Origin of the sequence: Bacteroides sp. MSK.20.12 (assembly GCF_019052435.1) — a bacterium.
Classification (GTDB): domain Bacteria; phylum Bacteroidota; class Bacteroidia; order Bacteroidales; family Bacteroidaceae; genus Bacteroides; species Bacteroides xylanisolvens.
The window spans coordinates 1-230,686 of the sequence record NZ_JAHQVH010000003.1; the positions used below are offsets into that span (position 1 = coordinate 1).

A 230,686-nucleotide genomic window follows, 5' to 3' on the forward strand; every position below is an offset into this window, starting at 1 on the left:
TTTTATATAATGACTATATTTCAGCAATAATCTTTCAGTATATTGAAAGATTATTGCTGAAATATACCTTGAATGAAACCATTCTTTTAATTTTTATAACCTGCGAAAAAATATTTACTACATATCATCCATACTTAAGCAACGACTGTCTATCTCATATTTAGAGAGGATTTTAGTACGGATTGTTTCTACTTTCTCTCTAAATTCTGTTGGCTTAAAGTTTTTGCGCTGTCGTTTCACTTCGGCTACTAATGCATGCTTGTCATCTGCATAAATCCCTACAATATCAATTTCACAAGGGATCTTTTCCTTTTTTGTCTGCCACCAAGAACCGATATTCCGGAATTCTTTACTTTCAGCCATCTTTTGGCGGAAATACATTTCAAGCGTTAACCCTGAATAGGTTGGGTAATCATCCTTTATTATTTTTCCTAACAGTTCAAGGTTTCCTGTTTCAATGAGATCGTTATACTTTGTGAAATAACGAAACCAAAAGCGTAAAAACAAATCAGATATCTCAAAGCGGACAGTTTGCGTTCCGTCTTTTGCAAAAATAGGTCGTTTCTTTGTTATCAATTCATAATCCTCTTCCAACCGCTTTAAATGTCCGGTAACCGTTGTTTCCCCGGTCGTGTCGTTGAGTTTTGGAATCGTATTGTCGCCATTTGCTATTGCTGATAAAATAGCAAAGTAATTTCCGTATTTTTTCCCAAACTCCTGAATCAATAGCGTCTTTCCTTCGTTTTGGAACATGGAATCTGGGAGCATCATAAAATCAATCATTTCATCAACACTCATACAGCCATTATCGATGAAATTCTCTATATATTTCGGAACTCCACCTGTAAACGTGTACAAAGCTAGTAAGTCTTCATTTGTGTAGTTAGGTTTATGATCCGATAATATTTCTTTCAGAATAGTGGTTTCAAACGGTCGTAATTTCATTACGCTATCACAACGCCCGTAAAGGGGCTCTTTATAATCCATGAAAATACGATGCATAAGGGTGTAGACAGAACCACTGGCAATTAAATTCACGTGGGTAGTATCCTTATATCTATCCCAAATATCTTGCATTTGACTGTATACTGTTTCATTGATGTAAAAGAACTCTTGAAATTCGTCTATAATTAAGTTATAGGACATATTTCGTCCTATACCCATTAGTGTTTCAAAGAGATTTGAAAATGATGAGATATCCGGTGAAATAAAGCTATTAAGCTCTCTGCTCGCAACTTGTGCAAACTGGTTGCAAAGCATTGTTTCATTTCCCCGACTTACAAAGAGATAGACCGTAGGTGTATTTTCGCAAGACTTTAAAATCAAACTTGTTTTACCGATGCGCCTACGACCTGTAAGGACAGTCATTTGAGAATGATTATTAAAAGCTACTTCTCTAGTTTTATTTAATCTCTGCAATTCTTTCTCTCGATTATAAAATTTCATAGCTCTTTCTTTTTAAATTCCACCACGGTAATAATAACGGCCGTTATTTTTTGGCTATGTGCAAATATAGACATTCCGATTTATATTTCATAATGTAATAGCCTAAAAAAGAATCCTAAAATGAAAGTAGCAAATTAACGTGAGTCCGATATAGAAATTGATTCCATTGGACCTGCCTAAACTTCATCAGCAAAAAAAGACGTTGGAGGATTTATTTTTCTTGCTGTTGATGGGACAGAAATTGGGCATCATAATCGGATTCCACTATGGATGTTTGGACTTCTTTACTAGTGAATATTGGATATTTTATATAATGACTATATTTCAGCAATAATCTTTCAGTATATTGAAAGATTATTGCTGTATTTGTTTCAGTAAATAAGATGAGTATGGAGAAAAGAGTGATTATTTGAAAACAATCTTCATCGGTCTGCCTATCCAGACTTGTGGTTGTTCGAGATTGAAAATAGATGCTATGGTAGAAGCTACATCATATTGCATCATGCTTATGTCATCAAAACGAAGTCCTTTTTTAATATTCTTGCCGGAAATGATGAAAGCTGTTTCCATTTCTCGCATTGTCTTGCCGCCGTGTCCTTTGTCAATGCCGCCGTGGTCGGAAGTTAATATAAAAATAGTATCATCAAGGATTCCTGCGTCTTTTACAGCCTGGACAATTTGACCGACATATATATCCAACTCTTTGAGTTTTTCATAATAGGCGGGAGTATCATGTCCTTCAGTATGTCCGGTATGGTCGGGGCCGTCGTAGCAGATGGCAACAAGGGCCGGATGTTTCTCTTTTATATAGGCTGATGCCATATTGCCTAATTCTTTGGGAGTTTTGTTGCAATCGGCAACATGATAATGATAGTTCAGAGAAAGGGTGTCCACTAAATATTTGATACCTTCCCATTCGTAGAGGCAACCGATTTCTGCTTCCGGGCGGGCGTCGCGCAGCAATTGGAATACAGTCGGGAAGATTCCGTTCTTGTTCAATACACGCGACGGAAGTTCAGGTGTTTTGGATCCCCACTCGGTATATCCGTGAAGTTCCGGTCCGGCTCCCATAAACATGGATGCCCAGTTGATGGCGCTGGAAGAAGGAAGTGCCGAACGTTTCTTTAATGTATAAGAACCGTCTTCCATTAATTTTTTGACATTAGGCATATCTGCTTTGGGTAGGCTATATGCGCCCCAGCCATCTAAACCGATGAAAACAACGTGTTTGGCCTTGTCTTTTCCTTTGGCATTACAAGAATATGTGAAGCTGAAGAGTAATGCGAATGTAGCGAGTAATGTTAAAAGGTTTTGTCTATTCATGATACTTTTATTTAAATGGTTAATGTTTTATTCGTTGTTTAATAAGACGTCATCATTGATGATAAGCAAAGGTAGGCTATTGTGAAAAGGAGACAAATATAATATTAGCATATACCAATACTTTTATACAAATTGCTTTTTATTTGTTTTTTCAGTGTGAATGGATAATAGTTTCCAGTATAACTGGAAACTATTATATGATGCTGATTATCACTTATTTCTCGTGATAAGAATGATCTCTTGGAAAATCATCTCCATCCCATGCTTTTTTCGAAGTCCAAGGCTGTGCGGCATCTGTCCAGAACGGATCATCTGCGGGAAGACCTAACGGCAGGAAGGCAAGTGACGCCATATATAAGCTGCCGTTATTGGTGTAATAATCGGAGATGCCGGGTTGTGAACCGTTGAAGCCCAGTGTTAGAAAACCTTTTTCATTGAAGTTGCGGTCGTTGCCAAACATACGCTCGATAACAGCAGTCATGCCGGCACGTATTTGTCCGTTTGTTAATTCTTTGGGAAGCCATTTTCGCCAGGCGAGTAAGGCTAAAGTTTGCAGGGAACCGGTGCGGTAAGTGATGGAACGTCCGACAACGGGTAGTGTGCCTTCCGGAGAAATAAGCCGTTCGAGAATCATGCCGAATCGTTGTGCCCGTGTGATTGCTTTCTGATAATCGCAGCCGGGCATATTCCATATATTTTTGTGTTTGCCGGCTTCGGTGATTATTTCCAGTGATTCTATATACATAGGATGTATCACGAAACTATTGTAATAATCGAATGCGAAGTTGGGACCATCCGAATACCAGCCGTCACCTACGTACCATTCTTCTATCTTCCGTAAGGAAGAACTGATACGGTAGGTGTCGCTGGGTGCGCCTGCTTTTCGAAGAAACGATTCGACAGTTGCACTGAACAATAACCAGTTGCTATATGACGGATCAACTCGTCTGAGTTGAGTGAATTCATTGATGTAACGTTGTTTAGTGAGGCTATCCAACGGTGTCCATAAAGCATCATAGCCTCGTAGAAAACTTTCGGCGATATAGGCTGCGTCTACCAGTGTCTGACCCTCTTGGCGCCATAACAGATAGTCCGGGCTTTTCGGGTCTACGGCATTGACGTAGCTTTTCAGTGCCCATTCGCGGAGCTGTTTACGGTGGGTTCCCTCTGTGGTGTTATCATCCGGCAGTGACAACCAGGGAGCCAGTCCCGCCATCAGTCGTCCGAAACATTCCATATAAGTGACATCTTTGTTGCGGCCGTCCCATGTCGGGCTTAATTCGACAAGCATATTTTGTTTTAGTGCTCCTTCGCTCATATTACTTAATACGGGAGCAGCCATCCGGTACATCACTTCGCACCATATTTCTCTGTCACACTTTTCTGTTTTCTTTTTTGCGGTGGCCTTTTCTGCCGGAATCAACAGAATGGTAACTATTAGTAAGAAGAACCAATTTAATCTATTCATGTATTATTTACTGTTTAAGGATTATTTTAATGGTCAGTTGGCTGTTACTGGCTGCTGTGACAAAGGTAGGGTTATTCAACTTGCGAGACAAATACAATCTTAGCATTAACTAATACTTTTGCTTTTTTTATCCCAAACTGATACTTTTCTGTGCGAAATGGGTTGTGATCTGTGTTCGTGTTTTGATTTGTTATATATTTGCCTGCAAACAAAATATTACTATGAAGAAGTATTGGATGTATAGCAGTGTGATAGCTGCTTTATTGGCCCTGCTGGTAAGTGGCTGTGGTGATTCTCAACGGACTCTTGAGTTTCGCGGAATTTGTGTGGATGATCTGCATGGTGAAAATGGACTCTATAATCCCGGAAGAGGATTCCGGTTGGAGACGGCGGTAGATGTGTTGCACGAGAAAGATCGTCCGACAACGGAATTGTTGGAACTGTCGGAAAAGTATGTAGCAGACAGTGTGTCACTCGTTCAAAGCTATTTCTATCTTACCTATTTAATAGGTGAAAAACTATCGGAAGAAAACTTCCAAACTATGCAAACCTATTTTGATGAACTACAGAAGTTGGGTAAGAAAGCGGTGTTGCGTTTTGCTTATGAGCGGGACTTTATGGGGAGAGCCGCCGTCGGTCCTACCGGAGAGCAGATTTTGGAACATTTGGACCAGTTGAAACCTTTCCTGGAGAAAAATAAAGACCTGATTTTGGTAGTGCAAGCCGGAATGATCGGTGCATGGGGAGAATGGCATAGTTCTATTCAGGGTTTGGAGAACTCGGAAGAAACAAAAGCAGCCGTGTTGGAAAAATTGCTTTCGGTGGTTCCCGTAGAGAGAAATGTACAAGTGAGATTACCGGAATTTAAGAACCTGTTGAAAGATAAACCGGAACTGTATAAAAGACTCTCGTTCCACGATGACTTTATTGTCATACGGCCTGACAGGTGGGATGCTGATATGCACGAAGGAACTGTCAAATTCGACCAGATTGTAAGAGAGTCTCCTTATTTGGTGGTAGACGGTGAACTTCCCTGGGGATTTTGGAGTGTAGGTGCCGATCCGGACAGCCCTTCGGCAGGATGGATTATCGATGGTATGCAAACGGCGAGACGCCTGTTTCTCCAGCATTATACTTCATTGAGTATTATCCATAATTATAAAGAGCAGCATCCTAATAACAGGTTTGATGAGAACAATCCTCCCGAATACTCCATGATTGTGTGGAAGAAAACAATGATAACGGAAGATTCACTTCGTCAGCATCATATGCCTGTATCCGACAGTTATTTTCAGAAGCAGGACGGAACGAAGGTACAACGTAATATGTTCGATTATATACGCGACCATCTTGGCTATCGGATTGAATTGCAGTCACTTCAACTGCCGGAAAAATTACAGTCTGGTAAGGAAAACCAACTGAAATTAGGCTTGGTAAACAGAGGTTTTGCCACTGTCTTTGGGGAGCATCCTGTCTACTTTGTGTTGATTGACGACAAAGGGAAAGTCTCCGAATTCCTGACGGAAGCCAACCCGTTGGATTGGCAACCGTTCCAACCGGGAGACACGGCATATACGCCATTGGTACATTCTGTAAATCAGTCTCTTCAATTACAAGGCTCAATGCCTGCCGGAGAATACAGACTGGGTCTGTGGATACCCGACGGTTCGGAACGGTTGAAATATAATCCTCGTTACGCCCTTCGCTGTGCGAATGGCAATACCACCTGGTGGGTATCTGAAGACGGGAAATATGGTGTTAACGTATTGACAACTGTTGAGGTGAAATAACGATTAGTTTTAATTTACCAGTATGAATGAAAGGAGAGTTTTGACACAGCCTCTTTATTATTCTCAAGTGTTATAAATCAATATCACCGTGTACGCCACATAACAAAGTATCATAATCCCTCCTTCAATTCTCGTGATAGTTCTTTTGGCAAAGAACAGCCCGAATAACCAGAGCAGAATACCGGAACCTACCAACGTAAACAGGTCGAAGTTGGTAATTCCGCTAAGACGGAGAGGAGTGATGCTGGCGCTACATCCCAGTACAAAGAATATATTGAAGAGGTTACTACCGATCACATTTCCAATGGCAATTTCCGGATTCTTCTTTAATGCGGCAACGATAGACGTAGCCAGTTCAGGAAGGGAAGTACCTCCTGCGACCAGTGTCAGTCCGATAATCGATTCGCTGACACCCAGGTTGCGGGCGATGCCTGTGGCGCCGTCAACAAACAACTGACCTCCAAAAATGAGGGCAGCCAAACCTCCGATGATATAAAGAATGGATTTCCACCAGGGGAGTGATTTGATTTCTGTCTCCTCTTCTATGGTCGGAGCTTCTATCTGTCCCGCCTGTTCTGTTGTGCTCGGCTTGGAGGCGATGGCAAAGGTGTAACCCATGAAGATAACAAAAAAACAAAGCAATAATAAGCCGTCTACTCTGTTCAGGATATTCTCCGGAGCTTTATCCAGGAATACATCATTGGCACAAATCAGCAAGACAATAGAAGAAAGTATGCAGAGTGGTATCTCTTTTCTAAGTGTATTGCGGGTGATGACAATCGGGGCGAATAAGGCCGTGCAGCCCACAATCATCAACGTATTGAAAATGTTGCTTCCCACTACGTTGCCTATGGCAATATCCGCGCTTCCTTTGAGAGCGGAAGATACACTGACTGTCAGTTCCGGGGCAGAAGTGCCGAATGCAACAATGGTAAGTCCGATCACGATGGGAGGGATGTGAAAGCGCTTGGCTACCGAGGCGGCACCGTCTGTTAATCCGTTAGCTCCTAGAAGAATGAGGATTAATCCCCCGATAAGTAATAATATATTCATATTTTTTTCTCTTTTAGTGGCAAAGATAATCAATTTGGAAATGGTAATGTCAAAAACAATCCGTATGTTTGCTCTGTTTTTAATGAAATGTTAGATTAACCTTAATTATAATCAAGGAATATAAGGTATGGAAATAAATAAAATAAAACGGTCGTTACTGGTGTTGTTCTTTTCTTTCCTGGCAATCGGGGCGCAAGCACAGTTGGAACAGGCGGTTAAGAAGATATTTGCCGGAGATACAATAGCGGGCAGACATGTTCCTTTGAAACGGGATTCGGATTCTATCCATCTGGTGAATATGCGGAAATCATTGGAGGAAGCCCGGCTCAACGAGGCGAATATGCGGATGGAAATGGAGCAGATGAAGCTCCAGATGGCTACCGCCGACTCCGTAAAATATGCACAGCAGCGTCAGCGTATCGACTCCCTGCGGCAGTTCACTAAGGGCATGCCGGTAGTGGCGGACGGTGATACCTTATTTTACCTTTTCACCAAACGTGGTGGATATACTCCCCAGCAACGTGCACAGATGACCGGTGCAGCGATCGAAGAAATAGGAAGACGTTTTAATTTGAAACCTGATTCTGTTGCTATTGACCATTCGGACATTGTTTCCGATTTGATGTACGGCAGCAAAGTACTGCTTTCTCTTACCGATCAGGACGCTTTGTGGGAAGGAGTCTCCCGTGATTCGCTGGCTAAGGAAAGACAACAGAACGTTGTCGCCAAACTGCATGAGATGAAAGCGGAGCACGGACTTTGGCGAATGGCAAAGCGTGTGCTCTATTTTGTGTTGGTAATTGTAGGACAGTATTTTCTGTTCCGCTTGACCAACTGGTTGTTCCGTAAACTGAAAGCGCGTATTTTGCGTCTGAAAGACACGAAGATAAAACCGGTATCTATCCAGGGATATGAATTGCTGGATGCGCAGAAACAGGCAAACCTGTTAGTATTCCTGTCCAGTATCGGGCGGTATATACTGATGGGATTGCAACTACTGTTTACCGTACCATTGATTTTTATCATCTTCCCGCAGACAGAAGGGTTGGCATATCAACTGTTAGGATATATATGGAATCCGATTCGCGCTATCTTTGTGGGTATCATTGACTATATTCCTAAGTTGTTTACCATTATCGTTATTTGGTATGCTGTGAGGTATCTGGTGCGTCTCGTTTTGTATCTGGCACGTGAAGTGGAAGCAGGACGACTCAAAATCAACGGCTTCTACCCGGACTGGGCGATGCCGACTTTCCATATCGCCCGTTTCCTGCTTTATGCATTTATGATTGCGATGATTTATCCTTATCTCCCGGGCTCCGATTCCGGTGTGTTCCAAGGTATTTCGGTATTTGTCGGATTGATCGTTTCGCTCGGATCAAGTACGGTTATCGGTAATATTATTGCCGGACTGGTGATTACTTATATGCGTCCGTTCAAGATGGGCGACCGGATCAAATTGAATGATACCACAGGTGATATCATCGAAAAAACTCCTCTTGTCACCCGTATCCGGACTCCTAAAAATGAGGTTGTGACTGTTCCCAATTCATTTATCATGTCATCTCATACGGTAAACTACAGTACTTCAGCCCGTGAATATGGATTGATTATTCACTCGGAAGTATCTATCGGCTATGATGTTCCCTGGCGGCAGGTTAATCAGATATTGATTGATGCTGCGTTGAACACTCCCGGTGTGGTGGACGATCCGCGTCCGTTTGTGTTGGAAACTTCGTTGAGCGACTGGTATCCGGTCTATCAAATTAATGCTTATATCAAACAGGCAGATAAGATGGCACAGATTTATTCGGATTTGCATCAGAATATTCAGGATAAATTTAATGAGGCCGGCATTGAAATCATGTCACCGCACTATATGGCAGTTCGGGATGGAAATGAATCGACCACTCCCAAGGAGTACCAGAAAAGCAATAATCCTTCTAATAAAGCCGGAGAAGAAAGTAAACCTGAATAGTTTTTTCAATTTATCCATCGTACCCATTCATTCGGCAATTAGTTTTTGTTCATAATATCCGTTACACCCAGAACCGTCTACTATAATGGAAGTTGTTTTTTGTCGAACATTTTTACACTATAGTGTTTGGGTTGCATTTATTGGGGATATTTGCTACTGTCGTGTTCTGTATAATGAATATCAAAACGTCCGTTAGTCAGCCGTTTGCCGTTACCGAATGTGACACTGATGATTTTCATTTCTGTGTCGAAACGGCTTATGAAAGCTGTTCCGTCTTCCAGCTCTTCTCTTCCGAACTCTATATCGGTAATCGTTGATTCTTTGCCTTCTTGGGGCGATAAAATAGTGAAAGATAGATTGATACCGGGTTTTACGGAAACATTAACGGAGAGTTTGTCTTCTTCTGTGTAATAGTAGAATGAATCATACGTCCATACATACGAGTGTCCCCAATTCAGGTATCGCCCTCCCACATAAACCCAGCCGTCCATTAGGCAACCGAATGTGTTGGCTCCTGTAGTGGTGGCAGAAGGCAAAACGGTGATGTCGATCGATTCGTTTTCCGTTTCTTTACAGCTCCAAAAGCTGATGATGGAAAAGAGAATGAGTATATATTTCTTCATAGTGCTTTTTTTAGTGGATGTTAGAAATAATAGGATAATCCCGTAGTGATGTTTAGTCGCGTGAGGTTGACATCATCATTTGAATTGAGTTTTACAGTAACCTTTTCTTCGTGATAGTAAGTCCTCATTCTAAGTAGTTCGCTATACATATATTGCACTCCTAAACTGACTCCCAAGTTGGGATTCAGCTTATAGGTAAGATTGGCATTAGTGAGGAGACCGATAGTGAAGGCTCTTACTTTTCGTGTGTTGCCGAATACCTCGCTGTTGTTCCGTAGAATGACTCCGCCGGGACCGGTTGTCACCCGGATTTGCCAATGTTTGGTATTGGCATTACACATTCCGATTTGCGTACCGATGAAATGAATCCATAAATGGTCTTTTCCTTCAAGATGGCTTCCTTTGGAAGAAAATCCGGTGTAGATTCCTCCGAAGATAAAGCGTTTGAGAGGACGGAAGTGGTATTGTCCATCCCAGCTTACGCCTTGTGCAAGTGTACGTTGGTAGCTGTGGGTACTTAGCGTTAGCGTGGGAGGGTTATGAAACATCACACCATAGCCGGCATGAAACGAGAACTCATGTCGCTCAAAATCTCTCTGTGAGAAAAGTCGAGTATGACAGGACAGCGTGAATACGATTAATAATAGAATCGCTTTTACGGGTGTTTGATTCATCGGGATTAGTTTAGATTGTGTTTCTTTTCGCAAAAATAGCAAATAGTTCAGACTTTCTCGCAGCGGATGATGACTTTTTGCCCATTATTTAATGTGCTGGCAAATAAGTAAGTATCTCCTCCTTCTGTCAGATGGAGCCGTTTGCGAAGTTCGGCCACTGTGGTGGGAAAGTTGCGGACAGTCACATTTGCTTTTTTCAGATCTGCCAGATTCTCCTTTACTTCTTTTTTATTGAAACTGCACTGGTTGACAATGCGGAAGATTCTTCCGGGGAAGTTTTCAATGAAAGAATCGGAGGTATAAAGATGACTGTTGGGATGCAGTTTCCGGACGGGGTAGGCTGCGGCAATGCTGCGGAAGGCACCGGCTTTCAGAAGAGATGCATTCGGCTCGTAAAGGTAATTTCCTAAAGAATCGGTATAAGTACATTGGCTACGCTGCTCCTGTTCGCGGGTGAATACGAGGTGTTGTTCTTCTTGAGTCCCTTTCGTGAGGAGGTTTACACAATGAATGGCGATTTCCGCCGGTGATGTTTGTCCGAGTAGAATGAGTAGTTCCTTACATTCGTTATTGACGGATAGGATATGAATTTCCTGCGTATGCTTCAGCTCTTTTAGTGCCAATGAAAGATCGAGCATGGGAGAGAGTTTTATCATTACCCGGTTGGCTTTGCTAAGCAGAAGAGCTTCGAGTTCGGCTACGTTCGGTTCACAGTCAGAGATGGCGACCGTTTTTCCGCCGTGTTCATTGCGGCGGGCAGGGTCGAGGAAGATACAATCTACGGGGGACATTGATTGCAGATAGGCGACTCCATCCTCATTTCTTACGTTTATATGGTTTAGATTCAGGATGGGAAAGTTGTGTGCCGCTATTTCACAAAGTTCTTCCTGGCGTTCTACATAAGTGGCAGTCTTGAATCCGGTGGCAAGAAAAGAACAGTCTATGCCGAAGCCTCCGGTGAGGTCGATCAGCGAATCTCCCTGAAAAAGACGGGCTTTGTAGCGGGCAGTGATTTCAGAAGAGCATTGCTCTAGCGACAGATGTTTCGGATACCATATCTCTTCTATTTCTCGCCATGAAGGAATCTTTTCGGCGGCAACCTGTCTTCCTGCAATTTGGGTGATGGCAGTCGGCATATTTATATCCGGATACTTTTTAGCTTGTAAAGCCAGTGCACGTACATCGTCCGATGAATGTTCGCGGATAAAAAGTTGAGTTTCGGGGGAGATTTGTATCATGGCGTTATTGTGTTATAGGATATTACAATGAATCGTTGAGCACCGGTTATGATCTTGCCGAGCACCGATTTATGGTATTAACTTATATTTCTGTCTGGCTACATCCCGGCTGCAAAAATTGAAATGCCACCACTCGCTGGGTAATGCACGGAACCCGGCTTCTTTCATTACTTTTCGCAGCAGTATCCGGTTCTGACGTTCTGTTTCACTCATTTTTCCGTTATGTACCAGTTCGTTTTCGTTTGTGATGTGGGCTTCCACACCTAAATGGTCTACTTGGGTTCCCATAGGTAAAGGCTGCCCTAAAGAGTCTTGAATACTGATGTCTACTGCCAGTCCGTAGTTGTGTAGTCCGCCTCCACGGTTTGGGTTAGAGACATATTTGTATTTGGACGTTCCTTTCACTACGTTCCACATCTTCTTTTGTACCGACATGGGGCGGGCTGCATCGTAAATGATAAGACTATAAGACGGGTGTAGCTCTTTCAAGGCTTTTTGTGCTTCTATAAGAGCGTATGCCGCATCCGGATGCAGATAGGCTTCCGTTAAGTTGTCGTAAAGCACTTCGCCAGTGAAATTATCAGCTTGCGTATACATCAACTTAACAACGAGGCTGCTATCCAGATCGGTTACGTTGACGAGTCCCAGTGAATCCATGTAGAGAGCCATTGCGCTTCGCTCTATCGGTGGCGGTGAGATGGTGGAACTTTCTTCGCCGGATTGCATATCGTCCGTCGTATATTCATATTCCGTCAGGGCGGGGTTCTCCTTTTCCTTTTGGCTGGAAAAGAAGGAGCATCCTGTCAGCAGCAAACAGAAGATAGCTAAACTATATTTTAGAATAATCATTCAACCTTTTGTATTTAGTGTGCCAAAGATACTTCTTTTTGGCTTTTGCTCCAATAAGCTACCTTTAAATCCTGATTGTTTAAGTGGTCAGGTCGTGCCACTATATTGGCACAGTTATGCCTCTACGTTGGCACAACTTTGCCACTTCGATGGCACAGCCGTGCCAATACGGTGGCACAAAGTAAGAGATTAAGTAGTTGCAACAATCTTCTTAATGTTGGATATTAGCCACTGCTTTCTTCAGATTAGCGACCCCTTTCCAAACATTCAACAGGTGCAAAACCTGTTCGTCTTTGGCTTTGCTGTGGTTGATTGATAACAGTTCCGCATAGATCTCCAACAACTTCTTTAAATCTTTGATCGGCTTTTCCGGAAGTCCGGCCAGCATTGCTACGATTAGATTCTCCAATTCCCGGTTGTGCAGGGGACTGACATTCATCATTTGTTGCTGTATCAGGTCGGTGAGTCTTTTCAGCGGTCCCCAGCCGGTATGTTGATGTGAACCTAAGATTTTACCTATGCGCTTACTGTCTATGCATCCTTTGCCGACACGGTCTATCCAAATTTCGGCGGCATAAGAACGGGAAGTCTTATCTGCTACTAACATACAACTGGCTTCCAGTATGTAAGACGCTTCATGCCAGGTGTGTCTTAACTGATGAAGTGCTTCGATGGTGGCTTTGGTGATGCCTATTTCCCTAACCTCATTTAACATCGGATCGTAAATGGCACTGCGGATACACCATACTAATAATGGTTCCGGCATATTGGGAGTTAACCATGCTAAACGTGACAAGTCATTTTGTATATCGTCGAAGCGCTCTATCAGCGGATACATTTCGACCACTAACGGATGCGAATCGTATGAATGGTAACTGATTCTCTCATTATATTCATCTTTATTGACGACATGAGAGTTTTTGCTTTCCGGAATATCGAAAGTAAGAGTTGCGGAGGTCCATTCTACTACTTTCTTGTTGTAATCGGTATATGAGTGAGTACGCAGATAAGTTCTCCACGTAAAGTTTCCAGTCAGGAACTCGCGTGGACCTTTATTGTATGAGAAATCTTTGAATTCGGAGTAGATTGTTTCCGGCGACTTGATTAGTCCTGCTGTCATCCACCAGGAAGGATGGGTGAAGGGTGCTTGGGGGAGTACATCTTCTGCTCCCAACAAGAAAGAAAGTAAGCGCTGGTATTCTTCCTTTAAGTCTTGGAGGATAATAGGAAGTTCTTGTGATGAATTATCCAATGCCACTCGTGAGAGTGCTATTTGCATATCCATATCGTCTGGCTCAGTGTTTGCTTGCTGATATTGTTTTAACCTTTCTACCAGGGTTGCCAGAGCGATAAACATAGGAGTATGGGTGGGAGTGGACAATAGGGGTAAAGGTTTCTCCTTATTCTCCAAAAGATCTAGTGTCCGGCATAATAGCTGCTTGTGAACAGGGAGTTTCTCTTTTTGGTTCGTTTTCTGACGGATGGTGAGTTTCTGCAGATTACGATAGTTCCATTTACCTTTCTGCAGTTCGTCTTTCTGTACCATTTTCTGATGCAAGTCACTTAGCTCTTTTGCTTCTTTAGGGAAGCGTTTAACCAGTAGTTTTGCATAATCAAGGAGGAAAGTTGCCATCAGTTGGTCTAATAGGCCGTTTCGTGAACTTCCTCCGTTCATCAGTAGTTTGTAAGCGCGTTGAAGGATGGGTGTCCATTGTGAGATTTGTTTTGTGTCCTGTTGATGGTCCCATTGCACTAAGGCACCGAGGAGCAGGTCGAAATGATAGATCTCGTTCCCATCCAGCACTTGGCTGGCAAGAAATATCAGGTCTTCGGGGGAAGCAATTTCCTGTATCCGGTTGTCCTCACGGATGATGGGGAGTATCGGTTCATACACGAAAGAGGCGGAATCGTTGTCGGGCTGCTCGGAGTGGGCGGGAGCTGCTTCATTATGGGCAGAAGTATGGCCAGACTCATTATTCTCCAGATAAGCCTTCAGCTCTTTTTTAGTGTTTGCCAACATCGTTTCCGTATATACGGAGAGTGCTTCTCTTAATGTGGCAGATTCTGTCTCTCCATACGTCAGGATCAGTTTGACTATCTTGCTTTGAGTAGATTCTTCCCGGCTCATTAATCCTTGTGCGGCAACACAACAAATGGCGTCACGAAATTCTTTTCTTTCTTTTGCCAGCTTGTTAAGTACGGCCAATGTGTTTTGGTGGACTGCCTTCACATCTGAAGCGAAAAGAACGGAAGTCTGACTTAGAAACTCTTCGATCCGGAATTGCGGATGATTGCATAAGCCCTTCAGCAGTCCGAGCATGATATTGACCGGGCGGCTGTGAGGGGCGGACAGGACGGCTAATATTTCCGGTTGTAACGCGAGTTGTTCTTCTATGCTGGGGGTAAGTGCGGTAAACATGCCTGCAAACCAGCCGCATAGGTTCTTGTTCATATTTCGGTTGACAGCGAGCAGAGATTCTCTTAATACACGCATACGGTCTAGTTTCCCGTTTTCGATAAGATATTTGTAAGGATAGTAGGGGTGTCCGCCATTTCGGTTATCCATCCAGTTCTGTCCGCAGTCGTACTCAAAGAGATACCAAATATGTTCTTTAAGTGTGATTTCGCGTTTTTGCAGTATAGCAGTGGTGTTGATGTAGCTTACCAGATAACCCGCAATGGTTTGTGGAGAAGGTGTCACGGTGAGTATTCCCTGCTCTATCCAATCCATCAGGACTTCGTAATCCATTCCGTAGAAACCGCCGAATTCTTTGCCTTCACCTTCTTTGAAGAAGCTGTCGAGCCAGGAGGGGACGTACCACGGGATCAATTCATTCAGTTGCTCGGTGTTGATTCCCCATTGGTGTTTACGGAATTCTTTCAGCGAATAGATAACGAGAGCGGTAAGATTGATGATACGATGCTGTGCGGAAGTCCCCCGTGTACCGTATGTGTTCTCGTTAAGTTGCACGAATTTACTGTAGTATTCTTCCAGTTTGTTCAGGCGGGGTACCAGGCTCTTTCGTTCTTCCTGTGTGAGTCCTTGCAGAAAGGGGATGATGGCATCACCCTGTTGCTTTTCTACTATTTCGTTGAGGCGTTCTTCTAGGGTCATAATCATGAATTAATTATAGTTTGTTGAGTGAAGTGGTCACTTTCTTCAGATTGCTGTTCGTTGCCCATTCTTGCAGGCGTTGCAAGAGTTGTTCGTTTGTAACTTTGCTGCGGTTGATGGTCAATAGTTCCAGATAGAGTTCGAGCAGTTGTTTGAGTCCGGTGACGGGTTTGTCGGGCAATCCGCTGATAAATACAGTGAGCAGTTCTTCCAGTTGGCGGTTGTGGAAAGCGCTTCGTTTGTACATGCTTTCGTACACTTGTGTGGTGAAGCGTTTTAACGGAGCAAGTTCCATGTTGATAAGCCGGGCCAGGATTTCTCCTACCCGGTGGTTGTTTATTCTTCCTGTGGAGAGTCCTTCTACCCATAACTCCGCTGCATAGGAACGGACTGTTTTGTCTACAAAAAGTAGCGAGCCGCTTAATAGGAGTAGACTCATTTCTTTGAGCTGGCAATGGAAAGACAACAACATGCGCAAGGCACAGGCAAGGGTACGTTTGCTGTCTTCCTGTGGACTGCCGAAAGCCATGTAATGGGAGATAATCTGGGCTATCAACGGTTCCGGACGGTTAGGGTAACAACACAATAGAGGTTCCATGTAGCGGGAGTCATCCATGTTGTATTTACTGTTAATAATCAGATGTTCCTGCCATAGCTGATGGCTGTTGCGTTCGATATATTTGTGCCATTTGTGAAAATCAAGTTGGAGCAGGCGTCTGTCCGTTTCGTATGAGTTTTCTTTGGGTTTCACTTCTTTCCACTCGTAGTCTCCTGTCAGATGGTTGTGTGGCAATGTGTTACAGGCGAAAGACTTGAATGCTTCAAATTCCGTCTCCGGTGCTTTTACCAGTCCGGCGGCTACCCAAGCGGTCGGATGGTTGTAGGGCGGTTCGGGTTGCGTGTTTTCGTCCAATAGGAACAGGCAGAGATGCAGGTACTCATCTTGTAACAGTTGCCGGGCGGTGACGATGGCTTCTTCCTTGTCTTCCAGAGCACAACGGGCAATAGCCAGTTGGAAATCCCACGAACAAGGTTTCTTTCCTGCTTCCTGATATACGGCAAGCCGGCGTATCAGTTCGGTGGCTTGTAGGTATGCCGGGGTATGGGTGGGTGTAGAAAGCAGAGGCAATGTATTTCCTCCTTTTATTTGGCGGATCACACCCAGCCATAACTGTTTGATAGGGGTGAAACAGGTTGCGTTGCTGTAACCGGGTTTCCAGTTGGCAAGTCGTTTGAAGGAACGTTCGTCGTAAGCTCCCCTGTTTTTATCTATTCCTTTCAGCCTTTCTTCCAGCCGGGTGAACATGTTTCTCAAAACTCCTGTGTTGGAGTTGTCTGTCTGTGCCCATAAGCGTTGGTATTCCAACAGGAAAGTGGCAAGGAGATCTTCGTATGGTTCCCAACTATTGGCAACAATATTGGCTGCCCGTTGGAAAATAGGTTCCATCCGGTTGAGGTCTTCTTTATCTAGTTGGGGGTGGAAAGCAATGATAGCGGCAATCGTTGTTTCTATCTCCCAGTTCTCCTCCATGTCGAACAAACGGCTAAGCTGAAACAGGAAATCTTCTTTGTTGGCAGGGAATGGAATACGGTTGTCTTCCCGGCAAATGCGGATGGCTTCCAGAGGTGGCTCTTCGGAGAGGAGGGGGTTATCGGTACTATTTTCATCTGTACTATTTCTTTCTGTATTCTCTCCTTCTGTATGAAGAATGTCTTTTGTCACACTTGTATCTGTTGCATTTGCTTCTTCTGCAAGGTGTAGTTCTGTAGACTGTGAATCTATAGACTGTGGCTTGAAAGATGCGAGTATCGCTTGCACGCTTTGAAACATCTCCGGTTGATAAGACTGTAGTGTTTCTTGGAGATTGGACGAAGAGGCATCCCCATACTTTGAAATAAAGTTGGCAGCTTTCTTTTGCAGGCTTTCGTCCTTCTTCAAGAATAGTTGGCAGAGAGTGATACAACAAGGCTCTTTCATCTCGGGATGTTGCGCAACGATCTTTTCAAAGATGGAGTAAATGGTTAATAGCGAGTTTTTGGGACTGGAGAAGAAAAGGGTGGTTGCCCGTTCGATGAATTCCTGATAACGGAATCCTTCTTCGTCTGCAATGCTCTTCAACTGTTGCAACATTATATTTACCGGCTTGGTGTAGGAAGAAGTGAATGTTTGCATGATCTCTTCCTGTAAGGATAACGATTCTCCGGTGGTCGGTTGCAGCGTTTCAAAGAATCTGGCAAACCATCCTGCCATGTCTTTTTTGAAGCTCCGGTGAAAAGTGGCGAGGGTGGCTCTTAGTAGCCGTTCTCTATCCAGATGGCCGTCCAGTGAAAAGCGATAGAGGGCCGCGCTGATACTTTCATCCCGTATTGTGATTCCTTTTTTATAAGCATTTTTGGCACAATCATCCTGATAACCGATGATTGATTCGTGTTCGAAAAGCGTCCAGATGTGTTCTTTCAGTGTAATATCCCGTTTGAGTAGTAGTTCACTGTTGAAAGTATCGTCTCCTTTGGGATTCTTATTTCTGATGCGGGTAATCCAGGGGAGTACATGTGCAATGCGGCTTGGAGCGATTTCTTTGAGGTAACCCATATCCATGAGCTGCATCAGTTCTTCGTAATTGAGATCGAAATTGAACCATGTTTTGTCATCGTTGATAAAATCTGTCATCCAGGTAGGGTTGTAAAGCGGGAGTAGTTTGCAAAGCATATCAAACTTCACATGATATGCCATATCCATCTCCCGTCTGTTGGCACATACAAACTGTACTGCCGATAGAAAATGTGCCCGTGCCGCACTACAGGTTGTCTCACTGCTGAAACCAGCGAACCTGCCTTTTATCCATTGCAATTCCCGGATAAGCGGCAGCAACTTCCGCCTGTCCTTCATTGGCAACTCCAATAATCTCTTGATAAAAGGGATTAATATCTTCTCTTCATTCTCCGGAGTATCCACATAGGCTTTGGATAACTTCTCCAGTTCTTTTTTTAGTTCTTCCATTGCGCTAGTTTCTTTACTGCCAGAATATGTTTGCAAGCTCCCCGTTCTCCCTGATTACTGCTGAACCAAGTGCAGGTGCAACGTTCTTTTTTGTTCTCTCTGTCCAGAATGACGGTATGCCTCACTCCTCCGCTTCCTGTAACACGGGCTTCCGTTCGGTTGCCATCATTCGCAATGATTTCTACTTTGTCTTCTTCCAGCAACTTTTCTGCAGCTATCATTCGCGGGTTGAGGCTCAAAATACGTTCGGTTTTGAAAGGCAGGCGGCGGTAGAAGAAACTGTTTTCATCCAAATCGAATCCCAGCAAACCCATTGCTGCCAATCGTGCCGAGAGAGAATCTACCTTATCCAGGTCAATATGTTCTTCTATGGCAAAAAGCGTAGGGTTGAACTGTTGGTTGGCGTAACTGTATTTATCCATCGCCTCTATCCATCTTTCAGGTACGTCTTCGAGCAAAGATTCCAGTGCGGCACCTTCTCCGGAGAATCCTCTCCAACATTCGCGGGAAAGGGAAAGACTGAAGCGGACCGGACCGAAATAGAGTTGCCAGATAGTAGATTGCATAGTAGGATGTGCAAATACTTTCAGTTCATCGGCAAAGGGAAGCAAAGGTTCAAGCAAGCGCAAACGGTGGAGTCCTCCGATGCAGATGCCATTCATACTTTTCACCGGTGAAAAGGCCGGTTTTTGACCGCGCATCACTAAAAAATAGTCACATTTCACACTACTTTTCGGTAGTGTCTGGAAGAGTTGTAAGGTTTGTATGCGATTGAAGGAATAGACCTTTTCGGCAACGGATTGATAAATCTGTACCGTAGTCAGTCCCTTTATCCATTTTACGGGAAGAGGTACTTTTCGCTCTATCACCTTCTCACCTTTATTATAGAGTCCCACTTCTTTGGGGCCGACCGACATTACTACATTTTCTTGTCTGCCTATTCCTCCTAAAGCGGAAATCATTCCGGGATTAAAATCTACATTCGTTGTCCCGTTTTCCAAGAATTCTCCGTCGTGTCCATCAGGAAGTACATCGACCCTGGCGTATACACCTGCACAATTAGAAAATCCTTCAAAGCGCAGACGGTTATTTCCAGCTGTTACAATCGGATCTTTCAGCATTGTGAGTTGTGCCGGTGTCAGGTTGAAACTGGACTGCACAACATTGGATAACGCAATGAGGCAGCGTGCCGTCATATAAGGTTGCGTCAGCTTTCCCCAAAAGAAACAGGGGGCTTCTCTCTTTTCTATTTCGCTATATTTGGCAAGAAACAGTTCGTCCTGATCGGCCGACCGTTGCAATGTGGAAGGAGCTGCATATTGATAAGAAATAGTATCAGTCATAGATAATAAATTGGTATTTGGTTGTACATTGCCCAAATATAGAAATTAATTCTTACGTGAAAAAAGAAGTTGGAGAATTTACATCACTTTGGAATGTGTGATATTATAGAATATCACCGAAAGACTAATTTATGCCTCTTTTGTACTAAGTTATGAAATACAATTCTTTATAGTTGGGCACAATTTTTTATACATAAAACAATTATTCTTTATAACTATTCTTAAATCATGCGTTCCTTTTTACCAGAAAGTAATATTTTTGTTCCCATAAAAAGAATGTTTAAGCGACATATTCTAAATTAAGTCTTATGAATTTTTTAATATAAAAAGACAGCTGTTTGTGAAAATCGCTAATATTGTTTGTTTTGTTTGTGTTATCCCATTTTGAGTCAGGTGTGACTTCAAAATGGGATTTTTGCTATACCGGCCATTAAAACCACCTGAATACTATCAAAAATGACCTAAATTCTATCAACCGATAGATTTTCCCCTAAACAATGTCTGTTCTTCACCTGCCACATTTGTTGAAAACCCGTAAACTTGCAACATCAAAATTATAACAACGAATACTCACAATTTAAAAATAGCGTATATGAAAAGTTTAAGCTTCAGGAAAGATCTGATAGGAGTACAGGATGAATTACTCCGCTTCGCATACAAACTGACAACCGATCGTGAAGAAGCAAACGATTTGTTACAGGAAACCTCATTAAAAGCATTGGATAACGAAGACAAATATACCCCCGACACAAATTTTAAAGGATGGATGTATACTATAATGCGGAATATCTTTATTAATAATTACCGTAAAGTAGTGCGCGATCAGACATTTGTCGATCAGACTGAAAACCTCTATCATCTGAATCTGCCACAAGAGTCAGGTTTTGAAAGTACAGAAAGAGCTTACGATTTAAAGGAAATGCACCGCGTAGTCAATGCTCTGCCTAAAGAATACAGAGTTCCGTTTGCTATGCACGTTTCAGGATTCAAGTACCGTGAGATTGCAGAGAAGTTGAATCTTCCGTTAGGTACTGTAAAAAGCCGCATATTCTTTACCCGTCAGAAATTGCAGGAAGAGTTGAAGGACTTCCGCTAAACGTTAACTATCATTTTTCAGTAGGTATCAATAGGTATAAGGCAAAAGGATCTCGTTTCCTTTTGCCTTTTTTGTTTTATGTATTGGAGGTATACCTGCTATGGGGATTTTTTTCAGTAACTTTGTCGCTGGGTAATAGACTGTAAATAAAAAATGTAGGTGTTATGATAAAAGCAATCATGCTCGATGTAGATGGAACATTGGTGAGTTTTGAAACTCATAAAATATTGCAATCTTCTGTTGAAGCTCTTAAGGAGATTCATGACCGTGGGATTCGAATAGTCATTGCTACCGGTAGAGCGGCAGGCGACCTTCATGAAATAGCTGCTGTTCCGTATGATGGAATTATTGCATTGAATGGAGCTGACTGTGTCTTACTGGATGGCACTGTGATAAGGAGACACCTTATTCCAAAGGATGATTTTAAGAAAGCCATGGAAATAGCAAAAGCTTTTGATTTCGCAGTTGCTATTGAACTGGATGAAGGCGTGTTTGTCAATCGGCTGACTCCGACTGTCGAACGGATAGCCAAAATCGTGGAACATCCCATCCCTGCCGTTGTAGACATTGAAGAACTATTTGACAGAAAAGAGTGTTGCCAGCTTTGTTTTTATATCGATGATGAAATGGAGCAGCAAGTAATGCCGCTTCTGCCTAACCTTTCCTTATCACGCTGGCATCCCTTATTTGCTGATGTGAACCTTGCAGGAATCAGTAAGGCAACCGGACTTTCAGCTTTTGCCGATTATTATGGGATTGAGATGGCGGAAATAATGGCTTGCGGTGATGGCGGTAATGATATTCCTATGCTGAAAGCTGCCGGAATCGGGGTAGCTATGGGAAATGCATCGGAGCCTGTCAAGGCGTCAGCCGATTTTGTTACTGATACCGTTGAGAATGACGGTTTGTGTAAGGCTTTGAAGCACTTTGGAATCATTTAGTATTGATATTCTTATTTCAATATGGAATACTGTTCCTAATTTTGTAAATCTCATTATTCTGACCGTATAAAAGAAAAACTCCTGTAAGTGAAATACTTACAGGAATTTTTCGTGGGCCATCTTGGGCTTGAACCAAGGACCTCCAGATTATGAGTCTGTTGCTCTAACCAACTGAGCTAAAAGCCCGATGTATCCATTAACTGGATGCGGTGACAAAAGTAGTATTTTCCGTCGAATTATGCAAATTCTTTCGAGAAAAAACTGTAATCCTTTGCTTCTAGAACTTATATTTGCGCTTCGGATTCTTGGGGAACCATCCTTTTTGTACCCGTTCTTCCTGTTCGAAAACCTCTTTGATCGTCCAGAAGGAAGAAAACGCAAACACGCCTAATAAAGAAGATAAGATCACATTATCGATACTTAAGGAGGCAATCACACCGGCAATGCCGAGTATCAGGAATATCCACCAGCATTTTGTGCCCCAGTAATATTCGGCCTTTACCACGACGGGGTGAAAAAGGCCGATAATCAAAAAGGTACAGATTCCGATGAATAACCCTGCAAGGTGATATTCATTTAGAAACTCCATCACAATTATTTTTCAACGCGGATGGGAATCTCTTTCTTGATACTCTGTTCCAGAGAAATCAGAGTCTCGGTAGCTACTACACCCGGTATTTCTTGCATTTTGTTATTCAGCAAATCCATCAGATGTTCGTTGTCGCATGCATAAAGTTTTGTCAGCATTGTGTACGGGCCTGTAGTGAAATGACATTCCACTATTTCGGGAATCTTTTGTAATTCCGCTACGACAGATTTGTACATGGAGCCTTTTTCCAGCTTGATACCCACGTATGTACAAGTTCTGTAGCCCAATGATTTCGGGTTCACATGGTAACCAGAGCCTACAATGACACCTAGGTCAATCAGTCTTTGCACGCGCTGATGGATAGCTGCGCGTGATACTCCACATTCGGCTGCTACGTCTTTAAAAGGGATGCGGGCATTCTGGGAGATAATCTCTAGGATCTGCCTGTCGAGGTTGTCTATTCTTTCCATAATAATAAATTGTAATTTCCTGTTGTTATCAAATAGTAAGCAAATATAGAGATTTATTTTAATTATTCTTCTTTTCGGAGAAAAAAAATAGGAAAAAGCAAAAAAAAGAGGCACAAACGTTTTGCGCCTCTTTCCTTTTTCTATTTAGAAAAGAACTTTCTTATTTCTTATCTTTTTCGATGCTCAACAGTTCAACTTCGAAAATCAAAGTAGAGAACGGTTTAATTTGGTTGCCAGATTCTCTTGCACCGTAAGCAAGTTCTTGTGGGATATAAAGTTCCCATTTAGAACCTACAGGCATCATAGTCAAAGCTTCTGTCCAACCTTTGATTACCTGGTTAGCACGGAAAGTAGACGGTTCGTTACGTTTGTAAGAGCTGTCGAATTCTGTTCCGTCAATCAAAGTACCTTTGTAGTTCACTTTCACTTTGCAAGTGTCAGCAGGAATTTCACCTTTACCTTCAGTGATTACTTTGTATTGCAGACCGCTTGCAGTTGTTTTTACGCCGTCTTTAGTCTTGTTTTCAGCAAGGAACTTTTCGTTTTCAGCTTTATAGTCAGCATATTTTTCTTCTAAAGCTTTTGCTTTGATAGTTTCCATAGCTGTACGAGTATATTCTTGAGCTGCTTCCATAGTCATTACGCCGCCTTTTTCCAAAGTACCTGCGATGAAACCTGCCATGAAGTTTTCTTTGCTGATAGTTTTAGTAGAGTCTGTACCAAACAATTCTTGGTTGATACCTTTCATCATCTGGTTGCTGATTTGCTGGCCGATTTGCAGACCTGCCATGTAAGCGATGTCTTTTTTGCTAGTCTTGTTTGCGCCTTCGTTCAAACCTTTGATGAATTCTGCCATGTAAGTAGTATCAACATCCAGACGACCTGTCAGATAGCCTTTCAGACCTTGAGTCTGAGCCATACCGATAGAATACGACAGTGAGTCGATGTCTGTTTTCAGATTTGCTTTAGGAGCTTGAGCTGTACAAGAAGCAAGGCTTGTTGCAGCGGCGATTGCCATAAAAATACTAACTTTTTTCATTTTGCTTTGAAATTTTTTATTTATAATACTTCGAGTAATTCTACTTCAAAAATGAGCGTGCTGTGAGGAGGAATCATTTCTCCGGCACCTCTTGCGCCATAAGCGAGTTCTGACGGAATATACAGTTTCCATTTAGAACCTTCCGGCATCAGCTGCAAAGCTTCCACCCATCCCGGGATTACTTGGTTGACGCCGAATACAGCCGGTTCTCCGCGTTGGATAGAGCTGTCGAACAGTGTACCGTCGATCAATGTACCTTCATAGTGGCATCTTACCTGATCGGTAGCTTTCGGCTTTTTACCTGTACCTTCTTTGATGATTTCATATTGTAGTCCGCTGGGAAGGACAACTACGCCCGGTCCTTTTTTGTTTTCTTCGAGGAATGCCTGTCCCTGCTCAATAGCAACGGCACTCATCTTAGATTCCAATTCTTCGAAATATTTGTTCACTATTTCGCGGGCTTCATTGTGGCTGATAGCCGTCTGATTACCTTCTAATACATCTTTGATTGCTTGTGCGAAATCATCTACCGCAAGGTTTTCGATTCCCATGCTTGATAAGTTTTGACCAATTCCGAGGCCAATAGAGTAACTGAATTTATCCATATAATGTTTTTTGTTGGCGATTGAAATGTATCACCTTCATGGTTTTAGCTTTCAATCAATTGCAAATTTATGAAACGCAAAAGTACGTGTTTTATTTGAATGATTTAGCATTTGCTATTTAAAAATTCTTATATCTGTGAAAGTTAATCGCTTTTCTTTAAAGAATTAGTTTTTTGTTCGTAGGATTTAATCGGCTTATTCTGATTATTTAGGTTTGTTTATGCAGATAATTAATCGTCTGACTATAGTTTACTTTTCGTCTAACTATAGTCAGACGAAAGAATAACTATAGTCAGATGCAAATATAACTATAGTCAGACGAATAAATTTTAGTATGTCTGACACTAACTATCTGTATCTTTCATCTTAAAGCTTCGTATATATCAGGTTAGATTAAGCGTAAGAAAGTCTTCTTTTATTCGATGATTCTGATTACATTTGTGTGGCTATTAAAAAAAGAAGGAGGAATAGTAATGAAAAATCTGGTAGTTTTGACGGGTGCCGGTATGAGTGCCGAGAGCGGGATTAGTACATTTCGGGATGCGGGCGGTTTGTGGGATAAATATCCTGTGGAGCAGGTGGCTACTCCTGAAGGTTATCAGCGGGACCCGGCTTTGGTGATTAATTTCTATAATGAACGCCGGAAACAGTTGTTGGAGGTGAAACCGAACCGTGGACATGAGTTGTTGGCGGAACTGGAGAAAAGTTTCCATGTAACGGTGGTGACGCAGAATGTAGATAATCTGCATGAACGCGCAGGAAGTAGCCACATTATTCATCTGCATGGCGAACTGACAAAAGTATGTTCCAGCAGAGATCCATATAATCCTCAATTTATAAAAGAGCTGAAACCGGAAGAATATGAAGTGAAGATGGGAGACAAGGCCGGTGACGGCACTCAATTACGACCTTTCATTGTATGGTTTGGAGAAGCTGTGCCGGAAATTGAAACAGCTATCCGCTATGTGGAGAGAGCGGATATTTTCGTCATTATCGGTACATCGCTTAATGTATATCCTGCGGCGGGGCTGCTTCATTATGTACCGAGAGGAGCAGAGGTGTATCTGATTGATCCGAAACCGGTAGATACGCATACTTCCCGTTCGATACATGTAATTCAGAAGGGGGCTTCTGAAGGAATGGGTGAATTGAAACAATTGTTGGGAGTTTGAGACTTCTTTCCCTCCGTTTTATTCCAGTTCGCTGGCAAAAATATGATTATTCCGGAGTATTTCTGATATTTCGAGTGCAGTGATACCACTGCACTCGATTCTTAATATTTTCTCCCAGTCCTCAAAGTCCACATTCCATTTGTCTATTTGAGGGAACTCTGCCAAAAGTTTTCCTATGCGTTTGATGTCACATCTTTTGGTGATAGAAGTTCGAAAAATCAGAATCTTATTTTCTTTTTCCATATTCTTTAGCGTTTTATTTTAGTGAGCGGAACTCCCGGATCGTCATACTGAAATGCAGCCTGAAATTGCGACTTAACAGCGAAAGGCTGCTAAAGCCGCAAAGGGCGGCAATTTCGGTGGCGGAAAGTTCCTTGTTTTGTTTTAATAATAGGGCTGCTTTTTCAATCCGGGTGCGTTTGATATAATCCGTAGGCGTTTCGCCGGTCAGGATTGTAAATACGCGGTGGAAGTGGAAAGGAGAAAAGCATGCGATACCCGCCATTTTCTGTAATGATAACGGCTGGTCAATGTTTTGATGGATATAGTCGGTCACTTTGTTGATCCGTAACTGATATTCTTCCTTATTTATATCTTTCGTTTCCATATCTTCTGCAAAATAAAGGATAATAAATGCCGGAGAGTTATCCTATCTTGCTAACTTCTCCGGCAGATAGTCAATTATCTTTTTTGTCCTATATAGAATACATAGCCGTAGTATTCCTTGTACTTATTATATAGGCTCTCTTCATGCCGTTGACCGGCGATGAGGTCTGCGGCAGCTTCATTTCCTGCATATTCTTTCAGAAAGGCTTCCTGAACCGGGAATTGGGGAGCATAGAAATGCTCGGTCCAGCAATTTTCCGGTAAGATGAAATGGGCTGTCGGGATATATCCGGCTTTCTCCATTTGTGCTATTTTTCTCGGAATCGTATCTATTTCCGGGTAATTAGCCATCCAGAAGTCGTCTATTTCGGAGGGGCGTTCCGGGGTGAACCAGGATGCTTCCGTTACAGCGATGAACCCGTTCTTTTTCAGGAACTTATTCCATTCATTCATGCCGCGTTCGAATCCTATATTATAGATAGCTCCTTCGGACCAGATCAGATCGAGTTCTTCCTCTTGAAACGGCAAAGCGTCCATAGAACCGACAATGCCTTTTACTCTGTCTTCGCAATGGGCTTCTATTGCATTTCTGTTGAATATTTCGATGAAGTCGGGGAAAAGATCGATGCCTGTAATTTGCCCTTTCGTATAGTTGGCTAATGCCATTGTCTGCCCGCCTGTGCCACAGCCTATATCGGCTATTCTAGCTTCGTCAGACAGTTCGTTGGTGAAACTTAGAGCTTTTTGTGTGACTTCAGGGCTTCCCGGACCTTGACGTTTTAGTCCTTTGAAGTAATTACATATCAGTGTAAAATCGAATTCGTGGATTGTTTTTAATTCGTTACTCATTGTTTTTTAATGTTTTAGCTGTACGGTAAATGAAGGCATGTGACGATGCTTGTGACCATTTGACCATACAAATAGTTTAAAATTTAGATATAGAAAATAACTCTGACAAGAATATGTCAGAAAACATAAGGGATAATCTGTAATGAGAGGAAGGCTTACAGATTATTTACAGAACGGAATCCTTATGGAATGAAAATGAGTTAAACATCCAATTTTTCTTTTAGTTTGTGACAAAGATAGGATTTTAGGTGTAAAACTCAATGATAACTTTGATGAAAAAATACTGTAAACCTGCATTTTAGCAAGAATCGTCAAATAGAGACCCGTTTGTCTGTCCGGTTGTATGGATGAGATTGACTGCCCAAATTGATTGAAACTACCTATTTTTGAATTACATTTGCAGGATATTAGATACAAATCTCTCATTTAATGTATAATACCGATGAAAAGCAAATTATTACTCGCATGTACCATTCTGTTTTTCTGTTCCTCTTTTCTGTGCGGACAGAATCAAACATCTAAAGTTGCAAACTCTGCTGAAACGAATAATGGAGCTGTCCGGCATCCGTGGCAAGGAAAAAGAGTGGGGTATTTGGGAGACTCTATTACAGATCCCAACTGCTATGGTGACAAAATAAAGAAATACTGGGATTTCCTGCAGGAATGGCTGGGGATTACTCCTTATGTATATGGTATCAGCGGCAGACAATGGAATGATGTGCCCCGTCAGGCCGAGAAACTGAAGCAGGAACACGGTGGAGAAGTGGATGCTATCTTGATTCTGATGGGTACGAATGATTTTAATGACGGTGTGCCTATCGGAGAGTGGTTTACGGAAACAGAAGAACAGGTGATGGCAGCCCGCGGACAGGTCAAAAGGCTGGAAACCCGCAAGAAACGTACGCCTATAATGGATGGAAACACGTATAAAGGACGTATCAACATCGGAATCAACAGGCTGAAACAACTGTTTCCGGATAAGCAGATTGTACTATTAACCCCGTTGCACCGCTCACTGGCGGATTTTGGAGAGAAGAACGTGCAACCGGATGAAAACTATCAGAATAGTTGTGGTGAATATGTGGATGCCTACGTGCAGGCCGTCAAGGAAGCCGGTAATGTGTGGGGAGTGCCCGTAATTGATTTTAATGCGGTAACCGGGCTGAACCCGATGGTGGAAGAACAACTGATTTACTTCTACGACGCAGGATATGACCGTTTACATCCTAGTACAAAAGGGCAGATACGTATGGCACGTACGCTGATGTACCAGTTGCTTGCGCTGCCTGCAACATTTTAAAGAGAACCAGCTTTACCGGTGAATCACCGCACGGATCACAAACCATATATGATGTGCTACGGTGCCGATCAGCCCGTAGTGCTTCGCCATGATGCGAAATCTCTCTTTCAGGGAGGCTTTCTGATTGCGGGTAGTCATTCCTTCATCCAGATAATCGATAATCGTCAGATGGGTATTGTGTAAGGTGCGCGCTTTCTTCATAATACGGATGCACCAGTCGAAATCGGCAGAAAAACGATATTTCAAGTTGTAGGGCTCTACCAGCGTATGACGGGGAAAGAATGCCTGATGGCAGACTAACATACCCTGTTTGAAACTTTTCCAGGTGAGCGTTTCGGGGGCGGACAATCTGCGCATCCGCAGGAAATGCCTGTCCTGGTCTACGATAGCGGTTTCTCCGTAAAGCACATCGGGCAGTTCGCTGCCGTTGATGGTATGCACCATTTGTTGTAGTGTGTCGTCCTCGTGAAAACAGTCGCCCGCGTTCAGGAAACAGAGATAATCGCCGCTGGCAAGGGCGATGCCCTTATTCATAGCGTCATACAGTCCTTTGTCCGGTTCGCTGACAACGGTGTGTATGTGCGAGCGGTAGCGGTTGATAATAGAAATGGTTCCATCCTTGGAAGCTCCATCTACGATGATGTATTCTATGTGATGATAGGTCTGTGAAATGACACTCTGAATCGTGTCTTCCAATACCTTTTCAGCATTGTACGTCACCGTAATGATAGAGAACTTGGGAGTAGGATGGACGCTATGCATATTTCCCCGTTATTTTATTGTAGACATCTGTATATTTCTTTGCGATGATGCTCTCCGAATAATTGCCCAAGACTTTGCGGCAGGCTTGTGCGGAGAGTTCATCGTATTCCGGTTCCGTCAATATCCAATGTATGCCGTTGGCAAAATCTTCCGAAGATTTGTATTGTGCCACGTAACCGTTGTGCAGATGGTCGATCATTTCAGGGATACCTCCTACGTTAAAGCCGACACAGGGTACTCCGCAGGCCATTGCTTCCATAATCATGTTGGGAAGATTCTCTTCCAGAGACGGGATGGCGAAGAGGTCTACGGCATTGTAGATATTTACTATCTCATGCTCATTCTTGATGTAAGGGAGCGGGTAGACATGGAAAGGAAGCTGCTCCTGCAATTGCTGTGACTGGTTGCCGAATACGACTACCCCCAGTGACTCTTTCCATTCCGGATGCTTTTCTGCCAGCAGTTTGCAGGCTTCAATGAGATAGTCGACTCCTTTCCGTTTGTCGGTGATCTTTAACGAGCCGAACAAAACCAGTTTCTTACCTTCCGGCAACATGAACTTGGCACGTGCCTCTTTTTTGTTCATGGGTTTGAACAGGTTGGTATTAATAGCGTTCGGAATATTGGTGACGCTTTTCCCTTCAAACAATGCGCTGGTCTGTGCTTGTTCCTTCAGCCAGTGACTGCACGTGACGAAATGAATGGGAGCGTAGCTGTATAACTTTTGTTTCTTGCGGAAAGTGCGGTAGGATAAATCTTTCCGGCCACCGCCTTTGTAGATGTAAGGGCAGTCGTGACATTCCTGTTGATAGTTCTTACATTCCCGTGCATAGTGGCAGATGCCGGTACATGGCCACATATCGTGCATGGTCCATACCACAGGTTTGCCGGAAGTGAGTATTTTCCGTATATCTTTCAGCGAGAGCATTCCTTGGTTGACCCAATGCAGATGGATCACGTCGGCTTGGCGAAATTCCGGGAGTGAGGTGATGTCTGTACCTGTGTTGGCAATGTCAACGTCGAACAGATGGTATCGGCGGAAACGATTGGCACTCCAGATAACGATCCGTTCCCACATGAACTTCCACACTTGCAACCAGTTACTTTTTAAGCGGACCACACTGATTTGGTCGGTCTGCTTGTCACGCACCAGCATTTTGGCTTTGATGCCGTTGTTTTTCAGTGACTCCATCAACCGGCTTGCTGCAATGGCCGCTCCTCCTATTCGTTCAGATGTATTTATAATCAGGACTCTCATGGGCAAAAGTTTATGCAAATGTACGGTTTTTAGAGGAAATGTTTGATATTTCCAACAAGCTTTCTGCTATTTCGCGCGAAAAGATTTCGAGATTGAAGCGTTCTTCTGCCAGTTTGCGTGCATTTTCTCCCATGCGTCGTGCCTCTTCGGGATGGTCGGCGATGTAGCGGATAGCGTCTATCCAGCCTTGTACATCGTTATATTCTACGGTGATGCCGATTTCTTCCTTGTCGATGTCGATTTCGAAGTTGGGGTTGCGCGAGCAGATGACGGGGATGCCGAGGGCAAATGCTTCTACGAGAGTGGTCAGTCCTACGGTGTAGGGGAAGTCCAGACAGCAGATGACGATGCAACTTTTGCAGGCTACCAGTTTTCCCAGTTCGTAGGGAATCACTCCGTCGGTATAGTGAATATGAATGGAGTCGGGCACTGAATAGCGGTCGAGTATCTTTTTATAGTTGATGTTGCCGCATGAGACGGCAATGTACAGATCCAATTCCTCGTTGGTTGCGGAGAATGACTGGAGCAGGGTGTCCACGTCCCGGTTCTCTTTGCCGGTGGAGATAAATCCTTCGGGCTTTCGATCGGGCATTTCTGCCAACAAATGGTCGTAGAAAGGAAGGTCCGGGCCCCAATGTATCAGTTTCAGTTTGTGGGACGGAGCTTTCCGGGTTTTCTGCGAGTCCTGAATCAGCTTCCGGCTGAACAGGAACATTTGGTCGATGCCTTTGTAGAAAAGGCGGGAAATTTGTTCGCGCCACGGTTTGGGGTTGGTGACGACGGCCGTGTGATGCCAAATGACGATGGGTTTGCGGTACAGCCCCAGCGCACGGAGGAAGATGACGGGTTCTATTCCTCGGAAAGAGGTGGCATAGAGCACGTCGTATTTTTCCTTGCAGAAGAGAATCTCTTTGGTGGCGTAAAGCATGAGTTTTAGGCGACCGGAGAAATATTTGCATTGGTGCATCACGGAGCGTATTCCGTAATTTTCCAGCAGAGGAAGTCCGTATAAAATGTGTCCGGGGAATTTATATTCTTTCCATTCCTCGTAACTTTCCCGTGTGAGACGGGTATGGTAAAAATAAATAGTAAGCAACGTATTTAGTGGTGCTTGTTTCTTTTCAGCCATTTGTTTATTCGGTTTTTGAGAGCTTTCGTAATGATGGAGAAATTACCGTATTTCAGGTTGAGGAACAGTTCTTCGAACGAACGTCCTATCTTGATCCATGGATGATCCCAGCCCATGATGCGGTAAACCCTCTCTTTGTAGGCTACGTTTTCAATGACGTAGCGGGGATGCCGCAGCGGAAAGTCCACCTCGTAACGCTTCATGGTGAAGATGCGGCGATAGCCCTTGGGCAGGGTGTGGACCGAGCCTGCAAAATGGGTGGAATCTGCCGTTGCTCCCAAGTTGTTAATCATGTTGCGGGTAGGCACGATGCTTAGTCCGGAGTTGAACAGGATGGAAGCGTGGAAGATGGTTTCATAAAAGGCTTTCTGCTGTTCCCGGTGACGCTGGCACATATAGATAAAGTCGCTCCGGAATTTGCGTTCCTTGATGAGTTGCTCCAGTTGTTGCATATTGAAGGAGTCGTCCAGGAAACTGTAAAACTCGTCCCATTGGTCGATTACCCGTTTCCAGCTCGCCCATCCCCAGATGGAAAAGGTGGTGGTGAAGAAATAGTCGGATGGCATATCCTGGGTGATTTCTTCGGGGTTGAATCCGGCAATCATGCTGATGCGGGTGTCGTGTTCGTATTTATCCAGCATCTCCTTGCAGAATTGGAAAAAGGAAACGGAGGGCACATCGTCGTCTTCCAATACGATGCATTTGTCGACTTTGGAGAAGGCCCATTTCTGCGAAATGTATTCTGAAGGGTCACAGCCGAAATTCTTTTCCTGATAAAGGCGTTCTACTTCACATTCCCAGTCTATCTGTGATACGATTTCACGGCAGGCTTCTATTCCGGGCAAATCGCGCTCGTTTCGTGCTCCGTCCTGATAGAGGAAGAGCCGGGACGGACGTGCTTTCTTCACTTGCTCGAACACTTGCGACAGTTGTTGCGGGCGGTTGAAGAACAGGATAAGTACCGGGACGTCTACTAAAGCGGATTTCATATTCATAGTTCTTGTTTTGGGGTTGTACTGAATGACAGGGCGGCAGGATAGTGGTTGTTCACTTTCTCCTGTTCTTCCTTGGTAAATCGATGCAAGGTCGGGTAGTTGTATCGCAGGAACCCTTCCAGGTCATCGGGAGTGGTCACGGTGAGGGGACCGAATTTCACCGGTTGCAGGTGGCGGAGGCTTTCTACGGTCACGTGGTCGGCGGTTGCCATGACGTTGTTGTAGTAGCGGGTGTTTCGTGAGTTGAAACAGCTTTGCACGGATACTAGCATCCGGTAAATTGCTTTTTTAGAGAAAAGAGAGTCGACTATTCTGTTCAGGAGACAGGAGAAGGCTCCCCGGTTTGTAGGGTTCTCTATTTCACATTTGCCGAAGTGTTTCCACATCCATATTTCTTTTCCCATCAGGCAGCATTTGAGGAAGCCGAGTATGCCGGATTGCATTTGCCGCAACAGTTTGTTGTCGGGAATCCTGTCGAACGGGAAGATATCTACAAAGATGCCCGGATGCATCGGGACGTTCTTGAACATTTCTTCTACGAAAAGGGTGTTGTTTTTCTTAACCTTCGCGTAGTAATAGGGGGTGTGAGGGTCTGTCTCTATCCATGAAAGGAAGTAGGAAGGACCCAGTTCTCCGGGTGCTACTTTTAAGAATTTGTTGTAATTCTCCCGCGTCATGCCGATGTCTATATCATCATCCCAGGGGAGAATTCCCTGATCGTAGAGTGCGCCGATGGCTGTGCCGCCTATCACAAAATAGGGAATATCGTGCTTCTGACACACCCGGATGGTTTCTCCCAATATGTCGTAAAGTTCGGCATGTAATAAATCAAGCTCTTCGGCTGTATATTTCTTGTTCATCGGAAATGGTTAATGCACGTTGTCTTGCAAATGTAGTAATTATATTGCTAAGTTACTATAACTTTAAGTTTCCTTGCATAAATTTGGTGGCCACTCGCCCACGTCCCGGAATGGGGAGGACGGATGCTTGCGGAAAGTCCTTGAGCAGACAGTCTGCCGGATTGATCTCCGGATAGAACTTCTTCAACAGGAACAGGCTGGGACCGGTGGTGATACTTCCTATAAAGACGGAAGCATCCATCAATAGCTGTATCGAGCAGAGGAAACGTGCCATTTGTTTTTGTTTCAGCTCTTTGGCGGTCTGCGTGAAAGCGCTGTTGACGTATCCTTGCTCGTTGGGGCTGCAAAGGGTGTACCAGTGTATGTCCGGGGCAAGGGTTTGCACTTGCTCGAAGAGGCGGTAGTCGTCGGTCAATACAAAGACGTCGCGGATGGCTGTTTTTTCTTTGATGAGGCGTATGTAGTGTTCCGGTGGCAGCAGGTTGGTTTCGGTTATCTTGTCTCCTCCGCGTATCTGGCATCCTGCGTATTGAGGCGGAAGTTGCAGGGTGGCGGCAAATTGGCGACATTCCTGTGCGGTGGTGTCGTTGAGTTTCCAGGTGATTTCCGTCAGTTTTTGGAAGGTGTGGAGGTAGTCACCGTCTATTCCCAGTTCGAGGATATGGAAGCGCTGGTTGGGGTTGAACGTCACTTGGAAGTTGAGCAACACCGGTTTACCATACGTGAAGAAAGCAAGGGCTTTTCCGATGATGTTCTTGCAGGTTACTTTCAGTTTCCATTTCAGTAACTTCGTTTTAGATAATTTTTTGTCTTGCATCAATGCTTGCCATGAAGGCAGGCGATGGGTGTTGTAGGTGTGGTGAAACGGTTCGTGCACTTGCTCGCAGAAAGATGCGAAACAGTCTTCCCAGCCCTTTTCCCATCCGAAGTTGGCGTCGTCGGAGTAAAGCTTGAACTGTATTTTGTGTTGCAGGCAATAGAGCATTGCATGGAGCATATAGGTGTATTCGGTAAAGAATCCGGCGTCTATACCTATGTGATAGATCATCGTCTTTTTGAAAGAACTGTTCAGAAGGCGGTATTTAGTGGCAAGATCATTAGGGTTCATGTGGCTTCTTTTTGATGAAATACTGGATGCTTTCTTTAAAGGTGACCGAACGGCTGCCCCACATGGCGGCTACGTAGAGTGCTGCTGCGAGCACTATCTTGCTTGCCAGGCGGAGATAAATATTCTCGATGGAACGGGTGGAGTAATAGGTGATTACCATGACGGTGGTGGCAATGACAGCGTATGGAAGTATGTCTATCAGTGCATGGCGTAGCTTTAGTCCGATTTCTTGCCATACGAAGTAGTGCCACGTCAGTAGCCACAGTATATTGGTGGATACATAGACGGCGAGCATGGCATAGATTCCGTGTGAGTGGACTAACAGAACGCCTGACAATAGAATTATGCCGAGCGCTATGGTGTTCCACATATAGATGCGGGATTTCCCTTTGCTGATGATGAGTTGCTGATAGAGGTATGCGATGGGAGTGAAGGCTCCGCTGATACACAGAATCTGCATGATGGATATGCTGGAATACCACTTGTCGGTGATGGTGATGATAATCAGTTCTTCTGATACGATTCCCAGTCCGAGCATGGCGGGAAACGAGACGAAGGCGGTGAAACGCAGCATTTTGCGGAATACCCGTTTTTGCCGTTCAAGGTCGTCCGATACTTTGGTGAGTACCGGTTGCGCCACTCCGTTTATCATGCCGGATATAAAGAGCTGTCCCATGCCGCACCATTTGTTGGCCTGGTTGTAATATCCTACTTCCTTTTCGGTGTAGAACTTACCCAGTATCACAGAGAACAGGTTGTTGTTGATGTGATTGAATACATTGGTTACCAATAGCTTCCCGCTGAATCCGAACATTTCCTTAATCGGGGTGAAATTGAACTGCAAGCTCGGTCGCCAACGGGTGAAATGCCAGTAACAGGCTGTGTTGACGGCTACATAAACGATGCTTTGCGTGGCAATACCCCAATAAGAGAAACCGAAGTAGGCAAGAGTGACTCCGGTGATTCCGGATACGGTAAGTCCGATAACGGAGGACAGGGCCCGCTGTTTCACCATCAGGTTTCGCAGAAGATAGGCACTGTGGGATATTCCCAGGCTGGCTATGAAGAATCCGATGAAGGAATAACGTGCCAGCGGTGTCAGTTCGGGAGTATGGTAAAAATCGGCAATGAGCGGTGCGCACAGGAATAACAGCAGATACAAGGATAAGCTGATGGCTGCATTGAACCAGAAGACAGCATTGTAATCGTTATGTGTCACTTCCTTCTTGTTGACAAGGGCGGCTGTGAAACCGCTCTCCTGTATCGAACTGGCAATGAGGGAGAAGATAGCCAACATTCCCACCATTCCATAGTCTGCCGGAGTGAGCAACCGTGCGAGGAATATTCCGAAAAGCAGGTTTAACAACTGCTGTATGCCGTTGCTGAATCCTCCCCAAAATAGTCCTTTGGCTGTCTTTTCTTTTAGTGACTGATTCTCGCTCATGTTATTTGCAAAGAATACATGAAAAGGCTATGCGCAATGATAGCTTTTCATGTATTCCCTATTTAAGTTTTATTATTTTACTTCGCTACCCGGCTTCACCTCACGTCCCGGCATGATAACTGCCAGACTGCCGTCGTTGTTTTCGGCACTTAGAATCATGCCTTCGCTGACGATGCCTTTCAGTTTGCGTGGAGCAAGGTTGGCGATGAAGCAAACCTGTTTGCCTACCAGTTCTTCCGGTTGATAATGCTTGGCAATACCCGATACGATAGTACGTGTTTCCAGTCCGTCGTCGATTTTGAATTGAAGCAATTTATCCGCTTTCGGCACTTTCTGACATTCAAGAATGGTACCTACACGGATATCCAGTTTCGTGAAGTCGTCGAATTCGATGTTCGGGCGGATAGGATTAGCCTTGTAGTTGGCTTCTTCGTTTGCTTTCTTTGTATCGAGCAATTTTTGTACTTGTGCTTCGATAGTAGCGTCCTCAATCTTTTCGAACAATAATTCCGGTTTGTTCAATTGGTGACCTACAGGGAGAAGGTTGTCACGTCCCAGTTCAGACCATTCGAAAGTATCCATGTTCAGCATTTTGCGGAGTTTTTCCGAGCTGAACGGCAGGAACGGGTCGAAAGCGATGGCAAGGTTGGCAACCAGTTGCAGGGAGATGTTGAGGATGGTACCGACACGCTCCATATCTGTTTTTGCCAGTTTCCACGGTTCGGTGTCGGCCAGATATTTGTTGCCGATACGTGCCAGGTTCATGGCTTCTTTCTGTGCGTCGCGAAATTTGAATACGTCGAGCAGTTTTTCCACTTCTGCTTTTACGTCTGCAAATTCTTTCAGCGTTTCTTTGTCGTAGTCGGTCAATTCACCTTGTGCAGGCACGCGTCCGTCGAAGTATTTTTGAGTCAATACCATTGCACGGTTCACGAAGTTACCGTATACGGCTACCAGTTCATTGTTATTGCGTGCCTGGAAGTCTTTCCAGGTGAAGTCGTTGTCTTTCGTTTCCGGTGCGTTGGCGGTCAGTACGTAGCGGAGTACGTCCTGTTTGCCGGGGAAGTCCGCCAGGTATTCGTGCAACCATACAGCCCAGTTGCGGGAAGTGGAGATTTTGTCTCCTTCGAGATTGAGGAATTCGTTGCTCGGCACGTTGTCCGGCAGGATATAGCTGCCTTCTGCTTTCAGCATGGCGGGGAATACGATGCAGTGGAACACGATGTTGTCTTTCCCGATGAAATGGATCAGGCGGGTTTCAGGATCTTTCCACCATGTTTCCCAGCTGTCGGGGAGAAGTTCTTTGGTGTTGGATATGTAGCCGATAGGTGCGTCAAACCATACATAAAGCACTTTGCCTTCTGCTCCTTCTACGGGAACAGGGATACCCCAGTCGAGGTCACGGCTCACGGCACGTGGTTGCAGGCCCATGTCGAGCCAGCTTTTGCATTGGCCGTATACGTTGGGACGCCATTCTTTGTGATCTTCCAGAATCCATTTGCGCAGCCATCCTTCGTGCTTGTCGAGAGGAAGATACCAGTGTTTGGTTTCTTTCATTACCGGTTTGCTACCGCTGATGGCGCTTTTCGGGTTGATAAGATCTGTAGGAGAAAGTGAGGTTCCGCACTTTTCGCATTGGTCGCCGTAAGCGCCTTCCGAATGGCAGTGAGGACATTCTCCGGTGATATAACGGTCGGCAAGGAATGTTTTTGCTTCCTCGTCGTAATATTGTTCGGATGTTTTTTCGATGAATTCTCCTTTATTGTATAATGTTTTGAAGAAATCCGAAGCCAGTTGGTGATGCGTCGGTGAAGTGGTGCGACTATACACGTCGAATGAGATACCGAACTCTTTGAATGATTCCTTAATCAGCGAATGATAACGGTCTACTACATCCTGTGGAGTAATTCCTTCTTTCTTGGCACGGATGGTGATAGGCACTCCGTGTTCGTCCGAACCTCCGATGAATAATACATCTTCTTTTTTCAGACGCAGATAACGCACATAAATATCTGCCGGTACGTATACACCAGCCAAGTGACCGATATGGACAGGACCGTTCGCATACGGCAGTGCCGATGTGACGGTGGTTCTTTTGAATTTCTTTTCCATTATATAGTGTGATTTTTGTTGTTTTCAACTTTGTAATGTGCAAAGATAATGACTTTTCACCACAGATTACACGGATTAACACAGATTATTTCATTGAAAAGTGGTCACAGAATGAAACAGGAACGTTTCGTAATAAAAAACAGGTAAAAAGAAAGTGTTTTACCCTGATATAAGTTGGCTAGAAAATAGCCAATTTGTATCGGGGTATTTTTATATTTTCTATTATGTTCTATTTTTAAGATTGAAACAGATTAGGAGTATCTAAACTGTATTCTAATAAAAGAAGTGACGTATAAAATACTGTATGAATATGCGGAATAAGTCATCTTTCTTGAATACAAATGAGTGAATATTCATGATTGTTGATAGAATCATGAATCATTTCTTTTAAAGGAAGACTTCGTTCCTTTTAAAGAAACGGTTTATTGGTCAGTGAGAAGTGCTTCCTTGCTTTTAAACGAAAGGACAAAAGGGTATTTAGAATACTTGTTTTGTGCTGGTTGCTGTCGAATAGGTAACATGTGAGTTGTTTCTATTTGAACTTATATTTGCAATAATCTGCTCCTGAAATTAGGAATTTTGCCTTTTTGATGTTGAATCGAATGATTTAAAGTCTGTTTTGTGTGAATATGGATTATGCAACTTGCTTATCCTTCAAGTTTTCCAATATACTCCGGACTCATCTTGTATATTTTTGATTCTGTATGAGTTTTATGTTCATTTTTTCTGCATAAAGTAATATTCTGTTCTAATGATAAGAATTACATGGTAAGATTATAGCTTTGCATTTCAATAAGTCAGTATAATCTATATAATTTCTTGCTCATTTCCTCTTTTATCATCTATTTCCATCTATATTTCTCCCCTTTTTCTTTCTTTTTTCTCGTAAGAAAGAATATATTTGTACCTAAGTTAAACGAAAACCAAAGCATGATATGATAACAACCCAGTTGCTTCGTCCTGAAAGTATTGTCGTAGTAGGGGCATCGAATAATGTGCATAAGCCGGGTGGCGCAATATTAAAGAATTTGATAAACGGAGGTTATCAGGGAGAACTTCGGGCGGTGAATCCGAAGGAAAAGGAAGTGCAGGGAGTTCCCGCCTTTGCGGATGTGAATGATCTACCGGACACAGATCTGGCGGTGTTGGCTGTGCCTGCCTCGATGTGTCCTGATATGGTGGAAACATTGGCTAGCAAGAAACAAACCAGGGCATTTATCATACTCTCGGCTGGTTTTGGTGAAGAAACCCACGAAGGGGCGCTGTTGGAAGAACGTATTTTGGAAACAGTTAATAAATACGGCGCTTCACTGATTGGTCCTAATTGCATTGGATTGATGAATACATGGCATCATAGCGTGTTCAGCCAGCCCATTCCTAATTTAAACCCCAAAGGGGTGGACTTGATTTCCAGCTCCGGTGCTACGGCGGTATTTATTCTCGAAAGTGCCGTAACAAAAGGTTTGCAGTTCAATTCAGTCTGGTCGGTGGGAAATGCCAAGCAGATCGGCGTGGAAGATGTATTGCAATTTATGGATGAGAACTTCGATCCCGAAAAAGATTCTCATCTGAAACTACTCTATATTGAAAGTATTCAGAATCCGGACAGGTTGTTATTCCATGCTTCGTCTTTGATTAGAAAAGGGTGCAAGATTGCGGCAATCAAAGCCGGAAGTTCGGAGAGCGGAAGCCGGGCAGCATCTTCCCATACAGGAGCAATCGCCAGTTCCGACTCGGCAGTAGAGGCTTTGTTCCGTAAAGCAGGGATTGTGCGTTGCTTCTCTCGTGAAGAATTGACTACTGTAGGTTGTGTGTTTACTTTACCCGAATTGAAAGGAAAGAATTTTGCCATTATCACCCATGCCGGAGGACCGGGAGTGATGTTGACAGATGCGTTGAGTAAAGGTGGACTGAATGTACCTAAGCTGGAGGGAGAAGTAGCCGAGGAACTAAAAGCCCAACTATTCCCCGGTGCTGCCGTCGGAAATCCTATTGATATTCTGGCTACCGGAACACCGGAACATCTGCGCCTTTGCATTGACTACTGCGAGGAAAAGCTTGATAATATAGACGCCATGATGGCCATCTTCGGAACTCCGGGATTGGTTACTATGTTTGAAATGTATGATGTGCTTCACGAAAAGATGCAGACTTGCAAGAAACCGATTTTCCCCATTCTTCCTTCCATTAATACAGCCGGAGCGGAGGTTTCCGCCTTCCTGGCAAAAGGGCATGTGAACTTTGCAGACGAAGTGACCTTGGGTACTGCCCTTTCACGTATCGTCAATGCTCCTAAACCGGCAGTTCCTGAAATAGAACTGTTCGGAGTGGACGTTCCGAGGATTCGTCGTATTATTGATTCTATTCCGGAGGATGGTTATATCGCTCCCAATTATGTACAGGCATTGTTGCACGCTGCCGGTATTCCGTTGGTAGATGAATTTGTTTCCGACAATAAAGAGGAGATAGTAGCTTTTGCCCGTCGGTGCGGATTTCCGGTAGTTGCCAAGGTTGTTGGTCCTGTGCACAAATCAGATGTCGGTGGTGTCGTTCTGAACATTAAAAGTGAGCAACATCTGGCACTGGAATTTGATCGTATGATGCAGATACCTGATGCAAGAGCAATTATGGTACAGCCGATGCTGAAAGGTACGGAACTGTTTGTTGGCGCAAAATATGAAGAGAAGTTCGGTCACGTGGTACTTTGTGGTTTGGGAGGTATTTTTGTGGAGGTGCTGAAAGATGTATCTTCCGGTTTGGCTCCGCTTTCTTACGAAGAAGCTTATTCAATGATTCATTCTTTGCGTGCTTATAAAATCATTCAGGGAACACGTGGGCAAAAGGGAGTCAACGAAGATAAATTTGCTGAAATTATTGTCCGTTTGTCCACTTTACTACGTTTCGCTACAGAGATCAAAGAAATGGATATAAATCCGCTCTTAGCAACAGAAAAGGCCGTTGTAGCAGTTGACGCGCGTATCAGAATAGAAAAATAGGACTATTCTTTCATTCATTGAGACATATTTACTATCTTTCCGCTGTGATTTTGCCTACATTTGGTAACTCAAACGGAAAGATAGAAAACACGTATGTTTATGAAGAAAGTTCTAATACTTTTAATCTGTTTAATTGGCTATCAGATCGGCTGCCATGCACAAATGGCGGACGAACATTACTATTTCAAAAATCTTAGTGTACAGAACGGATTATCTCAAAACACGGTCAATGCGATTTTGCAGGATAAGCAGGGCTTTATGTGGTTCGGCACGAAAGATGGTTTGAATAGATATGACGGTTTGTCATTTCGCAAATTCAAACACGATGACCGCACACGGCGGAGCATTGGTAATAATTTTATCACAGCTCTTTATGAGGACTCAAAAGGAGATATCTGGGTAGGTACGGATGTAGGACTTTATATCTATAATCCGGAAAAAGATTCTTTCCGTCATTTTGCTGAATTGAGCGCAGAAAACACGAAAATAGAGCATACCGTAACTGCAATCTCCGGAGACAACAAAGGATGTGTCTGGGTAGCGGTAGAGTCGCAGGGACTATTTTGTTATGATCTGGAGGAAGGAACACTCCAGAACCACACATTGAAGAACTTTTCTTTTATCTCCACCAATGTCCAGTCTTTTGTTTTCGATAATAGCGGAACCCTTTGGATTGGTTGCTATGGTGATGGACTTTTCTATTCGAAAGACCGTTTGCAAACCCTTCATCCTTATGTATCACCTGTAGACGATCAAAAAACTTATGAGAATGATGTCGTGATAGGTCTGGTGAAAGGAGCATATAATTGTCTATATATAGGCTCTTTAAAAGGAGGAGTGAAAGAACTGAACCTGACCTCTAACAAACTGCATGATTTACTCTCTAAAGATGAAAGTGGAGAGGCTGTTTTTTGTCGTGAACTGCTGGTAGCTTCTGACAACGAATTGTGGATTGGCGCAGAATCAGGACTTTATATTTATAATCTCCGAATGGGTAAGTATGTTCATTTGCGCAGTTCGATCAACGACCCTTATTCTTTATCCGACAATGCTATTTATTCATTGTGTAAGGATCGCGAGGGTGGTATCTGGATTGGCTCTTATTTTGGCGGTGTGAATTACTATCCTCGTTTTTATACGTATTTCGAGAAATATTATCCCAAAGGGACTGATAATGGTTTGCGTGGGAAACGAGTACGTGAGTTCTGTCAGGATAATCAAGGTATTCTGTGGATTGGTACGGAGGACGGTGGTCTGAATCGTTTCAACCCCAAGACCAAAACATTCTCCTTCTTTACACCCAGTAGTGCTTTTACCAATGTGCATGGTTTATGTTTAATTGGAGATCATCTTTGGGTAGGAACCTTTTCAAAAGGAGTGAAAGTAGTAGATACGCGTACGGGAGCTATCGTGAAAACCTATCAGAAAACGGATTCTCCCCGTTCATTGATAGATAATAGTGTTTTCTCTATTTGCTGCACAACGACCGGTGATATTTACCTGGGAACTTTATTCGGCTTGCTCCGATATAATAAACAGTCTGATGATTTCGACCGGATACCGGAACTGAACGGTCGGTTTGTGTATGACATAAAGGAGGACTCCGGAGGAAATCTATGGTTGGCAACTTATGCTAATGGAGCCTATTGCTACAATGTGAGTGAAAAGAAATGGAAGAATTATTTGCACGATGAAAATAACCCGAAGAGTCTCCCGTATGATAAGGTATTAAGTATCTTTGAAGACTCTCACCGACAAATCTGGTTGACTACTCAAGGAGGAGGTTTTTGTCGTTTTCAGCCGGATACGGAGACATTTGCCAATTATAATTTGTCGGCCGGACTGCCGAACGATGTTGTATACCAGATTGTGGAGGACAAAGAAGGATTTTTGTGGTTGACAACTAATAACGGTTTGGTCTGCTTTCAACCTACTACCGGAATGATGAAGGTATATACCACCTCCAATGGTTTGTTGGGTGACCAGTTTAATTATCGTTCGAGTTTTGAGGCCGAGGATGGTACGATTTATTTGGGTAGTATCGATGGCTTTATAGCTTTTAATCCCAAGAACTTCTCGGAGAACAAGTTTCTCCCCTCTATTGTAATTACTGATTTCTTTCTGTTTGGAAAGGAAGTATATGTGGGTGAACCGGGCTCCCCGCTGGAAAAGAGTATAACTTTCTCTGACCAGCTTGTTCTACAGTCCAATCAGAATTCTTTCTCTTTCCGTGTGGCAGCGCTGGATTTTCAGGCTCCTAAGACAAGTCGGATTATGTATAAGTTGGAAGGTTTTGATACAGACTGGTTGACTGTGAGTGAAAGCCCTGTTGTTACTTATTCCAATCTTCGATATGGTGATTATACCTTTCAAGTGAAGGTTTCCAATAGTGATGGCGTATGGAGTGATGATGAACTGTCATTGGAAGTGCATATTCTCCCTCCTTTCTATCTGTCTATATGGGCGTATGTTGTGTATGCATTGTTGATTGTTGGTTGCTCTGTCTATACATTCCTTTATTTTAAACGGCGGAGTAATAGAAAGCATCGTCGGCAAATGGAGAAATTTGAACAGGAGAAAGAAAGGGAAGTATACCATGCAAAAATTGACTTTTTTACGAATGTAGCTCATGAAATACGCACTCCTTTGACTTTGATAAAAGGACCATTGGAAAATATTATTTTAAAGAAAGAAGTTGATCAGGAGACACGTGAAGATTTGGATATTATGAAACAGAATACGGAACGTTTGTTAAACCTGACGAATCAGCTATTGGATTTCCGGAAGACAGAAAGTCAGGAGTTTCGATTGAATTTTGTTGAATGCAATATCACAGAGGTACTAAAGGAAACCCACAGGCGTTTTACTTTCTTGGCTAAGCAGAAAGGTTTGAAATTCCTACTGAATGTGCCTGCACAGGATTTTTATGCACATATTAATAGAGAAGCGTTTACTAAGATTGTAAGTAATCTGCTTAATAATGCAGTAAAGTATGCGGAAACTTACGTGCATATCTTTTTGGAGATCGATGATAGTGAAGAGAAGAAGGAATTCCATCTTCGTACAATAAACGATGGGGTGATTATTCCAGATGAAATGAAGGAAGAGATATTTAAGCCATTTGTGCGCTTTAATGAAAAAGATGACGGCAGAGTTACTACTGGCACTGGTATTGGATTAGCTTTATCTCGCTCATTGGCAGAGTTGCACCAGGGAAGCTTGACCATGTTGGAAGGGGAAGAGGTGAATTGTTTTTATCTGACACTTCCGGTAGCCCAAAACACGACGATTAAATTAGCTTCTGAAGTAACTACCGGAATCGAATCTGGAATAGAGGTACATACAGAACAAGCTGAAGATAGGGAAGATAGGTCGACAGTGTTGATTGTAGAAGATAATCCTGATATGCTTGCTTTTGTGGCTCGGCAATTGGCGGATAGCTATGCTGTCTTGACTGCTACTAATGGTTCTGAGGCATTAGAGATATTAGATGGGCATTATGTAAGTCTGGTGATTAGTGATGTTGTTATGCCAGTTATGGATGGTTTTGAACTGTGTAAGAAGATAAAATCTGATTTGACTTATAGTCATATTCCAGTGATTTTATTGACAGCCAAAACGAATATTCAGTCAAAAATCGAAGGTATGGAGTTAGGTGCGGATGCCTATATTGAAAAACCTTTTTCTGTAGAATATTTACACGCTTGTGCTTCTAATTTAATTCAGAACCGGGAAAAACTGCGGCAGGCATTTACGCAATCTCCTTTTGTGGCAGCTGATACAATGGCATTAACTAAGGCTGATGAGGAGTTTATACAAAGATTGAATGAAGTGATTCAGATGAATCTCAGTAATCCGGATTTCTGTATGGAAAATATGGCGGATGGTATGAATATGAGCCGTTCTAACTTCTATCGTAAGATAAAAGGTGTTTTGGACTTAAGCCCGAATGAGTATCTTCGTTTGGAACGCTTGAAAAAAGCTGCCCAATTGCTAAAAGAAGGAGAAAATCGGATTAATGAAATTTGCTATACGGTAGGATTTAATTCTCCGTCCTATTTTTCTAAGTGCTTTCAAAAGCAGTTTGGAGTATCACCAAAAGATTTCGTTGGATAAATATCGGATATTATGGAACGAACTTCTATTAAATATTTTGTGAATAATAGTTTGGGATTAGATAGGAATATTTCCTCTGTGGGGTTTGAAGAGATTCCACCTAATACTTCTTATCCTACATATAATCATTCTGCCGGCTATTATTTTAATCCTGATAAAGGGCGTGTTTTGAAAGAATATCAGTTAATATATGTCACAGACGGGGAAGGAGTACTGGAAACGGGGAGTGGGGGGATATTTACGATTAAACGGGGGATGATATTTGTGCTGTTTCCAGGAGAATGGCACACGTATTATCCAAATTATCAAACGGGTTGGAGCCATTACTGGATTGGGTTTTGCGGTTCCGAAGTTGATAATTGGATGAGGAATGAGTACTGTTCGCGAAAAAGTCCTGTTTTTAGAGTAGGCATCAATGACGAGATTGTTTTTTTGTTTAGAAAAGCTATTAATATAGCCAATGAGGAGCTGAGTTTATATCAACAGGTGCTTGGTGGACTGGTAACTTATTTGGTAGCATTGATGTGTAGCATTGATAAGAATCGTCGGGTAGAAACCGATGATTTTTCTTCTAAAATAGATTATGCTTGTGTACTTATGCGGGAATTAATAGACCAATCTATTTCTATGCAAGAGATAGCAGAAAAAGCGGGAATGGGATATTCTCTTTTCCGTAAATTGTTTAAAGAGCGAATGCATTGTGCTCCGGTGCAGTATCTCCAGAATCTTAGAATACAAAAAGCTATTGAATTATTAACCACTACAACTATTCCTATAAAGGAAATAGCTTATCTGCTGAACTTTGAATCGCCTGCTTATTTCTCTGCCCGCTTTAGAAAACAGACGGGGAGATCTCCTGTTGAATATCGGGACGAATTTTGTAGCAAATAGTTATATTGTTCTGGCAATAATTGAAAGTTCTTTTGTAGAATAGTTCCTAAATTTGTATCATAACTAAAAAACAGAATTTACGATGCAGAATAAAGTGAGAATAGGGCTTTTGGGAGTTGGGTTGGATACATATTGGGGACAGTTTGAGGGACTTCTTCCCCGCTTATTGGCTTATCAGGAGGAAATATGTGCGGGTATTGAGCAGATGGATGTAGAAGTCGTTAACGTAGGAATGGTGGACTCCCCACAAAAAGCAGGGGAAAGTGCATTATTGCTCAAACAGGCAGATGTCGAATTTGTATTCTTGTTTATTTCTACTTATGCTCTTTCGTCTACAGTTTTGCCTGTTGCACAGCAAGTTGGGAAGCCTGTAATCATGTTGAATATGCAGCCTGTTCCTGCTATTGATTATCAGAAAGTCAATTCAATGGGCGATCGGGGAAAGATGACCGGAGAATGGTTAGCTCATTGCCAGGCTTGTTCTGTTCCGGAGTTTGCAAGTGTATTTAACCGATCAGGCATTAGATATGATATCATAACAGGGTATTTGTCTGATCAATTGGCATGGAAAGAGATTGCTTCCTGGGTAGATGCTGCACGTGCGGTAGATGGAATACGTAAGAATCGCCTGGGGATTTTAGGACATTATTATTGTGGAATGCTGGACGTTTATACCGATGTAATGCAACAAAGCGCAATATTCGGAACGCATGTGGAATTGTTGGAAATGTGCGAATTAAAAGCTTATAGGGATGAAGTGACGGATGTTGATTTGAAACGTAAGTTGAATGAGTTTTATGATAAATTTGATGTAGAAACGTCGTGTGAGTCGGACGAACTAGTAAGGGCGGCACGTACTTCTGTAGCTTTGGATAAGCTGGTGGAAGCTCATCGATTGGGAGCGATGGCTTATTATTATGAGGGTTTCAATGGAAATGATTATGAGAATATTGTCACTTCGGTTATTGCGGGTAATACTCTACTGACAGGGTATGGAATACCTGTTGCAGGAGAATGTGAAGTAAAGAACGCACAAGCGATGAAAATAATGTCATTATTGAAAGCAGGAGGCTCTTTCTCCGAATTTTATGCAATGGATTTTAATGATGATGTAGTAATGCTGGGACATGACGGACCGGCACACTTTGCCATTGCCGAAGAAAAAGTAAAACTAGTGCCACTTCCGTTGTATCATGGTAAGCCGGGAAAAGGATTGTCTATTCAGATGACTGTAAAGCCGGGAAATGTTACGTTGTTGTCCGTTTGTGAAGGAAAAGACGGAGTTTTCTTATTAGCGGCAGAAGGAGAAGCTGTACAAGGAGAAACATTACATATCGGTAATACTAACAGCCGTTATCGTTTTCCATGCGGAGCTCGTCGTTTTATGGATATGTGGAGCAAGGCGGGACCATCACATCATTGTGCGATTGGGGTAGGACATAAAGTCTCAGAACTAAAAAAACTTGCGTTTCTCCTGAATATTCCTATTGTTATAATTGAGTAAAATAATTCCCTTTTAATAACTGTAAAATCATCTTATAATTATGGATAGAAGGACGTTTTTAAAATCTGCAGGAGCTAAGGGGGCGGCTGTAATGGCTACTTCTGTTGTGGGTACGGAAATGTTGCATGCAACAGAAGTCTTAGAGGAAAGAACTATTTCAACACCTAAACAAAAAACGACAGTGACTCGGCTGCCAGAAGACCTGAGTACGTTGGTAGGCGATGTGACTTTATTGGATAAACCTCAAAATCTGACAGTAGCTTGCTATACATTCCCTAATTATCATGCTTCTGCCATACATGATAAAATTTATGGACCGGGATGGACAGAATATAATCTTGTAAGGAGTGCTCGCCCATGGTATCCAGGGCATGCTCAGCCTAGGGGACCATTGTTGGGTGAACTCGATGAAAGTAAACCGGGGACATGGGAAAAATATAATGATTTATGTAAGCAGAGTGGGATTGATGTTCTTATCTGGGACTGGTATTGGTACGATAATGAACCTTGTCTGCATGAAGCATTAGAGAATGGATTTTTACGTGCTTCTAACAGGAATGACGTGAAATTTGCATGTATGTGGACCAATCATCCTTGGTATGTGCTATACCCTACCTCAATGACGAATGGGCATAATGCTTATCCTCCCAGTTTTGCACCTGCGGATAGTTCTCTGAAAGAGTGTTGGCAGAGCTTATCATATATTATATCCAGGTATTGTCATTTGGAAAATTATTGGAGAATAGATGGAAAACCCGTGATTTGTATTTGGGATCCTAATCGTTTGGAAAAGAATATAGGAGTGTCTCAGACTAAACAATTATTTGCGGAATTAACAGAGTTTGCCAGGAAACTGGGACATAAAGGCTTGCATTTTCATTCTTCAGGATTTTATTCTCCTAATTCTAAAGACGTGGGTTATAGTACGGCAGGCTCTTATAATCCTTTTACATGGGTTGCTGATAATTATCAGCCTAAAGACGTAGAATTGCCGGACTATGGAATAGCGGCTGCGGATGTAGCTTTTAAGTTGTGGCCGAAACATCATCATGATTTTGAGATTCCTTACTTGCCTTCTCTTTCTCCGGGGTGGGATTCCACTCCTCGATATATCCCGCCATTAGCACGGCCTGATAAACCTAATCGGGATAAATGGCCTGCTTGTGTAATTCTGGAAGGTGAGAATCCGGCATCTTTTAAAGCATTGGTACAATCGGCCTTTGCCTATTTAAACAAACATAAAGATGTACCACCAATTTTGACTATTGCCTGTTTTAACGAATGGACTGAAGGACATTACTTGTTACCGGACAATCGTTTCGGATACGGAATGCTTGATGCTCTGGCAGAAGCTTTGGGTAAGAAGAATAGTCACTCAACACATGGTATATGACCTATGTGAATAGCTATATATATTCTAGAGGAATGTGTATGGGACGTTTGTTTTATTAATTGGGATATTTATTTTATCTTGGAATGCTCGAATTCCCTACATTTGTAACATGGAACAAACTCCCAATAATACTAATAACATGAAAACATTTATAAACTCAGATAGATTTGAAAAAATGAAGAAAGCAACCTTATTTTTATCGTTGTTCTGTTTTGTAACTACTGGTTATTCACAGGTAACTCTGTCAGATAAACAGCAGGACAAAAAAAGTTTTCCAATCGTTACTTCTGCTGCTAAAGCAGTGGTTTGTTATGATAAAGCAGATGCGGAAGTGGTCAGAAGAACGGCAGGGCTGTTGGTGGAAGATGTAAATCGAGTCACTAATAAAAAATTGAAATTGGTATCTGATTTGCCGTCTAAACAAGAGTATATTATTCTGGCCGGAACTTTGGGAAAGAATAAAGCAATAGATAGGTTAGTGGCGAATAAGAAGATTGACGTTAGTAGAATTCGTGATGGCTGGGAACAATATGCGATTGATTTAATTGATAATCCTTTCCCGGGAATAAAAAAAGCATTGGTAGTAGCCGGTTCCGACCGCCGTGGAACAGCTTATGGATTGTTCTCTATCTCTGAAACCATAGGGGTATCTCCCTGGTATTGGTGGGCGGATGCTCCGGTAGTCAAAAAGAAATCTTTATGCTTGAATGTAAATACCTTCTCGTCTAAGGCTCCTTCTGTCAGATATAGGGGAATTTTTATTAATGATGAGGATTGGGGCTTAAAACCATGGGCTTCTAAAAATTTTGAACCGGAGGTCGGAGATATAGGACCAAAAACCTATGCGAAGATTTGTGAGTTGTTGCTTCGCTTGAAAGCTAATTATTTGTGTCCGGCCATGCATTCTTGCACGAAGGCATTCAATCATTATCCGGATAATAAATTAGTGGCGGATAGTTTTGCGATTGTCATGGGGTCAGTACATTGTGAACCATTATTGTTTAATAATGCTTCGGAATGGGATCGGAAAGCAATGGGAGAATGGAACTATGTGACTAACCGGGACGGTATTAATAAGGTTTTGCGTAAGCGGGTGAATGAGAATGGTAAATTTGAGAATGTGTACACACTAGCTATGCGTGGAATTCACGATGCTGTGATGGCTGGTAATTTGACATTGGAAGAACAGGCACGTGTACTGGAAAAAGCTTTTGATGATCAACGCGAGATTTTGTCTAGCGAAATGAATAAACCGGCTGACCAAATTCCGCAGGCATTTACTCCCTATAAAGAAGTATTGGAAACGTATGATCATGGAATGAATGTGCCTGATGATGTTACTCTGGTATGGTCAGAAGATGACTTTGGATATATGAAGCGTCTTAGTAATTCAAAAGAACGGAAACGCTCAGGGCGTTCGGGGGTTTATTATCACGTTTCTTATTGGGGGCCTCCAAAACATTATCTTTGGATAGCTTCTACGCCTCCCACACTGATGTATGAGGAGTTGGAAAAGGCTTATCGTTCTACTGCCGACAGACTTTGGGTTGTGAACGTGGGCGATATTAAGCCGGCAGAATATCATATAAATTTGTTCATGGATATGGCTTATGATATTGAAAGCTTTAATTATGATAATATTAATGCACATAGTGTCGATTTTCTTTGCCGTATATTCGGTGAAAAATATAGGGAAGATCTGACTGATATCCAGCAAACTTATTTTCAATTGGCTTTTGCTCGGAAACCTGAATATATGGAGCGGAGTACGGATACGGAGTTCTCTATTCAGAATTACAAGGAGGTTGACAGAAGATTAGCCGCTTATGAACGTATTGCTGCAAAAGCGGAGAGAATATTAAAAGAACTGGATAAAGAGGCAGTACCGGCATTTTTTCAATTGGTATATTATAATGTTAAAGGAGCGGCCTTAGTGAATCAGATGACATTAGGCGGGCAGAAGAATCGTCTCTATGCTGCTCAACAAAGAGCGACTGCTAATTTGATGAGAGATAAAGTTAAAGTGTATGGGGATAGCTTGGTTTTAGTAACAGAACAATACAATTCATTATTAAATGGTAAATGGAAAGGTATGATGTCTTTGATTCACGGTGGAGCTCGTTCTTTCGGGCGTGCAAAAGTTGATTCAGTGACATTAGAGTCTGTCCCTACATTAGGCGTATCTTGTGAGGGGGAGGATAATAAGAAAGGTGTAATGAGCTTTCATACAATACCCTGTTTCAATAAATACCTTCCGGATACTCATTATATTGATGTCTTTAATAAAGGGGTGGGAAGTTTGAAATGGAAAGCGACTCCTTCTGAGCCTTGGATTCTGATTGATAAAAAAGCCGGGAAAACACTTTATGAGGATCGAATTACGGTTTCTGTAGACTGGAGTAAAGCTCCTATTGGTGGAGACGGTTCCGGGTTTATAGATATTTATACAGATAATAATGAAAAGAAAACTGTATATGTGTCTGTGTTCAATCCTGCTGGCCCTTCAGTTGAAGAATTGAAAGGATTATATGTCGAGAGTAACGGTTATGTATCCATTGATGCTGCAAAATTTCATAGAAAGCAGGAAATTGGTGAGATTAAGTTCGATATAGTAGATGGGCTTGGATTTGACAATAAGGTTGTTCGTTTAGGAGACCCTTTTGCGAAAACACCTTATTATGACGGGCTACTGCTCACGTCCAATTATGTTGCTCCAGTGCGTGGCAACAAGTTTCCGGTACTGGAATATGACTTCTATTCTTTCCAGACTGGTCCTGTAGATGTATATACTTATATGTTACCCATTTTCCCATTGGATAATGAACATGGTTCACGTTATGGTGTAATGGTGGATAATAGTCCTGTATACTTGCCGGAGGCAGGTGCACCTTATTATAGTACTCTATGGATTCAAAGTGTGCTGAGAAACTGTAGAATCAATAAGACTACTCATTTTATTGATAAACCGGGTAAACATACGGTGAAGATTTATTGTGGCCATCCCGGAATGATGTTACAAAAAATTGTAGTTGATTTCGGAGGGCTGAAGAAATCGTATATGGGACCTGAATCGACCAGAATAAACTAAAAGAAATATGACAAAATTAAGATTGATATTATGGGGGTTGGCTGTAATAGTTTGTATGCCTGTTACCTTTGGTCAAGTAGTCTTGACTAAAGGTAACAGCAAAGCCAACGAATTTGGTATGATAAATCGGAAGAGTAATGCTCATCTTTATTTTGATGAACAAGACTTTGAAGTGGTAAAAAAGGCAGCTAATTTGTTTTCAGATGATGTGCAATTAGTGACTGGGAAGAAAATGCAAGTAGAAGCTACAAAAAATAAGTTAGCTTCGAATAGCATAATTGTGGGAACACTTGGACATAATAAGCTAATAGACAAATTAGTTGCTAAAAATAAATTAGACGTCAGGGCATTGGAAAATCGATGGGAGAGTTATTTGATAGAAGTCGTTCGTAATCCTTTCCCTGGAGTTAATAAGGCTTTAGTTATTGTTGGTAGTGATCGTCGAGGTACTGCTTATGGATTGTTTTCTATATCTGAGACAATAGGTGTTTCTCCTTGGTATTGGTGGGCGGACGCTCCTGTAGCCAAACATACTGAACTAAATCTTAAAGTAGATAAAATAATCTCTAAAGAACCTACAGTGAAATATCGTGGTATTTTTATTAATGATGAAGACTGGGGATTACTGCGTTGGGCAAAGAATACATTTGAAAAAGAACGTGGAAATATTGGTCCTAAAACGTATGCCAAGGTTTGTGAACTTCTTTTGCGTTTGAAGGCGAATTATTTGTGCCCGGCAATGCACGAGGCTTCTACTGCATTTAATAAAATACCAGAAAATAAATTGGTTGCCGACAGTTTTGCTATTGTTATGGGGTCTGTACACTGTGAACCATTATTGTTTAATAATGCTAGTGAATGGGATAAGAAAACAATGGGAGAGTGGGATTATGTTAATAACAAAGGAACACTTAACAGGGTGTTAAAACAGCGTGTCACAGAAAACTCTCCTTATGAGAATGTCTATACCCTTGCTTTACGTGGACTTCATGACAAAGCGATGGGGGGAAGTAATGATATGAAGGAGCGTGTGAAGATGTTGGGTGAGGCTTTAAAAGATCAGCGTCAGCTTTTGGCAGATGTTATTAAAAAGCCTGCTAATGAAATTCCGCAAGCTTTCACTCCTTACAAAGAGGTGTTGGATGTATATAGTGCCGGTTTGGATTTGCCGGAGGATGTAACTATCATCTGGCCGGATGATAATTATGGATATATGAAGCGTTTAAGTTGTCCTCGCGAGCAAAAGCGTTCAGGGCGTGCAGGAGTTTATTATCACGTTTCTTATTTGGGTAAGCCTCACGATTATCTATGGATGAGTACTACTCCGCCTGCATTGATGTATGAAGAACTTCGCAAGGCTTATGATGCAACAGCCGACCGAATCTGGCTGTTGAATGTCGGGGATATAAAATCATGCGAATTTTCTATGAATCTGTTTTTGGCAATGGCCTATGATATTGATTCATTTAATTATGATAATATTTCTCTTTATCAGGCTCGCTGGTTATCCAATATGTTTGGTAATAAATATTATGATGATTTTGTAGATATAACAAATACGTTTTATCACCAAGCATTTTCTCGTAAGCCCGAGTTTATGGGATGGGGATATCAATGGTCAACTAATAGGCATGGAAAAGAACGTAATACTGATACGGATTTCTCATTTGCCAATTATCAGGAAGCAGATTCACGATTAGCTGCTTATGACCGTATTGGGGCAAAGGTTGAGCGTATTTTGAGTGAATTGCCGGAAGAACAGAAAGCTGGTTTTTATCAATTACTTTATTATCCGGTGAAAGGTTGTGAACTGATGAATAAAATGGTCTTGAATGGGCAGAAGAATAGATGGTATGCTTTACAACAAAGAGCAGCGGCAAATGAATTAAAAAATCAGGTAAAGGTTTATTATGATAGTCTACAAACGATTACTCAAGGGTATAATTCTTTGTTGAATGGAAAATGGAATCATATAATGACAACACGTCAAGGATTTGCTGCTTCCTATTTTGAATTGCCTAAGTTGGAGACGGTAACATTATCCGATACCCCTTCTTTAGGAGTGTGGATAGAAGGGGAAGATGTGTTGAAAGGACAAAGTAGTTTTCATATGCTGCCTGCGTTTAATACCTATTTACGTCAATCGTATTTCTTTGACGTCTTTAACAAAGGTAAGGGCTCATTAAACTGGAATATTAAAACTTCAGAAAATTGGATACAGGTAAATAAAGAAAAAGGAAGCACAGCTTCTGAAGACCGGATATGGGTCTCTGTAGATTGGGCAAAGGTGCCGTCAGGAGAACGTATCTCGGGTATGATTGAGGTCACTGCTGATGGTGTGGGAAAAGAAAATATATACGTTTCTGTTTTTAATCCTGCTTCTCCTTCATTGACAGAAATGGATACTTTGTTTGTCGAACATAATGGATATGTTTCAATAAATGCGGCAGATTATCATAGAAAGGTTGAGAATGACGCTATTAAGATTATGACAATTCCTAATCTAGGCTTTGAAAATGCTTCTGTTCAATTAGGTAATCCTATTGCGCCTATGCAAAGAACAGGAAGTAGTATTGTACCGAGAGTTGAATATGATTTCTATACTTTCGGGCAAGGATCAGTGGATGTCTATACTTATGTGTTGCCAACCTTTACATTGAGTGCTGATAAGGATTATGCAGGTCATGAAGCTACTAATATTGAAACACGATATGGCGTATGTATTGATGACGGTCCGGTAATGAACCCCTCGACTTCTTCTTTCGAGTATGCGCAAATTTGGTATGAGAGTGCCTTGAAAAATTGTCGTATTAATAAAACAACATTGCATATCAATAAACCGGGAAAACATACAGTAAAAGTTTTGTGTGGTGACGCCGGTACTGTGTTGCAGAAAGTTGTATTGGATTTTGGAGGAATGAAACGTTCATATTTAGGGCCAAAGCCGACAAAAGCGAAATAAGAGGCTCAGATTATATAAAATTAATAATGACTTACAAGAAAGCTACGTATAGTAGTTGTACGTAGCTTTCTTTATATCTTATAGATGCTTTTTGAGACGCATTTTCTATTTATTGGGATGTTTATTCCATTCTCCAATAATCAAATAGCGTACTTTTGTATCAGTGAAATAACCCGATTATTAATTATAAATAGTTAACTTGTATTATGAAGATCAACACAGTCTTGTTCGTGCTATGTGCACTACTGTTCATAAGTTGTAATGATGATGAGCAGATGCAGTATGCAAAGATCTATTTTCCACTAGCCGCGTGGACAGAAAAAAACGATTTTTTTGTTGCTGATTTTAATTATGAGAAAGATACGACCTTCATTGTTGGCGCGTATTGTGGAGGGAGTATCCCTGTTCCCCAAGAAGTGAAAGTCTCTATTGGCTTGGCAACTGATTCATTAAGGAGACTCCAAGCAAAAGACCCTTCTTATGCTGATTATGAAGCACTTCCAGAAGGTAGTTATGAAATTACTCCGGCAGATATGGTTGCGGTGATTAAAAAGAATACAAGCAGGGGTGATTTGCAAGTTGTTTTTCATACTACTAATTTGGATCCGGCAAAGCAATATGTACTGCCTTTATGTCTGAAATCGACCTCTCATTATGAGTTGGCTCCACAGCATAGCTATCTTTTTTTGGGAATCAAGAAACAATAATTTAGCCTTATAGATGATGAAAAACTGTATTAAGTTTCACTTATTATCAAAACAAACTGTTTTTTTTAAATTACTTTGTTTTGTTGTTTTTTGTAATTGTAGCTTTTATGCCTCAGATGTGTTTGCACAGAAAAAGAAGCAGATAGTAGTAAGAGGTAAAGTCGTTGATCCTAAGGGAGAAGCGTTACAAGATGTGCTAGTAGATGTGAAAGAAACCTTAGGGTTTGTTCTCACAGATAAAGAAGGACGATTTACGATTGCCGTACCTGATGAAGAATCAAGCCTCATATTTACATTAGATGAGTATGAAAAGGCTACTGTTCAAGTCGGAAAAAAAAGAGACTTGAGTTTGACACTTTTTAAAGCGGTAGAAAAGTATGAAGATAGGACCATAAACTTAATGTATGGTACACAGAAAGAGTCTCGATTAGTAACGGCTGTAGAAACGGTGCGTGGGGAACAAATAGAAAATGTTCCGGTTATGTTTCAAAATGCAGCTATCGCTGGTTTAATGATGGGTGTTCAAAGTATTCAGACTACAGGTTTGCCGGGAGCGGATAATGCTAGTTTGTATGTGCGTGGACAACGTTCTTGGCGTAGTAGTTCTCCAGTTGCATATGTAGACGGACATTTGCGCTCTTTCTCTCTGCTCGATCCGCATGAGATAGAATCCATTTCGGTATATAAGGATGCAGGTTCTCTTTCTATTTTGGGACTTAGAGGAGCCAACGGAGCATTTATGGCAACCACTCGCCGAGGTAAAGAAGGAAAGCCTGTGATACGCTTTAATGCTCAATTAAGTCTCTCTAAGCCAACACAAAGACCTGAGTATTTGGATGCGTATCATTATGCAAAGTTGTATAATGAGGCTTTCTTGAATGATAATCCCGGAGAAGAACCTGTATATAAACAGGGAGATCTTGATTTATATTTAAGTGGTGAATCTCCTTATACGCATCCAAATGTAAACTGGATAGATGAAATATTAAAAAAGCAGACAATTGCGCAACGATATAACTTAAGTATTCAGGGCGGAAGTTCTAAAGCAAAATATTTTGTTAATTTCTCTTATCAGAATAATGATGGATTATATAAAACAGCCGGATTGAATTCCTATAACACAAATGCTAACTTTCAAATGTATTCCATTCGTTCTAATGTTGACGTATCGTTAACTAAGGATTTATTATTGTCTGTAGATTTATTTGGGCGACAACAACTGAGAAATAATCCGGGGAGTTCCATGAGTGCGGAAGGATTATTCAAAACGTTATATTCGCTTCCTGCCAATATTTTTCCATTAAATTATGGACCGGATAAGGTTGCGGGGACAAATGCATATCGTAAGAACCCTTATGGTATTCTGAATCATAGTGGATATTCTAAGTACATACATAGTACGATGGAAGCTTCGATGAAAGCAAACCAAAAACTGGATTTTATCACAAAAGGGTTGAGTATATATGCCTCATTAGCGTTTGATGCCCGTTTTGATAATACAATTGACCGTAGTAAATCTTATATGGTATATGAATACACTGGTAAAAATACTACAACTGGAGAAGATCTGTTCACAACATGGGGTGAACCAGGAAAACAGGTGAATAAAAATTCTTTTGGTGATAGTAAGGTTCGTATTTTCGATGTGGAAGCAGGGGTAGATTATACTCGTGTATTTGGAGAGAAACATGACGTTGCAGCTGTGTTAACCTTTAATCGTAATCAGCAGACTACGGATACGCAGCAGATGGCTAATTATCACCAAGGTCTTTTTGGGCGTGCTTCGTATGCTTTTGATTCTCGCTATTTGGCTGAGTTCTCTTTCGGATATCAGGGAACGGAACAGCTGCCACCAGAAAAACGTTATGGATTTTTTCCGGCTGTATCACTGGGGTGGGTTCTATCAAATGAGCCTTTTATAAAGAACACTATTGGGAATAGTTTGTTGAGCTTCGTGAAATTTTATGGTTCCTATGGGCTAACTGGAACGGATGATGGTCTTCCTTATTTCTATTATTTGCCAACATTGAAAAAAACGGGTTCAGATCGTTATCATTTTGGAATGAGTGGATCGAATGTTGGTGGCTGGGGAGAAGGCAGTGTCTTTAATCCTAACGTAACTTGGGAAGAATCGTTAAAATTGAATCTAGGGACTGATATTCGTTTATGGAAGGAACGTATTAGCTTAGGATTTAATTACTTTAAAGAGAAAACTTCACAGATATTAACGACACGATATACGGTGTCTACTCTTTCCGGGTATGGTTTTGGAGGACCGCTTGAAAATATTGGAAAGTCTGAAAATAAAGGTTACGAGGCACGTATCGCTTTTGCTGATAAACAGGGGGATTTTTATTGGACAATAGGTGGTAATGTTAGTTTTATAGATAATACTATTATATTTAACGATGAACAGCCGTACCCGTATGACTATCAAAAAAGAGTAGGGAACTCGATTAATGATTTATATGGATATGTATCTGACGGACTCTATATTGATGAACAAGATCGATTGAATAGCCCGAAAACAGACTCTGGAGCTGCTTATGCTGGTGATATTAAATACCGTGATTTGAATGGAGATGGTGTTATTACTGAACAAGATCAACGTAAAATAGGTGACTCAAACTTGGCAGAATGGAGTTATGGTTTCTTTGTCGGGGCTGCTTATAAGGGTTTAGATGTGAAAGCTCTTTTTACAGGAGTTGCAGATAGGGATTATACATATGCTGATCTTAATATTATGGCCTTTAAAAATGAAGCGGGCAATGGAAATGAATGGGGTGGAGGTAGTGTGCAAAAATATCATTGGGACAATCGTTATAATCCGCAAGATCCTTCCACTTGGCATACAGCTAGATATCCTCGTCTATCGTTGTTAGGTGGTACGCACAATCGTTTGGATTCGGATTTTTGGCAAGATAATGGAGATTTCTTGCGTTTAAAAACCTTGGAGATAGGTTATACGCTTCCTCAACGCTGGACTCGGAAAATTAAAATATCAAAAGCCCGTGTTTTTTATACCGGATATAATCTTTTTACTTGGCATAATATGCGTATCGTTGATCCTGAGAGTCAACCTGGAGTATGTAACTATCCAGTGCAAAAAGTATCAAGCTTTGGTTTAAGTCTTCAATTTTAATGGATATGGATATGAAAAGACAGATAATGGTATTATTTATGGGGTTGGCATTATTTTCTTCTTGTTATGATGCAATGAATGAAGTTCCTTTGGAAAGAATGCCGCCTGAGATAGCCTTTAAAGATAGTTTGAAGGTCGAGATGTTTGTGAATGAGTTATATGTTGGCTTGAATACGGGAATAGGAGGATATAATAGTTTTGGTGGTGGCTCTGCTAATCAAAACAGTTTCTTTGATTGTGTGACGGATTTGGGGGTACTTTCGCCAAGGGGAACGAATACTGCTGTTAATTCGTTTACACGTGCTACATTCCATTCAGGGTCAGGAGGAAATACAGATAGTCGCTGGGCGCAGGTTTATCAGTATATACGTAAAACAAATCTTGTATTGGAATATATTCATTATTGTGATAATCTGTCTGAATCTAAAATGGCGCAATATATTGGTGAGGCGAAGTTACATAAAGCATTGTTGCATTATGAGATGTTGAAGCGATATGGAGGCATTACTATTATGGATGATCTTTTTGAAGGAGGAAATATAGAGTTGCCTCGTAATACATTCGAGGAATGTGTAGAGTATATTGTTCATTTGTGTGAAGAAGCAGCGGGTGGACTTCCTTTACGTTACCCAGATAATGATTATGGACGTTTGACAAAAGGAGCGGCTTTAGGTTTAAAAGCGAAGGTTTTACTTTATGCGGCTAGTCCCTTGTTTAACGAAAATCCGATAGCAGGAACGAATGAGATACAACGCTATGCATCGGCTGATAATACTCGTTGGGATCGTGCAGCAAAGGCAGCACTTGATGTAATAAATCTGAAGATGCCGGACGGTAGTCCGGTTTACGAACTTTTTCCTTCTTATGAACGTCTTTTCTTTACTCGTGAGGAGAACCGTGAATTTATGATTATGAGAATGCAAGGAATGACAAATAATGTTGAAGTACGTAATGGACCGGCTGGCTATCCTGGAGCGACTGGAAATACAAGTCTGACGCAAGAGTTTATTGATATGTTTGAATTGACGAGTGGTAAACTTCCTAAAGATGATACAAATTACGATCCGCAAAAACCATGGGAAAATCGATGTAAACGATTCTATGCTTCTGTTCTTTATAATGGAGCTTTTTGGTGGGATAGAGAAGTTGAAACTTTTGTAGGCGGAAAAGATTATACAGCGTTAAGCTCTACAGCGAAAGGCTGTGTAACTGGTTATACGTTACGTAAGCACTTAGACCCGGAAGTTCGCATCTCTGGTGTGCAGAAGAAGACGTATCATGATTTTCCTTTATTGCGTTTTGCGGAGATATTATTGACTTATGCGGAGGCGGCGAATGAATATAATGGAATGTCTGATGATGATTTAGTCGATGATGATATGGTTTATTCTTGTGTCAATAGACTACGTGAACGGGCTGGCTTACCTATGATAGAAGATAAAACTAAAGGAGAGATGCGTGAAATCATTCATCGGGAACGTACTGTTGAACTTGCTTTTGAATGTGTACGTTATTTTGATTTGCGGCGATGGAGAGAAGCAGAAAGAGTTTTGAATCGTCCTGTGCATGGTGTACAAATTACTAAGGATGTGGAAACTGGAGACTTTGTTTATAGTGATCCGATAGAAGTTGAGGAACGTATATTCCCTGAAAGGTGTTATTATTATCCGATACCTCAAAGTGAATTAAATAAGAATGCGGCTTTAACTAAGAATCCCGGTTGGTAACTCAGTGTTGTAAGATCAAATGAAAAATGAATTTATGAAGAAAATTTTATTAACCTTAATAGTCGTAATAGCGGGAGGTATATTCAATTCGCTATGTGCTCAATCATTTACAGTTACCGGTACAGTTGTTGATATGAATGATGAAACAATGCCGGGGGTAAATATTGTAGAGCAAGGGGTGCCTACTAATGGTGCTATTAGTGATGTAAATGGTAATTTTAAAATTACTGTTGCAAGTGCTAAAAGTATTCTGGTATTTTCTTTCATTGGCTATGAGAATCAGGAATTAGTAGTTGGTAAACAACGCAAACTTGATGTGAAAATGCTAGAATCTGGTGTAAGCCTGGAAGAAGTGGTAGTAGTAGGTTATGGCTCACAAAAAAAGGCTTCTGTTGTTGGAGCTATTTCTACAGCTGATGCCAAAGAATTACAAAGTACGGGTACCACAAACTTGACACAAGCTATCGGTGGAAGAATTGCTGGAGTTATCTCACGTTCGCCGGGAGGACGTCCGGGTGACGATGATGCGTCAGTGTATATTCGTGGAATTGCCAGTTATAATTCGGGCACGTCCTCACCATTAGTATTAGTAGATGGAGTTGAACGTGATTATTCACAAATCGATCCTGAAGATATTGAGAGTTTTTCCGTATTGAAAGATGCTTCTGCTACGGCTGTCTTTGGAGTGCGTGGAGCAAATGGCGTGATTCTGATTACGACTAAACGTGGTGAGACAAGTAAGCCGGTAGTTGATTTGAGAGCATCATTCACAATGAATACTCCTATTAATTTGCCAGAAAAATTAGGGGCTTACGATTTTGCCCGTTTGAAAAATGAAGCATTGATGAATGTCGGTGAAGTGCCAGAGTACAGCCCCTATGATCTTGAAATGTATCGTACGGGTGAAAGTCCTTATACCCATCCGGATAATGATTATATCGGTGATTTATTAAAAGATGTCACAACAAAACAACAGTATAATTTGACAGTACGTGGCGGTACACCTTTTGTCCGATATTATGTGTCAGCCAATTATGTACATGAAAAGGGAATTTATGAGACATTTAATAATGATGATTATGATTCTAATGTGTACTTTAAACGCTATGGTATGCGTACAAATTTGGATTTTAACGTAACGAAAACAACGGTATTTGGCGTCGATCTGTCAGGGAGGTTGGAAGAAAGGCATGATAATGACGCAGAAAAAGGCTTATATGAGAGTATGGTGCGCCTACCGCCCAATTTTTTGAATTATGTGAATCCGAATGGAACTTATGGTGGTAAACTTAATGCAGTTAATCCTTATGCTGCTTTGTCAAAATATGGATATAATCATTCAAAACGTAATGTATTTGAAGCTGTTGTTAAGTTAAATCAGAAATTAGATTTTATAACGAAAGGGCTTTCTGCGAGAGCAATGTTTGGTTTTGTATCCAATATGGCATCACGAAGGGATGTAACAGAACGTCCTGAGTTATGGGAATATACAAAAGATGGACAATATGCAATTGTAAATGAGGAGACACCGCTTAGAATTGATACGTCAGCAGGACCTCATAGAAGGAATATAACAACAGAATTTGCAATTAATTATGACCGAAAATTTGGTTCGCACGCTGTGACCGGGTTATTGGCGTTCAATCAGTTGGCTCAATATAGGGATGAACAGCTTCCTACAGGATACATCAACTATGTGGGACGTATTACTTATGGATATAAAAGCCGGTATTTGGCTGAATTTAACGCTGGTTATAATGGTTCTGTACAGTTTGCAGAAGGTAAACGTTATGGGTTCTTTCCTGCTTTTTCTTTAGGTTGGGTCGTTTCAGAAGAAGGGTTTTGGAATAAAGGAAATAAGATCTTTAATTATATGAAAATACGTGGTGCTTATGGCGAAGTCGGTAATGATAAAATAGGTTCTGATAAGTATTATTATTTACAAACATACCCGTTGTTGACTTCGAATCGCCCTTCATTTGGTTTAACTAATAATCCTGAAAATCGGATTTATGAAGGTAAAGAAGGGAACACAGATGTGACATGGGAACGTGCTCGTAAATTGAATGTTGGTATTGATATGCGTCTTTTTGATAGTAAATTGGCGTTAACTGTAGATGCTTTTACCGAGACTCGAGTAAATATTTTAGATTATGACCGATCGATTTCTACAATTTACGGGATGTTGGGTGCAACTGATTCAAATAAAGGATTTCCACCACAAAATTTAGGAGAGGTACGTAATTCAGGTTTTGAACTAGATGCGTCATTTAATGATAGAGTAGGGAAGTTATCCTATTACGTAAAGGGTAATGTTTCGTTTGCACGAAATAAAATACTAAAAAAAGGAGAAGAGCCACAAACTTATTCTTGGACGTCGGCTATTGGACGTAAAGTGAATCAACGTTTTGGAATGGTTGCAGATGGTTTTTATAATACGCAGGAGGAGATAGATGCTTTGCCTTCTCGGTTTTCCAGTAATTTGAAGTTAGGAGATTTGAAATATCGAGATGTAAATGAAGATGGAGTGATTGATAGCTATGATGTAACTGCTATTGGTAAGACTCGTTTGCCTGAGATTATGTATGGTTTAACGGTGGGGGGTGAATGGAAAGGGATTGATTGGCAAATATTTTTTCAGGGGGCAGCTATCACAGATATGTATGTGAATGGATACGGTTATTGGGAATTTACCAATACGGGGAGTGTCATGAAACATCATCTTGGGAGATGGACTCCAGAGAATAAAGAAAACGCTACTTATCCAAGTTTATCTCCGGCCACTTCAAAACAAAATCATCGATTATCTACGTTTTGGTTAAAGAATGGGAACTATCTACGTCTGAAGAACATGCAGATTGGCTATACATTGCCTTCTGGCTGGACAAAAAAGGCTAAAATAACTTCGGCTCGTATATATGTGAGTGGAACGAATTTGTTGACATTTGCTGGATTTAAAGAATATGATCCGGAATCCAATGATGGAGGAAATACTTCTTATCCTCAGATGAGAAATTATAGTGTGGGATTAAATCTTAAATTTTAAAACCTGTCAGATATGAAATTGAAAATTTATACAATATTAAGCTTAGTTCTTGTCATGATGGCTTTTAGTTCATGCTTGGATGCTTCTTCTTTAATGGACAAGGAAGATGTGGGAGATTTATATGAAAAAGATGTGTTTAAAGATCCTACATATGCTCGTTATTTTGTGAATGATATTTATTATTCGCTTCCAAAGGGGGCTGAGGTTCCTGGTTCATGGAACGGTGCCTATCTTGATTGTGCTACAGACAATGGAGAAGCTCGTAATTTGGAATCGGATGCCCAAAGATTTAATGATGGCAATTGGAATGCTGAAAGTGTGCCGTTAGGAAGCATTTGGTCAAAATATTATGCATCCATTCGTGCTTGTAATAAATTTATAGAGAATTATGATTATATAGAAGAGAGGGATGGTGTAGCAACTCGTATTGATTTGGAGTATTTGCGTGCGCAAGTGATCTTTTTACGTGCATTTTTTTATGCAGAATTACTGAAGCATTTTGGTGGTGTACCTCTTTTGGATAAAACGTTGCATTTTGGGTCGCCAGAGTTGAAAGAAGCTAAGCGTGCAACTTTTGACGATTGTGTGAAATATATATTGAAAGAATGTGATGATGCCATTGCTGTTTTTCGCAGTGTGAATCAGGATTGGGCTAGTAATAATTTTGGGCGCGCGAATGATGGTGTGGCATTAGCTTTGAAAGCTAAGGTATTATCCTTGGCTGCCAGCCCTTTGTTTAATCGCCCCAATGATTATCCGCAATATGATTCTCAAGATCCTAATAAAGATTTGTGGCGTTATTCTGATTATGATAAAGAACGTTGGAAGGACGCAGCCAAAGCGTTAAAAGCTGTGATTGATTTAGGACGCTATGATTTATATAAAAAAACAAATGGAACAAAATCTGCTTATGAAACTTATTTTGTGACACGTAACACTGTTGAAGAATCTATTTTCCCTTTCTTGAAAGGTCCTACAATAGATATATATTATCAGAATTTGCCATTTAATTTTTTGCTTGTACGTGGAAAAGGAGGGCCTGTATGTTATAATTTGCCTACGCAAGATTTGGTAGCAGCTTATGAGATGAAAAATGGCATGTTACCGGAGCAAGAAGGTTCAGGATTTCGTCCGTTACATCCTTTCTCTGGGCGTGATCCTCGCTTAGAGGCTACAATATGGTATGATGAGGCAACTTTTTGCGGCATAGAATTTCAAACCTGGAGACGTGATATTGACTCTGAGAAACCTTGGGGAAAAGATTATATACGCGGATATTCACGCACGGGCTTTTTCTTGAAAAAATTCATGGATAAGGATTTGAATCCTACTGAGAATGTGACGGTACCTAATACTTATCCGATTATTCGTTATGCTGATATTCTATTGCTATATGCTGAAGCTTTGAATGAATATTATGACGATCCTTCTTCAGTACCTGACGATGCTGTTTGTTGGGCCATATCAGAGGTACGTGCTCGTGCCGGAATGCCTGATGTACGTACTACTTTTGCCAATCGTGGCTGGGCTTTAACTCAGGAAAATGTTAGAAATTTGATCCAAAATGAGCGTCGGGTTGAATTTGCTTTTGAGGAATATCGTTTTTGGGATGTGCGGCGTTGGATGATTGGTGGAAACACACAAAAAGTAGTACACGAACAAGATATTATATTGAAAGAGGATGATAAGACGAAAGAATATGGTGTGAAGGAGATAGAAAAGCGTAGTTATGAAGATCGGATGAATTTAATGCCTATTCCGCAGTCTGAGATAAATAAGAATAAAAATCTCATTCAGAATTGGGGTTGGTCACCACGTGTAATAGATTAATTAATTTAAAGAACGAAAGAGTATGAAAAATAAAGTTTTCTTATTTCTGATGTTAACAATAGTGTCTTTGTTGATTAGTGCATGTAAGGAGGAGGAAATAGTAGAGGCTTCTGTACAGGTAACTACACAGGGATTTGCTCGAGTGGGACAAAGTACTGCTTTTGTTAGTGCATATATAACGAAGGGAATTATTCCTGAAAATGCGATGACAGGCTTTTGTTGGAGTGAAACTCCTTCTCCTACAGTAAAGGATAGTAAGGTTGAAGTATCAAGTGATTTAACAGGTAATAGCTATATGTTGCAGATGACAAGACTATCCCCCTCCACAGAATATTATGTGAGAGCATATATTCATGATGGAGGTTATGTTTATTATGGCAATGAACTGAAATTTACGACAAAAGAAATTCCGGGTGACGGTTGGTGTGTAATTGATGATGTAACCGATATAACTCCTACTACTGCAACAGCATTAATGCAAATAGCAGACAACGGTGGCATGGAAATAGTAGAGTATGGCGTGTGTTATAAAGAGACGGATACTGAGTTTGCTCCTCCTGCCATTGATGAGCCCACCATTGATGGGAAGAAAATTGTTGCAGATGCTGGTGGTGCTGCTTTTGATGCGTTTATAGAAAATTTGAGCCAAAATACGAATTATTTGGTTCGTCCTTATTTTAAGACAGAGACAGGTGTGGTATATGGTGAAACAATTTGGTTTAAAACGATGAACTTTATTAAAACCGGAGATGTTTTTCCCGGTTATCAGAGTGCTTATTTATATGGTGAAGTTTTAATGGATGCAGGTTCGCCTACAGTAGAGCGGGGAGTTTGTTGGGGAACAACCCAGAATCCGACCCTTGAAGAAGATGCTTACCAAAAAGTAGAAAAAGGTATCGGGAGCTATTATTCTATTGTCGGTGGCTTGAAAAAGGGAACGACTTATTATGTTCGTGCTTATGCTAAAAATGCAGATGGAGTATTCTATGGTTTACCTGTTGAGTTTACGACTAGGACTGGAAATATACTACCTGGATTAACTATGGATCAAATGGTATTGGTAGAGGCAGGTACATTTATGATGGGGGAACCTAAGACAAATGAGATACCTTCAGCGATAGACGGTACAACATATGGAAAAGAGCCTGTCCATGAAGTTAGTATTACTAAAGATTTTTATATAGGTAAGTATGAGATTACTAATGAACAGTTATGTGTCTTTATGAATGTTTACCAAAGCGCAAGAACGCGCTCAGCAGTAGCGAAGGCTTTATTTAATAGTAAGCGGGCTGCATGGGCTTTTGATGTTTCCGGAACATTGCCAAATCAGGTTCATACGCCTAAAAGTGGAAAAGGGAGAAATCCAGTAGTTAATATTACTTGGGCATGTGCTGAACAATATTGTGAATGGCTTTCTGCCGAATTAGGAGTAAAAGTGCGTCTTCCAAGTGAAGCAGAATGGGAATATGCGGCTCGGGGTGGAAATAAGAGTAATGGATATATTTATAGTGGGAGCAATGTGCAATCTGAAGTTGCAGTATTTACTTCCTCAAAGATAGGTACGAAGCCTGTAGGAAGTTTGGCTCCTAACGAATTGGGTATTTATGATATGACAGGAAATGCGTTTGAATATTGTCGTGATGCTTATGATGCAAATTTTTATATGGATCAAGTAGGAAAAATCACCGAAAACCCTTATAAAACGAATTCGGGAGACCCTGCTATTGTAATTCGTGGGGGAAGTTTTAGGCATGACAAATATTTTAGGGTCTCAGCGCGTGGCAGTGCAAAACATAAAGGAGACTGCGGTGACTATAGTGGTTTTCGTATTGTGATGGAGAAGCTTCCGGATAATATATAAATGGGGGAAGAAGGTACATCACAATCTTCAAATAGATTTTGATAATAGTTTCTTATTGCTTTCCTTTTAGTAATTAAAATTATGAATAGATTATTGTATATAATATTGTTGCCTTTTCTTTTATTGGCAGTAGCTTGCGATGGAGCTGATGATTCACCAAGTAGGGAAGGAAGCTTTCAGACGTTAGTTGGTAAAAATTATTTATCAGTGTTACCGGGCACAATTCAGGTTGGAAACTTTGCTGGTACATTTAAACTGAGTATTGCAACAAACTTAGTATGGAGTGCTGTAACTGAAGATGAATGGATTCAATTGCCGGCTCGGTCGGGAGGAAAGGAAGTTTTAACTGTTAATTATGCGGCAAATGATGATGTGACTACTTCCCGTAAAGCTAAAATAACATTTTCAGCCGAAGGTGTGAATGATGTGATAATAGAAATAGTACAAAGTGATAAGACATTTATAAATCCTATAGCTGGCATACCGGATCCATGGATTATACAGCATCAAGGAGCCTATTATGTTTGCAAGGCTCACTATAATGGTATTAATGTCTCAAAATCTGATAAACTAACAAAGATTAATCCAACTAAGGCTATTTGGACTGCACCGAAAGACAATGGGACGATTAAACCATGGAACACTTCGCATGTATGGGCTCCAGAACTTCATTTTATAGATGGGAGATGGTATGTGTATTATGCGGCAGGACGCCCCATAGAAGAGAGTGGAGGGAGTTATAAAATGCAACGTACCGGTGTACTTCGTTCTAAAACAGCTGATCCGTTGGGAGAATATGAAGATATGGGTATGATTTATACAGGGGATAACTATGTAGCGGGCATAGTGCCTACAGTCGACAATACATGTTATGCGATTGATATGGGTGTTTTAAGGATTGAATCCAAATTATATGCGGTTTGGTCTGGTACCATTAGTAAGGAGACAGGAGGTGACCAACGTATATATATTGCAGAAATGAGTAATCCATGGACAATTTGTTCCAATCGGGTGCAAATATCCCAACCTGAACAATCGTGGGAACTTGTTTCCGGTAAGGTAAATGAAGGGCCGGCATTTTTGCAGCGTGATGGTAAAGTTTTTGTCGTGTATTCCTGTAATGGTTCTTGGACGAAGGATTATCGTTTAGCATATCTTATGTTGAACATTGGTGATGATCCGCTGAATCCGTCTAATTGGAAAAAATCTCCGAACTCAGTTTTTTATCGTTGTGATGATACAGTGGACAAGGATGGAGTAAATGGAGTTGGACATTGTAGTTTTACGAAATCTCCTGATAGTACGGAAGATTGGATTGTTTACCACGTAAAGAATCGTAATCATGGAGGCTATGAGACCGGACGTTCTACATTTATGCAGAGATTTACTTGGAATACGGATGGAACTCCAAACTTTGGTATGCCGGTAGGATGGGGAGAACCAATAGTCGTTCCTTCTGGAGAATAAAGATAAAAGGATATGAAAGGAAAAATATATTCAACGGTTTTGCTGTTAGGTATTGTGCTGCCGGATATTGTTCAAGCAGATACACTTTCTACTACAAACAAGCCTAACATCTTGATATTTATTGCAGATGATTTAGGCTGGGAGGAGGTTGGGGCTTATGGGCATCAGGTGGTGAAGACACCTAATATCGATTGGCTTGCTCAAAACGGTCTCCGTTTTGATAATTTCTTTTTGACTGCAAGTTCTAGTAGTCCCAGCCGCTCTTCGATATTCACGGGAATGTATCCGAGCAGTACGAGAGCGCAGAACCTGCACGATAAATTACCACCGCAAGCCACTCTTTTTCCTGATTGTCTTCAGGAGAATGGATATTATACAATGCTGGTCGGTAAGAACCATGGTACAAATACTCCGGAGATAGAAAAGCGGTTTGATTATCTAAAGTCAACCGGCAAACCCTGGAAAATGGGGGAATTATGGGTCGACGCCTTGCGCCAACGACCTGCGGCTAAACCATTTTTTATGTTTGCAGCTTCTTTGGATCCCCACCGCCCCTATAAGCAAGGAGAGTATATCGACCCTTATCAACCTTCGGAGGTCGTTGTGCCGCCTTATTTTCCAGACTCTCCGGAAATGCGGGAGGATATAGCTGATTATTATAATGAAGTATCACGTTTCGACAAGCATATTGGTGAGGTACTTGATTTATTGCGAGAGGAGAAGGAACTGGAAAATACGATAATTATTGTGATGACAGACAACGGAAGACCTTTCCCGCAATGTAAGACACGGGTAAATGTGCAAGGTGTGAAGTCTCCTTGTATAGTCTATTATCCGGCCATTGTGGAAAAAGGAAGTGTGACGGAGAGTTTGGCAAGTGCAGTCGATATCGCCCCTACTCTTCTGGAAATAGGTGGAGCGAAACGTTCGCCGGGCTTGCAGGGAATAAGTTTGCTTCCTATATTGAGGAACCCGGAAACCGAAGTCCGGGAATATGCTTTTGCGGAACACAACTGGCACACCTTCAGGGCTTATGAACGTGCGGTTATAACAAAGGACTTTGTTTATATAAGAAATTGGCTGCCTCACCTGTCCAACCCCTCTGTCGGAGATGCGATGCGTACACCTGCTTATGTTCAGATGCTTGATGATTTTAAAAATGGGAGATTGGCGGAAATATATCAGGACTGCTTCATCGCTCCTCGTTCCGAAGAAGAGCTATATGCGATTAAGAAAGATATCCATTGTTTAAATAACATAGCAGGGAAACGCGCTATGAAAAAAGAACTGAATCGTTTTCGGCTGGTTTTAAAGGTCTGGCAGGAATCGGTAGGGGATATATTTCCCGGTGAACAGCATTTGAAACCGGATGCTGACGACGGACGCTTCTTTCGCCCTCTTGGTCGGTAATTTGTATTTATCTTTTCAGCCCCACGATGTGCTGTTTTTAAAATTACGTTGGGAATGAGTGGCACTGAAAAGAATGAACTAGAGAATAAATTGCATAAATTAGTGCAATATTTAAGAATGGACACTTTTTCAGTGCTATACTGATAAGTTCCGAATCAGATCTTTGTTTTTTATATACATAAATTTCAGGTATTATGAATGAAAGAAAAATAGCATATATATCAGCTTGTTTATTGGGATTGCCGGTGTATGCTGCCGCACAGCCGAAGAATGCTCCCAAGAAACCTAATATACTTTTTATTTGCATCGATGATTTACGTCAAGAACTAGGTTGTTATGGTTCGGTAGTGAAAACGCCTAATCTGGATAAAGTGGCAGGTCAGGGAAGTTTGTTTTTTCATCATTATGTGCAAGTTCCTACGAGTGGCGCTTCCCGTGCAAGTATGTTAACAGGTAGATTGCCAAGAGATAAGCAGGATTTGTCTAATGAAGCTTGTAAGATTAAACTATCGGGAAGGGAGGAAAGCGAACAACCGGAAACGATGTTTCATCACTTGAGACGCAATGGCTACTATACGGTAGGGATTGGCAAAGTAAGCCATTATGCTGATGGTCATTTGTATGGCTATGCACGTCCGAAGAGTAATCGTTTGGAATTGCCGTATAGCTGGGATGAAATGCTGTTTGACGCAGGGAAATGGGGAACCGGTTGGAATGCTTTTTTCGGATATGCCGATGGTAGCAACCGGCAAAGTCGTGAAAAGCAAGTTCCGCCTTATGAATGTGCGGATGTGCCGGATGAAGGCTATCCGGATGGATTAACGGCAAATTTGGCGGTAAAGAAGTTGCGGGAACTGTCTGGTAGAAAAACGCCTTTCTGTCTTGCTGTGGGTTTCTTTAAGCCGCATCTGCCGTTTACTGCTCCTAAAAAATACTGGGATTTGTATGATGAATCTGCGATTCCTCTTTCTCCGGTTCCTCAGATACCCGAAGGATGTCACCGTTTTGCCTTACACGATAGCGGTGAATTTAATGGCTATTTGCGGGGAGATGAGAAAGTCTCTTTAGATAAAGCAGCTTCTGATACTTATGCCCGTAAGTTGCGCCATGCTTATTTTGCATGTGTCAGCTATGTGGATGCCCAAGTGGGGAAGATCCTGAATGAATTAGAACAGTTGGGAGAGGCAGATAATACAATTGTGGTTGTTTGGGGAGATCATGGCTGGCATTTGGGCGACCAGCGTGTTTGGGGAAAACATACGTTGATGGACGTTTCATTGCGGAGTGCGCTGATTCTGAAAGCACCGAATACTCGTAAGGGCGTTAAGAATAACCGCATTGTGAGTTCAATCGATATATATCCAACTCTGACGGAACTTTGTAATATCTCTACTCCTGAAGGATTGGACGGACATAGTTTTGCGAAACTGTTGAATACTCCTAAAGAACGTTCATGGCAGGAAGTTGCCTATAGCTATTTTAATAATGGTATTAGTGTAAGGGTTCCCCAATATCGACTTACTCGTTATAGGTATGAAACGAGATATATTTCCGAATTGTATGATTATCGTGTAAATACATTAGAGAGAAAGAATATATTTGCTACTGGAAGGAAAAGTATAGTCAATAAACTGATGGATATTTTGGAAAAAGGAGCTATATGGAGCCTCGGTTTCTGAATCTGTACGAAATATTAATTAAACTTCTTTCTTCATAAATATGCTGTTTTTTTACAGTGTGATAAGGATAGTTACTTTGGATTTGATAAACTGTATAAAATAAACTGGAGAATAAGCAGTATAAATAAGTGTAATAATATGTGGGATATGTATCGATAATGTATAAAATTATATATAATGCGCCTTCTTTTATCAAAAAGCGGCTGTCGGGTTTGAACCAATTGAGTGCTCCTTGGTGAGGAACGTTTTTTCTTCACCAAGGAGGTATTCTTTGCTTGGTGAAGGGGGCGTTGAAGGTCTATTTAGGACAGCTCTTTCCTCTAGTTGATAAGTAAATATAGAAAATGGAATAACCAGTTAGATGTTATATGGCTGGTAATCTGTTCAAATTATAAGTAATTATTAGTGTCCGATAAACATATTCAATAGGCTGATTATCAGTGTTATTTTTATGGATAAGCCCCATTGCTAAAAATTTCATATAACATACTGTATATTAACGAGTTATTCTCGGCTTGAAAACTTTTATCGGACAGCAATAATAAGTAATATGAGAAAAGTATATACAATATGCCGAATAAAATCGTCAAATGAAAAAAAGGATTTCTATTCTGACAAATGCCTGCGTTTTTTTGTTCTTGCAGAAAACGGTTGATATCCACCCACCCAAAACGGGGATATCCGTTCACTTTTCATGCTCTTTACCCTAATGGCGATGCAAAATTAGTCATTATCTTCTATTTCCGTATGGTTTGCCACTGTTTTCTGACGTAGGGATGCCCCTTTCAACTCGAAGCGGACACTTGTGTGTACCAGACGGTCGAGTATGGCGTCAGCAGCTGTGGTGTTACCCTTCATCACCTCATACCAGTCGGCGACAGGCAACTGGGAGATTATGATGGTGGCTTTCTGCCCGTGCCTGTCCTCTATGATTTCCATAAAGTCAAGGAGCTGCTGGCCATCGAGTACTTTCATGCCGAAGTCATCCAGTATGAGCAGGTCCGTCTGTGCAAGCTTGGCAAAGAATCGGTGGAGGGTGCTGGCTATACGTGCAAGTGCTATCTCCTCAAAGAGCCGGTAGACATTGTAGTATGCCACTTTGCAGCCGTTCATGCAGGCCTGATGCCCGAGGGCTGTGCCCAGCCAGCTTTTGCCTGTACCTGCGGCACCGGTGATGAGCACGGACACTCCCTTGCGCACATAGTTGCAGGTGGCAAGGTTGAGCACCTTCTGTTTGTCTACTCCACGCCTGCTGTCGTAGATGACCTCGCTGATGGAGGCCTGGTAGCGGAAGCGAGCCTTCTTCACGAGCCTTGAGTTACGGCTTTGCGTACGGTTGTCCAACTCGGCCTGTATAAGCAGTTGCAGGCCATCCTTGAGGGAGAGCGAGTCATGCTGACGCGTCTCCTGCATTGTAGTCCAGTAATGCGCCATTCCGGGCATCTTCAGACTTCTGAGGGCGTTTGAGATTTCGTCCATTTCGTTTGATGTTTTGGATGGGTTAATGTATAAAGATTCTATAATTCTGTGGTTATCTAAACTGTTCACGTCCGCGTATGTTCTGATGTTCAGGAGGTGAGATAAGATTCTCTGACTGAGACACTCCCGCGCACCTGCTTTCGATAAGCGAGCGGATAAACCCGTAGTTGCAACGTCCGTACCGGAGTGCCGTCTCGCATGCCGTACGGAAGAGGATGGGGTCTGTACTTCGCTGCAAGTTGAGCAGCCCGTCACACGTTCTGTAGTGTGTCTCTGGCGGCATACCGGAGTTGTAGAAGATGTGCCGCACGACATCGCCGAGTTCCTTCGATGCCTTCCCCGCACGCTCTATGTATTTAGCCGCGCTCAGTCCCCTGTACTCGCTTGACTTGCTCGCGAGATGCTCTTCCACGATGGTGTACCGGCCTCTGCTGTAATCTCTTGTATGGGTGGCGACGAGCTCTCCCTCTACATAGACCTTCACGAGTGTGCGTGTGTAAGCTACATGTGCAGTCTTTGAGATGTGCCGGTAGGGCACGCTATAGTAATGCTGGTCTCTTCCCAGATAGATGCAGCAGTTGGAGGCTACCTTGAGGTCAGTGTAGGAGACGATTTCAAAATCCGTGGGAGGCAGCGGCCTGAGGTTGGGCCTGTCTATGGCCAAGAAACGCTCTTCACGGGTGTATGGGTTCTTCTGCATGCGTTTCTGGTTGTGTTTCTGCATCTTGGCAGCAGCTGCTGCGTTGAGTTCCTCCATGGAGAAGAACGTCTCGTTGCGAAGTTCTGCAAAGACACGCATATAGACGAGCCTTACGCTTCCTTCCACGTTGGACTTGTCCTTCGGATGCACGGGACGTGCCGGCACCACGACGGTACCGTAATGGTTGCCCATGTCCTCAAGCACCCTGTTCAGGGACGGCTCATACCTGTCCGTCTTTACCACTGCCGCCTTCAGATTGTCCGGTACGAGCATATTCGGTACTCCACCCAAGTGTTTGAGGCACTGTGTGATGGCATATACAAAGTCTTCCGTACGCTGCGAGGGGATGAAGAGCAGGTAGCCGTAGTCGCTTGCCGGAAGTGTCGCTACGAAGGCCTGGCATTGTACCACCTCACCGGTTTCCCTGTCGATGTAGCCCATCGTGTCACCGGTAAAGTCCAGGAACAGTTTCTCGCCTCCCGTCCGCATGTCGGCAAGGATGGTGGAGGATGACTCCTTCTTCGCCTCCGTGTTCTGGCTGTAATGGTAACGGAACTGTGTGAGACTGTAGTGGTCATCGGGATGTTCCGAGACATATTCTTCCCAAAGGAGCTTCAGTGTCATATGCTTGCGTTTCATCTCCTCCTGGAGATAGGGCAGCAGATCCTTGAAGATCTCGAAGCGCTGGTCAGAGTAGGCAGGATTGCCGCCCTTGAGACGATGCTCAAGCACGGGGTCGTCGAGTTTGAGAAGGCCTTCTATGCCGAGTTCATCCGCACAGGCCTTACGTACATAGTTGTTTGCGGTCTCCTTGTTGATGCCGACAATCTCGGCTGCTTTGCGGTTGGAGACACCCTCCTTCTTGAGGAGCAGTAATTGCTTAATCTGGCTCATTTCTTTAGTCTTTCCTGCCATGGCTGTATATTGTATGTTAGATTCGATGCTCATACAATATACATGAAAAGAGCTGAAAAGTGAACGGACATGCTCCGTTTCTTGTGAGCAGGCTGTCATTCAGGGGAATTTGTGAACGGACATGCTCCGTTTTTCGGTCGCAAATAGTTTGGTGTTAGCGACTTGAGTTTCCCTGACTGAACGGATATGCTCCGTTTTCCGTGTGATTCCTGAGCTCCAGTAATAGGTGATGCAACAGGTGAACGGAAATGCTCCGTTTTTTAGGCCGTTTTTCGGCGTTTTTGGCAAAACTGAACGGATATGCTCCGTTTTTTAAGCCAATTTCAAGCCGATATTTGGCTCAAAAGTGAATGGATTGAACCGTTCGAGTGGGTGGAAATGCTCCGTTTTCGCCAGTTCTTCTTCTCATCCATACAAATAATAGCCTTTCCTACCCGTTTTAATATTCCGCTCTTAATAAGAACCGTTTTTCCAGCATTGCGTAGATATAAATCAAATGTGGTCTAATTTCTAGGAAAGTGGAATTTGAACTTATTTATTGGTTGAATAATGTTATTTTTCTTTTTTATAAAGGTAAATTGAGACGTTTTTATTCTTTTATGAGATTTTTCTTCTATAATAAAAATGGTACTTTGCTTAATTTTGCATTAACGAAAGTTGATAAATAATCACTTTTTAAGTATATTAATAAATTAATATTATGAAAACAAATTTTTTTAGAAATTTTGTGAATGGTAGAGTCAAGCTACTATTGTTGTTCTTGATTTCTACAATGTATGTTCAGGCCCAAGCGGTTAGGGGTATTTCTGGAACTATAAAAGATACATCCGGTGAGCCTCTGGTTGGGGTAAATGTGATAGTTAAGGGAGATGCGACTTTAGGAACAATCTCTAATATGGACGGTGGCTATTCTTTGAAGATTCCTCGTAAAAAGGTTACTTTGGTATTTTCGTTCGTTGGATATAAAACAATGGAAAAATCAATTGATGCCAATACGACAAAACTTGATGTTGAGTTAGCGGAAGATACAGAATTACTTGATGAAGTTGTGGTAGTAGGCTATGGTACAATGAAGAAGAAAGATGTGACAGGGTCTGTCTCGCATATTGGAAAAGAGGTGATGGAGACGAAGGTAGCTACTAACGCAGTCGATTTCCTGAAAGGGAACATTGCGGGAGTAAATATCAGCGTAGATAATAACGCCTCTGGAGGAGGAACAATTGAGGTACGTGGTCCGGCTTCTTTAACTGCGTCTACATCTCCTTTGATTGTCTTGGATGGTAATATTTATTATGGTAATATTAGTGATATCAATCCAAATGACATAGAGAGTATGGATGTGCTGAAGGATGCTAGCTCTACGGCTGTTTATGGTTCTAAAGGTTCTGCTGGTGTGATTATGATTAATACGAAAAGGGGAAAAACAGAGAAACCTGTAATCAACCTTAGTGCCAAAATCGGGGTAGCCACTTTATTAGATATTCCTGACCTTCCTACACCTAGGCAGTATATACAGAGACGTGCCGATTATTGGAAGACGCTGGATTATTTTAAGCCAAGCGCGGATCAGAAAGGAGTTGGTTATTATGACGATCCTTATAGTCTTCCAGAAGGAGTGACAATGGATGAATGGGCCGCATATGATCCTTCTTTTTCTGGCGATTATGTGGAGACTTGGTTAACTCGTCTTCAGTTGTCTAATGTCGAAATCCAGAATTATAAGCAAGGAAGGACTGTCGACTGGCGGGATCAAGTCTATCGTTCTGGTTTGAGACAAGATTACAATATGTCAATTTCCGGGAAATCGTCAAGAACTAATTATTATGCTTCATTAGGATATACTAATAATGAAGGTTATAAAGTGGGAGATAGCTTCCAGACGGTAAGAGCCCGAGTAAATCTGGATACAGATATAACAAAATGGTTGAAAGTCGGTTTGGCTGCCCAGTTTGCAGATCGTGGAAATAAGGATATAGTAGCTGATACAGGTAATGCTGATGTGATGAGCCCTTACGCCAGTATGTATGAAGAAGATGGTAGTTTGAAGAAATATCCGACAGATGACGCTAGAATTGTAAATCCTTTATTAACGGGTTCTGTTGATAGGAAGTTTTATAAAACACAAACCCTGAATTCAACAATCTATGCCAAACTAGCACTTCCATATGGAATCAGTTACCAGACTAATTTTAATGTCCGCTATGGCTGGAGAAAACAGTATTATTATAAATCGGATGAAAGACCTAGTATCTCCAAGGGAGGAGAAGCTAGCCGCGATGAATATTCTGACTACGAGTGGGTGGTTGACAATATGTTAAAATGGAATTATACAATTGCGGGTATCCATAATTTTGATGCTACATTTGTATATAGTGCTGAGAAATATCAGTTCTGGAATACGAATGCCTCTAACTCGGGCTTTGTTCCTAGTGGCGTTTTGGGCTTTCATAATTTGAAAGCAGGTATCAATCCTGTTATAGTAACCAATGATGAAGTACAGACGGGCAATGCTTTGTTAGGGCGTTTGAATTATTCATTGATGGATCGTTATCTATTAACAGCCTCGGTACGTCGGGATGGATTTTCAGCTTTTGGGATTGAGAATCCATATGGTACATATCCGGCATTTGCATTAGGATGGCGTATGTCAGAAGAATCTTTTATTAAGAAACTTAAGATTATTGATAATCTTAAATTACGTTTTTCTTGGGGAGAGAATGGTAATAGAGATATTGGACGTTATGCTGCCCTTTCCAAGTTGAATGTGACAGATGCAATCATTGATGGAGAGAATGTGAAAGGGGTATGGACCAATAACCTGTCTAATAATAAGTTAAAATGGGAAAGAACTCGTGCAACTAATATTGGATTGGATTTTGGCTTATTCAATGGTCGTTTAAGTGGTATTCTGGATATGTATTATAATAAGACATCAGATTTGATTGTAGATCGTTCATTACCTACTATTACAGGCTATGATAAGGTCATTGTTAATTTGGGGCAGGTGGATAATAAAGGATTAGAATTGACTTTGACAAGTGTGAATGTCAATATCCCGAAAAAAGTACATTGGACTACTACATTTATTTATTCTACGAATAAAAATACAATCAAGCATTTGTATGGAAAAATGGTGGATGTGAAAGATGAGGCTGGCAATGTAATAGGCCAACGTGAGGATGATGATGTACAAAATGGTTGGTATATAGGGCATGGTATTAAAGATATTTACTACTATAAATGGATAGGTATTTGGCAACTGGGAGAAGAGGCCGAAGCTAAAAAGTATGGAAAACAACCGGGAGATCCTAAATTACAGGACTTTGATAATGACGGTAAGATTACAGAAAAGGATAAAGTTTGGTTGGGATCAAGAACGCCGCGTTACCGTATGTCATTGCGTAGTGATTTGAACTTGTTCAATTGTCTGGACTTCTCATTTGTACTTCGTGGGGAATTCAACTATTTGGGAGAAGATAATTTGCGTAGGAATGAAGATAACCGTTTCTTTGACCGTTCAAACTCTATTATGACGGAATACTGGACTCCTTGGAAGCCCAATAATGAATATGCCCGCTTGGGGGCTAACTGTGGTAATCCGAGTGTCAAGATCTTCAAGAAAAGAGATTTTGTCAAGTTGCAGAATGTTTCTTTGGCTTATACTTTCCCGAAAACCCTTTTGAAGAAATTCTCAATTGAGAATCTTAAAGTCAGCTTGAATGTAGATAATGCATTTGTCTTGACTAAGTGGGACTATTACGATCCTGAGAATATGGGTACTTGTCCCCGTATTTGGACATTGGGAGTGAATGTGACTTTGTAATTTGTAGAACAGAAGAAATATATTCAGATGAAAACAATGAAAAATATAATAAAATGTTTGACAACCTCTTTGTTGGTTGCGAATCTGTCATCATGTGTTGATCTTGAACCGGAACCGTTGTCGTTTTTTGCTCCGGAGAACACCTTTTTAGATAAGGAGGGCCTTGAAGCCCTACTTGTAACTTCACGTAAGCAGATAAAGTGGGAATGGTTTGGTGATGCTTTTAATGCCGGTTATTGTGAAACTCCGTTGGTATATGAATATGCATGGTCTGATGTTTCTGTAATGGGAGCTCCTGCGGTGAAGGAGATACATAACTTGGAAACCCAATTGACGCCCAATACATCGATGGCCTTGCATCTTCGCTATTGGGATTTGGCATGGAATGGCATTAAGTATGCAAATACTTTGATCAGCCGTATACCGAAATCAACTATCAAGGATGAGGCTGACAAGAATGAATTACTGGCTGAAGGATACTTTCATCGAGCATATTGGTATTATTTGTTAGTCAATCAGTGGGGCGATGTACCTTTGATTCTGGAAGAGGTAACCGAACCGAAGTTGGACTTCTATTCTGCTTCCAGAATGAAGATCTTGCAGCAAATGAAAACCGATATGGAGTTTGCGGTACAATGGCTTCCGAAAAATGTGAAACCAGGTTGTGTGAGTAGGGCTGCGGGAGAGCATTTGTTAGCGAAAATATATCTTTGTACGGGAGATTTCCAACTTGCAGTAAATGCTACCACCAGATGTATCAATGATTATGGGTTGCATTTGATGAAGGAACGTTTCGGAGTAAATGCGACAGACCCGACTTTAGATGTGTTTAATGATTTGTTTCAGGAAGACAATATTAGTGCCTCAGAAAACAAAGAAGGTATTTTTGTAGTTCAGGAACGGTATGAAGTGGAAGGGAATGTTGCTCCTAAAGGCTCGAATCGTATGCGTAACTTTGTACCCTATTGGTGTAATGGTGCGGCTGTGAGAACCCCCGATGGAAAACAAGGTACTACATATGACGCTGCACCTTATGATGGGTATGAATGGGTAGAGAAGTTAGGGCGTGGCATAGCTAAGATTCGTCCTACAAACTATTCGCAATATGCCATTTGGGGCAAGTGTGGAGATGATTTAAGACATAATGAGAATAACTGGTTTGATATATCACGCCTTACATACAATCGTCCGGCGTCTAAAGGAGGTAGTGGAACGTATTTCGGTACACCCGTGCAACGAGCTTTTGTAACTGATACGATGCGCTGTTATTTTTCATTTCCAACAGTGAAAACTTTGATTTATAAAGATGATATAAATAAAGGCAAAACTCCGACCGGCGGATTTACGGATCAGTATGTATTCCGTCTTGCAGAAACCTATCTGATGAGAGCGGAAGCATATTATTGGCTAGGAAACGCTACGGGAGCAAAAGAGGACGTGAATGAAATACGCCGTCGTGCAAAAGCACCGGAATTGCCTTCGGTTACTTTGGATGATATATTGGACGAAAGGGCAAGAGAATTATATATAGAGGAACATCGGAAAGTAGAGTTAACTCGTATTGCTTTCTTGAAAGCCCAATTAGGTAAGGATGGATATTCTTTAAATAATTTTTCAGAGAAAAACTGGTATTACGATCGTATGATGGAGAAAAATAATTTCTTTGCAGAGGAGTATTTTTATTCAACTAATGCGTTTGTCATGAAACCTTATCATGTACTTTGGCCGGTTCCTTTGACAGCTATAACCTCGAATACCCAAGGACGTATTAATCAAAATATTGGTTATTTTGGTGCGGAGGATAATGTGCCGGTAGAATAGAAGTAATATTATAGATAATTATCTCTTCGGAGCATAGATATTTGCTCCGAAGAGGTTTGAAGGCCGAATACAGTTGTAAAAAAGGAAATCCTTGGGACGTTTCTTTTATTTATTGGGATATTTATCTTAGCTTATGTGATAAGAAGGGCTTATTTTTGCGTCAGTAATCTTAATGTAGGTAATATGATGAAACGATTATTCTTCTTTTTTGTGGTGTTGTTGAATGTTTTGTGCCTTTTAGCTCAAAAGGAAGCAACTGTAGGCGAGGCTAATGGTTTGGAAGATATAGTGGTGGCATCCTATTATTTCCCTAATTATCATACTAGAAGCAAGAATGATCCTCGTATTAGTAATCAGCATTGGGAGAATTGGTCTGAATGGGAGCTGGTGAAGCGAGCTAAACCTCGGTTTGAGGGACATCATCAACCGAATGTTCCGGCATGGGGATATACTGATGAAAAGGACCCGAAAGTAATGAAGAAAAAAATACAAATGGCTGTGGATCATGGCATTGATGTATTTATTTTCGACTGGTATAATTATAATGGAAAGCCTTTTCTAAATCGCTGTCTGGATGAGGGCTTCCTGCAAGCGAAAAACTGCCGGAAGATAAAATTTGCTCTTATGTGGGCGAATCATAACTGGCAAGATTTATATCCATATACACTGGGTGAAAAGCAAGACTGGTTGTATTCTGGAAAGGTCACTCCCGAAAGTTTCGATAAAATCGGGAATGAGCTGATCCGGGACTATTTTACACAGCCGAACTATTGGAAAATAGACGGGAAAGCATATTTCTCAATCTATGACATTCATCGGTTCATAGAAAGTTTCGGCTCTCTGGAGGCTACGCGTAAGGCGATGGACCAACTTCGTGAAAAAGCGGTAAAGGCAGGCTTGAAAGGGATTCATTGGAACCTGATTGCGTGGGGAATGCCGATTCTTCCGGGACAAGATGCTCCGAAAGATATCCCGTCTCTGATTAAAGTGTTGGGGTTTGATTCTGCAACTTCATATGTGTGGATTCACCATGCGTGGCTAGACAAACCGCAAACGGACTACAATTATGTGCGGGACCAGTATTTCGCTCATTGGGAGAAAGCGAAAAATACCTATCACGTTCCGTATTATCCGAATGTGACGATGGGCTGGGATCCTACCCCACGAACGAACCAGGACAAGCCGTGGAAAGGGAACCAGGTATATCCTTACACCAATACAATCGGGAATAATACTCCGGAGAACTTTAAGAAAGCATTGCAGATGACAAAAGAACGTTTGCTGAATGATCCGGATTCTCCTTGTATTTTGAATATCAACTGTTGGAATGAATGGACGGAGGGTAGCTATTTGGAACCGGATATGGTGAATGGAACCTCTTATTTGGAAGCTGTAAAAGCTGTATTTGGTAATAAATACAAGAATAAAAAGTGATGAAAAGATATTATTGTTCGCTCATTTTATTATTATGCTTCTTGAATTCTTATTCACAGAAGGGTGATAGTGCCAGCCCATATCCATATTCGAGATTATCGGCGGTAGAATTTAATGAGGTCAATATTGATGATGATTTTTGGAATAAACGTATTCAGACTGTTCAGGAAGTAACGATTCCTTTTCTGCTGGACATGGCGGAGAAACAAGGGAAAATTGACAATTTCAGGATTGTAGCTGGAAAAAAGTCTGGGAAGCTAAGTATCTTTAATGCTCCGGATTCAGAAATCTACAAGTTGATAGAAGCGGCCGGATATTCGTTCGCTTACAGGAAAAATGAGGCCTTGGAACAACGTATCGATTCTATTATTGAAGATATTGCTGCCGCTCAGTCTCCAACAGGATATTTGCATACTCAGTATATGCTTACTTTCGATCACCCCGCGGCTCCCAGTCCGGAAATGAGGCAAATTAAGCGATTCGGCTTTGGAATAGAAAATCAGTGGAACTCTGTAAACTCAAAATGGCCGTTTGCATATAACCAGTTATATTGTGCGGGACACCTTATGGAAGCGGGAGTCGCATATTATAGAGGGACGGGTAAAGACCGGTTGTTGAAAGTGGCTATTAAATTATCTGACTTGATTTGCGCTATTTTTACAGATGAAAAGATAAAAAGACATGCCGATCATCCGGAAGTGGAGATAGGCTTGATGAAAGTATATGAGATTACGGGTGATAAGAAATATCTGGATACCGCGAATAAGTTATGTCGCTATGTCAGTTGTTCGCGTCCTGTGGATATTAATAGAGAAGAGAATTCGAAACCTCTTCATGAACAGCGTAAAGCTTTTGGTCACTGTGTTGAGACAACATATATGTATACGGGGACGACGGATGTTTGTCGGGCTACGGGTGCGAAAGACTTGATAATGGCAGTTAATAGCTTGTGGGAGGATGTGGTCGGAACCAAAATGTATATCCATGGCGGCATTGGCAATGGAGCTCATGACGAACAACATGGGAACAGTTGCGATTTGCCAATTTTGCCTACTTACAGCGAATGCTGTTCCAATATCGCTCAGGGACAATGGAATTATAGGCTTGGTTTGTTCTACGGCAAGACACAGTATGCCGATTTGGTAGAATTAGAAATGTATAATAGTGCGCTTTCCGGAATAAGCCTGGATGGTAAGTCCTATTTCTATACCAATAAAATCAACATAGGGAAAGAAAAGCGTAAAAGCGCTCATTCAGGGGTAAGACAGAGTTATCTGTTCTGTTGTCCTTCAAAGTTACCGGGTTTTATTACGGGGATTGGACGCTGGGTTTATGCTAAGGATGACAATGCATTATATGTGAATCAATTTGTAGGAAGTTCGGTGTCCACGATGATAAGTGGGCGTAGGGTTAGTCTAAAACAAAAATCCGCGTTCCCTTGGGATGGGAATGTTAGTTTTACGTGGGACTCATCTGCTACAGTTGCCCTGAACATAAGAGTTCCTCAATGGGTGAACAAGGATGTCCATATAGCTTCTTCCTGCTATTATTATGGTAGGAACAGAGGGGCTTTTTCTGTGAAAGTCAATGGTAAGGAGATCAAACATTTGTCTGATAAGGATGGATATTTATCCTTGAATAGACGTTGGAAGAAGGGGGATAGAGTAGAGGTCGTTTTTGATATGCCTGTCCGCAGGGTATATACCGGAAGTGAGATAAAGGCAAATGCGGGAAAAGTGGCTTTAATGAGAGGCCCGGTTCTTTATTGCCTGGAAGGGGTTGACAATGAGTTTGATCTTGAAGAAATGCAATTGCCCGCTTCCTCCAATATAAAGAAAAGCTATGATCCTGTGATATTGGGAGGAACTAACGTCCTGACTGGCAATGGGCAAGTGCAGAGTAAAAATGTATCGTTCAAAGCCGTTCCTTATTATTTATGGCAAAACAGAGGCATTTCCGCTATGGCTATGTTGTTGAATGAACAGTCGGGTGTTTCGAAAGAAGAACAGCCGGATTATGAGAATATGGAGACAAACAGATAAGAGAATCAAGTATAAATATATATAATAAAAAACAATGAATCAGAAACTAATGAATCGCATAGGAAAATTGGTAGTTCTCCTACTAATTGTAGGATTACTTCCTGCTTACGCTCAGAAAAAAGGAAAAGAAAAAGTGAATCGTCTGCCTGATGATTTGGAAACACTTGCGGGCGACCCTGCTTTATTGAAGAAGCCCGAAGGATTGACTGTAGCTGCTTACGCTTTCCCCAATTACCATGCTTCAGCTTTACATAATAAAATATATTCGCAGGGATGGACGGAATATAATCTGATCAGAAGTGCGCGTCCATGGTTTGAAGGACATCAACAGCCGCGTACTCCTTTGTTAGGCGAATTGGACGAGAGTAAGCCGTCCACCTGGGAGACTTATAATAAGCTTTGCAAGCAAAGTGGTATTGATGTCCTGATTTGGGACTGGTACTGGTATGACGGCAAACCTTGTTTGCACGAAGCGTTGGAGAATGGTTTTCTGGAAGCTAACAATGCAAAAGATGTGAAGTTTGCTTGTATGTGGACTAATCATCCTTGGTATGTACTATATCCGACAAAGAAAACAGATGGAAGTAATGCTTATCCTCCTAGCTATGATGCTCCTGACTTCTCTAAAGAAGAATGTTGGAAAAGCCTTTCTTATATGATTTCCCGCTATTGTCATTTGGAGAATTATTGGCGAATCGATGGTAAGCCTGTTATCTGTATTTGGGATGCCCGTCGTTTGGAATCTAAATTAGGAGTTGCCGGAGTGAAACAATTATTTGCCGAGCTGACAGATTATGCCAAGAAATTGGGACATAAAGGACTGCATTTCCATGTAACTGGCTTCAGTTGTGGGAATATGAAAGAAGAAGGTTATAGCACAGTTGGTTCTTATAACCCGATGGACTGGATTGCCGGTCGTTTTCAACCGAAAGAAATCGAATTGCCTGACTACGGAACTGTTGCGGCTGATGTAGCGTTCAAACTTTGGGATGAGCATCATGGTCAGTTTGATATCCCTTATATTCCGGCAGTAGCTCCGGGCTGGGACTCTACACCGAGATATATTGCTCCTGCCAGTCGTCCGGAGAAGCCGAATCGCAGTCAATGGCCTGCATGTACTATCTTTAAGAATGAGAACCCAGCTTCCTTTAAGGCATTTGTCCAGTCTTCTTTCGTGTATTTGAACAAGCATCCGGAAGTACCTCGTATTCTGACTATCGCTTGTTTCAATGAATGGTCGGAAGGACACTATTTGTTGCCGGACAACCGTTTTGGTTATGGAATGTTGGATGCACTCGGAGAAGCTTTGGGAAAAGAAGGCAACCATCAGAAACATGGAAAATAAGTATATGAAGAAACTGGTTTTAATAGAAGCGCTTCTTGTCATAAGCCTCTCGCTTATGGCAGGAGGTCCTGCGAAGACTTACAAGAATCCGGTGGTGAATTACAGTCTGCCCGATCCTAGTGTGATTAAGGGAGATGATGGCTATTTCTATCTGTATGCAACGGAAGATATCCGGAACTTGCCGATTCACCGCTCTAAGGATTTGGTGAATTGGGAGTCTGTAGGTACTGCTTTCACCCCTGAAACACGCCCTACTTTCGAACCGAAAGGAAATTTGTGGGCCCCCGATATCAATAAGATCGGCAATAAATATGTGCTTTATTATTCAATGTCCCGTTGGGGTGGTGAATGGACTTGCGGGATCGGTGTAGCTACCGCCGATAGTCCGAAAGGGCCTTTTAAGGATCACGGAATGATGTTCAGGAGCAATGAAATCGGAGTCAAGAACTCGATCGACCCTTTCTATATAGAGGACGGCGGAAAGAAATATATGTTCTGGGGAAGTTTCCGTGGAATCTATGGGGTGGAACTGACGGAGGACGGATTAGCGGTAAAACCGGGTGCGGAGAAGAGGCAAATAGCCGGAACCGCTTATGAAGGGACTTATATTCATAAAAAGAAGGGTTATTACTATATGTTTGCTTCTACCGGCACTTGCTGTGAGGGACTGAAGAGTACTTATCAGACGGTGGTAGGACGTTCTAAATCCCTATGGGGGCCTTATCAGGACAAGCAAGGGAAGCTTATGTTGGAAAACAACCACGAAATCCTGATTCATAAGAATAATAGTTTTGTCGGTGTAGGACACAATGCGGAACTGATGACGGATAAAGCTGGTAATGATTGGATTTTGTATCATGGGGTGAGCGTTGCCAATCCTCATGGAAGAGTGTTATTGTTAGATAGGGTTGATTGGAAAAGTGGATGGCCTGTGGTGGAAGGTAATTCTACTTCGATCGAATCTAAGAGACCAAAATTATAAAGAAGGGTTTGAAATGGATAGGGTTGATCATAACAGAATGGTAAAAAGATTGTTTATGGTATTGTCGGGCTGGATTTTGGGAGGGACATTGGTGTTCTCCCAGAATCATCCGGTGGCGATTGTACAGAAGGAAGCTTATTTCCCAATGAAGGAAGTTTGTCTGTTGGATAGCCCTTTCCAGACTCTTCAACAGAAAGGAAAAGAATATCTTCTTTGGCTGAATCCAGATTCTTTGCTTCATTTCTACCGGATAGAAGCGGGGTTGTCGTCGAAAGCTGAGCCTTATGCCGGCTGGGAATCGCAGGATGTATGGGGAGCAGGTCCTTTACGAGGAGGATTTCTCGGGTTTTATCTTTCTTCAGTATCGATGATGTATCAGTCGACAGGTGATAAAGAACTGCTAAGACGATTGAAATATGTACTGAAAGAATTGGAACTCTGTCAGGAAGCTGGCAAAGACGGTTTTTTGTTAGGGGTAAAAGATGGTAGAAAGCTATTCCGGGAAGTGGCATCGGGGAAGATAAAGGCCAATAACCCTACGGTCAATGGTGCTTGGGCTCCTGTTTATCTGATTAATAAGATGTTGCTTGGACTTGCTGCCGCATATACCCAATGTGACTTGAAAGAAGCGTTGCCGATGTTGATTCGGTTGGCTGATTGGTTTGGCTATCAAGTATTAGACAAACTGACGGATGAACAGATTCAACAATTATTAGTTTGTGAACATGGTTCGATTAATGAATCTTATGTCGAGGCTTATGAGTTGACAGGACAGGAGCGCTTTCTTGGCTGGGCTCTTCGTTTGAATGATCGAGCTATGTGGGTTCCTCTGTCCGAGGGAAAGGATATTTTATTTGGCTGGCATGCCAATACGCAGATTCCGAAATTTACAGGTTTTCATAAGTACTATATGTTTACTGGTGATCAACGTTTTCTTACTGCAGCTATTAATTTTTGGGATATTGTGACGCAAAACCATACTTGGGTGATAGGTGGAAACAGTATTGGAGAGCATTTCTTTTCCAAGAAAGAGTTTATAGAGAGAATGCTCCATATTAGCGGGCCGGAAACGTGCAATTCTGTAAATATGTTGCGTTTGACTGAATCTCTGTTCAGTCAGCAGCCAGATGCGACTAAAGCGGCATACTATGAAAGGACTTTGTTCAACCATATTTTGTCAGCATATGATCCGGTGAAAGGTATGTGCTGTTATTTTACTTCTATGCGGCCGGGGCATTATCGTATCTATGCTTCACGAGACAGCTCTTTTTGGTGCTGTGGACATACCGGCTTGGAAAGCCCGGCAAAATTGGGTAAGTTTATTTACAGTCATAAAGTGACGAATGTTCATGAAGAAAAAGAGCTCAGAGTGAATTTGTTCATTCCTTCGGTTCTTTCTTGGAAGGAAGGCGGAGTTGAACTCATTCAGCGAAACCGGATTCCGGAGTCCGAACAGGTCGACTTTGCGCTGAATTTAAAGAAAAAACAGAAGCTGGTTCTCCGCGTTCGCAAGCCGGACTGGACTGATAAAGCCACTTTCATAATTAATGGAAAGGAAGAACAGCCCCTGCTTGGTAATGATGGATATTGGGTAATAGATAGAGTATGGGAACGGAAGAATGTGATAACATTACGGCTTCCGATGCATATATACACGGAAAATTTAATAGGAACCAATCGTTATGTCGCATTGCTATATGGACCTTACGTGCTTGCCGGACGTATGGGAACGGAAAATCTGCCCGCTACTTTTTGGGGAAAGATGAATAATACGGCAATGAACAAGATAGACATGGCAAAAGTTCCGGCTTTCAGAGAATCTGAAGGACAGATTTCGGCTCACGTGGAGGCTGATCTTGAAGGAAATACATTGAAGTTCGGTATAAATTTGAAAGGTTTTGAGGATATAGTACTGGAGCCTTTTTATAAAGTTCATTTTGAACGTTATGCGGTGTATTGGCCGGTAGTTCATTAGGTTTTGAATGGGAATGGAAGTATAATAGAACATATATAATAGGTATGAGAATGATATTAAGGACATTTGTAGGTTGTGCAGCAGTCTTATTTGGTACTGTCTGCATGGGAGCGGTAAGGTATGTTCCTGAAAATGTGAAGGTAGAGCTATCTTTAAAGGTTCCGGGTAATGATGCTGTGGATTACAAACTGTATCCGGACAAGTTGGAGAATAGTTATTTTGATTATGAATGGCGTTCGGAAGATGAACTTCCGATGACGGTCTTTCATAAGGTGGAAGAGCTGCAAGGACGTACACGGCTGACGGTGCAGCTTATTGCCGCAGAGAATGTTTACTTCAACTATCGCCAATGGATAAATACAGGTTATCGTCATGATAACTGTCAGTTTTATATGCCCGGATTTTGGTATCGTCGCAATTTGCGTTCTCCTAAGGAAGCTCCCTCGTTTCATACATCAGATAGTTGGCTGGTTCGCGAAGATAGATTGAGTGCGCCGCTTACGGGGATCTTTTGCGAGAAAGAAAAGCGGTTTATGATAGTAAACCATTTGGGTGACTTCTCTATGGATGCTCTGGCTACGCATAAAGAAGGTGAAATCATTCTTTCAGGGAAAACTTCTTTGGGCTTTACCGGATTTGAGAATCGTCAGGGTGCATCTATGCTCTCTTTTGGTTTTCCCTATCGAGAAGCCCCTAAAAGTTATATCCGTAAATTGACATTGGCTCCGGCAGTAACAGCCTATCAGCATCTTAAAAAAGGAGAAACGATTTTGTTGACTTGGCAAATTACTGAAGGTGAAGCTAAGGATTATTCTGATTTTGTGCGGCATACTTGGGAATATTGTTATGATACATATTTGCCCAAGCCAGTAGATACTTCTTACTCCATTGAATATATGAAGCAAACTCTTAGCCAATTTTTTGTAAGCAGTTTTGTGGATAAATATCCATTGGTTTATAATTCGGGTATACATCTCCGCACGGACCAGTGTATTTCTAACGGGCAGGCGGAAGTTGGTTTTATAGGTCGTGTTCTTCTTAATGCGTTCAACGCCTGGGAATATGGTTGGGAATGTAATCGGGAGGATTTAAAGACTAACAGTACTAAAATATTCGACAGTTATCTGAAGAACGGATTTACAGAAGCCGGTTTCTTTAAGGAATCGGTCAACTTTGACAATAACTTTGAAGATCCGGTCCACAGTATTCGTCGTCAATCGGAAGGGCTTTATGCAATGTTTCATTTCCTGGCTTATGAAAAAGAAAAAGGACGTAAGCATTCGGAATGGGAGCAACGGCTGAAAAAAATGTTGGATATGTTCCTGCAATTGCAGAATACTGATGGTAGTTTTCCGCGGAAGTTTCGGGATGATTTTTCTATCGTAGACAAGAGTGGAGGAAGTACTCCTTCGGCTACATTACCTTTGGTGATGGGATATGAGTACTTCAAAGATAAACGTTATCTGGATAGCGCTAAGCGAACTGCGGATTATCTGGAAAAAGAACTGATCTCTAAAGCGGATTATTTTTCATCTACCCTGGATGCGAATTGTGAAGATAAAGAGGCTTCGCTTTATGCTGCCACTGCTACTTATTATCTTTCCTTGGTTACTAAGGGAGAAGAACACAAGCATTATGCTGATCTGACGAAGCAAGCCGCTTATTTTGCATTATCGTGGTATTATTTGTGGGATGTTCCTTTCGCGCCCGGGCAGATGCTAGGTGACATTGGTCTGAAAACACGTGGTTGGGGAAATGTTTCCGTAGAGAATAATCATATTGACGTGTTTGTTTTTGAGTTTGCCGATGTACTTCGCTGGTTATCGAAAGAGTATAATGAATCTCGTTTTTCAAATTTTGCAGAGGTGATTTCAACTTCTATGCGGCAGCTATTGCCTTATGAAGGACACATGTGCGGTATTGCCAAGATAGGTTATTATCCGGAAGTCGTTCAGCATACCAGTTGGGATTACGGAAAGAATGGAAAGGGATATTATAATGACATTTTTGCACCGGGATGGACTGTTGCCTCCTTATGGGAGTTGTTCACACCGGGACGTGCGGAGATTTTTATGGGAAAGTAATAATTTAGAAATAGGCTATTATGGCGTCTAGAAGGAGACTATATCTTCACCGTACAAGACTGGATGGAGCGTAAGACATTTGAAGATGAGATCGGGCGTAACTGTTACTATATTGATGTCCATAAACCGGGACATAAAGAGACACGTTATAAAAAAGGCGAATCGCATGGAATTCCCTATCGTTGCCTGACGCCTAAAGGACTGAAGAATGTATTAACTGCAGGCCGTTGTATCTCCACTGATGAGGAGGCTTTTGGAAGTCTGCGGGTCATGCCTCCTTGCCTGGTGACAGGTGAAGCCGCCGGAATGGCTGCTGTGCATGCTATCAAACAGACAAGGAATGACGTTCACAAAATTGATATTGCTCTTTTACGTAAAAGATTAAAAGAAGAAGGACAATACTTTTTATAAATATGGACTAATGATACAAATAGTCTTGTATATGCAAAACCTACACGTGAAGCTCCAGGATAAAACGGGTTCCTTTGGTATAGCCTGTATCTAGCGTCAGGCTACCATTCATTTTTGCAGCGATAAGTGAACAGATCGGCAGCCCTAGTCCATCTCCTGTAGTGAGGTCTTTCACTTCCGTGAAAGGTTTGAAAAGATTTTCCTGTTGTTCTGCCGGAATACCTGTTCCTGTATCCGTCACGATAAACTGATGCGTGTGTGCGCCACGTTTCTTGAATTCGAGGCTGATGCGTCCTTGTTCGGTATAGATGGCGGCGTTTCTTAGTAGGTAGAGAAGAATACGTTCCAGTTGTTCCTTGTTTGTTTTTACTTGAAGCTTCGGTGCATTGACCGACGGAGTAACCTCTGTTTTTATATACTCCTTAGCCTTATCCATCACATTTTCGCAGAAAGTTCCTACATTGATTTCTCCTAGTTCATAGAACTCAGTCAATGAGTTCTCTAAAGAAGACAGTTCCTGAATGTCGTCGCTGAATTTTTTCAGAGCGGCCACTTGTCCCTGCATCTGGCCGGCTTCTTGAGGAGCTTTCTGCAACAGCTCTTCTGCCGAATGGGCCAATGTATTCAGGGTAGGCTCCATTTGCGAAGATATGTTTTGTATGAATTTGGTTTTTAATTCATTATGCTCATTGGCTATCTTCACGCTTTTCTTTAATTTACGATTGCCGGCGATGAATTTCAGCAATATGACAGCCAGTATGACTAATCCGGCTATAAGGATAACCACAAGGGCGCAGAGACCTATAATAATATACTGTTTGGCAGATAGCGTATCCTCTTTTTCCTGTATTGTCTGTAGACTCTCATCGTATTTTCTCTTCAATACATTTAGTTCGTCTTGAGCTGTCAATGCTTTTACGGAGTCCGTCCAGACAATGTAACTTTCGTAGGTACGCTCCATCAAGGGGGCATTATTGGCTTTGCGGGCGATGCCGATAAGATTCTTGTAGCACTCACTCACTTTTTCATAGTTTTTCTTTTCCTTATATTGGCTGATAAGTTTGCGGAAACAGGCATCGCCTTGTGCGTTCTGATTGAAAGTATAATAATAGTTGGCTTTTGTATATAGTAATGTCTCCGTTAACGAGTCGTTTTTGGCAAGATTGGCCGTTTCCTCCAGTTTGTTCAGTTGAATTTTGGCCTGTGCCGGATTCTTGAGTGCAGTGTACATCTGCAACCGCTCCTTGCTTACGAGGAAGCGCAGGTTATGAAAGACTTTTTTCTGATTTTGTTCTCCGGCCCATATAAGTTGATCCATATCGCGACAAAGTTCGAACCCTTCTTTGTAGAAGTTCTCTCTGACATATAGCGCATTGGCTTGAACGCCACATTCGATGGCTTGTGGATAGTTCTCGCGGGCTGCAAAAGCTTCGTATGCTTTTTTAAATAAGTAACGCGCTTTGATGTAATCTTTTTGATGAAGGCTGCTCTGCGCTTGTTCCTTTAATTCAGTGGCTCTGTCTTGAGGAGTTTGTGCATAGGTCAGTATGCTGAAACAAAATATCATTAAAAGACTTGTGATTGATGTTTTCATATTTATTTCATATTTGTTTGTCACAAATGTAAAACAAATATATGAAAAAAGATAGCGTTGACGATGAAATAATTTCATTCTGTATGATGTTCGCTGCAATTATCCTGCCCAATTCTCTCTATCGAGATTCCGATAACTGATAGCTTCTGCCAGATGGCTCGGTCGTATTTGCTCCATTCCTTCCAGGTCGGCTATTGTACGGGCTACTTTTAGGATTCGGTCGTAGGCTCGGGCAGACAAGTTCAGTCGCTCCATAGCACTCTTTAATAGCGCCAGTCCTTTTTCGTCCGGTCGGGCATACATGGCGAGCAGTCTGCTGTTCATCTGTGCATTACAATAGACACCCGTACATTCGGCATATCGTCTTTCCTGCATTTGGCGGGCTTTTATCACTCGTTGCCGAATGATACTGCTCGGTTCCCCTTGTCTTTGGTCGGAAATCTTATCAAAAGGTACGGGAACAATCTCTATCTGAATGTCAATACGATCTAATAACGGACCGGATATTTTATTCAGGTATTTCTGTACTTGCCCGGGACTGCATACGCATGCTTTTGTCGGATGATTGTAGTATCCGCATGGACAAGGGTTCATGGACGCGATCAGCATCAGATTGGCCGGATAGCTGATAGTACTTTTGATGCGTGAAATAGTGATCTGGCGGTCTTCCAATGGTTGGCGCAACACTTCCAGCACTCCTCGGTTGAATTCCGGCAATTCATCTAAGAAAAGTACCCCATTATGTGCCAGACTGATTTCTCCGGGTTGTGGAAAACTTCCTCCGCCAACCATCGCCACCTGGGAAATTGTGTGGTGAGGGTCGCGGAATGGGCGTTGGGAAATCAATGATGAACCGCGTTTCAGTTGTCCGGCAACTGAATGTATCTTGGTGGTTTCCAAACTTTCACCCAGAGAAAGAGGAGGAAGAATGGAAGGAAGGCGTTTGGCCATCATCGATTTACCGCTACCCGGAGCACCTACCATTATTAAGTTATGCCCTCCGGCTGCTGCAACTTCTAGTGCCCTTTTTACATTCTCTTGCCCTTTAACATCTGCAAAATCCAAGTCACAGTTCGTCTGTTGTTGATAGAATTCTTCCCGTGTATTAACAACAGTCGACTCTAATTCGCGTTCATTATTGAAGAATTCGATGACCTCCTTGATATTACTGACCCCGTATACTTTTAATTGATTGACAACGGCAGCTTCCCGTGCGTTTTGTTGGGGGATGATTAGTCCTTCGAAACCATCTTCGCGCGCTTTGATAGCAATGGGAAGCGCACCTTTGATAGGTTGTATACTTCCGTCCAGACTTAGTTCGCCCATTAACAAATAGCGGGAAAACTTCTCGGAAGAGATTGTTTCGTTAGCTCCTAACAATCCGATGGCAAGAGGCAAGTCATAAGCTGAACCCTCTTTTCGGATGTCGGCTGGTGCCATATTAACTACTATATTGCTAGTGGGCATTTTATAGCCATTTACCAGCAATGCGGAAATAATACGTTGATGGCTTTCTTTGACCGCAGAATCCGGAAGGCCGACGAGATAGAACATACAGCCGCGCGAGCTGTTAACTTCGATTGTGATGAGTGTTGCATCAATCCCTTGAACAGCCGCTCCGAATACTTTAATTAACACGTTTGATTATTGATTATTTTTTCTTCTTATTGTCTTGTTTTTCCTTTTCTTCAGCAGCAGTGACTACTTCCTCAATTTTCTTCTTCAATTGTTCTCCTTTGAGGTTTTTCGCGAGAATCTTACCGTCTGCCGACAGAAGAATGTTGCTGGGAACTTGCTTGATGGCGTATTGTTTGGCTACTTCGGAATTTAGTCCGCCAAAATCACAGACTTGCTCCCAATTGAGCGTATCACGTTTTATAGCATCCTGCCATTCTTGTTTATCCATATCAAGGGAGATACCGAGCATGGCTATATGTTTGTTCTTCTTATATTTCTGATAGATCTCTTTTAACTCGGTATTGCTTTGGTGATTGGAAATGCTATCTCCCCATGAAGCCCAAAAGTTGATTAACAAGTTCTTTTTCTTGAAATCTTCTGATGACCGGGTAATTTTCTCTCCTTTTATGTTAGATAGACTGAAGAAGGGAGCATATTTGCCTGTTTCTGTTTTCTCTGACAGTGAGATGGCTTCGTTGAGCTGTTCAATATACAGCTTGTCTTGCAATATTCCTGTCATGACTTCAATTAGCTTCTTTATTTTGTTGAAATCGGGCGAATCTTTCTGAACAAAGTATTTATCCAACAAGTAGAGGCTGACAAAAGAGGAATGATGCTTCATGATGAATTCTTCTGCTTTTTGCTCTAAATCTTTCTCGGATGGGGTAGGCAGGCTATTTAGTTCTTTCTGAAAGTTTGTAAACTCTTCATTATATATATTACCATTGATATCCAGATATTCCGGGTGATTGATATCTCCTTTTATTTTGATCTGATTTCCTTTGTCAAGGAAGATTGGATATTCTGTCTGATTGTCAATAAGTAAAAAGGCAGAAGTAATGGTGTCTATTGAAGCTGTATAAGAGAATTTATCGTTCTTCGCGAAAATGGTATCTATCCGGTCGAATGATTCGTCCATTCCATACAGATAAAGCGTATCTGTGCCCAGGCCTTTGATTTCCCCGGTTATGCTAACCTTCTTTGAAGATTTACCACAACTGCATAGACAAATGATTATGAGGATTAAAATGCTACTCTTTTTCATTGCTTTGATTTCTTTTCTGCGAAAGTACGGTTTTTACAGATAAAAAAAAAGAATTGCCCGTCATTTATAATGACAGGCAATTCTTAATATTTAAAATAGAGTGGTAATTCTCTTATTTAATGATGTTCATGAAATCTGCATTTGTGAAGAATTTAGCAAATTCCAAGTCAGTAGCTGCTTTCTTAGCTAATGAAGAATCTTTAGCAACTGCGCTCTTCAAGCTGCTTGTTACCATAGAAGAATTATTAGTTCTAGCACCTAAAACTGCCATCAGGTAGTCAGTGTAAGCATCAGGTCTTTCTACGTTAGCCAACGTGTTTTTAGCTTTGTTGTAGTCCTTAGCAAGGATTTGAGCCAAAGCAGCACTGTTAGTCTTAGAGTCACCGAATGAGTTTACTGCTCTTTCATATTGACCTTGAGCGATGTACAGGTTACCCATAGATTCGCCAAGTTCTTTTGTGCCGGCAGCTTTACCGAAGTATGCTTCTGCAGCAGCTTTGTCACCCTTCATCAAAGAGATCAAGCCTAAGTTCATGTTAACTTCAGGAGTAGCATTAACGCTGGCAGCTTTCTTGAAGTAAGATTCTGCTTTGTCAATGTTACCGGCTTGGTAAGCTAATTTACCTAAGTTGTTGTAACCACGGTAATCGTTCGGGAACTGTTTGGTAGCTTGAGTGTAGATAACTTCTTGCTTAGCAGGATCGCTAGTCAGTGTAGCAGCATACAGCAATTCTTCTACGTTCAGTTCAGAAGGATTAGAAGAAGCCAACTTAGCGATTTCTTCGTCAGACTTACCGATGATTTCATAGTTCAAAGTCAAACGAGAACGACGCAATTGAGGAAGAATTGTGTTAGCCAATTCTTTGTATACAGCAGAGATGTTCTTGATTTCGCTTTCTCTTTGAGCAGGATCTTGGTACATTGCAATAACGCGGAGAATCAACTCTTTGTCTTGGATGTTAGATTTAGAAACCAGTTCTTGGAAACCTTCCCAGTCTTGTGCAGTATATTTAGCATCGATCGGAGCATCGATTTTTGCTTTCTTCAGGTCTTTGCTCAACATCTTAGTTGTGTTGCCTTCACGGTTTTCAGCAAGAGTAGTATTCAAGCTTACACCACCATCAGGAGAAGCGTATGCAGAAACTTCGATGTTGCTGATCTTCTTGTTAGCAGCTTCGTTAACGTTAGCTACTTCTTTGTTGAATTCTTTAGCAGTCTTCAATTCGCTGGAACGAATGTTAGCTTGTTGGATCAAGAACATGATGTTGGCATCGTGTTTTTCTTTGATGATACGTTGGAACGCGTCTTCGCCCAATGCTGGGTTAGCGTTACCTAATGTATTGTTTACTAATTCAGAAGTAGAGATTACACCATCAGCTATTTTCACAGCAGGAATAGTCACCACTTTCTTTCCGATAGTAGCTTTGAATTCCAGATACAATTCTGACTTAGCCATTTCAGGAACATAGTCAAAAGAAGTTTTCATCGTGTAGCTACCGCCCATCTTGTAAGAGATAGTCTGGTCGTTACCTTCCACTTTTTCACCTTGGAAAGTAGCTGGTTGGCCTTTAGCTTCGCCGCCATTCCATTTCAAAACCGGAGTAACTTCTACAACCGCTTTTTTGTTGAAATACTTTTCAGGAAATTTACCATTGATGGTCGCAGGAACTTTACCACCTACTGCCTCCAGCACTTGCGGAGTAACAGTGAAGTAATCAGCTGACAATTCACCCATTTTTTTGCTGCAAGAAGAGAATAATGCAACAACCATTGCCATGAGTAAAGGCAAGTACAACTTCTTAGTCATTTTAGGTATAAATTAAATGTTTGTAATTGAAATATCGTCTATTTGCCAACCTCCTTCTGCTCACACAGAAAAAGTAACGCAAAGATATTAATTCTTAATATAATTATATAGATAAGGGGGCGATTTTATCATAATTTAATGAAATAACTCCTCTTTTTCTTTCCTATACTTGATATTTCGTGGGTGATGCTCGATAATCTCACTACGAAGCATATTGCGGTCGATGTGGGTATAGATTTCCGTTGTCGCAATGGATTCATGTCCGAGCATACATTGAATGGCTCTCAAATTGGCTCCACCTTCCAGTAAATGAGTGGCAAAGGAGTGCCGGAAAGTGTGTGGACTGATGTTTTTGGTAATGCCCGCTTTTTGTGCTAATTCTTTTATCATATGAAAGATCATAATCCGGGAAAGTCCTTTGCCTCTCCGCTGACTGACGAAAACGAAATCCTCATGCCCTTTTTTCACTTCAATCTGGTTACGGTCTGTGATGTAAAGCTTTATTTCATTAATAGCCCGGGGGGAGATCGGTACGAGTCGTTGTTTGCTTCCTTTTCCTTCTACTTTGATAAAGCCTTCATCAAAATAGAGGTCGGATAGTTTAAGGGTGATAAGTTCTGATACCCGAAGTCCGCAGCTGTATAGTGTTTCTAAAATAGCTCTGTTTCGCTGTCCTTCAGCTTTGCTGCGGTCGACGGCGGAGATAATCCGGTCAATTTCCTCCACAGTCAGTACTTCAGGAAGTTTGAAACCTATTTTAGGGCCTTCTAATAGTTCACTGGGGTCTGCTTCCAGATAGTTTTCGAGGATGAGAAAACGGAAGAATGATTTGATTCCTGATAAAATGCGGGCTTGTGAACGGGGATGAATGCCGATGTCATGTAATCCGGCCGCAAAATGTTGAAGATCGGACAGGCATACGTCCAATACGTAAATCCCTTCCAATTTCAGAAAGCTCATCAGTTTGTCCAGATCCGTCAGATAGGCATCCAGCGTATTAAGAGATAAGGACTTTTCCAGTTTGAGATACTGCTGATACTTCCTGATTATCAGCTCTTGTTGTTCCTTCTTATGCTTTTTTTCGTTGATTTCCATTTCTTTTTTCTACCTTTGCACATTCTTTCAGATACAAAGGTATAAAAAAACAGGATTGCGCGATGAAGATACAAATTATTAATGGCCCGAATATTAATCTGTTGGGTAAGCGTGAACCTTCCATTTACGGAAGCGTTACATTTGAAGATTACTTGGCTGATCTTCGCAAAAGATACGTTGACGTGGAGATCGACTATTTTCAATCGAACATCGAGGGAGAAATGATAGACTGCATACAGCAGGTGGGATTTGATGTGGATGGTATAATCTTGAATGCAGGTGCGTATACACATACTTCCATAGCTTTGCAGGATGCTATTCGTTCTGTGACATCTCCGGTGATTGAGGTGCATATTTCTAATGTGCATAGTCGCGAGTCTTTTCGGCACGTATCGATGATTGCTTGTGCTTGTAAAGGAGTGATTTGTGGCTTTGGGCTAAATTCGTACCGTTTGGCTTTGGAGGCTTTATTGGATAGATAATAAATAAGGTAATAATATATAATAGGTAGAAAGACTATGTTATTGAAACAGACTAAGATTGTGGCTTCCATCTCGGATAGACGTTGTGATGTGGATTTTATAAAACAGTTGTTTGAAGCTGGGATGAATGTAGTGCGTATGAATACAGCGCATGCTAGCCGTGAAGGTTTTGAAGCTTTGATTGCAAATGTACGTGCTGTGTCCAACCGTATTGCGATTTTGATGGATACAAAAGGTCCGGAAGTTCGTACAACGGCTAATGCAGAGCCGATTCCATATAAAATAGGAGAGAAAGTAAAGATTGTAGGTAATCCGGATTTGGAAACAACCCGTGAGTGCATTGCTGTTTCATATTCGAACTTTGTGTCTGACCTGAATATCGGTGGTACGATTCTGATTGATGATGGCGATCTGGAACTGGAAGTTATTGATAAGACGGATGGTTATTTGCTGTGTGAAGTTAAGAACGATGCTACTTTGGGAAGCCGTAAAAGCGTAAATGTCCCGGGTGTTCGTATCAATCTTCCTTCATTAACGGAAAAAGACCGTAACAATATTCTTTATGCTATCGAAAAGGATATTGATTTTATCGCTCACTCTTTCGTACGTAACCGTCAGGATGTACTTGACATACGTGAAATTCTGGATGCACATAATAGTGATATTAAGATTATTGCTAAGATTGAGAATCAGGAAGGGGTGGATAATATCGATGAAATCTTGGAAGTGGCAGATGGCGTAATGGTTGCTCGTGGTGACTTGGGTATCGAAGTGCCTCAAGAACGTATTCCGGGAATCCAGCGTGTATTGATTCGCAAGTGTATTCTGGCAAAGAAGCCGGTAATCGTTGCTACTCAAATGCTCCATACAATGATAAATAATCCTCGTCCGACTCGTGCGGAAGTGACTGATATTGCCAATGCAATCTACTATCGTACAGATGCTTTGATGTTGAGTGGAGAAACTGCTTATGGTAAGTATCCGGTAGAAGCGGTGAAAACGATGACTAAAATTGCGGCTCAGGCAGAAAAAGATAAACTGGAAGAAAATGATATCCGTATTCCGTTAGATGAGAATAGTAATGATGTTACGGCGTTCCTTGCTAAACAAGCAGTAAAAGCTACTTCTAAGCTAAAAATACGTGCTATTATCACTGATAGTTATAGCGGACGCACTGCTCGTAATCTGGCTGCTTTCCGTGGAAAGTATCCAGTGCTGGCTATCTGCTATAAAGAAAAGACAATGCGTCATTTGGCTTTGTCTTATGGTGTGGAAGCTATCTATATGCCGGAATTGGCTAACGGACAGCAATATTACTTTGCGGCATTGCGCCGTCTGTTGAAAGAAGGCCGTTTGCAGCCTTCCGATATGGTAGGTTATTTAAGTAGTGGTAAGGCAGGAACAAAGACCTCATTCCTCGAAATCAATGTAGTGGAAGATGCTTTGAAGCATGCAGAGGAGACTGTATTACCTAACAACAACCGTTATCTTTAATTTTTAGAGAGGTAAGTTTTATGCAGGAAACCGAATCGATAGACGAATATATTTTGCAGCATATTGATCCCGAGAGCGATTACTTGAAATCGCTCTATCGGGATACGCATGTAAAGCTCCTTCGTCCTCGTATGGCTTCCGGGCATTTGCAGGGACGGATGCTGAAGATGTTTGTAGAAATGATTCAGCCTCGTCAGATATTGGAAATCGGAACGTATAGCGGCTACTCCGCCCTTTGTTTGGCGGAAGGTCTGCCGGAAGGTGGACTGTTGCATACGTTTGAGATCAATGATGAACAAGAGGACTTTACCCGTCCATGGCTGGAGAAATCACCGTTTGCCGATAAAATTCGTTTTTATATAGGTGATGCTTTAGAACTTGTTCCGCGTTTAGGTGTTACTTTTGATATGGCTTTTATTGATGGTGATAAACGTAAGTATATTGAATACTACGAGATGACATTGGCGTATCTTTCCGAAGGCGGATATATCATTGCTGATAATACTTTGTGGGACGGGCATGTGCTTGAACAGCCTCGCAATACGGACGCTCAAACAATTGGTATTAAAGCCTTTAATGATTTGGTAGCACAAGATGTGCGAGTGGAAAAAGTAATACTTCCTTTGCGTGACGGATTAACGATCATAAGGAAGAAAATAGTAAGTAGTAAATCGTAAAACAGTAAATAACTTTATGGAAACAACCAGACAGAATAAGATATCTCGCCTGTTGCAGAAAGAGCTAAGTGAGATATTCCTGCTTCAAACAAAGTCCATGCCAGGTACATTGGTCTCTGTTAGCGCAGTTCGTATCAGTCCTGATATGAGTATTGCCCGTGTCTACCTTAGTGTTTTTCCTTCAGAGAAAGCAGAAGAGATGGTGAAGAATATCAATAACAATATGAAATCCATTCGTTATGAGCTTGGGACTCGTGTACGTCACCAACTACGTATCATTCCTGAACTGAAATTTTTCGTGGATGATTCATTGGATTATATTGAGAAAATAGATTCATTGCTGAAGTGAAATAATTCATTGCAGAGGTGAACTTCCCTTTTTATATAGCCAGGCGTTATCTTTTTTCAAAGAAAAAGCATAATGCTATTAATATCATATCCGGCATTTCCGTATGTGGAGTGGCTCTTGCTACGCTTGCTTTGGTTTGCACTCTTTCTGTTTTTAATGGCTTTCAGGATATGGTGGCCAGCTTTTTTACGGCTTTTGATCCGCAGTTGAAAATTACGGTCCGTGAAGGAAAAGTCTTTGATGCACAAGATGAACGGATTCGTGCCGTTTGTGCGCTTCCTGAAGTGGAGGTGTTTACAGAGACGCTCGAAGAGAATGCAATGGTGCAATACAAGGACCGTCAGGCTATGGTTGTACTAAAAGGGGTGGAAGATAATTTTGAAGAGTTGACGGCCATAGACAGCATACTTTATGGCGCGGGAGAATTCGTTCTTCATGATTCGATCGTGAATTATGGCGTCATGGGAGTGGAATTGGTTGCGACTTTGGGAACTGGTTTGGAGTTTGTCGATCCTCTTCAGGTATATCTTCCCAAGCGAAATGCCAAAGTGAACATGGCAAATCCCGGCGCTTCTTTTAACCGTGATTATCTATATTCGCCAGGTGTCGTATTTGTGGTGAATCAGCAAGAATATGATGGAAAATATATTTTGACTTCTCTCGATTTTCTTCGTCAGCTTCTGGATTATACAACAGAAGTCTCTGCGATGGAATTGAAATTGAAATCTAATGTAAATACTTCATCGGTACAATCTAAAATAGAAAACATACTAGGTGATGATTTTGTTGTTCAGAATCGTTATCAGCAGCAGGCAGATGTTTTCCGTATTATGGAGATAGAGAAGCTAATCTCTTATTTGTTCCTCACTTTTATTTTAATGATAGCCTGTTTTAATGTGATAGGCTCCCTTTCTATGTTGATCTTGGATAAGAAGGATGATGTAGTAACTTTGCGAAGTCTTGGAGCTAGTGATAAACTCATCTCCCGAATATTCCTCTTTGAAGGACGTCTCATTTCTCTTTTTGGCGCTATTTCCGGTATTGTCCTGGGCTTAATCCTATGTTTTATCCAACAGAAATTCGGTATAATTTCATTGGGAGGCGGTGGTGGTACTTTTGTTGTAGACGCCTATCCTGTCAGCGTTCACGCTTGGGATGTCGTATTAATCTTTATCACAGTTTTAGCTGTTGGTTTTCTTTCCGTATGGTATCCTGTACGTTATCTAAGTAAGAGACTTTTATAGCTAAATGGTAATGTTTTTATTATAGCCATTTTTCTATAATTGATAACTTTTAATGCCTTTTTATGGTGTTTTATTTTCGTAATTGATACGATACTGCTATATTTGGCTCAATTTTGTTAATTGGAAATAATCTATAAATACTTCTGTGAAACTTGAGAATAATGAAATATGTAGAATAGTAGACGGCGATGAAATTGCTTTCAATCGTTTTATGGAGCATTATTCTTCGCGTTTATATCACTATACATTTGCGCTACTTGGCCAGAAGGAGTCAGCTGAAGAGATTGTGAGTGATGTTTTTTTTGAAGTTTGGAAAAATAGAAAAAGTCTGGCTGAAATTGGCAATATGAATGCTTGGATCCAGACAATCACCTATCGAAAAGCGATTTCTTTTTTGAGGAAGGAAACTGGAAAGTATGAATTGTCATTTGATGATATCGAAGATTTTATTTTTGAGCCGGTTCAATCTCCAGCCGAAGAGATGATTAGTAAAGAAGAAATGGCTAAAATTAATGACGCCATTCAACAACTTCCTCCCAAGTGTAAACATGTCTTTTTCTTGGCAAAAATAGACGGACTTCCCTATAAAGATATCGCAGATATGTTGAACATATCAGTGAAGACTATCAATAACCATATTGCTTTTGCGTTAGATGAAATTGCTAAAAGATTGAATATGAAATCTCGCAAGAGCTAAGTTTTTTACTCTCCTGCTTATTAATGCCTTATTTTTTCACATAGCTAACTCCACTTTTATTCTTTTTACCCGAAAAATGAAAAAAAATCATTTTTGACTGGGAGATTTTTTTTTTAGTTGCGTCTTTATCTATAGAACAACATTAAAATAGGATTATGAGCTTGAAAGAATACCATCGTCTCGCAGATTTATTTAGTAAATTGAATTCTCAAGAAAATATTGAGGATGATTTTACTTCTATGCCTGATGCTGAGAAGTTGAAATTCTTTTGGGAAAATTGTGTGCAGGAAAAGATTGATTCATCTTCTATCATAGAGAAGACTCAACGAAAGATGCGAAAAGATGCTATGAAGCGCAGAAAGAAATATTTCTTAGTTGCTTCAGCTTCTATTGCTGCTTCCTTTTTGATTTGTATTTCAACTATTTATTTTTTAAATCAGAATGGAAGTGTTAATTTAGACTTTCAGGCTATTGCTGAAGAAATGGATAGCCAATCTGTTGAGGAAGTGACTCTTATTACTTCCAAGGAACAGCTTAATTTGGATGAAGATGTTTTCATTAAGTATTCGAAAGAGGGGAAAGTTGCTGTCAATTCACAAGTGATAAAAGAGAAAGAAGAGAAAACCAAAGAGGAACAAGAATATAATCAGCTACTTGTTCCTGTGGGGAAAAGGGCTAGAGTAGAATTGTCTGATGGGACTCGGCTGGTCGTTAACTCCCAGTCAAAAGTGATTTATCCTCGTTGTTTTAAAGGAGACATTCGTAAAATCTATGCCCAAGGAGAAGTTTTCCTGGAAGTTGCGCATGATAAGAAACATCCTTTTATAGTGGAGTCTGATGATTTTAAACTGCAAGTGTTAGGAACGAAGTTCAATATCTCGAATTATAAAGGAGGAACAACTAATATTGTATTGGTGGAAGGTGCGGTAGAAGTTACTGATAAGAATGAAAAGAAAGCACGTTTGAATCCTAATGATCTGTTGAATATAGCAAATGGTACAATTGCTTATCAGAAGCAAGTTGATGTAGCAGAGTATATTAGTTGGGTAGAGGGGATCATGTTATTGAATGGTAATGATTTGTCGCAGATCATTCAAAGACTAAGCATCTACTATGGTATATCTATTCAATGTGATCCAATTATTGGTAAAGAAAAAGTGTATGGGAAATTAGATTTGAAAGATGATATAGACGAGGTGATTGAATGTATTCAGCAAACCCTGCCATTCACGATCGAAAAAAGTGATACTAGTATATATTTAAATAAATAATTTTTTTAATTAATCTTTTAATATGTTTGCCTATGAAGAACAGACTGCCATTATGACAAAAAAAAATCGGATAAATATTGCCGTATTTACCCGATAGTAATTCCCTAGTTAAATCAATAAATCCAAAATTGTTAACCTAAAAAGAAATTTTTATGGTAAAGAAAACTATTTTTTTACACTTAAAGAAAAGACTTAAGCTTTTTTGCATTATAAACGTCTTTTTTATGATTCCATTCTCTTCATTCGGTACTAATTCTATTAGTTGGAATTCCGAAGAAGATTTATTCTCAGTACAGTATGAGAATGTTACAGTTAAAGATATTTTAGATTATATCGAAAAACATAGTAAGTATATTTTTATTTACTCTGCTAATGTTCAGAAAAATCTGAATAACAAAGTCTCCATTTCAGTTTCCAATAAGAAAATAGATGCTGTATTAAAAGAGTTGTTCTCAGAGACAGGACTGAATTATAAGATGTCGGGAAGACAAATTACTATTTCGGTGCCAGAAGCTCCTAAAGTACAACAAACTACACAACAAAAGGGTATTAAGGTAACAGGTAACGTTTCAGATGAAAAAGGTGAGCCTTTGATTGGTGTAACAATCATTTTGAAAAATGATTCCACAGTGCATGCATTGACAGACATGAATGGTAATTATAGTATTATTGTTCCTGAAAGAAAATCTGTGCTTTCTTTCCGTTATATTGGTTTTGTTCCTAAAGAAGAGGTTGTTAATAACCGGAAGGTTGTTAATGTACAAATGGTAGAAGATGTTGGTCAATTAGATGAGGTTGTAGTGGTTGCCTATGGCGCACAAAAGAAAGAGTCTGTTGTTGGTTCTATCACAACGATTGAGCCTGCTAAGTTAAAGGTTTCTACTACTCGTTCAATAAGTAATAATCTGGCTGGTACAGTTGCCGGTGTATTAGCTGTGCAACGTTCTGGTGAACCGGGATATGATAATTCTTCTTTCTGGATTCGTGGTATTAGTACATTCCAGGATGCCGGACAAAACCCATTGGTTTTGATTGATGGTATAGAACGCGATTTGAATAATATTGATCCTGAAGAGATAGAATCTTTTTCTGTGTTGAAAGATGCTGCTGCAAGTGCTGTTTATGGAGTGCGGGGAGCTAATGGTGTTATTTTAATTAATACAAAACGCGGACAAGTTGGTAAACCTCGTGTGACTGTAAAGGCTGAATTTGCAGCTACACAGCCAGTTAAACTTCCCGAGTATTTGGGTGCGGCAGATTATATGCAGGTTTTGGATGATATCTTGATGGATACAGGACAACAGCCTAAATATACAGATCGTATTGCAAAAACTCGTGCAGGTTATGATCCTGATTTATATCCGGACGTGAATTGGATGGATGCAATTGCAAATGATTATGCTTCGAATCAGCGTGTAACAGTAGATATTTCTGGTGGTACAGAGACATTACGTTATTCTTTTGTTGCTGCTGCGTATAATGAACGTGGTATTTTGAAACGTGATAAAAGCTATGATTGGGATCCTACTATTAAATTGCAACGTTATAACGTTCGTTCTAATGTGGATTTGAAATTAAGTCCTACTACGCAATTACGTTTTAATATTGGTGGATATTTGCAAGATAGAAATTCTACAACGAAAGATATATCTCAAATTTTCCAGAAAGCGTTCGTTGCTGTACCTCATGCTTTCCCTGCACAGTATTCCAGTGGACAGATACCGACAACAGAGGAGCCAAACGTTTGGGCATGGGCTACTCAAAGTGGATATAAAAGAAGAAGTGACAGTAAGATTGAAACACTGTTTTCTGTAGAACAAGATTTGAAATTCTTACTTCCGGGATTGAAAGTAAAAGGTACATTCTCATTTGACAGGTTTTCTTCAGGTACTGTTTCTCGTGGAAAGACACCGGATTATTATGTACCTGCTACAGGACGTGATGATGAAGGTAATTTGATTATAGCATCAAAATCCAATGGTACTAATTTCCTGGATTACTCAAAAAGCGGTGACTATGGAAATAAGAGCGTATATATGGAAGCAACTTTGTCTTATGACCGTACATTCGCAGAGAAACATTCCGTTGCTGCAATGTTATTGTTTAATCGTCGTAATTATGATGATGGAAGCAAGTTGCCTTACCGTAATCAGGGATTGGCAGGACGTGCATCTTATACCTATTCGGGTAAATATGTAGGTGAATTTAATTTTGGCTATAATGGCTCTGAAAATTTTGCCAAAGGTAAACGTTATGGCTTTTTCCCTTCAGGAGCAATTGGCTGGATTGTATCGGAAGAGGCATTTATGCAACCATTGCGTAAGGTCATATCTAAATTGAAATTGCGTGCGTCTTATGGTCAGGTAGGTAATGCTAATTTAGGTGGACGCCGTTTTGCGTACCTTTCTACAATTACCGATGACTATGATACATTAAACATGTATAAATGGGGATTGGATAGTAGTTATGGTTTAACTGGTATGGCGGAAGGTGAGTTTGCTGTACAAGATTTGACGTGGGAGATTGTTAATAAGATGAATTTGGGGGTTGAGCTAGGTTTCCTGAATGGTATGATTGATTTGCAATTAGATTATTTCGACGAACGCCGTAAAGATATATTTATGCCACGTGAGTCTGTTCCGATGACGGCTGGATTTATGAAGCAGCCTTGGAAGAATTTTGGAAAAGTGACTAATCAGGGTGTAGAAGTTTCCTTAAATGTTAATAAACAGTTTGGCAAAGACTTATTTGTCAGCTTAATGGGAACATTTACCTATGCTCATAATGAAATAACAGAAAAGGATGAACCTAGTGCAGTAGTTGGTACTAACCGTGCTGAAACAGGACATCCGGTAGGGCAATTAACTGGCTATATAGCAGAAGGTTTGTTTACAGAAGACGATTTTGAAGACGTAAGTACAGGTAAACTGAAAGAAGGAATTCCGACTCAAAGTTTTGTAAGCAAACTCCGCCCGGGAGATATCAGATACAGGGATGTCAATGGTGATGGTAAAGTGGACGTATTTGATAAATCGCCAATCGGAGGAACAAAAGATCCGGAGATAGTATATGGCTTTGGACTGAATATGAAATATAAGGATCTAGATTTTGGAGCTCTCTTTCAAGGAATAGGCCGTAGTTGGAATATATTAGGATCAAGCATTATTCCGGGTGCCAATAGAGGAGTGACAGGCAATATGTTTACTAATGCAAATGATCGTTGGACTGTAGACAACCCAAGTCAGAACGTATTTTATCCGCGTTTGGATGACGGTATAAATAGTAATAATAATCAACCATCTACATGGTGGCTGCGGAATATGAGTTTTTTACGTTTAAAAAACATTGAACTTGGTTATTCCTTACCAAAGAATTTGTGGAGAAATACTACAGTTATATCAGGCATTCGTCTTTTCGTGAGAGGAACAAATCTTTTAACATTCTCAAAATTTGATTTGTGGGATCCGGAAGTCGAAAATACTACAGGGGCTGCGTACCCAATTATGAAATCGTTATCTGCAGGTTTTGAAATTAAATTCTAATAATAGCGCATATGAAAAATAGCATATTAAAATTTATAGTACTAAGTATTATTACGACATTTACTTTTTCTTCTTGTTCTGATTATCTGGATAAGCAACCGGATGACCAGTTGGACTTAGAATCAGTATTTGAGAATAAAAAGAATATGGAACGTTGGCTGGCATATATTTATCGTGGTCTGCCTGAATATTATACTTATGATGGTCCCGATGCCATAGCTGATGAACTGATTCCTTCAGTTGGTTGGGAAGCGCAAGGATTTAAAGCCATTCAATATCAAAAAGGTAACTGGACAGCAGACAATCCCGGGGTAATTGCTTATTGGAATACTTATCCCAAATATATTCGTTCTGCTTATTTGTTTATAAAACATGCTCACCCATTGGAGGCTGTACCGGCTGAAGAAGTAGACTTTATGAAAGCTGAATGCCGTTTCTTTATAGCTTATTATAATTCTATGATGGCTATAGCTTATGGTTCAGTTCCTATTATTCGCGAGGCTAGTGAAAGTACTTCGGCTGATGATCTGATGTTGAAACAAGAGCCGTTTTATAATGTAATTGATTGGGCGGATCAAGAAATGCTGGAAGCTTCAAAACAATTGCCTGCCACTCAAACTGAAGATAAGAAATATGGCCGTGTGACTTCTGTTGGATGTTTGGCAATGCGTGCGCGTATGTTATTATTTGCTGCAAGTGACTTGGTGAATGGTAATCCTGCATTGGCGAATATAAAAAACATTGATGGAACTCCTATCTTTAATTCTGCACATGATCCGGAACGATGGAAAAGAGCAGTAGATGCTTGTAAACTGGTTATCGATGAGGCGGAAGCCGCTGGCTATCATTTGCATTATGAATATTTGGATAACGGTGATATTGATCCTTTTCTTTCTTATCAGAATGCAGTGATGAAGAGATGGAACGAAGCTAACAGAGAATTACTGTTTGTTCGCACAATGGATTCCGGTGGATGGTATGATAAAAACTGTATTCCACGTGGTTTGGGTATTAATGGAGTGGGAGCGATCGGAATAACACAATCTTTGGTTGATGCTTTTTTCATGAGAAACGGTCAAAGGCCTATTATAGGCTATAATTCGGATGGTTCTCCTAAAGTTAACCCTGATGCTAATTATTCAGAGACAGGCTTTAGTACGCAAAAAGAGACTTATTCTACAAAGTGGCAGTATGGGTCTTCAGAAGGAGATCGTAATAAAGATGAAAATGTAGTTGTAGATGCCAATACCTATAAAATGTATTGTGACCGCGAACCTCGTTTTTATATTTCAGTACTGCATAACGAACAATGGCATATTGGTGGTAAGAGAAATACAGATTTCTATATGGATGGTAAAGACGGTGGTCCTTCTCATGACGCTCCGTGGAGCGGCTATCTGGTACGTAAGAGAGTAGACCCATCTGCAAATCCCAAAGAAGGCAGTGGAGATTATAAAAATCGTCATGGTGCACTATGTCGTTTGGCAGAGATCTATTTAAGTTATGCTGAGGCGTTGAATGAATATAGCATTGAGAAGGGGACTTATACTGCTAATCAAAATGAGATTTTGAAATATGTCAATTTGATTCGTGAGCGTGCGGGTATTCCTGAATATAGTGTTTCAGCTGAAGAAGGTAAGATAACAGCCCCATCAGATCCTGTAGAAATGCGCGAGTTAATTCGCCAAGAAAGGCGTGTGGAATTGAATTGTGAATCTGGACTTCGTTTTAATGATCTGCGTCGCTGGAAATTAGCCGAGAAAGTATTGGATGGTGATTTTTATGGCATGAATGCTTATATTAAAGTATCCGATGCGGACTATAGAAATAAATATTATACTCGTACAGTATATCAGACACGTAAATTTATAAGCTATTGGTGGCCTATTCCACAGGACGATATTGATAAGAATTGGAATTTGGTACAAACTCCTGACTGGACCGTCGGAAACCAATAAATAGTTATAATATTAATATATTGAATATAGATATGAAAAACGGATATATATTTAAGAAGAACCTTTTACGGTTCTTCTTCCTGACACTTGCTTCGTGTTTCATAGTAGCATGCAATGATGATGACGATGCTACTAATTCGCTCGACAATCGTACAAGTTTAGTTCTTACTCCTTCTGATTATGAAATAGAACTCAAGGAAGATACCCCGGATGAGGTTGCATTGACGTTAAACTGGACGGAAGCTGACCCAATAGGCTCTGACTATTATATTTCCTATCTTTATAAAATGGATCTGGAAAATAACAGTTTTGGAACAAACACAATGATAAGGGAGTATATTGATGATGATTTTTCTAAAAGTTATACTCATAAAGAATTGCAGAGTTTATTGGTGTCAAAGTGGAAGCAGCAGCCTGGTGATTTAGTAAAGTTACAAGCCCGTATTATCGGTTCTGTAGAAGGGCCTAAGTTTGTAAAACCGGAAGTTTCTACAGTTACTATAAAAGTAAAGATGTATTCTGAAAAGACTTTTGTAGCAGACCATCTTTATATGTCAGGCACAGCTGTTGATGGTGAAGATATTGAAATCTTGCCAATGGAAAGTCAGCCGAAGCGTTATGTTTCCATTTGTGACTTGAAGGCAGGTAATCTTCACTTCCCGATTGTTTGGAAAGATGAAAATAAGATTAATGCCATCTCACCAGTTGCTGCAGAACAACAGATAACTGATGGAGCAATGGAAGCTAAAATTAAGGGGATAGATAATGCTGGATATTGGGTGATTCCTGAAGATGGGCAGTATCGTGTAGTGGTAGATTTTGAAACACGTACCGTTACTATAGGTTTGGCTAGTAATTTTATAGAAGCTGATAAAATCTATATTGCCGGAACTTGTGTTAGCGCAGATGTAGAGATGACTCGCACGATAGAAGATGAAAATCAATATGCGTTCCATGCAGAACTGCAACCAGGTACTATTTATTTCCCGATCTTGTTTAATGGACAGAAAGATATGGCTATTGCTCCGGAAGAATCAGGCGATTTTACAGATGGTACAGCAATGAATATCTCGACAATGAGTCCGGAAACAGCTGCGCTTGGTTATCATTGGAATATTAAGATTGCGGGTGTCTATCGTATTGTGATTAACATAAATACTAAAAAGGTTACGATTTACTCCCCCGAAACAGATCCTAAACCAATGGTTGTTTCGTGGACATGGAACAATAATACGGTGACTACCACTATTGAAAGAGTCTTTATTTGGGGACCATACGATGGATGGGCTAAAGATGGCACTGGTGATACAGGATTCACTATGGCTCATTCTATGACACCTAGTTTGGCAAATCCTTATTTGTTTATATACAAAGGAGCGGAGTTACCCAGAAAGAATTCCATTAAAGACAAAGATGGAAATGCACATCCAGGTGGATTGAACTTTAAAGTCGGACCGCAAAGTGCCGGTTGCTATACTTTTGGTTCAACAGCAGATGCCATCAGAGGATCTTATGACGGTTGCCTTGATATTGCAGAGAGTGACTACAATCAGAAACAGACTGTAGTCGGAGGGCAATCTCATAACCGCTATGCCTTCTTTAGTGTACCTGTAGGAGTTAATTACATAGAATTAGATATTAAAGAACTGACAGTATTCTTTGATAAGAGATAATCAAGCAGGATAAAATTAAGAGTGCTATATCAATCTCGTGATTTTTATATGAATAAAGAGAACAATGATATAGCACTCTTTAAAAAAAACAATTAGTAGTATGGTTATAAGAAAGATAAGTTATTATAGAGTAATTGTGTCTCTTTGTCTGTTTATGTTCCTTTTATCTCCTGTTTTCGGAGACGAGAATTCAGCCGTTTCATTTGATAAGGAACTACCGGAGAATAACATAGTTACGATTCAGCCTGATTCTTTGCGTATTCTTCATAACCCGCTTACAGGATGGGTGCTCTATGCAAGTATGGGAGTGGATGCTGCGGATTTTTGGGCACAGTATGACCATATGTATATTCCTGAACTGGGACACAATGTTAGTGTGACAGATTATGCTCATACGCTTTATATTCGCGCTAGTTGGACAGATTTTAATCCACAGGAAGATGTATATGGTTGGAAAATTGATTCTAATTTGAGAGCATATATTGAAGGAGCTTATCAGCGAAATATGCGCTTGGCATTTCGTGTTGTAGTTGACAGTCGTGATAAGAGAACGGAATTTACTCCTCAATTTGTAAAAGATGCCGGTGCAAAAGGATTTATGAATAAAGGTAAATGGTCACCTTATTCTGACGATCCTGTTTTTCAGAAGTACTATACTAAATTTGTGAAGGCCCTGGCTAAAGATTTCAACGATCCTTCGAAAGTTGAATTTATAGATGGATTCGGACTTGGGAAATGGGGAGAATATCATACAATGATTTATTCAACAGGTGATGATACTCCAAAGAAAGCAGTTTTCGATTGGGTGACAGATATATATTCTCAAGCTTTTGATAAAGTTCCAGTAGTAATTAACTACCATAGATGGATTGGTGCGGGAAAAGATTGGGTAGATGATGAACATTTTGCTGCTGACAGTGAAGAAATGTTGGAAGAAGCAATCAAGAAAGGATATTCATTGCGTCATGATGCATTTGGCATGACAACCTATTATGGCAGTTGGGAGCGTAGGTTCGCAAAAAAATATCGTAATATCTGCCCCATTATTATGGAAGGTGGCTGGATTGTCAAATCACATAGTTATTGGCAGGATCCTAGAGGATATCGTAAGGATTCACACGAGGACGTAAGACGCGGTGAGTTTGATGACAGCAAAGAGGCACATGTCAATATGATGGATTTCCGTTTTGGCGATACAGAGTCTTGGTTTAAAGATGCTTTTGATTTAGTACGCCGATTCCTTCGGGAAGGCGGGTATAGGCTCTACCCCAGTGAGATCTCTTTACCGTTAGAAGTCTCTAAAAAAACAACTCCGACTATTAAACATTGCTGGAACAATTTGGGATGGGGGTACTGTCCTACTAATATTCCGCAATGGAACCAAAAATATAAAGTAGCTTTCGCTTTGCTCGATTCTGAAACGAATGAGGTGCGATATACATTTGTGGATACGAATACTGATTTATCGAAGTGGATAAAAGGAAGTCCCGCTGAATATGTATTTGAGCCGGATATGTCCAAAGTTGAAACGGGTACTTATGTTTGGGCTGTGGGCTTGGTTGACCGGAGTAATAAAGATCTCATAGGGCTGGACATTGCCGCCAAAGGGGATATATTGGATTCGGGCTGGTTAAAATTGTCGAAAGTAAGCATAAAAAAATAAGAGCTATAGGTATGAAGATTAATTTTCAAAATATGTGCAGTTTGAGAAAAATAAGTTGTGGGCTTATTTTTTCTATGGCTATATCATTAGTCGCTTGCGGCAGTGATAATGATGAAGAAGGAGGTGGTAATGGTGATGATGGTTTGGTAGAAGATACTTCTATTCCTGGAAACAGCATTGTCACGGTAAAGCAGAATCGAAATATCATTTTGCATAATCCTCTTTCCGGATGGGTATTATATGCGGGTATTGGTGATGGTTTATCTTCCACATTCTGGCAGGATTATGATAATTTCCCGTCATCGGAAGGCACTGTAAAGGTCTCTGATTATGCAAATACCTTATACCTTCGTGGTGCCTGGGCTGATTTTAATCCTGAAGAAGGAAAATATGCATGGAACTCCGATTGTGATACCCCTTCGGCTAAGCGACTGAAGATGTTGATAGAGGGAGCTAAGCAAAGAAATATGAAATTGGCCTTTACTTTTGTGGTGGATAGCCGTGATAAGCACTATAATTTTACTCCGAATTTTGTAAAAGAGGCTGGCGCGAAAGGATATGAAACACAAACAGGTTCAGTAAAAGTATGGTCTCCCTATCCGGATGATCCTATTTTCCAGAAATATTATGAGAAATTTATCAGGGCTTTGGCTAAGGATTTTAATGATCCCGACAAAGTACAGTTTGTAAGTGGTTCAGGATTTGGAAAATGGGGAGAGTATCATAGTGTATGGTACTATCAGGTGCGTGAGTTGGGAAAACCGGAGCTGCCGACTCGTGAGGCTGTTTTCGATTGGGTGACAGATTTATATTCTCAAGTATTTGATAAAGTTCCTGTGTTTGTAAATTATCATCGTTGGATAGGTACAAGTAAGGAATGGGACGGCAATAATTATGATAAAGATACTGAAAGATTAATAGGAAAAGCAGTAGCTAAAGGATATTCATTACGTCACGATGCGTTTGGTATGAAAACTTATTATTCTACTTGGGAACGCAATTTTATAGCCAAGTGGAAGTATCTCGTTCCTGTAGTAATGGAAGGTGGCTGGGTGAAAAATTCTCATGGAAACTCGATTCAGGGAGATGGATATGCCAATTATGCAGAAGTACGTCAGGGTGAGTTTGATGAGGCTAAAACAGCCTGCGTCAATATGATGGATTTACGCTATAATTCAGACTTTCGCAATGGAGAAACTTATTCATGGTTTAATGAAGCTTTCCAATTAGTTAAACAATTCTGTACAGAAGGAAGCTACCGTTTATTTCCGGACAGAATTTCTTTGCCTACAACTATCTCTAATGGTAAACAGATTGAAATAGCGCACCGTTGGAATAATTTTGGTTGGGGATATTGTCCGACGAATATTCCCCAGTGGAAGAATAAATATAAAGTGGCTTTTGCTTTATTGGACACCAAGAATGATAAACCGAAGTATGTATTTGTTGATGGAGAACCGGAAGCTTGTGATTGGGTGAAAGGTACGGCTAAATCATATACGTTTACAACCCGGATTGAAGGCGTGGAGGCAGGTAAATACATGTGGGCTGTTGGGATTGTTGACACGGCAAAGCAGAATGAGATTGGAATTCACCTTGCTGTAAAGAACAATGTAACATCTGCCGGATGGTTGAAGTTATTTGAAGTTACCGCTCGGTAAGTCATAGTCAATTGCTACGAGATACATTAATTGTTGGAAATGAATGTATTGGCAGGTCATAGTTCTCCGGTTCGTTGGGGATATATCTCCAAGATGTTAGCCATATATATGCTACGTATTGGATCTATATATGCTGCATATTGGATCTATAGATCCAACGTGTTGGGCATATATCTCCAATGAACTGATTGTAAGTAACTGGTACTTAGGTAAATGATAAGTGTATGGAATGGCTGGAATAATTATTTGCTTACGTATTGCTTGATATACATCTGAAAACTAGAAATAATAATTAACTGACGAAAACATTGATGAGAAAAAAAGTTTTGATTTTGGGATTGTGCCTATTGGGAGTCACACATTCTCTTTCGTCAAAAGATAAAAAGAGTATTCCTTTGTATAAGGATGCCAAAGCTCCAATTGAAAAACGTATTGATGATTTAATATCGCGTATGACATTGGAGGAAAAGATTTTGCAGCTAAACCAATATACATTGGGACGAAATAACAATGTGAATAATGTTGGCGAAGAAGTGAAAAAAGTACCGTCAGAGATTGGTTCTTTGATTTACTTTGATATAAATCCAGAGTTGCGTAATAGTATGCAGAAAAAAGCGATGGAAGAATCTCGTTTGGGTATTCCCATCATTTTTGGCTACGATGCTATTCATGGATTTCGCACCATATATCCTATTTCGTTGGGGCAGGCATGTTCATGGAATCCGGGATTGGTAGAACAGGCATGTGCGGTATCTGCACAAGAAGCCCGCATGTCTGGGGTTGATTGGACTTTTTCTCCCATGATCGACGTGGCACGTGATCCTCGATGGGGACGTGTAGCCGAAGGATATGGTGAAGATCCTTATACAAATGGAGTGTTTGCCGCTGCTTCGGTGCGTGGGTATCAGGGAGATGATATGTCAGCAGAGAACCGTATGGCTGCTTGTCTGAAACACTATGTAGGTTATGGTGCTTCGGAGGCTGGGCGAGATTATGTTTATACCGAAATTTCAGCTCAAACTCTTTGGGATACTTATCTGCTGCCCTATGAGATGGGAGTGAAAGCTGGTGCGGCCACTTTGATGAGTTCTTTCAATGACATCAGTGGAGTACCCGGGTCAGCTAATCCTTATATCATGACCGAGATATTAAAGAAACGCTGGAAACATGACGGGTTCATTGTGTCTGACTGGGGGGCTGTGGAACAGTTAAAGAATCAGGGATTAGCCGCTACAAAGAAAGATGCTGCTCAGTATGCTTTTAATGCGGGGCTTGAAATGGATATGATGTCTCATGCCTACGATCGTCATCTGAAAGAGCTTGTAGAGGAAGGTAAGGTAACAATGGCACAAGTTGACGAATCAGTCCGTCGAGTATTGCGTGTAAAATTCCGTCTGGGTTTGTTCGAACGTCCTTATACTCCGGTTACTAATGAGAAGGATCGTTTTTTCCGTCCGCAAAGTATGGCTGTGGCCGCTCAACTGGCAGCAGAATCAATGGTGCTGTTGAAAAATGACAATCAGATATTACCACTTACAAACAAAAAAAAGATTGCCGTAGTAGGTCCAATGGCAAAAAATGGTTGGGACTTATTGGGTTCCTGGTGCGGACATGGAAAAGATACGGATGTGGAAATGCTCTATGATGGGTTGACTGCCGAGTTTGGAGGAGATGCCGAATTACGTTATGCAATGGGATGCAAACCGCAGGGCAATGACCGTTCAGGTTTTGCTGGCGCATTGGACGTTGCTCGTTGGTCTGATGTAGTCATTGTTTGTTTGGGCGAGATGCTTACCTGGAGTGGTGAGAATGCCTCCCGTTCTACGATTGCTTTGCCACAGATTCAGGAAGAATTGGTGAAAGAGCTAAAGGAGGCTGGTAAACCTGTTATATTGGTACTTTCTAATGGACGTCCCTTGGAGTTAAATCGCATGGAACCTCTTTGTGATGCTATATTGGAGATATGGCAACCGGGAATAAATGGTGCACGTTCAATGGCAGGAATTTTATCCGGACGTATCAACCCTTCCGGTAAACTAGCCATGACGTTCCCTTATTCCACAGGACAAATTCCTATTTATTATAATCGCCGCAAGAGCGGACGCGGACATCAGGGATTTTATAAAGATATAACAAGCGATCCGTTATATCCGTTCGGGCATGGATTAAGTTATACCGAATTTAAGTATGGCACTGTTACCCCTTCTGCTACTAAGGTGAAGCGTGGCGATAAACTGTCGGCAGAAGTGACCGTCACCAACACCGGTGCCCGCGATGGAGCAGAGACTGTTCATTGGTTTATCTCCGATCCTTATTGCTCTATCACCCGTCCGGTGAAAGAACTGAAACACTTTGAGAAACAACTTATCAAAGCCGGCGAAACGAAGACTTTCCGTTTCGACATCGACCTGGAACGTGATTTCGGTTTTGTCAATGAGGATGGTAAACGCTTCCTTGAAGCCGGCGAATATCATATTCTGGTACAAGGACAGACCGTTAAAATAGAACTGATAGACTAAAAATGTAAAGAACAAAAGTGTGTGAAGAGCTGATAGCTAAGTTGGTTTTTTACACATATTATATTAACACAGAATCACCATGAAAAAGAAAATAGGAGGCATAGGTTTATGTATGCTTGCATGGAGCATATTAACCTGTGCACAAACAATCACTCCCCAAGCCGAACAACGTGCGAAGGACATTGTATCAAAAATGACTTTGCAAGAGAAAATAGAGTATATCTCCGGATATACCAGTTTTTCTCTGCGTGCCATTCCCCGTTTGGGAATACCTGAAATCAAGTTGGCTGACGGGCCGCAGGGAATTCGTAATCATGCTCCCAAGAGCACTTTATATCCTTCCGGAATACTTTCCGCTTCTACTTGGAACCGGGAATTACTTTATAAGTTAGGGCAAGGCTTGGGACAGGACGCCAAGGCAAGAGGAGTTAATATCCTGTTGGGTCCGGGCGTGAATATCTATCGTGCTCCGTTGTGCGGCCGTAACTTTGAATACTTCGGTGAAGACCCTTACTTGACAGGTGAAACGGCGAAACAATATATCCTGGGAGTACAATCGGAAGGAGTCATTGCTACAATCAAACACTTTGCTGCCAACAACCAGGAATGGAGCCGCCACCATGCCAGCTCTGACATAGACGAACGTACTTTGCAGGAAATCTATTTCCCGGCTTTCCGGAAAGCTGTACAGGAAGCCAATGTCGGCGCCGTAATGAACAGCTACAATCTGTTGAACGGTGTCCATGCCACCGAACATAAATGGCTGAATATTGATGTCTTGCGCAATCTTTGGGGCTTCAAAGGTATTCTGATGTCTGACTGGACTTCCGTATATTCCGCCGTAGGCGCTGCTAACGCCGGACTTGACCTCGAAATGCCGAAAGGACGTTTTATGAATTTGGAGAATCTGTTGCCTGCTATCAAGACTGGCACAGTGACAGAAGAAACCATCAACCTGAAAGTACAACACATCCTGCAAACTCTGATTGCTTATGGTATGCTGGATAAGGAACAGAAAGACAGCAACATCGCAGAGGATAATCCTTTCTCCCGCCAGACAGCTTTAGAACTGGCGCGCGAGGGTGTAGTCCTGTTGAAGAATGAAGGAAACTTGCTCCCGCTGAAAGGAAAGACAGCCGTGATGGGGCCTAATGCAAATTTGATTCCTACCGGTGGCGGTAGTGGGTTTGTCACTCCTTTTTCTACCGTCTCAGTGGCTCAAGGCTTGAAGGAATTGAAGAAAAAGAATCTGTTACTATTGACGGATGATGTGATTTATGAAGATATTGTCCATGAGTTTTATACTGATGCTAATCGTCAGATGAAAGGCTTCAAAGCTGAATACTTTAAAAACAAGACTCTTTCGGGCCAGCCTGAAGTAATACGCACGGAATCCTCTGTTGATTATGACTGGGGATATGGAGCACCTTTGGACGGCTTTCCGACAGATGGATTCTCTGTCCGTTGGACAGCCTGCTACATGCCACAAACTGACGGTCAGTTGAAACTTCATATCGGTGGTGATGACGGTTATCGTCTGTTTGTGAATGACAAGCATATTACGGGAGATTGGGGAAATCATTCCTACTCTAGCCGTGAAGTTGAACTGCCGGTTGAGGGTGGTAAGGAATATCGTTTCCGGATTGAATTCTTTGATAATATTTCTTCGGCCATCATTCGTTTTAATGCTTATAGCCTTAATGAGGCGAAACTTCGTCAAGGATTGGCAAAGGTGGATAATGTTGTGTTCTGCACAGGTTTCAATAGTAATACCGAAGGCGAAGGCTTTGACCGTCCGTTTGCCTTGCTCCGCTATCAGGAATTGTTTATCAAGAAGATTGCGTCCATGCATCCCAATGTTGTGGTTGTGCTGAACGCCGGTGGCGGTGTGGATTTCACCAACTGGTATGATGCCGCAAAAGCGATTCTTATGGCCTGGTATCCGGGACAGGAAGGCGGCCAGGCGATAGCTGAAATCCTGACCGGTAAGATTTCTCCAAGTGGAAAGCTACCGATTTCTATCGAGCGGAAATGGGAAGATAATCCGGTGCACGGCAGTTATTACGAGAACTTAAAGGCGGAGATTAAGCGTGTAGACTATTCCGAAGGTGTCTTTGTCGGTTATCGTGGATACGACCGTTCGGGAAAAGAACCTTTCTATCCGTTTGGCTACGGTTTGTCCTATACTACTTTCGTTTATAGTAATATGGCTGCGGAGAAAACGGGTGAGCATCAGGTTACCGTTAGCTTTGATATAGAGAATACAGGTAAGATGGATGCTTCGGAAGTGGCACAGGTGTATGTGCATGATGTACAGTCTTCTGTTCCCCGTCCGTTGAAAGAACTGAAAGGATATGAAAAGGTATTCTTGAAGAAAGGGGAGAAGAAGCGGGTTTCTGTTGTGCTGGATGAGGATGCGTTCTCTTTTTACGATATGAATCAACACCGCTTTGTAGTGGAAAAAGGAGACTTTGAGATCTTAGTCGGGCCTGCTTCCAGTCAATTGCCTTTAAAGGCTACAGTTGAACTGTAATGACCGAATGATAAACAAATAAATATAGAATGAAAAAAACACTTTTATTGGGAGCGTCTCTGTTATGTTCCGTTTTTATAATGGCAACAGAGATTCCTTTTCAAAAAGCAGAAATAAAGTCTATCATGCGAAAGGTGGCGGATTGGCAGATTGCCAATCCACACCCCGCTCCTGAACATGACGACTTGAACTGGCCGCAAGGTGCTCTTTATGTCGGCATGGTGGATTGGGCGGAATTGGCTGAAAAAGAAGACAATGATGATACATATTATAAGTGGCTTACCCGTATAGGCCGACGGAATTGCTGGCAGCCGGACAAACGGTTTTACCATGCTGATGACATCGCTGTATCACAGTCCTTTTTGGATTTATACCGCAAGTACAAAGACGAAGCAATGATTATCCCTACGCTCGCCCGTACGGAATGGATTGTCAATCATCCATCCGAAGGTAGTTTCAAGCTGGTGGAGGGAGACTTAAAGACCTTGGAACGTTGGACTTGGTGTGATGCTCTCTTTATGGCTCCCCCTGTATATGCCAAACTGTATATGCTGACCGGAGAGAAAAAATATATCAAATTTATGAATCGTGAGTATAAAGCGACTTATGATTACCTGTTCGATAAAGAAGAAAACTTGTTCTACCGTGACTGGCGTTATTTTGATAAGCGCGAAGCCAATGGTAAGAAAGTCTTTTGGGGACGTGGCAACGGTTGGGTGCTTGGTGGTCTGGTTGAAATATTAAAGGAACTGCCCAAGAAAGATAAGAACCGCAAATTCTATGAGGAATTATTTGCAAAACTGGCTACCCGTGTTGCCGGATTACAGCATCCGGACGGTTTCTGGCATGCCAGTCTTTTGGATCCTGCCTCTTATCCATCACCGGAAACGAGTTGCACTACTTTCATTGTCTATTCCATTGCTTATGGAATAAACGAAGGTTTATTGGATAAGGAAATTTATCTTCCTGTAATGATAAAAGGCTGGAATGCATTAGTCTCGGCTGTGGAACCGAATGGGAAACTGGGTTATGTGCAGCAAATCGGTGCCGACCCGAAGAAAGTGACTCGTGACATGACGGAAGTTTATGGAGTTGGTGCTTTTTTGATGGCAGGCAATGAAATTTATAAAATGGCGAGATAATCTGTTCCCTCTGTGAAGATAGTAGACAATAATCATAAAAACGCTGTACTGTGATGAAAAAATTCTTATTGACATGCATAGCCGTAGCTTGTAGCCTTGTGGCTGTAGCCGAAGAACTGCTCATCGAAGCTGAAAGTTTCAGCCAGCGAGGCGGCTGGGTGCTCGACCAGCAGTTCATGGATCAAATGGGTTCGCCCTATCTCATGGCACATGGTATGGGCATCCCTGTGGCGGATGCTACGGCAGAAATCAACATTCCCCAGGCGGGCACTTACTACGTATATGCCCGTACTTACAACTGGACTTCACCTTGGACCGATGCCGAAGGTCCCGGAAAATTCCGCCTGGCTTTAGGCGGCAAATTGCTGAAAGCTACATTAGGACATACAGGTAATTCCTGGCAATGGCAATTTGCCGGAAAGACAGTATTGAAAGCAGGGACTACCACCCTTGCGCTGAAAGACCTCACCGGTTTCGACGGTCGTTGCGATGCCATTTACTTTACGACCGATGCGAACACGCAACCCGCTACCTGGGATACGGCAGAGACAGCGGCACTTCGTACCCGCCTGCGACAACAACAGACGGTGCCCGCTCATCAATACGACTTTGTGGTAGTAGGAGGGGGAATAGCCGGAATGTGTGCTGCCGTATCGGCCGCCCGATTAGGTTGTAAGGTAGCACTAGTGAACGACCGTCCTGTATTGGGCGGCAATAACTCGTCGGAGATTCGTGTACATCTCGGTGGTATCATCGAAATGGGGCCTAATCAGGGATTGGGTCGTATGATACGTGAGTTTGGCCATGAGCGTTCCGGCAATGCCCAACCGGGCGACTACTATGAAGACCGGAAGAAGGAAGACTTTATAGATGCCGAAAAGAACATTACCCTTTATGCCTCTCAGCGTGCGGTAGCCGTGAAGATGCAAGGAGACCGCATTGTGTCAGTCACTATCCAGCACATCGAGACGGGCGAACAAACTGAACTTACTGCTCCTCTCTTTAGCGACTGCACAGGTGATGCTACCATAGGCTATTTAGCCGGTGCCGATTGGGCTATGGGGCGTGAAGGTCGCGATGAATATGGCGAGAGCCTTGCTCCCGAGCAACCCGACTCATTGGTGATGGGGGCTTCTATACAATGGTATAGTAAGGATATGAAGAAGAAAACCTCATTCCCTCATTTTGAATATGGCGTGCGCTTTGACGCTGAAAACTGTGAGCCTGTAACCATGGGCGAGTGGAAATGGGAAACAGGTATGAACCGCAATCAAGTCAGCGAAGCTGAACGTGTACGCGACTATGGACTTTTGGTGATATATTCCAACTGGAGCTATCTGAAAAATCACTATAAAGACCATAAGAAGTATGCCAACCGTTCCCTCGACTGGGTGGCGTATGTTTCAGGCAAACGTGAATCACGCCGTCTCTTGGGCGACTACGTACTGTCACAGGACGATATAGACAAGAATGTGGCGCACGAGGATGCTTCGTTTACCACCACTTGGAGCATCGACCTTCACTTCCCCGACAGCGTGAACAGTGTCCGCTTTCCCGGCAATGAATTCAAGTCGGCTACGGTGCATCGTTGGATTCATCCTTATGCCGTTCCCTATCGCTGTCTCTATTCGCGCAATGTGGACAACCTCTTTATGGCAGGCCGCAATATGAGCTGCACCCATGTAGCTTTGGGTACGGTACGTGTGATGCGTACTACCGGCATGATGGGTGAAGTAGTAGGTATGGCAGCCGGACTCTGCCACAAACATCGTGTAGAGCCGCGCGACATCTATCATCATCACCTGCCGGAACTGAAGCAACTTATGCAAGCGGGTCTGGGCAAACGCGATGTGCCCGATAACCAACGCTTCAACGAACCCAACAAATTGTTGGAAGTTCCGGGAGCTTACATCAAACCGTAGACAAACTATGAGCAAAAAAAATATTATCACGATATTTCTATCGGCAATATGTACCTTGCCGCTTTGGGGAGGACAACAGTATTACGCTTTTCTGAAAGGTGACACGCTACGTATAGGCAATAACTATATGGAACGCGCCATGCTGTGGAATAACGGTGCGCCTGTTACCATCAGCCTTACTGACAAGCAACACGGAAAAAACATTCCGGTACAGGGCAAACAACCCGATTTCTCGATTGTGAAAGGTATCCCTACGGATGCTACACTTACCGTGAACGAGATACCGACGAACGGCATCCACGCCAGTTATCTGCAGGCTACCGTGGCTTGCACTATCGGTTCGCTGAATATAGAGCGTCGCTATCGCATTTATGCAGACTGTCCCGCTATTGCTTGCGACACCTATCTGAAAGGGCAAGTGGAACTTTATCAGAATAAGGAGGATAACCGTTCTAACGCTGACCGCAAAAATATAGAGCACACGGCCGATATGGCTACGGGGGTGAAAACTCCCACGCTCGACAGGTTGCAACTATCCGGCAATCATTGGAGTGCCCGCACAATAGAGTTTTTCGACTACACCGATTGGAACGACAATCTGGTGGCCGGGCGTACCTGGCTTCCTTACCGTCGCAATACGTATCGTGGTAATTTGCTTTTTGCTCATGACGTAGTTACGCGTCAAGGCTTCTTTTTTTTGAAAGAGGCTCCTAGCAGCAGTACCCAATTACATTATCCGGGTTCTGACTTCGTGGCGGACTTTAGCGATTTTATGGTAGTGGGGCTGGGCATTGCGTCTCATGATGTAAAGCCGGATAGCTGGACCCGCGTTTATGGATGCGTTACCGGCATCTATACCGGCGGCGAGCAAGAAGCGCTTACTGCCTTGCGCCTCTATCAGAAACAATTGCGCCATCATACCGCCGTACAGGATGAGATGATTATGCTCAATACCTGGGGCGACCGTAGCCAGGATGCCAAAATAGATGAGGCTTTCTGTCTGGCAGAACTAGACCGTGCCGCACGCATGGGCATTACCCTCTTTCAACTGGACGATGGCTGGCAGAGCGGAAAAAGCCCTAACTCGAAGACTGCCGGAGGTAGTTTTAAGGATATCTGGAAAAGTGGCGATTACTGGACGCCCAACCCCACAAAGTTCCCTCATGGGCTGAAACCTATTGTAGAGAAAGGCAAGAAATTGGGTATTCGCATCGGATTATGGTTCAATCCCAGCATACAGAATGATTTTGCCGATTGGCAAAAAGATGCGCAAGCCATTATCGGACTTTATAAGAAGTACGGCATCTGCTGTTTTAAGATAGACGGCCTGCAGATACCTACCAAGACAGCCGAACAGAATCTACGCCGACTGTTTGATACCGTGTTGGAGCAAACCAACTATGAAGTGATTTTCAACCTCGATGCCACTGCCGGTCGTCGCGGCGGGTATCACTATATGAACGAGTACGGCAACATCTTTCTGGAAAACCGCTATACCGATTGGGGCAACTATTACCCTTATCGCACCTTGCGCAACCTCTGGATGCTGTCTCGCTATGTACCGGCGGAGAAGATGCAGATAGAGTTCCTTAATAAATGGCGCAATGCCGACAAGTATGACGCTGCCGATCCTTTTGCCCCCGCCCGTTACAGTTTCGATTACCTCTTTGCCATCACCTTGGCGGCACAGCCGTTGGCTTGGATGGAGGCTTCGAACCTGCCCGAAGAGGCTTATATTACGGCATCTCTGCTCAAGAAATACCAACCTTTGCAACTCCGGTTTCATCAAGGCGTCATACTGCCTATTGGTGAAGAACCTTCGGGACGCTCGTGGACAGGATTCCAATCGACCGTTTCCGGCACGCAAGGCTATCTTGTAGTTTACCGCGAAGATAATGAGCAAGCCAGGGGGACTATTGACACTTGGCTTCCTGAGGGTAAGAAAGTTACTTTTACCCCTGTAATGGGAAGTGGCAAAAAGTTTGCCGCAAAAGTCGGCGCACAGGGTAGAGTAAGTTTCGAGCTAAATGACAAGAACTCTTTCACACTCTATCAATACGAAGTAAAACCATAAAAAGGCGGCTATCTGTATTTTACGCTAATCACGAATGATGTGTTAACTTCTGATTCGCAGAGTGTTATGATGTGTGGAGAGGAGCATTAATATCTCTGCTGTTGGATGTTAATAGTTGAGTTGTCAGGTATTAATAGTTGGGCGGATAGGTATTAATAGTTGAGACAATGGGTATTAATAGCTGATAAATGGAATATTAATATAGCAATGACAAATGAAATAAAATAGGGAACTATGATAAAAAGTGTACGTTTTCTTCTTCTCCTGATAGCATTTGTCTCCATGCAGATAGTTGCATGGGGGCAGCCACAGGAAAGACTGGTTCAAGTGCAGGTCACTCCCGACCACACCAATTGGCTGTATAAACCGGGAGAAAAAGTGAAATTCAAAGTGGCGGTATTGAAATGCAATATCCCGCAGGATAATCTGGAAGTGCGCTATGAGATTTCGGAAGACATGATGAAACCTCATCAGACAGGCAAACAGCCTTTGAAGAATGAAAAGCTTGAAATTAACGCAGGGACTATGAAAAAAGAAGGGTTCCTGCGTTGCCGCGCTTTCGTCACTTGCCAAGGGCGTGAGTATGAAGGCGTGGCTACCGTCGGCTTCTCTCCTGAGAAATTGCAACCGACCACTCCGTTGCCCGCCGACTTTCTGGAATTTTGGAAAAGCACCAAAGAAGCCGCAGAAAAGTGGGCACTGGAACCGATAATGACTTTACTGCCGGAAAGGTGCACAGATAAGGTGAACGTATATCATGTTTCCTTCGCGAACAATGACTATGCGTCCCGTATGTACGGCATCCTTTGTGTTCCGAAGGCTTCCGGGAAATATCCGGCGATTCTGAAAGTGCCGGGGGCAGGTATCCGTGCCTATAACGGAGAAGCCGAACGTGCCGGAAAAGGTTTTATCATTCTGGAAATCGGTATCCACGGCATTCCGGTCAACCTGACGGGAGATGTGTATCATCGGCTTTATAACGGTGCTTTGAAGAATTACCACTCGTTCAATATGGACAATCGGGACAAGTACTATTACAAACGGGTTTATACAGGCTGTGTGAGAGCCATTGATTTCATTTACACACTTCCCGAATTTAACGGTAACCTGGCAACCTTCGGAGGAAGCCAGGGCGGTGCGCTTTCCATTGTGATTGCCGGACTGGATGACCGTGTCAAGGGATTGGTTTCTTTCTATCCAGCCTTGTGTGATATGGCGGGTTATGCCCACGGTCGTGCAGGCGGTTGGCCGCATTTGTTTAAGGATGCGAAGAACCGGACGCCGGAAAAGATGAAAACCGTTCAGTATTTTGATGTGGTGAACTTTGCCCGGCAGGTCAAAGTTCCGGGATTCTATACTTTTGGTTATAATGATATGGTCTGTCCGCCTACCACCACTTACTCCGCTTACAACGTGATTAATGCTCCGAAAGAGCTGTTTGTAGCTGAGACGACCGCTCATTATGCCTATGCCGAACAGTGGAGCGCAGCCTGGAACTGGGTAATGAATTTCCTGAAAAATAAATCGAAATAGCACGGATTACACGGATTAACACTGTTGTTTTACCTATTCTATTCTAAAAACCGTGAGATCCGTATAATCCGTGCCTGAACTTATTATATACACTAATTATAACAACATACTTAAATGAAAACAGGTGAGAAATTAAGTCTATGTCTATTGTTGCTAATCGTTTTTGCCGGAAGCGTTGCGGCACAGGAGCTGATAACGAATGTATATGGTCGCAACATCCATTCGCTGAATGGTAAATGGAATGCTATCATCGACCTGTACGACCAGGGGCAACGGATGAAAATCTATGAGAACCGGCAACCGGAAGGAAATATTGATTTCTACGAATACGCGTTTGAAGGCGGGTTGCGTCTTAATGTTCCGGGTGACTGGAACTCTCAATCGCCCGAATTGAAGTATTACGAAGGCACTGTATGGTATGCCCGTCACTTTGATGCCAAACGCTTGGCAGACAAACGCCAGTTTCTTTATTTCGGTGCTGTCAGCTATCGTTGCAAAGTCTACCTGAACGGAAAAGAGATAGCAGAGCACGAAGGCGGTTTTACTCCTTTCCAAGTGGAAGTGACAGACCTGTTGAAAGACGGTGACAACTTCCTGGCGGTAGAAGTGAACAACCGCCGTACCAAAGACGCCATTCCCGCTATGGCATTCGACTGGTGGAACTATGGCGGCATCACAAGAGATGTGCTGCTGGTGAAAACTCCCCGGACATTTATAGAAGATTATTTTATCCAACTGGATAAAAATGCTCCCGACCGGATAATTGCCCGTGTGCGTCTTTCTGATAAAAAAGCAGGTGAGAAAGTAACAGTTGCCATCCCCGAACTCAAAATCAACGCGGAGCTCACCACCGATGCAGAAGGAAAGGCGGAAACCGTGTTGAATGCGAAGAAGCTGCAACGCTGGTCGCCTGAAGAACCGAAACTCTATGGCGTGACCGTCTCTTCAAGTATCGACCGTGTGGAAGAGCAAATAGGCTTCCGCAATATCACCGTGAAAGGAACTGACATTTACCTGAACGGGAAGCCGACATTTATGTGCTGTATCTCTTTCCACGAAGAAATCCCGCAACGTATGGGGCGTGCTTTCTCGGAAGCCGATGCAGCCATGTTGCTGAATGAAGCGAAAGCGCTTGGCGTGAACATGATTCGCCTGGCTCATTATCCGCAGAATGAGTACACGGTACGCCTGGCGGAAAAGATGGGCTTCCTTCTCTGGCAGGAGATTCCCATTTGGCAAGGCATTGACTTTACAGACGATGATACCCGTAAGAAAGCGCAGAGGATGCTTTCTGAAATGATTAAGCGCGATCAAAACCGTTGCGCGGTAGGTTATTGGGGTGTTGCCAATGAAACACAGCCTTCCAAAGAACGGAATGAATTCCTTACTTCCTTGCTCGAAACGGGAAAGCAGCTGGACACTACCCGCCTGTATGTTGCCGCTTTCGACCTTGTGCACTTCAATAGCGAAAAACAGCGTTTTGTAATGGAAGATTCTTTTACTTCCCAACTGGACGTCGTAGCTATCAATAAATATATGGGCTGGTATCATCCGTGGCCTGTGGAACCGAAAGACGCTATATGGGAAGTCGTGACGGACAAACCGTTGATTATCTCGGAATTTGGCGGCGAAGCATTGTACGGTCAGTCTGGTGATGAGAACGTAGTCAGCTCTTGGAGTGAAGAATACCAGGCACGCTTGTACAGAGACAATATCCGTATGTTCGACAATATCCCGAACCTGCGTGGCGTTTCTCCCTGGATTCTGTTCGACTTCCGTTCCCCATTCCGTTTCCACCCCACCAATCAGGATGGCTGGAACCGCAAAGGACTCATATCCGACCAGGGTATGCGTAAGAAAGCGTGGTATCTGATGAGAGATTATTACATGAAAAAGAGAAATAACCGATAAGTTTAGTTATATTTGAATATAATGAAGCAATATAGAAATGTAGTGATTTGTATGTGCATACTGCTCCTTCTTGCCGGAGGAACGTATGCACAGCAAAAAACGGTCAGGATACTTGCCATCGGCAACAGCTTCTCGCAGGATGCCGTGGAGCAATATCTGCATGAACTTGCAGAAGCCGAAGGCATTTCAACCATCATCGGCAATATGTTTATCGGCGGCTGTTCCCTGGAACGTCATGTGAAAAATGCCCGTGACAATGCTCCTGCCTATGCCTACCGGAAAATCGGTACGGATGGAAAGAAACGGGAAAAGGGCAAGATGTCTTTGGAAGCGGTGCTGGCAGATGAAGACTGGGATTACGTCAGCCTGCAACAGGCAAGTCCTTTTTCGGGAATGTATGAGACGTATGAAGCCTCTCTTCCCGAGCTCATAGAATATGTAAAAGTACGCCTTCCAAAAAAAACAAAGCTGATGCTGCACCAAACCTGGGCGTATGCGTCTACTTCCAAGCATAGTGGATTTAAAAACTACAACTGCAATCAACTGACCATGTATCAGGCTATTGCCGATGCAGTGAAGAAAGCGGCTAAGGCGAATAAGATAAAGATTGTCATCCCTTCGGGCACTGCCATACAAAATGCGCGCACCTCTTTCATCGGCGACCACCTGAATCGGGACGGCTATCATCTGGATGTGAAGATTGGACGTTATACCGCTGCCTGTACCTGGTTCGAACGCATCTTCAAACACAATGTAGTCGGGAATCCTTATGCCCCGGAAGGGTTGGATGAGGCGAGGAAAGCTGTTGCCCAGAAAGCTGCCCATGCAGCAGTAAAGCATCCGTATAAGGTAACCGAGCTGTCTATTACTAACTAACAATGGACATTGCCGCCTGTCTTGCAGCAAACCCCATGGTATTATAGATGACTTGACTCAAATGTAAATGCAGCACACCAAAGGCGATTTGATTGCTCGTGGTAACCTAATGGTGTACTGCATTTATTTTTCGTATATCGTATGGTTTACTCCATTAAGAACTGGCGTATGGGACAATGACGTATGCCCTCGTAGCTGTTTCCGCTGAATGTATCTTCTGTTACCACTATTTTGGGATAGTTGTCCTGTATCTTTAGCAGGTTTCCAAATTCTCTTTCTGCTGTCTTGTCGCTATCTATTTTTAAAGCGACCTGTATATATAGTTTTTCTCCATTCTTTTCTCCGATAAGGTCAATTTCCTTATCTCCGTAATAACCAACCTTAATATCGTAACCTTTGTATAAAAGGTGGTTATACACTAGATTTTCCAATATTTTAGCTTTGTCTGTAATGCGATATCCGATGACAATGTTCCGGATCCCCATATTTTCGAAATAATATTTCTCTCCTATCTCAAATACACGTTTTCCAATCAAATCATACCGCTCTACCCGGTGGATCAGGAAAGCATTGTTTAAATATTCCGTATAGCTTTGTATTTGGTTAACTGATATGGTGGTATGTTGTGATTTTAAATAATCACTGATATTCTTTGCCGAAAAGAGATTGCCTATGTTTTCGGATAAAAATTGAATCAGTTTCTCAAGGAACAAAGTATTGCGTAACTTGTATCTACTGACAACATCACGAAATACAATCGTGGACTATACACTCTTCAAATATTCATTGACCGTTTCATCTTCGAGAGGGAGATTTAATAAATAGGGAAGTCCGCCATAACGGCTATATAATTCGTAACTCGTTTCACTTTCAGTTAATCCGTGGAATTCAAGAAACTCAGAATAGGAGAGACTATATATTTTGAATTCGATATATCTGCCACTTAAATAGGTGGCGAGTTCTCCTGAAAGCATCTTGGCGTTACTACCTGTAATGTATATATCATTATCTTCATTGAGTAGGAGCGAACGGATGACTTTTTCAAACCCGGGAATATCTTGTATTTCATCGATAAAGATATAATTCTTAACTTTTTCTTTGCTATGAGAAATGATGTACGGGTGTAAATCTTCTGCTGTTTGTTGAGAACTGAATGTAAAATCTTCAAGATTGACATAGATAATATTCGCATCCGGTTCTTCTGCTAAAATTTCTTCAATAAGCTGGTAAAGGAGGAAACTTTTGCCTACACGGCGTTGCCCTGTTAACACCTTGATTACAGATTTTTGCATAAAAGGTTTTATTCGGTCAATATAACCTTTTCTTTTTTTAAGGATTCGAGGGAAGTTCATACGCCTAAAAGTTTTAATTATACTTCAAACTTTTATAGATTTAATGAAATGTTTTAATCATACTTCAAACTCAGTGAAATGATGTAGGAGGCTTGAGTAACTCAAGTACATGGCTCGGCTTGCTTCGGTGAATGGTACTGGAGCCTTTCGGCTGATGGGACTGTCAACCGTGAGGATGATAAAGCCGGATTTTGGAAATGTCCTTACCATAACGGGCGTATGTGTATGGAGATAATGGAGCGCTTTTGATTTCATTGCAGCCGTTTAGTTCCAACCCTGTTTGGAACTGTTTGTTTCTCGGCGTGAAACACTTTGTTTCCCTGCTTGAAACATTTCGTTTCTCGGTGAGAAACAAATGGTTTCATGGCATGAAACAAATCACGGCTTGTGGGGTGACGCCCAGTATGCTGTGGGATGACTGAAGATGACCTTTAAGTAAACTTGAGGTGTATTTATAATGAAAGCTGGAGAAAGGGATTGTTTTATCCTTCCTCCAGCTTTTATATTATTGATGAGCAGTGAATTACTTCACTTCCCAAGTCTCATTAGTCATCAACAGCTCCTGGAAATTGTGATATTTCTTCTTGCCTTTGATTTCTTCGATTTGTTCAACGACAGCATCGTTGTAAGTCGGAGCGTCTACATCACGGATTACACCGAGTGCAATCGGGAAGTCGGGACCTTCCATCAAAGCCAGTTTCAGTTGAAGCGTATTATCTTGGCAGTGTGCGTCGTGGATAAGGATATCCTTTTCTGTGATACCGTTCTCACCCAGTTTCACTGCCTTCAGCCCGAAGCCTTCCTGCATCAATCCGAACTCCTTGTTTTCACCAAATAACATAGGTTTGCCATGTTCCAGATAGATAGCATTCTTGGCACGTCCTTCTTTGGTGGCAACGCTGGCGTGAGTTCCGTCGTTGAAGATCACGCAGTTTTGTAGAACTTCTACAACAGAAGCACCTTTGTGATTGGCTGCTGCTTTCAACACTTCTACAGAAGCGGCACCATCTACTGCAATGCAGCGTGCAAAGAAACGTCCGCGGGCGCCAAAAGCCAGCTCTGCCGGATGGAACGGGTCTTCCACTGTTCCGTAAGGAGATGATTTGGTGACAAGTCCGCGTTCTGAAGTCGGTGAATATTGTCCCTTTGTCAAACCGTAGATACGGTTGTTCAGAAGAATCATATTCAGGTCGACGTTACGGCGTAATGCATGGATGAAGTGGTTACCACCAATTGCCAAACCGTCACCGTCACCGGAAATCTGCCAGATAGTCAAATTAGGATTAGCTACTTTGGCTCCTGTTGCAACAGCGGCTGCACGTCCGTGGATGGTGTGGAAACCGTATGTATTTACATAATAAGGCAGACGGGAAGAACAACCGATACCCGATATTACGGCAATATCGTGCGGAGCTGTTCCCAATTCGGCCATGGCTTTGTGCAGTGAATTCAGGAAAGCGTGGTCACCGCATCCCGGACACCAGCGTGGCTGACCTGATTTATAATCTTGTACGGTATATACTTTATCGCTCATCTTTTATTCCTCCAATAATTTAGTGAATGCATCTATCAATTCTCTCGTAACGAAAGGCTGTCCTTTCACTTGGTTGAACTGGCTGATGTTCAATCCGGGCACTTTCATGCGCAAATAACCTGCGAATTGTCCCAGATTCTGTTCAGCTACCACGATTTTCTTGTATTTATGCAATACATCGGCTGTGTTCTTCGGCAGCGGGTTGATGTACTGGAAGTGAGCGAAAGCCACTTTCTTTCCATGTTCGCGCATATAGTCCATAGCCAGACGAAGATGTCCGTAAGTGCCGCCCCAGCCAACAATCAATAAGTCTGCATCTTCGTCACCCAACACTTCGAGTTCGGGGATATAGTCTGCAATTTTATCCACTTTGGCCTGACGCAGATGAACCATCTTATTGTGGTTTTCGGGTTCGGTAGAGATCGCACCTGTTTCATTGCTCTTTTCAAGACCACCGATGCGGTGCATGAATCCTTCAGTTCCCGGAATTGCCCAGTAACGTGCACCGGTTTCTTCATTGCGTTGGTATGGAGTCCAGTTACCAGCCATGTCCGGAGTCACGTATGGAGGATTGATGGCAGGATATTCATTTAAGTTAGGAAGTTTCCAAGCTGCCGAGCCGTTGGCTACGAAAGCATCCGTCAGTAATACAACCGGAGTCATGTGTTCCAGAGCAATCTTACATGCCATGTATGCGGCATCAAAACAGTTCGTTGGTGAAGTTGCGGCAATCACCGGCATCGGGCTTTCACCATTACGTCCGTAAAGAGCTTGCAATAAGTCTGTCTGTTCTGATTTAGTAGGCAAACCTGTTGACGGACCGCCACGTTGCACATTTACAATCACTAATGGAAGTTCGCCAATTACAGCAAGGTTCATGGCCTCACTCTTCAAACAAACACCGGGCCCGGAAGTAGTCGTTACAGCCAAAGCACCGGCAAAAGCGGCACCAACGGCAGAAGCACAACCCGCGATTTCATCTTCGCACTGTACGGTTTTTACTCCCAGTGATTTATGTTTAGCTAATTCGTGCAGAATATCAGTGGCCGGAGTGATAGGATAAGAACCCAAGTAGAGTTCCAGACCTGCTTTCTCGGCAGCAGCAATCAAGCCATAAGCAGTTGCTTTATTTCCGTTGATATCTGTATAAAGTCCTTTTGATTTCGGAGCTTTACTTTCAATCTTATAAGTAGAGACAGAAGCATGTGTGTTGGCACCATAGTTGAAACCATCGTTTAATACCTTAATATTAGCTTCTGCAATTTCGGGCTTCTTGGCGAATTTCTCACGCAACATTTTTTCAGCAGCGGCAAGGTTGCGGTTGAACAACCAGCAAACCAATCCGAGTGCGAACATGTTCTTACAACGGAGTGCTGATTTATTGTCTAGTCCGGAATCTTTCAGGCTCTCTTTACACATGGAAGAGATGGGAACTTCAAGTACTTCCTGTTTTACGCCTAATTCCTCAAAAGGATTGTCAGTCTTGAATTGTGCCTTTTCCAAATCTCTGGCTTCGAATGAGTCGGAGTCGGTAATGATAAGTCCTTGCGGTTTACAGAATTTGATTTGTGTTTTCAGTGCGGAAGGATTCATAGCCACCAATACGTGGCAACGGTCTCCGGGAGTGTAAACTTGTCCGGCGCCGATGTGGACCTGGAAACCGGAAACACCGGTTAGCGAACCTTGCGGGGCGCGGATGTCTGCCGGATAGTCAGGGAATGTACAGATGTCATTTCCCACTGTAGCCGACACGTTCGAGAAGATGTTGCCGGCCAGCTGCATACCATCGCCGGAGTCGCCGGAGAAACGTACTACTACTTCCTCCAATTCTTTAACCATCATTTCGTCTGCCATAACTTTAATTACTATATTTAATTTAAAAACTGATTTTACTTTCAATTTGTGAGCGCAAAGGTCGGAAAGTTAATCGAATTATCAAAATAAATCCTACTTTATTGTCCTATTGACGCCAATTATTTGAAATATCTGAAAGGAACCTGCATTTTTATTCTTGTTAAATCGACAGAAACCGTTATCTTTGCAAGCAAATTTGAAGCGGCCTTGTAGTTCAACGGATAGAATAGAAGTTTCCTAAACTTTAGATAGGGGTTCGATTCCCCTCGGGGCTACTACAGAAGAATCTATGAGAGTGGTATTGTTTTGCTTTCATATTGTATCAAGTTTTAAGTGTAACAATAGCTTCTTTTAAGATGAACGTCTTATAGCTTCTATTTGTTTTAATAATCAATAGAAAAAGCCTCTACCGAATGTTCGGAAGAGGCTTTTCTATTTGTGGAGTTTATTATTCTTCCGTAGCTGGTACTACGACTTTTTTGTTCTTCATCATGTTGTATGCAATTGGAGATGCAATAAACAATGAAGATAATGTACCGATAACAACACCCAGGATCATTGCGAATGCAAAGCTGCGGATTGAATCACCACCAAGGATGAAGATACACAGCAATACGATCAATGTACTTAATGATGTATTGATGGTACGAGCCAGCGTTGTGTTCAGAGAGTCGTTGAACAATACTCGTTTGTCACGTTTCGGATATAAACCGAAGAACTCACGTACACGGTCGAAGATTACCACCTTATCATTAATAGAGTAACCGATAGCTGTCAGGATAGCACCAATAAATGTCTGGTCGATTTCCAGAGAGAATGGCAGGATACCCCAGAACAGTGAATAGGCACCGATAATCATAATGGTGTCGCAACTCAAAGCTACGATAGAACCGATACTGTAAGCAATGTTGCGGAAACGGAGCAAGATATACAAACCGATGGCGAGCAGTGCCAATACTACAGAGTAGATAGCGCCTGTCTTGATGTCATCTGCGATACTCGGACCTACTTTCTGTGAGCTTACGATACTACCACCTGTGTGATTGTCACGGTCGATGAAAGTTTCCAATGTGATATTCTGAGTCAATACCGGCTTCAAGGTTTCATATAGATATGATTCGATTTCAGAGTCTACATTGTTGCCTTCATCTTCGATACGGTAGTTTGTACTGATACGTACGGTCTTTTTGTCTGTACCGATAGCAATAACGCTTACGTTGGCGTCGCCAAATTTGCTAGAGATCAATTCACGAACTTGTTCCGGTTCTACAGGATTCTCAAATTGTACCTTAAAGTTACGTCCACCAGTGAAGTCGATACTCTGACTCAAACCACGGATGGCAAATGAACCGATACAAACAACGATGATTGCACTGACGATAATAAGGGACTTTTTGTTTGTACCCATAAAATCGAAATGTGTATTGGTCATCAGATTCTTTGAAATCTTGGTTGTGAATGTCAGGTTCAACCACTTGTCTTTGTTCATGAAGTGTTCATAAACAATACGAGTAATGAACACTGCAGTAAAGAAGGATACCAAGATACCGATGATCAATGTCGTAGCAAAACCACGAATTGGACCGGTACCAAAGTTAAACAGGATGATACCTGTGATGATAGATGTTAAGTTAGAGTCGAAGATAGCCGAGAATGCATTTGAATAACCGTCGGCAAGTGCTTTCTTCACACCCTTACCTGCACGAAGCTCTTCTTTTGTACGTTCATAGATAAGTACGTTCGCATCCACAGCCATACCAAGTGACAATACCATACCGGCTATACCGGACATTGTCAGCGCAGCTTGGAAGGATGAAAGAATACCTAGCGTGAAGAAGAAGTTGAGGATTAACGCGCAGTTAGCAACCATACCTGGGATGAAGCCGTACATAGAGCACATGTAAATCATCAACAGAATCAGGGCTACAACGAATGAGAAAATACCCGCATTGATTGATTCTTGACCCAGTGACGGACCAACGATATCTTCCTGTACGATGTGAGCCGGAGCCGGCATCTTACCTGATTTCAATACGTTAGCTAAGTCTTTTGCTTGTTCAGGAGTGAAATGACCTGTAATCTGTGAACGTCCACCTGTAATTTCAGAGTTTACGTTTGGTGCAGAATATACATAGTTATCAAGAACGATAGCAATGGAACGGCCAATGTTCTGCTTAGTCAACTGAGCCCAGCGGCGTGCACCGTCAGAGTTCATTGTCATGCTTACAGCCGGTTTGCTGTATTGGTCGAATTCATCTTTCGCATCTGTTACTACGTCACCTTCCAACGGAGCTTTGCCGTTACGTTCGGTAGACTTGATAGCGTATAATTCGAAAGTCTGTCCTTTCTTGTCAAATTCAGAAGGAGAAACACCCCATTTCAGACGAAGGTCTTTTGGAAGATCAGCTTTGATTTCCGGCATAGCCAGATATTTGTTGATGTCAGCAGTATCTTTGTAGTTGGCATAACCAATAACGGGACCTTGTCCGCTAGAATTCAACTGAAGTATGGACAGCAAAGGATATTGCTTTTTGATTTCTTCCATATTTGCGGCAGACTTATCTTCAGCAGTTACGTCACCTTTCAGGGCAGCTGCAAGGCTGTCGGCAGCACTTACAGTTTTTTTCTCAACCGGAGTGGCTTCGGTAAGGACTGCTTCAATAGTATCTGTATCAGCTGTTGTTCCTTCAGCTAAAATAACACGCAATTTGGCGTCTGCAGATTGCATGGCAGGAAGAACTTCTCTAGCTGTATAAGTTTCCCAGAACTCCAGATTGGCAGAACCTTGGAGAAGTTTTCTCACACGTTCCGGCTCTTTGATACCCGGAAGTTCCACCATGATACGTCCCATTTTGTCTTCCAGGCTCTGGATGTTCGGCTGAACAACACCGAAACGGTCGATACGGGTACGAAGAACGTTGAATGAGTTTTCAACAGCAGCCTTTACTTCTGCTCTCAGCACTTTTTCAACTTCTGCATCTGATGATTTCTGGTTAACTTTATCTTTCAACTGTTGTGTTGCGAAAAGTTCGGAAAGTTTTGCGTCCGGAGCAATTTTGTGGTATTCTCTGATGAACAGGGTGATAACATCATCCTGACTGTTGACAGCCTGTTTTGCAGCTGTCGCCAATGCGTTGTTGAAAGCTTCGTCAGGCTTGTTGTCTGCCAATGCTTTGATAACATCAGGTACGGAAACTTCAAGGATAACGTTCATACCACCCTTCAGGTCCAAACCTAAACTAATCTCCATCTCACGACATTGTTTCAGTGTCCAGTTCCACAGCATTACTTTCTCGTTAGAGAGAGAGTCGAGGTAGTCTTGTTCCACTTTCGGGTCGCCGTTCGCAATTTCTTTCGCCTTGTTGGTATAATGGCGTGTTACGAAGGAGAAGGAGAGGTAGAACACGCATACCAGCGTGAGTAATACCGCAAAAACCTTTACAAATCCTTTGTTTTGCATTTTACTTTTAATTTATGATGATTACTTTTTTAATTTAATTTTCAGTTAAATTCTGTCGTACACAAGTTCTTTTTGCCGTATACAAGGCTGCAAATATAGTTTTTTTTTCACATTCATGTGTAATAAGCCCTCAAATATTTGATGTTTAAGGGCTTTTTTACTGAATTATTTCATTCCTCTGTTTTTCAGTAGCGGTTCCAAGCTTGGTTCCGCTCCACGGAAATTCCGGTAAAGCACCATCGGGTCTTCGCTGTCGCCCTTCTCCAATACGTTGTGACGGAAGAGGTCGGCGGTGTTTTTATCAAAGATACCATGTTCTTTAAAGGCTTCAAAAGCATCATTATCCAGTACATTGGCCCATAGGTAGCTGTAGTATCCGGCTGCGTAACCACCAATGATATGATTGAAGTAAGTCACGCGATAACGCGGTGCTATTTCGGGGATGAGACCGAGCTTGTCCATGGCTTCTTTTTCGAATGCAAGCATGTCTATATTCTTTACATCTGTTACGGTGTGCAGGTTCATGTCGAGGATGGCGGCAGCCAGTAATTCGGTAGTCATGAAGCCCTGATTGAAAGTCTTCTGTTGCAGTATCTTTTCGATGATTTCGTCGGGTATCACTTCTCCTGTCTGATAATGTTTGGCATACATTTTCAGTACTTCCGGTTCAGTAGCCCAGTGTTCATTGATTTGAGAAGGAAGTTCTACAAAATCGCGCACTACATTAGTGCCTGATGTTCCTTTGTATTCACATTTTGTCAGCAGTCCGTGCAGAGCGTGCCCAAATTCGTGGAACAAAGTTTCTACTTCATCCATTGTTAATAGAGAGGGAGTATCGCCTACCGGTTTGGTAAAGCTGCAAACATTGCATACTAACGGACGGGTATCTCCGCGTTGTTCGCGGTAGTTGCTCATCCATGCGCCGCCACTTTTTCCGGAGCGTGGGAAATAATCGACGTAGAAGATACCGAGTTGCGAACCGTCTGCGTCTTTCACTTCAAAGACTTCCACATCAGGATGGTAGGTAGGGACACCTTCGAGCTTGGTAAGAGTGATACCATATAGCTTGTTGGCTACAGTGAAAGCGCCATTGCGCACATTCTCCAGCTTGAAGTAAGGTTTTGTATCTTCTTCGGACAGGTTGTATTTTTCTTTCCGTAGTTTTTCGGTATAATACCACCAATCCCATGCTTCCAGTTTTTCTCCTTTGCCTTCCTTATCCATTAATTTCTGAAGTTCGGTAGCTTCCGCTTTTGCTTTTGGCAGTGCATAGCTCCAGAGATTGTTCAGAAGATCCATTACGCTGTTGGCGTTCTTTGCCATCGTTTCGTCGAGAACGAAGTTTGCATAGCAGTCGAAACCTAATAATTTAGCTTTTTCCAGACGGAGAGAAACGATCTTACGGATATTTTCCTTGTTATCGTTTTCGTCGTTGTTGTTACCGCGGTTGATGTAAGCTTTGTATATTTGTTCCCGAAGCGGGCGATTTTCTGAATATTGCAGGAAAGGCAGGCGGCTGGCATTATGCAGGGTGAATAGCCATTTTCCGGGTTGTCCGGCTGCTTTTGCTTCTTCAGCGGCGCTTTGGCGGAACCATTCGGGCAATCCTGCCAGATCTTCTTCTTTGTCAACGAAGAGTTTGAAAGCATTATTCTCATTCAGTATATTGTTGCTGAAAGTAATGCCGAGTGTAGAAAGTTCCTTGTTGATTTCGCGGAGGCGGGTTTGGTCTTCGGCATTAAGGTTTGCTCCGGAACGGACAAATCTTTTATAAGTCTTGTCCAGCAGACGTTCTTGTTCCGATGTCAGGTTCAGCGAATCCTTCTTTTGATAGACGTCGTTCACGCGCTTAAACAGTTTCTCGTTCAGAGAGATATTATCATCATGTTCTGAAAGAACCGGTGCCAGTTTGATGGAAAGTGCGGTTAGTGAGTCAGTCGTTTCCGCATCTGTCATATTGAAGAAAATGGCGCTCACACGGTCCAAGATAGGTGCGCTGTTATCCAAAGCTACAATTGTATTTTCAAATGTCGGAATTTCCGGACTTTCGATGATAGCTTCGATGTTTTGATTCTGCTCTTCTATCCCTTTCAGGAAGGCGGGTTCATAGTGCTCCAATTTAATCTTGTCGAAAGAAGGAACACCGTACTGGGTTTGAAACTCTGTAAAGAAAGGATTGCTTTCTGTTTTCGTAGCACAGGAGTACATCATACAACTTACTGCTAAAATGGTTAGTGTCTTTTTAATCATCATAAGTGTTTTTTATTAGAGTTTTCAGTTCTCATCGTTTACTGATATAGCACCAAATCGGATAGTGGTCTGATGCTTTGATAGACCGGTCTACCGTGCAATTGTAGGCTTTCAGGTTGGGGCTGATCAATATATTGTCGATGCGGAAATAGAACTTGTTCTGATTGTAGGAAATGCCCAATCCTTTACCGGACTGTGTGAACGCATCATCTAGTTTTTGAGTCAGGATGCGATGTGTATACGAGATAGAACCGTCGTTGAAATCGCCGCATACGATAGTTGTCGGATATTTACATGCTGCAATGGCTTTAGCCACAGAATCTGCTTGTGAAGCCCGGATAGCCGATGCTTCCGCCAGTTTTCTGATTAATTGCCTAAGTCCGGTTTTTACTTTCTTGGCATTCGGGTCTTTAATCATATCCTCATACATCCCTCTGTCTTCTTTGGTGAGTTTGTTGGATTCCAGGTGGTTGTTGATTAATGTAAGAGTGTCGTTATTTACATTCAATACATATTTCATGGAACCGTTATAATTACTTTCATATTTGATGGGATGTATCGAGAGAATGGGGAACTTGGAGAAACAGGCAAGTTGCACATCTCCTTTCCCTTGTTGGTGGACGGATTGGTAAGGATAGGCTTTCAATGCTTTTTTAATATCCTGTTCCGTCAGGTATTTCTTGTTGGTAGCGGTGTTATATTCTTGCAGACAGATAATATCGGCGTTGCTATCTACAAGATAAGATAATACAGGGTTCTTTCCATCTTTCTTCTCCAGATTGTTGAAACTCATTACGTTATAGGATAGGATTTTGATGCTTCCTTCCGGTATGGTTTTAGTGGTGGAGTTAAAAGGAATATAAGTTCGTATCTGCGGAATACAAATCAGAAAACCGATGGCAGGCAAGAGTGCATAGCGGTAGTTGACGAATGCCCAGAAGCCGATAAAAATCAGATTAATCGTCAGGAATATCGGAAATGCAAGTCCCAAGCTGGAGGCAAGTGGGTTTATTTTCGGGTTAAGGTAAGGGCTATAAGCACTTAATATCAACGTTCCCACGAAGAGAGCGTTGACAGCAAGTATCAGATATGCGACAAATTTGCCAATATGTTCCATTCTTTTATCTTTTGCTTGCGTCGAACAAGCTTTTCTTTTCTTCAGTTGTCAGACTGTCATAACCGGATTTTTTTAGTTTTTCCAAAATACGGTCCACTTCATCAGACTGTGCTTTTTTGTGGGCATTGTAATCATAATCCTTCTCGCGACCGGTGGCACTGTTTCCATAGTGTACCTTCATTTTCGGTTTCCGTTTCCATGTTTTCTTCTGAAACAAGGAGATGAAACCATCCAGAATCCAGTTGATCCAGGAAGTCAAATCAGTTCCTTTATTTAGGCTGGCAGCAAACCAAAGTCCAGCAAGAGCACCGCCTAGGTGGGCGATATGTCCTCCGGCATTACTTGAAGTGATGGATAATACATCGATTCCGATGACAACCAGTGCCAGGTATTTGAGACGGATAGCGCCGAAAAGAAAAAGTTGCACCCTGTAATTAGGCTCACGATAAGCCGTAGCGGTTACGATGGCTAATACGGAAGCCGAAGCTCCTACCAATGTTGAGCCTACCACTTGCGAACTGAATAAAGGAAATACATTGTAGGCGATCATATACAGTAAACCTCCGCAGATACCTCCCAATACATATAGCCCTCTTAAATGTTTGGCCGAGAAAAAGTAGAGAAACAAACTTCCGAACCAATACAGCCAGAGCATATTGAATAAAATATGCAGGATACCGGCATGCATAAACATATAAGTAAATAGCGACCACGGTTGATGAATAAATCCGATAAAGGATGCCGGTAAGGCAAATATACCGAATATATCGGGGGTATTTACCTCAAAAAGTCGTAGGAAAACGTTAATCAACGTGCCGATCAGAAAGATGCCTACGTTGATATAAATCAGTTGGATGAAAATATTTCCTCTTCTGAATGTCTCCTTTAAATCAGCTATAATATGTCCCATTGTTATTGCTTTTTTTTCTCCAATATAAAATCAGGATCAATCCGAATAGCATTCCTCCCAGGTGAGCAAAGTGAGCGACATTATCTCCGGCGCTATTGGCAAGCCCTGCCCATAATTCAATTGCGGCATATCCTATCACGAAGAACTTCGCTTTGATAGGGAAAGGCAGCGGAAAGATGAACAACCGATTGTTAGGAAACAGCATACCAAATGCCAGCAAAATGGCGTAAACGGCTCCCGAGGCACCTACGGTGGTCATCATGTTCAGATATTGCTCCATAGGGATAACGCCATATCCGATCAAATTCACTTGTGTATGTTGGCTAAGTTCTATCACATATTGAATATATTGCACTCCTTCCTGGATAAGTCCCGCACCGATACCACAGAGAATATAGTAGAAGAGAAAACGTTTGGGTCCCCAGGTTTGTTCGAGAATCGGTCCGAACATGAAAACTGCAAACATATTAAAGAAAATGTGGCTGAATCCGCCGTGCATGAACATATAAGTGATAAGCTGTGCCGGATTAAAGTCACTTGCGAGGAAAAAATGTAATCCCAGATAATTTGTTAAATCCAGGCCGTAACGTTGGGCTACGATTGTCCCGAAAAATACTAGTACATTGATAATTATCAGGTTTTTAGTTACAGTTGGCATCATTTTAATTTCTGAATATTTAGATAATAGACGCAAAAGTACGAATAAATTCTGTTTTAAAGCATGAAAAACGCTTCCTATTAGCTCTTTTTCAATAATTTGCTGCGTTTTTTTTATGTTTTTATTTGATATGTTGTTTTGTTCGGCTATATTTGTGGAATCAATCCATTGTGGGATAATCTTTTGTGTAACAAATATATTAATTAATCATTTTACGTATTATGAATAAGTCTGATCTTATTAGTGCAATGGCTGCTGAAGCTCAAATGAGCAAAGCCGATGCAAAAAAAGCACTTGATGCTTTCATCACTTCAGTTACTAATGCTATGAAAGCTGGTGACAAAGTATCTCTCGTAGGTTTTGGTACTTTCTCTGTAAGCGAAAGAGCTGAAAGAACTGGTATTAACCCTTCTACAAAGGCAACTATTACTATTCCTGCTAAGAAAGTAGCTAAATTTAAAGCTGGTGCTGAATTATCTGCAGCTGTTGAATAAGATAGATAGTTGAAAGAAATTAGGAGAGGAGACGCGATGCGTCTCCTTTTTTTGTATCTTTGCGCGCAAGAAATAACTTGATTATGAAGATAGAAGATAAACTTGTAGCGTCCGTTATCAGCGGACTGAAAGCACTCTACGGTCAGGAAGTCCCTGAAAAGATGGTGCAAATGCAAAAAACAAAGAAAGAATTTGAAGGACATTTGACACTGGTCGTGTTCCCTTTTCTGAAGATGTCGAGAAAAGGACCGGAACAGACGGCACAGGAGATCGGTGAATATCTGAAAGCCAATGAACCGGCTGTAGCTGCCTTTAATGTGATAAAAGGTTTCCTGAACCTGACTATCGCATCGGCTACCTGGATTGAACTGCTCAATGAGATTCAGGCTGACGAGCAATATGGTCTGGTAAAAGCTACCGAAACTTCTCCGTTGGTAATGATCGAGTATTCTTCTCCGAATACAAATAAACCGCTTCACTTGGGACACGTGCGTAACAACCTTTTAGGTAACGCATTGGCTAACATTGTAGCTGCCAACGGCAACAAGGTAGTAAAGACTAATATCGTAAACGACCGTGGTATCCATATCTGTAAATCCATGCTGGCATGGAAGAAATATGGAAATGGCGAAACTCCAGAGACTTCCGGAAAGAAAGGCGACCATCTGGTAGGCGATTATTATGTCTCTTTCGATAAACATTATAAAGCGGAACTGTCAGAACTGATGGCTGGATTTACAGCACAGGGAATGAGTGACGATGAGGCTAAGGCGAAAGCCGAGGCAGCATCTCCTTTGATGCAGGAAGCCCGTGAAATGTTGGTGAAGTGGGAAGCCGGCGATCCGGAAGTACGCGGATTGTGGGAAATGATGAACAACTGGGTATACGCCGGATTCGACGAAACCTATAAAAAGATGGGTGTCAGCTTCGACAAGATATATTATGAATCCAACACCTACCTCGAAGGAAAAGAGAAGGTGATGGAAGGACTGGAAAAAGGCTTTTTCTTCAAAAAAGAGGATGGTTCCGTATGGGCTGACCTGACTGCCGAAGGACTGGACCACAAATTACTCCTCCGTGGTGACGGTACTTCTGTCTATATGACACAGGATATAGGTACGGCTAAACTCCGTTTTGCAGATTATCCGATTGATAAAATGATTTATGTAGTGGGTAACGAGCAGAACTATCACTTCCAGGTACTTTCTATTTTGCTTGATAAGCTTGGTTTCGAATGGGGTAAGAGTCTCGTACACTTCTCTTACGGAATGGTAGAGTTGCCGGAAGGTAAGATGAAGTCCCGTGAAGGTACTGTGGTGGACGCTGACGACTTGATGGAAGAAATGATTTCCACTGCTAAAGAAACTTCACAAGAGCTCGGAAAACTGGATGGTTTGACACAGGAAGAAGCGGATGATATTGCCCGTATCGTTGGTCTGGGAGCTTTGAAATATTTCATCCTGAAAGTGGATGCCCGTAAGAACATGACGTTCAATCCGAAAGAATCTATCGACTTCAATGGTAATACAGGGCCATTTATCCAATATACTTATGCACGTATTCAGTCGGTGCTCCGGAAAGCGGCAGAATCGGGTATTGTCATTCCTGAACAGATTCCGGCTGGCATTGAATTGAGCGAAAAAGAAGAAGGCTTGATTCAGATGGTGGCTGACTTTGCGGCTGTTGTAAAACAAGCCGGTGAAGATTATAGCCCGTCTATTATCGCTAATTATACCTATGATTTGGTGAAAGAATACAATCAATTCTATCACGACTTCAGCATTTTGCGTGAAGAGAATGAGGCGGTGAAAGTATTCCGTATCGCTCTGTCTGCTAATGTAGCCAAAGTTGTTCGTTTGGGAATGAACTTGCTGGGTATTGAGGTTCCTTCCAGAATGTAAGACTTTCTCTGAACAAAATATACTTCTGCGGGGTTTCTTTTATATATAAAAGGAATCCCGTATGTTTTATTCCCCCCATCCCTTACTTCGGAAGAGAGAAACGGAAACTGCTACTGTCTCTTATTCCGAACTGCTGTTTGACCTGATCTATGTTTTCTCGGTCACGCAGCTTTCACATTATTTGCTCCATAATCTTACTTGGGCAGGATTATTGAAAGAAACCATCTTGTGGTTTGCTGTCTGGATGTTGTGGTAACACACCATTTGGGTGACTAACCGGTTTAATCCGGATACCAGGCCGATTCGTATTCTTCTTTTTATCGCATATTATTGCTGTGGTTGCTTTAGCTTTACTGCTTTCCTGGCCTTATCACATTTCTTTATTGACAATGAATATCCTGGTGACATCTGTTTTTATATTTGTGATTGTGTTTGATATGTTATTTCCTGATAAAGGTTTTAAGATCAAATGAAAAAGCCAGACTAAGTTTAATCCTAGTCTGACTTTTCATTATTGTTGATGACTGTTATTTTTTAGGGTATTTGTACCAGTCTTTGGCTTGTGCCCCATTAGATTTAACCCATGTTGCAAATTTCGGATATGATTCGTCTATCCTTACGCCTTCTTCAGGGATAGGGAATTCGCTAATTGGCATATTGAGAGCAAATGGCATTAAGTCTATCGAAACATAATATAATCCCTCGTCAGGTCTGGAAACATCTTTGCCAGTGCCTAATAGTGATGGATTGGCTTTATCTGTAGGGGGATATTTTACCAAATGCACTTCTCTACCTCTGGTTTTATCTGACTCTACGAAAATAAACGGATTATAAGGTGGTAATACGTTTTTTGAGCTTACATCATTCACTTGAATTGTTACAGTATACTTTTTGTCTGCTTCTTCTTTTCCGTCAAAAATCCTCATGTTATCAAATAATAAAATTGTAGGATGAGATTGGCCGGTCTCTGTTTTCCCAGGCATATATTGAGATTTGGAGGCATAAGAAGGCCCTTCAATAGAAACGTCACTAATATCGCTGTTAGCGATGTTATGTAATTGATAGCCAAAGCCGTTTATCAAATAACCTCCTCGGTGAAACGGAGTAAATTCATCAACAATTTTGTATACTCGATTTGTCAGTATGGATTTATATACTTTACTCTTATATCGTATCATGACATCATTCATGTCATAATCTCCCTGTTCCGGCCATAAGTCCTCGAATGTCAATATTCCGGAGTAAGTGGTGTAGTTGTCTTCATCAGTTGGAACTTCAGGATCTTCGGGCAAAGGAGGAACTACTTCTTCATCAATCGCATTTTTTTCGGAAGTATGGATATAGAAAATGGCATCGCAATAATCTAAGTCTATATTATCCTCAAATCCTATTGCTACAATTTGATTGGATTCTGTATCTCGCAGTGATACGGTTCTTTGTCTCTTTATGCCATCACTTCCCGCTTTGTTCAAAATGGTAGTAGAGTATCGGGTTCCCATGCCTTGAACAAGGTCACCTTGAACGTATTCATCTAAAGGCTTGCTTCTGAATCCCATGCCTTGCAGACACCAACCAATAGTGATCCCAGCAGGAAATTTTTCTTCAAATTTACCTTCTTTTTCGTTCCAGTATTTCAATTTAACTTCATCGCCACAAACTAAAGCACCTACTCCGGCTGTTTTATAAACAGGAGAAGCATTTGGAAATGCCAGTACCTTTTGGATATTTTCCAGAGTTGGTGTTTCGCCAGTAGGATAAGTGTAATATCCCACAGTGTTGTACCAAGCGGCAGTACTATTGACAAATACAAGACTTACTTCGGTTTCTTTAGTGATAGGGATGTCTGATATCATTTTTCCGTTAAAGAATTCGGGATAGTTGTCACGAATGCTTTTCCCGTCCGTTTTTCTAAAAACGTTTTTTATATTATAAAGTACGCTGGCAGGCGGAATGTTTTTTTCTGCAGATAAGTTATTGGGACGTCCGTTGTCGTTCCAGTCTACATTGGGTAGAAGCATCCAGTCATCCTGATATTGATGCTGATTGGTTGTCACTCCTCTGCTGACGGGTGTTGATGCTTTTGCGAGTAGAGATTGAATATACTCATTTTGGTTGAAAGAAATACGGTGGCCTTCGCCAATTGTGAGTTTTACAGGCGATGCTGCACCTAAATAGTCGGATGATAACCATACTTCTGAAATATCTGCCCGTATAGTTATTCCATCTTCATTGAACGTTCCCTTTTTGCTGGTGGCGGCACGGTAGAAAGGTTCTATGTCTTTTTTCTTCCAGCTACCATCTTTATCATTTACTTCAATCGGGTCTTGATCATAAATTTCAAAAAGAACCACATAATCTTCCTTGAAGCCATAGTCAATGTCTATAGCCAGATTCTGGTTCATGTTGAAATCAAAAAAGCTTTCTTTGGGAAGTTTTTCCGGCTCTTGAAATAAATCACGCTGGTCGTCTACACAACCACATATTAATGGGGCACAAAATAGACCCATTAATGTTTTTACAAATATTGTTTGTCTCATAAGTTTTTGAAAATAAGTAAAATAAATGGCAAATATATAAAAAGATTTATATATCTGCCATCATTCTTATTTTATTTTCTTACTTCTTTTTCGAAAACTTCTTTTTTGGTGCTGGATTCGCTCCTTTTTCGTCTTGAAGCTTGATTAAGTCGAGACAACTTTTCAGCGTTAAATCCTGTGGGACAATATCTTTGGGGATTTTATAATTGGAACCTTTATAGGTAATATAAGGTCCATAGCGTCCGTTCAAAATCTCGAGTTCCGGTTCCTCTTCAAACTTCTTGATGTGGCGTTCCACTTCTTTCTGGCGTTTGTCTAAAATGAGTTGTTCCGCCTCTTCTAAAGTAACTTCCATCGGGTCGAGTCCTTTAGGGAGCGATACATATACCTTATTATGCAGGATATACGGACCGAAACGGCCTACACCGACACTGACTGTCTTTCCTTCATATTCGCCCAATGTACGAGGTAATTTGAATAATTCCAGTGCTTCTTCCAATGTAATGGTTTCCATGGATTGACCCTTCTTCATTTGTGCAAAGCGTGGCTTTTCTTCATCTTCTACAGTACCAATCTGTACAACAGGACCGAAACGGCCAATCTTAACGGAAATGGGTTTTCCTGTCTCCGGGTCTTCTCCCAGGATGCGTTCGCCTACTTTATGTTCCGTCTTGATAGCCAACGTGCTTTCTACAGACGGGTGGAACTTATCATAGAAATTCTTCATGATAGAAGTCCACTTTACTTCTCCTTCTGCAATTTCGTCAAATTCCTTTTCTACGCTGGCGGTAAAGTTGAAATCCAGAATGTCCGGGAAATATTCGGTAAGGAAATCATTTACCACAGTGCCAATATCCGTTGGTAGTAATTTAGCCTTTTCTGCGCCGGTAATTTCAGTATGACTTTCGTCTTTAATCTGATGATCCTTTAATGTCATGACATTAAACTGACGTTCTTCACCGTCTTTATTGCCCTTCTCCACATATTCACGTTGTTGGATGGTAGAGATGGTAGGCGCATACGTAGATGGGCGTCCGATGCCCAGTTCTTCCAACTTGCGTACAAGACTTGCTTCCGTGTAGCGTGGAGGGCGTTGAGTGAAACGTTCGGTTGCGATGATAGGGCCATGTTCCAACTTCTGGCCTTTCTTCAAAGGAGGAAGCAGGTGGCTTTCATCTTCCTGTTCGTTGTCGTCATCATAAGACTCACGGTACACACGCAGGAAACCGTCGAACTTAATCACCTCGCCGATAGCTGTAAATACGTCGCTGCTGCCACTTATCGTTATGGTAGCAGTTGTCTTTTCCAGTTCCGCATCTGCCATTTGTGAAGCAATGGTGCGTTTCCAGATCAAGTCATACAGTTTCTTCTCTTGCGCTGTTCCTTCAACGGATTGGTTCTCTATATAAGTAGGGCGGATGGCCTCGTGAGCTTCTTGTGCACCCTTGGTCTTGGTCTCGAAATGGCGGGGATGTACGTAGCGGTCGCCCATCATTTTGATGATAGCGTCTTTACTGCCAGCCGTTGCAAATTCCGAGAGGTTGACAGAGTCCGTACGCATGTAAGTGATGAATCCCGATTCGTATAAACGCTGCGCGAGCATCATGGTCTGCGCTACGGTATATCCCAATTTGCGTGCGGCTTCCTGTTGTAAAGTAGACGTAGTGAACGGAGCAGGAGGCGTTTTCTTGATCGGGCGGGTGGTAATATCATCGATTGTAAAGCTCGCTCCCTGACAAGCGTCGAGGAAAGCCTTTGCTTCTTTTTTTGTTTTGATACGGCGAGCTAGTTCGGCTTTCATTTCCACCAGCTTTCCATCCGCGTCCGGGACGAGGAATACGGCAGTGACGCGATAAGCAGCTTCCGTTTTGAAGGCATGTATTTCACGTTCACGTTCAACGATCAGACGGACGGCAACAGACTGAACACGTCCGGCAGAGAGTGCCGGTTTCACTTTTCTCCAAAGTACGGGAGAGAGTTCGAAACCTACGATACGGTCCAGAATCCGTCGTGCTTGCTGTGCATTTACGAGGTTGAGGTCAATGTCGCGTGGTTGTTCAATAGCTTTTAAGATAGCGCTCTTCGTAATTTCATGAAATACGATTCGTTTTGTGTTTTCCGGTTTTAGTTTTAAGACCTCATACAGATGCCAGGCAATCGCCTCTCCCTCGCGGTCCTCATCGGATGCGAGCCATACGGTTTCTGCCTCTTTAGCTTCTGTCTTTAGTGTGCTAACCAGCGCCTTTTTGTCTGCCGGGATTTCGTAGCTGGGTTCAAAATCATTATTTACGTCGATACTGAAATCTTTTTTCTTCAGATCGCGTATGTGTCCGTAACTAGAAAGGACTTTGAAATCTTTCCCCAGAAACTTTTCAATCGTTTTTGCTTTTGCCGGAGACTCGACAATGACAAGGTTTTTCTGCATAATTCTTTCTTTTATAATGGCTTGTACCACAATATTCGGGGACAAAAGTAAAAAAAAAGATTCTCCCTACCTTATATTATAAGGAGAATTTAATAAAATCTTAAGATTTACATTTTATTGCAGGAAATAAAATATCAATTGGTATAGGTTAGTTTCTCTATATTCTACGTACATTTGTCTCATTAGTAAGTTAGTTTTCGTTTGACAGTTGTCAAACGAACGCCTGACAACTGTTGAGCTATCGCTTGACAACTGTCAAACGGAAATTGAATAGTAAATTGAATAAATAATATATTGGAAGAGAGAAATTAATCTTTTCCAATGAAAAACTAATAAGTAATGAGTGTTAATTATGATCTTTATGAGACTCCCAACCCTGATAAGAGTGGAGAAGAACTACCACTGCATGCACGTGTCGTTTTGAAAGGCAGTTATACAGCCGAAGAATTTGTAGAACAAGTGACTGCATTTCAGCATATGCCTCATGCGCAAGTGGTAGGTGTCATAGAAGCTATCTCGAAAGAACTAAGACATTTGCTTTTGAAGGGATTTTCCGTTGAATTGGGTGATATTGGTTATTTTACTCTTTCTTTGAATGTGAACAAAGAAGTGACTGATTCAAAAGACTTGCGTTCACCGTCAGTATCTCTTAAAGATATTAATTTGAGAATCAACCGTCAGTTTAAGAAGGATATTGAGACTGAATTGGTATTACAACGTTATCATTCGCCTTTTCGTGTGAAGAATCCATTAGCAGAAGAAAAATGCTTGCAGCGATTAAATAAATTCTTGGAAAAGAATCCGTGTATTAATCGGCAGGATTATGCCTTACTTGTTGGAAAGACAAAAACACAGGCATTGCAGGATATTAATGCATTTATTGAAAAAGGGATTTTAAAAAAGTATGGAGCGGGACGATCGGTAGTCTATATAAAGGTAGGATGAGTCATTTTATCGGATATATATACTTGATATTAAACATTTTCTGCTTACCTTTGTTTGCATGAAAAAAGAAAATGGGAAAGGAGACGAACCTATGGCCAGTAATTATATTCGTTTCGATTGGGCTATGAAACGCTTATTGCGTAATAAAGCCAATTTTGCAGTTCTTGAAGGCTTTCTGACTACTCTTCTCAATGAAAAGATTGTCATTCAGAAATTATTGGAAAGTGAAGGAAATCAAGAAGATGAGTTTGATAAGTATAATCGTGTTGATATGCTTGCGGAGAACTCTAAAGGAGAACTTATTCTGATTGAAGTTCAGAATAATAATGAGTATGCTTATTTCCAACGTATGTTGTTTGGTACTTCTAAATTGGTGACCGAGTACATCAATCGTGGAGAAGGTTATGATAAAGTACGTAAAGTGTATAGCGTCAATATTGTCTATTTTTCATTAGGCAATGGAAAGGATATAGTATATCATGGTAAAACGGAGTTTAGAGGGATTCATCAGAATGATGTGCTGGAGTTGACTCCATTTCAGAAACAGACGTTTAAGGTCGATGCTGTCAGTCAGCTTTATCCTGAATATTATATATTAAAGGTGAATGACTTTAATCAGGTTGCCAAGAGTCCGTTGGAAGAATGGATTTGTTATCTGAATACAGGTGATATACCAGATAGTGCTACTGCTCCCGGTTTGACGGAGGCCCGTGAACGATTGAAACTCGATAAAATGACGAAAACTGAACTTGAAGCATATTATCGTCATTTGGATAATATTGTAATATTGAAAGATAATATATTGACAGAACGTGCAGAGGGGCGCGCGGAAGGTCGCGCAGCAGGGCGTGTAGAAGGTCGTGCAGAAGGACGTGCAGAAGGACGTGCGGAAGAAAAAAGAGAAACAGCACGTAATATGAAGGCTTTGAATATTCCTATTAATACTATTTCACAGATAACAGGTCTGTCGGCAGAAGAAATACAAGGTTTGTAAATCTATTACGGATTTGTAGTGAAGACAACAAAATAATTGAAGTTTAAGTTTTTGAGAAGGGGCGTTATCCGGAAATGGAAACGCCCCTTTCATTAATTTAGAATCGGAAACTCAATCCTCCTAAGAAATTGAATCCTTCCGTAGGATAACCTAAATAATATTGATATTTCTTGTTCAGCAGGTTATGTACTTGCGCATAAACAGATACTCCTTTGAATACATTATAGCTGGCTCCGATATGCAAATCATTAATTGCGGTCATTTTTGCATACTCTTTCACTTCTTTCCGGTTGATGTAATCATAACCTAGATTTATGTTAAGAGCAGAGATCGGATGAATACGTACATTGAAAGACATTTCACTGACTGGTTTCACAGCCAACAGATATTCCTCTGTTTTGCTGTCCCAATTACGGTAAGTATATTTAGCTGATATTCCAAGGATATCTTTGTAATCGTAACTGATTTCACCTCCAAGGTAAAGATTGTCTGTATTGTCTTGAGCAAAAGAAAGATAAGAACCTGAATGAATATTACTTGGGTCAAAACCTAAATAAGATAAGTCGTTCTTTAGATTCTGATAACCACCGAACACGTTGAACCAAAGTCCCGGATAAGGGCTTGCTTTGAATCCGATACTACCGTTGATTTGCTCGTAAGTATCATAAGGACGTTGTACGTATCCCAAAGTGGCAGTGGTATTTGCCTCCGGCAGTTCACCGTAAGGACAGATACTTTCTAATCTGCGGAAATCATTCAATTGCTTACCGCCGGTTGCTTTTGCATAAACAATGTAGCTATCAGAAAAAATATACTGTGCAGTGATATCGGGTGAAATACGGAAAGACTTATCAAATCCGAAAGATAAATCTACATTGGCTCCGATATGCAATTTCCAGTCATCATTATCCAGTTCGTAATATGGATTTAAAAGAAGCGTTGTGTAGTTTTTGAAGTATTTATCTCCGGTGGAAACATTCTTTGTATATCCGTTGTAGAGAAGATTGTTCATTTCCAAAGCGATAGTTATTAATTGTTGGTCGCCGATAGCTCCCGTGACATCGCCTTTAGTGCGTATGATTGTTTCCTTGATACCTGTATTGGCTTCAGATTCATTGAACATGTTGTGCTGACGTTCATACATCAACAGATTTGTTTCTGCGTTGAAACGCAGTGGTGCAGTCTCATCAGTGAAATGAATGCCCGCATGGAAGTCACCGGATGTGAATTTCTGCTTGCTGTTTACGCTTTCCGGTTGGAAGTTGAAGTTGCTCAATCTGAAATTTCCGGCAATATTTAAATCCAACTTATCAAATTGATGCGTGTAATCCACATTAGCGCGTGTGCGATAATAAAATGCATTCCATTTTTCGGAGTCTGTGAAAGGAAGCGTTAGTTTACCATCCATTCCATCCATTTGGAAACGTACATTCAATTTGTCTTTCTGCGACAGACGGAATAGATAATTGGCAAGAATATCCAAATTGCCATAATTACCATATCCGGCACGTACATATCCCGGGGTAGTGCCGGGTTGAACTTCTTTTCCGGTATAGGGGCGCATCAGGCCTGCCGGAACGGAAGTAGCCGGAAAGAATGTTGTAGCATACTCTACTTCTTTCTTGCTCACTGTCGGTTCTTCTACTTTAGGCAGGACGTTTACTTTCGAAGCGTCCATAATGTCCGGGTTATATTCTTGTTCCACAACGACCGTGCGGGTCATTGTTGTATCCTTCGGTTGGGTGGTTTGGGCTTGAAGGCAGGATGGCATTGAGATTGCCAATGCGAGTCCTCCTATTATATAATGAGATCGTTTCATACTTTTCTATTTTTTTATTCTCAATTCTCAACTTTCAATTTACTAAGTCTGCTTTCAATCATGCTTTCAATATCGTCATTCCCTTGATAATTTTGTTGCAGACTTAGCAGATATTGGCGTGCGTCCAGGTCTTTACCCGTAGCATGATAGACGTCGGATAGAAGGATAAAACTGCGCGCTAGCCAATAAGCATGTGGCGTACTCTGTTCTATATAGTTGAGCAACTCTTTCTCTGCAGCGGCATATTCTTTTGCGTCGTAGAGGGATTGTGCAACCTGATATTTAGCTTCGGCACCGTAAGAGTTACGTGTGTCTTTGGCCAGTTCACGATAGTCTTCCATTGCTTTCTTGTCAGCCTTTTGCTTGGTGTAGGCTTTAGCACGGTAATAAAGAGCTTCATTTCTTAGCTCCGGACTAAGTTTGGCTTCTGCAAGCAGGTCGGTAGCTGCATGGATGGTTTCTATGTCATCTCGCAATAGGAAGGCGCAACGCAGAATACCCGTTTCAGCAAGTTGGCGGCGCTCTACGTTGGTTGCTTTTTCTTTCAGCATTTTGTAGCTAGCTAATGCTTCAGCCATATTTTGCTGGTTGAATTGCACTTCAGCACGCAAGATCAATGCTTCTTCTGCAAACGGATTGTTTGGATATTCCAACAACTTACCGGAATGGAGAAGAATCATATCATAATTCTTCTGCTCGTTTCCGATCAGGCAGAGATAATAATGTGCGTTCAGGCTGAAAGCTCCTTCCGGGAAAGTTTGCAGGTATTTGTTGAGGCTTGTTTTGGCTTCTTCCATTCTGCCTCGTGCATAAATCTTTTCTGCGGCGGCATACGTAAGCGAGTCTTGTTCGTTAGCATCGAAACGGATGTGTCCCGGCATGGCATTTGCTAAAGCAGCAAATTCGTCGATACGGTTGAGGTCTACATAAATAGATTTCAAATCACGCATGGCAAGGCGTGCTTCTTCACTGCCCGGATATTTTTCGATAACCTGCTTGTAGGCTTCGATTGCTTGGTTATAATCTCCTTTTTGGTAATATAATAATCCGATTTCGGCGGCAGCTTTCCTGCTGACCGGACTTTCAGGATATTTAGTAAGCAATTCTTTGAAAGAAGTAATGGCTTGGTTGTTGTTATCCATGAGAACATAGGAACGCCCTTTCTCGTAAATAGCGTTTACGGCATAAGGAGAAGCAGGGTACTTTCCTACCAGACGGTTCAGCAAGGTAATCTTACCGGTATAGTCTTTCTGTAGACCGGATACAAGAGCCAGCTGATAGAAAGAATAGTCTCCGGAAGAAGTATTCATCTGTTCGGCTTGCGAATAATACTGTTTGGCTTCTTCAAAGTTACGTACATGCAGGTGGCAGTCACCAATACGATTGTATGCATCGGCAAGTGCGGTTGCATTTTCACCTTTCTCCAGTTGAATGTATTTTTGGAAGTAATTGTTTGCTTGCATATAGTCTTTTCGGTGGAAAGCGATATACCCTAAGTTATAATTGGCAAGCGCATACATTTCGTTATTGGGTTGGGTGGTGAGTTGCAGATAAGCATTAAAATCACGTGCGGCTTCTACCATTCGGTTTAAACGGTAATAGGATTCTCCACACCAATAGTAAGCGTCTGCCTTGGTTTGACGATTGTATTGTCCGATGGCAATGGATTGGTTTAGATATTTCAGAGCTTGTTCGAAGTCGGCGTTAGCGAAAGATTGAGTTCCCAATTGGAACAGTATCTTCTGTTTGGCTTCCAATATTTGTGCGCTTGGTTTGGCAATCCGGTCGATTGATTTCAAAGCTGCATCGTAGCTACGTGTATTCATGTAAACTTCTACTAGGTAGCTGCTGACTTTTTCAGCGTATGGAGAAGTCGGAAATTCATTCAGGAATTTCTCGAAGGCAGTAACTGATTCACCGAAAGCGGAGAAAGAAGTCTCGTGCAGGCAAAGAGCGTAATTGTAAGCTGCCTGTTCCTTGATTTGCATATTGGCATTGGAGGCGGCTGCTTGTTCAAAAGCCATGCGTGCTTTGTTTTTCTCTGCCAGTTGCAGATAAGAGAGTCCCATGTGGAGATATGCGTTTTGGGTAAGGGCATCGTTGTCAGTTGTCACCTTACCTAATGTTTCGGCTGCTTTGGAGTATACTTTTGTTTGGTAGTAGGAGAGTCCTAGCATGTAAAGGGCATCCCGGCGGGGAGCCGAGCGATCCTTATTCAAGTAATTGTTGAATGCTTCTACGGCTTGGTGATATTGTCCGAAATGGTAATAGGCATCTCCCAGAATACGGTACATTTCTGCAGCGTGCTCGTTGTTCGGGTAGGCTGACAGGTAGTTTTGTGCTACAATTTGTGCCTTATCATAGTTTTTGAGCTGCGTATAAATTTCGGCTATATAATAAGGAACGAGTGCTTTGTACTTCGAGTCGTCCTGTAAGGGAAGGAAACCTTTCAATGCTTCACTATAACGTTTTTGTGTATAGCGGATGTAGGAAAGATAGTAATCACAATCTTTGGCGTATTTGGGGCTGTTGGCACGTAAAGTTTCAAACCAGATGGCTGCTTCTCTTAGATTATCGGTTTTCAGATAACAGGTAGCCAGTTGGTAGGTGCAGTCGTCCCGTTCTTCATTGCCTAACAAATCAAGGTCGGCAGAGTTGAAGAGTGCCAGTGCTTCATCATATTTTCCTTCGTAGAAATAGCAGGAGGCTAACAGCGCATAAATGCGGTTGGCATAAGGAGTGTCAGGATAACGGTCGAGATATTTGCGGAGGAGTTCGATGCGGTTTTTGTCTTTCAGTTCGTAAGCCGAACTGACTAGCATATACTCTGCGTCTTGAAGAAGGCTGGCTGCAGGCTTTTGTTTTACAAATGCTTTCAATGCCGGCAGAACAGCTGCATAATTTCTTTCCTGGAAAAGTTCTTTTCCTTCTTTATAAAGATTGTCAGTCGAAGTGAACTTGTCACCTGTCTGGGCAAATCCTATAATGGGCGTGCAGCAGATGGCAGCACAAATGAGTCTAGTAATTTCTTTTTTCATAATCGGGTGTTTATGCAAAAGTACTATATATCTTTCAATGACGTATTTTAATAGCTATTAATTTAAAGCTCATTAAAATATAAGACAGAATGAAAGGGGAAATGTTTCTGTAATTTGTTATATTTTAACGAATTATCTGCCGGATAAAAACTTTTTAAGTCCTCGGCGAATAGAATCCAGTCCAAAATCTTCCGGATTAATTTCGGAGAGAGGCAGGAAGAAAGAATCTGCTACATCATCCATTGCCGAAAAATGGCTCATGTCTTCTACGGTGCACAGAAAAAACATATCAAGTGTGTGTACAGGAAAACCTGAATAGACATAAATATTGGGAAGTGTAAACTGGTAAACTGCTTTTTTTACCTTCAACCCTGTTTCTTCCAGTACTTCACGGGTTACGCCTTCTTCACCTGTCTCGTTCATATCGATAAACCCTCCGGGAAGGTCGAGAGTTCCCTTTGCCGGCTCTTTAGCACGCTGGCAAACAAGCAATTCGTTTTTCTCATTTAAGATGAGTGCTACGGTGGCGGCGGAAGGGTTAAAGTAATAGACGAAGCCGCAATCTGTACATTTTTTGGACTTTTCGTTATTTACTTCGAAATGCGGAGAACCACATTCGGGGCAATATAGGAATTGAGCTAGAGGATGTTTCATAATCGTATATACTTCCAGTTTTTTTGTTTATGCACGCAAAGGTATAAAATGCTTTTATTAATTTCATCTATCACAGCATAGAAATATTCGATTGGACTTTTTTTGAAAAGGCGGGGTTTCTGCCTTTATCTTTGCATCAGAAACAAAAAACAAAAGATTGTTTCTGATGTTATAAGTCAAACCAATTAATAACAATAAAAGCAATAAAGATTATGGAACCAATTTTAAATTCTCAACTTCCTGAATTCAGCGTTCAGGCTTTTCACAACGGAGCTTTCAAGACTGTAACCAACAATGACCTGAAAGGTAAATGGGCGATTCTTTTCTTTTATCCTGCTGACTTTACTTTCGTATGTCCTACTGAATTGGTGGATATGGCTGAAAAGTACGATCAGTTCAAGGCGATGGGTGTAGAAATCTATTCGGTAAGTACTGACTCTCATTTCGTGCACAAAGCTTGGCATGATGCTTCTGAAAGCATTCGCAAGATTCAATACCCGATGTTGGCAGACCCGACTGGCGCTTTGAGCCGTGCACTGGGTGTATATATCGAAGAAGAAGGTATGGCTTATCGCGGTACATTCGTTGTCAATCCGGAAGGAAAGATTAAAGTGGTGGAACTGAATGATAACAATATTGGCCGTGATGCAAGTGAATTGCTTCGTAAAGTGGAAGCTGCACAGTTTGTAGCCAGCCATGACGGAGAAGTTTGCCCGGCTAAATGGAAGAAGGGTGAGTCTACCTTGAAACCAAGCATCGACCTGGTAGGTAAGATTTGATAGATCTTGATAATGGTGATTATGGGAGGCCGGTAACGGGAGACGCTGCCGGCCTTTCTTTTAAAAAAATGAAAGGAAAAAAGGTATGTTAGAATCTGCATTAAAAGAACAACTAAAGGGTATTTTTGCTGGGCTGGAGGCAAATTTTACTTTTGATATATCCGTATCATCCAGCCACGAAAACAAAACAGAATTATTGGAGCTGCTGGGAGATGTAGCGGATTGTTCCGATCATATCACTTGCTCGGTGAATGAGGGAGAAGCATTGAAGTTTACTTTATTAAGGAATGGTGATCGTACCGGAATCACATTCCGGGGTATTCCTAACGGACATGAGTTCACGTCATTGCTTTTGGCTATCCTGAATCTGGACGGCAAAGGAAAGAACTTTCCTGATGAGGCTGTTTGCAACCGTGTGAAAGCACTGAAAGGTCCGATACATCTGACCACTTATGTTTCGTTGACTTGTACGAACTGTCCTGACGTAGTGCAGGCTCTGAATGCAATGGTCACTTTGAATCCTGCTATTACTCATGAAATGGTAGACGGCGCGCTTTATCAGGACGAAGTAGATGCACTGAAGATACAAGGAGTACCCTCTGTTTTTGCAGATGGAAAATTACTTCATGTAGGCCGTGGTGAATTTGGCGAATTGCTTGCCAAGTTGGAAGAACAATATGGTATTGACGAAACCAAAGCGAATGCAGAGGTGAAAGAATATGATGTGATTGTAGCCGGTGGAGGACCTGCAGGAGTATCGGCAGCTATTTATTCTGCCCGTAAAGGACTCCGTGTAGCTATCGTGGCCGAGCGTATTGGCGGACAGGTGAAAGAAACGGTAGGTATTGAGAATCTAATTTCTGTTCCGGAAACGACAGGAAATGAACTTGCCGATAATCTGAAAACTCACTTGTTGCGTTATCCGGTGGATTTGCTGGAGCATCGTAAAGTAGAAAAAGTAGAAGTGATTGGAAAACAAAAGCAGATCACTACCTCTGTTGGGGAGAAATTCCTGGCTCCGGCACTGATTATTGCAACCGGTGCAAGCTGGCGTAAACTGAATGTTCCGGGAGAAGCGGAGTATATAGGTCGTGGTGTTGCTTTCTGCCCTCATTGTGATGGGCCGTTTTATAAGGGAAAGCATGTAGCAGTGGTAGGTGGAGGAAATTCCGGCATTGAGGCAGCCATTGACTTGGCTGGTATCTGCTCCAAAGTCACTGTTTTTGAATTTATGGATGAGTTGAAAGCAGACAGTGTACTTCAAGATCGACTTAAATCATTGCCGAACGTGGAAGTGTTTGTAAGTTCACAGACTACGGAAGTGATAGGAAATGGTGATAAACTGACTGCCCTGCGCATCAAAGATCGCAAAACGGAAGAAGAACGTTTGGTTGAGTTGGATGGTGTATTTGTACAAATCGGGCTTTCTGCGAATAGCAGTGTATTCCGCGACATAGTGGAAACCAACCGTCCGGGCGAAATCATGATTGATGCACATTGCCGTACGAATGTGACGGGTATCTATGCAGCCGGAGATGTTTCTACGGTTCCTTATAAGCAAATTATTATCTCTATGGGCGAAGGAGCGAAAGCTGCGCTTTCTGCATTTGACGATAGAGTGAGAGGGATTATCTGATTGATGTATTCAGATATAAAAAGCACATAAACAAAACATTAGCAAGAGGAGAAATGACTCCTCTAAAAAATACCCCCGTTACAGATTTGTAGCGAGGGCTATTTTATATTTAGAGAGCATGACCTTCATCAACTGCTCTATCCTGCGCATTGAGACAAATGTTCATGAATATCCGAGAAAGTGAAATGAACGTTGTTCTCATGGTATGTAATTGGGGGGATTTTAAGAAATGTGTGCTAAGTTCATTTATTTAGTCATGATATGTATATCTGACGAAATCAAACAATCCGGAATTTTCCTGCTGTGCCGGTTGGTCTCCAATAAATTTAAGATTCTCTACACTGCAAAAAATATGGAATGCAATGTCTTTCCCAAATTCCAGTTGAAGTTCATGTTTGGGCTCGTTGTCTATTAACCAGGTGATGTAATAGTTCCCGTTTTTTAATGTCAGATCAATTTCGAACAGATGCCATCCGGTCTTGATTACTACAGGAACGGAAGAAAAAGGATATGCCTGCGATGTCATATAAGCAATCATTTCGTCGGGAGTTGCATTTAACTCCTTGCGAACTGTATCTTTACCATATCCGACTTCAAAATCCAATTCATGTTGGTCGTCATGGTATATCCACGAACCCACGCTACATTGATCTCCTATTCCCATTTGCGGGATATGAGTACGCCAGGTATATCTTCCTGTTGTATAAATCCGTTCTACAGTGTGAACCTTTTTCCGATCCACCGAGTTAGCCCGTGTAAAGATCCGTAAGTAACCATTCTCTAATATGCATTGATTATCCGGGTTGTTATCCTGATGTCCGTATTTCCATCCATCCAGATTGTTGAAGTTCCATTCTTTGTTTGGCGGATTTTTAGTACTGATGTCATTGGTCTGTTGCTGTGCAAAGCAAAGGCCGCAAATGCATATTAGTAACAGAGTTAAATAGTAGTTTCTCATAATAATTGAATTTAAGTGTATTCGTTTTCTATCAATTGCTTGCTGCAAAAGTAGTCGAATGCTTTATTCTACTCATCAGATTTTAGTCATTTCAAATCATGAAACGTCCAAATCTGCACTGGAAATCCTAATCGCTCTGTTCCGGGGAGTATAATTTCTATATAAATGATAAACTAAAGTGCTGAATCTATTCTGATTGTTGTTGGGTGGAACCATGTTGTGCTCTGAATTGAGAAGGAGTCATTCCTTTCATTTCTTTAAATAACGTACTGAAATATCGTTGATAAGTGAAACCTACCTGCTCTGATATTTCAGTAATGCTCATGTCAGACTGAGTTAAAAGAATGATTGCTTTGTCGATTCTTCTACGATTGATATAATCGTTTGCTCCCATGCCGGTCAGTTCCTTGACCTTATTATATAAGGATGTCCGGCTCATAGCCATTTGGGCAGTCAGGAATTTTACGTCCAAATCTGGTTGAGACAGATTCTGATCGATCATTTCATTCAATTTGATCATAAATTGTTCATCCGCATTGCTGAAAGTAGCCTCTTGCGGAGACAGAATGAATTGATTGCCCCTGTATCTGGATTTAATATATTCACGATTTCTCATCTGGTTCTGGATCACGCTAAGGAGCATTTCCATTTCAAATGGTTTGGGCAAATAGGCATCGGCTCCTAATTTGTATCCTAACATCTGGCTTTCAGAATCGGCTCTGGCGGTAAGTAGAATAACAGGGATATGGCTAATATTCAGATTCTCTTTAATTTCCTTGCATAGCTGATAGCCATTCATTTGTGGCATCATTACATCACTTACTATAATGTCCGGTTGCTGTTGCTTAATAACTTCCAGCGCTACCAATCCATTTTCTGCCTGATAGATCTTCTTGAATTTATCCTTAAGAGCATTTTTTAAGAATTCTCTTAAGTCCTGTTTATCTTCTACAATCAACAGTGAGTATCCTTGTAGAGAGAAAGCCCCGGATTCTATTTTCTCTTCTTCCTCCGGAGAACTTAAAAGTTCGTTGAGGTAGGAATGTTGAGGACATGATACTTCTTGTTCTTGTAGATTAGCCGGTATTTCATAAAAGAATGTGGCCCCTCTGTCTTTATTATTGAAAGCGCCCATCCTACCTCCATGTAAGTCAATCAACATTTTAGCATAAGATAAACCGATACCACTTCCTCCCTCATTATGTTTGCCTTGGTAGAAACGGGTAAAGAGCTTCTTTATATCTACATTATCCAATCCGATTCCCTGGTCTTGTACGTGTACTTGTATACTTTCATTTGTACGGATGGTTTTTATAACAATACGAGTCTGATTAGGACTATATTTCAAAGCATTCATAATCAGATTGGAAAGAACAACTTTGCATTTAGTGTCATCATACGCGATAGATTGTATACTGTCGTCAAAGTCGTATGTAATTTCAATTTCTTTGGCTTTAGATGCAGTTTGAAATGTTTCTGCCACTTCCTGTATCCACTTGTGTAAAGGATGCGAAGAGATGTGTAGCACTTCCTGTCCTACCTCCATTTTGCGTGCATCAAGCACAATGTTGATAATATCTTTCATCTGATTTGCCTGTTTGAATGCCCCCTGTAGATATTCCGGTAGCTCGTCTTGCTTCACCTCTTTATTTAGAATTCGTTTCAGGGAAGCATAGATGAGTGTCAAAGGGGTACGTAGCTCATGGCTGATATTGATTAAGAAGCGTATTTTCTCTTCATATATCTTCTTCTCATGTTCCCGCATCTCACGTTTCAGCCGATTTTCTTTTTTTCTTATCAAACTAAAGAAGACCACTCCTGCCACTAGAAATGCAAAGAAAATGCATAGTATAATAAACCAGATAGATTTCCACCAAGGAGGTGAGACTATAATAGTTAAGATCTCTATCGGCTGGCTCCATTCACCGTTGGAGGTGTCGCAGGATACGCTGATGGTATATTCTCCTGATGCTAATGTACCCAATTCGAGTGTCTGGAGATAACTCTCGATCACCATTTTGTCTTTTCCTGTGATGACATACCGGAAAAGGTGTTTTCGGAAGGAGTTCTTTTCGTCAGCAATCACTTTAATGTTGAACGATGAATGATTCCAGGGAATCGAAATACAGTTATTATTAACCTGTTTCAGAGTTGATTTACCATTCAGTTTTACTTCAAGTAGCTTGAGAATAGGAGACGAATTGCTTTCGAAAATAATATCCGTATTAATGCGTACCAGTCCCATAGTACCTCCCATATACAGATTGGGAGTACGAAGAGCAGGAATAGGGGTAAATATCAATTCATTGGAAGGAACTCCATCGGATTCGTCCAGGATAACAAAACGTTTTTCGTTGATAATATACGCAAAGAACATGTTCTGCGCTCCTATCCAGACTTTTCCTTTTTTATCATAGGCAAGGCTGGATACACTGTTGAACAAGTTGGTATGTATTTTTTCTGTTTTTCCAGTCTGTTTATTATAGAAGAGCAGTCCGAAATTACTTCCTATCCAAAAGTTACCTTTATCATCCCGGCAGGCCGATGTGAAATCATCTCCCTCTTTCATATTGACTAATGAAGACAGTTCGTTGGTTTTGAAGTTTAGTTTAAACAGGTTATTGGTTCCCATTAGATACAGATGCGTATCGTCGGAATAAATTGCCTGCATAGCTATTTGGCGTTGAATGTCTATTTGGGGTGCGTAGAGAATAGATGTTTGCCGGGTATGCTTGTTGTAGATATAGACTTTTGCTCCTAATATGTAAATATTATCTTTTGTAGCATATAGATTTACCAAATCACCGGATGAAAATTCTCTTTTCGAAATAGAGTCATTGATAATGGGAAAAGGTTGCATCTGTGCGGTTCTCTTATTAAAGGTAAATACCCCTTTATTAAAACATGATAATAAGAGCTCATTTTCAGAAAAATTTGTGATAGAGGTAACTTTCTCCCCGTATGTAGTAGGGTAATGATGAAATGTATTCGTTTTTTGGTCAAATGAGTTGATACCTCCTCCGTCTGTTCCAATCCAGAGCAATGTATCCTTATCTTCAAAGATGCTAACCACGGTACGTTCGCTAATTCCATTGGGATTGTTCAGTGGAACATCTTTATAGGTTTTGATGAACACTTTCTTAATGGCGAATAATCCTCCGTGTATACTGCCTATCCATATATTGTCCATCTGATCTTTATAAAGCCGGTAGATAGAGTTATTCGGCAAGGATTGTTCATCATCGGAAATATGTTTAAGATGAGAGAATTTCATAGTCTGGAAGTCAAGTATGTTGATACCTCCTCCGTCAGTAGCTATCCAAAGTTGGTTGTCTTTTTCAAGAAAATCAAAAATGATATCGTTGTTGAGCCCGGAGTTTTTGGTGGATAAACTGAAAAGCCTTTTCCCCTCTTTCGAGTAACAGGCTATTCCTTTGCCATAGAATGATACCCAAAGCCGGTTTTGAGAGTCAACAAATATGGTGTTTATCTCGCGCTCTTTTACAAATGGACATCGATACATTTTCTTTTTTATCAAGTCGTACATCCAAAGCCCGTCTTTTTTACTGCTGGTTATCAGCACATCGGGACTCCACTGAAAGATGCGATTGATACATTTTAACTTGTCTCCATCGATGTCGGGGAAGATCGTCGTAATACTTTTATCCGTCAGATTGTATTGGTATAAAGTTTCTTCTCCTCCAAACAGGAAATTGTCACCTATTTGAAGATAAGACCAAGCGTTAAATGGCTTCCCGTTATATTTCAATGGCTGAAACTGATTTTCTGCTTTATTGTAGATGGCAATTCCTTTATTGGTAGAAACGTATAAATCGCCTAAACGATCCTCTGTAATAAAACGAATGAAATTGTCGGGCAATGAGTTGGGCTGCTCCCGGTCATGAAAATAACTTTTCAGTTCAGATTGGTCATAACTATTTAATCCCCATTTGGTACCTATCCATATGACTCCTTGATGATCTCTGTAAATGCACTGCACTCTTGATTGTGACAATCCCTGTTCCAAAGAAATTTGTCTGAAGTAGTAGTCTTGTTGTTCAGCCTTGGTAGAAAGAACAAAGAATAATATCCAGATTAGAAAAGAATACCTCTTTAGTACGTGTGCTTTTGACATAGTTATGTTCTTTTGATAGAGCAAATATAAAAGAAGTTATGAAACTGTACAATAGATTTCATCTTCTTTTGTCCACAAAGCTCATTAGATAGCTAGAAAGGATATCCAGAATACTCCTTTTGAACAGTAGCGGACTAATTATGGATGTTATTTGATCTCTATTTCCACGCTTTGCACCTATATTTGCATAGTTGACACTAAATACGGAATAGTATTAAACCTTAAAAAAAAGACTATTTACTATGAATACATCCTAAAACTGTAGAATGAAGAGGTGGCGGAGTAATGTTGGGAACATTTTGAATGCCTTGACTTGTATCTAAAATTCCTAAAAATCTAATATTATTATATTCTAACTAAATGAAAAGTATATGGATAATCTAAGAAAAACGCTTGGCTGCTTGCTACTATTTCTTTTTGCAGCAGTTACATCTACTTATGCACAGGTTGCAAAGCAGTATTCGGGTACTGTTATGGATGCCGACAGCAATGAACCTATCATCGGTGTCAACGTAACTCTTAAAGATGCACAAACTGGTACCGTAACGGATATTTCCGGAAAGTTCTCGATTAGTGCTCCTGTTGGCTCTACACTATCATTCTCTTATATCGGATACGTGACTAAAGAGGTTAAACTGGGAACGAATACCAGTTTGAAGATTACAATGCAGGAAGATCAGAACCAATTGAGTGAGGTAGTGGTCATCGGCTATGGTGTAGTGAAAAAATCAGATATAACAGGTGCTGTGGCTTCTGTTTCTTCCAAACAATTTAAGGATCAGCCGGTAAAGCGGGTGGAAGATATTCTGCAAGGACGTACTGCAGGTGTGGCAGTGACGAGCGTAAATGGTTTACCTGGTGGTACAGTTAAAGTTCGTGTTCGTGGTACTACTTCTCTTAATACCAGCAATGACCCCTTGTATGTCATCGATGGCATTATGTCTGGTGGACTGGATGTAAATCCAGCTGACATTCAATCTATTGAAGTTCTGAAGGATGCTTCGGCAACGGCTATTTATGGCTCACGCGGTGCTAATGGTGTGGTATTGGTAACTACTAAAAAAGGGGTGGAAGGTAAAGTGCAGATTTATGCGGATGTGGCTATAGGCGTATCGAACATTCTTAAAAAATATGACTTACTGAATGCTTATGAATATGCGACTGCATTAAAGGAGTATAATGGTATCTCATTTGCAGATGATGAGATGGAAGCCTATAAGAATGGCTCCAAAGGCATTGACTGGCAGAATTTGATGTTGCAGACCGGTATTAGTCAGGACTATAAATTAGGTATTTCGGGTGGAACGGCTAAAAATAAGTATCTTATTTCAGCCAATGTACTGAATATGACAGCCATGACCATCACGACCAAGTATCAACGTGCACAGTTACGGATAAATTTGGATAATGAACTCACCAAGTGGTTGACACTTTCTACCAAAATTAATGCTTCACGTACTCACAGTCATAATGGGGGTATTGACATTATGAACTTCCTGAACTATTCTCCTACGATGGAAATGAAAGATCCGGTAACGGGCGTTTATAATATGGACCCTTATAATTCAGTAAACGGAAACCCTTATGGTGCACGTGTCGCAAATTATGGTGACTCATACGTGTATGCTTTGAATACTAATATGGATTTGACTTTCAAAATAATGAAAGGGTTGACATTGTCTGTACAGGGTGCTGCTAATTACTCTCATGTTCCGAGTTACTCTTTCACCTCGTCATTAGCAAAACCCGGACAAATTAGTGGTATGGAAAATGCGAGCAGGATGAATCTATTCTGGCAGAATACCAATAATGTGACTTATAACACAAGTTTCGGCGATCATCATCTGACTGCAACAGCTGTATTTGAAGCAAGTGGTGCCGAAGGCAGAAATCTAAAACTGACCGGAAGTGATTTAGCCAATGAGTTTGTTGGTTATTGGAATGCAAAAAATGCAAAGACACGCGATGGAGAGAATGGCTATTCCGCAGAAGCTATTGTGTCCGGGCTTGGTCGAATTATGTACAATTACAAAGGAAAGTATATGCTGACAGGTACTTTCCGTGCCGATGGTTCATCTAAGTTTCAGAAGAAGAATAAATGGGGATATTTTCCGTCAGCAGCTGTTGCTTGGGATGTTGCTAAAGAAAACTTTATGAGTAAACAAAACATTGTCCAGCAATTGAAACTAAGAGCCAGTTTTGGTGTTGTTGGTAATCAAAGTATCGGTGCTTACACAACATTGGGTATGTTGGCTCCTACAAATTATGACGGTTATGGTAGCGATGCAATCCATACCGGTTATTGGACTGGAAATCTCGCTACACCGGATGTAACTTGGGAAAGCACCTATCAGTATAACATAGGTTTGGACGCCAGTGTTTTAGACGGTCGCTTGAGTTTTACAGCCGAATGGTTCCGAAAGGATACTAAGGACCTGTTGCTTCGCAAACCTGCTCCTCAGTATAACGGAGGTGGCTCTTTCTGGGTCAACCAAGGTGAAGTTAGAAACTCTGGTGTTGAATTCACCATTACAGCTACTCCTTTGACAGACAAAGATATATTTGGTTGGGAAACATCGCTGAATGCATCTTATTTAAAGAATAAGATAATCGATCTGGCAGGTAGTGATTTTATCGTTGGGGAGAATTATACAAGTATTGGCGGTGGTCCCATTCAAATTAAAAAAGTAGGGTATCCGATTGGTTCTTTCTATCTTTATGAATGGGCAAACTTTAATGACCAGGGCGCCAACTTGTATAAACATCAATCTAATGGAAGTTTGACAACCAATCCGGGTGCTGACGATCTGGTTACTAAAGGGCAGGCCGAGCCTAATTGGACTTTCGGATGGAATAATACATTTACTTGGAAAAATTGGACGCTCAATCTCTTTATCAATGCTGCATTAGGACAAGATAGACTGAATGTAAGCCGCTATGCGATGGGATCTATGACAGGTGTATATCGTTTCATCTCTTTATCTGATGCTTATTACAAAAGTTGGGATAAAGTAGCCAATAAAGCAGATGCTGTGTATGCAAGTCATAAAAATTCAGATAATAGAAACTATCCTGATTCCGATTTCTGGCTTGAAGATGCATCATTTGTGAAACTGAAAAATATAAGCCTTACGTATAATATTCCTAAGAAGATAACGAAAGTAGCCGATATTCAACTGTCGGTCAGTGCTCAAAACCTGTTTACATTAACGAAATACACAGGTATGGACCCAGAAGTGTACAGTGAATCCGATTATGGCTTTAATGGTGTGGATATGGGATCTTATCCTGTTCCAAGAACATTCACTTTTGGTATGAAACTTAACTTTTAATCTTTTAACTATACATGGATATGAAAACAATATATAGAATATTCAAATCTGTCGGACTAGCATTGATAGCACTTTGGATGGTGTCTTGCCAGGATTTACTGACAGAAGATCCTAAAGGGCAGTTGGCGGTAACTAATTTCTTCAATTCAAAAGGTGATCTGGACTTGGCTCTGAATGGAATGTATTCCAAAGTTGCGAGTGATATGTATGCAAATATTTGGGCAGGTTTCGAATCAGTGATGGGTGATGATATTTCTACACACCCTGCAGCTAATAAGCAGGGGCTGCGTGAGGTAGATACTTATAATGTTTCGGACAACAACACTTGGGTGACTGAATTGTGGGGTGCTCGTTGGAGATTGGTAAAAGCGGCTAATTTCATTATAGATAATGCCGGACGAACTCCGGAAGTGAGCCAGGAAGAGAAAGATGCGGCCATTGGACAAGCTTATTATTGGCGTGCCTATTCTTACTTTTATTTTGTAATGGCTTGGGGAGAGGTACCTATGGTTGTGAAAGATGAAATCAATTATAACATGCCATTGGCAACCGTTTCTGAAATTTACGAACTGATTGTTTCTGACCTGAAAAAGGCAGAGACAATGGTGCCTGCTAATTATACTAAAGAACCCTACGCAAGAAACGGGGTAAACATTGCTGTTAGTCAAGGAGCTGTAAAAGCAACATTGGCTTATGTGTATATGGCAATGGCAGGATGGCCGTTGAACAAGGGAACAGAATATTATCAACTAGCCGCTGCAAAGGCAAAGGAAGTAATCGATGCTTCGAAGAAAGGTACTTATTACTACAAGTTATTACCTGATTATAAGCAAGTATATTCGATGGAGTATAATAAGAATAATCCTGAAGTGTTGCTTGGCGTTTACTATAATTTGGGAATAGATGCACTTACCAATGCCCCTTTAGCTGATTTCCTGGCAGACTATGCTTATGGTGGCGGTGGATGGGGAGATACGAACGGAGAAATTAAATTCTGGTATGATTTCCCGGAAGGCTCACGCAAAGATGCATCTTATTTCCCGAAAATCATATTGAAGAATGAAACTAAGTTGCGTGATTGGTGGGAAGACCCCAATCCGGAAGCGCCGCGTGTGGTTGTTGCTCCCTGTTTCATGAAGAAAGTAGAAACGACCACTGGAGAAGAATTCGATTATACGAATCCGAAGATTTCGATGAATCAGAATGGAGAAAAGACGCATCAGATTATTCGCTTGGCAGAAGTATATTGCTGGTATGCCGAAGCCGTAGGTCGTTCAAAAACAGGCAGTATCACGGAAGCTGTCAACTTATTGAATGAGGTACGCAATCGTGCCAATGGATCTGTTGTTGCAGACCGGGATATCTATAAGACAACCATGTCGTATGATGATCTGGCAGAAGCTGCCTATAATGAACATGGCTGGGAAATAGCCGGATATTATTGGGGAAATATTGCCACTAGAGCAAGGGATATGTTTCGCATGAATCGCATTAAAGATCATTTTGAATACAGAAAATTAAATCCGGAGATTGAAGTGGCTCCCGGAGTCTTCAGGAAAGAAGCTGTTTCCGTATCTGGTACGTGGAATGACAGTAAAATGTATCTTCCCCGTCCTTTTGTAGATTCGTCTATTAATCCGAATTTGAAGAACTGAATGAAACAATAAAAACAATCATTATGAAACTAAGATATTTATATTTAGCAATAGGTGTATTATGTAATGCCTCTTTAGTATCATGCGGTGATAGCTTCAAAGAGAAAACAGAGATTGTTGCATGCGGAATCTCCACAAATGCTTTAACATTCGGAGTCTCCTCTACTGAAGTTCAGACTGTAGATATTACGTCAGAAGCAGCTTGGGAAGTTGCAGTGGATCAGGCAGGTGGTGATTGGCTTACAGTTTCTCCTTTGGAAGGAACTGGTAATGGTACGCTAACAATTTCTGCTGATAAGAATAACGGCCCAAAACGCAGTGCAACCTTGACTATAGCGGCGAAAGGTGCTGAACTTCGAACCATCACAGTTATTCAGGATGGCTATAAAGGAACCATTTATAATTACGGTGACTTTACTGGATTGCAAAAGACGGGGCTTGTGGCAGGGATCAATCCGATCACTATCGTAGATAATGACGAATGTGAAGATGGAAAAGCGTTAAGAATCTATACCCGGGCAGGTGAAGAGTATGAAGGTACTAATGGGGACCGTTTCAAGGTGCAGACAACAACGCAATTCGGATCAGGTCGTTATGAATGGAGGATATATGTCCCTAAATTCGGAATGAATGACCGGGCCAGTATTGGAGCATTTTTATATTTTGACGATGGGCATGAATTGGATTTTGAAATTTGTTCCGGTACAGCTGCAGACCGTGCAGCACATAGTGCCGGACCAGATGATATGCTGTGCCTTGTGACTAGTCAGGCTAATCCTTTTTTCTCTGAATTCACGCCTATTAAGGGGGATGCTTGGCATACGTTTGTATTGGATTTGAAGTTAGAGAATAAGAAATATCTGGCGGAGTGGTCGGTTGATGGTAAAGTTTTAAAGAGGGCACAATTAGATTATGGTGAAGAGGCTTATTTCCGTGCTATATCTAGTGTCGAGAATCTTTATGGTATGGGCGATCATGCGGCAACTCAAGAAAATTATGCCTTATTTGATTATCTTGAATATGTTCCTTATGATTATTCAATGAAGCCGATTATCGAAGGTCAGCTTCCTCCCGAACCAGAGGGAACAACAGTGAAGTGGGACTTTGAGGAAGCTGGTTTTGTTCCTGTTGGATGGACTAACAATGGAGGAACGATTGCGGATGGAAGTTTGAATCTATCTAACGGGAATAACTTCGTTTATAGTCCGGAAGTGGGAGCTGGAAAATATACATGGGAAATAGATGTTCCTTTGGTAGGGGTAGGTGAAAAATGGTTGGCAGGTGGTAATATCGCTGCAACTAACGCTGAAGAAAGGTCATTCTCTATGTTTGTTTTCTCGGGTACTGAAAATGATCGTGCGGCTTGTACGGTTCCTCCTGTTCCAGGCCAGATGCTGGTACGTTGTTATACAGAGGCTATGGGAGTTTACGGTGTACCTATTGATCCGGGTAAACACACTTTGACTATTGACCTTAGACTTAATGCAGATGGTGCATATTGGGCGGCATGGATTATAGATGGTGAAGTGGCGAAAACATTTACTACCTGGTATACTCCGGCACAGTTTAAATTTGGATTCTCAATGATGACCTTTGCTGATGGAGGTGGCTGGCAAGGAGATAAGCCTACTGCAAAGACATATACAGTCAAATATGACTATATAGAATATAAGAAGTATAATTATGATGAAGAATAACAGTTTACTTTACATTCAATGAGGTATTTAAGCATAATTGGAACAGCTATATGCTGTGTAATGTTGGTAATGACGAGTGTTTCCTGCAAGCAGGAAACACTCTCTTCCACCACCCAGGAGAAGAAAGTAGCTCCTTGGTATGTCTATATAGATGGAAGCTCTTTTAAGGATATAGAGCCAGTGAAAGAGATAATTAGTTCCATTAGCGTTTTCGGGAATCCTCCGAAATCATTTATCGATGAGTGTCATCAGAATCATATCGAAGTATATCAGGCTGTAGGTGGAAATGAAGAAACGATTGATACGCCACAGAAAAGAAAGGCACTTGTTGAGAAGTATGTAAGCGATTGCAATGCAAATGGATATGATGGAATAGATCTTGATCTCGAACATTTGAGCCCTGATATTCAGGATGCATATACCGAATTCCTGAAACTTGCTTCAAAAGAACTCCATGCTGTTGGAAAGAAATTAAGCCATTGCGTTAGTTTTTATCCGGCTTTGTATCAGGATAACGAAACTAAGATGTTTCACGATCCGGCAGTTTTGAATACTACCTGCGACTTAATTAGAGTGATGTGTTACGATATGTATTTTGCACCTGGGATAGATAAGCCCGAGCTCAAACATAGGGATGATTGTATGGGCATTGGACCTACGTCTAATTATCTATGGACTAAAGAGGCGATGCTTTTCTGGATGAAACACATTCCGAATGATAAATTAGTGATGGCTCTGCCTGCTTATGCAAATGATTATGCTGTAACTGGTGACATCAAAGGAAGGCAGGTTTACCAATCTGTGCCTGACAGTATAAATGGAATTTTGCCTTCTCCTACCTGGTTATGTTATGAAAAGGTAAACATGTATCTGTATGATGGTACTGATGGTAATCGGCATCTGTTTTATGCAAGTGATGCCAGAAGTACGGAAGCGCTACTTGAATTAGCTGATGAACTGGGAATCTCTCAAATCGGTTTTTGGCACTTTAATAGCGTAGATCCGCAAATGTGGGATACTACCGCAAAGTGGCAAAAGAAATAATGAGATAATAAATCGACCTTGTAAATAATATAGCTTTATTCTCATCCCCCCCCCCATTTAGAGAAAAGCTATTCTTAACAATAAGAGGCCGCAAAGGTATGAATCCGTATCTTTGTGGCTTTTTATTTTTTTCTTACCTTTGGGGAAACTTAACATAACCCCCAAAAATGAAGAACATGAAAAAGATCTTTTTACTCATTTCCGTCATCCTATTTATTTTTCCAGTACAGGCTCAACATACATTGAGACTGATGACTTATAATATTAAAAATGCGAACGGCATGGATGATATTTGTAGTTTTCAACGGGTAGCCAATGTGATAAATAATGCTTCTCCTGATGTTGTGGCTATACAAGAGGTAGACAGTATGACCCGTCGGAGCAGACAGAAATATGTGCTGGGTGAAATAGCTGAACGTACACAGATGCATGCCTGTTTTGCACCTGCTATAGAGTTTGAAGGAGGTAAATATGGAATCGGACTGTTGACAAAGCAAGTTCCGCTACGTTTACAAGCTATCCCTTTACCTGGTAGAGAAGAGGCCCGCACCTTGATTCTGGCAGAATTTGAGGATTATATCTATTGTTGTACTCATCTGTCATTAACGGAAGAAGACCGTATGAAATCTTTGGAAATAGTGAAGTCATTGATTGCTTCCTATAAAAAGCCTCTTTTTCTAGCCGGGGATATGAATGCTGAACCTGAATCCGATTTCATCAAAGAATTGCAAAAGGATTTTCAAATACTCTCCAATCCGGAAAAGCATACTTATCCTGCTCCCGATCCAAAAGAGACCATTGATTATATTGCCGCGTCAAAGCAAAACGCTACCGGATTTGCTGTCATATCTGCGAGAGTAGTTAATGAGCCAATGGCTTCCGACCATCGTCCCATACTTGTGGAATTGCGTACCGCTGAAAAGGCAGACAAGATATTCCGTACTAAACCTTATTTGCAGAATCCTGTGGGTAATGGCATTACTGTGATGTGGGAAACAACCGTTCCTTCTTATTGCTGGGTGGAATATGGCACAGATACTACCCGGCTGGAACGTGCGCGTATGATTGTTGACGGTCAGGTGGTCTGTAATAACAAGCTGCATAAAATACGTATAGATGGCTTACAGCCCGGACAGAAATATTATTATCGTGTGTGTTCGCAAGAGATGTTGCTTTATCAGGCATATAAAAAGGTATTTGGAAATACAGCACAATCGACCTTCAGTGAATTTACTCTTCCTGTTGCTGATACAGAGTCTTTTACCGCTATTGTTTTTAATGATTTGCATCAACATACCAATACTTTCCGTACTCTATGTAAACAAATACAGGATGTTAAGTATGATTTTGTTGTTTTCAATGGTGACTGTGTGGATGATCCTGTGGATCACGAGCAGGCAACCACATTTATCAGTGAACTGACCGAAGGAGTGTGTGGCGATCGCATACCGACTTTCTTTATGCGTGGCAACCATGAAATCCGCAATGCCTATTCTATCGGTTTGCGTGACCATTTTGATTATGTGGGAGATAAAACTTATGCCTCTTTTAACTGGGGAGATACCCGTATCGTCATGTTGGATTGTGGAGAAGATAAACCGGACGACCATTGGGTATATTATGGCTTGAACGATTTTACTCAATTGCGTAATGAACAGGTTGATTTTCTGAAAAAAGAACTGTCTGCCAAAGAATTCAAGAAAGCAAAGAAACGTGTCCTTATTCATCATATTCCGCTTTACGGTAATTATGAAAAGAATCTCTGTGCAGATCTGTGGACTAAATTATTGGAAAAAGCACCTTTTAATGTCAGTCTGAATGCACATACCCATAAATACGCTTACCATCCGAAAGGGGAACTGGGTAATAATTATCCAGTTATTATTGGTGGAGGATATAAGATGGACAGTGCTACGGTGATGATTCTGGAAAAGAAGAACGATGAATTGAGGATTAAGGTGCTGAATGTAAGGGGAGAGGTTTTACTGGATATAACAGTCTAAAGTCTCTAATAACTTTATAATTCATGGAGGTGCGCCAGACTTCTAGACACACCTCCATGAATTAGTTATTTCATAAAGTGCTATTCGGAGAAATATGTATAATAGAAATTCTCTATATATCCGTCATAGTTTTTGCTTTCCTCTTTGATACAACTATTTTCGTCATATTCGAATGTGTAAGTAGCTGTACTGGATGAATGTTGCCAACCACTGCTCGTATGGCAATTAGCCGAAGCTTTTCCAAAGAGACCAGTTTCAACCAGCCAACGACTAGCTCCACTGCTTTCCGCATAGATGCAATGTGCTCCGCTCACATTAGGCACGGCAGAATAGGTCTGAACTTTAAACTGCTCTACTCCATCTGAAAATCTGGTCCATTGCATAATATTTCCATTTTCTATGGTGATGTTAGATGCAATATTGCCATTCTTTTCAACTTTGGTCATGTAGCCATTCTCATCATAAGTATATTCGTAAGTGTTGGAACCATCTACAAAAGTTGCAACATAACCTTGGTCATTTAAAGTCATGTTATATGCGTTCTTACCTGTCACTGTGATATTATTTCCATCATAAGCAAAGAGCCATTCTCTATCCAATTCTCCTTCATATAACCTGTATACACGTTTTACAGTACCATTATCATTATATTCGTAATACCATTTATCCCAGTCGTCCGCAAAAGTGGCTATTCGATAAACTGTTACTTCAGAGGTTGTTGTAAAAGTGATTTCTGCATAGTCTGAATCTTCAAAATAGATTGATCCGGTTTTTTGAGCTTTTACTTTGAATGTATAACTTTTTTCCGGCTCTAAACCTGTCAGTTGAATTGTATTTTGGTCAGTACTTTGTTCACTACCGTTGTTCAAGCTATAAATATAAGCTGTTGCGTTTCCTATGGCTTTCCATGTAATAACAGCAGAACTCTCTTTTACATCAGGAACAGTAACTTCCGGTTTATCCAGAATGTTTGTACTGGGATGATTGTCATCATCACTGCAAGCAGTCGTACCTAGTACTACTGCCAGCATGGCTAATAAGTAAAAATACTTTTTCATGTTGTTCTATTTAAGGTTAATAATTAGTTTCCGGCAACTACTATCATTCCCAAACCAACCAGGAAGAAGATAAACATCAAGGCCAGTAGTTGATTAACAGATTTCGTTGAACCTTTAAATTCTTTCCAGATAAATACTCCCCAAATAGCGGCAATAAGTGGTGCGCCTTGTCCTAGTGCATAAGATACCGCCGGACCAGCTTCTCCTGATGCGATATAGCTGAACGCGGAACCAAGTCCCCATATCGCTCCACCAAGCATTCCGCATATATGAGTTTTCGTGTTTCCTTTAAAGTATTCGGAGTAGCTGACTTTTTCTCCGACAAAAGGATATTTCATTACTAATGTGTTGAAAACAAAATTGCTTAGTAATACGCCTATTGAAAAAACAAAGATGGCAGAATAAGGAGTCATCATTCCTATAGCAGGAGAATTGAAGTTTTCTACGTCCATACCTTTCACTACGAACCTGTAGAACAAAGACATCAGTACACCGGCAATTAATGCAATGATAATTCCCTTTTTGTTGTTTTTCCTGCTTTCTTCTCCCTTTTGCATTTTTCCGGAAGCCACTCCATTGCAAATGATAGCAATAACAATGAGAGCTACACCGCCAAATAAAAGCAAAGGATTACCAGTTGGAATTCCCAGATAATTGACGATTACCCCTAATACCAATGCAATGCCAACTCCTAAAGGAAAAGCTACAGACATACCAGCCAAGGAAATAGACGCTGAAAGAAGAATGTTTGAAGCATTAAATATTACGCCCCCCAAGATAACCCAACCAATGCTGTCTCCTGATGCTTGTCCCAGATCTTCCAGGAATGAACGTCCGGTATCTCCATGACTACCCATAGTGAAGCCTAGCAAGATGGTGAACAATACCATTCCAATCACATAATCCCAATAAAAAAGTTCATAACGCCAATTTTTGGAAACTAGTTTTTGGGTATTACCCCAGGAACCCCAACAAATCATGGTTACGATGCAGAATATAACTGCCAATAAATAACTGTTTACTGTGAACATACTATTAGTATTTAATTGTTAAACATGAATTCTGTTATTTAAATATAGTATCCAATCTTCCCAATAAGTGAAAACATTGGCTTCCTTACATTTTCTTGACCGGAACTCATGTTCCAGGTCCGATTCTTTCAAAAGGATATGTATATTACTACTAAAACCATATTCTTTTGATTTGGGTAGTATCTCCATCCAGCATCTGGGATATCTTTTGTGAGAGTTGACTGCTTTTATAAAATTTTGAGCATCATTCTCGTTGCCGATGGCATTTACACAGACTATGCCGGTAAACAAATTTTCTCTCTGAATAGCTTCTATACCTTCTTTAATATTATCTCCCAAAGTGATTAAAGCCCGCATACGTTGGGAACCTCTGATGCCGGAGAGTTGCTTTTCTATATCAGAAATTGTTTCTGACAGGTCTGTGTTAGCTTTTACGAAACAAAGAACAGCAGGCCATGTTTTATTCTCATCTACCATTTGATGAAACTGACTGACGAGAACCTTTTGCTGTTGTTCGTTGATTTCTCCCTGTACATAGATAATAGGATATTTTCTTGTGCTTCCTTGAGCCTGTTCCGGATAATAGACCGTTGCATTGGCTGTTTGGATAAACGGAGTCTCATTCGGAAGACTACTCTCACTATTTCCTGACTGCTTCCCATTGAAATATTCGTTTATGAATCTGAATGCTTTGGGCAGTGCAGTATTCCAGCAGGCGAAATCATGTCCTCCTGAACGTACTTCCCATTCATGAGGTATTTGTCTTTCCAGTAATAATCGGTGCAGTTCTTCATTACTTTCGCAAAGAGTACCTTCTTTATCTCCAATATCTAGCATGATGCCAAATCCTTTTAAATCGGGATTGCGGAGGGTGGAAAGAATGTGGTAGGGTGAATGTTGCTTATAGTAACTGGTTAGGCGCTGGTTACCATTCTTTCCCACTCCTCCGAAAATCCGTCCCCATTGATTGTCCCATCCTTTTTGTGGCCCTTCTTCCATGTATTGTTTTTCTGTACGGATGGATGGCGATAACGCAACGACAGAGCCGAATAAGTGGCGGTTGCGCAAACTAACGGATAATGCTCCGAATCCTCCCATAGAGAAACCAATGATCGAGCGTCCATTAATATCCTTGCGAGTACGATAGTTGTTATCTATATATGGAACCAGTTCTTTGATAAAGAAAGTTTCATAAAGGGAACTGCCATCATAAGTGTCACTGTAATAAGACAGGTAACCGTCAGGAATAACCATAATGAAAGGTTGAATCTTTCCTTCTTTTATCATTTTATCCATTACACGGGCAACGTTGCCGTATTCGAGCCAACTGGTATAATCACCTCCTATTCCATGAAACATGTATAAGACTGGATATTCTGTTTCTGAATGTTCATAACCTTCCGGTAAGATAATGGAGTAGGAGACTTCTTGCTTTAGGGACGGACTGTAAATACTCATCCCTTCTTTTTCTATGGGAAGTGCCCAAGCTCCATCTATACCTGATAGAAATAGGATAATATATAACAGTATCTTCTTCATATTATTTCTTTATTAACTGTTCACCAATATAATAACTCATTGAATAAATACCTGTTTGGGCGGACTGTTCACTATCCAGTCCGTTTCTGACACGATATTGCACCGGAGCTTCTGCACCTCGCAATCCATTGAACAGAGTAAAGATGCTATTGTAGTTGCTGCCTTCGTCTGTTATGTCCAAATAATAGATTTTGGCACGATTCTCGGCAGAAAGGTTGATAATATCCGCGTCTTCTGCAAAGAAAAAGTTGATAGCAGGGGCATTGCCTGTTGACTGATTGTATAAGTAATTAGCTTCTGAACCGTATGTTAATCCTAATCTGAAATCTGCATTGCTTTCCGTATGAACCGTCTTTTCCACAGCATCGGTAATAGCTGAAAAATTTGTTCCATTTAGAATCATTTCTTTCACATTAAAACCTGCGATTATCATACGTTTGATTTGCATAAGAGAATCTAATGCCACTGCTACCTTCTTTGTTGTAAGATCAACATTACCTTCTCCTTTGCTGTAATAAAGAACTTTGTAAGTTAGTTCGGAATTGTAGTCATCCGGTAACCATAGTTCGATATTGGAATTACCTACTTTTATGTTTTTATTAGTAGCATGTAATTCCTCTGTGAATTTTTTCAGAGTTTCCTGCGGATAGTTTTCTCCTTTGAATGAACGTTCGATAAAAGGCAATGCCTCTTTCATGGATTCACGCCAATAACTGTCAGTGTGGGCACCGTTCCGTACACGATATTCGTGCTTGATATTTTTGTCCCGTAATAGAGTATGTAATTCACCGTTTCCTGCATATAGTCTTTCTTCATCATCACCGCAGTCTATGTAATACCGTACTGTTTGAAATGTGGAACTTGGTTTATCCTTGAAAAAGTGTAGCGGACATTGGCTTTTATAATAGCTTGTCAGCCTGCCTGTTCCTGTCTGGCCGCTTCCTCCGAAGTTGTTTCCCCATTGAAGATTCCAACCGTCTTGTGACAAAGAGATGTATTGTTCATCTGTATTTAGGGAGGGACTTAATCCTATTGATACCGAGAATGTTTCAGGATGTTGCGATGCTATACTTAATGCCCCGAAACCTCCCATAGAGAACCCGGCAACAGCTCTTTCCGTCTTACTGGTTGTTGTTCGGAACCGCTTATCAATCAGGGGTACGAGTTCATTAATGAACATATCCATATAGTTGAACTTTCCGTCATAGCGGTTACAAAAATAAGAGTTGAAACCTTCCGGCATGATGTAGATCAATGGGCGAATACTACCATTGCTGGTTTGCGCATCAGCTATGCTTTGAATATTCAGACCTGAAGGTCCCCATGAACTTTGGTTCCCTCCCCAGCCATGTAGAAGGAAAACTACTCCATATTTACCCGTACTTTCCGATAGATATTCTTGAGGCAGTAATACGGAATATTTGATTTCTTGTCCTAATATTTTGCTGTAAAAACTTTGATCGGGATTATAGCGTTTGGTAAACAGTTCCGGTGTCTCGGTCTGTTCGCCTTCGGACGGACTGTTATCATCAGACGAACATGATGACAATCCGTAGGAAAATAATAATAAGGCTAATAATAGGAGTAGTTTTCTATTCATGGCTTCTCTCTTTTATTTATAAGGATTGATTGGCTCTGCCGGTATGGATGAATAAACCACCATGTCTTTACATTGAACGGCATATTTTTCATTTGGATTAATCCATTTAATAACCAGTTTGTGAGGTCCTTCCTCTAAATCATAATTATAGAAAATGTCATACTTTCTTTTTATGTAGTCATAAGGCATTTCTATGGTTTCTACTTTCTTGCCGTCAATGTAGGCCTCCAGGATGGCGATGTAATTGTCATTACTATCTTTAACATCTTGTCTGATCATCCCCATTAAAACAACTCCCTTGCCATTGAACTCAAATGTTTTTTCTGTACCGAGATCATATTTGATAACTCTTCTTTCAGAAGGATATAAGCCTTCAAAAGAAACTTCCCATGCTACGGTTTTTGGCTTCTGAATCGTGGTATAGTATTTATCTCCTTTTATTTTTCCTCCGTTTGCTTTTAATACATCACTCAATAGTTTGAGATTAATGTCGTATACAGAACTTAAAGAGATATCTGTGTAAGGGAACTTAATATTTTCACATCTTTCGAGTGCCGGTTTCCAGTATTCGGGGATAGCCTTGTAGCCTTGTATGACTCCAAGAATTCCTGCGGCAGTTGCCGGGTTACAGTCGGAATCTTGTCCGCAACGAGTGGCTATATCCATTGTTTTGAAAAAGTCGCCGTTGCCATATAAAAGTCCCATCACGCAGTAAGCCGCATTGATAGTGGCGTCAATGTTAAATGCATTGAATACCCCTTCCGGGCAGCCAATCTCAAGAGCATGACGGTTTTCTATTTCCAGCCAGCATTTACGCCAGTCATCGGGATATTGTTTCCAATATTTAATAACGTCTATGATGCAACGGTGAAATTTACTTTGTTCGGGTATTGTTTTAAGAGCTTCCGTGATAATTGTATAAATGTCGTTATTTACATAAGCCAATGCATACATTGCTCCCATGTATACACCTCCATACCATCCGTCGCCGTAGTTCATGATATGCCCTATCTTGTCCGAAAAATTGGAGGCGATATTTACCATCCCCGGACATATCATTCCAATGAAGTCTGCTTCAATCTGGAAATCAATATCGTCAGCGTGCGGATTATTTTTCCAATGTCCCGATGCCGGTGGCATAATACCGTGCAATATGTTATATCTGGCTGCCTGGTTGGCATGCCATAATTTGTAATCTGCGTTTGCAAAGGCTTTGGCAAATGATTCGGCAGGGGCATTTATCCCTTCTTTTTGCATTACTTCCAGAAAGGTAAGATCCATATATACATCATCATACAATCCCGGATCTTCTGCAAAGATGTCCTTGCAATAGTCATCATACCAGATTATTGGAGTTTTCTCATGAATGATCGCTCCTCTGTATTTAAATTCTGTAGGACCGCCATAGGTGCACCCTATGGTTTGTCCGGCCCAGCCTCCTTTAATTTTGTCGAGCAGTACCTCTTTACTTATTTCAACTGTTTTTCCATATTCTATTTGTGCCATTCCCGATATGGAAAAGGTAAATAGTAGAATGATGTTAATCAGGACTTTTTTCATCTTAACTTATTTATTAAAGTAAAATCTATCATGTTCTTTTTTCTCTGAATAATACATTATGTCGTTGATACGAATAATGTAGTCTTTTTTGCGGTTCAACCATTTCATTTTAACGTGGTGTCTTCCTTCCTTCATGAGGTATTTCCAGGCTGGTTCTACTTTGCGGTCTGTGTTTCTCATGGGTAAAGCTGCTACATGGTCCAGTTCTCCGTCAATCCATATTTCCACTTTAGCAACGTAAGGGTCATTGGGCTCTGCCAATCCGAACACCTCGGAACCGATGTGGCGTGTAGATACACGATTGATATAATCGGGAGTAATACTTCTTGTGCAGCAAATGTTGCCCCAGATAACAAATCCGTTACCATTGAAATCAAATTCAAATGTATCTGTCAGGAAGCAGTCTTTGCGTTCTCTATAAAGCGGATAGGTGTTTTCGAAATTTTGTTCTAAAGGAAGTACATCCGCCTTTTTGATTGGAATTTCTATCTCCCCACCAGATACTTTTCCACCTGTTTTGACTATGAGTTGTTTAGCTTGATCGAAACTCATTTGGTATGCTTTTGCCAACGACATATTCGTTCCTTCAAATGTAAAGTCTTCTACTTCTTTCAAAGGGTTTAACCAGAATGAAGGGATTTTATCATACCCATACATGACGCCGAGTACACCGCCGACTGTAGACGGATTACAGTCAGAATCTTGTCCGCAGCGTGTTGCAATATCGACAGAGTTGGTGAAATCTCCTTTACCGTAGAGCATAGCTAATGCTACGAAAGCGGAATTGAGCTTGGCGTCAATATTAAAGTTTAGAAATACGCCTTTGGGACATCCTACATCACAGTTCCATTTTTCTTGCAGGAAGTACCAGCAATCTTTCCAGTTGTCCGGGTGCAAAGAATGGAAATTGATTACATCCTGAATACATTGATGGAATGTACTCTCTTCAGGTATAACGGAGATTGCGGTTTTTAGAATCGCTTCAGGACTCTTTTCATAGAAAGCGGAGCTATAAAGAGCTGCTACGAAAGCACCACCATAAAAACCGTCACCGCTATTCATAATGTGGCCTACTCTGGAGGCGATATCCAATGCTTCCGGCAGCATTGCCGGAGCCATCAGACCAATGAAGTCTGCTTCGATCTGGAAATCCAGATCGTCTGCATGTGGGTTATTCAACCAATGACCGGAAGCCGGTGGCATGATACCTTGGCGGATATTATATCTGCCTGCTTGGTTAGCATGGGCCAAATGATAATCAGCGAATGCAAATCTTTTGGCAAGTTCTTCTTGTGAACAGTCCAGGCCAAGTTCATCAAATGCCTCAACAAACGTGCAATCGTTATAAATATCATCGAACAATCCGGGTTTCTTTTCCCACCAATATTTTACGTAACCTTCCGCCCAGGGGATCGGCTGGTAATCTTGAATATAAGTTCCCGTGAACTTAAACTCTGTAGGTGCTCCGAAAACAACACCAATGGTTTGTCCGGTCCATCCTCCTTTAATCTTATCTAAAAGTTCTTTATCAGATAACTTTAAAGTTTTTACAGGCTGGGCTTGTACGTTGAGAGCAAAAAGCCCTATGATACATATCGTAATTATTTTCCTCATTTTTCTCCTCCTTTATTTCTCATAAACTCCTAGTTCGGTGATAGAGATGAATGATGATACATTCTTTGTGTATTTATGCCAGTGTTCCTGCACTTTTGCATCCATTAGTACGCGTATTCCCTTGGTTTTTACTGCCGGGAATTCCAAAACATATTGTGCAAACGGAGGTTGAAAAAATACAATATCAGTTTCGGGAAGTGCCGGAGTTGATTTGAATTTACCTACGTCATACCAATGTCCGTCATTTTCAAGATATTGAATGTTTAGAGAAGTAAACCATCCTCCGAACTCTTCCAGACAGCCCATATCTAAAACAAGCATATTGATGTTATGCTCTTCTTTCCAACCGTATCCGAAATAGTCTATTTTAGGCAGATTACTTTTGGCCGCTAATGAATAAAATACAGATCCTACGCCATCTTTGACTCCGTCATTAATTACTTCTACATTTGTTGCGTACATCGGTTTTCCAAAGGTAATCCAGCAAGAATCGAGTACTTCTTCGTTTAGTTTACGGATATTGGCGTAAATAGTGTCAGCCTTGGGGGCTATATTCTTGGTTTTAACCAATAACTCAAAGTCTTTAGTAATTGAGTTCTTGTTATTTGCGCTTAATTGAAGGGTAATTGGATATTTGCCGGCTTCTGTAGGAGTTCCTGCCAGTTTACCGTTTTGGAATGTAACTCCTGCCGGAAGTTTACCTTTTACCAGTTCCCATTTGAAAGCAGCATTTGTTCTACAGGCAAATGAGTAATCGGTAGGCTGTCCGATTTCCAAGTCCGGATTCGGACCGATACAGAATTCCATCGGGGGAATGAATTGTGCTTTGGGGTTAACATATACCATATCACCTTTCACTTTTCCTCCTTTGGCACAAACCAGTTCGATTGCTTTGTTGTAAGTACGTTCAATCATGTCTTCAATGGAAGCATCAGGCATATCAAATCTGGTGATATTGATATACCGGTCGTTGAAGGGTTTTTCCCATCCTTCGATAGGTTTAGTCAAACTTTCGGGAAGAGACTTTGCGCCATACATTACTCCTAGAAGTCCGGAGATAGTGGCTGCCTGATTGTCGCAGTCAAATCCCATTGCACAGCTTAAATCCAATGTCCGTTGGAAATCTCCTTCGCCATACAACATAGCCAAAATCCCGCATAATCCGTTCAGATTAGCATTCCAGATTGTTTTTGTCATGGCTGGCTCATCTATGTAATATTTTTTAGCCATGATTTGACGTGCTTTTACCCAATCTTTAGGATATTTGTCATATAAAGCAATCATCTCTTTTACAGCTATCGCATATCTGTCATCAGCAGGCAGTTCTTTCAAGGCTCGTGTAATCAGTTTGCGGATATCCTTGCAGAAAAAAGCGTCAGCGTACATTGCACCATATAGGACAGTGGGAGATACCGCCCACGAATCGCTTGTGATACGGGCCGCCCAATCACTTTTTCCTGCAGCATACGAAATCATTCCCGGTGCTGTATACGCCCATATCTCGTTAATCAATTGAGGGTCGATCTGATACCAGTGCGGATTCAGATTTTCGTCACCTGTGAACGGAGGGGTGAATCCAAGATGCATTAATCCGAGTGCAGCCCTATTGGCTAGCCATACACGGTCACGGATATGATACACCCATCCTTCACGCATATTGGCATAAGTAGGTTCTACGCCATATTTCTCCATTAATAGTAAGTAGATATACTCAACATCAGTATCGTCATCAGAGAATGCACCGTTATACTTCTGCAATTTATCTATATTTTTAGTGTAACCGAATGGAAATCTGGATTCCGGGGCAGGTTCATCTACAAACTTGTTCTCAAAAGGAAGTCCATATATGTTTCCTACCATTTGCCCGATCCAAGCTCCGGCTATTTTGTCTTTTAACTCTGTCTTTGAAATCTTCTGTGCAGAGATAAATAAGATGTTAGTAATTAAAACAAGTAAAAAGATGATTGGTTTTTTCATACTTATCAGGGTTGATTTGTTGGAAGGTACACTTTTCTATGTGAACCTTCCAATTGTGGTTAATAATCTTTGTTTTGAGATAATTTTGGATTTGCATTTAAAATATCCGTAGGAATTGGAAATACATTTCTAAAAGTTTCTGAACTTTGGTCAGGGTGTGCCCAATATTTTTTCAGATATTTTCCGAAACGTATCATATCTTCATGGCGCCATCCTTCCCATGCCAGTTCTCTGCCTCGTTCTGCATAAAGTTCATCAATCGTCAATTGGCTTGTAGTATATGCATCAAGACCTGCTCTTGTACGAATCTTCTTGAAGTCTGCCAGTTGGATGGCCTCACTTGTTCTGTTTTGTCGTACCAAAGCTTCTACATACATTAATACAACATCGGCATAACGGAAGATGGCAAAGTCGTTGTCCATACTAACTGTATATTCTTTTAAAGAACCATCAGTCTGGTAATGCCATTTCCAGCAGCGTGCACCATCGTATGTGCCACGTCCTCCGTTGCTATTGTAATATTTTTCTTCGGAGAAGACAGGAGTATATTCGAAACCAAGATCCTTTCCGCTTAGGTCTACTTGAGGACCGTATAACCAGCTCTGACTTCTGCGAAGATCTTGTTCTGCGTATGTTTGGAAAAAGTCTGGTTGGCAGAGAAAACCCGACCATGGGGCTGCCGGAATATTAAATGTTGCTTGTGATGCAGCTTCCAATGTCAGCGTATGCAAATAAAATGAGTTACTGTCACCGCTAGTATATACTCTGTCATACAGGATTACAAAGATGTTCTCCTTAGAATCTTCATTTTTAATATCAAAATTAGTGGAATAAGAGTCTTCAATGCTGTAAGCACCTATATCCATAATGTCTTTACAGGCTTTCTCTGCTTTGTCATACATTGGAGTACCGAACCATGCTTCTGCATTCAGATACATTTTCGCAAGAATGCAATAAGCGGCAGCTTGTGTGGCCCGTCCATAATTAGTATCTGAAGGCTCCCTGTCTAGGAACTCGATATTGTCATTAATCTCTTTTTCCAGATAGTTGAAAATATATTCACGACTTTTTTGTTCCGGGTATCCGGTTTCTGTGTAGTCAGTTGTGAAAGGTACGTTTCCCCAACAAGAAATGGCTTGGTAATAGTAGAAAGCACGCAATATTTTCATTTCGGCTATAATCTTCTCTTTTCCTTCAAACTGAATAGGTGATAGTTCCGTTTCGTAAATAATTTCATTACATGCAGCAATACCATTAAATATCCAGTTCCAGCCCCTTGTTAATAATTTATTTGCAGGTGGAATTTTATTCGTCTGGATTTCTTCATAACGTCCATTACTGTACCAGGAACCACCACAAGCGGGAACAGCACATTCATCAGAAGCTTGTAAAAGCAGTGTCCATAAACTTTGTTCGGAATTGTATCCTTGTAATTTCGTATATGCTCTACCTGCATTGGCTACCAGTTCCTTCTCGTTTTTAAAGAAGTCATTCATCGCTACTCCTGTGTATACAGTTTCGCTAAGATCGGTACATCCGTATGATAATATACAGATAACGAAACTTAATATTATATTTGTCTTTTTCATGGTAATCTTATTTTTTAGAATACTATATTAACTCCAAAAGTAAATTCTGTTGTACGCGGATAATAGCTCAAACTTTCCATACCGGGTTCCAGTCCGGAAAGGGCAACTTCTGGGTCGACACCAGAATAACCGGTGATACAGAATACATTCTGTGCAGTAAGAGACAATCTTAGTCTTTTTATCATTTTAGATGTGAAATCCCAAGTATATCCAAAGGTAACATTATCTAGTTTTAAATAAGAAGCATCCTCTATATATTTGGAGGAATATTTATAGGTCGTACTTGTGAAATTCGTTTGAGATAACCAGTTTGATGAGATATTTCTAAGTCCGATGCTGCTTAGATTTTCATATTCCATCGCATAGTTGTTCAGAATTTCTCCGCCGATAGATGCACGCAGTGAGAAACTCAAGTCGAATTTCTTATATCTGAAGGTATTACTCCAGCTAAGAGTGGCATCCGGATAAGCACAGCCAATTTTTTCCCATTGTTCTTCCGGTACGGAACCGTCTGCATTTTGTCCTAGCAATACATCTTTTCCATCTGTATCAGTTCCTAACCATATAGGACCATAGAAAGTACCCAATGACTGTCCTTCTATCAGACGTTGAGTGTAGCAGGCAGCACTTGTAGACCATCCCACTTTGTATGTTCCGTTAGTGAATTCATCATTGGTGAATTTCACCAATTTGTTTTTATTGTGCGAAACGGTAAGTGAGGTATTCCATGTAAAGTCCCTAGTGTTAAAAGGTGTACCGGATATTGTTAATTCAACTCCTTCATTAGTAACTTTTCCAACATTCGTAAACAAGGTATTATATACATAAGGAGGTGTTGGCACGATGTAGTCATATAGCAAGTTTGATGTAGTCCGTTTGTAATAATCGAAAGTGAACGAGAGGCGGTTATCAAACATTGTCATATCAACACCAACGTTGAACTCTGCTTTTTTCTCCCATTTTAGATCCGGATTTGCATTACTCGCAGGTTGATAAGTATTGATCCATTGGCCATTGTAATAGAATTTACCGGCTGTAGTCATCATCATCAAAGATTTGTAGTTTGAGAAATCCTGGTTACCGGTAACTCCGTATCCGGCTCTCAATTTTAAATCATCGATCCATTTGACATTCGAGAGGAATTTCTCTTTATTAATACGCCAACCTACGCTGACAGCCGGGAACCATCCCCATTTATTATTGTCACCGAAACGGCTGGAGCCATCACGACGTAGTGAAGCAGACAAAAGATATTTATCATCGTAGTTGTACATAAAACGTCCGAAGAATCCGATATATGTATTATCTTCTTTGTTGGACGACATGCTGGCTTTGCCTTCAGTTAGATTCGTTCCTGTTCCGATGTTATGAGTCTGGTTGTCATCGAAGTCGAAACCGGAATTTGTCATGGATGCAGATGTGCTGTAAGTATACTGGTATGTATATCCGAGTAATGCCTGAATGGAATGTTTTCCGAAAATATTCGAGTAATTTAAGGTAGACTCATATTGTGTATCGTTTTCCTGATAGTTTTGAATATAGGCTTGGCCATTCGTTCCTATTAAACTTGGATAATAATGTGTGTAATATTCACGTGTTTCATATTGTTCTTTGTCGTATGAAACAAAGTTCTCCCATTTTAATCCTTTTATAGGCAATATGTTTAGAGTAGCACGAATATTTGCACCATAATTATCATTCTTACTTTCCATGTTCCTTTCGTTAATGATCGCTACCGGATTGTAATATTCCATTGCTTTGATACGGCTATATCCTCCGGCATCCGGATCGCTGTCGTCATAAACAGGCTCTGTTGGATTATGGGTAAATGCCTGCATAAAAGCACTTGTAGAGGAAGGGCTGTATTTGCGATGAATGATATTCAGGTTATAATCCAAATCGACCCATTTATCTAATAATGACTGGCGAATATTGGTACGTGCCATTAGCTTTTCGGAGCTATTATGCTTTTGCAAGCCATCGCTCTTTTCATAATTGAAAGAAGTGTGGTGTGAGAACTTCTCGGAACCTCCGGATATAGACAAGTTGTGCTTATGGCTGAACGGAGTTTGTGTAATTTCTTTAAACCAATCGGTATCACTGTCAAAAATATAACTTTCCAATTCTGGGCGATATTCCTTGATAACAGATTTGTATTCGCTTGCCGATAAAGGTTTTGCTCTGCGTGAAACGACTCCCACGGTGAGTTGCCCATCATAAGAAACTTCCGTTTTGCCACTTCTTGCACGTTTAGTTGTGACGATGATTACTCCATTCGTACCTCTTGTTCCATAAATAGCAGCTGCCGAACCATCTTTTAATACGTCAATTGATTCCACTTCCTGAAAATTGATATTTCTGATATCTGCACCTGCCACCCCATCAATAATAATTAATGGACCTTGGCCTGCGGAAAGTGTGTTTGTTCCGCGAAGTAATACTTCATATTTGGCTGTCGGATCAGCACCGTTCGGGTTGATAATTTGTAATCCTGCCACTTTTCCTTGCAACATTCCCATAGCATTGGTGAATGTTCCGGGATTGAGGTCATCTTTCTTCATGCTGGTAACCGATCCTGTAAGCTCTTTCTTTGTGGTAGAGCCGTAGCCGATTACTACAACGTCATTAAGCACTTTCGAGTCTTCGCGCAGGTGTATTACAAGCTGTGTCTGATTTCCTACTTGTTGTTCAACAGTTGCATAACCTACATAAGATATAACCAATACATCAGAAGGATTCGCTTTTACATTGAAGGTTCCATCAACTCCTGTAATAGAACCATTTGTTGTACCTTTAACAAGGACACTGGCACCGATAATGGGTTCATTTGCTTCATCGAGGACTGTACCTCTTATTGCCTTCTGGGCAATAGCATCATTGCTCATCAAAGAAAATACTATTAACAACATACTTGTCAATAGACCGTGGATTGAACATTGTTTTATCATAATAACAGAATTAAGGATGATTATTGTATTTCTTTTCTCAAAGGTATAGATACTTGTGCTCCCATTCTGGTAACAGAAATAGAAGAGGCTTTACTTGCAAATATAATTGCATCTTTTAGATTTTTGCCCTCAGACAGAGCTACGCACAGTCCGCCGCAGAATGTATCTCCGGCAGCGGTTGTGTCTACTGCTTCTACCTTGAAGGCTGGAATGTGGATAAACTCATTGTTTTCATAAGCGAGAGCTCCTTTGGCTCCCATCGTAATAATGACAGTTTTTATGCCTTTCGAACTAATATAACGAATCGCTTCTTTTGCCGATTCATCATCTGTAATGTGCATTCCCGAGATGATTTCAGCCTCTGTGACATTAGGAATAAGAATGTCGACATTGGCTAATAAATCGTCAGGCAGTTGTTGGGTAGGGGCAGGGGCGGGATTTAATATAACGGTAATTCCATCTTTTTTCGCCATTTTGGCTGCATAAGTGACACTCTCGATTGGAGTTTCCAACTGCATGATGACGATGGATGCCTGTTTGATGGCGGTTTCTGCATTTTGTATGTCATCAGTAGATAAAGTCCCGTTGGCTCCGGAAGCAACAACAATACAGTTTTCCCCTTTTTTGTCGACATTGATAAGAGCTACTCCTGATGGTTCCTGCGGGGTAATTCCTACATAAGTAGTGTCGATCTTTTCTTTGTGAAACATTTCCAAGGTTTCATTTCCAAAAATGTCATTCCCTATTTTACATATGAAAGTGACATCTCCTCCTAGTCTTGCAGCAGCTACGGCTTGGTTAGCTCCTTTGCCGCCATGATTCATTAAGAAGTTTCCTCCCAGAATTGTTTCTCCTGGTTTTGGTAGACGGTCTGATTTGATAACCATGTCCGTATTACTACTACCTATCACTACGATTTTCTTCTTTGTGTCCATATAATGAGTATTAAGTATTAAGGCGAATTGAATCGTAAACGATGCGCAATCGTTTGCGCAAATATAGAAATTTTTTTCAAAACAAAATATTTTTCTTGCTTTTTTCTCAGATAAAATGTTATTTTTGCAAAAAACAACCAGTAATGAAGAAAACTCTGATTGATGTATCAAAGAAGACTGGGTATTCTATCTCTACGATTTCCAGGGTATTAAATGGGAAATCGGAGAAATATAGGATCAGTCAGTCTGCTAAGGAGGTTATTTTGCAGTCCGTTAAAGAATTGGACTATCAGCCTGATATAGTTGCGCAAAGTTTGCGCAACAACACGACATATACTATAGGCCTTCTTGTACCACACATAGATAATCCTTTTTTTGCCAATATAGCAAGTGTTGTCATCCGTGAAGCACAACGTTATAATTATACTGTCATGCTTATCGATACCCTCGAAGATCCTGTTCAGGAAAATAAAGCTATTGATTCGCTTCTATCGCGTAAAATAGATGGGATTATTTTGGTTCCAACCGGTGAAAACCCTTCTAAACTCGAGGAGATTAGTACTAAAACTCCGATTGTGCTAATTGACCGCTATTTTGAGAAGCATAATTTGCCATACGTAGCTACTGATAATTATGTAGGAGCTTATCAGGCAACGAAATTATTATTAGAATCGGGGCATAGTAAGATTCTCTGTATTCAGGGGCCGGATATTTCTATAACGACTAAGGAACGTGTGCGCGGGTATCTTGATGCGCTTCGCGAAGCTGGTTATCAGGATAACGCAATGATAAGAGGAAATGAGTTCTCGATTCAGAATGGTTATATTGAGACTAAGTTGGCTCTGAACTCTACTACAAAACCTACTGCTATATTTGCGTTAAGTAGTACAATTCTTTTGGGAGCCGTCAAAGCATTAAATGAGCATAAAGTGAGAATTCCTCAAGATATGTCTATTATTTCGTTTGATGATAACTTATATCTGGACTATTTGAACCCTCCTATTACTCGTATTGCACAATCATTGGAGAATATTGGCATTATTGCTGTAAAAATGTTGATGCAGAAGATTTTGGAAGAAACTGAACTACATTCGGAGATTCTTTTGAAACCTAATATTATAAAACGGGATTCGATAAAGGTGTTAACTGATAGAAAGTAGTATTTTATATAATAGAAAAAATCGGGTTTGAACAATGTCAAGCCCGATTTTTACATATTAACACCGTTTCTTATGCTGCCGGATCCGGTGCTTCACCACTGTCTTCATTTCCACCTTCTCCGTTGCCTCCATTTCCATTGTCAGGCGTACTTGACACCATTGCCTTTTGAACCAACTATATGAATTTATAAGTATTAAGAGTTTTGGGCTCAGTTGTAATTCTTGGGGATTGGGGGGGATTTGATTCAGGGCAATCACATCCCTAAAAATTGATTCATTCCTGCACGGTTTTGAATCAATTGCCACTAATGATTTCATTAGTTACTTTTAGGTAATTACTTCCCTATTAATATGTATTTCATAGCCTAATGAGTTTTCGTTTGACTTAAGTCAAACGAACGCTTAACTTAAGTTGAACTATCGTTTGACTTAAGTCAAACGAAAACTCATTAGGCAATCAAAAAAATAATATAGGCAATCAAAAAAATAATATAGGCAATCAAAAAAATAATATAGGCAAGAAGAAAAAATAAAAGTAGCATAGTGGCGAGGTATAATTAACGATAGCATAGTTCATTCATTTCCGTACCGGAATGAATCTATTTTTAAGGGTGTGATTGCCCTGAATCAAATCCCCAAAATTTTCAGACTGAGCCGAGTTCTGGTGGAATCACTCATATGTGAGGTGGATGTTGCTCATTCTTTTTCAGGTAAAGACACTAATTTATGCATTAAATGAGAAAATACGATATCCACCCTTTATATTTTCTTTTAAAAACTATACCTTCGAAGTGGTTTCTTTCTTTTTTATCAAGTATGGATGGATTTCCGGCAAGTTCTCCTATATTTCCCGAATTAATATTCATTAACTTATTTGCCGTAATACTTTTTAATATCTCTTGTGTATTAGCTAATAGATATTGAACTATTAACTTTAAAGACTAATATTATGGAAAAAGATTCTCCTTTTTCATCCACCGGCAGAAGGTGTATTGTAACCCTAATGTGCATATTTGTCACTGCTTTTGTTTATGCACAACAGCAAAAAATATCGGTTAGTATCAAAGAGCTTCCTCTTAAAGAAGCTATCAGTCAGATAGCAGAGAAGGCATCGATGAATGTAGCCTATAGCAAAGAATTTGTGGATACGAGTAGGAAAGTGTCATTGGAGGTAAAAGACACAGAGATAAACAAAGCGCTAACTCTTTTGCTAAAAGGGACTAACATTGGGTTCCGTTTCCTGGATGACAGTATTTTATTTTATAATAAAGAATATCAAAATAAAACTGACCCTGTTGATTCGCAAGGAGAGAAAAAGGAACTATATGTGAAAGGTAAAGTTACTGACGAGAATGCGGAACCGATCATCGGAGCCACCATATCGGTAAAAGGCTCGACTACAGGTACAATCACAGATATCAATGGTCAGTATTCCATCAAGGTACCCTATGGAAGTACACTTCGGTACTCATACGTCGGCTACCGTGAAGAAAGCGTCATAGCGAAAGCAACGACAGTAAACGTAGTGATGAAAGAGAATGCTGTCAGCCTGGAAGATGTAGTAGTTGTAGGTTATGGCGTGCAAAAGAAAGTGAATGTAACAGGTGCCGTATCTATGGTTAAAGCGGAGGCTATTGAGAACCGACCTATTACTAACGTAACTACAGGGCTACAAGGATTGTTGCCTGGAGTTAGTATTGTTTCCTCTTCGGGGCAGCCGGGTGCTGTGCCCAGCATCAACATTCGTGGTACGGGAACTATTAACAGTAGTACAGCACCTTTGATCTTGATTGACGGAGTAGCCGGGGGAGACATCAACTTATTGAATCCTTCGGACATCGAAAGCGTATCAGTACTGAAAGATGCCGCCTCATCAGCTATTTATGGAGCACGTGCCGCTAACGGTGTTATTCTTGTAACGACTAAAAAGGGAGAAAAGAAAGAACGGGTAGTATTCCAATATAACGGATATGCCGGATTCCAGACTCCCACAGCATTGCCCGAACTTGTTAACGGAAGGGAATACATGGAACTCTCCAATGAAGCCATGAGTGCTGCCGGATTTTCCAAGCCCTATACCCAAGAGGCTTTCGATAAATATGATTCGGGACTGTATCCCAACGAATATTCCAATACTGACTGGATTGACGAAATATACAAAAGCCGGGCTTTTCAAACGGGGCATAATGTGAGCGCACGGGGTGGAAGCGAGAAAACCGGATTTTTTATGTCGTATGGTTTCCTGGATCAGGATGGACTGGTTGTAGGTGACGGATATAGTTCAAAAAGACATAATGCGCGTATCAGTGTAAACACGGAGGTATATGATCGTTTGAAACTGACCGGACAGATGAGCTATGTCGATTTCTATAAAAAGGACTTAGGTTATAGCGGCACATCAGGAGTATTCCGCCTGTCGCAGCGTATGTCTCCGTTACTTCCCGTCATGTGGCAAATTCCTGATGAGAATGGCCGGATGGTAGATAGTGAGAACTGGTCGTACGGTTCGGTGCGTAACCCCTTGCAAGTAGCCTATGAGTCGGGAATGGAAGAACGGAAAACACGTGTGCTCAATGGTATTTTCAATGCAGATCTCAAAATTATAGACGGACTGAATGCAGGTATGCAGTACTCTGCTAATATATATACCCGCCAGGTGGATGAGTTTAACCCGAAGATGTTGTCTTATTACTCGGACGGTAGCCCGTTGAAAGCAAATGAAGATGCCAAGGACTATATCTCACAAAGCCATCTTGACGTTATGACCCAAACGCTGCAATTCACCCTGAACTTTAATAAAACCATAGGACGCCACGAGTTGGGAGCATTGTTGGGATTTTCGCAAGAGTGGGAAAACAGAAGCACACTGGGTGCTACGCGTGATAATGTGATGGTTGAGGATATTCACGTTATTAGTGCCGGAATGATTAATTTTATGAATAGCGGAACAAAAGATGAGTGGGCTTTACGTTCTTACTTTGGTCGTGTCAACTATGCTTTTGACGGTAAATACCTGTTTGAAGCTAACCTGCGTGCCGACGGAACTTCAAGATTTGCCAAGGGCAATCGCTGGGGATATTTTCCATCGTTCTCGGCAGGATGGAACTTTTCACGTGAAAAATTCATGGAGTTCGCTACTTCGGTATTGAGCTCGGGTAAGCTGCGTGCTTCCTGGGGTGAGTTGGGAAATCAAAACATTCCCGGTAATTACTACCCTTACTTGTCACCTATCATAACCGAAGAGTCTTATCCTATCGGAGCTTCTAATACACCTGTTATGGGACTTTGGCAAAACAAAATCGGTAATCCCGACATCAAGTGGGAAACCATCCGCATGCTTAATTTCGGGGTAGACCTTAGTTTTTTGAACAATAGACTGAATGTGGACTTTGATTGGTATAAGAAAGAAAATATTGATGCATTGGTTCGTCCCGATGTTCCGGCTATTGTCGGGGTTTCCAGTAGTAACGTAGGTTATGTCAATCTTGGTAAGATTGATGTCAAAGGATGGGAACTTAATCTGTCATGGCGTGATAAGATCGGAAGTGTAAATTACAATCTCGGGTTCAATCTGTCGGACGCCCGTAATAAGATTACCGATTTGGGTGGAACTCCGGAGTCGCTGACCAGTACGGCTTCCGGTTCGTATCGTCGGGTAGGTGATCCGATAGGTGCTTTCTATGGTTATCTGACTGATGGGCTGGCGCAAGTGTATGACTTCGAATCGGTGAATACAACTACAGGTAAGTACCAGAAACCAAAATTTCCTCTTGTTGCATCACAAAACGGCATTGTACAGCCCGGAGATATTAAGTATCGGGACATCAGTGGTCCTGACGGCGCTCCCGACGGGGTAATTGATGACTACGACAAAGTGGTGTTTGGCGAGAAAGAGCCCCATTACACCTATGCAATCAAGGGTGGTTTGGAATGGAAAGGCATTGATTTCAGTTTCTATTTGCAAGGCGTAGGCAAAGTTGCCGGTTACCTTGAGGATGAGGCTCGGCATGCGTTTATCAATGACTACTCAATCCCTAAAAAAGAACATCTTGACAGATGGACGCCTATGAATCCAAATGCTTCTTATCCCAGACTTTATCAGTCGCAGGAGCACAACAGGCTCTTCAGTGATTACTGGAAAGAGGATGCATCGTACTTGCGCCTGAAGAATATTCAGATAGGTTATCGTTTTCCTGCCCGAATGGTGGCACCTCTTGGTATTAATAGTCTTAGAGTATATGCTTCGGCAGATAACTTGTTTACTAAAACCGATTACTTCGGAGCTTATGACCCTGAAGTGAGGACCACCAGCGGAGATGTCTATCCGCAAGTAAAAACCTATGTTTTTGGATTATCAATAACATTCTAACCTATTAAACGACTATAAAGATGAAATACTCAAAATACTTTTTAATCATTGCTTTCTTTGGTATAGTTACCTCATGTAGCGATTTCCTGGATAGAACGAACCCTAACGAGCCGGACAATGTAACATTCTGGGTGAATGAAGATCAGCTTAAAAATGCCTTGCCTCCCTGTTACGAAGCTTTGCAAAAAGACTATCTCGTGAATTGGAGTGAATCGACGGCCGAAACTGTCATGTGGGGGAATATTACTAGTGGACTAAGTAAGGTTTCGGGAGGCAAGCACTCTTATACTGACGGCTTCCCCTTCACTACCTATTGGACAGGAGCATATAGCTATATTTATCGCTGCAATAATTTTCTGGACAACTATAATAAAGCGCAGGTAGCTCAAAATAAGAAGGACGTTTATGCCGCAGAAGTAAAAACTATCCGGGCGCTTATGTACTTTTACCTCACGGTGTTTTGGGGTGATGTACCTTGGGTAGGAGAAGTCATCCAGCCCGAAGATGCATATATCGAACGTACTCCCAGAGAGAAAGTCATTGACCAGCTCGTCGAGGATTTGAAATGGGCGGCAGAGCGCATGCCTGAAGAAAGGTATACGGGCGATAAACTGGGAAGGCTTGACCGCTGGGGCGCTTTAGCCATATTGGCACGTATTGCTTTGCAAAACGAAAGATGGGAACTGGCTGCAAAAACGAGTGAATATATCATCGAAAACAGTCCCTATGGTCTGTATGAATATGAAAAACTATTTCATCACGAAGGGGATGTCGAGAATGATCCGAAAAATATCGAAGCCATCGTATATAGCCTTTTTGTACCCGAAATCCGTACACAAAGTCTGCCCAATGAAACTTGCAGTCCGACAGATTATATACGCCTCAATCCAACGAAGTCGTTAGTGGATGCTTATCTGTGTACAGACGGTAAACCGGCAAAAACCGGATTGGAATATTATAAAAAGACCGGTGTGCAGACCTCATCGTTATACAAGTCGCCTGAAGAGCATTATGTGGATTACTTCCAGAACAGAGATCCTAGAATGAAGATGACTTTATATGCTCCGGGTGACAAATGGCCGGGAGGAGATGACGGTGACCCTGATACGGATAAGGCCAACGAGATATTTAATCTGCCTCGTTTTGCTTCATTGCAAGATAATAATCGTGTGGGGGCAAATAGTCGTACAGGTTTCTATCTGAAAAAGTATAACGATATTGATTTGGCCGGCTCAAGTGTGGGGGGACATGGGAATCTCAATGTCATCCGCTTTGCCGAAATCTTGCTGATTTATGCCGAAGCCACTTTCGAACTACAAGGTAAGAAACTGACACAAACACAGATTGATTACTCCATCAACAGGCTTAGAGATCGTGTGAATATGCATCGTATGAACCTTGACGAACTTAGCGCATGGGGGATGGATCTCGAAACCGAATTGAGAAGAGAACGTCGCATTGAGTTGGCAGGTGAAGGAACAAGATACGCCGATGTGATGCGTTGGCGTGAAGGCGAACTTCGCTTTGGACGTGCCATCACCGGTCCCAGCCTGAAAGTTTGTATGAACGATTTGGGCGCCAACCCATATCCCGATACCGGAGTAGATGAGTTTGGTGATGTTATCTACGAAAAGTCTACTGCGGAAGGCGGAGCACGCTACTTCGACGCAACGAAACATTATTTGTGGCCCGTGCCTAATCCCGAGCGTCAGAAGAATCCTCTGTTAGGACAAAATCCGGGCTGGGAAAAGTAATCATTAAAAAATAGAAACCATGTATTCAATGAAGAAATATTTATTATTGTTTTTATGCCTGACTTTGGGTGTTGCATACGCGCAAGATACTCTACGGGTACGGGTAATGACCTATAATTTAAGATTTGGCGAACTGGCATCTTTAGAGGAACTTGCTCATCACATCAAATCCTTCAAGCCTGATTTTGTGGCGCTTCAGGAAGTGGATAGCAAAACAGACCGTAAGCGTACCCCGCATCAGAAGGGGAAGGATTTTATATCCGAACTTGCCTATCATACAGGGATGTTTGGGCTTTACGGAAAAACGATTGACTATTCTACCGGTTATTACGGTATTGGGATGTTAAGTAAATATCCATATATTTCTGTCCAAAAGATAATGCTGCCCCATCCGATCAAAGAGCATGAGAGACGGGCCATGCTGGAGGGATTATTCGAAATGGGTAATGATACCATTGTTTTTACCTCTACGCATCTGGACGTCAACTCTCAAGAAACAAGGGCGGAGCAAATAAAATTTATTACCGGGCATTTCAAAAATTATAAATATCCTGTAATTTTGGGAGGTGATTTCAACGCGCGTCATTACTCCGAGGCAATACGTGGTATGGATAGCTGGTTTGCTGCGAGTAACGATGATTTTGGAATGCCGGCATGGAAACCTGTGATTAAGATCGATTACTTGTTTGCTTACCCGCAAAAAGGATGGCGTGTGATTAGTACGCAAACTGTTCAGTCGCTTTTGTCAGACCATTTACCGATTATTACGGAACTGGAATATGTGAAAGAAGCATCGAAGAAAAAATATTGATACTCACTTATAACATTTATGATTTTCTATGATACATACAATAATCAAGTATTTACTGATTTCAGCAACGCTTTTTTTCTGCTCATGCCACAAGCCTAAGACGGATATTATCACCCCCGCCAAACAGTTAATAGAACGTCAGATTGGGGAAAGAGCACAGTCTATCCACTTTGAATATATCGAACCATCCGACGGTAAAGATATATTCGAAGTGATAGCAAGCGACGGCCGGCTTACCCTAAGGGGAAGTAGCTCTGTTGCTATCTGTTACGCTTTTCATACGTACATGAAAGAGGCCTGCAAGAGTATGAAAACATGGAGCGGTGAACACATAACGTCGGTGATGCCGTGGCCTGATTATGAATTGTATGAACAGGTGTCCCCTTATGAGTTGCGCTATTTCCTTAATGTTTGTACATTCGGCTACACTACCCCTTACTGGGACTGGGAGCGTTGGGAAAAGGAAATTGACAGGATGGCTCTTTATGGTGTAAATATGCCCTTGGCTACCGTGGCCAGCGAAGCCATTGCGGAACGGGTATGGCTGCGTATGGGATTGACCAAAGAAGAAATCCGTGAGTTTTTCACTGCGCCTGCACACCTTCCCTGGCATCGCATGGGCAATCTGAACAAGTGGGACGGTCCCTTATCTGATGCCTGGCAGCAGAACCAAATCGCTTTGCAGCATCAAATCCTGACCCGTATGCGCGAGTTGGGTATGCAGCCCATAGCGCCTGCGTTTGCAGGTTTCGTGCCGGAAGGATTCGTGCAGAAACATCCCGACACACAATTCCGGCACATGCGGTGGGGTGGTTTTGATGAAGAGTACAACGCCTATGTATTACCACCAGATTCACCTTTTTTCGAAGAGATAGGCAAACTGTTTGTCGAAGAGTGGGAAAAAGAGTTTGGAGAAAATACGTATTATCTCTCGGACAGTTTTAACGAGATGGAACTGCCTATCGATAAGGCAGATAAAGAAGCGAAATATAAGTTATTGGCCGAGTATGGAGAAACGATCTATAAATCAATTACAGCCGGAAACCCGGATGCCGTTTGGGTTACACAGGGATGGACATTCGGATATCAACATTCATTCTGGGATAAAGAATCGCTTAAAGCCTTGTTAAGCAATGTACCTGATGATAAAATGATTATCATTGATTTGGGCAATGATTATCCGAAATGGGTGTGGAACACCGAGCAGACATGGAAAGTACATGATGGGTTTTACGGAAAGAAATGGATATTCAGCTATGTACCCAACTTTGGTGGGAAAAACACCATGACAGGAGACTTGGACATGTATGCTAGTTCCTCGGTCAAAGCATTACGTGCCGCAAATAAAGGTAACTTGATTGGGTTCGGTTCTGCCCCTGAAGGACTCGAAAACAATGAGGTTGTTTACGAACTGTTAGCCGATATGGGATGGTCATCGGATAGTATCGACTTGGACGATTGGATGAAGATATACTGCGAGGCCCGTTATGGGGGCTATCCCGATGCCATGGAGGAAGCTTGGAAACTTTTTCGGAAAACAGCATATAGTTCTTTATATTCATACCCCCGTTTTACCTGGCAAACTGTAGTACCCGATCAACGGCGGATCAGTAAAATCGACCTTAGTGATGATTACTTGCAGGCTATACGTTTGTATGCTAGTTGCGCTGACGAACTGAAAAGCTCTGAGTTATACAGAAACGACCTCATAGAGTTTGTTTCGTATTATGTAGCGGCTAAAGCTGAAAATTTTTATAAGCAGGCCTTGAAAGATGATTCGGAGAATCGTGTTCTCGCAGCGCAACGTAATCTGCAACAAACTGTTGATTTGTTGATGGACGTTGACAGGCTATTGGCTTCTCATCCTTTATATCGATTAGAAGAATGGGTGGAACTTGCGCGCAATAGCGGAACAACTCTTCAGGAAAAAGATGCTTATGAAGCAAATGCCAAACGCTTGATTACAAGTTGGGGTGGTATTCAGGAGGATTATGCTGCTCGTTTCTGGAGCGGGCTGATTAAAGACTACTATATCCCTCGTATACAGCTCTATTTCACAAAAGACCGGAATAAAATCCGAGAATGGGAGGAGCAATGGATTACATCTCCCTGGAGTAACAGTACGACTCCGTTTGATGATCCGGTCGAGGCTGCATTGAATTTAATAGAGAAAACAAATAAGTGATAGCTTTTATGAAAAAGATTGTATTGGCATTCGACTCGTTTAAAGGTTCGGTCGGTTCTTTCGAGATAGCGAAAGCTGCCGAAAAAGCGATTCAGGAGGAATTACCCGACTGTCAGATTATACGTTTCCCCATAGCTGATGGCGGCGAAGGGACTACAGAAGCTCTATGCTCTGCCCTTCATGCCCAAACGGTGTCATGTCGGGTGCATGATCCATTCATGAAGCCAATCGATGTATCGTATGGCATCGTAAACAATGGTGCGATGGCTATTATCGAAATGGCCTCGGCCTGCGGTCTGCCATTAATCGATTCAAGTCGGAGAAACCCCATGAAGACTACGACTTATGGAGTTGGAGAGATGGTTGCTGATGCATTAAAAAGCGGGTGTCGGGAATTCATTATCGGGATCGGCGGAAGTGCTACGAATGATGCGGGAATAGGTATGCTGAAGGCTTTAGGCGCACGCTTTTTAGATAGCGGAAACGGTGAGTTGGAACCTGTCGGTGAAAATCTGATAAAAGTCCATCAAATAGATATTTCCCAATTAAATCCGGCATTGAAGGAGAGTCGTTTTACGATTGCCTGTGATGTTAGTAATCCATTTTTTGGAGAAGAGGGTGCGGCCTATGTATATGCTCCCCAAAAAGGGGCAACTATGTTGCAAGTGATAGAGTTGGACAATGGGTTGCGGCATTATGCACAGATGATAAAGGAATATACAAATATGGATATATCGCAGCTTCCCGGTGCCGGAGCAGCCGGAGGAATGGGAGGCGGCCTGCTTCCGTTTTTGAATGCAGAATTGCAATCCGGAATAGAAGTTATATTGAAAACGCTTCGTTTCGAGGAGGTCGTCCGACAGGCAGACCTGATACTGACCGGAGAGGGGAAACTGGATCGCCAGACTGGTATGGGAAAGGCGTTGGACGGAATTTTACGTGCCGGTGAGAGATGTCAGGTTCCGGTGATAGCGTTGGGGGGAGCGGTCGAAGCCACCGAAGCGCTTAATAGGATGGGGTTTACTGCCGTACTGCCTATTCAACCTTTTCCGGTAACACTTGAAGAGGCGATGCGACCGGAGTTTACGAAAGAAAACATAGAGAGAACGGTGCGACAGGTGGTGAGAATCATAAAACAATTTACTAAATAATACTCAATGACAGCGATAGGCGCATTAATCGGGCTTTCATTATCCATACTGTTAATCATAAGAAAGCTTTCTCCGACATACAGTCTGATTATCGGAGCGATAGTCGGAGGGTTGTTGGGGGGACTATCTTTAAATGAGACTGTTACGGTGATGACCGAAGGGGTGAAAGAGGTCACCCCGGCGGTATTGCGGATTCTGACAGCCGGAGTCTTATCAGGCATATTAATACAAACCGGAGCTACCACGGTCATCTCCAATGCGATTATAAACAAAATGGGTGAAAAACGGGTATTTATGGCATTGGCACTCGCAACGATGTTGCTTTGTACGGTAGGCGTATTTATTGATGTGGCTGTGATAACCGTTGCGCCGGTGGCTCTTTCGATAGGCAAGCGTCTAAACCTGTCTCCATCTGTATTGCTTATTGCTATGATCGGGGGAGGTAAATGTGGAAATATCATATCACCTAACCCGAACACCATTATAGCAGCCGGAAATTTTAATGCAGATCTATCGGCTGTAATGTTTGCCAATATTTTACCGGCAGTGATCGGTTTGTTTTTCACTGTTTTTGTTATTGTCCGTCTGATGCCTCAAACAGTGAAAAACAAAAAAACGATGATGCAAACAGAGGATAAAGAGGAAGAGAGAAATTTGCCCTCGTTAAGAACCAGTCTGATTGCTCCTGTTGTTACGATTGTTTTATTGGCATTACGTCCTGCGGCAGGAATCAATATTGATCCTTTGATAGCTTTGCCGGTAGGTGGTTTATGTGGTGCTATCTGTATGAAACAATGGAAAAATATTCTTCCCAGTATAGAATATGGACTGCAAAAGATGTCTGTGGTAGCTATTCTGTTGATAGGAACCGGAACTATTGCCGGTATCATAAAGAACTCTTCTTTGAAAGATTGGATTCTTACAGGATTGGATCATGCTCATATGAGTGATGCATTGATTGCTCCTATATCAGGCGCGTTGATGTCGGCGGCTACCGCATCGACAACAGCCGGAGCGACACTGGCTTCTTCTTCGTTCGCTGAAACGATATTGGCTATAGGCATTTCTGCAGTTTGGGGAGCGGCTATGATTAATTCCGGAGCTACAGTTCTTGACCATTTGCCACATGGTTCGTTCTTTCATGCGACAGGAGGCGTATGCGAACTCAATTTTAAGGAACGTCTGAAGCTGATACCTTATGAATCGCTTATAGGGATAGTGTTAGCTGCCGGAACGACTATTTTATATATAATAAGTAATTAAAAGAATCAAATATTATGAATCCGAACAAACGGTTACTTTCGCTTGATGTACTTCGGGGTATTACTGTTGCCGGGATGATCTTGGTCAACAATACAGGAAAGTGCGGGTATAACTTTGCCGCTTTTGCACATGCCAAGTGGGATGGCTTTTCGCCGGCCGATCTGGTATTCCCGATGTTTATGTTCCTGATGGGTATTTCGACCTACATCTCCTTGTGTAAGTATAACTTCCAGTGTCGACCGGCCATTGCGAAAATCATAAAAAGAAGTCTCTTATTAATATTTATTGGTCTGGTTATGGAGTGGTTCATTACATCAATCGATAGTGGTAACTATTTTGATTTGAGTCAGCTCCGGTTGATGGGAGTTATGCAACGGCTTGGGATTTGTTATGGCATTACAGCCTTATTGGCTGTAACAATACCACATAAGCGGTTTATGCCATTAGCCATCATTTTGCTGGTTGTCTACTTTATATTTCAGTTATTTGGAAACGGATTTGAAAAGAGTGCGGATAATATCGTCGGGATGATTGATTCGGCTATTTTAGGATCTAACCACATGTATCTTCAGGGCCGCCAGTTTGTCGATCCCGAGGGGATACTTAGTACGATTCCCGCTGTGTCTCAAGTGATGATCGGTTTTGTTTGCGGAAAGATAATCATCGACATTAAAGATAATGAACGTCGGATGCTGAATCTATTCCTTATAGGTACCACGCTGTTGTTTGCCGGCTATTTGTTAAGCTATGCCTGTCCTTTGAATAAGCGTTTGTGGTCTCCTTCGTTCGTTTTGCTCACTTGTGGGATTGCGGCATTGTCATTGGCATTGCTGCTCTATATCATTGATGTGAAGCAGAATAAAAAGTGGTTTTCGTTTTTCGAAGCATTTGGCGCGAATCCGCTTGTAATTTATGTGTTTAGTTGCATAGCCGGAGGATTGCTTGTGCATTGGCATATCCATACGGCTGTATTCAATAATTTGCTTAACCCGTTATTCGGAAATTACTTCGGTTCATTTATGTACGGTGTATTTTTCCTGTTGTTCAATGGGCTGTTGGGATATGTTTTGTTAAAAAGAAAAATCTATATAAAATTATAAATCAGAATGAAAAGAAAAAGTGTATACACGTGTCTGGTTATGCTGCTTATGTCGTTGGCTCTTCAGGCTAAAGACAAAGATGTAGCTGTTGCGGAAGCATTATTGAAACGTTTGCTACCGTCATACATCGAGAGTTTTCAGTTTCAAAAGTTAAAAGGAGAGAAAGACTGCTTTACAATAGAGTCCGTAAAAGATAAAATTGTAATCGGTGGAAACAACGCCAATTCAATGGCGATGGGACTGAACCATTACTTGAAATATTACTGTCTCACTACAGTGTCATGGTATGCGGATATAGCCGTTGAAATCCCTGAAGAATTGCCGATGGTTGGTGAGAAGGTGATTTCGGAAGCGAGAGTGGATACTCGTTTTTTCCTGAATTACTGCACGTATGGTTACACGATGCCTTGGTGGCAATGGAAAGAATGGGAACGTTTTATTGACTGGATGGCCCTTAATGGTATAAATATGCCTTTGGCAATTACCGGACAAGAAGCCGTGTGGTATAAAGTCTGGTCGAAAATGGGAATGTCGGACATCGAAATACGCTCTTACTTCACGGGACCGCCGTATCTGCCCTGGCATCGGATGGCTAACATAGATCGTTGGAACGGTCCGTTGCCAATGGAATGGCTGGAACACCAGGTAAGCTTGCAGAAAAAAATACTCGCGCGTGAGCGTGAATTGAATATGAAGCCTGTATTGCCAGCCTTTGCCGGACATGTACCTGCCGATTTAAAACGGCTCTATCCCGAGGCCGATATTCAACATTTGGGCAAATGGGCCGGCTTTGCTGATGCATACCGTTGTAATTTTCTGAACCCTAACGATGCTTTGTTTGCGAAAATTCAGAAACTATTTCTTGATGAACAAAAAAAACTTTTCGGAACCGATCATATTTATGGTTTAGATCCTTTCAATGAGGTTGACCCGCCCAGTTTCGAACCCGAATATTTGCGGAAGATAGCTTCGGATATGTACGCTACATTGACGGCTGCCGATCCCAAAGCCCAATGGATGCAAATGACGTGGATGTTTTATTTTGATAAAGATAAATGGACTTCCGAGCGAATGAAGGCTTTGCTGACAGGAGTGCCACAGAATAAAATGATATTACTTGATTATCATTGTGAAAATGTTGAATTATGGAAAAGAACAGAGCATTTTCATGATCAGCCCTATATTTGGTGTTATCTGGGCAATTTCGGGGGAAACACGACTTTGACAGGTAACGTCAAAGAAAGTGGCGCACGACTTGAGAATGCTCTTATTAACGGTGGAGGCAACCTTAAAGGAATCGGCTCTACGCTGGAAGGGTTGGATGTGATGCAGTTTCCCTACGAATACATTCTTGAGAAAGCATGGAACCTGAATGTAGATGATAATAAATGGATTGAATGTCTGGCTGACAGACATGTGGGATGTGTGTCGCAGTCTGTGCGCGATGCTTGGAAACGATTATTCAATGACATTTATGTACAGGTGCCGCGCACATTAGGTACTTTACCCGGGTATCGCCCTGCATTGAATAAGAACAGTGAAAAACGGACAAGTAATGTGTATAGCAATGTTGAACTACTAGAGGTTTGGAGAAAACTGAATGAGGCACCTTCTGACCGGAGAGATGCTTTTCGCCTGGATTTGATTACTGTAGGCAGACAGGTGCTTGGAAACTACTTTCTTGACGTGAAAATGGAGTTTGACAGGATGGTTGAAGCTAAAGATTATCAGGCTTTGAAAGCTTGCGGCGAGAAAATGAAGGAGATATTGAATGATTTGGATAAACTGAATGCTTTTCATCCTTACTGTTCGCTGGATAAATGGATTGATGATGCGCGGAAGATGGGAGATTCTCCCCAATTGAAAGATTATTATGAAAAGAATGCTCGCAACTTGATTACGACTTGGGGTGGAAGCCTGAACGATTATGCCAGTCGTTCGTGGGCAGGACTGATAAGAGATTATTATGCAAAGCGCTGGGAGATGTATATCAATACATTCATCAAAGCGGCCGAGAAAGGTGTAGAGGTGGATCAGAAACAACTTGAAGATGAATTAAAAGAAATAGAAGAAGGTTGGGTAAATGCAACTGATCGGAAAGATGTTCGAAAAGATATTCATTCAGCAACTGACGGATTATTATCATTCTCCACTTTTTTATTCAGCAAATATCAAAGACTGGTGAAATAAATAAGAGGCCTGTTTCATTTGTTGTTCGCGAATCATGCTATATCAGAAAGAATTAATATATTTGAAAATAAGGACTTGATATAATAAGCTTTTTATTTTCATATTTAAAATGATTAAGATGTCCCAGAAATACTCACAGGATGAAGCCCAAGCTTTGGTTAAGGCTCTGAAAGAGGGGAACCAGCTGGCATTTAGTATTGTATACAAGACGTATGCGGCGCAGACCTTTTCTTTGGCATTTAAATATCTGCTGAATAAAGAATTGGCTGAAGATGCTGTGCAGAACTTATTCTTAAAACTCTGGCTGAAAAAAGAAGAGATCGATGAAACAAAACCCATAAACAGATACCTTTTTACGATGTTGAAGAACGATCTGCTCAATACGTTGAGAGATTCAAAGAAAAATATCTATTTACTTGAGGATTGCCTTTCAATGGTTTTGGAATTGGAAGACAATTCTCAAAACGAAAACCTTAAACAAGAACAAATGAACATCATACAGCAAGCTCTTGAGCAACTTTCGCCGCAACGCCGCAAGGTTTTTGAAATGAAAGTTTCGGGAAAATACTCCAATCAGGAAATAGCCGATAAACTTAATCTTTCGATCAATACAATTAAATTTCAATATAGCCAATCTTTGAAGCAGATTCGCGCGACAGTGGGAGAGCTTAGCTTGTTGTTGCTTTATTGTATGATGTAGTTTTATCACTTTTTGCTGATATGGAACGTTCTTTTGAATTAACACGGTTTAACGTAGTCTGTATAATACTTTTTTGTAACAGTGTGTATTACTAATAGATATTGAAATATGAAATCAAAAAAGAAACATACAAATCAGGACTTTGAAGTAGTTGACGGCATCGGGAAATATATGGATGACGACATTCAGAGGATAATAGAAGGCAAACAGCTCGAATTGGGCGACAGAGAATTGCCTCCTTTTGATGAATATCGCATTTATAAGAATATTCAGGAAGCCGTGATGCGGGAAGAAAAACGAAAGAACAGGAGAATAAGGATGCCATTGTTCTTTAAGTGGACGGTAGCCTGTGCAATTGTTTTGCTAGTGATAGGTGTGGGATATAATTTCTATCAAAGTCATAATGAGGCAAACCTTGTTTATCGGGAGGTCTGTGCTGTAAGGGGGGAGAAGCTACTCGTATTACTTCCCGATGGTAGCCGGGTGTGGTTAAATGCCGATTCTAAATTGACCTATCCGGAACAGTTTGCAAAATACAACAGGAATGTTACGCTGGAAGGAGAGGCTTATTTTGAGATAGCAGAAAACAAGAAATCCCCTTTTCAGGTACTTGCCGAGAATGTGAAAATACAAGTGACGGGAACGTGTTTCAATGTAAAAGCATACGCTTCGGATAAGGTAATCAAAACTACACTCGACGAAGGAAGTATAAATATCGGGCATGTGCAAAGCCGCAGGCCTATGCAGCAAATGCTTCCCGGACAAACTGCAGTTTATGAAAAAAGGAGTAATGTAATAAAAATAAAAACTGATAGATATCACGATGATGCTTCGAGTTGGAAAAGCAACCGGCTTATTTTCAGAAATGCATCATTGAAAGAGGTGCTTACAACACTCTCGCGTCATTTTGATATAGAGATTACAGTTAAAAACGAAAAGATTGCTTCGTTTACGTACGACTTCGTTTGTAAAGGGAACGATTTGAACTATGTGTTGGAGGTGATGCAATCCATAACACCGGTTAGCTTTAAAAAAATATCAGAATATACATATACTGTTGAATAAGTAAACTTAATCTAATAACAAAAACTAATTTATGAAAGCACTTTTAAAGCCCATTGTATGGGTATGCCTTTTCTTCTTTGCGTATCAAAGTACGTATGCGCAGGCTCTTAAAATAATGAGCTATAATTGCCGGATGTCCGGACAGATGACCGGCTACTCGGTGAAGGAGTATGCTGTATTTATCAGGAAATACAATCCGGATGTTGTAATGTTGCAAGAGATAGATTACAACACAAAAAGGAACAAAAATCAGGATTTCACCACTCAATTGGCTGCGGAGTTGGGATTGTTTTCCGTATTCGGGAAAGCGATGGATACTGGTGGTGGAGAATATGGAGTAGCTATCCTTTCAAAATATCCTTTTGTTTATATCAATAACAAAACTTTTGAAGGTATAGACGGAGCCAAAGAACCCCGGACGCTATTATATGTAGATATTCAGGAGCCGGGAACTTCAGACGTAATCAGGATAGGAACGACTCACCTGGATCATTCGACAGACCTGATAAGGAGCGCAATGGCTGAACAGATTAATGAGCGGATTGGTACGGGAGATACCCCGACACTGCTGGGGGGAGATTTTAATGCCCGGACCGACTCTAATGTGATTTGTGAAGTCATGAAGAACTGGCAGAGAATCTGCGATGATACATTCACCTATCCCGCAGATCAGCCGACAATCAAGATTGATTATATATTCGGACTTCCACAGAATAAGTGGAAAGTGAAATCGTTTAAAGTTTTATCTAATCCGGAAGTTTCTGACCACAGGGCTTTGTTTGCTGAAGTTGAATTTGTAAAATGAATGAAATATGAAATCAAACTATCTATATCTGCTATTTATATGTGTCATCTCTTGCCTGTTCGTTTCGTGTAGTGATGAGGATAACAAGGGAGAAGATATTCCGGAATGGAACCGGTTCAGAACAACTAACGTGTTGGTTTATGCGCACTTGTCAGAGCAAAATTTATTTAGCTCTTGTAGTTATAAAGAGGTGGCGTCATCTATCAGAAACACTGTTCATTCAGTGGCATTGCTGGACAGGACGAACGCTGTCTATGGGCAAACAGCAATCATAAATACGGGTACGGAGACTGCTAGAGAAAGTAAGAAAGTGCCGGTGTTTGTACCTGTCAGCTATAGTAACGGAGAGAAAAAGATAATCGGCAGTACTGTGCTTTTTCCTTCTACTATTTCCGAAATGACACAATATGTAGTAAAAAACGATTGCAGATATCTTGAAACAAAAACAGAAGCAGTGAACGGAGTAGATATGCTCTTCTGTTCTGTATCATTAAATAGTGAAGACCTGATAGCTCCGGCTGTCAACGTTTTCAAGAAAAAGGTAAACGAACAGACGGTTCTGGTAGGCACTGTTAAACGTGCGTTATTGCCTAATCTTGAGTCGGCAATTACTTCTAACTTAACTTCTGATACCTATTCTTTTGTAGAAGTGGAAAATAGAAATAGAGACTCCGAGTATTGTATATTTGTCCTGACTTCACACAAATGGGCTTTTAGGGGGGTAACCGAAACAAGTGTAAGCGGAGATTTACATTGTTTTCAATTACAAATCGAATCTTTAAAATAAAAAATGAACGGTCATGAAGCAATATATCAAAAATATAATGATCCTGATACTTGCCCTTCCATGGGGTTTATTGTTGACAAATTGTAGTGATAGTGAGTCTGATTATTCGGACGACAACGCGTATCCGCCACCTACTGTAGAACTCACTTCTCCTTCCGAAATAGATGTGGTGGAGTATAACTCGACGGTGACTGTATCTGCTAAAAGTTTCTCTGCTGTGGGTATACATAGTATATATGCTACCTTGTTGAAGATGGATGAAAATGGAGAATATGAAGAGATAAACGCGACTGAACGCCAACGTTTAAAGATAGATACTCTGCAAACTGATATGACACTTGAATTTGACTTGAATGTCAAGGTCAACACGCGTGAAGCAGCCGGGATATTGGTAACATCAACGGACGTTTTGACAAAAACGGCACAAAAGGTAATACCTATTAAAAAGATAACTAAACTTCCATCCCAGATATTCACCGAACCATCAGATTTCCCTGTTTTAGTACCCGATGAAGAGGTTTCTCTGTCTGTAGTGATTCGTTCAGCTGTGGGCATTAAGTCTATAAAACATACGTTGTGTAATAAAGTACTGGGTGACCTGAAGGAATATACGACTATTCCGGTATCAGGCAATCCGTTGGAAATGGAATTTATCCTAAAAACTGTCGTAGACAATAAAGAGACCAATGGAATCAAGATCGTGGTGGAAGATATAGAAGGGTTGAAAGAGGAAAAGATTATCAATATCGAAGGTCTTGAGGGTGTTGACAATAATGTTGCGCTTGTTTTCAACGATATCGAAATGGCACCCGAATGGGAACATTCAACAGAACCGGATCAACCTTATATTTTCTCCATAGAGGGAATAATGGTACAAGGTGTGCAAAAGCATGTATTAAGCCTGAAGGAAATTAAAGGATATGGCTCAAAGGCAAATAGCGTAGACTTTGCTTTCATCAATATATGGAGAAATCCAAGCTTTGTTGCCGTTAAAAACAGAGGTTTCTCTTATGTCAGTGCGTCAAGAATTAGTGGAGGACCGATAGGGCGAGCTTACGATGTGAATGACTGGATCAAACCGGCAGGTGTTGCTACCAACAAAACGCTGTTTACCCTTATCCCTGATGATAAGGTTACTGATCTTGGTATTGATGTGATGATGGCGAATGCGGCTTCGGACGTTCATACTTTTGAGGCGTTGAATATGTTGGAAAGTATAACTAAAGGAGGTGCCGATATGTTAATGCAAAGAGTCAATGCGTCTGATGGATACCCGAATGATCCTTGTAGTCTGCAGATAAAAGACAATTCTTATATTGCTTTTGTTACTGCAGCAGGCAAATACGGTGTCATTCATGTCATTGAAGCCGCAAATGATACGGATGCGTTAGTTGCCGGAGGATGTAAAATAGCTACTCCTACAGGAGTGGTAGGAAGCCAGGGACCAGCCTACTCGGGAGCTGGCATAACCGGACTCACCTATGACGGTGTGGCATTACTTTACGGACGTACCTGTAAGTTGAAAATTGTGGTTCAAAAGTAAGGTTATTATAATGGAAGTATGAAAAAATATGTATTTTATATAAGAATCAAGAGAGGTTGGCTCTGAATTTGAGATGCTTCCTTAATATTGGCTATAGTTAAAGTAGTCCGAAAAGCTTTGAGCTTACTAAAATCACCTTTACTACAAATATATCGTAGTAAGGGTGATTTTTCTTTTTAGGGTAAAGTCATTGACTTATGCATTAAATGAGAAAAAATAGAGTTGTTTAGTGAGTGTTATGAAAAAAATGTCGAATGCTTTCAGGGTAATTCAAAAGTTACGGGTCTATTTAACAAAAGAGCTTATAAAACACATTTAAATATGGAAGACATTTATATTATCATATCTAAATATCTATTGGGAACAGCTTCTCCGCAGGAGGAGATGGAAATTATGGAATGGCGGAATGCTGATGCCGGGCACGAACAGGAATTTCAGGAACTGTGCGAGAGCTGGCAGATAGCTCATGCGGGAATACATCCGGTAATTCCTGATAAAGAACGTGTGTGGGAAAAGATAATGAGTAATCTGAATCTGGTGAAACCTGTGAAGATGTACACGCGGCGGTTGTTGTATCGGGCAGTGGGAATTGCTGCTATGCTGGCACTGGTGTTGGGCTTCTCGCTCTCTCTGCTGGTTTCGGAAGAGGAAGAAGTAGGATTAGTCTCATTTACAGCTCCTGTTGGCCAGAAAGCTGAAGTCAGTTTGCCGGATGGCACTAAAGTTTGGTTGAATTCCGGTTCTACTTTGACCTATTCTACGGATTATGCCAAAGATTGCCGTTCTGTAAAATTGAACGGACAGGCCTTTTTTGATGTGGTGCAAGACAGTAAGAGACAGTTTGATGTATTGGTAGGTGATGTGAAAGTGTTGGTTCATGGTACCGCATTCGATGTCAATGGATATGGAGACCATTCAGAATTGGAAGTTGTACTGCTTAGAGGGCACGTGACGGTTGTCTCGGCTTTAACGGACAAGCTGTTGGCAGATATGAAACCCAATCAGAAAGTCATTATTCCTTTGCATGAAATGGAGAAGTGTAAATTGGAGGCTTGCGATGCTGAAGTAGAGTCCGTATGGCGATTGGGCAAGCTGAAAATTGAAAATGAGAACCTGCAGGAAATAGTTCAAAAAATGGAACGATGGTATGGCATCAAAATTCAATTGCATGATGTACCGGAAAATAAACGTTATTGGATGACAATTAAAACAGAATCTTTGCGAGAGATGCTTGAGATCATTAATCGGGTGACTCCGATTACATACACTATTAACGGAGAGGAGGTGAGCATAACCGGAAGAAAGTAATCGAAGAATAAAAAAGGACGCAGAAGAGTGCCATCTTCCACGTCCAAAGAGCAAAACCTGCGTATGTATGCTATCCGTCAGACGGATGGCACAGGTATAGCCTTGCTTTATGCAGACAAAGGTAATAATTAATTCCTTTATTTAACCTTAAATGAGTTTACAATGTTGAAGCTAAAACAAATATTATGTAGCATTCTTGTTTTGGGCAGCCTGCTTTCCAGCCCTTCGCTATGGGCGCAGAAAGAGACTAAGGTCAATATCGCTGCCAGGCAGATTTCTTTAAAAAATCTGATACAAGCTGTTGAAAAACAGACAGATTATACTTTTGTGTTCGATAATTCTATCCCTCTGTCACGTATTGTTTCCCTGAAAGGAGGTTCTCAATATCTTTCGGATGTGCTGAAACAGGCCTTTGATAAAAGTGACATTGCGTATGAAATAGTAGGCAAACAGATTGTTTTACAAAAGGTGCAGACGAAGACCAACCGGACGATTTCGGGTGTGGTGAAAGATGAGCAGGGAGAAGCGGTTATCGGAGCAAGCGTATTGGTAAAAGGTACCACCAACGGTACGGTTACCGATTTTAACGGAAAGTTTGAGTTGCAGAATGTACCAGAAAGTGCCACTATTGATGTGACGTTTATAGGTTACGCCCCACAGAGCAAAAAGGTGGTGGCCGGAGTACGTTCAATGAATTTCGTTCTTGAAGAAGATACAGAGACATTGGATGAAGTAGTAGTGGTAGGTTACGGCGTACAACGTAAACGGGACCTTTCCGGTTCGATAGCTTCCGTCAAAGGCGATATCATTACTGAATATGCAAATACTTCTGTTGCGTCAGCATTACAGGGACGCGTGTCAGGCGTACAGATTCAGCAAACTAATGGCCAGCCGGGAGCCGGAATACAAGTGAGGGTACGTGGTTCCAATTCTATTCGGGGTGACAATGAACCGCTTTGGATTATCAACGGATTTCCGGGTGACATTAATATGATTAATACGGCTGATATCGAATCTGTTGAAGTGATGAAAGATGCTTCCGCAACTGCTATCTATGGCTCGCGCGGTGCCAATGGTGTCATCTTGATTACGACGAAGCAAGCTAAAGAGGGGAAGATTACGGTGGAATACAATGCCAGCTTCGGTGTGCAGAGTCTGGCTAAAGAACTTGAGCTACTCGATGCTTGGGAATATATGAGCTATCTGAATGAAAAAGCAGCGATTAATAATCAGCCGACGATATATACCGATGAAGAGATTAAATCTACTCGGCATAGTACCAACTGGCAGCGTGAACTGTTTCGTAATGCACTTGTTACCGACCACTCTGTGAATGTCTCTGGTGGTACAGAAAAAGTTCAGGGAACGTTAGGCGCCAGCTATTTCGATCAGCAAGGTATCGTGAAGGAAAGTGGCTATAAACGTATGTCTATCCGTTCGAGCCTGAATTATCATATATCAAAATATGTCACCGTGTCGAGCAACTTGATTTTCAGCCGCTCCAATCATAATCAGATGAATTCGCAGGGAGGTAGCCGGGGAACGTCTGTTATCGGTTCTACACTGATTCTGCCGCCAACAGCGACACCTCATTATGACGACGGAACCTGGAATGACTTCCAAACACAACCGATTGCACCGGTAAATCCGTTGGCTTATGTGAAAGAAGTGGATAATAAATGGTACGCCAACCGGATTATGGCAAATGCTTCATTGACAATAAAACCGATAGACGGACTTTCAATTCAGTTATCTGCCAACGTTAACAATAACCAGAATCGCAAAGATTATTATAAGTCATTGCAATACCCTAATTCACAAGGAGCTGCCTCTATTACATTTGGAGAAACAGTCGGTATCACAAGTAATAATATCATAACCTATAATAAGAGTTTTCTAAAAAAACACCATTTGAGTGTGATGGGTGGTTTTACCTACGAACAGAGTACATCGAAAACTGCGGGAACGGGTACGGCCGAAGGCTTCTTGAGTGATGTGACCGAAACCTATGACATGGATGCAGCTACCGTTAAGGGGCTGCCGACATCTTCTTATTCAGATTGGCGTTTGTTCTCATTTCTGGGACGTGTCAACTATAATTATGCTGATCGCTATCTATTGACTGCCAGTCTTCGTGCTGATGGTTCTTCACGTTATAGTAAAGGAAACAAATGGGGATACTTCCCTTCAGCGGCAGCGGCCTGGCGTCTTTCGCAAGAGTCTTTTTTGCGTGATGTAGAGTGGCTTTCGGATCTAAAGTTCCGTTTGAGTTACGGAGTGACTGGTAGCACTGCCATCTCACCGTATTCTACGCAGAACACATTGAGGACGGAAAATGTAGTATTCGATAAGAATACAACAGTGGCGTATGTCCCGTCAGATACCTACACCGGTGATTTGAAGTGGGAAACAACCTCACAGTTTAATGTGGGGGTTGATCTGTCCCTATTTAATAATCGCCTCCGCATGACTGCAGATTATTATCGGAAGAAAACGACTGATTTGCTGAACAATGTAGAGATGCCTCGTTCAAGTGGATACACCACTGCCCTGCGTAACATCGGTTCCATCCGTAACTCGGGGTTTGAGTTGCAACTCGACGGGCGGATTATTGATCGTGCTGTGAAATGGGATTTGGGTGTCAACTTCTCGCTCAATCGCAGCAAAGTGTTAGTCCTTTCGGAAGATAAGGATATTTTCGGTGGCGAATTGGATAACACCATTCTGAAAGACCAGCTCAATCTGATGCGTGTGGGTGAGCCAATGTATGTTTTCTACGGATATGTTGAAGATGGATACGATGAGAACGGTCATATCGTATATAAGAATATGGATGACGATCCTGCCATCACAGCAGCAGACAAGACCATCATCGGTGATCCTAATCCTGATTTTCTGGTCAATTTAACTACAGCAGTCAGTTATAAAGGGTTTACGCTAAGCGCTTTCTTCCAGAGTTCAATAGGTAATGATATATATTCGCTTAGTATGGCTGCACAAGCTTATGATTATGGATATAACGGGAATACGTTGCGCGAGGTGTACTATAACCATTGGACACTCGAGAATCCTACCGCAAAATATCCCAATCTCGACCAGACTTCTTATAAAATGTCCGACCGGTTTGTTTATGACGGCAGCTTCGTCAGACTGAAAAACCTCGAATTGGCCTACGATGTACCTTGTGCCCGTAACAAATTCATCAAGCGCGCCCGTGTCTATGTGAGTGCCCAAAACCTGTTTACTATTACGAGCTACCCTTTCTGGGATCCGGATATAAATGCCAATGGTGGCGGAAGCTCGATGATTCAGGGGGTAGATTCGTATTGTTATCCTAGTGCCCGTACTTATACGATTGGATGCCGACTCACTTTCTAACATATAAAAATTGATGTCTTATGAAAAAATTATTGATATATATTGCCGCTTTTGCTATGATACTGGCAATGAACACATCCTGTGAAGATATGGGCTCTTTGGAAGAACATCCGAAGAAAGTGGATGCAACGACTTTTATGGCGAATGCCAAAGAAGTGGAGAGTGTTATCAATTCCATCTATTTCCAACTCCGTCGTGATCCGGGATTCAGTCGTTATCTGATTGTTCTGGAAGAAGGACTGGCGGATTATTGCATTGGAAGAGGTAACTATGCCACAGCTTATGATACCGGGCTTACCAGTGGTGGGGTGGGCTTCTCCAAAGATAGCTGGGCGGTGTTGTATCGTGCCATTCGTTTTGCCAATAATATTCTTGACGGTATAGGTAATACTCCACTCTCGCAACAGGAGTATAACAACCTCACCGGGGAAACACGTTTTCTACGTGCATTCGCCTATTCATGGCTGGTACGAAATTGGGGCGCCGTTCCTTTTTTCGATGAACAGAACATGAATGACTTTAATAAACCCCGTACTCCGGAAGCTGATATCTGGAAGTTTGTGATTGATGAGGCCGATTATGCTGCATCCAATCTCCCGGAAGTGGCTAAATCTGCCGGACGTCCTTCGCGTTATGCCGCATTGGCATTGAAAACAGAAGCTTGTCTTTATGCCGGTCGCTATGAAGAGGCAGCTGAAGCAGCCGGTTTAATTATTTCATCCAAACGATATTCTCTGGTTGAGGTTGGCAAAGCGGATGATTTCCTCGACCTTTACGGTCATACGGCTAATGCCACTTCTGAAGAAATTTTCTATATAAAGTTCAACCGCGATAGTGGATCGACCATCGCCTATATGTATCTCTGCAAGCCCAATCCTTTCGTGAATATGGGAGCTGTAGGAATTTATACCGATTATCAGAAGAATAAATTTATTCAGAATTGGGACCAGAATGATTTACGTTATCAGTTCGGATTGTATAAACAAACGCAGAATGGAACACTTAATGCACTGACTAAAACGGGTATGATTTGCTCGAAATTCAGAGACTCGGAATGGACAGGGAGCAGTACAACCCCCAATGACAATCCGGTATATCGTTATGCTGATATTCTGCTTTATTATGCAGAAGCTGTTTGTCGCTGGAAAGGAGCTCCTACCGATGATGCCATGGAAAAATTGAATATGGTGCGGCGACGTGCTTACGGACAGAAACCGACACAAGCATCTTCTTCAGACTATAAACTGGCCGATTATGCAAGTAAAGATGCTTTCCTTGCACTGGTGTTGCAGGAGCGTGGCTACGAAACGATTTTTGAAGGTAAACGCTACAATGACCTGAAGCGTTGTGGAAAGCTTGCAGAAGCAGCTTTGGCTGCCGGACGTATTTCGGCTTTATCCGAAGTGGGAGATGCAGCCTACTGTTGGCCTATCCCTACCGATGAATTTAATTATAATATGGCATTGGATCAGACAAAAGACCAGAATCCTGGGTATTAACAACTTAATTAATTTGATTTCTTATGAATAGATTGAATATATTGATTGTAACAATTCTCTTTTTATTGACAACAACCGGCTGCGCCCAACAGGCTGAAAGATGGTCGACGGAAAAAGCAAACGCATGGTACGCATCTCAAAAATGGCCGGTGGGTATCAACTACGTTACTGCTACGGCAATCAATCAGTTTGAGATGTGGCAAGAGGAGACTTTTGATCCGAAAACCATGGAGTTGGAGTTGGGACGTGCCGGGGAACTCGGATTCAATACGGTACGCATATTCCTGCATGATATGGTGTGGGAAGCGGATCCGGCAGGGTTTAAACAACGACTGGATACATTTCTGGGTATTTGTCAGAAACATGGCATGCGTGCCATCGTCACTTTCTTTACGAATGGCGGGCGTTTTGAGAGTCCGAAACTCGGAGTACAACCGGCTTCTGTACAGGGTGTTCATAACTCTCAATGGATACAGAGTCCCGGAGCGCCATCCGTCAATGATCCGTCAACGTATCCGCGTCTGGAACGTTACGTGAAAGATGTGATGACTACCTTTAAGGCAGATGATCGTATTTTATTGTGGTGTTTATATAACGAACCGGAAAACTTCAAGCAGAAAGCACACAGTATGCCATTGTTGCGCGAAGTGTTCCGTTGGGCGCGTGAGGTGAATCCCTCGCAACCGCTGTCGTCTCCGATATGGATTTATCCCGGAGGACATGGCACACGCAGTAATTTGCCGATTATCAGTTTTCTGGGTGAGAATTGTGACGTTATGACCTTTCATTGTTATTACGGACCTGAAGAAATGGAAAAATTCATCGCTTTCATGAAGCAGTTTGATCGTCCGGTTATCTGCCAGGAGTATATGGGACGTCCCCGTTCAACTTTTGAAGAAATAATGCCGATTCTTAAGCGTGAAAAGGTAGGTGCCATCAGTTGGGGATTGACAGCAGGAAAGTGTAATTTCCATTTACAGTGGTCGAGCAAGGCCGGAGATCCGGAACCTGAAATCTGGTTTCATGATATATTCCGTCTGGATGGTACACCTTATAGTCAACAAGAAATTGATTTTATAAAAAGTATGACTTCAAACTGATTGATAACGGATTGAACAAATAAAAGAATGAATATGATGAAAAAGTTAAAAACTCATAGATACCTTTTGGTAACAGTAATGGGGCTTCTTGTTGCTTGTACATCTTATACCTCAACGGATGAGTGGCCTAATCCGCGTCCTAATTCAAATCCTGACCCTGAACCGGTCATCGGAGAGATTACCTCTATTCAGTCGCTCAATAAAAGTGAAAATGTAGCAGTGAACTCTCATGCGGACGAATGGGGGAATAGTTCTCTCGAATTAGACTATCGCCGGTTGCTGACTTTGGAAAGTCCGGCACTGTCGGCTGTGAATGCTCTTTATCCCCGTATCAAGAAATTAGGTGATGGGACCTATTTGCTGCTATACCAGCAGGGACCACAGGCTTGGAATGTCTATTATGCTTTAAGTACTAATCTGATTACATGGCAGAATGCATCCAGTCCTCTGTTTCAGAGCGAAAGTGCTCAGCAAACTTCCGGTGCCAGTGATACACGCTGTTTCTCATCATGTGATGCAGTTGTTCTGGCAAATAAGGATATTTTGGCATTCGCTTCCTTTCGCTTGAATCAGGGATACAGGGTCGATCCGCAGAGTAATGGTATTATGATGAGGCGTTCTTCCGATAATGGACGTACCTGGTCGACTGCCCAGATTATTTATCAGGGAACGACTTGGGAACCTTATGCATTACAACTTCGTTCGGGTGAAATACAGGTCTATTTTACGGATAGTGAGCCTCTCACAGCCGATTCGGGGACTGCCATGCTGCGTTCTATGGATAATGGGCGGACATGGACGGTCGTTGGAAAGGTGATCCGTCAAAAGACTGGACTGGCTATAGATGGCTCGGGCAAGCAAATTTATTCAGATCAGATGCCTTCTGCCCGCGAATTAAATAATTCGACGAAGATTGCAGTAGCTACAGAAACACGTTTCAGAGATGAAGGCGATGTTTATCATATTTCAATGGCGTGGAGCTCCGACAACTGGGCTTCGGCTCCATTGACCGGAGATGAAGTAGGGCCTTCGGACCGTAAACTCAATTTTGTGCAGAAGGCTGCAGCACCTTATCTGGTACAATTCCCCTCGGGAGAAACTGTCTTGTCGTACAATGCTTCTTCTCTCTTTACCATGCAGGTGGGTAACGCAGAGGCTTCCCAATGGGGAGAAACGTATCAGCCATTCAGTGGAAAAGGATATTGGGGAGCAACGGAAACTATTGACCCGCATACTCTTGTAGCTGCCATGCCTGCTACTTTTGTCAATAGCGAGAATAAAGATGCTGCCCGTATTCAGATTGGACAGTTTGTTCTGAATCATCGGATTAATGCCTCCGGAATGACACCGGTGATAGACGCCGACAATTCGGATTGGAGTGCAGTTAGTGATGCGCTATTTATCGGAAGTGTGTCCACTACACAAGCCGTGTTCCGCTTTGCTTATGATGCAGAAAATGTATATTGTCTGGTGGAACGTCTTGATAAAGACTTGACCACAGACGACAGTATGGAATTGATTTTTCAGGGTGGAGATGCTACCGGAACCCCTCTTAAAATCTCTCTTATTCCGGATGCAGTTCAATATACCATTAAATGCAGTCATTCTTCAGTAACTTGTAAGGGTGCGGTTCACGGAACTTTTGGCGATACGGCAGCCGATAAGGGATATGTAGTCGAAATGGCTATTCCACGGACTTTACTTCGGGTGGTGGCCGACCGTTTGATGTTTAATGCTACCTTATACGATCAGAATGGTAGTGATACCTTTACTGGACTGACTACTACGAATTATGAGAAATGGTTGCCAATCGTTTTAAAAGCCGCTACGGACCCTGAACCTCTACCAGGGGAAGGAGATACCGGTACTGGACCTTCCTGGAATAATGGCGATACGGAAGGTACATGGAAATAATGATAACATTTTAAATTTGCGAGACCATGAAAAAAAATAAAATTCTGATTCTTCTGGTAATTGGTTTATCATTGGGTAGTTGTGTGCAAACTGATGATGAGGTGTTTTCTCCGGAACCGACCGTTAATGGAGGAGAAAAATCCATTACGGCCATTTGTGCTGTTACTGCCACAACACGCACGTCTCTTAATGCATCCATGAATGTGGTTTGGACCCAAAATGATGAGATACGGCTGTTTGGCACTTCAACACCGAATGGAGCTGTTTATACTACTGCTGCCAATAGTGCTCGTACCGCTGTTTTTGATCCGGTGGACGCTTCTGTAGATGATGCCATCCGATATGCTATTTATCCGGCGTCGGCTGCGTCAGGCAGCCAGCTTGAAGGTACGACACTTGCTGTTGACTTTTCGGCACTTGCCGGACAGAAATGGATGGGTGCGTTCAATGCTGATAGTGAAATATCATCTTTGCCGATGGCGGCAGCCTCTGATGGTGAAGCCTTTTCTTTTAAGAATCTGTGTGGTGGAGTACGGATACAACTGACTGATTATCAATTAATGGGAATTAGTGTTAAATCTGTAGCTGTACGCGGTAATGACGGAGAACTGGTGTCGGGTATAGCTGATGTCAATGCAGCGGATGGAATCGTATCACTTCGGAAGTCTTCCACTCCTTCTGCTGCGGTTACTGCATTGGTTACTTGTGATACAAGCGTACCTCTTTCTGCAGATAATAATCCCTCGGCTCATACAGACTTTGTTTTATTTCTTCCTGCGGTAAATTATACCAAAGGGTTGACTTTCGTCATAACGGATGCTGCCGGACGGATTTACGAACAAGCAACTCCGGGTGCTTTCACTATTGAAGCCGGAGTTGTCAAACCGATGGAATTATTACCGATAACGTTGTATTATGGTAAGGTAAACTGTTATCGTACGGCATCTGCAGGAACACTTGAAATAGATGTCACACCTTATTATTCATTGGCAGGAGATTATACTTATGAAAATCGTCTGAGGGTGAATATCAATGGGGAATTAGTCGATAAGGCTGTGTCTGCAACTGTTTTGTGGACACAAACGAATTCGTCTTCATCAGGAGATGTTCTTTCTGCTATTCCTGCATTGGAGGGAACTACTTTAAAAGTTCCTGTAAGTGGCGTGAAAGGAAATGCCCTTGTGGCTATTCGAGATGCATCGGGCAAGAACGTATGGTCTTTTCATATTTGGGTGACTGAAGCATCGGATCTTACCTATATTAATGAGGAACGGGGAACATTCAAAATGATGGATCGTAATTTGGGTGCAACTTCTGTTACTCCTAAAGATCAGAATGCTTATGGTGTGTGGTATCAGTGGGGGCGCAAAGATCCGTTCCCGCGTCCGCTTGATATTGTCCGTTCGAGTGCGACAACTGTGGATAACAAGGAGCTGACCGCAAATGCAACCACTTCTGCTGAAGTGGGAACAGTAAGTTATACTATATCCAATCCTGATATAAGAATTTTTTCTGCGAATGACTGGCATAATGAATGGCGGAATAACGGACTATGGGGAAATTCTGATGGTCTCACCAAGAATGTAAAAACTGTGTATGATCCTTGTCCGGAAGGCTATTGTGTGCCCGATCAGAATTGCTATCAGGGATTCACTTTTACTTCAAAAACGGAATGTGATAACAATTACGGGCATCTGTTTGTGATTGATGGTTCGCAAACTTCTTACTTCCCGACAGGAGGCTATCTAGATAAGGGAGCTAATAAGATTGCTTATCAGGAATATCGGGGATATCAATGGACTAGTAATCCAGGAACAACAGGAGCTTATTACTTCTATTATAATAATGCAAATCTTAATTTTACAGGTATGGATCGTGCTTCGGCAGCATCTGTCCGTTGCGTCAGGATGGAGTAAAATGAAAGATATTTTTTAATCATAATAATACATGCACTCATGAAATATTTCAATATTTTGTTTCTGATTTTGTTTCTTACTACAAGCGCAAAAGCGCAATCGGTCAAGGTGTCTGTAAGCAAAGTCAGTATTCCGACATACACAGAACCTGAACGTGAAGAATTGCCGATGTTTGCCGAAAACAGGGTACATCAGCGTTCGAGTGGCAATCCTTATCCTAATAAAATCGTTCTGAAAGTGAATCGGGAACAAAAAGTGGATAAAGAATATACGCTTATCAAATTAGAGAATGAATATTTGGAACTACAAATATTGCCGGAAATTGGAGGTAAGATATATGCTGCCAAAGATAAAACGAATGGATATGATTTTTTCTATAAGAACCATGTCATAAAACCTGCTCTTATCGGTGCTTTGGGCTCGTGGATTTCCGGTGGACTGGAGTTTAACTGGCCTTTTCATCATCGGGCTTCGTCTTTTATGCCCACTGATTATGAGATAGAAAAACTGCCGGGGGGTGGAGTGGTCGTTTGGGTTTCGGAACATGATCCGACAGACCGGATGAAAGGTATGGTTGGCATTGTGCTTAACCCCGGTGAGTCTATCTTTGAAACGAGAGTCAAATTGTCGAATATCACCCCGTTAAGACATTCGTTTTTATGGTGGGAGAATGTGGCGGTACCTTCGAATAAGAATTATGAGATATTCTTTCCGCACGATGTAAGCCATGTGTTTTTCCATTACAAACGTTCGGTTACTACTTATCCGGTTGCAACAAATGCGGCAGGAATATTTAACGGTATTCGTTATGACGGTGCAGTTGATATAAGCAAGCATAAGAATACGATTCAGCCTACCTCTTATTTTAGTGCGGCATCACAGTATGATTTCTTTGGCGGTTATGATACGGGCAGGAAATGTGGGGTTGTACACATCGGAGATCATCACGTATCACCCGGTAAGAAGATGTTTACATGGGCTTACAATCAGTTGTCCCAGTCTTGGGAAAATGCTCTCACAGATACAGATGGAGCCTATTGTGAATTGATGGCAGGCAGCTATTCTGACAATCAGCCGGATTTTACATGGCTTGAACCGATGGAGACTAAAACCTTCTCGCAATATTGGTTCCCGATCGGAGAAATCGGGGTTCCGGATTTTGCGAACACGACAGGAGCTATATACGTCAAGGATACGATTAAAGTGCAATTGAACAAGACTCGTAATGTGAAGATTACGGTCAAAGGTGATAATCAGATTTTGTATTCAGGAAAAGCTACAGTCAAAGCCAGAGAAGAATATATGCTACCTGCGGATGTAAGAATGAAGTTGGGATATTCAATAGATGTTACTGCTAATGACGGAACTGTTTTAATGTCTTATACAGTGAAGAAACACGATACTTTTAATATTCCTCATACAACACAGGATATGCCGAATATCAAAAAGGTTGAAAGTCCGCATTTGTTGTATCTTGAAGGTTTGCATGTGGATCAATACCGTGATCCTGCCACTAAAGGAGAGAGCTATTATAAAGAAGCTCTTGAACGTGATCCGAATTTTGCTCCTGCATTGATCGCTTTAGGAGAAGCAAAGTTACGCAATGCTTTTTATAGTGAGGCTTTGGGATATCTTTTGAGGGCGGAAAAAGTGTTGACACGGTTCAATACGCGTCTTGAAAATGGGAAACTGTACTATTTGTTAGGGCATGTCTATTTAGCGCTCGATGAGCAGGAGAAATCCTATGATTATTTCCGGAAAGCGGCATGGAGCAGTGCTTATGTTTCTTCCGCCATGACTTATGCGGCTATGCTTGATATACGTAAACTGGAGTATGACAAGGCTGTTCAGCATCTTGCTACTGCCATTACTTATCATAAAGATAATGCTGTAGCCAATGCGTTGATGATATATGCTTCTTATTTGCAGGGAGATAAAAAAGCATCGGAACGTCAATATCTGTCTGTAGAAGCGAATGATAAACTTAATCATTTGGCACGTTACTTCGGTGTGCTGACCGGTAAAGTTAGTGCCCGGGATTTTATGGAAAAGATACGGACGGATAAGAATCAGGTATGTCTCGATCTTATAGAAACTTTGCTTGTCGCTGATCTGCAGAAAGAGGCTGTTTCCCTGATAGAGATGTTGCAAACACACGAACCTCTGATTTTTAGTCTGTCTGCCATATATGCAGATATAAAAGGCGGTTCTCCGAATGATTCGGCAACGGAAGGGATTGCTTTCCCAAGCCGGCGAATTGAAATGAACAGTTTGTCTCATTGGGCAAAACAGGGAAGTCGGAAGGCGCAGTTGCTGTTGGGATGTGCCCTTTACGCTAAAGGACATTATGAGAAGGCAGTCGCTCTTTGGGAAGGCTTGTCCAGTACTGATTATCGTGCTGCACGAAATCTGGCTGTCGCTTACTATTCACACATGGATCGTAAAAATGAGGTGTTACCCTTATTGGAGCAGGCATTATCCCTGAAGCCGAATGACGAACAGTTGATTTTTGAAACGGTCTATGTAATGGGTAAGTTAGGAGTTGCTCCTATTGAACGTATTTCTTTCTTGAATAATCATAAGTCTGCAATTAGCCGCGATGATATTATGCTTGAATGGGCACGAGCTTATAATATGGCAGGACAGGAGGATAAGGCAATAGAACTTCTTAGGGGGCGTAACTTTGTCCCAGCTGAAGGTGGGGAGCATGCAGTTGCCGAACAGTATATGTTTGCTTATTTCCTGAAAGGGCGTAGATTAATGAAAGAAAATAAGATGCAAGAAGCGGCTGATTGTTTTAAGGCTGCGCAAACTTTACCTCAAAATCTGGGAGCAGGTTTGTGGAATATCGTTAGATTGGTTCCATTTAAATATTATGAAGCAGTCTGTTTGAAATCTTTGGGGCAGGAAGACAAGGCCAATGAGAATTTTGATTTTATAACGGGTATTGAGGTAGATTATTTTAGTAATATGAACTTACCGGAATTGCCATTTTATCAGGCACTTTGTTATCGTGAAACGGGTATGCCTTTCAAGGGGGATATGCTCATCAATTATAAACTGCAAGATTGGAAAGAAGGTATGAAGACTATTGATGCGGGTTATTTTGCCACTACTCCTTTCTTTATAAGTTTCTGCGATCGTGCCGTACAGCAAAGGAGTGCTTATTATAGCTATTTACTAGCTCTGGCCTATCGTTACACTGGTGATACGAAGCTGGCACAGAAATATATTGAGCAAGCAGCAGTGAGTGATCCTTATGCTCTGAATATTTTTGCAGAAAGACAATTCTGAACGATCTTGTAAAGCTCATTTAGACGCGGATTCATACAGATTTATATTTAGAAAGAATCTGTATGATCCGCTTCATTATCAGCATCTTTGTTTAGTGCAATTAATGTGATTTCGGTTTTAGTATTAGAAAGTGTTTTGAGGGTATGGTTCTCTTTACGAAAATGTATTCCGAAAGAAAAATATTTTTTGTAGATTTGTGAGACTGATAAACACAATTCCGGGAACGATGGATATTCAAGCCTTTCGAAATTATTACGATACATACTATGAACAACTTTGTTGTTTTCTCAACTTCTATACGCATGATGTAGCAGTCATAGAAGATGTTATTCAGGAGGTGTTTCTCAAACTATGGGAGAATAAAGATTGTATTGAAATAACCTATATCAAAACCTATCTTTTCCGGGCTGCCAAAAATCGGGTATTAAACTATCTTCGTGATGAGGAAAACAGGCATCAGTTGTTAGAGAATTGGTTTAACCAGCAACTGGAAGAAAGGAAATATAAAGATTGTTTTGACATTGATGCCTTGACAAAAGTGGTGAATCGGGCAATTGAACAGCTTCCGGAGAGATGTAGGGAGATATTTTCCTTGAGCCGGAAGGAGGGACTTTCTTATAGGCAGATTGCCGAACGTCTCGGGATTTCTGTAAAAACAGTAGAGACACAAATAAGCATTGCGCTCAAACGAATAAGAGAGATCTTATCTTCTTCTGCATTTGCATTTTTGTGGCTGTTTATTCGATAAAATATTTATTCTTTACTATTGAATGTCAGATGAATAGATTTTTTGCTTTTTTGTATTTAGCTGTGTTTGTTACTGCTTGTGCGGAATGTGAAGTTATTCCTGGAATGAAAACAGCGTTTTATGGTATTACTCAAGATGGTGATACCGTTACTCAATATACCCTGACCAATGTTTCGGGGGCTCAATTCAAGGTCATTGACTATGGGTGTCGTGTGACGAATATTATGGTGCCGGACCGGGAAGGAAAAATGGCAGATGTAGTGCTTGGATATGAAAACCTAAAGGATTATGAGACTGGAGCCGAGCGGTTTTTCGGGGCTTTATTAGGACGTTATGCTAACCGTATTGCCGGCGGGAATTTTATGATTGATTCTGTTCGGTATCAACTTTCGTGCAATGAATCTCCAAACGGACATCCCGGGCATTTGCACGGCGGTGTGAAGGGATTTGATCGTGTCATGTGGAAAGCGATGCCGGTCAGTTGTTCTGATACGCTTGGCATTGTTTTTACTCGTTGCAGTCCTGACGGAGAGGAGGGATATCCTGGTAATTTGGACTGTAAAGTCACTTATTACTGGACTCCGGACAATACTTGGCGTATAGAATATGAGGCAGTTACCGATCAGCCGACTATCGTTAATATGTCGCAACATTGCTATTTTAACCTTCAGGGTTATGACGGAGGTTCGGTTTTAAATCATATCGTACAAATTAATGCGGATTCAGTTACGGTAAATACTCCGTGGTATGTGCCGTTTTCGGTTGAATCAGTAGTAGGAGGACCTTTAGATTTTCGCACTCCTCATAGCTTTGCAGAACGTGTCACCTCTCCTAATGAGCACATGAATCTTATGGGTGGTTATTCGGCTAACTGGATACTTCGTGATTATAACGGAGATTTGCGTTATGCTGCAACTGTCACGGAACCTCAAAGTGGCCGTCAATTAGAAACTTACACTACAGAGCCCGGCTTGTTGATCTATACTGGTATCGGGCTTTCAGAAAAGATTGTGGCCAAAGGTGGCCCACAACAGAAATATGGTGGTCTGATATTGGAAACCATCCACCATCCGGACACGCCACATCATCCTGAATTTCCATCCTGTGTGTTGCGTCCTCATGAGAAATATTATTCCGTTACGGAATATAGATTTACTGTGCAAAAGTAATTCAATAGAGTATACCCTGGAATTACTTATCTTTTTCCGGGAAAACTCTTATTTCTATCAAAAAAAGTAATAATTTTGGCATTGATTTGCGGATTGCCTAAATTATGAAAGATAGAATGTTAGATTTAAAACAACTTACAGCTGATGTATGCCGGATTGCTACAGAAGTTGGATATTTTTTGAAAGAAGAACGAAAGAGCTTCCGTCGTGAACGTGTGGTGGAAAAACATGCACACGATTATGTGTCTTATGTGGATAAAGAATCTGAAGTGCGTGTGGTGAAAGCCCTTACTGCTTTACTGCCTGAAGCGGGATTCATAACAGAAGAAGGCTCTGCCACTTATCAGGATGAACCCTACTGTTGGGTAATTGACCCCTTGGATGGAACCACGAATTATATTCATGATGAGGCTCCTTATTGTGTGTCCATCGCTTTACGTAGCCGTACCGAACTTCTTTTAGGTGTCGTTTATGAGGTTTGCCGGGATGAATGTTTTTATGCTTGGAAAGGCGGAAAAGCGTTTATGAATGGCGAAGAAATTCATGTGTCGAACGTTGAGGACATCAAAGATGCATTTGTCATTACAGAATTACCTTATAATCATCTGCAATATAAACAGACCGCTCTTCATCTCATCGATCAGCTTTATGGGGTAGTGGGCGGTATTCGAATGAATGGCTCGGCTGCTGCCGCAATCTGCTATGTGGCTATTGGGCGTTTTGATGCTTGGATGGAAGCATTTCTCGGAAAATGGGATTATTCTGCGGCAGCACTGATTGTTCAGGAGGCGGGAGGAAAGGTGACTGACTTTTATGGTGAGGATCATTTCATAGAAGGACATCATATTATTGCAACGAATGGAAATCTTCATCCTGTCTTTCAGAAACTCCTGTCAGAAGTTCCTCCATTGAATATGTAGGTACTTTGCAACTTTAAATCTCTATTATTATGAAACACACACTTCTTATCAAAGACTGGCTTAATTCCTTCTTATCTTTGCTATTTCCCCGTTGCTGCGTTGTTTGCGGCCGGCCGTTAGCAAAGGGTGAAGAATGTATCTGTACAGTATGTAATATCAATCTACCCCGTACTAATTATCATCTTCGAAAAGATAATCCGGTAGAACGGCTCTTCTGGGGACAAATCCCTTTGGAACGGGCTACTTCTTTTTTCTTTTACGAGAAAGGAAGCGACTTCCGGTTGATTCTTCATCGGTTGAAATATGGTGGACAAAAGGAAATAGGTGCAATTATGGGGCGGTATATGGCTGCCGAACTTTTGTCTTCCAATTTTTTTCAAGGAATTGATGTGATAATCCCCATACCGCTTCATAAGAAAAAACAGCAAATCCGTGGTTATAATCAGAGTGAGTGGATTGCCCGTGGTATTGCTGCTGTAACAGGAATACCCATCGATACAGAATCTATATTACGTAAGAAAAATACGGAAACGCAAACGCGCAAATCTGTGTTTGAACGTCGGGATAATGTGGAAGGTATCTTTGAACTTCAGCATCCCGAAACACTTGCAGGTAAACACATATTGATAGTTGACGATGTGTTGACTACCGGCTCTACTACTCTGGCATGTGCTTCCTGCCTGGTAGATGTAGAAGATATACGGATTAGTATATTGACGTTGGCAATGGTGGAATAAGTATGTATATCAGTACCCTAATTCACTATGGGTATTCAACGAAAATGAAAATAATCTGTGTGAATCTGTGTAATCCGTGGTGAACTCTAAATTAGCATTTAGCTTGTTTCGGTACGGAAATAACCAAAAGTACTATCGTTGACAATAATTCGTCAATATGCAGCTTTTATCTCTTTTTCTTGCTTATATTATTTTTTCAATTGCCTAACGAATTATCGTTTGACAGTTGTTGAACGAACGCTTGACAGATGTTGAACTATCGCTTAACAATTGTCAAGCGAAAACTCCTTAGGCAATGAAATAACTATTAATAGGTAAAGGATCGCTTAAAAATAACTAATAAAATCATTAGTGGTAATTGATTCCAAACGGTACGGTTATAAATTTATTCCATATCATTATATTTTAGACATGATAAGATTATCATTGAAATATATTTCAACATATACATTCCTACGATAGAAGTGTCAAAAATAAAAGAGACGAACAATTTCCTCAATTTAAGTTTAGGACTTTATCAGTCGATTCGTTTCTCGGTGTCGAAAAGGTTGTTTCTCGGTGAGAAACGGGTCGTTGGTTTTAAAGGAATCTATCGAATAGTAACCACCTGGATAACAGTATCTTACAAAACAGTGTTATCTGTCAGAAATACATAGGAGTTTTATTGACATTTTTTTGGCAACACCATTTATTTCTATTGTATCTATTACTGTGATAATATTTACATTAGAACTAAAATATGGCATTTATAAAAGAATCTGTTTCATTCTTTTCTTATCAGGAATGAATCTATTTTAAGAATGTGACTGCCCTGAATCAAATCCCCCAAGTTTTCAGACTGAGCCCTATCCATCCCAGGATTCCGTTATGCTCCGAAAAACATTGGATCAGAAAAATAAAAAAAGAGATAAATCTTCTGATTTACCTCTTTTTTTGCTCTTCCTCTTGGACTTGAACCAAGGACCCTCTGATTAACAGTCAGATGCTCTAACCGACTGAGCTAAGGAAGAATGTTTGCAATCAAGATTTTCAACTTTGCTCTTCCTCTTGGACTTGAACCAAGGACCCTCTGATTAACAGTCAGATGCTCTAACCGACTGAGCTAAGGAAGAATGTTTTTCTCAATTGCGATGCAAAAGTACTAGGTTTTTTTGAAATATGCAATATCTTTGCAAAAAAAATATTAGGAATGGACAAAATAATAGGATTGGGCAACGCCCTGGTAGACGTACTCGCAACCCTGAAGGATGATACTCTTTTGGATGAAATGGGTTTACCCAAAG

General features: G+C 41.6%; 145 protein-coding genes, 4 tRNA genes and 4 pseudogenes (1 of these 153 cut by a window edge). 92 read left to right on the top strand and 61 right to left on the bottom strand.

What is annotated here, in order from left to right:
• Positions 1–117 precede the first annotated feature (117 nt).
• The 3 genes from KTR06_RS02190 to KTR06_RS02200 all read right to left on the bottom strand — a co-directional run bounded on the left by KTR06_RS02190 (position 118) and on the right by KTR06_RS02200 (position 4,237).
• Entirely contained in the window at positions 118–1,446 is a 1,329-nt protein-coding gene (locus tag KTR06_RS02190; protein ID WP_087317393.1) for an ATP-binding protein, read from the bottom strand.
• Between the two features lie 405 nt (positions 1,447–1,851).
• Positions 1,852–2,769, bottom strand: coding sequence for an alkaline phosphatase (locus tag KTR06_RS02195; protein ID WP_087317391.1), 918 nt, complete (start codon positions 2,767–2,769; stop codon positions 1,852–1,854).
• 214 nt (positions 2,770–2,983) lie between these two features.
• Entirely contained in the window at positions 2,984–4,237 is a 1,254-nt protein-coding gene (locus KTR06_RS02200; RefSeq protein ID WP_120067787.1) for a DUF2264 domain-containing protein, read from the bottom strand.
• Positions 4,238–4,458: 221 nt separating this feature from the next.
• Here KTR06_RS02200 and KTR06_RS02205 point away from each other — a divergent pair, with 221 nt between their 5' ends.
• Positions 4,459–6,027 carry a DUF4832 domain-containing protein gene (locus tag KTR06_RS02205; RefSeq protein ID WP_217289914.1) on the top strand — a complete coding sequence of 523 codons (1,569 nt, stop codon included), beginning with the start codon at positions 4,459–4,461 and terminating at the stop codon, positions 6,025–6,027.
• A 63-nt stretch (positions 6,028–6,090) separates the two neighbouring features.
• Here the strand turns inward: KTR06_RS02205 and KTR06_RS02210 are convergent, their stop codons facing one another.
• Positions 6,091–7,080, bottom strand: a complete 990-nt coding sequence (locus KTR06_RS02210; RefSeq protein ID WP_008023354.1) for a calcium/sodium antiporter — start codon at positions 7,078–7,080, stop codon at positions 6,091–6,093.
• 127 nt (positions 7,081–7,207) lie between these two features.
• Here KTR06_RS02210 and KTR06_RS02215 point away from each other — a divergent pair, with 127 nt between their 5' ends.
• Positions 7,208–9,058, top strand: a complete 1,851-nt coding sequence (locus KTR06_RS02215; protein ID WP_120067792.1) for a mechanosensitive ion channel family protein — start codon at positions 7,208–7,210, stop codon at positions 9,056–9,058.
• Between the two features lie 137 nt (positions 9,059–9,195).
• Here the strand turns inward: KTR06_RS02215 and KTR06_RS02220 are convergent, their stop codons facing one another.
• The 7 genes from KTR06_RS02220 to KTR06_RS02250 form a co-directional block, all read right to left on the bottom strand.
• Complete coding sequence (locus KTR06_RS02220; RefSeq protein ID WP_055234439.1) at positions 9,196–9,681, bottom strand: hypothetical protein; 486 nt, start codon at positions 9,679–9,681, stop codon at positions 9,196–9,198.
• Positions 9,682–9,701: 20 nt separating this feature from the next.
• On the bottom strand, positions 9,702–10,355 hold the full coding sequence (locus KTR06_RS02225; RefSeq protein ID WP_004296614.1) for a hypothetical protein: 654 nt from the start codon (positions 10,353–10,355) through the stop codon (positions 9,702–9,704).
• A 47-nt stretch (positions 10,356–10,402) separates the two neighbouring features.
• A complete protein-coding gene (locus tag KTR06_RS02230) occupies positions 10,403–11,593 on the bottom strand; it encodes a class I SAM-dependent methyltransferase (protein WP_217289915.1) in 1,191 nt (396 codons plus the stop codon).
• A 69-nt stretch (positions 11,594–11,662) separates the two neighbouring features.
• Positions 11,663–12,442 carry a M15 family metallopeptidase gene (locus KTR06_RS02235; protein ID WP_217289916.1) on the bottom strand — a complete coding sequence of 260 codons (780 nt, stop codon included), beginning with the start codon at positions 12,440–12,442 and terminating at the stop codon, positions 11,663–11,665.
• Positions 12,443–12,653: 211 nt separating this feature from the next.
• Positions 12,654–15,557 carry a DUF6493 family protein gene (locus tag KTR06_RS02240; protein ID WP_217289917.1) on the bottom strand — a complete coding sequence of 968 codons (2,904 nt, stop codon included), beginning with the start codon at positions 15,555–15,557 and terminating at the stop codon, positions 12,654–12,656.
• A 13-nt stretch (positions 15,558–15,570) separates the two neighbouring features.
• On the bottom strand, positions 15,571–18,558 hold the full coding sequence (locus KTR06_RS02245) for a DUF6493 family protein (protein ID WP_217289918.1): 2,988 nt from the start codon (positions 18,556–18,558) through the stop codon (positions 15,571–15,573).
• A complete protein-coding gene (locus tag KTR06_RS02250; RefSeq protein WP_211420330.1) occupies positions 18,546–19,901 on the bottom strand; it encodes an SWIM zinc finger family protein in 1,356 nt (451 codons plus the stop codon). The genes KTR06_RS02245 and KTR06_RS02250 overlap by 13 nt, the downstream gene beginning before the upstream one ends.
• Positions 19,902–20,493: 592 nt before the next feature.
• On the opposite strand from KTR06_RS02250, the gene KTR06_RS02255 reads away from it, so the two are divergent.
• Positions 20,494–20,997 (top strand): RNA polymerase sigma factor, encoded by a 504-nt coding sequence (locus KTR06_RS02255; RefSeq protein WP_004296608.1) that lies wholly within the window; start codon positions 20,494–20,496, stop codon positions 20,995–20,997.
• A 164-nt stretch (positions 20,998–21,161) separates the two neighbouring features.
• Positions 21,162–21,938: a Cof-type HAD-IIB family hydrolase gene (locus KTR06_RS02260; protein ID WP_055234432.1), complete on the top strand. Its 777-nt coding sequence runs from the start codon at positions 21,162–21,164 to the stop codon at positions 21,936–21,938.
• A gap of 112 nt (positions 21,939–22,050) precedes the next feature.
• Here KTR06_RS02260 and KTR06_RS02265 read toward each other — a convergent pair.
• From KTR06_RS02265 to KTR06_RS02285, 5 genes are all read right to left on the bottom strand, one after another.
• Positions 22,051–22,124: transfer RNA gene (locus tag KTR06_RS02265), tRNA-Ile, on the bottom strand.
• A 91-nt stretch (positions 22,125–22,215) separates the two neighbouring features.
• Positions 22,216–22,527, bottom strand: a complete 312-nt coding sequence (locus tag KTR06_RS02270) for a DUF4491 family protein (protein ID WP_049701378.1) — start codon at positions 22,525–22,527, stop codon at positions 22,216–22,218.
• 5 nt (positions 22,528–22,532) lie between these two features.
• A complete protein-coding gene (locus KTR06_RS02275; protein WP_004302580.1) occupies positions 22,533–22,997 on the bottom strand; it encodes an Lrp/AsnC family transcriptional regulator in 465 nt (154 codons plus the stop codon).
• Between the two features lie 160 nt (positions 22,998–23,157).
• Complete coding sequence (locus tag KTR06_RS02280) at positions 23,158–24,036, bottom strand: FKBP-type peptidyl-prolyl cis-trans isomerase (RefSeq protein WP_118407108.1); 879 nt, start codon at positions 24,034–24,036, stop codon at positions 23,158–23,160.
• 20 nt (positions 24,037–24,056) lie between these two features.
• The gene (locus KTR06_RS02285) at positions 24,057–24,641 is read right to left on the bottom strand and encodes an FKBP-type peptidyl-prolyl cis-trans isomerase (protein WP_008023341.1); all 585 of its coding nucleotides are present in this window, start codon (positions 24,639–24,641) and stop codon (positions 24,057–24,059) included.
• A 473-nt stretch (positions 24,642–25,114) separates the two neighbouring features.
• On the opposite strand from KTR06_RS02285, the gene KTR06_RS02290 reads away from it, so the two are divergent.
• Entirely contained in the window at positions 25,115–25,813 is a 699-nt protein-coding gene (locus KTR06_RS02290; RefSeq protein ID WP_195436739.1) for an NAD-dependent deacylase, read from the top strand.
• Between the two features lie 18 nt (positions 25,814–25,831).
• On the opposite strand, the gene KTR06_RS02295 is transcribed toward KTR06_RS02290, so the two are convergent.
• From KTR06_RS02295 to KTR06_RS02305, 3 genes are all read right to left on the bottom strand, one after another.
• On the bottom strand, positions 25,832–26,056 hold the full coding sequence (locus KTR06_RS02295; RefSeq protein WP_015531822.1) for a hypothetical protein: 225 nt from the start codon (positions 26,054–26,056) through the stop codon (positions 25,832–25,834).
• A gap of 13 nt (positions 26,057–26,069) precedes the next feature.
• Positions 26,070–26,420 carry a helix-turn-helix domain-containing protein gene (locus tag KTR06_RS02300; protein WP_004296599.1) on the bottom strand — a complete coding sequence of 117 codons (351 nt, stop codon included), beginning with the start codon at positions 26,418–26,420 and terminating at the stop codon, positions 26,070–26,072.
• A 74-nt stretch (positions 26,421–26,494) separates the two neighbouring features.
• Positions 26,495–27,268: a class I SAM-dependent methyltransferase gene (locus tag KTR06_RS02305; protein ID WP_117683915.1), complete on the bottom strand. Its 774-nt coding sequence runs from the start codon at positions 27,266–27,268 to the stop codon at positions 26,495–26,497.
• A 442-nt stretch (positions 27,269–27,710) separates the two neighbouring features.
• Here KTR06_RS02305 and KTR06_RS02310 point away from each other — a divergent pair, with 442 nt between their 5' ends.
• Positions 27,711–28,568, top strand: coding sequence for an SGNH/GDSL hydrolase family protein (locus KTR06_RS02310; protein WP_074908634.1), 858 nt, complete (start codon positions 27,711–27,713; stop codon positions 28,566–28,568).
• A gap of 12 nt (positions 28,569–28,580) precedes the next feature.
• On the opposite strand, the gene KTR06_RS02315 is transcribed toward KTR06_RS02310, so the two are convergent.
• The 8 genes from KTR06_RS02315 to metG form a co-directional block, all read right to left on the bottom strand.
• Positions 28,581–29,330 (bottom strand): glycosyltransferase family 2 protein, encoded by a 750-nt coding sequence (locus KTR06_RS02315; RefSeq protein WP_134985738.1) that lies wholly within the window; start codon positions 29,328–29,330, stop codon positions 28,581–28,583.
• On the bottom strand, positions 29,323–30,588 hold the full coding sequence (locus tag KTR06_RS02320; protein ID WP_032811925.1) for a glycosyltransferase family 4 protein: 1,266 nt from the start codon (positions 30,586–30,588) through the stop codon (positions 29,323–29,325). The genes KTR06_RS02315 and KTR06_RS02320 overlap by 8 nt, the downstream gene beginning before the upstream one ends.
• 10 nt (positions 30,589–30,598) lie before the next feature.
• Positions 30,599–31,717 carry a glycosyltransferase family 4 protein gene (locus KTR06_RS02325; protein WP_217289919.1) on the bottom strand — a complete coding sequence of 373 codons (1,119 nt, stop codon included), beginning with the start codon at positions 31,715–31,717 and terminating at the stop codon, positions 30,599–30,601.
• Positions 31,690–32,712, bottom strand: coding sequence for a hemolysin activation protein (locus KTR06_RS02330; protein ID WP_217289920.1), 1,023 nt, complete (start codon positions 32,710–32,712; stop codon positions 31,690–31,692). Before KTR06_RS02330 ends, KTR06_RS02325 begins: the two co-directional genes overlap by 28 nt.
• Complete coding sequence (locus KTR06_RS02335) at positions 32,709–33,572, bottom strand: phosphorylcholine transferase LicD (protein WP_015531816.1); 864 nt, start codon at positions 33,570–33,572, stop codon at positions 32,709–32,711. The genes KTR06_RS02330 and KTR06_RS02335 overlap by 4 nt, the downstream gene beginning before the upstream one ends.
• A 55-nt stretch (positions 33,573–33,627) precedes the next feature.
• Positions 33,628–34,680, bottom strand: a complete 1,053-nt coding sequence (locus tag KTR06_RS02340) for a hypothetical protein (RefSeq protein ID WP_217289921.1) — start codon at positions 34,678–34,680, stop codon at positions 33,628–33,630.
• A complete protein-coding gene (locus KTR06_RS02345) occupies positions 34,670–36,124 on the bottom strand; it encodes a lipopolysaccharide biosynthesis protein (RefSeq protein WP_217289922.1) in 1,455 nt (484 codons plus the stop codon). The genes KTR06_RS02340 and KTR06_RS02345 overlap by 11 nt, the downstream gene beginning before the upstream one ends.
• Before the next feature lie 72 nt (positions 36,125–36,196).
• Positions 36,197–38,236, bottom strand: coding sequence for a methionine--tRNA ligase (gene metG, locus KTR06_RS02350; RefSeq protein ID WP_217289923.1), 2,040 nt, complete (start codon positions 38,234–38,236; stop codon positions 36,197–36,199).
• Positions 38,237–39,171: 935 nt separating this feature from the next.
• Between metG and KTR06_RS02355 the strand changes: the two genes are divergently transcribed.
• The 16 genes from KTR06_RS02355 (at position 39,172) to KTR06_RS02430 (ending at position 72,055) form a co-directional block, all read left to right on the top strand.
• On the top strand, positions 39,172–41,232 hold the full coding sequence (locus tag KTR06_RS02355; protein ID WP_118218560.1) for an acetate--CoA ligase family protein: 2,061 nt from the start codon (positions 39,172–39,174) through the stop codon (positions 41,230–41,232).
• A gap of 99 nt (positions 41,233–41,331) precedes the next feature.
• Positions 41,332–45,348, top strand: a complete 4,017-nt coding sequence (locus tag KTR06_RS02360) for a hybrid sensor histidine kinase/response regulator transcription factor (protein ID WP_217289924.1) — start codon at positions 41,332–41,334, stop codon at positions 45,346–45,348.
• Positions 45,349–45,360: 12 nt separating this feature from the next.
• Complete coding sequence (locus KTR06_RS02365; protein ID WP_049701364.1) at positions 45,361–46,239, top strand: AraC family transcriptional regulator; 879 nt, start codon at positions 45,361–45,363, stop codon at positions 46,237–46,239.
• An 82-nt stretch (positions 46,240–46,321) separates the two neighbouring features.
• Complete coding sequence (locus KTR06_RS02370; protein ID WP_049701363.1) at positions 46,322–47,743, top strand: L-fucose/L-arabinose isomerase family protein; 1,422 nt, start codon at positions 46,322–46,324, stop codon at positions 47,741–47,743.
• A gap of 40 nt (positions 47,744–47,783) precedes the next feature.
• The gene (locus KTR06_RS02375) at positions 47,784–49,136 is read left to right on the top strand and encodes a glycoside hydrolase family 99-like domain-containing protein (RefSeq protein WP_049701362.1); all 1,353 of its coding nucleotides are present in this window, start codon (positions 47,784–47,786) and stop codon (positions 49,134–49,136) included.
• A gap of 175 nt (positions 49,137–49,311) precedes the next feature.
• Positions 49,312–52,224, top strand: coding sequence for a glycosyl hydrolase 115 family protein (locus KTR06_RS02380; protein ID WP_074635471.1), 2,913 nt, complete (start codon positions 49,312–49,314; stop codon positions 52,222–52,224).
• A 7-nt stretch (positions 52,225–52,231) separates the two neighbouring features.
• Positions 52,232–55,186 (top strand): glycosyl hydrolase 115 family protein, encoded by a 2,955-nt coding sequence (locus KTR06_RS02385; RefSeq protein WP_049701360.1) that lies wholly within the window; start codon positions 52,232–52,234, stop codon positions 55,184–55,186.
• 206 nt (positions 55,187–55,392) lie between these two features.
• Entirely contained in the window at positions 55,393–55,893 is a 501-nt protein-coding gene (locus tag KTR06_RS02390; protein ID WP_049701359.1) for a DUF1735 domain-containing protein, read from the top strand.
• A 13-nt stretch (positions 55,894–55,906) separates the two neighbouring features.
• Entirely contained in the window at positions 55,907–59,035 is a 3,129-nt protein-coding gene (locus KTR06_RS02395; RefSeq protein WP_049701358.1) for a TonB-dependent receptor, read from the top strand.
• An 11-nt stretch (positions 59,036–59,046) separates the two neighbouring features.
• Positions 59,047–60,762 carry a RagB/SusD family nutrient uptake outer membrane protein gene (locus KTR06_RS02400; RefSeq protein WP_049702215.1) on the top strand — a complete coding sequence of 572 codons (1,716 nt, stop codon included), beginning with the start codon at positions 59,047–59,049 and terminating at the stop codon, positions 60,760–60,762.
• 34 nt (positions 60,763–60,796) lie between these two features.
• The gene (locus tag KTR06_RS02405; RefSeq protein WP_049702214.1) at positions 60,797–63,808 is read left to right on the top strand and encodes a TonB-dependent receptor; all 3,012 of its coding nucleotides are present in this window, start codon (positions 60,797–60,799) and stop codon (positions 63,806–63,808) included.
• 12 nt (positions 63,809–63,820) lie between these two features.
• Entirely contained in the window at positions 63,821–65,638 is a 1,818-nt protein-coding gene (locus tag KTR06_RS02410) for a RagB/SusD family nutrient uptake outer membrane protein (protein WP_074635468.1), read from the top strand.
• A 22-nt stretch (positions 65,639–65,660) separates the two neighbouring features.
• Positions 65,661–67,499, top strand: coding sequence for an SUMF1/EgtB/PvdO family nonheme iron enzyme (locus tag KTR06_RS02415; protein WP_083444137.1), 1,839 nt, complete (start codon positions 65,661–65,663; stop codon positions 67,497–67,499).
• An 81-nt stretch (positions 67,500–67,580) separates the two neighbouring features.
• Positions 67,581–68,966 (top strand): family 43 glycosylhydrolase, encoded by a 1,386-nt coding sequence (locus KTR06_RS02420; RefSeq protein WP_217289925.1) that lies wholly within the window; start codon positions 67,581–67,583, stop codon positions 68,964–68,966.
• 12 nt (positions 68,967–68,978) lie between these two features.
• Positions 68,979–70,376: a sulfatase gene (locus KTR06_RS02425; protein WP_217289926.1), complete on the top strand. Its 1,398-nt coding sequence runs from the start codon at positions 68,979–68,981 to the stop codon at positions 70,374–70,376.
• Positions 70,377–70,570: 194 nt separating this feature from the next.
• A complete protein-coding gene (locus tag KTR06_RS02430; protein ID WP_217289927.1) occupies positions 70,571–72,055 on the top strand; it encodes a sulfatase in 1,485 nt (494 codons plus the stop codon).
• 723 nt (positions 72,056–72,778) lie between these two features.
• Here the strand turns inward: KTR06_RS02430 and istB are convergent.
• Both istB and istA read right to left on the bottom strand, forming a co-directional pair.
• A complete protein-coding gene (gene istB, locus KTR06_RS02435; RefSeq protein WP_217289928.1) occupies positions 72,779–73,534 on the bottom strand; it encodes an IS21-like element helper ATPase IstB in 756 nt (251 codons plus the stop codon).
• 52 nt (positions 73,535–73,586) lie between these two features.
• Positions 73,587–75,149, bottom strand: a complete 1,563-nt coding sequence (gene istA, locus KTR06_RS02440; RefSeq protein WP_254306387.1) for an IS21 family transposase — start codon at positions 75,147–75,149, stop codon at positions 73,587–73,589.
• A 700-nt stretch (positions 75,150–75,849) separates the two neighbouring features.
• On the opposite strand from istA, the gene KTR06_RS02445 reads away from it, so the two are divergent.
• The 9 genes and pseudogenes from KTR06_RS02445 to KTR06_RS02485 form a co-directional block, all read left to right on the top strand.
• The gene (locus KTR06_RS02445) at positions 75,850–78,972 is read left to right on the top strand and encodes a TonB-dependent receptor (RefSeq protein ID WP_217289929.1); all 3,123 of its coding nucleotides are present in this window, start codon (positions 75,850–75,852) and stop codon (positions 78,970–78,972) included.
• A 27-nt stretch (positions 78,973–78,999) separates the two neighbouring features.
• Entirely contained in the window at positions 79,000–80,793 is a 1,794-nt protein-coding gene (locus KTR06_RS02450; RefSeq protein WP_217289930.1) for a RagB/SusD family nutrient uptake outer membrane protein, read from the top strand.
• A gap of 183 nt (positions 80,794–80,976) precedes the next feature.
• Positions 80,977–82,227, top strand: coding sequence for a glycoside hydrolase family 99-like domain-containing protein (locus KTR06_RS02455; protein ID WP_217289931.1), 1,251 nt, complete (start codon positions 80,977–80,979; stop codon positions 82,225–82,227).
• Positions 82,227–84,269 carry a glycoside hydrolase family 127 protein gene (locus KTR06_RS02460; protein WP_217289932.1) on the top strand — a complete coding sequence of 681 codons (2,043 nt, stop codon included), beginning with the start codon at positions 82,227–82,229 and terminating at the stop codon, positions 84,267–84,269. Before KTR06_RS02455 ends, KTR06_RS02460 begins: the two co-directional genes overlap by 1 nt.
• Positions 84,270–84,303: 34 nt before the next feature.
• Positions 84,304–85,614: a glycoside hydrolase family 99-like domain-containing protein gene (locus KTR06_RS02465; RefSeq protein ID WP_217289933.1), complete on the top strand. Its 1,311-nt coding sequence runs from the start codon at positions 84,304–84,306 to the stop codon at positions 85,612–85,614.
• A gap of 4 nt (positions 85,615–85,618) precedes the next feature.
• Positions 85,619–86,596, top strand: a complete 978-nt coding sequence (locus tag KTR06_RS02470) for a family 43 glycosylhydrolase (RefSeq protein ID WP_217289952.1) — start codon at positions 85,619–85,621, stop codon at positions 86,594–86,596.
• A gap of 55 nt (positions 86,597–86,651) precedes the next feature.
• Positions 86,652–88,571 (top strand): beta-L-arabinofuranosidase domain-containing protein, encoded by a 1,920-nt coding sequence (locus KTR06_RS02475; protein WP_371745211.1) that lies wholly within the window; start codon positions 86,652–86,654, stop codon positions 88,569–88,571.
• Between the two features lie 44 nt (positions 88,572–88,615).
• The gene (locus KTR06_RS02480; RefSeq protein ID WP_217289935.1) at positions 88,616–90,655 is read left to right on the top strand and encodes a hypothetical protein; all 2,040 of its coding nucleotides are present in this window, start codon (positions 88,616–88,618) and stop codon (positions 90,653–90,655) included.
• A gap of 24 nt (positions 90,656–90,679) precedes the next feature.
• Positions 90,680–91,066 (top strand): annotated as a pseudogene (locus KTR06_RS02485) (FAD-dependent oxidoreductase); the annotation flags it as partial.
• 40 nt (positions 91,067–91,106) lie between these two features.
• On the opposite strand, the gene KTR06_RS02490 reads toward KTR06_RS02485, so the two are convergent.
• The 5 genes from KTR06_RS02490 to xerD all read right to left on the bottom strand — a co-directional run bounded on the left by KTR06_RS02490 (position 91,107) and on the right by xerD (position 98,284).
• The gene (locus tag KTR06_RS02490; RefSeq protein ID WP_049702209.1) at positions 91,107–92,660 is read right to left on the bottom strand and encodes a HAMP domain-containing sensor histidine kinase; all 1,554 of its coding nucleotides are present in this window, start codon (positions 92,658–92,660) and stop codon (positions 91,107–91,109) included.
• A 99-nt stretch (positions 92,661–92,759) separates the two neighbouring features.
• Positions 92,760–94,298: a YifB family Mg chelatase-like AAA ATPase gene (locus tag KTR06_RS02495; protein WP_087322160.1), complete on the bottom strand. Its 1,539-nt coding sequence runs from the start codon at positions 94,296–94,298 to the stop codon at positions 92,760–92,762.
• A gap of 13 nt (positions 94,299–94,311) precedes the next feature.
• Positions 94,312–95,382 carry a TlpA disulfide reductase family protein gene (locus KTR06_RS02500; RefSeq protein WP_004296528.1) on the bottom strand — a complete coding sequence of 357 codons (1,071 nt, stop codon included), beginning with the start codon at positions 95,380–95,382 and terminating at the stop codon, positions 94,312–94,314.
• A 112-nt stretch (positions 95,383–95,494) separates the two neighbouring features.
• Positions 95,495–97,189 carry a tetratricopeptide repeat protein gene (locus KTR06_RS02505; protein WP_004323056.1) on the bottom strand — a complete coding sequence of 565 codons (1,695 nt, stop codon included), beginning with the start codon at positions 97,187–97,189 and terminating at the stop codon, positions 95,495–95,497.
• Between the two features lie 135 nt (positions 97,190–97,324).
• Positions 97,325–98,284, bottom strand: a complete 960-nt coding sequence (gene xerD / locus KTR06_RS02510) for a site-specific tyrosine recombinase XerD (RefSeq protein WP_099146214.1) — start codon at positions 98,282–98,284, stop codon at positions 97,325–97,327.
• Positions 98,285–98,346: 62 nt separating this feature from the next.
• On the opposite strand from xerD, the gene aroQ reads away from it, so the two are divergent.
• The 20 genes from aroQ (at position 98,347) to KTR06_RS02610 (ending at position 129,505) form a co-directional block, all read left to right on the top strand.
• Positions 98,347–98,766, top strand: a complete 420-nt coding sequence (gene aroQ / locus KTR06_RS02515) for a type II 3-dehydroquinate dehydratase (protein ID WP_004311171.1) — start codon at positions 98,347–98,349, stop codon at positions 98,764–98,766.
• 36 nt (positions 98,767–98,802) lie between these two features.
• Positions 98,803–100,260 (top strand): pyruvate kinase, encoded by a 1,458-nt coding sequence (pyk, locus tag KTR06_RS02520; RefSeq protein ID WP_004317152.1) that lies wholly within the window; start codon positions 98,803–98,805, stop codon positions 100,258–100,260.
• A 20-nt stretch (positions 100,261–100,280) separates the two neighbouring features.
• Entirely contained in the window at positions 100,281–100,937 is a 657-nt protein-coding gene (locus tag KTR06_RS02525; protein ID WP_004311173.1) for an O-methyltransferase, read from the top strand.
• 16 nt (positions 100,938–100,953) lie between these two features.
• Positions 100,954–101,286: a 30S ribosome-binding factor RbfA gene (gene rbfA, locus KTR06_RS02530; protein ID WP_004296522.1), complete on the top strand. Its 333-nt coding sequence runs from the start codon at positions 100,954–100,956 to the stop codon at positions 101,284–101,286.
• A 17-nt stretch (positions 101,287–101,303) separates the two neighbouring features.
• Positions 101,304–102,530 (top strand): FtsX-like permease family protein, encoded by a 1,227-nt coding sequence (locus KTR06_RS02535; protein ID WP_008023272.1) that lies wholly within the window; start codon positions 101,304–101,306, stop codon positions 102,528–102,530.
• A gap of 145 nt (positions 102,531–102,675) precedes the next feature.
• A complete protein-coding gene (locus KTR06_RS02540; protein ID WP_008642439.1) occupies positions 102,676–103,227 on the top strand; it encodes an RNA polymerase sigma factor in 552 nt (183 codons plus the stop codon).
• 155 nt (positions 103,228–103,382) lie between these two features.
• On the top strand, positions 103,383–104,498 hold the full coding sequence (locus KTR06_RS02545) for a FecR family protein (protein WP_217289936.1): 1,116 nt from the start codon (positions 103,383–103,385) through the stop codon (positions 104,496–104,498).
• Between the two features lie 152 nt (positions 104,499–104,650).
• Complete coding sequence (locus KTR06_RS02550; RefSeq protein ID WP_074910504.1) at positions 104,651–108,040, top strand: TonB-dependent receptor; 3,390 nt, start codon at positions 104,651–104,653, stop codon at positions 108,038–108,040.
• Positions 108,041–108,051: 11 nt separating this feature from the next.
• A complete protein-coding gene (locus tag KTR06_RS02555) occupies positions 108,052–109,998 on the top strand; it encodes a RagB/SusD family nutrient uptake outer membrane protein (RefSeq protein WP_015531785.1) in 1,947 nt (648 codons plus the stop codon).
• Positions 109,999–110,030: 32 nt separating this feature from the next.
• A complete protein-coding gene (locus KTR06_RS02560) occupies positions 110,031–111,671 on the top strand; it encodes a SusE domain-containing protein (protein WP_008642447.1) in 1,641 nt (546 codons plus the stop codon).
• Positions 111,672–111,771: 100 nt separating this feature from the next.
• Positions 111,772–113,334, top strand: coding sequence for a hypothetical protein (locus tag KTR06_RS02565; RefSeq protein WP_008642449.1), 1,563 nt, complete (start codon positions 111,772–111,774; stop codon positions 113,332–113,334).
• An 11-nt stretch (positions 113,335–113,345) separates the two neighbouring features.
• Positions 113,346–114,995: a hypothetical protein gene (locus KTR06_RS02570; RefSeq protein WP_008642450.1), complete on the top strand. Its 1,650-nt coding sequence runs from the start codon at positions 113,346–113,348 to the stop codon at positions 114,993–114,995.
• A gap of 311 nt (positions 114,996–115,306) precedes the next feature.
• On the top strand, positions 115,307–117,514 hold the full coding sequence (locus tag KTR06_RS02575; protein WP_008642452.1) for a glycoside hydrolase family 3 N-terminal domain-containing protein: 2,208 nt from the start codon (positions 115,307–115,309) through the stop codon (positions 117,512–117,514).
• Positions 117,515–117,593: 79 nt separating this feature from the next.
• Positions 117,594–120,047 carry a glycoside hydrolase family 3 protein gene (locus tag KTR06_RS02580; RefSeq protein WP_008642455.1) on the top strand — a complete coding sequence of 818 codons (2,454 nt, stop codon included), beginning with the start codon at positions 117,594–117,596 and terminating at the stop codon, positions 120,045–120,047.
• Between the two features lie 29 nt (positions 120,048–120,076).
• Positions 120,077–121,189 (top strand): glycoside hydrolase family 105 protein, encoded by a 1,113-nt coding sequence (locus KTR06_RS02585; RefSeq protein ID WP_004317169.1) that lies wholly within the window; start codon positions 120,077–120,079, stop codon positions 121,187–121,189.
• A gap of 53 nt (positions 121,190–121,242) precedes the next feature.
• On the top strand, positions 121,243–123,111 hold the full coding sequence (locus tag KTR06_RS02590) for an FAD-dependent oxidoreductase (protein ID WP_217289937.1): 1,869 nt from the start codon (positions 121,243–121,245) through the stop codon (positions 123,109–123,111).
• Positions 123,112–123,118: 7 nt separating this feature from the next.
• Entirely contained in the window at positions 123,119–125,185 is a 2,067-nt protein-coding gene (locus tag KTR06_RS02595) for an alpha-galactosidase (RefSeq protein ID WP_217289938.1), read from the top strand.
• A 234-nt stretch (positions 125,186–125,419) separates the two neighbouring features.
• A complete protein-coding gene (locus tag KTR06_RS02600) occupies positions 125,420–126,718 on the top strand; it encodes an acetylxylan esterase (RefSeq protein ID WP_217289939.1) in 1,299 nt (432 codons plus the stop codon).
• A 114-nt stretch (positions 126,719–126,832) separates the two neighbouring features.
• Entirely contained in the window at positions 126,833–128,629 is a 1,797-nt protein-coding gene (locus KTR06_RS02605; protein WP_008642463.1) for a glycoside hydrolase family 2 protein, read from the top strand.
• A gap of 21 nt (positions 128,630–128,650) precedes the next feature.
• Positions 128,651–129,505, top strand: a complete 855-nt coding sequence (locus tag KTR06_RS02610) for a DUF4886 domain-containing protein (RefSeq protein WP_032842011.1) — start codon at positions 128,651–128,653, stop codon at positions 129,503–129,505.
• A gap of 146 nt (positions 129,506–129,651) precedes the next feature.
• Here KTR06_RS02610 and KTR06_RS02615 read toward each other — a convergent pair.
• Positions 129,652–130,857, bottom strand: a pseudogene (locus KTR06_RS02615) (ATP-binding protein).
• A gap of 126 nt (positions 130,858–130,983) precedes the next feature.
• On the opposite strand from KTR06_RS02615, the pseudogene KTR06_RS02620 reads away from it, so the two are divergent.
• Both KTR06_RS02620 and KTR06_RS02625 read left to right on the top strand, forming a co-directional pair.
• Positions 130,984–131,106, top strand: a pseudogene (locus tag KTR06_RS02620) (N-acyl-D-glucosamine 2-epimerase); the annotation flags it as partial.
• Positions 131,079–131,279, top strand: a complete 201-nt coding sequence (locus tag KTR06_RS02625; RefSeq protein ID WP_004296490.1) for a hypothetical protein — start codon at positions 131,079–131,081, stop codon at positions 131,277–131,279. The pseudogene KTR06_RS02620 and the gene KTR06_RS02625, both read left to right, overlap by 28 nt.
• Positions 131,280–131,380: 101 nt before the next feature.
• Here KTR06_RS02625 and KTR06_RS02630 read toward each other — a convergent pair whose 3' ends face one another.
• Positions 131,381–132,391, bottom strand: a complete 1,011-nt coding sequence (locus tag KTR06_RS02630; RefSeq protein WP_049701328.1) for a 2-oxoacid:ferredoxin oxidoreductase subunit beta — start codon at positions 132,389–132,391, stop codon at positions 131,381–131,383.
• A gap of 3 nt (positions 132,392–132,394) precedes the next feature.
• The gene (locus tag KTR06_RS02635; protein WP_217289940.1) at positions 132,395–134,245 is read right to left on the bottom strand and encodes a 2-oxoacid:acceptor oxidoreductase subunit alpha; all 1,851 of its coding nucleotides are present in this window, start codon (positions 134,243–134,245) and stop codon (positions 132,395–132,397) included.
• Between the two features lie 203 nt (positions 134,246–134,448).
• On the opposite strand from KTR06_RS02635, the gene KTR06_RS02640 reads away from it, so the two are divergent.
• Positions 134,449–134,520 (top strand) — tRNA-Arg (locus KTR06_RS02640).
• A gap of 173 nt (positions 134,521–134,693) precedes the next feature.
• On the opposite strand, the gene secDF is transcribed toward KTR06_RS02640, so the two are convergent.
• From secDF to KTR06_RS02665, 5 genes are all read right to left on the bottom strand, one after another.
• Positions 134,694–137,705, bottom strand: a complete 3,012-nt coding sequence (gene secDF / locus KTR06_RS02645; RefSeq protein ID WP_004317186.1) for a protein translocase subunit SecDF — start codon at positions 137,703–137,705, stop codon at positions 134,694–134,696.
• Positions 137,706–137,870: 165 nt separating this feature from the next.
• Positions 137,871–139,955 (bottom strand): M3 family metallopeptidase, encoded by a 2,085-nt coding sequence (locus KTR06_RS02650; protein ID WP_217289953.1) that lies wholly within the window; start codon positions 139,953–139,955, stop codon positions 137,871–137,873.
• 31 nt (positions 139,956–139,986) lie between these two features.
• On the bottom strand, positions 139,987–141,072 hold the full coding sequence (locus KTR06_RS02655) for an endonuclease/exonuclease/phosphatase family protein (RefSeq protein WP_004317192.1): 1,086 nt from the start codon (positions 141,070–141,072) through the stop codon (positions 139,987–139,989).
• 4 nt (positions 141,073–141,076) lie between these two features.
• The gene (locus KTR06_RS02660; RefSeq protein WP_049701324.1) at positions 141,077–141,982 is read right to left on the bottom strand and encodes a rhomboid family intramembrane serine protease; all 906 of its coding nucleotides are present in this window, start codon (positions 141,980–141,982) and stop codon (positions 141,077–141,079) included.
• Complete coding sequence (locus KTR06_RS02665) at positions 141,963–142,640, bottom strand: rhomboid family intramembrane serine protease (protein ID WP_049701323.1); 678 nt, start codon at positions 142,638–142,640, stop codon at positions 141,963–141,965. The genes KTR06_RS02660 and KTR06_RS02665 overlap by 20 nt, the downstream gene beginning before the upstream one ends.
• 221 nt (positions 142,641–142,861) lie before the next feature.
• Here KTR06_RS02665 and KTR06_RS02670 point away from each other — a divergent pair, with 221 nt between their 5' ends.
• The 3 genes and pseudogenes from KTR06_RS02670 to KTR06_RS02680 form a co-directional block, all read left to right on the top strand.
• On the top strand, positions 142,862–143,134 hold the full coding sequence (locus KTR06_RS02670; protein WP_004296482.1) for an HU family DNA-binding protein: 273 nt from the start codon (positions 142,862–142,864) through the stop codon (positions 143,132–143,134).
• Positions 143,135–143,217: 83 nt separating this feature from the next.
• Positions 143,218–145,035 carry an arginine--tRNA ligase gene (gene argS / locus KTR06_RS02675; protein ID WP_120067287.1) on the top strand — a complete coding sequence of 606 codons (1,818 nt, stop codon included), beginning with the start codon at positions 143,218–143,220 and terminating at the stop codon, positions 145,033–145,035.
• 61 nt (positions 145,036–145,096) lie between these two features.
• Positions 145,097–145,360, top strand: a pseudogene (locus KTR06_RS02680) (low temperature requirement protein A); the annotation flags it as partial.
• A gap of 202 nt (positions 145,361–145,562) precedes the next feature.
• Here the strand turns inward: KTR06_RS02680 and KTR06_RS02685 are convergent.
• Complete coding sequence (locus tag KTR06_RS02685) at positions 145,563–147,572, bottom strand: LruC domain-containing protein (protein WP_120067286.1); 2,010 nt, start codon at positions 147,570–147,572, stop codon at positions 145,563–145,565.
• A 79-nt stretch (positions 147,573–147,651) separates the two neighbouring features.
• Entirely contained in the window at positions 147,652–149,997 is a 2,346-nt protein-coding gene (gene topA / locus KTR06_RS02690; protein WP_120067285.1) for a type I DNA topoisomerase, read from the bottom strand.
• Positions 149,998–150,336: 339 nt separating this feature from the next.
• Between topA and KTR06_RS02695 the strand changes: the two genes are divergently transcribed.
• Both KTR06_RS02695 and KTR06_RS02700 read left to right on the top strand, forming a co-directional pair.
• A complete protein-coding gene (locus KTR06_RS02695) occupies positions 150,337–150,942 on the top strand; it encodes a DsbA family protein (protein WP_004323869.1) in 606 nt (201 codons plus the stop codon).
• A 58-nt stretch (positions 150,943–151,000) separates the two neighbouring features.
• The gene (locus tag KTR06_RS02700) at positions 151,001–151,936 is read left to right on the top strand and encodes an Rpn family recombination-promoting nuclease/putative transposase (protein WP_217289941.1); all 936 of its coding nucleotides are present in this window, start codon (positions 151,001–151,003) and stop codon (positions 151,934–151,936) included.
• A 97-nt stretch (positions 151,937–152,033) separates the two neighbouring features.
• On the opposite strand, the gene KTR06_RS02705 is transcribed toward KTR06_RS02700, so the two are convergent.
• The 3 genes from KTR06_RS02705 to KTR06_RS02715 form a co-directional block, all read right to left on the bottom strand.
• Positions 152,034–153,755 carry a TonB-dependent receptor gene (locus KTR06_RS02705; RefSeq protein ID WP_120067283.1) on the bottom strand — a complete coding sequence of 574 codons (1,722 nt, stop codon included), beginning with the start codon at positions 153,753–153,755 and terminating at the stop codon, positions 152,034–152,036.
• 20 nt (positions 153,756–153,775) lie between these two features.
• The gene (locus KTR06_RS02710) at positions 153,776–156,793 is read right to left on the bottom strand and encodes a tetratricopeptide repeat protein (protein WP_120067282.1); all 3,018 of its coding nucleotides are present in this window, start codon (positions 156,791–156,793) and stop codon (positions 153,776–153,778) included.
• Between the two features lie 132 nt (positions 156,794–156,925).
• On the bottom strand, positions 156,926–157,447 hold the full coding sequence (locus tag KTR06_RS02715) for an NUDIX domain-containing protein (RefSeq protein ID WP_120067281.1): 522 nt from the start codon (positions 157,445–157,447) through the stop codon (positions 156,926–156,928).
• Positions 157,448–157,659: 212 nt separating this feature from the next.
• Here KTR06_RS02715 and ahpC point away from each other — a divergent pair, with 212 nt between their 5' ends.
• Both ahpC and ahpF read left to right on the top strand, forming a co-directional pair.
• Positions 157,660–158,226, top strand: a complete 567-nt coding sequence (ahpC, locus tag KTR06_RS02720; RefSeq protein ID WP_004307892.1) for an alkyl hydroperoxide reductase subunit C — start codon at positions 157,660–157,662, stop codon at positions 158,224–158,226.
• A gap of 85 nt (positions 158,227–158,311) precedes the next feature.
• Positions 158,312–159,862, top strand: coding sequence for an alkyl hydroperoxide reductase subunit F (ahpF, locus tag KTR06_RS02725; protein WP_120067280.1), 1,551 nt, complete (start codon positions 158,312–158,314; stop codon positions 159,860–159,862).
• Between the two features lie 250 nt (positions 159,863–160,112).
• Here ahpF and KTR06_RS02730 read toward each other — a convergent pair whose 3' ends face one another.
• Together KTR06_RS02730 and KTR06_RS02735 are read right to left on the bottom strand one after the other, a co-directional pair.
• On the bottom strand, positions 160,113–160,820 hold the full coding sequence (locus tag KTR06_RS02730) for a hypothetical protein (protein WP_049701303.1): 708 nt from the start codon (positions 160,818–160,820) through the stop codon (positions 160,113–160,115).
• 187 nt (positions 160,821–161,007) lie between these two features.
• Positions 161,008–164,955, bottom strand: coding sequence for a two-component regulator propeller domain-containing protein (locus tag KTR06_RS02735; protein WP_120067279.1), 3,948 nt, complete (start codon positions 164,953–164,955; stop codon positions 161,008–161,010).
• A 371-nt stretch (positions 164,956–165,326) separates the two neighbouring features.
• Between KTR06_RS02735 and KTR06_RS02740 the strand changes: the two genes are divergently transcribed.
• From KTR06_RS02740 to KTR06_RS02760, 5 genes are all read left to right on the top strand, one after another.
• A complete protein-coding gene (locus KTR06_RS02740; protein ID WP_004302470.1) occupies positions 165,327–168,287 on the top strand; it encodes a TonB-dependent receptor in 2,961 nt (986 codons plus the stop codon).
• 20 nt (positions 168,288–168,307) lie between these two features.
• Entirely contained in the window at positions 168,308–169,942 is a 1,635-nt protein-coding gene (locus KTR06_RS02745; RefSeq protein WP_008642575.1) for a RagB/SusD family nutrient uptake outer membrane protein, read from the top strand.
• Positions 169,943–169,965: 23 nt separating this feature from the next.
• Positions 169,966–171,639, top strand: a complete 1,674-nt coding sequence (locus KTR06_RS02750) for a BACON domain-containing protein (protein ID WP_008642576.1) — start codon at positions 169,966–169,968, stop codon at positions 171,637–171,639.
• Between the two features lie 60 nt (positions 171,640–171,699).
• The gene (locus KTR06_RS02755; RefSeq protein WP_032841992.1) at positions 171,700–172,683 is read left to right on the top strand and encodes a glycosyl hydrolase family 18 protein; all 984 of its coding nucleotides are present in this window, start codon (positions 171,700–171,702) and stop codon (positions 172,681–172,683) included.
• Positions 172,684–172,859: 176 nt separating this feature from the next.
• Positions 172,860–174,686, top strand: a complete 1,827-nt coding sequence (locus tag KTR06_RS02760; RefSeq protein ID WP_217289942.1) for an endonuclease/exonuclease/phosphatase family protein — start codon at positions 172,860–172,862, stop codon at positions 174,684–174,686.
• 80 nt (positions 174,687–174,766) lie between these two features.
• On the opposite strand, the gene KTR06_RS02765 is transcribed toward KTR06_RS02760, so the two are convergent.
• Genes KTR06_RS02765 through rbsK form a run of 10 tightly spaced genes read right to left on the bottom strand, consistent with a single transcriptional unit; the run spans position 174,767 to position 190,537 of the window.
• Positions 174,767–175,744 (bottom strand): fibronectin type III domain-containing protein, encoded by a 978-nt coding sequence (locus KTR06_RS02765; RefSeq protein WP_004296463.1) that lies wholly within the window; start codon positions 175,742–175,744, stop codon positions 174,767–174,769.
• 23 nt (positions 175,745–175,767) lie between these two features.
• Complete coding sequence (locus KTR06_RS02770) at positions 175,768–176,775, bottom strand: GRP family sugar transporter (protein WP_008642584.1); 1,008 nt, start codon at positions 176,773–176,775, stop codon at positions 175,768–175,770.
• Positions 176,776–176,793: 18 nt separating this feature from the next.
• Complete coding sequence (locus KTR06_RS02775; RefSeq protein WP_015531758.1) at positions 176,794–178,314, bottom strand: alpha/beta hydrolase-fold protein; 1,521 nt, start codon at positions 178,312–178,314, stop codon at positions 176,794–176,796.
• A 1-nt stretch (position 178,315) separates the two neighbouring features.
• Positions 178,316–179,914 carry an alpha/beta hydrolase family protein gene (locus KTR06_RS02780; RefSeq protein WP_134993419.1) on the bottom strand — a complete coding sequence of 533 codons (1,599 nt, stop codon included), beginning with the start codon at positions 179,912–179,914 and terminating at the stop codon, positions 178,316–178,318.
• 12 nt (positions 179,915–179,926) lie between these two features.
• Positions 179,927–181,474, bottom strand: a complete 1,548-nt coding sequence (locus tag KTR06_RS02785) for an ADP-ribosylglycohydrolase family protein (protein WP_015531757.1) — start codon at positions 181,472–181,474, stop codon at positions 179,927–179,929.
• Between the two features lie 6 nt (positions 181,475–181,480).
• Positions 181,481–183,088, bottom strand: coding sequence for an ADP-ribosylglycohydrolase family protein (locus tag KTR06_RS02790; protein ID WP_120067276.1), 1,608 nt, complete (start codon positions 183,086–183,088; stop codon positions 181,481–181,483).
• A 12-nt stretch (positions 183,089–183,100) separates the two neighbouring features.
• Positions 183,101–185,065 (bottom strand): ADP-ribosylglycohydrolase family protein, encoded by a 1,965-nt coding sequence (locus KTR06_RS02795; RefSeq protein ID WP_120067275.1) that lies wholly within the window; start codon positions 185,063–185,065, stop codon positions 183,101–183,103.
• Positions 185,066–185,124: 59 nt separating this feature from the next.
• Entirely contained in the window at positions 185,125–186,654 is a 1,530-nt protein-coding gene (locus tag KTR06_RS02800; protein WP_120067274.1) for a RagB/SusD family nutrient uptake outer membrane protein, read from the bottom strand.
• Between the two features lie 14 nt (positions 186,655–186,668).
• Entirely contained in the window at positions 186,669–189,602 is a 2,934-nt protein-coding gene (locus KTR06_RS02805; RefSeq protein WP_117810237.1) for a TonB-dependent receptor, read from the bottom strand.
• A gap of 20 nt (positions 189,603–189,622) precedes the next feature.
• Positions 189,623–190,537 carry a ribokinase gene (gene rbsK, locus KTR06_RS02810; RefSeq protein ID WP_074704533.1) on the bottom strand — a complete coding sequence of 305 codons (915 nt, stop codon included), beginning with the start codon at positions 190,535–190,537 and terminating at the stop codon, positions 189,623–189,625.
• Positions 190,538–190,680: 143 nt separating this feature from the next.
• Between rbsK and KTR06_RS02815 the strand changes: the two genes are divergently transcribed.
• The 25 genes from KTR06_RS02815 (at position 190,681) to KTR06_RS02940 (ending at position 229,403) form a co-directional block, all read left to right on the top strand.
• Complete coding sequence (locus tag KTR06_RS02815) at positions 190,681–191,697, top strand: LacI family DNA-binding transcriptional regulator (RefSeq protein ID WP_004323847.1); 1,017 nt, start codon at positions 190,681–190,683, stop codon at positions 191,695–191,697.
• Between the two features lie 949 nt (positions 191,698–192,646).
• On the top strand, positions 192,647–196,066 hold the full coding sequence (locus KTR06_RS02825) for a TonB-dependent receptor (RefSeq protein WP_217289943.1): 3,420 nt from the start codon (positions 192,647–192,649) through the stop codon (positions 196,064–196,066).
• Positions 196,067–196,086: 20 nt separating this feature from the next.
• On the top strand, positions 196,087–197,820 hold the full coding sequence (locus KTR06_RS02830) for a RagB/SusD family nutrient uptake outer membrane protein (protein WP_004296448.1): 1,734 nt from the start codon (positions 196,087–196,089) through the stop codon (positions 197,818–197,820).
• Between the two features lie 19 nt (positions 197,821–197,839).
• A complete protein-coding gene (locus KTR06_RS02835) occupies positions 197,840–198,631 on the top strand; it encodes an endonuclease/exonuclease/phosphatase family protein (protein WP_217289944.1) in 792 nt (263 codons plus the stop codon).
• A 28-nt stretch (positions 198,632–198,659) separates the two neighbouring features.
• Positions 198,660–200,816 (top strand): alpha-N-acetylglucosaminidase, encoded by a 2,157-nt coding sequence (locus KTR06_RS02840; protein WP_217289945.1) that lies wholly within the window; start codon positions 198,660–198,662, stop codon positions 200,814–200,816.
• 8 nt (positions 200,817–200,824) lie between these two features.
• Complete coding sequence (locus KTR06_RS02845) at positions 200,825–201,967, top strand: glycerate kinase (RefSeq protein ID WP_217289946.1); 1,143 nt, start codon at positions 200,825–200,827, stop codon at positions 201,965–201,967.
• A gap of 6 nt (positions 201,968–201,973) precedes the next feature.
• A complete protein-coding gene (locus tag KTR06_RS02850; protein WP_009038939.1) occupies positions 201,974–203,230 on the top strand; it encodes a GntP family permease in 1,257 nt (418 codons plus the stop codon).
• A gap of 14 nt (positions 203,231–203,244) precedes the next feature.
• The gene (locus KTR06_RS02855; protein WP_217289947.1) at positions 203,245–204,330 is read left to right on the top strand and encodes an acyltransferase family protein; all 1,086 of its coding nucleotides are present in this window, start codon (positions 203,245–203,247) and stop codon (positions 204,328–204,330) included.
• A 6-nt stretch (positions 204,331–204,336) separates the two neighbouring features.
• Positions 204,337–206,520 carry an alpha-N-acetylglucosaminidase gene (locus KTR06_RS02860; RefSeq protein ID WP_120067270.1) on the top strand — a complete coding sequence of 728 codons (2,184 nt, stop codon included), beginning with the start codon at positions 204,337–204,339 and terminating at the stop codon, positions 206,518–206,520.
• Positions 206,521–206,638: 118 nt separating this feature from the next.
• On the top strand, positions 206,639–207,220 hold the full coding sequence (locus tag KTR06_RS02865) for an RNA polymerase sigma factor (protein WP_004317492.1): 582 nt from the start codon (positions 206,639–206,641) through the stop codon (positions 207,218–207,220).
• Positions 207,221–207,328: 108 nt separating this feature from the next.
• A complete protein-coding gene (locus tag KTR06_RS02870) occupies positions 207,329–208,285 on the top strand; it encodes a FecR family protein (RefSeq protein WP_008646407.1) in 957 nt (318 codons plus the stop codon).
• Between the two features lie 31 nt (positions 208,286–208,316).
• Positions 208,317–209,090, top strand: coding sequence for an endonuclease/exonuclease/phosphatase family protein (locus KTR06_RS02875; RefSeq protein WP_004302417.1), 774 nt, complete (start codon positions 208,317–208,319; stop codon positions 209,088–209,090).
• Positions 209,091–209,097: 7 nt separating this feature from the next.
• Complete coding sequence (locus tag KTR06_RS02880; RefSeq protein WP_004310715.1) at positions 209,098–209,877, top strand: hypothetical protein; 780 nt, start codon at positions 209,098–209,100, stop codon at positions 209,875–209,877.
• Between the two features lie 13 nt (positions 209,878–209,890).
• Positions 209,891–211,420, top strand: a complete 1,530-nt coding sequence (locus KTR06_RS02885) for a hypothetical protein (RefSeq protein WP_120067269.1) — start codon at positions 209,891–209,893, stop codon at positions 211,418–211,420.
• A 321-nt stretch (positions 211,421–211,741) separates the two neighbouring features.
• The gene (locus KTR06_RS02890; protein WP_120067268.1) at positions 211,742–212,728 is read left to right on the top strand and encodes a FecR family protein; all 987 of its coding nucleotides are present in this window, start codon (positions 211,742–211,744) and stop codon (positions 212,726–212,728) included.
• A 162-nt stretch (positions 212,729–212,890) separates the two neighbouring features.
• Positions 212,891–216,106, top strand: coding sequence for a TonB-dependent receptor (locus tag KTR06_RS02895; RefSeq protein WP_120067267.1), 3,216 nt, complete (start codon positions 212,891–212,893; stop codon positions 216,104–216,106).
• Positions 216,107–216,126: 20 nt separating this feature from the next.
• Positions 216,127–217,605, top strand: coding sequence for a RagB/SusD family nutrient uptake outer membrane protein (locus KTR06_RS02900; RefSeq protein WP_120067266.1), 1,479 nt, complete (start codon positions 216,127–216,129; stop codon positions 217,603–217,605).
• 23 nt (positions 217,606–217,628) lie between these two features.
• Positions 217,629–218,705, top strand: coding sequence for a cellulase family glycosylhydrolase (locus tag KTR06_RS02905; protein WP_004317506.1), 1,077 nt, complete (start codon positions 217,629–217,631; stop codon positions 218,703–218,705).
• Positions 218,706–218,741: 36 nt separating this feature from the next.
• On the top strand, positions 218,742–220,619 hold the full coding sequence (locus KTR06_RS02910; protein ID WP_081354124.1) for a hypothetical protein: 1,878 nt from the start codon (positions 218,742–218,744) through the stop codon (positions 220,617–220,619).
• Between the two features lie 26 nt (positions 220,620–220,645).
• Positions 220,646–222,535, top strand: a complete 1,890-nt coding sequence (locus KTR06_RS02915; RefSeq protein ID WP_074704553.1) for a hypothetical protein — start codon at positions 220,646–220,648, stop codon at positions 222,533–222,535.
• 39 nt (positions 222,536–222,574) lie between these two features.
• On the top strand, positions 222,575–225,829 hold the full coding sequence (locus tag KTR06_RS02920; RefSeq protein ID WP_120067265.1) for a DUF5107 domain-containing protein: 3,255 nt from the start codon (positions 222,575–222,577) through the stop codon (positions 225,827–225,829).
• A gap of 226 nt (positions 225,830–226,055) precedes the next feature.
• Positions 226,056–226,577: an RNA polymerase sigma-70 factor gene (locus KTR06_RS02925; protein ID WP_032849707.1), complete on the top strand. Its 522-nt coding sequence runs from the start codon at positions 226,056–226,058 to the stop codon at positions 226,575–226,577.
• Between the two features lie 29 nt (positions 226,578–226,606).
• Positions 226,607–227,746 (top strand): aldose epimerase family protein, encoded by a 1,140-nt coding sequence (locus tag KTR06_RS02930; RefSeq protein ID WP_120067263.1) that lies wholly within the window; start codon positions 226,607–226,609, stop codon positions 227,744–227,746.
• A gap of 116 nt (positions 227,747–227,862) precedes the next feature.
• Entirely contained in the window at positions 227,863–228,666 is an 804-nt protein-coding gene (locus KTR06_RS02935) for an inositol monophosphatase family protein (RefSeq protein WP_120067262.1), read from the top strand.
• Positions 228,667–228,695: 29 nt separating this feature from the next.
• Complete coding sequence (locus KTR06_RS02940) at positions 228,696–229,403, top strand: ComF family protein (protein ID WP_120067261.1); 708 nt, start codon at positions 228,696–228,698, stop codon at positions 229,401–229,403.
• A 936-nt stretch (positions 229,404–230,339) separates the two neighbouring features.
• Here KTR06_RS02940 and KTR06_RS02945 read toward each other — a convergent pair.
• Together KTR06_RS02945 and KTR06_RS02950 are read right to left on the bottom strand one after the other, a co-directional pair.
• Positions 230,340–230,413: transfer RNA gene (locus KTR06_RS02945), tRNA-Asn, on the bottom strand.
• A 28-nt stretch (positions 230,414–230,441) separates the two neighbouring features.
• Positions 230,442–230,515, bottom strand: a tRNA-Asn gene (locus tag KTR06_RS02950).
• A gap of 77 nt (positions 230,516–230,592) precedes the next feature.
• Between KTR06_RS02950 and KTR06_RS02955 the strand changes: the two genes are divergently transcribed.
• Positions 230,593–230,686, top strand: the 5' portion of a protein-coding gene (locus KTR06_RS02955; RefSeq protein WP_120067256.1) for an adenosine kinase. 896 nt of this gene lie beyond the right edge of the window; only the first 94 of its 990 coding nucleotides appear in the window; it begins with the start codon at positions 230,593–230,595; the stop codon falls past the right edge of the window.

What these genes read in the sequence shown, in the direction of transcription:
- KTR06_RS02190 (WP_087317393.1), bottom strand. Translation starts at nt 1,446, where the DNA reads ATGAAATTTTATAATCGAGAGAAAGAATTGCAGAGATTAAATAAAACT.
- KTR06_RS02195 (WP_087317391.1), bottom strand. Translation starts at nt 2,769, where the DNA reads ATGAATAGACAAAACCTTTTAACATTACTCGCTACATTCGCATTACTC.
- KTR06_RS02200 (WP_120067787.1), bottom strand. Translation starts at nt 4,237, where the DNA reads ATGAATAGATTAAATTGGTTCTTCTTACTAATAGTTACCATTCTGTTG.
- KTR06_RS02205 (WP_217289914.1), top strand. Translation starts at nt 4,459, where the DNA reads ATGAAGAAGTATTGGATGTATAGCAGTGTGATAGCTGCTTTATTGGCC.
- KTR06_RS02210 (WP_008023354.1), bottom strand. Translation starts at nt 7,080, where the DNA reads ATGAATATATTATTACTTATCGGGGGATTAATCCTCATTCTTCTAGGA.
- KTR06_RS02215 (WP_120067792.1), top strand. Translation starts at nt 7,208, where the DNA reads ATGGAAATAAATAAAATAAAACGGTCGTTACTGGTGTTGTTCTTTTCT.
- KTR06_RS02220 (WP_055234439.1), bottom strand. Translation starts at nt 9,681, where the DNA reads ATGAAGAAATATATACTCATTCTCTTTTCCATCATCAGCTTTTGGAGC.
- KTR06_RS02225 (WP_004296614.1), bottom strand. Translation starts at nt 10,355, where the DNA reads ATGAATCAAACACCCGTAAAAGCGATTCTATTATTAATCGTATTCACG.
- KTR06_RS02230 (WP_217289915.1), bottom strand. Translation starts at nt 11,593, where the DNA reads ATGATACAAATCTCCCCCGAAACTCAACTTTTTATCCGCGAACATTCA.
- KTR06_RS02235 (WP_217289916.1), bottom strand. Translation starts at nt 12,442, where the DNA reads ATGATTATTCTAAAATATAGTTTAGCTATCTTCTGTTTGCTGCTGACA.
- KTR06_RS02240 (WP_217289917.1), bottom strand. Translation starts at nt 15,557, where the DNA reads ATGACCCTAGAAGAACGCCTCAACGAAATAGTAGAAAAGCAACAGGGT.
- KTR06_RS02245 (WP_217289918.1), bottom strand. Translation starts at nt 18,558, where the DNA reads ATGGAAGAACTAAAAAAAGAACTGGAGAAGTTATCCAAAGCCTATGTG.
- KTR06_RS02250 (WP_211420330.1), bottom strand. Translation starts at nt 19,901, where the DNA reads ATGACTGATACTATTTCTTATCAATATGCAGCTCCTTCCACATTGCAA.
- KTR06_RS02255 (WP_004296608.1), top strand. Translation starts at nt 20,494, where the DNA reads ATGAAAAGTTTAAGCTTCAGGAAAGATCTGATAGGAGTACAGGATGAA.
- KTR06_RS02260 (WP_055234432.1), top strand. Translation starts at nt 21,162, where the DNA reads ATGATAAAAGCAATCATGCTCGATGTAGATGGAACATTGGTGAGTTTT.
- KTR06_RS02270 (WP_049701378.1), bottom strand. Translation starts at nt 22,527, where the DNA reads ATGGAGTTTCTAAATGAATATCACCTTGCAGGGTTATTCATCGGAATC.
- KTR06_RS02275 (WP_004302580.1), bottom strand. Translation starts at nt 22,997, where the DNA reads ATGGAAAGAATAGACAACCTCGACAGGCAGATCCTAGAGATTATCTCC.
- KTR06_RS02280 (WP_118407108.1), bottom strand. Translation starts at nt 24,036, where the DNA reads ATGAAAAAAGTTAGTATTTTTATGGCAATCGCCGCTGCAACAAGCCTT.
- KTR06_RS02285 (WP_008023341.1), bottom strand. Translation starts at nt 24,641, where the DNA reads ATGGATAAATTCAGTTACTCTATTGGCCTCGGAATTGGTCAAAACTTA.
- KTR06_RS02290 (WP_195436739.1), top strand. Translation starts at nt 25,115, where the DNA reads ATGAAAAATCTGGTAGTTTTGACGGGTGCCGGTATGAGTGCCGAGAGC.
- KTR06_RS02295 (WP_015531822.1), bottom strand. Translation starts at nt 26,056, where the DNA reads ATGGAAAAAGAAAATAAGATTCTGATTTTTCGAACTTCTATCACCAAA.
- KTR06_RS02300 (WP_004296599.1), bottom strand. Translation starts at nt 26,420, where the DNA reads ATGGAAACGAAAGATATAAATAAGGAAGAATATCAGTTACGGATCAAC.
- KTR06_RS02305 (WP_117683915.1), bottom strand. Translation starts at nt 27,268, where the DNA reads ATGAGTAACGAATTAAAAACAATCCACGAATTCGATTTTACACTGATA.
- KTR06_RS02310 (WP_074908634.1), top strand. Translation starts at nt 27,711, where the DNA reads ATGAAAAGCAAATTATTACTCGCATGTACCATTCTGTTTTTCTGTTCC.
- KTR06_RS02315 (WP_134985738.1), bottom strand. Translation starts at nt 29,330, where the DNA reads ATGCATAGCGTCCATCCTACTCCCAAGTTCTCTATCATTACGGTGACG.
- KTR06_RS02320 (WP_032811925.1), bottom strand. Translation starts at nt 30,588, where the DNA reads ATGAGAGTCCTGATTATAAATACATCTGAACGAATAGGAGGAGCGGCC.
- KTR06_RS02325 (WP_217289919.1), bottom strand. Translation starts at nt 31,717, where the DNA reads ATGGCTGAAAAGAAACAAGCACCACTAAATACGTTGCTTACTATTTAT.
- KTR06_RS02330 (WP_217289920.1), bottom strand. Translation starts at nt 32,712, where the DNA reads ATGAATATGAAATCCGCTTTAGTAGACGTCCCGGTACTTATCCTGTTC.
- KTR06_RS02335 (WP_015531816.1), bottom strand. Translation starts at nt 33,572, where the DNA reads ATGAACAAGAAATATACAGCCGAAGAGCTTGATTTATTACATGCCGAA.
- KTR06_RS02340 (WP_217289921.1), bottom strand. Translation starts at nt 34,680, where the DNA reads ATGAACCCTAATGATCTTGCCACTAAATACCGCCTTCTGAACAGTTCT.
- KTR06_RS02345 (WP_217289922.1), bottom strand. Translation starts at nt 36,124, where the DNA reads ATGAGCGAGAATCAGTCACTAAAAGAAAAGACAGCCAAAGGACTATTT.
- metG (WP_217289923.1), bottom strand. Translation starts at nt 38,236, where the DNA reads ATGGAAAAGAAATTCAAAAGAACCACCGTCACATCGGCACTGCCGTAT.
- KTR06_RS02355 (WP_118218560.1), top strand. Translation starts at nt 39,172, where the DNA reads ATGATAACAACCCAGTTGCTTCGTCCTGAAAGTATTGTCGTAGTAGGG.
- KTR06_RS02360 (WP_217289924.1), top strand. Translation starts at nt 41,332, where the DNA reads ATGAAGAAAGTTCTAATACTTTTAATCTGTTTAATTGGCTATCAGATC.
- KTR06_RS02365 (WP_049701364.1), top strand. Translation starts at nt 45,361, where the DNA reads ATGGAACGAACTTCTATTAAATATTTTGTGAATAATAGTTTGGGATTA.
- KTR06_RS02370 (WP_049701363.1), top strand. Translation starts at nt 46,322, where the DNA reads ATGCAGAATAAAGTGAGAATAGGGCTTTTGGGAGTTGGGTTGGATACA.
- KTR06_RS02375 (WP_049701362.1), top strand. Translation starts at nt 47,784, where the DNA reads ATGGATAGAAGGACGTTTTTAAAATCTGCAGGAGCTAAGGGGGCGGCT.
- KTR06_RS02380 (WP_074635471.1), top strand. Translation starts at nt 49,312, where the DNA reads ATGAAGAAAGCAACCTTATTTTTATCGTTGTTCTGTTTTGTAACTACT.
- KTR06_RS02385 (WP_049701360.1), top strand. Translation starts at nt 52,232, where the DNA reads ATGACAAAATTAAGATTGATATTATGGGGGTTGGCTGTAATAGTTTGT.
- KTR06_RS02390 (WP_049701359.1), top strand. Translation starts at nt 55,393, where the DNA reads ATGAAGATCAACACAGTCTTGTTCGTGCTATGTGCACTACTGTTCATA.
- KTR06_RS02395 (WP_049701358.1), top strand. Translation starts at nt 55,907, where the DNA reads ATGATGAAAAACTGTATTAAGTTTCACTTATTATCAAAACAAACTGTT.
- KTR06_RS02400 (WP_049702215.1), top strand. Translation starts at nt 59,047, where the DNA reads ATGAAAAGACAGATAATGGTATTATTTATGGGGTTGGCATTATTTTCT.
- KTR06_RS02405 (WP_049702214.1), top strand. Translation starts at nt 60,797, where the DNA reads ATGAAGAAAATTTTATTAACCTTAATAGTCGTAATAGCGGGAGGTATA.
- KTR06_RS02410 (WP_074635468.1), top strand. Translation starts at nt 63,821, where the DNA reads ATGAAATTGAAAATTTATACAATATTAAGCTTAGTTCTTGTCATGATG.
- KTR06_RS02415 (WP_083444137.1), top strand. Translation starts at nt 65,661, where the DNA reads ATGAAAAATAAAGTTTTCTTATTTCTGATGTTAACAATAGTGTCTTTG.
- KTR06_RS02420 (WP_217289925.1), top strand. Translation starts at nt 67,581, where the DNA reads ATGAATAGATTATTGTATATAATATTGTTGCCTTTTCTTTTATTGGCA.
- KTR06_RS02425 (WP_217289926.1), top strand. Translation starts at nt 68,979, where the DNA reads ATGAAAGGAAAAATATATTCAACGGTTTTGCTGTTAGGTATTGTGCTG.
- KTR06_RS02430 (WP_217289927.1), top strand. Translation starts at nt 70,571, where the DNA reads ATGAATGAAAGAAAAATAGCATATATATCAGCTTGTTTATTGGGATTG.
- istB (WP_217289928.1), bottom strand. Translation starts at nt 73,534, where the DNA reads ATGGACGAAATCTCAAACGCCCTCAGAAGTCTGAAGATGCCCGGAATG.
- istA (WP_254306387.1), bottom strand. Translation starts at nt 75,149, where the DNA reads ATGGCAGGAAAGACTAAAGAAATGAGCCAGATTAAGCAATTACTGCTC.
- KTR06_RS02445 (WP_217289929.1), top strand. Translation starts at nt 75,850, where the DNA reads ATGAAAACAAATTTTTTTAGAAATTTTGTGAATGGTAGAGTCAAGCTA.
- KTR06_RS02450 (WP_217289930.1), top strand. Translation starts at nt 79,000, where the DNA reads ATGAAAACAATGAAAAATATAATAAAATGTTTGACAACCTCTTTGTTG.
- KTR06_RS02455 (WP_217289931.1), top strand. Translation starts at nt 80,977, where the DNA reads ATGATGAAACGATTATTCTTCTTTTTTGTGGTGTTGTTGAATGTTTTG.
- KTR06_RS02460 (WP_217289932.1), top strand. Translation starts at nt 82,227, where the DNA reads ATGAAAAGATATTATTGTTCGCTCATTTTATTATTATGCTTCTTGAAT.
- KTR06_RS02465 (WP_217289933.1), top strand. Translation starts at nt 84,304, where the DNA reads ATGAATCAGAAACTAATGAATCGCATAGGAAAATTGGTAGTTCTCCTA.
- KTR06_RS02470 (WP_217289952.1), top strand. Translation starts at nt 85,619, where the DNA reads ATGAAGAAACTGGTTTTAATAGAAGCGCTTCTTGTCATAAGCCTCTCG.
- KTR06_RS02475 (WP_371745211.1), top strand. Translation starts at nt 86,652, where the DNA reads ATGGTATTGTCGGGCTGGATTTTGGGAGGGACATTGGTGTTCTCCCAG.
- KTR06_RS02480 (WP_217289935.1), top strand. Translation starts at nt 88,616, where the DNA reads ATGAGAATGATATTAAGGACATTTGTAGGTTGTGCAGCAGTCTTATTT.
- KTR06_RS02490 (WP_049702209.1), bottom strand. Translation starts at nt 92,660, where the DNA reads ATGAAAACATCAATCACAAGTCTTTTAATGATATTTTGTTTCAGCATA.
- KTR06_RS02500 (WP_004296528.1), bottom strand. Translation starts at nt 95,382, where the DNA reads ATGAAAAAGAGTAGCATTTTAATCCTCATAATCATTTGTCTATGCAGT.
- KTR06_RS02505 (WP_004323056.1), bottom strand. Translation starts at nt 97,189, where the DNA reads ATGACTAAGAAGTTGTACTTGCCTTTACTCATGGCAATGGTTGTTGCA.
- xerD (WP_099146214.1), bottom strand. Translation starts at nt 98,284, where the DNA reads ATGGAAATCAACGAAAAAAAGCATAAGAAGGAACAACAAGAGCTGATA.
- aroQ (WP_004311171.1), top strand. Translation starts at nt 98,347, where the DNA reads ATGAAGATACAAATTATTAATGGCCCGAATATTAATCTGTTGGGTAAG.
- pyk (WP_004317152.1), top strand. Translation starts at nt 98,803, where the DNA reads ATGTTATTGAAACAGACTAAGATTGTGGCTTCCATCTCGGATAGACGT.
- KTR06_RS02525 (WP_004311173.1), top strand. Translation starts at nt 100,281, where the DNA reads ATGCAGGAAACCGAATCGATAGACGAATATATTTTGCAGCATATTGAT.
- rbfA (WP_004296522.1), top strand. Translation starts at nt 100,954, where the DNA reads ATGGAAACAACCAGACAGAATAAGATATCTCGCCTGTTGCAGAAAGAG.
- KTR06_RS02545 (WP_217289936.1), top strand. Translation starts at nt 103,383, where the DNA reads ATGAGCTTGAAAGAATACCATCGTCTCGCAGATTTATTTAGTAAATTG.
- KTR06_RS02550 (WP_074910504.1), top strand. Translation starts at nt 104,651, where the DNA reads ATGGTAAAGAAAACTATTTTTTTACACTTAAAGAAAAGACTTAAGCTT.
- KTR06_RS02555 (WP_015531785.1), top strand. Translation starts at nt 108,052, where the DNA reads ATGAAAAATAGCATATTAAAATTTATAGTACTAAGTATTATTACGACA.
- KTR06_RS02560 (WP_008642447.1), top strand. Translation starts at nt 110,031, where the DNA reads ATGAAAAACGGATATATATTTAAGAAGAACCTTTTACGGTTCTTCTTC.
- KTR06_RS02565 (WP_008642449.1), top strand. Translation starts at nt 111,772, where the DNA reads ATGGTTATAAGAAAGATAAGTTATTATAGAGTAATTGTGTCTCTTTGT.
- KTR06_RS02570 (WP_008642450.1), top strand. Translation starts at nt 113,346, where the DNA reads ATGAAGATTAATTTTCAAAATATGTGCAGTTTGAGAAAAATAAGTTGT.
- KTR06_RS02575 (WP_008642452.1), top strand. Translation starts at nt 115,307, where the DNA reads ATGAGAAAAAAAGTTTTGATTTTGGGATTGTGCCTATTGGGAGTCACA.
- KTR06_RS02580 (WP_008642455.1), top strand. Translation starts at nt 117,594, where the DNA reads ATGAAAAAGAAAATAGGAGGCATAGGTTTATGTATGCTTGCATGGAGC.
- KTR06_RS02585 (WP_004317169.1), top strand. Translation starts at nt 120,077, where the DNA reads ATGAAAAAAACACTTTTATTGGGAGCGTCTCTGTTATGTTCCGTTTTT.
- KTR06_RS02590 (WP_217289937.1), top strand. Translation starts at nt 121,243, where the DNA reads ATGAAAAAATTCTTATTGACATGCATAGCCGTAGCTTGTAGCCTTGTG.
- KTR06_RS02595 (WP_217289938.1), top strand. Translation starts at nt 123,119, where the DNA reads ATGAGCAAAAAAAATATTATCACGATATTTCTATCGGCAATATGTACC.
- KTR06_RS02600 (WP_217289939.1), top strand. Translation starts at nt 125,420, where the DNA reads ATGATAAAAAGTGTACGTTTTCTTCTTCTCCTGATAGCATTTGTCTCC.
- KTR06_RS02605 (WP_008642463.1), top strand. Translation starts at nt 126,833, where the DNA reads ATGAAAACAGGTGAGAAATTAAGTCTATGTCTATTGTTGCTAATCGTT.
- KTR06_RS02610 (WP_032842011.1), top strand. Translation starts at nt 128,651, where the DNA reads ATGAAGCAATATAGAAATGTAGTGATTTGTATGTGCATACTGCTCCTT.
- KTR06_RS02630 (WP_049701328.1), bottom strand. Translation starts at nt 132,391, where the DNA reads ATGAGCGATAAAGTATATACCGTACAAGATTATAAATCAGGTCAGCCA.
- KTR06_RS02635 (WP_217289940.1), bottom strand. Translation starts at nt 134,245, where the DNA reads ATGGCAGACGAAATGATGGTTAAAGAATTGGAGGAAGTAGTAGTACGT.
- secDF (WP_004317186.1), bottom strand. Translation starts at nt 137,705, where the DNA reads ATGCAAAACAAAGGATTTGTAAAGGTTTTTGCGGTATTACTCACGCTG.
- KTR06_RS02650 (WP_217289953.1), bottom strand. Translation starts at nt 139,955, where the DNA reads ATGATTAAAAAGACACTAACCATTTTAGCAGTAAGTTGTATGATGTAC.
- KTR06_RS02655 (WP_004317192.1), bottom strand. Translation starts at nt 141,072, where the DNA reads ATGGAACATATTGGCAAATTTGTCGCATATCTGATACTTGCTGTCAAC.
- KTR06_RS02660 (WP_049701324.1), bottom strand. Translation starts at nt 141,982, where the DNA reads ATGGGACATATTATAGCTGATTTAAAGGAGACATTCAGAAGAGGAAAT.
- KTR06_RS02665 (WP_049701323.1), bottom strand. Translation starts at nt 142,640, where the DNA reads ATGCCAACTGTAACTAAAAACCTGATAATTATCAATGTACTAGTATTT.
- KTR06_RS02670 (WP_004296482.1), top strand. Translation starts at nt 142,862, where the DNA reads ATGAATAAGTCTGATCTTATTAGTGCAATGGCTGCTGAAGCTCAAATG.
- argS (WP_120067287.1), top strand. Translation starts at nt 143,218, where the DNA reads ATGAAGATAGAAGATAAACTTGTAGCGTCCGTTATCAGCGGACTGAAA.
- KTR06_RS02685 (WP_120067286.1), bottom strand. Translation starts at nt 147,572, where the DNA reads ATGAGACAAACAATATTTGTAAAAACATTAATGGGTCTATTTTGTGCC.
- topA (WP_120067285.1), bottom strand. Translation starts at nt 149,997, where the DNA reads ATGCAGAAAAACCTTGTCATTGTCGAGTCTCCGGCAAAAGCAAAAACG.
- KTR06_RS02695 (WP_004323869.1), top strand. Translation starts at nt 150,337, where the DNA reads ATGAGTGTTAATTATGATCTTTATGAGACTCCCAACCCTGATAAGAGT.
- KTR06_RS02700 (WP_217289941.1), top strand. Translation starts at nt 151,001, where the DNA reads ATGAAAAAAGAAAATGGGAAAGGAGACGAACCTATGGCCAGTAATTAT.
- KTR06_RS02705 (WP_120067283.1), bottom strand. Translation starts at nt 153,755, where the DNA reads ATGAAACGATCTCATTATATAATAGGAGGACTCGCATTGGCAATCTCA.
- KTR06_RS02710 (WP_120067282.1), bottom strand. Translation starts at nt 156,793, where the DNA reads ATGAAAAAAGAAATTACTAGACTCATTTGTGCTGCCATCTGCTGCACG.
- KTR06_RS02715 (WP_120067281.1), bottom strand. Translation starts at nt 157,447, where the DNA reads ATGAAACATCCTCTAGCTCAATTCCTATATTGCCCCGAATGTGGTTCT.
- ahpC (WP_004307892.1), top strand. Translation starts at nt 157,660, where the DNA reads ATGGAACCAATTTTAAATTCTCAACTTCCTGAATTCAGCGTTCAGGCT.
- ahpF (WP_120067280.1), top strand. Translation starts at nt 158,312, where the DNA reads ATGTTAGAATCTGCATTAAAAGAACAACTAAAGGGTATTTTTGCTGGG.
- KTR06_RS02730 (WP_049701303.1), bottom strand. Translation starts at nt 160,820, where the DNA reads ATGAGAAACTACTATTTAACTCTGTTACTAATATGCATTTGCGGCCTT.
- KTR06_RS02735 (WP_120067279.1), bottom strand. Translation starts at nt 164,955, where the DNA reads ATGTCAAAAGCACACGTACTAAAGAGGTATTCTTTTCTAATCTGGATA.
- KTR06_RS02740 (WP_004302470.1), top strand. Translation starts at nt 165,327, where the DNA reads ATGGATAATCTAAGAAAAACGCTTGGCTGCTTGCTACTATTTCTTTTT.
- KTR06_RS02745 (WP_008642575.1), top strand. Translation starts at nt 168,308, where the DNA reads ATGAAAACAATATATAGAATATTCAAATCTGTCGGACTAGCATTGATA.
- KTR06_RS02750 (WP_008642576.1), top strand. Translation starts at nt 169,966, where the DNA reads ATGAAACTAAGATATTTATATTTAGCAATAGGTGTATTATGTAATGCC.
- KTR06_RS02755 (WP_032841992.1), top strand. Translation starts at nt 171,700, where the DNA reads ATGTTGGTAATGACGAGTGTTTCCTGCAAGCAGGAAACACTCTCTTCC.
- KTR06_RS02760 (WP_217289942.1), top strand. Translation starts at nt 172,860, where the DNA reads ATGAAAAAGATCTTTTTACTCATTTCCGTCATCCTATTTATTTTTCCA.
- KTR06_RS02765 (WP_004296463.1), bottom strand. Translation starts at nt 175,744, where the DNA reads ATGAAAAAGTATTTTTACTTATTAGCCATGCTGGCAGTAGTACTAGGT.
- KTR06_RS02770 (WP_008642584.1), bottom strand. Translation starts at nt 176,775, where the DNA reads ATGTTCACAGTAAACAGTTATTTATTGGCAGTTATATTCTGCATCGTA.
- KTR06_RS02775 (WP_015531758.1), bottom strand. Translation starts at nt 178,314, where the DNA reads ATGAAGAAGATACTGTTATATATTATCCTATTTCTATCAGGTATAGAT.
- KTR06_RS02780 (WP_134993419.1), bottom strand. Translation starts at nt 179,914, where the DNA reads ATGAATAGAAAACTACTCCTATTATTAGCCTTATTATTATTTTCCTAC.
- KTR06_RS02785 (WP_015531757.1), bottom strand. Translation starts at nt 181,474, where the DNA reads ATGAAAAAAGTCCTGATTAACATCATTCTACTATTTACCTTTTCCATA.
- KTR06_RS02790 (WP_120067276.1), bottom strand. Translation starts at nt 183,088, where the DNA reads ATGAGGAAAATAATTACGATATGTATCATAGGGCTTTTTGCTCTCAAC.
- KTR06_RS02795 (WP_120067275.1), bottom strand. Translation starts at nt 185,065, where the DNA reads ATGAAAAAACCAATCATCTTTTTACTTGTTTTAATTACTAACATCTTA.
- KTR06_RS02800 (WP_120067274.1), bottom strand. Translation starts at nt 186,654, where the DNA reads ATGAAAAAGACAAATATAATATTAAGTTTCGTTATCTGTATATTATCA.
- KTR06_RS02805 (WP_117810237.1), bottom strand. Translation starts at nt 189,602, where the DNA reads ATGATAAAACAATGTTCAATCCACGGTCTATTGACAAGTATGTTGTTA.
- rbsK (WP_074704533.1), bottom strand. Translation starts at nt 190,537, where the DNA reads ATGGACACAAAGAAGAAAATCGTAGTGATAGGTAGTAGTAATACGGAC.
- KTR06_RS02815 (WP_004323847.1), top strand. Translation starts at nt 190,681, where the DNA reads ATGAAGAAAACTCTGATTGATGTATCAAAGAAGACTGGGTATTCTATC.
- KTR06_RS02825 (WP_217289943.1), top strand. Translation starts at nt 192,647, where the DNA reads ATGGAAAAAGATTCTCCTTTTTCATCCACCGGCAGAAGGTGTATTGTA.
- KTR06_RS02830 (WP_004296448.1), top strand. Translation starts at nt 196,087, where the DNA reads ATGAAATACTCAAAATACTTTTTAATCATTGCTTTCTTTGGTATAGTT.
- KTR06_RS02835 (WP_217289944.1), top strand. Translation starts at nt 197,840, where the DNA reads ATGTATTCAATGAAGAAATATTTATTATTGTTTTTATGCCTGACTTTG.
- KTR06_RS02840 (WP_217289945.1), top strand. Translation starts at nt 198,660, where the DNA reads ATGATACATACAATAATCAAGTATTTACTGATTTCAGCAACGCTTTTT.
- KTR06_RS02845 (WP_217289946.1), top strand. Translation starts at nt 200,825, where the DNA reads ATGAAAAAGATTGTATTGGCATTCGACTCGTTTAAAGGTTCGGTCGGT.
- KTR06_RS02850 (WP_009038939.1), top strand. Translation starts at nt 201,974, where the DNA reads ATGACAGCGATAGGCGCATTAATCGGGCTTTCATTATCCATACTGTTA.
- KTR06_RS02855 (WP_217289947.1), top strand. Translation starts at nt 203,245, where the DNA reads ATGAATCCGAACAAACGGTTACTTTCGCTTGATGTACTTCGGGGTATT.
- KTR06_RS02860 (WP_120067270.1), top strand. Translation starts at nt 204,337, where the DNA reads ATGAAAAGAAAAAGTGTATACACGTGTCTGGTTATGCTGCTTATGTCG.
- KTR06_RS02865 (WP_004317492.1), top strand. Translation starts at nt 206,639, where the DNA reads ATGTCCCAGAAATACTCACAGGATGAAGCCCAAGCTTTGGTTAAGGCT.
- KTR06_RS02870 (WP_008646407.1), top strand. Translation starts at nt 207,329, where the DNA reads ATGAAATCAAAAAAGAAACATACAAATCAGGACTTTGAAGTAGTTGAC.
- KTR06_RS02875 (WP_004302417.1), top strand. Translation starts at nt 208,317, where the DNA reads ATGAAAGCACTTTTAAAGCCCATTGTATGGGTATGCCTTTTCTTCTTT.
- KTR06_RS02880 (WP_004310715.1), top strand. Translation starts at nt 209,098, where the DNA reads ATGAAATCAAACTATCTATATCTGCTATTTATATGTGTCATCTCTTGC.
- KTR06_RS02885 (WP_120067269.1), top strand. Translation starts at nt 209,891, where the DNA reads ATGAAGCAATATATCAAAAATATAATGATCCTGATACTTGCCCTTCCA.
- KTR06_RS02890 (WP_120067268.1), top strand. Translation starts at nt 211,742, where the DNA reads ATGGAAGACATTTATATTATCATATCTAAATATCTATTGGGAACAGCT.
- KTR06_RS02895 (WP_120067267.1), top strand. Translation starts at nt 212,891, where the DNA reads ATGTTGAAGCTAAAACAAATATTATGTAGCATTCTTGTTTTGGGCAGC.
- KTR06_RS02900 (WP_120067266.1), top strand. Translation starts at nt 216,127, where the DNA reads ATGAAAAAATTATTGATATATATTGCCGCTTTTGCTATGATACTGGCA.
- KTR06_RS02905 (WP_004317506.1), top strand. Translation starts at nt 217,629, where the DNA reads ATGAATAGATTGAATATATTGATTGTAACAATTCTCTTTTTATTGACA.
- KTR06_RS02910 (WP_081354124.1), top strand. Translation starts at nt 218,742, where the DNA reads ATGAAAAAGTTAAAAACTCATAGATACCTTTTGGTAACAGTAATGGGG.
- KTR06_RS02915 (WP_074704553.1), top strand. Translation starts at nt 220,646, where the DNA reads ATGAAAAAAAATAAAATTCTGATTCTTCTGGTAATTGGTTTATCATTG.
- KTR06_RS02920 (WP_120067265.1), top strand. Translation starts at nt 222,575, where the DNA reads ATGAAATATTTCAATATTTTGTTTCTGATTTTGTTTCTTACTACAAGC.
- KTR06_RS02925 (WP_032849707.1), top strand. Translation starts at nt 226,056, where the DNA reads ATGGATATTCAAGCCTTTCGAAATTATTACGATACATACTATGAACAA.
- KTR06_RS02930 (WP_120067263.1), top strand. Translation starts at nt 226,607, where the DNA reads ATGAATAGATTTTTTGCTTTTTTGTATTTAGCTGTGTTTGTTACTGCT.
- KTR06_RS02935 (WP_120067262.1), top strand. Translation starts at nt 227,863, where the DNA reads ATGTTAGATTTAAAACAACTTACAGCTGATGTATGCCGGATTGCTACA.
- KTR06_RS02940 (WP_120067261.1), top strand. Translation starts at nt 228,696, where the DNA reads ATGAAACACACACTTCTTATCAAAGACTGGCTTAATTCCTTCTTATCT.